The 190,568-nt window shown below is 69.0% G+C and carries 164 protein-coding genes and 1 tRNA gene (1 of these 165 only partly in view); 49 read left to right on the plus strand and 116 right to left on the minus strand.

Annotated features, from left to right (window positions below):
* Nucleotides 1-1,423 carry the 3' portion of a glycosyl hydrolase family 95 catalytic domain-containing protein gene (locus ACIA58_RS40205; protein ID WP_396409130.1) on the plus strand. The gene continues 1,319 nt to the left of window position 1, outside the view, so only the last 1,423 of its 2,742 coding nucleotides appear in the window; the start codon falls outside the window, past its left edge; its stop codon occupies nucleotides 1,421-1,423.
* Nucleotides 1,424-1,425: 2 nt separating this feature from the next.
* Nucleotides 1,426-1,890, plus strand: coding sequence for an HIT family protein (locus ACIA58_RS40210; protein WP_396409131.1), 465 nt, complete (start codon nucleotides 1,426-1,428; stop codon nucleotides 1,888-1,890).
* A 771-nt stretch (nucleotides 1,891-2,661) separates the two neighbouring features.
* On the opposite strand, the gene ACIA58_RS40215 is transcribed toward ACIA58_RS40210, so the two are convergent.
* The 5 genes from ACIA58_RS40215 to ACIA58_RS40235 all read right to left on the minus strand — a co-directional run bounded on the left by ACIA58_RS40215 (nucleotide 2,662) and on the right by ACIA58_RS40235 (nucleotide 12,120).
* Entirely contained in the window at nucleotides 2,662-4,467 is a 1,806-nt protein-coding gene (locus ACIA58_RS40215) for a DUF222 domain-containing protein (RefSeq protein WP_396409132.1), read from the minus strand.
* A gap of 69 nt (nucleotides 4,468-4,536) precedes the next feature.
* A complete protein-coding gene (locus ACIA58_RS40220; RefSeq protein WP_396409133.1) occupies nucleotides 4,537-7,527 on the minus strand; it encodes a glycoside hydrolase family 2 TIM barrel-domain containing protein in 2,991 nt (996 codons plus the stop codon).
* Entirely contained in the window at nucleotides 7,524-9,536 is a 2,013-nt protein-coding gene (locus tag ACIA58_RS40225) for a beta-galactosidase (protein WP_396409134.1), read from the minus strand. Before ACIA58_RS40225 ends, ACIA58_RS40220 begins: the two co-directional genes overlap by 4 nt.
* Before the next feature lie 90 nt (nucleotides 9,537-9,626).
* The gene (locus ACIA58_RS40230; protein WP_396409135.1) at nucleotides 9,627-10,637 is read right to left on the minus strand and encodes a LacI family DNA-binding transcriptional regulator; all 1,011 of its coding nucleotides are present in this window, start codon (nucleotides 10,635-10,637) and stop codon (nucleotides 9,627-9,629) included.
* A gap of 25 nt (nucleotides 10,638-10,662) precedes the next feature.
* On the minus strand, nucleotides 10,663-12,120 hold the full coding sequence (locus ACIA58_RS40235) for a glycoside hydrolase family 28 protein (RefSeq protein ID WP_396409136.1): 1,458 nt from the start codon (nucleotides 12,118-12,120) through the stop codon (nucleotides 10,663-10,665).
* Between the two features lie 157 nt (nucleotides 12,121-12,277).
* On the opposite strand from ACIA58_RS40235, the gene ACIA58_RS40240 reads away from it, so the two are divergent.
* Genes ACIA58_RS40240 through ACIA58_RS40250 form a run of 3 tightly spaced genes read left to right on the plus strand, consistent with a single transcriptional unit; the run spans nucleotide 12,278 to nucleotide 16,407 of the window.
* Nucleotides 12,278-13,690, plus strand: a complete 1,413-nt coding sequence (locus tag ACIA58_RS40240; protein ID WP_396409137.1) for a glycoside hydrolase family 28 protein — start codon at nucleotides 12,278-12,280, stop codon at nucleotides 13,688-13,690.
* A 9-nt stretch (nucleotides 13,691-13,699) separates the two neighbouring features.
* On the plus strand, nucleotides 13,700-15,136 hold the full coding sequence (locus tag ACIA58_RS40245) for a glycoside hydrolase family 28 protein (RefSeq protein ID WP_396409138.1): 1,437 nt from the start codon (nucleotides 13,700-13,702) through the stop codon (nucleotides 15,134-15,136).
* Nucleotides 15,133-16,407 (plus strand): glycoside hydrolase family 28 protein, encoded by a 1,275-nt coding sequence (locus tag ACIA58_RS40250; protein ID WP_396409139.1) that lies wholly within the window; start codon nucleotides 15,133-15,135, stop codon nucleotides 16,405-16,407. The genes ACIA58_RS40245 and ACIA58_RS40250 overlap by 4 nt, the downstream gene beginning before the upstream one ends.
* On the opposite strand, the gene ACIA58_RS40255 is transcribed toward ACIA58_RS40250, so the two are convergent.
* Together ACIA58_RS40255 and ACIA58_RS40260 are read right to left on the minus strand one after the other, a co-directional pair.
* A complete protein-coding gene (locus ACIA58_RS40255; RefSeq protein ID WP_396409140.1) occupies nucleotides 16,408-17,649 on the minus strand; it encodes a hypothetical protein in 1,242 nt (413 codons plus the stop codon).
* A 6-nt stretch (nucleotides 17,650-17,655) separates the two neighbouring features.
* Nucleotides 17,656-20,100, minus strand: coding sequence for a pectinesterase family protein (locus tag ACIA58_RS40260; RefSeq protein ID WP_396409141.1), 2,445 nt, complete (start codon nucleotides 20,098-20,100; stop codon nucleotides 17,656-17,658).
* Between the two features lie 192 nt (nucleotides 20,101-20,292).
* On the opposite strand from ACIA58_RS40260, the gene ACIA58_RS40265 reads away from it, so the two are divergent.
* Nucleotides 20,293-21,303 (plus strand): LacI family DNA-binding transcriptional regulator, encoded by a 1,011-nt coding sequence (locus ACIA58_RS40265; protein ID WP_396409142.1) that lies wholly within the window; start codon nucleotides 20,293-20,295, stop codon nucleotides 21,301-21,303.
* 18 nt (nucleotides 21,304-21,321) lie between these two features.
* Here the strand turns inward: ACIA58_RS40265 and ACIA58_RS40270 are convergent, their stop codons facing one another.
* Genes ACIA58_RS40270 through ACIA58_RS40330 form a run of 13 tightly spaced genes read right to left on the minus strand, consistent with a single transcriptional unit; the run spans nucleotide 21,322 to nucleotide 40,872 of the window.
* Nucleotides 21,322-24,027 (minus strand): family 78 glycoside hydrolase catalytic domain, encoded by a 2,706-nt coding sequence (locus ACIA58_RS40270; protein ID WP_396409143.1) that lies wholly within the window; start codon nucleotides 24,025-24,027, stop codon nucleotides 21,322-21,324.
* A 7-nt stretch (nucleotides 24,028-24,034) separates the two neighbouring features.
* Complete coding sequence (locus ACIA58_RS40275; RefSeq protein ID WP_396409144.1) at nucleotides 24,035-25,153, minus strand: glycoside hydrolase family 28 protein; 1,119 nt, start codon at nucleotides 25,151-25,153, stop codon at nucleotides 24,035-24,037.
* Nucleotides 25,146-27,212: a hypothetical protein gene (locus tag ACIA58_RS40280; RefSeq protein ID WP_396409145.1), complete on the minus strand. Its 2,067-nt coding sequence runs from the start codon at nucleotides 27,210-27,212 to the stop codon at nucleotides 25,146-25,148. The genes ACIA58_RS40275 and ACIA58_RS40280 overlap by 8 nt, the downstream gene beginning before the upstream one ends.
* Entirely contained in the window at nucleotides 27,212-28,387 is a 1,176-nt protein-coding gene (locus tag ACIA58_RS40285; protein ID WP_396409146.1) for a DUF5605 domain-containing protein, read from the minus strand. Before ACIA58_RS40285 ends, ACIA58_RS40280 begins: the two co-directional genes overlap by 1 nt.
* The gene (locus ACIA58_RS40290; protein WP_396409147.1) at nucleotides 28,384-29,781 is read right to left on the minus strand and encodes a DUF5060 domain-containing protein; all 1,398 of its coding nucleotides are present in this window, start codon (nucleotides 29,779-29,781) and stop codon (nucleotides 28,384-28,386) included. The genes ACIA58_RS40285 and ACIA58_RS40290 overlap by 4 nt, the downstream gene beginning before the upstream one ends.
* Entirely contained in the window at nucleotides 29,778-30,842 is a 1,065-nt protein-coding gene (locus tag ACIA58_RS40295; protein WP_396409148.1) for an exo-alpha-sialidase, read from the minus strand. Before ACIA58_RS40295 ends, ACIA58_RS40290 begins: the two co-directional genes overlap by 4 nt.
* A complete protein-coding gene (locus tag ACIA58_RS40300) occupies nucleotides 30,839-32,335 on the minus strand; it encodes an ABC transporter substrate-binding protein (RefSeq protein WP_396409149.1) in 1,497 nt (498 codons plus the stop codon). The genes ACIA58_RS40295 and ACIA58_RS40300 overlap by 4 nt, the downstream gene beginning before the upstream one ends.
* 14 nt (nucleotides 32,336-32,349) lie before the next feature.
* Nucleotides 32,350-33,357 (minus strand): ABC transporter ATP-binding protein, encoded by a 1,008-nt coding sequence (locus ACIA58_RS40305; protein ID WP_396409150.1) that lies wholly within the window; start codon nucleotides 33,355-33,357, stop codon nucleotides 32,350-32,352.
* Entirely contained in the window at nucleotides 33,354-34,349 is a 996-nt protein-coding gene (locus ACIA58_RS40310) for an ABC transporter ATP-binding protein (RefSeq protein WP_396409151.1), read from the minus strand. The genes ACIA58_RS40305 and ACIA58_RS40310 overlap by 4 nt, the downstream gene beginning before the upstream one ends.
* Before the next feature lie 10 nt (nucleotides 34,350-34,359).
* Nucleotides 34,360-35,499, minus strand: coding sequence for an ABC transporter permease (locus tag ACIA58_RS40315; RefSeq protein WP_396409152.1), 1,140 nt, complete (start codon nucleotides 35,497-35,499; stop codon nucleotides 34,360-34,362).
* A 6-nt stretch (nucleotides 35,500-35,505) separates the two neighbouring features.
* Nucleotides 35,506-36,504, minus strand: a complete 999-nt coding sequence (locus tag ACIA58_RS40320; RefSeq protein ID WP_396409153.1) for an ABC transporter permease — start codon at nucleotides 36,502-36,504, stop codon at nucleotides 35,506-35,508.
* Nucleotides 36,504-38,486 carry an ABC transporter substrate-binding protein gene (locus ACIA58_RS40325; protein ID WP_396409154.1) on the minus strand — a complete coding sequence of 661 codons (1,983 nt, stop codon included), beginning with the start codon at nucleotides 38,484-38,486 and terminating at the stop codon, nucleotides 36,504-36,506. Before ACIA58_RS40325 ends, ACIA58_RS40320 begins: the two co-directional genes overlap by 1 nt.
* A 7-nt stretch (nucleotides 38,487-38,493) precedes the next feature.
* Nucleotides 38,494-40,872 carry an Ig-like domain-containing protein gene (locus ACIA58_RS40330; protein WP_396409155.1) on the minus strand — a complete coding sequence of 793 codons (2,379 nt, stop codon included), beginning with the start codon at nucleotides 40,870-40,872 and terminating at the stop codon, nucleotides 38,494-38,496.
* Between the two features lie 206 nt (nucleotides 40,873-41,078).
* Between ACIA58_RS40330 and ACIA58_RS40335 the strand changes: the two genes are divergently transcribed.
* Together ACIA58_RS40335 and ACIA58_RS40340 are read left to right on the plus strand one after the other, a co-directional pair.
* Nucleotides 41,079-42,845 (plus strand): glycoside hydrolase family 127 protein, encoded by a 1,767-nt coding sequence (locus tag ACIA58_RS40335; protein ID WP_396409156.1) that lies wholly within the window; start codon nucleotides 41,079-41,081, stop codon nucleotides 42,843-42,845.
* A complete protein-coding gene (locus ACIA58_RS40340) occupies nucleotides 42,845-45,775 on the plus strand; it encodes a glycoside hydrolase family 2 TIM barrel-domain containing protein (protein WP_396409157.1) in 2,931 nt (976 codons plus the stop codon). Before ACIA58_RS40335 ends, ACIA58_RS40340 begins: the two co-directional genes overlap by 1 nt.
* Here the strand turns inward: ACIA58_RS40340 and ACIA58_RS40345 are convergent.
* The 4 genes from ACIA58_RS40345 to ACIA58_RS40360 form a co-directional block, all read right to left on the minus strand.
* Nucleotides 45,759-47,867, minus strand: a complete 2,109-nt coding sequence (locus ACIA58_RS40345; RefSeq protein ID WP_396409158.1) for a DUF6351 family protein — start codon at nucleotides 47,865-47,867, stop codon at nucleotides 45,759-45,761. The two genes, ACIA58_RS40340 and ACIA58_RS40345, sit on opposite strands and share 17 nt — an antisense overlap.
* 38 nt (nucleotides 47,868-47,905) lie before the next feature.
* Nucleotides 47,906-49,465 carry an FAD-dependent oxidoreductase gene (locus ACIA58_RS40350; RefSeq protein ID WP_396409159.1) on the minus strand — a complete coding sequence of 520 codons (1,560 nt, stop codon included), beginning with the start codon at nucleotides 49,463-49,465 and terminating at the stop codon, nucleotides 47,906-47,908.
* A 4-nt stretch (nucleotides 49,466-49,469) separates the two neighbouring features.
* Nucleotides 49,470-50,492 carry a LacI family DNA-binding transcriptional regulator gene (locus tag ACIA58_RS40355; protein ID WP_396409160.1) on the minus strand — a complete coding sequence of 341 codons (1,023 nt, stop codon included), beginning with the start codon at nucleotides 50,490-50,492 and terminating at the stop codon, nucleotides 49,470-49,472.
* 65 nt (nucleotides 50,493-50,557) lie between these two features.
* Nucleotides 50,558-51,559, minus strand: coding sequence for a methyltransferase domain-containing protein (locus ACIA58_RS40360; RefSeq protein WP_396409161.1), 1,002 nt, complete (start codon nucleotides 51,557-51,559; stop codon nucleotides 50,558-50,560).
* A gap of 229 nt (nucleotides 51,560-51,788) precedes the next feature.
* Here ACIA58_RS40360 and ACIA58_RS40365 point away from each other — a divergent pair, with 229 nt between their 5' ends.
* Nucleotides 51,789-52,799, plus strand: a complete 1,011-nt coding sequence (locus ACIA58_RS40365; RefSeq protein ID WP_396409162.1) for an alpha/beta hydrolase — start codon at nucleotides 51,789-51,791, stop codon at nucleotides 52,797-52,799.
* On the opposite strand, the gene ACIA58_RS40370 is transcribed toward ACIA58_RS40365, so the two are convergent.
* The 13 genes from ACIA58_RS40370 to ACIA58_RS40430 form a co-directional block, all read right to left on the minus strand.
* A complete protein-coding gene (locus ACIA58_RS40370) occupies nucleotides 52,790-53,221 on the minus strand; it encodes a DUF2550 domain-containing protein (protein WP_396409163.1) in 432 nt (143 codons plus the stop codon). The genes ACIA58_RS40365 and ACIA58_RS40370 overlap by 10 nt on opposite strands.
* Nucleotides 53,222-53,312: 91 nt before the next feature.
* Nucleotides 53,313-53,702, minus strand: a complete 390-nt coding sequence (locus ACIA58_RS40375) for a F0F1 ATP synthase subunit epsilon (protein WP_396409164.1) — start codon at nucleotides 53,700-53,702, stop codon at nucleotides 53,313-53,315.
* 1 nt (nucleotide 53,703) lies between these two features.
* Complete coding sequence (gene atpD, locus ACIA58_RS40380) at nucleotides 53,704-55,158, minus strand: F0F1 ATP synthase subunit beta (RefSeq protein ID WP_396409165.1); 1,455 nt, start codon at nucleotides 55,156-55,158, stop codon at nucleotides 53,704-53,706.
* Nucleotides 55,159-55,163: 5 nt separating this feature from the next.
* Complete coding sequence (locus ACIA58_RS40385) at nucleotides 55,164-56,075, minus strand: F0F1 ATP synthase subunit gamma (protein ID WP_396409166.1); 912 nt, start codon at nucleotides 56,073-56,075, stop codon at nucleotides 55,164-55,166.
* Nucleotides 56,076-56,078: 3 nt separating this feature from the next.
* Nucleotides 56,079-57,716: a F0F1 ATP synthase subunit alpha gene (atpA, locus tag ACIA58_RS40390; RefSeq protein WP_396409167.1), complete on the minus strand. Its 1,638-nt coding sequence runs from the start codon at nucleotides 57,714-57,716 to the stop codon at nucleotides 56,079-56,081.
* 48 nt (nucleotides 57,717-57,764) lie between these two features.
* Entirely contained in the window at nucleotides 57,765-58,562 is a 798-nt protein-coding gene (locus ACIA58_RS40395) for a F0F1 ATP synthase subunit delta (RefSeq protein WP_396409168.1), read from the minus strand.
* Nucleotides 58,562-59,134 carry a F0F1 ATP synthase subunit B gene (locus ACIA58_RS40400; RefSeq protein ID WP_396409169.1) on the minus strand — a complete coding sequence of 191 codons (573 nt, stop codon included), beginning with the start codon at nucleotides 59,132-59,134 and terminating at the stop codon, nucleotides 58,562-58,564. Before ACIA58_RS40400 ends, ACIA58_RS40395 begins: the two co-directional genes overlap by 1 nt.
* 32 nt (nucleotides 59,135-59,166) lie before the next feature.
* Nucleotides 59,167-59,391 (minus strand): ATP synthase F0 subunit C, encoded by a 225-nt coding sequence (gene atpE / locus ACIA58_RS40405; RefSeq protein ID WP_130448646.1) that lies wholly within the window; start codon nucleotides 59,389-59,391, stop codon nucleotides 59,167-59,169.
* A gap of 77 nt (nucleotides 59,392-59,468) precedes the next feature.
* A complete protein-coding gene (gene atpB / locus ACIA58_RS40410; RefSeq protein WP_396409170.1) occupies nucleotides 59,469-60,251 on the minus strand; it encodes a F0F1 ATP synthase subunit A in 783 nt (260 codons plus the stop codon).
* 118 nt (nucleotides 60,252-60,369) lie between these two features.
* Complete coding sequence (locus tag ACIA58_RS40415) at nucleotides 60,370-60,582, minus strand: hypothetical protein (RefSeq protein WP_396409171.1); 213 nt, start codon at nucleotides 60,580-60,582, stop codon at nucleotides 60,370-60,372.
* A gap of 123 nt (nucleotides 60,583-60,705) precedes the next feature.
* Complete coding sequence (locus tag ACIA58_RS40420; protein ID WP_396409172.1) at nucleotides 60,706-61,170, minus strand: hypothetical protein; 465 nt, start codon at nucleotides 61,168-61,170, stop codon at nucleotides 60,706-60,708.
* A 206-nt stretch (nucleotides 61,171-61,376) separates the two neighbouring features.
* Nucleotides 61,377-62,495: a glycosyltransferase family 4 protein gene (locus ACIA58_RS40425; RefSeq protein WP_396409173.1), complete on the minus strand. Its 1,119-nt coding sequence runs from the start codon at nucleotides 62,493-62,495 to the stop codon at nucleotides 61,377-61,379.
* Between the two features lie 165 nt (nucleotides 62,496-62,660).
* Complete coding sequence (locus ACIA58_RS40430; RefSeq protein WP_396409174.1) at nucleotides 62,661-63,467, minus strand: L-threonylcarbamoyladenylate synthase; 807 nt, start codon at nucleotides 63,465-63,467, stop codon at nucleotides 62,661-62,663.
* Between the two features lie 230 nt (nucleotides 63,468-63,697).
* Between ACIA58_RS40430 and ACIA58_RS40435 the strand changes: the two genes are divergently transcribed.
* Genes ACIA58_RS40435 through ACIA58_RS40445 form a run of 3 tightly spaced genes read left to right on the plus strand, consistent with a single transcriptional unit; the run spans nucleotide 63,698 to nucleotide 68,496 of the window.
* On the plus strand, nucleotides 63,698-64,723 hold the full coding sequence (locus tag ACIA58_RS40435; RefSeq protein WP_396409175.1) for an adenosine deaminase: 1,026 nt from the start codon (nucleotides 63,698-63,700) through the stop codon (nucleotides 64,721-64,723).
* Between the two features lie 17 nt (nucleotides 64,724-64,740).
* A complete protein-coding gene (locus ACIA58_RS40440; RefSeq protein WP_396409176.1) occupies nucleotides 64,741-67,545 on the plus strand; it encodes a BTAD domain-containing putative transcriptional regulator in 2,805 nt (934 codons plus the stop codon).
* A gap of 18 nt (nucleotides 67,546-67,563) precedes the next feature.
* The gene (locus tag ACIA58_RS40445; protein WP_396409177.1) at nucleotides 67,564-68,496 is read left to right on the plus strand and encodes a hypothetical protein; all 933 of its coding nucleotides are present in this window, start codon (nucleotides 67,564-67,566) and stop codon (nucleotides 68,494-68,496) included.
* Nucleotides 68,497-69,022: 526 nt separating this feature from the next.
* On the opposite strand, the gene prmC is transcribed toward ACIA58_RS40445, so the two are convergent.
* From prmC to ACIA58_RS40500, 11 genes are all read right to left on the minus strand, one after another.
* The gene (prmC, locus tag ACIA58_RS40450; protein ID WP_396409178.1) at nucleotides 69,023-69,844 is read right to left on the minus strand and encodes a peptide chain release factor N(5)-glutamine methyltransferase; all 822 of its coding nucleotides are present in this window, start codon (nucleotides 69,842-69,844) and stop codon (nucleotides 69,023-69,025) included.
* A gap of 104 nt (nucleotides 69,845-69,948) precedes the next feature.
* Nucleotides 69,949-71,025 carry a peptide chain release factor 1 gene (gene prfA / locus ACIA58_RS40455; RefSeq protein ID WP_396409179.1) on the minus strand — a complete coding sequence of 359 codons (1,077 nt, stop codon included), beginning with the start codon at nucleotides 71,023-71,025 and terminating at the stop codon, nucleotides 69,949-69,951.
* Nucleotides 71,026-71,115: 90 nt separating this feature from the next.
* The gene (gene rpmE, locus ACIA58_RS40460; protein WP_396409180.1) at nucleotides 71,116-71,322 is read right to left on the minus strand and encodes a 50S ribosomal protein L31; all 207 of its coding nucleotides are present in this window, start codon (nucleotides 71,320-71,322) and stop codon (nucleotides 71,116-71,118) included.
* A gap of 284 nt (nucleotides 71,323-71,606) precedes the next feature.
* A complete protein-coding gene (rho, locus tag ACIA58_RS40465; RefSeq protein ID WP_396409181.1) occupies nucleotides 71,607-73,826 on the minus strand; it encodes a transcription termination factor Rho in 2,220 nt (739 codons plus the stop codon).
* 327 nt (nucleotides 73,827-74,153) lie between these two features.
* A complete protein-coding gene (gene thrB / locus ACIA58_RS40470) occupies nucleotides 74,154-75,113 on the minus strand; it encodes a homoserine kinase (RefSeq protein ID WP_396409182.1) in 960 nt (319 codons plus the stop codon).
* Between the two features lie 8 nt (nucleotides 75,114-75,121).
* Complete coding sequence (gene thrC, locus ACIA58_RS40475; protein ID WP_396409183.1) at nucleotides 75,122-76,186, minus strand: threonine synthase; 1,065 nt, start codon at nucleotides 76,184-76,186, stop codon at nucleotides 75,122-75,124.
* A gap of 4 nt (nucleotides 76,187-76,190) precedes the next feature.
* Entirely contained in the window at nucleotides 76,191-77,486 is a 1,296-nt protein-coding gene (locus tag ACIA58_RS40480) for a homoserine dehydrogenase (RefSeq protein ID WP_396409184.1), read from the minus strand.
* A complete protein-coding gene (lysA, locus tag ACIA58_RS40485; protein ID WP_396409185.1) occupies nucleotides 77,483-78,889 on the minus strand; it encodes a diaminopimelate decarboxylase in 1,407 nt (468 codons plus the stop codon). The genes ACIA58_RS40480 and lysA overlap by 4 nt, the downstream gene beginning before the upstream one ends.
* The gene (gene argS, locus ACIA58_RS40490; protein WP_396409186.1) at nucleotides 78,886-80,544 is read right to left on the minus strand and encodes an arginine--tRNA ligase; all 1,659 of its coding nucleotides are present in this window, start codon (nucleotides 80,542-80,544) and stop codon (nucleotides 78,886-78,888) included. Before argS ends, lysA begins: the two co-directional genes overlap by 4 nt.
* Before the next feature lie 62 nt (nucleotides 80,545-80,606).
* Entirely contained in the window at nucleotides 80,607-81,134 is a 528-nt protein-coding gene (locus ACIA58_RS40495; protein WP_396409187.1) for a hypothetical protein, read from the minus strand.
* Between the two features lie 43 nt (nucleotides 81,135-81,177).
* Nucleotides 81,178-81,363 (minus strand): PspC domain-containing protein, encoded by a 186-nt coding sequence (locus ACIA58_RS40500; RefSeq protein ID WP_396409188.1) that lies wholly within the window; start codon nucleotides 81,361-81,363, stop codon nucleotides 81,178-81,180.
* Between the two features lie 189 nt (nucleotides 81,364-81,552).
* Here ACIA58_RS40500 and ACIA58_RS40505 point away from each other — a divergent pair.
* A tRNA-Arg gene (locus tag ACIA58_RS40505) sits at nucleotides 81,553-81,624 on the plus strand.
* A gap of 83 nt (nucleotides 81,625-81,707) precedes the next feature.
* Here ACIA58_RS40505 and ACIA58_RS40510 read toward each other — a convergent pair.
* Genes ACIA58_RS40510 through ACIA58_RS40525 form a run of 4 tightly spaced genes read right to left on the minus strand, consistent with a single transcriptional unit; the run spans nucleotide 81,708 to nucleotide 85,421 of the window.
* Nucleotides 81,708-82,643, minus strand: coding sequence for an SDR family NAD(P)-dependent oxidoreductase (locus ACIA58_RS40510; RefSeq protein ID WP_396409189.1), 936 nt, complete (start codon nucleotides 82,641-82,643; stop codon nucleotides 81,708-81,710).
* Nucleotides 82,640-83,077: an SRPBCC family protein gene (locus ACIA58_RS40515; protein ID WP_396409190.1), complete on the minus strand. Its 438-nt coding sequence runs from the start codon at nucleotides 83,075-83,077 to the stop codon at nucleotides 82,640-82,642. Before ACIA58_RS40515 ends, ACIA58_RS40510 begins: the two co-directional genes overlap by 4 nt.
* Nucleotides 83,074-84,546, minus strand: a complete 1,473-nt coding sequence (locus ACIA58_RS40520; RefSeq protein ID WP_396409191.1) for an SDR family oxidoreductase — start codon at nucleotides 84,544-84,546, stop codon at nucleotides 83,074-83,076. Before ACIA58_RS40520 ends, ACIA58_RS40515 begins: the two co-directional genes overlap by 4 nt.
* Nucleotides 84,543-85,421, minus strand: coding sequence for a MerR family transcriptional regulator (locus ACIA58_RS40525; RefSeq protein WP_396409192.1), 879 nt, complete (start codon nucleotides 85,419-85,421; stop codon nucleotides 84,543-84,545). Before ACIA58_RS40525 ends, ACIA58_RS40520 begins: the two co-directional genes overlap by 4 nt.
* Before the next feature lie 95 nt (nucleotides 85,422-85,516).
* Here ACIA58_RS40525 and ACIA58_RS40530 point away from each other — a divergent pair, with 95 nt between their 5' ends.
* Together ACIA58_RS40530 and ACIA58_RS40535 are read left to right on the plus strand one after the other, a co-directional pair.
* The gene (locus ACIA58_RS40530; RefSeq protein WP_396409193.1) at nucleotides 85,517-86,764 is read left to right on the plus strand and encodes an NAD(P)/FAD-dependent oxidoreductase; all 1,248 of its coding nucleotides are present in this window, start codon (nucleotides 85,517-85,519) and stop codon (nucleotides 86,762-86,764) included.
* Complete coding sequence (locus ACIA58_RS40535; RefSeq protein ID WP_396409194.1) at nucleotides 86,761-88,692, plus strand: DUF1365 family protein; 1,932 nt, start codon at nucleotides 86,761-86,763, stop codon at nucleotides 88,690-88,692. Before ACIA58_RS40530 ends, ACIA58_RS40535 begins: the two co-directional genes overlap by 4 nt.
* Here the strand turns inward: ACIA58_RS40535 and ACIA58_RS40540 are convergent.
* Nucleotides 88,634-89,494, minus strand: coding sequence for an AraC family transcriptional regulator N-terminal domain-containing protein (locus tag ACIA58_RS40540; protein ID WP_396409195.1), 861 nt, complete (start codon nucleotides 89,492-89,494; stop codon nucleotides 88,634-88,636). The two genes, ACIA58_RS40535 and ACIA58_RS40540, sit on opposite strands and share 59 nt — an antisense overlap.
* A 114-nt stretch (nucleotides 89,495-89,608) precedes the next feature.
* Between ACIA58_RS40540 and ACIA58_RS40545 the strand changes: the two genes are divergently transcribed.
* A complete protein-coding gene (locus ACIA58_RS40545) occupies nucleotides 89,609-90,622 on the plus strand; it encodes an aldo/keto reductase (RefSeq protein WP_396409196.1) in 1,014 nt (337 codons plus the stop codon).
* A gap of 6 nt (nucleotides 90,623-90,628) precedes the next feature.
* Here ACIA58_RS40545 and ACIA58_RS40550 read toward each other — a convergent pair whose 3' ends face one another.
* Nucleotides 90,629-91,159 carry a helix-turn-helix domain-containing protein gene (locus ACIA58_RS40550; protein ID WP_396409197.1) on the minus strand — a complete coding sequence of 177 codons (531 nt, stop codon included), beginning with the start codon at nucleotides 91,157-91,159 and terminating at the stop codon, nucleotides 90,629-90,631.
* Between the two features lie 101 nt (nucleotides 91,160-91,260).
* On the opposite strand from ACIA58_RS40550, the gene ACIA58_RS40555 reads away from it, so the two are divergent.
* A complete protein-coding gene (locus tag ACIA58_RS40555; protein ID WP_396409198.1) occupies nucleotides 91,261-92,769 on the plus strand; it encodes a serine hydrolase domain-containing protein in 1,509 nt (502 codons plus the stop codon).
* Here ACIA58_RS40555 and ACIA58_RS40560 read toward each other — a convergent pair.
* The 7 genes from ACIA58_RS40560 to ACIA58_RS40590 form a co-directional block, all read right to left on the minus strand.
* Nucleotides 92,750-93,559 (minus strand): alpha/beta fold hydrolase, encoded by an 810-nt coding sequence (locus ACIA58_RS40560; RefSeq protein WP_396409199.1) that lies wholly within the window; start codon nucleotides 93,557-93,559, stop codon nucleotides 92,750-92,752. The genes ACIA58_RS40555 and ACIA58_RS40560 overlap by 20 nt on opposite strands.
* A 2-nt stretch (nucleotides 93,560-93,561) precedes the next feature.
* On the minus strand, nucleotides 93,562-93,813 hold the full coding sequence (locus ACIA58_RS40565) for a DUF4242 domain-containing protein (protein WP_396409200.1): 252 nt from the start codon (nucleotides 93,811-93,813) through the stop codon (nucleotides 93,562-93,564).
* Nucleotides 93,814-93,926: 113 nt separating this feature from the next.
* Complete coding sequence (locus ACIA58_RS40570; RefSeq protein ID WP_396409201.1) at nucleotides 93,927-96,533, minus strand: AAA family ATPase; 2,607 nt, start codon at nucleotides 96,531-96,533, stop codon at nucleotides 93,927-93,929.
* A gap of 344 nt (nucleotides 96,534-96,877) precedes the next feature.
* On the minus strand, nucleotides 96,878-97,261 hold the full coding sequence (locus ACIA58_RS40575; RefSeq protein WP_396409202.1) for a VOC family protein: 384 nt from the start codon (nucleotides 97,259-97,261) through the stop codon (nucleotides 96,878-96,880).
* Nucleotides 97,258-97,887: a maleylpyruvate isomerase family mycothiol-dependent enzyme gene (locus ACIA58_RS40580; protein WP_396409203.1), complete on the minus strand. Its 630-nt coding sequence runs from the start codon at nucleotides 97,885-97,887 to the stop codon at nucleotides 97,258-97,260. Before ACIA58_RS40580 ends, ACIA58_RS40575 begins: the two co-directional genes overlap by 4 nt.
* Before the next feature lie 18 nt (nucleotides 97,888-97,905).
* Nucleotides 97,906-99,093 carry an RNA polymerase sigma factor gene (locus tag ACIA58_RS40585; protein ID WP_396409204.1) on the minus strand — a complete coding sequence of 396 codons (1,188 nt, stop codon included), beginning with the start codon at nucleotides 99,091-99,093 and terminating at the stop codon, nucleotides 97,906-97,908.
* Nucleotides 99,083-99,409: a YciI family protein gene (locus tag ACIA58_RS40590; RefSeq protein WP_396409205.1), complete on the minus strand. Its 327-nt coding sequence runs from the start codon at nucleotides 99,407-99,409 to the stop codon at nucleotides 99,083-99,085. The genes ACIA58_RS40585 and ACIA58_RS40590 overlap by 11 nt, the downstream gene beginning before the upstream one ends.
* Nucleotides 99,410-99,470: 61 nt before the next feature.
* Here ACIA58_RS40590 and ACIA58_RS40595 point away from each other — a divergent pair, with 61 nt between their 5' ends.
* The 5 genes from ACIA58_RS40595 (at nucleotide 99,471) to ACIA58_RS40615 (ending at nucleotide 105,198) form a co-directional block, all read left to right on the plus strand.
* Entirely contained in the window at nucleotides 99,471-99,848 is a 378-nt protein-coding gene (locus tag ACIA58_RS40595; RefSeq protein WP_396409206.1) for a VOC family protein, read from the plus strand.
* Between the two features lie 33 nt (nucleotides 99,849-99,881).
* Complete coding sequence (locus tag ACIA58_RS40600; RefSeq protein ID WP_396409207.1) at nucleotides 99,882-100,892, plus strand: zinc-binding dehydrogenase; 1,011 nt, start codon at nucleotides 99,882-99,884, stop codon at nucleotides 100,890-100,892.
* Between the two features lie 366 nt (nucleotides 100,893-101,258).
* Nucleotides 101,259-102,746, plus strand: coding sequence for a glucose-6-phosphate dehydrogenase (gene zwf / locus ACIA58_RS40605; RefSeq protein WP_396409208.1), 1,488 nt, complete (start codon nucleotides 101,259-101,261; stop codon nucleotides 102,744-102,746).
* A gap of 50 nt (nucleotides 102,747-102,796) precedes the next feature.
* A complete protein-coding gene (gene cobF / locus ACIA58_RS40610; protein ID WP_396409209.1) occupies nucleotides 102,797-103,573 on the plus strand; it encodes a precorrin-6A synthase (deacetylating) in 777 nt (258 codons plus the stop codon).
* 56 nt (nucleotides 103,574-103,629) lie between these two features.
* On the plus strand, nucleotides 103,630-105,198 hold the full coding sequence (locus tag ACIA58_RS40615) for a carboxylesterase/lipase family protein (RefSeq protein ID WP_396409210.1): 1,569 nt from the start codon (nucleotides 103,630-103,632) through the stop codon (nucleotides 105,196-105,198).
* Here ACIA58_RS40615 and ACIA58_RS40620 read toward each other — a convergent pair.
* A complete protein-coding gene (locus ACIA58_RS40620) occupies nucleotides 105,184-105,795 on the minus strand; it encodes a TMEM175 family protein (protein WP_396409211.1) in 612 nt (203 codons plus the stop codon). The genes ACIA58_RS40615 and ACIA58_RS40620 overlap by 15 nt on opposite strands.
* A 17-nt stretch (nucleotides 105,796-105,812) precedes the next feature.
* A complete protein-coding gene (locus ACIA58_RS40625) occupies nucleotides 105,813-107,228 on the minus strand; it encodes a DHA2 family efflux MFS transporter permease subunit (protein WP_396409212.1) in 1,416 nt (471 codons plus the stop codon).
* A 126-nt stretch (nucleotides 107,229-107,354) separates the two neighbouring features.
* On the opposite strand from ACIA58_RS40625, the gene ACIA58_RS40630 reads away from it, so the two are divergent.
* Nucleotides 107,355-108,308: a phosphotransferase enzyme family protein gene (locus ACIA58_RS40630; protein ID WP_396409213.1), complete on the plus strand. Its 954-nt coding sequence runs from the start codon at nucleotides 107,355-107,357 to the stop codon at nucleotides 108,306-108,308.
* A 1-nt stretch (nucleotide 108,309) separates the two neighbouring features.
* Here ACIA58_RS40630 and ACIA58_RS40635 read toward each other — a convergent pair whose 3' ends face one another.
* Nucleotides 108,310-108,792, minus strand: coding sequence for a MarR family winged helix-turn-helix transcriptional regulator (locus tag ACIA58_RS40635; RefSeq protein WP_396409214.1), 483 nt, complete (start codon nucleotides 108,790-108,792; stop codon nucleotides 108,310-108,312).
* 176 nt (nucleotides 108,793-108,968) lie between these two features.
* Between ACIA58_RS40635 and ACIA58_RS40640 the strand changes: the two genes are divergently transcribed.
* The 8 genes from ACIA58_RS40640 (at nucleotide 108,969) to ACIA58_RS40675 (ending at nucleotide 116,131) form a co-directional block, all read left to right on the plus strand.
* On the plus strand, nucleotides 108,969-110,135 hold the full coding sequence (locus tag ACIA58_RS40640) for an MFS transporter (protein WP_396409215.1): 1,167 nt from the start codon (nucleotides 108,969-108,971) through the stop codon (nucleotides 110,133-110,135).
* A gap of 10 nt (nucleotides 110,136-110,145) precedes the next feature.
* Complete coding sequence (locus ACIA58_RS40645) at nucleotides 110,146-111,234, plus strand: precorrin-3B synthase (protein ID WP_396409216.1); 1,089 nt, start codon at nucleotides 110,146-110,148, stop codon at nucleotides 111,232-111,234.
* The gene (locus ACIA58_RS40650) at nucleotides 111,231-111,860 is read left to right on the plus strand and encodes a precorrin-8X methylmutase (RefSeq protein WP_396409217.1); all 630 of its coding nucleotides are present in this window, start codon (nucleotides 111,231-111,233) and stop codon (nucleotides 111,858-111,860) included. Before ACIA58_RS40645 ends, ACIA58_RS40650 begins: the two co-directional genes overlap by 4 nt.
* Nucleotides 111,860-113,386: a precorrin-2 C(20)-methyltransferase gene (locus ACIA58_RS40655; RefSeq protein WP_396409218.1), complete on the plus strand. Its 1,527-nt coding sequence runs from the start codon at nucleotides 111,860-111,862 to the stop codon at nucleotides 113,384-113,386. The genes ACIA58_RS40650 and ACIA58_RS40655 overlap by 1 nt, the downstream gene beginning before the upstream one ends.
* Nucleotides 113,387-113,466: 80 nt before the next feature.
* Complete coding sequence (locus tag ACIA58_RS40660; protein WP_396409219.1) at nucleotides 113,467-114,198, plus strand: hypothetical protein; 732 nt, start codon at nucleotides 113,467-113,469, stop codon at nucleotides 114,196-114,198.
* A gap of 60 nt (nucleotides 114,199-114,258) precedes the next feature.
* On the plus strand, nucleotides 114,259-114,879 hold the full coding sequence (locus ACIA58_RS40665; RefSeq protein ID WP_396409220.1) for a hypothetical protein: 621 nt from the start codon (nucleotides 114,259-114,261) through the stop codon (nucleotides 114,877-114,879).
* An 86-nt stretch (nucleotides 114,880-114,965) separates the two neighbouring features.
* Nucleotides 114,966-115,640 carry an SDR family NAD(P)-dependent oxidoreductase gene (locus ACIA58_RS40670; protein ID WP_396409221.1) on the plus strand — a complete coding sequence of 225 codons (675 nt, stop codon included), beginning with the start codon at nucleotides 114,966-114,968 and terminating at the stop codon, nucleotides 115,638-115,640.
* A gap of 8 nt (nucleotides 115,641-115,648) precedes the next feature.
* Nucleotides 115,649-116,131 carry a 2,4'-dihydroxyacetophenone dioxygenase family protein gene (locus ACIA58_RS40675; RefSeq protein ID WP_396409222.1) on the plus strand — a complete coding sequence of 161 codons (483 nt, stop codon included), beginning with the start codon at nucleotides 115,649-115,651 and terminating at the stop codon, nucleotides 116,129-116,131.
* On the opposite strand, the gene ACIA58_RS40680 is transcribed toward ACIA58_RS40675, so the two are convergent.
* Complete coding sequence (locus ACIA58_RS40680; RefSeq protein WP_396409223.1) at nucleotides 116,121-116,996, minus strand: LysR family transcriptional regulator; 876 nt, start codon at nucleotides 116,994-116,996, stop codon at nucleotides 116,121-116,123. The genes ACIA58_RS40675 and ACIA58_RS40680 overlap by 11 nt on opposite strands.
* Here ACIA58_RS40680 and ACIA58_RS40685 point away from each other — a divergent pair.
* Nucleotides 116,995-118,101, plus strand: a complete 1,107-nt coding sequence (locus ACIA58_RS40685; protein WP_396409224.1) for an FAD-dependent oxidoreductase — start codon at nucleotides 116,995-116,997, stop codon at nucleotides 118,099-118,101. The two genes, ACIA58_RS40680 and ACIA58_RS40685, sit on opposite strands and share 2 nt — an antisense overlap.
* Here the strand turns inward: ACIA58_RS40685 and ACIA58_RS40690 are convergent.
* The 5 genes from ACIA58_RS40690 to ACIA58_RS40710 all read right to left on the minus strand — a co-directional run bounded on the left by ACIA58_RS40690 (nucleotide 118,098) and on the right by ACIA58_RS40710 (nucleotide 123,087).
* Nucleotides 118,098-118,592: a hypothetical protein gene (locus ACIA58_RS40690; protein ID WP_396409225.1), complete on the minus strand. Its 495-nt coding sequence runs from the start codon at nucleotides 118,590-118,592 to the stop codon at nucleotides 118,098-118,100. The two genes, ACIA58_RS40685 and ACIA58_RS40690, sit on opposite strands and share 4 nt — an antisense overlap.
* Before the next feature lie 95 nt (nucleotides 118,593-118,687).
* Nucleotides 118,688-120,091, minus strand: coding sequence for a PLP-dependent aminotransferase family protein (locus tag ACIA58_RS40695; RefSeq protein ID WP_396409226.1), 1,404 nt, complete (start codon nucleotides 120,089-120,091; stop codon nucleotides 118,688-118,690).
* Nucleotides 120,092-120,112: 21 nt separating this feature from the next.
* Complete coding sequence (locus tag ACIA58_RS40700; protein ID WP_396409227.1) at nucleotides 120,113-121,324, minus strand: MFS transporter; 1,212 nt, start codon at nucleotides 121,322-121,324, stop codon at nucleotides 120,113-120,115.
* A 70-nt stretch (nucleotides 121,325-121,394) separates the two neighbouring features.
* Nucleotides 121,395-122,450, minus strand: a complete 1,056-nt coding sequence (locus ACIA58_RS40705) for a DUF5937 family protein (protein ID WP_396409228.1) — start codon at nucleotides 122,448-122,450, stop codon at nucleotides 121,395-121,397.
* A gap of 163 nt (nucleotides 122,451-122,613) precedes the next feature.
* The gene (locus tag ACIA58_RS40710; protein ID WP_396409229.1) at nucleotides 122,614-123,087 is read right to left on the minus strand and encodes a GyrI-like domain-containing protein; all 474 of its coding nucleotides are present in this window, start codon (nucleotides 123,085-123,087) and stop codon (nucleotides 122,614-122,616) included.
* Nucleotides 123,088-123,165: 78 nt separating this feature from the next.
* On the opposite strand from ACIA58_RS40710, the gene ACIA58_RS40715 reads away from it, so the two are divergent.
* Nucleotides 123,166-124,446, plus strand: coding sequence for a glycoside hydrolase domain-containing protein (locus ACIA58_RS40715; protein WP_396409230.1), 1,281 nt, complete (start codon nucleotides 123,166-123,168; stop codon nucleotides 124,444-124,446).
* A gap of 15 nt (nucleotides 124,447-124,461) precedes the next feature.
* Here ACIA58_RS40715 and ACIA58_RS40720 read toward each other — a convergent pair whose 3' ends face one another.
* Nucleotides 124,462-124,833: a cupin domain-containing protein gene (locus tag ACIA58_RS40720; RefSeq protein ID WP_396409231.1), complete on the minus strand. Its 372-nt coding sequence runs from the start codon at nucleotides 124,831-124,833 to the stop codon at nucleotides 124,462-124,464.
* A 62-nt stretch (nucleotides 124,834-124,895) separates the two neighbouring features.
* On the opposite strand from ACIA58_RS40720, the gene ACIA58_RS40725 reads away from it, so the two are divergent.
* The gene (locus ACIA58_RS40725) at nucleotides 124,896-125,360 is read left to right on the plus strand and encodes a MarR family winged helix-turn-helix transcriptional regulator (RefSeq protein WP_396409232.1); all 465 of its coding nucleotides are present in this window, start codon (nucleotides 124,896-124,898) and stop codon (nucleotides 125,358-125,360) included.
* 105 nt (nucleotides 125,361-125,465) lie between these two features.
* Here ACIA58_RS40725 and ACIA58_RS40730 read toward each other — a convergent pair whose 3' ends face one another.
* The 3 genes from ACIA58_RS40730 to ACIA58_RS40740 all read right to left on the minus strand — a co-directional run bounded on the left by ACIA58_RS40730 (nucleotide 125,466) and on the right by ACIA58_RS40740 (nucleotide 130,532).
* Nucleotides 125,466-126,734, minus strand: a complete 1,269-nt coding sequence (locus ACIA58_RS40730) for a serine hydrolase domain-containing protein (RefSeq protein ID WP_396409233.1) — start codon at nucleotides 126,732-126,734, stop codon at nucleotides 125,466-125,468.
* 72 nt (nucleotides 126,735-126,806) lie between these two features.
* A complete protein-coding gene (locus ACIA58_RS40735) occupies nucleotides 126,807-129,623 on the minus strand; it encodes a DEAD/DEAH box helicase (protein WP_396409234.1) in 2,817 nt (938 codons plus the stop codon).
* Between the two features lie 9 nt (nucleotides 129,624-129,632).
* Nucleotides 129,633-130,532, minus strand: coding sequence for an alpha/beta hydrolase (locus ACIA58_RS40740; RefSeq protein ID WP_396409235.1), 900 nt, complete (start codon nucleotides 130,530-130,532; stop codon nucleotides 129,633-129,635).
* A gap of 70 nt (nucleotides 130,533-130,602) precedes the next feature.
* On the opposite strand from ACIA58_RS40740, the gene ACIA58_RS40745 reads away from it, so the two are divergent.
* Nucleotides 130,603-131,088, plus strand: coding sequence for a MarR family winged helix-turn-helix transcriptional regulator (locus tag ACIA58_RS40745; RefSeq protein WP_396409236.1), 486 nt, complete (start codon nucleotides 130,603-130,605; stop codon nucleotides 131,086-131,088).
* Here ACIA58_RS40745 and ACIA58_RS40750 read toward each other — a convergent pair.
* The gene (locus ACIA58_RS40750) at nucleotides 131,009-132,385 is read right to left on the minus strand and encodes a DHA2 family efflux MFS transporter permease subunit (RefSeq protein ID WP_396409237.1); all 1,377 of its coding nucleotides are present in this window, start codon (nucleotides 132,383-132,385) and stop codon (nucleotides 131,009-131,011) included. The genes ACIA58_RS40745 and ACIA58_RS40750 overlap by 80 nt on opposite strands.
* Before the next feature lie 111 nt (nucleotides 132,386-132,496).
* On the opposite strand from ACIA58_RS40750, the gene ACIA58_RS40755 reads away from it, so the two are divergent.
* A complete protein-coding gene (locus ACIA58_RS40755; RefSeq protein ID WP_396409238.1) occupies nucleotides 132,497-133,069 on the plus strand; it encodes a TetR/AcrR family transcriptional regulator in 573 nt (190 codons plus the stop codon).
* A gap of 60 nt (nucleotides 133,070-133,129) precedes the next feature.
* Here the strand turns inward: ACIA58_RS40755 and ACIA58_RS40760 are convergent, their stop codons facing one another.
* From ACIA58_RS40760 to ACIA58_RS40780, 5 genes are all read right to left on the minus strand, one after another.
* Entirely contained in the window at nucleotides 133,130-133,963 is an 834-nt protein-coding gene (locus ACIA58_RS40760; RefSeq protein WP_396409239.1) for a chitosanase, read from the minus strand.
* Nucleotides 133,964-134,069: 106 nt separating this feature from the next.
* Complete coding sequence (locus tag ACIA58_RS40765; protein ID WP_396409240.1) at nucleotides 134,070-134,942, minus strand: diacylglycerol/lipid kinase family protein; 873 nt, start codon at nucleotides 134,940-134,942, stop codon at nucleotides 134,070-134,072.
* Nucleotides 134,942-135,697, minus strand: a complete 756-nt coding sequence (gene tatC, locus ACIA58_RS40770; RefSeq protein WP_396409241.1) for a twin-arginine translocase subunit TatC — start codon at nucleotides 135,695-135,697, stop codon at nucleotides 134,942-134,944. The genes ACIA58_RS40765 and tatC overlap by 1 nt, the downstream gene beginning before the upstream one ends.
* An 85-nt stretch (nucleotides 135,698-135,782) precedes the next feature.
* Complete coding sequence (locus ACIA58_RS40775; protein WP_396409242.1) at nucleotides 135,783-136,079, minus strand: twin-arginine translocase TatA/TatE family subunit; 297 nt, start codon at nucleotides 136,077-136,079, stop codon at nucleotides 135,783-135,785.
* Between the two features lie 57 nt (nucleotides 136,080-136,136).
* Nucleotides 136,137-136,328 (minus strand): hypothetical protein, encoded by a 192-nt coding sequence (locus ACIA58_RS40780; protein ID WP_329002008.1) that lies wholly within the window; start codon nucleotides 136,326-136,328, stop codon nucleotides 136,137-136,139.
* Nucleotides 136,329-136,503: 175 nt separating this feature from the next.
* Between ACIA58_RS40780 and ACIA58_RS40785 the strand changes: the two genes are divergently transcribed.
* Nucleotides 136,504-137,694: a winged helix DNA-binding domain-containing protein gene (locus ACIA58_RS40785; RefSeq protein ID WP_396409243.1), complete on the plus strand. Its 1,191-nt coding sequence runs from the start codon at nucleotides 136,504-136,506 to the stop codon at nucleotides 137,692-137,694.
* On the opposite strand, the gene ACIA58_RS40790 is transcribed toward ACIA58_RS40785, so the two are convergent.
* The 3 genes from ACIA58_RS40790 to ACIA58_RS40800 all read right to left on the minus strand — a co-directional run bounded on the left by ACIA58_RS40790 (nucleotide 137,681) and on the right by ACIA58_RS40800 (nucleotide 141,011).
* Nucleotides 137,681-138,721 carry a cytochrome P450 gene (locus ACIA58_RS40790; protein ID WP_396409244.1) on the minus strand — a complete coding sequence of 347 codons (1,041 nt, stop codon included), beginning with the start codon at nucleotides 138,719-138,721 and terminating at the stop codon, nucleotides 137,681-137,683. The genes ACIA58_RS40785 and ACIA58_RS40790 overlap by 14 nt on opposite strands.
* Nucleotides 138,722-139,086: 365 nt before the next feature.
* Nucleotides 139,087-140,058 carry a helix-turn-helix transcriptional regulator gene (locus tag ACIA58_RS40795; RefSeq protein ID WP_396409245.1) on the minus strand — a complete coding sequence of 324 codons (972 nt, stop codon included), beginning with the start codon at nucleotides 140,056-140,058 and terminating at the stop codon, nucleotides 139,087-139,089.
* Nucleotides 140,055-141,011, minus strand: coding sequence for a helix-turn-helix transcriptional regulator (locus ACIA58_RS40800; protein WP_396409246.1), 957 nt, complete (start codon nucleotides 141,009-141,011; stop codon nucleotides 140,055-140,057). The genes ACIA58_RS40795 and ACIA58_RS40800 overlap by 4 nt, the downstream gene beginning before the upstream one ends.
* 87 nt (nucleotides 141,012-141,098) lie before the next feature.
* On the opposite strand from ACIA58_RS40800, the gene ACIA58_RS40805 reads away from it, so the two are divergent.
* Together ACIA58_RS40805 and ACIA58_RS40810 are read left to right on the plus strand one after the other, a co-directional pair.
* On the plus strand, nucleotides 141,099-142,199 hold the full coding sequence (locus ACIA58_RS40805; protein WP_396409247.1) for a DUF3866 family protein: 1,101 nt from the start codon (nucleotides 141,099-141,101) through the stop codon (nucleotides 142,197-142,199).
* Nucleotides 142,200-142,230: 31 nt separating this feature from the next.
* Nucleotides 142,231-142,725, plus strand: coding sequence for a hypothetical protein (locus ACIA58_RS40810; RefSeq protein WP_396409248.1), 495 nt, complete (start codon nucleotides 142,231-142,233; stop codon nucleotides 142,723-142,725).
* Between the two features lie 57 nt (nucleotides 142,726-142,782).
* On the opposite strand, the gene ACIA58_RS40815 is transcribed toward ACIA58_RS40810, so the two are convergent.
* The 3 genes from ACIA58_RS40815 to pafA all read right to left on the minus strand — a co-directional run bounded on the left by ACIA58_RS40815 (nucleotide 142,783) and on the right by pafA (nucleotide 146,626).
* Nucleotides 142,783-143,754, minus strand: coding sequence for an FKBP-type peptidyl-prolyl cis-trans isomerase (locus ACIA58_RS40815; protein ID WP_396409249.1), 972 nt, complete (start codon nucleotides 143,752-143,754; stop codon nucleotides 142,783-142,785).
* Between the two features lie 172 nt (nucleotides 143,755-143,926).
* Nucleotides 143,927-145,213 (minus strand): GNAT family N-acetyltransferase, encoded by a 1,287-nt coding sequence (locus ACIA58_RS40820; RefSeq protein WP_396409250.1) that lies wholly within the window; start codon nucleotides 145,211-145,213, stop codon nucleotides 143,927-143,929.
* 51 nt (nucleotides 145,214-145,264) lie between these two features.
* Complete coding sequence (pafA, locus tag ACIA58_RS40825; protein ID WP_130439232.1) at nucleotides 145,265-146,626, minus strand: Pup--protein ligase; 1,362 nt, start codon at nucleotides 146,624-146,626, stop codon at nucleotides 145,265-145,267.
* Nucleotides 146,627-146,769: 143 nt separating this feature from the next.
* On the opposite strand from pafA, the gene ACIA58_RS40830 reads away from it, so the two are divergent.
* The 6 genes from ACIA58_RS40830 (at nucleotide 146,770) to ACIA58_RS40855 (ending at nucleotide 152,086) form a co-directional block, all read left to right on the plus strand.
* Complete coding sequence (locus ACIA58_RS40830; RefSeq protein WP_396409251.1) at nucleotides 146,770-147,702, plus strand: hypothetical protein; 933 nt, start codon at nucleotides 146,770-146,772, stop codon at nucleotides 147,700-147,702.
* A gap of 5 nt (nucleotides 147,703-147,707) precedes the next feature.
* Nucleotides 147,708-148,634, plus strand: a complete 927-nt coding sequence (locus tag ACIA58_RS40835) for a hypothetical protein (protein WP_396409252.1) — start codon at nucleotides 147,708-147,710, stop codon at nucleotides 148,632-148,634.
* A 2-nt stretch (nucleotides 148,635-148,636) separates the two neighbouring features.
* Nucleotides 148,637-149,557, plus strand: coding sequence for a hypothetical protein (locus ACIA58_RS40840; protein WP_396409253.1), 921 nt, complete (start codon nucleotides 148,637-148,639; stop codon nucleotides 149,555-149,557).
* A 73-nt stretch (nucleotides 149,558-149,630) separates the two neighbouring features.
* A complete protein-coding gene (locus tag ACIA58_RS40845) occupies nucleotides 149,631-150,299 on the plus strand; it encodes a response regulator (RefSeq protein ID WP_396409254.1) in 669 nt (222 codons plus the stop codon).
* A gap of 7 nt (nucleotides 150,300-150,306) precedes the next feature.
* Nucleotides 150,307-151,683: a CHASE3 domain-containing protein gene (locus tag ACIA58_RS40850; RefSeq protein ID WP_396409255.1), complete on the plus strand. Its 1,377-nt coding sequence runs from the start codon at nucleotides 150,307-150,309 to the stop codon at nucleotides 151,681-151,683.
* A gap of 49 nt (nucleotides 151,684-151,732) precedes the next feature.
* Nucleotides 151,733-152,086, plus strand: a complete 354-nt coding sequence (locus tag ACIA58_RS40855) for a response regulator transcription factor (RefSeq protein ID WP_396409256.1) — start codon at nucleotides 151,733-151,735, stop codon at nucleotides 152,084-152,086.
* Here ACIA58_RS40855 and ACIA58_RS40860 read toward each other — a convergent pair.
* Genes ACIA58_RS40860 through ACIA58_RS40870 form a run of 3 tightly spaced genes read right to left on the minus strand, consistent with a single transcriptional unit; the run spans nucleotide 152,083 to nucleotide 155,230 of the window.
* Entirely contained in the window at nucleotides 152,083-153,360 is a 1,278-nt protein-coding gene (locus tag ACIA58_RS40860) for a sugar ABC transporter permease (protein ID WP_396409257.1), read from the minus strand. The two genes, ACIA58_RS40855 and ACIA58_RS40860, sit on opposite strands and share 4 nt — an antisense overlap.
* Complete coding sequence (locus ACIA58_RS40865) at nucleotides 153,357-154,130, minus strand: ATP-binding cassette domain-containing protein (RefSeq protein ID WP_396409258.1); 774 nt, start codon at nucleotides 154,128-154,130, stop codon at nucleotides 153,357-153,359. Before ACIA58_RS40865 ends, ACIA58_RS40860 begins: the two co-directional genes overlap by 4 nt.
* The gene (locus ACIA58_RS40870; protein WP_396409259.1) at nucleotides 154,127-155,230 is read right to left on the minus strand and encodes a sugar ABC transporter substrate-binding protein; all 1,104 of its coding nucleotides are present in this window, start codon (nucleotides 155,228-155,230) and stop codon (nucleotides 154,127-154,129) included. Before ACIA58_RS40870 ends, ACIA58_RS40865 begins: the two co-directional genes overlap by 4 nt.
* Before the next feature lie 190 nt (nucleotides 155,231-155,420).
* Here ACIA58_RS40870 and ACIA58_RS40875 point away from each other — a divergent pair, with 190 nt between their 5' ends.
* Nucleotides 155,421-157,067: an APC family permease gene (locus ACIA58_RS40875; protein WP_396409260.1), complete on the plus strand. Its 1,647-nt coding sequence runs from the start codon at nucleotides 155,421-155,423 to the stop codon at nucleotides 157,065-157,067.
* A 112-nt stretch (nucleotides 157,068-157,179) separates the two neighbouring features.
* Here the strand turns inward: ACIA58_RS40875 and ACIA58_RS40880 are convergent, their stop codons facing one another.
* The 8 genes from ACIA58_RS40880 to ald form a co-directional block, all read right to left on the minus strand.
* Complete coding sequence (locus ACIA58_RS40880) at nucleotides 157,180-157,911, minus strand: pseudouridine synthase (RefSeq protein WP_396409261.1); 732 nt, start codon at nucleotides 157,909-157,911, stop codon at nucleotides 157,180-157,182.
* Nucleotides 157,904-159,538, minus strand: coding sequence for an SMC-Scp complex subunit ScpB (gene scpB / locus ACIA58_RS40885; RefSeq protein ID WP_396409262.1), 1,635 nt, complete (start codon nucleotides 159,536-159,538; stop codon nucleotides 157,904-157,906). The genes ACIA58_RS40880 and scpB overlap by 8 nt, the downstream gene beginning before the upstream one ends.
* On the minus strand, nucleotides 159,535-160,536 hold the full coding sequence (locus ACIA58_RS40890) for a segregation and condensation protein A (RefSeq protein WP_396409263.1): 1,002 nt from the start codon (nucleotides 160,534-160,536) through the stop codon (nucleotides 159,535-159,537). Before ACIA58_RS40890 ends, scpB begins: the two co-directional genes overlap by 4 nt.
* Nucleotides 160,533-160,925, minus strand: a complete 393-nt coding sequence (locus ACIA58_RS40895) for a hypothetical protein (RefSeq protein WP_396409264.1) — start codon at nucleotides 160,923-160,925, stop codon at nucleotides 160,533-160,535. Before ACIA58_RS40895 ends, ACIA58_RS40890 begins: the two co-directional genes overlap by 4 nt.
* Complete coding sequence (locus tag ACIA58_RS40900; RefSeq protein ID WP_396409265.1) at nucleotides 160,910-161,977, minus strand: ParA family protein; 1,068 nt, start codon at nucleotides 161,975-161,977, stop codon at nucleotides 160,910-160,912. The genes ACIA58_RS40895 and ACIA58_RS40900 overlap by 16 nt, the downstream gene beginning before the upstream one ends.
* A gap of 194 nt (nucleotides 161,978-162,171) precedes the next feature.
* Nucleotides 162,172-163,416 carry a low temperature requirement protein A gene (locus tag ACIA58_RS40905; protein WP_396409266.1) on the minus strand — a complete coding sequence of 415 codons (1,245 nt, stop codon included), beginning with the start codon at nucleotides 163,414-163,416 and terminating at the stop codon, nucleotides 162,172-162,174.
* 10 nt (nucleotides 163,417-163,426) lie between these two features.
* Nucleotides 163,427-164,365 (minus strand): site-specific tyrosine recombinase XerD, encoded by a 939-nt coding sequence (gene xerD / locus ACIA58_RS40910; protein ID WP_396409298.1) that lies wholly within the window; start codon nucleotides 164,363-164,365, stop codon nucleotides 163,427-163,429.
* Nucleotides 164,366-164,367: 2 nt separating this feature from the next.
* Entirely contained in the window at nucleotides 164,368-165,483 is a 1,116-nt protein-coding gene (gene ald / locus ACIA58_RS40915; protein ID WP_396409267.1) for an alanine dehydrogenase, read from the minus strand.
* A 357-nt stretch (nucleotides 165,484-165,840) separates the two neighbouring features.
* On the opposite strand from ald, the gene ACIA58_RS40920 reads away from it, so the two are divergent.
* Nucleotides 165,841-166,671: an LLM class F420-dependent oxidoreductase gene (locus ACIA58_RS40920; RefSeq protein WP_396409268.1), complete on the plus strand. Its 831-nt coding sequence runs from the start codon at nucleotides 165,841-165,843 to the stop codon at nucleotides 166,669-166,671.
* 41 nt (nucleotides 166,672-166,712) lie between these two features.
* Here ACIA58_RS40920 and ACIA58_RS40925 read toward each other — a convergent pair whose 3' ends face one another.
* On the minus strand, nucleotides 166,713-167,117 hold the full coding sequence (locus ACIA58_RS40925) for a cupin domain-containing protein (protein WP_396409269.1): 405 nt from the start codon (nucleotides 167,115-167,117) through the stop codon (nucleotides 166,713-166,715).
* 28 nt (nucleotides 167,118-167,145) lie between these two features.
* Here ACIA58_RS40925 and ACIA58_RS40930 point away from each other — a divergent pair, with 28 nt between their 5' ends.
* Nucleotides 167,146-167,742, plus strand: coding sequence for a hypothetical protein (locus tag ACIA58_RS40930; protein WP_396409270.1), 597 nt, complete (start codon nucleotides 167,146-167,148; stop codon nucleotides 167,740-167,742).
* A 9-nt stretch (nucleotides 167,743-167,751) separates the two neighbouring features.
* Here ACIA58_RS40930 and ACIA58_RS40935 read toward each other — a convergent pair whose 3' ends face one another.
* The 15 genes from ACIA58_RS40935 to ACIA58_RS41005 all read right to left on the minus strand — a co-directional run bounded on the left by ACIA58_RS40935 (nucleotide 167,752) and on the right by ACIA58_RS41005 (nucleotide 185,749).
* Entirely contained in the window at nucleotides 167,752-168,501 is a 750-nt protein-coding gene (locus tag ACIA58_RS40935) for a peptidylprolyl isomerase (protein WP_396409271.1), read from the minus strand.
* Between the two features lie 13 nt (nucleotides 168,502-168,514).
* Nucleotides 168,515-171,886, minus strand: coding sequence for a GH92 family glycosyl hydrolase (locus ACIA58_RS40940; protein ID WP_396409272.1), 3,372 nt, complete (start codon nucleotides 171,884-171,886; stop codon nucleotides 168,515-168,517).
* A gap of 105 nt (nucleotides 171,887-171,991) precedes the next feature.
* The gene (locus ACIA58_RS40945; RefSeq protein WP_396409273.1) at nucleotides 171,992-172,642 is read right to left on the minus strand and encodes an NUDIX domain-containing protein; all 651 of its coding nucleotides are present in this window, start codon (nucleotides 172,640-172,642) and stop codon (nucleotides 171,992-171,994) included.
* Nucleotides 172,639-174,348, minus strand: coding sequence for a CTP synthase (locus tag ACIA58_RS40950; RefSeq protein WP_396409274.1), 1,710 nt, complete (start codon nucleotides 174,346-174,348; stop codon nucleotides 172,639-172,641). The genes ACIA58_RS40945 and ACIA58_RS40950 overlap by 4 nt, the downstream gene beginning before the upstream one ends.
* A 21-nt stretch (nucleotides 174,349-174,369) precedes the next feature.
* Nucleotides 174,370-175,395 (minus strand): glycosyltransferase family 4 protein, encoded by a 1,026-nt coding sequence (locus ACIA58_RS40955; RefSeq protein ID WP_396409275.1) that lies wholly within the window; start codon nucleotides 175,393-175,395, stop codon nucleotides 174,370-174,372.
* The gene (murJ, locus tag ACIA58_RS40960; RefSeq protein ID WP_396409276.1) at nucleotides 175,392-176,978 is read right to left on the minus strand and encodes a murein biosynthesis integral membrane protein MurJ; all 1,587 of its coding nucleotides are present in this window, start codon (nucleotides 176,976-176,978) and stop codon (nucleotides 175,392-175,394) included. Before murJ ends, ACIA58_RS40955 begins: the two co-directional genes overlap by 4 nt.
* Nucleotides 176,957-177,766, minus strand: a complete 810-nt coding sequence (locus tag ACIA58_RS40965; protein WP_396409277.1) for a hypothetical protein — start codon at nucleotides 177,764-177,766, stop codon at nucleotides 176,957-176,959. The genes murJ and ACIA58_RS40965 overlap by 22 nt, the downstream gene beginning before the upstream one ends.
* A 1-nt stretch (nucleotide 177,767) precedes the next feature.
* Nucleotides 177,768-178,715, minus strand: a complete 948-nt coding sequence (locus ACIA58_RS40970; RefSeq protein ID WP_396409278.1) for a copper transporter — start codon at nucleotides 178,713-178,715, stop codon at nucleotides 177,768-177,770.
* Complete coding sequence (steA, locus tag ACIA58_RS40975) at nucleotides 178,712-179,893, minus strand: putative cytokinetic ring protein SteA (RefSeq protein WP_396409279.1); 1,182 nt, start codon at nucleotides 179,891-179,893, stop codon at nucleotides 178,712-178,714. The genes ACIA58_RS40970 and steA overlap by 4 nt, the downstream gene beginning before the upstream one ends.
* 98 nt (nucleotides 179,894-179,991) lie before the next feature.
* Entirely contained in the window at nucleotides 179,992-181,722 is a 1,731-nt protein-coding gene (gene recN / locus ACIA58_RS40980; protein ID WP_396409280.1) for a DNA repair protein RecN, read from the minus strand.
* Nucleotides 181,723-181,894: 172 nt separating this feature from the next.
* On the minus strand, nucleotides 181,895-182,833 hold the full coding sequence (locus ACIA58_RS40985) for an NAD kinase (RefSeq protein WP_396409281.1): 939 nt from the start codon (nucleotides 182,831-182,833) through the stop codon (nucleotides 181,895-181,897).
* 12 nt (nucleotides 182,834-182,845) lie between these two features.
* The gene (locus ACIA58_RS40990; RefSeq protein ID WP_396409282.1) at nucleotides 182,846-183,661 is read right to left on the minus strand and encodes a TlyA family RNA methyltransferase; all 816 of its coding nucleotides are present in this window, start codon (nucleotides 183,659-183,661) and stop codon (nucleotides 182,846-182,848) included.
* Nucleotides 183,662-184,093 carry a hypothetical protein gene (locus ACIA58_RS40995; RefSeq protein WP_396409283.1) on the minus strand — a complete coding sequence of 144 codons (432 nt, stop codon included), beginning with the start codon at nucleotides 184,091-184,093 and terminating at the stop codon, nucleotides 183,662-183,664. It lies immediately after the preceding gene.
* Nucleotide 184,094: 1 nt separating this feature from the next.
* Nucleotides 184,095-184,568, minus strand: a complete 474-nt coding sequence (locus ACIA58_RS41000; protein ID WP_396409284.1) for a phasin family protein — start codon at nucleotides 184,566-184,568, stop codon at nucleotides 184,095-184,097.
* A 74-nt stretch (nucleotides 184,569-184,642) separates the two neighbouring features.
* Nucleotides 184,643-185,749, minus strand: coding sequence for an HAD-IIA family hydrolase (locus tag ACIA58_RS41005; RefSeq protein ID WP_396409285.1), 1,107 nt, complete (start codon nucleotides 185,747-185,749; stop codon nucleotides 184,643-184,645).
* Nucleotides 185,750-185,773: 24 nt separating this feature from the next.
* On the opposite strand from ACIA58_RS41005, the gene ACIA58_RS41010 reads away from it, so the two are divergent.
* Complete coding sequence (locus ACIA58_RS41010) at nucleotides 185,774-186,928, plus strand: DUF1015 family protein (RefSeq protein WP_396409286.1); 1,155 nt, start codon at nucleotides 185,774-185,776, stop codon at nucleotides 186,926-186,928.
* Nucleotide 186,929: 1 nt separating this feature from the next.
* On the opposite strand, the gene ACIA58_RS41015 is transcribed toward ACIA58_RS41010, so the two are convergent.
* The 3 genes from ACIA58_RS41015 to ACIA58_RS41025 are packed head-to-tail and all read right to left on the minus strand — an operon-like array spanning nucleotide 186,930 to nucleotide 189,929.
* Complete coding sequence (locus ACIA58_RS41015) at nucleotides 186,930-187,793, minus strand: CHAD domain-containing protein (protein ID WP_396409287.1); 864 nt, start codon at nucleotides 187,791-187,793, stop codon at nucleotides 186,930-186,932.
* Nucleotides 187,794-187,797: 4 nt separating this feature from the next.
* Nucleotides 187,798-188,763, minus strand: a complete 966-nt coding sequence (locus ACIA58_RS41020; protein WP_396409288.1) for a hypothetical protein — start codon at nucleotides 188,761-188,763, stop codon at nucleotides 187,798-187,800.
* Nucleotides 188,760-189,929, minus strand: a complete 1,170-nt coding sequence (locus ACIA58_RS41025; RefSeq protein WP_396409289.1) for a hypothetical protein — start codon at nucleotides 189,927-189,929, stop codon at nucleotides 188,760-188,762. Before ACIA58_RS41025 ends, ACIA58_RS41020 begins: the two co-directional genes overlap by 4 nt.
* Nucleotides 189,930-190,568: the final 639 nt, after the last annotated feature.

The raw sequence follows: 190,568 nt of genomic DNA on the forward strand, positions 1-190,568 counted from the left end.
GCGGTTCTACCTGTCCGCGCTGACGCCCGGTGCGGATGGTTACCTGCATCTGGAGCACGTGAACGCGCTGGAGGTGCAGTGGGACACCAGCGACCCGGTGCCGGACCTGGCTGCGATGCAGGTGATCTTCCCGATCGTGGCTGACCTGGCTTCGTCGCACGGTGATGCAGCCCTGGCCTCGCAGCTTCGTGCGGCAGTGGGCAAGCTACCGCCGTACCGGACCGTCCAGCGTGGTGGCGAGGAGGTGCTGGCGTGGTCCGGTACCGACGAGGAGGCGCACAACACGCAGAACCCGGAGATGGAGGCCCTCTGGCCGTGGGGCGTGTTCGACAAGTCGTCTGCCTTGATGCAGGCGACGTTCCGCCAGCGCGTGTACCCGCAGGACAAGGACTGGGGTATGGACACCACCTGGGCCGCGCGGCTCGGGCAGTCCGACGAGGTGAAACGCCTGTTGTTGAAGGGGATCGCCGACTTCCAGATCTACCCGAACGGCTTCACCGTCCACCGCACCGGTCAGGAGGCGGTACGCAACCACAGCTTCTACAACGAGTGGGGTGGCGTGGTGACGACCGGCCTGCAGGAGGCGCTGGTGCAGTCGTACGACGGCGTCGTACACGTCGCGCCGGCGTGGCCGCGTGACTGGGACGTGTCCGGGTCGGTCCAGATCGAGGGTGGTCACCGGATCAGCACGGAGGTGCACGACGGCGTACCAAACGTCGTCGGGATCCAGGCGGGCAGCCGCGACACGCTCAAACTGAGCAACCCATGGCCTGGCCAGTCTGTGCGGGTCGTGGACTCCCACGGTCATGTGGTCGTCGCACCGACCACGGCTGATGTCTTGACGCTGACGACCAACTCCGGCGCCTCGTACACCATGGAGCGGGTCGCCGCGCCCCTGTCGTCGTTCGCCTTCGCGCCGCTGCCCGGTCAGCCGGCCGGCGCGGTCAAGACGCTCGGCAACCGCGTGCTGGGTATCCAGCGCAGCGAACCGCCGTTGGAGAGCGACCTCGTCACGGTTGAGGCACCCGAGAAGCTCAACAACCTGGTCAAGGCGCAGACCGGTGCCTCGACGTACGTGGACCGCAGCTACACGATCACGGACCTACCGGCGCAGCTCAACGGTCAGGCCCTCGTCCAAGGCGCCAACGACGACTCCAAGGCAACCACCCCACCCGACTACCTCACCCTGAACCTCACCCGCCCGGCGACCGTCTACGTAGCCTTCGACCCGCGCGGCGAGAACGTTTGGTGGCCGGACTGGCTCTCCACCTTCACCCGCACCACCGAAACCATAGGCACCACCGACCAACGCCTGATCCTCTTCAAACGCGACGTCCCCGCCGGCAAACTCGCCCTCGGACCCAACTCCGGCGTCGAAGACAAGGGCAACTCCACCTACGTCACCTTTGTGGTACCACGCTGAGCATGTACAACCACGAACCCGACGGCTACGACTGCCCGTTCTGCCGGCTGGCCGCCGGGCTCGGCGACGCCCTCACCACGCAGCACGACATCGTGCTGCGTGGTGAGCACGCCTTGGCCTTCGTAGCCTCCCGCTGGTGGCCCAACAACCCCGGCCACGTCCTCGTAGTGCCAACCGCCCACCACGAGAACCTCTACGACCTCCCGCCCACCTCCGGCCACGCCGTACACGACCTGGTCCGCGAAGTAGCCATCGCCATCCGCTCCACCTACAACTGCGCCGGCACCTCCACCCGCCAGCACAACGAACCCGCCGGCCACCAGGACGCGTGGCACTACCACGTCCACGTCTTCCCCCGTTACCCCAACGACAACCTGTACACGACCCGCCACCTCCCCAACCCAGCCACTCCGGCCCAGCGCGAGCCCTACATCAACCGCCTGACCAACTACTTCGACAACACCTGAGTACGTCGATCCCACCCGCCGAACCAGCCCCTCGGCACCCGCAGGCACGTACCCGCCCACCGGGCAACTCGCGCACCGGCACCGGCGGCGGCACCGGCGGCGGCACAGGCGGCGGCATCGGCGTCGGCGTCCGCATCGGCGGCGGCATCGGCGTCGGCGTCCGCATCGGCGGCGGCATCGGCGTCGGCGTCCGCATCGGCGGCGGCATCGGCGTCGGCATCGGCGTCGGCATCGGCGTCGGCGGCACAGGCGTCGGCATCGGCGTCGGCGGCACAGGCGTCGGCATCGGCGTCGGCGTCCGCATCGGCGTCCGCATCGGCGTCGTCGGCATCGGCGGCGGCCGCGGCCGCGGCATCGGCGGCGGCATCGGCGTCGGCATCGGCGTCGGCATCGGCGTCCGCATCGGCGTCGTCGGCGTCGTCGGCATCGGCGTCGTCGGCGGCATCGGCGTCCGCATCGGCGTCGGCGGCATCGGCGTCGGCGGCATCGGCGTCGTCGGCGTCGTCGGCGGCATCGTCGGCGGCATCGTCGGCGGCATCGTCGTCGGCATCGTCGTCGGCATCGGCGTCGGCATCGGCGTCGGCATCGGCGTCCGCATCGGCGTCGTCGGCGTCGTCGGCATCGGCGTCGTCGGCGGCATCGGCAAGCTCATCCGCGGGTCATGGCAGTCCTAGACAGTGATCCGCGACGGCCTTACTGCCAACGCTCATACCTCAGCCCTGGGAGCGCCGCGTCCGGGCTGGTCTCAGCCAGCCCGTGATCGCGGCAGACTCAGATCGTCGCGAAGGAGGGTGGATCGGCGCCGGCGCCACCCGGTGGACAATCGCCCCACAGCGCGAAGCGTGCTGCTTCCTGACGCGTCGCATCGTCGGCCAACCACCATTCTCCGGACTGGACGCTTGCCCCTGCCCCTACCGATACTCCAGCCTCGCCGCCACCGTCGACCGGCGCCGAAGGCCGACCTGCGGGCGGGGCTGTAGAAGGCGCTGCGGGCAGGGCTGTGCCTTCACATGCGGCCGCTCTGGGTGTGGGTGGCTCTGATGCGGTGGTTGGCGGGGTGGTTGGCGGGGTGGTTGGCGGGGTGGTTGGCGGGGTGGTTGGCGGGGTGGTTGGCGGGGTGGTTGGCGGGGTGGTTGGCGGGGTGGTTGGTGGGGTGGGGGCTTGTCGGTTGAGGGGTGGGGGGTCGGCCCACGGTGGGCGGGCTACGTGGACGCGGCCGTTGGCGATGGTGAGGGTCCAGCGGCCGGCGTGCAGGTCTACGTGGTGGCGGCGGCAGAGGAGGGCCAGATTTGAGAGCTTGGTCTCGCCGCCGTCGAGCCAGGACAGCAGGTGGTGGGCGTCGCACATGATCGGAGGGGCGCCGCACACGACGCAGCCTCGGTCGCGAGTGTTGAGGGCGCGACGCATGGCCCGGGTGACGAGGCGTTCGGAGCGGCCGACGTCCAGAGGCTCGGAGTTGGAGCCCAGGACGATTGGGATGACCTTCGCATCGCATGCAAGCCGTCGGATCGCAGCTGCGGACAGCCCGTTGCCGTACACCAGGTCGCCGAGCGCGTCTGACGCAGCCGACTTCAGATCCTGCAGGTCAATGGTCACAGTGATGTTCGCCTTGGCGCCGAAGCCCGGCACCCAACCAGCCGTCCTGTCCCCAGTCTGACCATCGGCCTTCGGCACACCAGAGCCTCCGCCCGGCGCGGCGCCGGTGTCCCAGGCTGTGGCGGCTACGGCCAGGGCAGTCGTGAGGGCGTCTGCTTGGCGCTTTTCGCGGGGGCGGGGGTCCGGCTCGCCGTCGATGGTTTTGTGGGGGCGGGCGCCGGCGCGTACGACAGCGCGGAGGAGCTCGGCGTTCTCGTTTGCGAGATAGCCCTTGAATTTCACGCCGTTCTCCGCGGTGGTCAGCGTCAACGACTCCCGTTCGTAGGCCTTCTGCTCGTCGGGCTCGGGGCCGTCGGAGTCCAGCAGGTCGCAGATCTTCTGGGCTGCCGCACGGAGTTCCTTGGGTGAGAGGTGGCCGGCCAAGGTGACCAACTGTTCCTCTGCCACGTCGAGGTCCTCGACCGGCACCCTCGAGCGAACTCGCTCCAACGCAGCCACGATCACCGCGGCGTGCGCCGGCCGCATCAACCGGACCCCGACTGCACCACCATCCGCTCCACCATCCGCTCCACCTGCTGCGCCGGCCAGGTCAGTCGCATCCGCGAGCTCGCCTACGTCCGCAGGATCGGCCGTGCCGACACCATCCGCGGGATCGGCCGCATCGAGATCGGCGGCAGCGTGTGGGGTCGCGGTGGGGATGCCTTCGTTCAGGGCGGTGGCGATCGCGTTGTACTTCGGTAAGGCGCGGGCGAGGCGGACGTCGCGCCAGGCTTCGGCCCGGTCGAGACGGTAGCGGAGCGCGAGTAGCTCGACTGCGTCGCGGGCGCCGAGCTGTTGCGCGTACCCTGTGTCCTCGATGCCCGCGACAACCTGTAGACGGAAGCTCTGCAGCTGGGTCAGCGCAGCATCCAACGCGTCGAGAGTCGACAGCATTTCGCTGCCGCTCATCGACCACACCGGTCGCGCCTCCAGTAGCTCCATGACCACAACAGTAGCCATGCCCTCCGACAGTTTTCAAAGCCGAATCTCCTTGTTTTCAAGGCGATTCGGTTATCCACAGATGTCAGATACCGCGTCGAAAGTGACCGCGAAACTGTAGGCGCCGACCTCGAGGGTGTGTTGCGACGTGGTTGGTGGACCACAGGACGCGGAGCCGAGGCCGTTCTGTGCGACGTCGAGATTGACGTAGAGCTCGTCGCGGGGCACGAGGTCCGAGCGGTGACGGGCTTGTTCGAGGTCTTCGGTCGTCCAGGGGCGGGCGGTCAGGTGGAAGTGTGGGGCGCCGGTGACGCGTAGGCCGTTGCCCTCGGCATCGGTGAGTTCGGCCCACCGTACGTCGACGCGAGAGCCGTTCTCCTGCGGTACGACGTACGGGGTTTGTAGCTCGTCGACCGTGAAGTTGTAGCGGCCCACGCGGGCGGCTGCCCGGCTGTCGGGGTAGGCCTCGGACGGACCGCCGCCGTACCACTGGACGTGTTGCAGCGTCTTCGGCAAGGTCATTCGAACGCCGACGCGTGGCCAGCTTCCGCAACGCGGAGTGACCGCGGTGCCGGACCACTCGCCCTCCGGCTGCACGTCTACGGTCAACCGCAGACCGGTGTCGTCAGCTGTCCAGTGGTACGCCGCGCGCACGCCGACGCCGAGGCCCTCGGGAGCAACCCGGGTGCGTACCACCAGCCCGTTCTCAAGTAGGTCGACGGCATCGACACGGTGCAGGAGGCGGTCCAGGCCCGCGGCTCGCCATTCCTGGGTGACGCCGTTGCGGCCGCCTTGGCCGTTGTCGTTGTCCGTTGGCGCACGCCAGAGGTCCAACCGCGGGCCGTCCACGGGCTGACCGAACAAGCGAGTCAACCGGCCGGTACGGCGGTCGAACTCACCACCACCGAGCCGCACCACCTCACCGTCATCAACCACCAAAGCCACCGCGGAAGCCCCCGGAGCCACTAAGCCCACCTCAGCCGCCGGAGCCGCCGGACCCACCGGCGCCGCCAAGGCGGTAACCACAGGAGCAGCGGACTCCACCCCAGCCGACTGCCCCAGCACGAACTGTTCCCAGGCAACCTCATGGCCGGCCGTCGCCCACGTCTCGTCCTTCGCCAGCACCGCCCGCACAGTCAGCACCGCTTCGCCACCCGGAGCGCCGAGGGCCCACTCGCCGCTGAACGGTGGCACCGGGACCTCAACCGTCTGACCGGCCGGGACCTCAGGCAACTGCAGCTCGCCGGCCTCGAACTCCACTCCGTCGAGCTCAACGGCCCACTGAAAGCTGAGGTTGTCGAGCGAGGCGAAGGTCCGAAGGTTCTGGATGGTGAGTGGGTCCGGCCCGCCAATACGGACCGGCTCAAGCACCTTCTTGTACTCGAGCAGACCGGGAGACGGCGTACGATCCGGAAACAGCAGCCCGTCGATGCAGAAGTTCGCGCCATGGAGGCGCTCGCCGAAGTCACCGCCGTACACATGATCCGTTGCGCCAGGCAGCAGCAACCCGTGGTCGATCCACTCCCAGAGGAATCCGCCTTGCAGGCGCGGATAGTGCGCGAGGACCCGCTGGTAGTCCGCCAACCCGCCAGGACCGTTGCCCATGGCATGCGCGTACTCCGCGAGGATGAACGGCAACGCCCGCCGCCGCGCCTCCAGTTCGGGATGGTCCGCGGTCTCCTCCGGCACGTCCTCGGTGCGGGTGCCGATCGCCTCCAGGTCCTCCAGCGGCGGGTACATCAGGCTGTAGAAGTCGGAGAACTCGTACGTCCGGTCCCGCTCGTAGAACACGGCCCGCGACGGATCCCGCTCGCGCGTCCATGCCGCCAGCGCGCCGAAGTTCTGCCCGCGGTGGCTCTCGTTCGCGAGGGACCAGATGACGACGCTCGGATGGTTCTTGTCGCGTTCGACCATCCGCCGCATCCGGTCGAGCATCATCGGCGCCCAGTCCGGATCGTCGGCCGGGTTGCCGCGCCAGTCCGTGTAGATGAATCCGTGCGTCTCGATGTCGCACTCGTCGATCACCCACAACCCGAGCTCGTCACACAGGTCGAGGAACGCCGGGTGCGGCGGGTAGTGCGCGGTCCGTACGGCGTTGAGGTTGTGCTGCTTCATCAGTACGAGGTCCTGCCGCATCGCCTCGACCGTCATCGCGCGTCCGCGGCGCTCGTCGTGTTCGTGCCGGTTGACCCCGCGGAAGAACAACGGCCGGCCGTTCGCGGTGAACACCCCGTCCACCATCGCGACCGTCCGGAACCCGATGCGCAAGGCAACCGTCTCCCCCGGTACATCGACGGTCGCGTCGTACAGCCTGGGAACCTCGGCCGACCACGGCTCGACGGCGGGAATCGTGATTGGTATACCAGACTCCGCGACGATCCCCAGCTCCGGAACCCGCACCACCGCGTCCGGCATGCCGTCCGGGACGACGTCCACCTGCAGGGTCCCGGCCCCGGTGAGATGGTCGTACGCCGCCTGCACGAAGACGTCGTCGATCAACGGCCGCGCGAGCAGCGTCACGTCCCGGAAGATGCCCGGCAACCACCACATGTCCTGGTCCTCGAGATACGAGCCCGACGACCACTGATGGACGCGCACCGCCAACGAGTTCCGCCCGGGGCGCAGCAGCTCACCGAGCGAGAACTCACTCGGCAACCGGCTCCCCTTCGCCGTCCCGACCTCGACCCCGTTGACCCACACCTTGAAGCACGAGTCGACGCCCTCGAACCGCAGTACTGCGTGATGGATCGGCCAGTCGGCCGGTACGTCGAACCACAGGTGATGGTCGCCGGTCGGATTCACGTCTGGCGTGCGCGGCGGATCGATCGGGAACGGGAACGCGGTGTTGGTATACCGCGGCCGATCGTGTCCCTGCAGCACCCAGTGCCCCGGGACCTCCAGCTCGCCCCAGTCCGCTGACGGATTTGGCAGACCATCCGGCGGGCTGTCCCAGAGTTTGAACTGCCACCGGCCGTTCAGACTGAGCCGCGCCCCCGACGAACGCAGCCAAGCCCGTGCCTCGCGAGCCCCGCGACTCGGCACCAGATCCTCGAAGTACCTCACCGTGCCTCCTTGAGCACCCGAACATCCCATGGCCCGACCTCAAGCCCCTCCGCACCAACCGGCGGTGCAAGGGCGACCGGCGGCTTTACCGACACCGCCGTTCCCGACCAGTTGTGGACGAACCACAGACGCTCTCCCCCTGGATTCACCGCCGACATCGCGGTCACCGATGGCGCCCACAGGCGTGATTCGCCGTGCAGGGCTGCGGCAAGGGCCGGATCTGGCACGGTTCCGACATACGTCACCCGTCCGGCACCGAAGCCCTTGGTCGTGACGATCGGCCGGCGCTCACCGCCCGGATGGTCGTACCAGGCGAGCACCTCGGCGTCGTCGACGATCAGCGTCTCCGCCCACCGCGTCGCATGCCCGGCGAGCCCACTCACCGGCAGCTCAGAGACCAGGTTCTCGAATTCTTGGTATACCACCCCGGCTGCCTCCCGCAGCCGTGGCGGCGCGAGCTCGGCACGAGGACGAGCCTCCGGGTCCGCGTAGCCGGTCCGTGGACCGACGATCAGATGCCCGCCGGCTCGCGCATACGACACCAGCCGGTCCAGCACCGAGTCGGACGCGACGTACATCCCGGCAACGACGACCGTAGGCGCGTCCAACGCCGCCTCGAGCCGTTCGGCCGGAACCACGCCGGGCCGCAGACCTGCATCCAGGACCCCCGAATAGAACGCCGAGACGATCGTCCGGTACGACGATTTGTCCGGTATACCAAACTGCGTCGCCAACGGCGGCTGGAACTGCATCGCCCAATCGCTCTCGGTCGACCACACCACGGCAACATCGACATCCGGCCGCAGATCGACCACTGACGCGCCGGCCTCCGCCAGCTCCGCGCCGATCGTCGCGACCTCCCGGTACACCCGCCCAGGCTCCAGACCGTGCCCGAGGATCCCACCCCAGAACGTCTCGGCCCCGTGATGGATCGAGTGCCAGTGCCAGTACTCGACCATCCGCGCCCCGCGCGACACCATCGCCCACGCGAGCTGCCGGAGCTGACCGTCGTACGGGGGCCGGTTCTGGTGCGAGCCGCCGATCGACGTCGCGTTCGTCTCGGTCACCAGGAACGGCTCACCCCGCGACCCGTAGATCCGGTCCGCGGCGAGGAACAGTTCAGCGACGCTCCGCTCGATCCACCCCGGCTCGACCGGCGACGGACGAGCCGGTCGCGACAGCCCGTCCTGCACGTCGACATAAACGTTGCCCGCCGCAACATCAAGCCGGCCGGTCAGCGGTACGTCGGCCACCGCCGGCCGATGGTATGCCAAACACGTCGTGACGAACTGCCCCGGCCGCCGCAGCTCCCGCACCAGCTCCGCCTGCCGCCCGACGAACTCGGTCGTCCGCTCCGCCTGGAACCGGCGCCAGGCCAGGTCGTACGACGGCGTGCTGTTCCCGTCCGGCCGCCACAACTCGGACCAGTCGCTCAACCGGTGCGACCAGTACGTCAACCCCCACGCCTCGTTCAGCGCCTCGACATCCCCGTACTCCCGCCGCAACCGCGCAACGAACGCCTCGAAGGCCGACGCGTTGTGCGCAAGCAGCACACCAGGCTCGTTGTCGACCTGATAGCCGATCACCGCCGGATGGTCGCGGTACCGCTCCACGATCCGCCGGACCACCCGCTCCGCGTGGAACAAGAACGCCGGCTGCCCGTAGTCGATCTCCTGCCGGATCCCCCACGGCACGCGTTCGCCGGTACGCCGCTCGGCCGCGATCTCCGGATGCGCCCGTTGCAGCCAAGGCGGTACGGCGTACGTCGGCGTCCCAAGGATGACGCCGATCCCGCGGTCGCCTGCACCGTCGAGCACCGGGCGGATCCATTCGAGATCGAAGACACCGTCGCGCGGCTCCCAGGTCGACCAGACCGACTCGCCGACGCGGATCGCGGTGATCCCGGCGGCGACCATCAGATCCAGGTCGACAGCGGTCCGATCACCGAGCGAGCGCGGCAGGTACTCCGGATAGTAGGCCGTCCCCAGCACGACATGTGGCGGCAGCATGCGCCAACGCTAACCGACGCCGCCACATCCGTGCAATCGTTTGCACACAGGCAAAACGCGACAGCGAGGGATCGGCGGGCGGATCAGGCCTCAGCGCGCCCGGATCAGCGCCCGCCGCCGCGCCGGTCCGGTGCTCGCCCGCACCACCAGCTCCGGCGTCAGCAGATCCGGCGCCGGCCAGTCGGCACCGCCGAGCCGCTTCGTCAGCTGCTCCCAGGCCAGCTCCCCCAGCTTGGCCCGCTCATTGCGCAACGAGGTCAGCGGCGGCCGCGAGTACGCCGCGATCGGGATGTCGTCGTACGACGCGACCGAGAGCTCGGCGGGAACCTCGACGCTGTTGTCGTACATCCAGCTCAGCAGGCCGACCCCGACCAGGTCGTTGAACGTGATGACCGCCGTCGCCCGGCTGTGCAGCACGGTCGGGCCGGCGTCGTACCCGTGGTTGCCGGACCAGCCGCCGTCGATCTCGTCCAGCGTCACGTCGAGGGCGCGCGCCGTACGACGCAGCGTGCGGCGGCGCTCGCCGTCGGACCAGGACGCGGCCGGGCCGCCGACGTACAGGACCCGGCGATGGCCTAGACCGGTGAGGTGCTCCAGCAGCAACCGGCTCGCGGCGCGGTAGTCGATCGCGACGACGCCCGCGTTCTTCACCGTGCGGTTGATGCAAACGACGGGCACGGGCTGGGCGAGCGCCTTCTCGAGGCCGGCGCGGGTGAGCCGCGAACTGCACAGCACCAGCGCGCCGGAGTAGTCGACCAGCTCGTCGACGAGCCGCAGTTCTTCCGCGGGGTCCTCGCTGCTCTCACCGATCAGCAGGCGATACCCGCCCGCTCGCGCAGCGCCGTTCAGCCCCTTCAGCACCTCGGAGAAGAACGGGTTGGTCAGGTCGGGCACGGTCACGCCGACCGTCAGCGGGCGGCCGCGCTTGAACTCCTGCGCCCGCTTGTCGGCCCGGTAGCCCAGTTCGCCGGCCACCGCGCGCACATGGGCGACCACCTCGGGCGAGATCAGGTCGGAGCCGTTCAACGCCCGCGACACCGTCGAGACCGACGTACCGGCCTCGCGCGCCACGTCGATCAAACGAACCCGTTCCGCCACCATGTCCCCTAGTGTCCCCTGATGTTGCTCATGTCCCTTGTGCAACGCCGATCCGTACGTTCCGGATCGTGATGTCGTCGGCGTACTGTACGACAGCTTCCGCCGCGACCTGGTCGAACCGGCTGTTGGTGATCGCCACGGCACGGATGTGCTGCGTCTCCGCACCCACGACCCGGTACGCCCGCTCGGCCCGGGCCACGCGGACCCGGTCGAAACGGATGTCGCGCACGTCGGGGTACAGCGACTGGTCGCCACCGCCCTGGTAACTGAAGGTGATTTCCAGAGGACGATACATCCAGGCGCGCGAATCCACGTCGCGCACAGCGACATTGTGGACATAGCCACCGCGTGTCGAGGTCGACTTCACACACAGCAGCCACTGCAGATACGCCTCCTCGGCCGCCGGATCCGCCGGGGCGTGCAAACGTTGTACGTAGACGTCCTCGACGCCGCCGCTCATCTCGCTGCCGACCGCGACCGCCGCGCCTCCGCTGATGAACGTGCAGTCCTCGATGATGATGCCGCGGGACGGCAGGCCCAGGCGGCGGCCGTCCGCGTCGCGGCCGGACTTGATCGCGATGCAGTCGTCGTGGGTCTCGAAGACGCAGTCGCGGATCAGTACGTCGGTGCACGACTCGGGATCGCAGCCGTCGCCGTTCGGGCCGAGGTTGCGGACGGTGACGCCCTGCACGGTGACGTTGCGGCACTCCAGCGGGTGGATCGTCCACATCGGCGAGTCCTTGACGGTCACGCCCTCGATCAGCACGTTCGTACAGCGGAACGGCTGGATGAAGCTCGGGCGCAGGTAGTGCCCCGCGCCGAACACGCGCTGCCCGACCGGGACCTGCTCGTTGTTCATACGTTCGAGTTCGGCCCAGTCGGCCCGCTGGTCAGGCAGGCCGGTATGCCATCCGTACTGGCCGCTGCCGATCAGGTACCACCAGTGTTCGTTGTCGCCGGCGCCGTCGAGCACGCCCTTCCCGGTGATGCCGATGTCGGTCTGCCCCTCGGCGCGGATCAGCGGGGAGTAGTTGTAGACCTCGACGCTCTGCCAGCGCGTTCGTACGACGGGCAGGTAGGCGGCCGGATCCGTGCTGAACCGGAGGGTCGCGCCCTCCTCGAGATGCAGGTCGACGTGACTCAGCAGGTTGATTGCACCGGTATACCAAACGCCCGGCGGTACGACGACATGCCCGCCGCCGGCGCGATGACAGGCCGCGACAGCCGCCGCGATCCCCGCCGTCGCATCCGCCGGAGTGGCCCCGTACGCCGTGATCGGGAACCACTCGTCCCGGAACCGCGGCGCCCGGATCCGCCCCCGCACCGCACCCACATCCCAGCCCCTCCCGGCGCCGCCCGCTCCGGCCCCTCCTCCACTTCCTGCCGCGCCGCCGGACGCGGCGGCTGTCCCGGCCGGCAGGCCGATGCCTGCAGCAACCAAACTTCCGGCTCCGAGGCGGAGCAGCTGACGACGGGTGGGATGCATGGGCGGCAACCTTCCTGACGGCCGATCGGGTAAAGCTTTGCCCGCAAGTATCCAAGAGATTCCGGGGCGGTCAAGACTTCGCCCACGCCAGCCGTTGACACCGGTCGGCTCTGCAGGCACGATCGGTTGCAATCGTTTGCACGCTAGGAGGCCGCGGATGTCCGCCCCAGTTCGTCGCCGTACAGTCCTGCTCGCCGGCGGAGCTGTCGCCGCCGGTGGAGTCATCCTCGGCGGCGGTACCGCCCCGGCCGCCGCCGAGACCCCTGCCAAGTCAGCTCCCGACCCGCAGGTGGCCGCGATCCTCCGCCGGATCCGCCCACCTCGCTTCCCGAACCGCTGGTACGACGTGACCGACTTCGGCGCGGTCGGTGACGACGCGACGGACTGCACGGCGGCGATCCGCGCCGCGATCGAGACGTGTCACCGGCGCGGCGGCGGGCACGTCGTCGTACCAGCTGGTGATTACCGGACCGGCGCCGTACATCTGCTCAGCCGGGTCGATCTGCACCTGGCGGAGGGCGCGCGGCTCGCGTTCAGTCAGGATCCGGCGGCGTACCTGCCGGTCGTGGCCACGCGTTACGAAGGGACCGAGTGCTACAACTACTCCCCCTTCGTCTACGCGTACGGCCAACGCGACATCGCGGTCACCGGTCGCGGCGTGCTCGACGGCCGTGCGGACGCCACGCATTGGTGGGACTGGACCGGCGGACCGCCACCGAACGAGTCGCCCGACAAGACGCTGCTGATCCAGATGGCGGCGGATGGTCTACCAGTCACGGATCGGGTGTTCGGGGACGGCCACTACCTTCGGCCGAACCTGCTGCAGTTCAATCGCTGCGAGAACGTGCTGCTCGACAGCATCACGGTCAAGGACTCGCCGATGTGGAACATCCACCCGGTGCTGTGCCGCAACGTCACGGTCCGCGGCGTCACCGTCGACAGCCCGGACGGCCCGAACAACGACGGCATCGACCCGGAGTCGTGCACCGACGTACTGATCGAGGACTGCACGATCTCGACCGGTGACGACTGCATCGCGTTCAAGTCCGGGAAGGACGCGGACGGGCGGCGGGTGAATGTGCCCTCCCGGTACGCCGTGGTCCGCAACTGCGAGATGGCCGACGGGAACGGCGGAGTGACCGCCGGCAGCGAGACGTCCGGCGGCGTGATGGACATCTTCGTCCGCGACTGCACGATGAGCAGTCCGCATCTCGAGCGCGCGATCCGGATCAAGAGCAACCCGGACCGCGGCGGCACGATCGCGAACATCGACGTACGCCGGGTTGCGGTCGGGCAGGCCGCCGACTCGGCGATCGAGATCGTGCTGAACTACGCGAACGTCGTCACCGGCGCCTATCCGCCGGACGTGCACGGCATCTCGATCAGCCAGCTCACCGTGGCGTCCGCGCCGCGCGCCCTCAACCTGCTCGGCCTCACCGACGACCCGCTCCGCGACATCCGGCTGGACCAGTGCCGCTTCGACGCGATCACCGAGGACAACGTGATCGAGAACGTCGAGGGTCTGCGCCTGGACCACGTCTGGATCAACGGCACCCGCGTCGACAACTAGGAGCCCCTGATGGACAACCTGAGCCGCAAGAACTTCCTTCGCCTCGGCGCCGCGGCCACCGTCGCCGCCACCGCGGCCCTCGCCACCACCGAGTCCGCCGCCGGCGCCGGGGCAGGTGCCGGGGCAGGTCATGGGGTGCTTCGGGATCCTGGGCCTGGGTGGGGGCATGTCGGGGAGATCCTCCGGAATACCAGGCCGCCGCGGTTCCGGGCGCGCGACTTCCCCATCACCGCCTTCGGTGCGGTTGCGGACGGGACCACCCTGGCGACGGCGGCGATCGCCAAGGCGATCGAAGCGTGTCATCGGGCTGGTGGCGGGCGGGTCGTCGTACCGGCGGGGACGTTCCTCACCGGCGCGATCCACCTGCAGTCGAACGTCGACCTGCATGTCTCCGACGGCGCCACCCTGCTGTTCAGCACCGACCCGGCGCAGTACCTCCCCGTCGTGCTGACCCGCTTCGAGGGTGCCGAGTGTATGAACTACTCGCCCCTCATCTACGCCCGTGACTGCGAGAACATCGCCGTCACCGGCACCGGCACGCTCGACGGCGGTGCGACCTGGGACAACTGGTGGTCATGGGTCACCCCGTCCGGCCCCGACGCGCAGGCGCTGCAGCAGCAAGCCACAGATGGCATACCGGTGAAGGATCGCGTGTACGGCGCCGGCCACTACCTGCGCGCCGCGTTCATCGAGACCCAGTCCTGCCGCAACGTCCTCATCGAAGGCGTCACGATCCTGCGCTCGCCGTTCTGGGAGATCCACCCGGTGCTGTCCCGCAACATCACCGTCCGCGGCATCCACATCGACAGCCGCGGCCCGAACAACGACGGCATCGACCCGGAGAGCTCGCAGTACGTCCACATCCAGGACTGCACGCTCGACTGCGGGGACGACTGCATCGCGATCAAGTCCGGCCGCGGCGCCGACGGCCTGCGGATCAACGTGCCGTCGGAGAACATCCTGATCGAGAACTGCACGCTGAACATCCGGTACGGCGCGATCACGATCGGCAGCGAGATGACCGGCGGCGTCCGGAACGTGTTCGTCCGCAACTGCACGATCGGCAGCCCGAACCTGTACTTCGGCCTCTACATCAAGACGAACTCGGTCCGCGGCGGCTTCGCCGAGAACATCTACCTGCGCGACCTCGACATCTCGAACCTGACCAAGGAAGTTGTCTCGTGCAACTTCTACCGCAGCGAGGGCGACGTCGGCCCGCTGACCCCGCACGTCCGGAACGTCGAGCTGCGCAACGTCAACGTCGGCCACGCCCGGAACGCGTTCTCGATCTTCGGCTACCCGCGCTCACCGATCGAGGACTTCCGGCTGATCGATTGCACCTACACCAGCATCGACGCCGCGAGCTCGATCCAGGACACCGAGCTGACCTTCCAGAACTTCCACGTGAACGGCCAGCTCATCACCGACCCGGCGCAGCTCCTGTGACACCTGGTTGGTCCGAGGCAGACCGCATCCGGGCCGACGTCCGGCCGCCGGAGTTCCCGTCCGTCGACTTCCCGATCACGTCGTACGGCGCCACGCCGGGCAACGCCACCGCCGGAATCGCCGCCGCCATCCAGGCGTGCAGCGAATCCGGCGGCGGCCGCGTCGTCGTACCTCCGGGGATTTGGTATACCAAGGCGATCCACCTGCGCTCGCACGTCGAGCTCCACGTCGGCGAAGGCGCGACACTGCGCTTCAGCACCGATCCAGCCGACTACCTGCCAGCCGTGGAGACGCGGTACGAAGGCCTTGAGGTTCTCAACCACTCGCCGATGATCTACGCGAACGGCTGCACCGATATCGCGGTCACCGGCGCCGGCACGCTCGACGGTCAGGGCTCGTGGGACAGCTGGTGGAGCTGGTTCCACGAGTGCGACGAGGACTTCAAGCGCCTACGCGAGCAGAGCTGGTTTGGTATCCCGCTTCAGGATCGCGACGCGGGACATCGGCTGCGTTCGAGCTTCGTCCAGCCGTTCGACTGCACGAACGTGCTGATCGAGGGCGTGACCGTCGTACGTTCGCCGTTCTGGCAGATCCACCCGGTGCTGTGCCGCAACGTCACGATCCGGGACGTCGTGATCGACTCGCAGGGACCGAACACCGACGGGATCGACCTGGAGTCGTGCCGCTCGGTCGTCGTCAGCGGCTGCACGATCAACGCCGGCGACGACTGCATCGCGCTCAAGTCGGGCCGCGAGGCCGACGGACTCCGCGTGAACGTTCCGACCGAGGACGTCCTGATCGAGGACTGCACGCTGGGCGTCAAGTACGGCGCGATCACGCTCGGCTCGGATCTGACCGGCGGCGTCCGCAACGTGTACGTCCGCAACTGCCGGATCGACGGCCCGTACTTCGCGTTGTACATCAAGACCAATGCGGTCCGCGGTGGTTTCGTCGAGAACGTCTACCTGAGCGACATCACTGTCTCGGGCCTGCGGAAGGAAGTTGTCCAGTGCAACTTCTGTCGCGGTGAGGGAGAGGCCGGCCCGCTCACGCCGTACGTGCGCAACGTCGAACTGCGGGGTGTGAAGGTCGAGCGCGCCCGCAACGCGTTGCTGCTGCGCGGGTACCGGCATTCACCGATCGAGAACTTCCGCCTGGTCGATTGCGACTTCACCGTCGACGAGCCCAGCACCGTGCTGCACACGGCGCTGAGCTTCGACAACGTCACGATCAACGGTCACCCGGTCAAGGACGTCCACCAGATCCGCTAGTTACGGCAGATGCGCGCAGTGCACGTCGAGGTCCCACAGGATCACCGACAGCGCGTACGGGCTGATCGCGTGCAGCTGGTGTGTGGCGTCCTCCAGCAGCTCCCAGTGACCGTTCGACTCGTTGCTCACGGCATCGGTGCCGATGACGGCGATCCGCTGCCGGACGGCGGCCTCGTACGACCGGTGCCCGACGCCGTTGAAGCAGCAGTCGTCGAACCGGTTCAGGATCTGGATCTGCCGCCGGTTGCGACCGACGGACGCGAGCGCGTAGAAGTCCGGGAAGTCCGCCAGCCCGTAGAACCCGGGCTGCATGTCGAGCCGCTGCTCCCAGTCGCCGCGCGTCGGGCTCGGCTTCGGCGAGCCCGGTCGCACGAAGAACGGCAGCGAGCCGGCGGTCGGGTACGAGCGGGTGATGCGCGTGTCCAGCGCCGGGTACACGGTGGTCGCCCAGCCGCCGCCGGACAGTCCGATCATCTGCACCGACGACGGGCGGTATACCGCCTGGACGTAGTTCGTTGCCACCGCCAGCGGCGTGAGGAACAGCGCGAGCGGCGAGTAGTTGTCCGAGGCCCATTGCGGCAGGTCGTTGTGCGACGGCTGCAGCTGCACGGACGGGTCGTTCGGGTCCTGCAGAGTCTTCGGGTTCCAGTGGTAGAACGGCATCGCGAACAGCAGCACGGTGTACCCGTGGTCGAGCAGCGCCTGGGTGACCGGCTGCATCGTTTCCGGGCCCTCACCGTGCCCGTTGTGGTAGTACGCCACCCGCCGGTGCGTGCTCCGCGTCGGCTCGAGCAGGAACACCGTCGAGACGTATCCGAACTCCATCGCCACGTCGAGCTTGTCGCAACGCCGTACGCCGGTGAACGCGGGCAACTCTGGTGGTATGCCAACGTCCCGCTGCACCGTCGGCATCCCGCTCGGCAGTACGCCGGTGTCCTTCCACACCTGTGCGACCAGCTGTGGACGGAGCGCATCCGCGTCGGCCGCGGTGTGGATCTTCATCAGGTCCTCGACGTCCACGCCGACCACGACCTCGGGCAGCGTCTTGTACGTCGCTGCGTGGGCGGCCGCGATCTCCTGGTTCACCGGGGCTACCGGGCGCGGCGCCGGGTGCGGCTGCACTCCCCCGGCCGGTGCTGCGGGTGCGGCGGCCGCGGCCGCCGTCGACGGCCATCCGGTCGCGCTGCCGGCAGTCACGGCGAGGACACCTCCGAGGACGCTACGACGATTGACGTTCTTCATCATGAATCACCTTTCGGGGCGGGGAACGACCGGGTGCCAGCCGCCGAACACGAACGACGGGTCGCGCAACTGCGCGGCCTCCTCGTCGCCGAGCTGCCGGGAGCACGCCAGTCGTCCAGTGGTGTCGAGCGGACGGCCGGCCAGATCGGTGCTGTGGTACTCCCAGAACCGGATCTGGCTCGCGGCCGCGCAGTCGTTGGGGCTGGTGATCTGCCAGCCGGTCTTCGTCACCTGGCTGTCCATCGCGGAGTCGATGAAGACGACCTGGCTGGTCGGGAACCGGCTCAGCTCGGCGCGGGCCAGGTACACGCTGTCGTCGGGCGCATCGGGTCCGCGGGTCAGCCGGACCCGGACGAAGATGTTGCCGGGTCCGTTGTCGATGTTCCGGACCTGGTTGTAGTAGCCCTCGTGCAGGGCCTTCAGCTCGGAGTCCTGGATGAAGACGCCACCGGTGCCCCAGACGAAGTCGACGTCACCCTCGACGTAGCTGTTGGTGACGAAGGCCTGTCCCTGCAGGCGAAGACTGTCCTGGTATCCCAGAATGCGAACCCGGGCGAGCACCATCCGGCTGCCGTTCCCGAAGAACGCCTCGGCCTGCGAACCGCGGTACGGCGTGAGGTTCTGCACCGTCAGGTCGGTCATCGTGAAGTCGTCGGCGAAGACCGCCATCGCGGCGCGCCAGCAGTTGAAGCGATCCGACTGCGGGATGACACGGCGCTGACAGTACGACTGCTCCATCGGCACGTTCGCCATCGCGGAGTCGCCGTTGAGCAGGTTGTTGTTCGGGTACCCGATCACGGTCCGGCCGGCGCCCGCGCCGGTGATCGTGATGCCGGGCTTGGTCGGCGGGACCCAGACCAGCTCGCGGTACAGGCCCGGGGCAACGTCGATTGTCGACTTGTGGCCTTCAGCAACAAAGTCGATGGCGGACTGCACCGTGCAGAAGTCACCGTGGCCGCCCACCGTCAGCTGCGCGTCGGTACCCGGGTCTTTCTGGGTCCTGAATCGCCAGCTGAGGCCCGGGGCACCGACGACGAGGCCTGGATCGACCGTCACCTGGTACAGCTGGCCGCCCGCCAACCGCTTGTGCGGGTAGATCGTCACGGACCGCCCGTCGACCACGACCGCCTGGTACATCCACGTGTGCACCTGGTCGTAATCGGTCCGGGCATCCCCGACGGTCCGCTGGTACGACGCGAGGTCCGCCAGATCGATCGTGTCGAGGACGTCACCGTTCGCCTGCTGGATCCGCACCTTGCCGGCGATACCGAGCCGCACGGGCCCCTGGAACGTCAGGGTGAGCGGCGTGTCCGAGCAGGTCGTGCTGACGGGTGAGACCTTTGGTATACCAATCGGGCCGGTGGACCAGCCGGTGAGGTGCTTCAGTACGGCGGTGAGTCTGGCGGCCGCGATCTGGTGACCTTGCACGTTCGGGTGCGTGCTGCCGTTGAAGTCGTCCGGCCCGAGCCAGCCCGTCGTGTCGACGTACACGATCCGCCGGTCCTTCGCGGCCGCGACGGCGGACCTGATGTCGTCGGCGTGGGTGCCGTTGAACGGGCGCAGGGCAACGATCAGTGCGTGCGGATCGGCGGCCCGGATCTTTCGCAGGTAGACCAGATAGGCCGGGGTGAACTCGGCGCTCGGGTACGCCGCGTCGTTGGTGCCGAAGTTGACCACCACCGCGCCGGGGTCGAAGCTCGCGGCCGGGAAACCGGCCAGGTCCCAGCCGAACGAGTCCGCGGCGGTCCCGACGTTGCCGTGGCCTGGTTGGAGAATCCCCTGCTTGCCGAAGCCGATCTGGTTGGTGTCCGCGCCGAACGCCTCGCCGACGAGATGCGGGTACGCCTTCGTACCGTCCGCGCAGTCGGTCCCGAGCTCCGCGCAGAGTGCCATCACGCCCTGGGTGATCGAATCGCCGTAGAACTCGATGCGGTGCTCGGCGGTCGTCGGAAGCGGGATGAGCTTCGCGTCCGGGGCGAGCTCGATCTTCTTCAGCACGACGCCGGTCTGCAGCGGAACGTTCCAGCGGTTCTCGTACTCGTCGACGTCCTTGACCAGGATCTCCGCGGTGTGCGCGACCGTCGGGTCGAGGTCGTCGGCGAAGCTCAGGTGGTCGGCGTCGACCTTGTGCAGGACGGGCGCTCCGCCGTCGATCGCGACGTACAGCTGGGCCGCGACGGTGATCGAGGCGGTGTCGAACAGCGCGCCGAGGTGCGATCCGGTGAAGCGGAGGCGGACCGACGATCCCGAGTTGACGGTGATCGCCACGTCGTCGTCGCGACCCCAGTGACCGTCGAGCTCGATGCATGGGTCGAACGGCCCGTACGTCGCCGGACTCGGCGCCGGGCTGGCCGGAGCCGTGGTCACGGTGAGCCCGGCGATCCCGAGCAGAACGGCCAGGAACAAGCTGAACAAGCGGCTCGGACGAGCCGGCCGATGGCGATTGCGCACGGTGGTCTCCTCGCGCGGACCGCCGCAGCCGGCAGAAGTGCCGAGGCCCGGGGCGGTGGGCGGGTAATCCTTTTCCTCGCTACCGTCGCAGTACTGCGGGACTGCGTCAAGAGCTGGTCAGCAGAAATCGGGAAAAGGTTTACATCACGCTGTTGGAGGCGTTCTGCAGCATGGTCGTGGTCCAATGATCCGGTGAGGAAGCTACCCCCGGATCGAGCCGCTCGCGCGACCATCCACGATGTCGCGCGGCTGGCGGAGGTGTCGACCGCGACCGTGTCCCGGGTGCTGAGCGGGGGCAAGGCGGTGTCGCCAGAGGTCTCCGAGCGGGTCCGTGCGGCTGCCCGGGACGTCGGCTACCGGCCGAACCCGGCCGCGCAGACCTTGCTGCGCGGGAGCAGTCGCACGGTCGGCGTCGTCGTACCTGATCTCGGCAACCCGTACTTCGCGGAGATGCTCAAGGGTGTCGCGACCGAGGCGGCGGCCGACGACCACCACACGCTGGTGGCCGGGACCGAGGAGGATCCGGAGCAGGAGTACCGGTCCGCGATCGAGCTCGCCCGCTGGGTGGACGGGCTGCTCCTGTGTGCGCCGCGGATGAGCACGCCCCGGTTGCGCGAGGTCGCTGAGGCGGCGCGGCGGTTGGTGCTGATCAATCGGGTACTGCGGCATCCGGCGGTCGGGTCGGTGGTTGTCGACTACCACCTTGGGGTTCGCGTGTTGTGTGAGCATCTTGCGTCGCTCGGGCACAAGCGGATCGTTTACCTGCAAGGTCCGACAGCCGCATGGTCGGACCAGCAACGGCAGCGCGGGTTCCGCTCACCGGAGGCGTCGGGGCTCACGATCATCCGCGTCGACTGCGGTTCGACCCTCGAGGACGGGCGCGAGGCGGTGGACGAAGCGCTCACCTACAAACCCACGGCCGTGATCGCCTTCAACGACCACGTCGCCGTCGGCGTCCTCAGCCGCCTCCGCGAACTCGGCCTCTCGGTCCCCCACGACATCTCCGTCGCCGGCATCGACGACGCCCCCATGAGCGCCCACACCGACCCCGGCCTCACCACATACGCCGTCTCCACCGTCGAACTTGGCCGCCTGGCCTGGGAACGCTTCGCCCCCAACATCCCCACCGCCACCACCCACCTCCAAGGCGAACTCATCACCCGCGCCTCCACATCCCACCCACCCCGCAAACGCCCCCAATGACCCGCCCCGGTTCGGCGCTCAGGGCTGGGTGGTGAAGTGGTAGGTGCCCGAGGGGACTTGGCAGGTGAGGCCGTCGGATGTTGCCTGGAGGACCTCTATTTCCGGGATGTCGGTCAAGGCGCGGCCGGATTCTTGGGTTGTGCTCGGGGCGGGGGTGGGGAGGTGGATCGTGGCGGTGGTGCCTGGGGGGATTGTGGCGGTCAGGGTGAACTTGTCGGGTGAGAGGTGCCAATGGGTGGAGACCTGGCCCGATGGGGTGTCGTAGGTGGCCTTGGCCCAGGTGAGGTGGCCGCCGGGGTGAGGGTGGATGGTCAGGTGGCGGAAGGCGACCGAGTCGGGCGACTGGGTGATGCCGGCTACGTCGGCGTAGAGCCATTCGCCGACTGAGCCCAGTGAGTAGTGGTTGAAGGAGTTCATGGCGACGGGTCCGAAGCCGTTCTGTTCGGTCCAGCCGTCCCAGCGTTCCCAGATGGTCGTCGCGCCGTGCTTGATCGAGTAGCCCCACGACGGGTACCGGTCGTCGTGGAGCAGGTCGTACGCCAACTCGGCGTACCCGTACCTCGTCAAGATCGGGCACAGTAGCGCGACCCCGGCGAACCCCGTCGTCAACGAACGGCCGCGTTGCTCGAGGTCCGCGACCAGGTGCTTCACCGCCGCCTGCTCGGCCTCCTCCGGCAGCAAGCCGAATGCCAACGGCAACAAATAGCCGGTCTGAGTCTCGCCCCGGACTTTGCCCTCAGCATCGACGAATTCGGCAACGAACGCCGACGCGATCCGCTCGCGCAGTTCGCCGTACGCCGCTGCCTCCTCCTCCAACCCGAGCACCCGCGCCGCAGCGGCCGTGAACTCCACACTCCGCGCGAAGTACGCGGTCGCAAGCACGTCCCGATCGGTCCGTACGCCGACCTGCAGCCAGTCGCCGTAATGCCCGCTGGTCCGATTGCGCCAGATCAGATCGGGGTTGGCCCGGTGCACGTAGTCGACCCATCGCCGCATCACCGGCCACGCCGTCCGCAGTACGCGCTCGTCGCCGTAGATCCGGTACAGCGTCCACGGCACGATCGTCGCCGCGTCGGCCCACGCCGGCGTCCCGTGCCGACCGGTGATGACGTGCGGGATCACATCCGGGATCGCGCCCTCGTCCGTCTGCGCGACCGCGAGATCGGCGGACCAATTCTCGAAGAACGTGAGGACGTCGGCCTGGTACGCCGCCGTGGGCAGGAAGATCTGTGCGTCCGCCGTCCAGCCGAGCCGCTCGTCGCGCTGCGGACAGTCGGTCGGGACGCTGACGAAGTTGCCCCGCTGGCCCCAGCGGATATTGCTGAGGAGTTGGTCGACGCCCGGATCCGAGCACTCGAACCGCCCGGCGACCGGGGTGTCGGAGTGCAGCACCCGCCCGGTCACGTCCGACGCCGTCAACTCGTCCGGGTAGCCGTCGACCTCGACGTACCGGAAGCCGTGCACGGTGAAGATCGGTTCGAAGATCTCCTCGGCCGCGCCGGCACTGACGAAGTAGTCGGTGGCGTCGGCCGTTCGCAGATTGGCCGTGTACAGCTCGCCGTCGGACTGCAGCATCTCCCCGTGCCGGAGCCGGATCCGGTCTCCGGCACGAGCGCCACGCACCCGCAACCGCAGCCGGCCTGCGATGTTCTGCCCCAGGTCGACGATGAACCGGCCGGCTGACAGCGGCGTGACCGCCAAAGCCGGTAGGTCCTCGGTTACCCGCACCGGCTCGGTCGTCGAGGCGATCAGGGTCGACACGTCCGTCCCGACCTCGCCCGCCGGCGCCCACCCGGTCGCGTCGTACCCCGGGCTCGACCAGTCGCCGAGCTCGAGCCTAGCGTCGTACGACTCCCCCATCAGCAGATCGGCGAACCGGATCGGCCCGACGTGTTCCACCCATCGCCCGTCCGTCGCGACCACCGTGCGTGAACCGTCCGGATGGTCGACGACGAGCTGCGCGAGCAGCTGCGGCTTCTTGCCGTAGTGGTGGGCGTGACTGCGCGTGTCCCACCCGACGTACCCGGACCACCAGCCCTCCCCCACGACGGCGCCGATCACGTTCTCGCCCTCCTGCAGCAAGTCTGTGACGTCGTACGTTTGGTATATCAAGCGCTCGCGGTAGTCCGTCCAGCCCGGCGTGAGCTCGTCGCTCCCGACCCGTTGGCCGTTGGCGCTCAGCTGATAGAGACCGTGGGCCGTCGCATACACACGCGCCCGGGCCACGGGTCGGGTGAGCTCGAACGAACGCCGGTAGTACCGCGGTGGCGCGATCGTTGCCTGGCGCACCGTTCGTGGTTCGGCCCGGTCGACCGGCGGTTCGAAATACCCGTCGGTCTCGTAGTCGTGCTCGATCCAGTGCGCCTCCCATTCGTCGTCGTGGAAGATGCCGGTGGCAAACGTCGCCTCCGCCGCAGACTCATCGCCGGCCGCGTCGCGCACCTCGAGCCGCCACACGTAGTCGGTCTGCGCCGAGAGCGGAGCACCACCGTGGTCGACATGCGTGTCCTGCTCGCTGCGCCACCCGCTGTCCCACACAGGTATACCGTCGCGCAGCACTCGTACCCGGAACGCGTCCTGCCGGTCGCCGCGGATCGGTGACGCCAGCCGCCAGCTCAACCGCGGCCGCGCCGTACCGATCCCGAGCGGATCGACGCGGTGCTCACAGCGCAGGTCGTACGCCGTCAGCCGCGCGACGTCAGGTGCTTCGGACAGCTGCCACATCAGTAGCTCACCACGTTTCGGTCGTTGTGAAGGAGAGGTTCTGCACGGGCGCCTGCGCGGAGTCGTCGACCTCCAGCGTCTTCGGCCCGGAGCGAACCTGCAGGTTGGTGATGCTGACATCGCGTACGACGGGCGGGTGGCCGCCGGACTGCTCCGGGTCGGCGTGCTTGGTGGTGATGAGCACGGCGGACGTGGTGACGGCGTCGACGACGGTGTCCTCGACGGTGACGTGCTCGATCCGGCCGCCGCGGTACGAGTTGGTCTTGATGCGGATCGCGTGGTCGACCGCCGGGCCGGCGATGTGGAGAGCCCGGGCGTGGACGTTGTGGACGCCACCCGAGGTCTCGCTGCCGATGGTCAGGGCGCCATGCCCGGCGGTGAAGCGGCAGGACTCGATCAGGATGTTCTGCGACGGGCGGGCGACCCGGCGGCCGTCGTCGTCGCGACCGGACTTGATCGCGATGCAGTCGTCGCCGGTGGTGAACGAGCAGCCGGTGATGACGACGTCCTTGCAGGAGTCCGGATTGCAGCCGTCGTTGTTCGGGCCGAGGCTGTCGATGGTGATGCCGCGGACGAGAACATCGCTGCAGAAGACCGGATGCACGACCCACATCGGGGCATTGACGATGCGGACGTCCTCGATCCGGACGCGGTGGCAGGTGTGCGGCTGGATGAAGCTCGGGCGGAAGCCGTGCCCGGGTTCGAAGACACGGTCCTCGACCGGTACGCCGTCCTCCACCAGCTGCAGCAGCCGCTCCCAGTCGCCACGCGGGCGGGTGTTGCTCCACCAGTTGTCGGCACCGGCGCCGCCGTCCAGGGTGCCGGTGCCGGTGATCGCGACGTTGACCTCGTCGTAGGCGTAGATGAGGGGCGAGTGGCTGAAGCACTCGATCCCCTGCCAGCGGGTTCGCACGATCGGGTACGCCGCCGGGTCGGTGAGGAATCGCAGCGTGGCGCCTGCCGACACATGCAGCTCGATGTGGCTGCGGAGCCGGATCGGGCCGGTGAGATAGGTGCCTTCGGGTACGACGACGCGGTCGCCGGGTTCGCACGCGGCGATTGCCTTGGCGATCGCCGCGGTGCAGTCGACGTCGGCGCCGTACTCCGTGATCCGGTGGTCAGTCATGCGCCTGGAGATCCTGGATGCGGAGGGCGTTGGCGAGCGGAACGGCGATGACCCAGGACGGGTTCCAGGTGTTGGCGTGACCGCGGCGCTGCCAGTGGGTTTGGAAGAACGCCTCGCCTTGTTCGCCCCGGATCGGGAAGTTCCAGTCGCCCGGGGTGGCCGCAACACCTTGAGTGAGGGCGTGGAGGGTGGTCCGGGCCGCAGCGACATACTCGGGGCGATGGGTGGCCAGTCCGAAGGCAAGGAGTTCGAAGGTCGGGAAGAACGTGTCCAGATGGTGGTTCTGGACGCTGACGGTCGGCCACCCGATCGCGTTGAAGCCGGCGGCGCGGAGGGGTGCGTCGAGGTCGAGCTCCGGCGACCAGACGTAGACCCAGGTGAGTAGCCAGTCCGCGGCAACCTCGCACCATTGCGCGTAGAGCGGATCGCCGGTGCGGCGGAAGAGTTCGTAGGCGGCCATGAAGTAGTACATGCCGGCTTCTTTGTCCTCGCAGGCCGCGTCCAGGGTGGAGCGGGCGAACGGACGGTCGAAGGTCCGCGCATGCTGATCGTGGTACCGACTCAGCCAAATAGTTGCCTCGGCCAACAGCTCCGGATCGTCGAGCACCCCCGCCGCCTTGATGGCGGCCAGCACACACGGGATACCGGCCGCCGAGACCGTGGTCGCCGCGGCTGTGCCGTCCAGCCGCCAGCCGGCCGGAAAGGTTCCGTCCGGCATCTGAGCAGCGCGAAGGAAGGTGATGGACTCGCGGAGCGCGTGCAGCCAGGCGGGTGGGACGGACTCTCCGTGCGCGTGGAAGAGGGTGATGATGTCGGCGAGATCGGTGAGGGTTTCGCCGTACGCGCGGCTGGAGATCGTGGAGCGGAAGCTGGTCCAGCGACGCGTGCTGATCTGGTAGGCGTTGTGGCGAAGGCCGGGCGTCGGCGTGGGGCTACCGGAGAGGTAGAACTCGACGGCGGCTCGGCAGCGGTCGATCCGGGCCCGCTCGATACGGCCGCGGTCGCCGGCGGTGAAGCCGAGGCGGGCATCGCACCAGGCGAGCTTCAGTGCCTGGCCGGTCCAGCCGTACAGGAAGTGCCGGGCCTTGCGGGGACCGTTGCCGGGGACATCGCTGAACTTGGTGTAGCCGGCAACAGTCCCGGACCGGTACCACCTGTTGTCCAGCGCAACCGCCTTGCGGGCGACGAGTTCGTCAAGTGTGAGACCGCCTGCGCCGCGCTCGGTGAAGAGAGCCCGGGCACTCCGGACGAGGTGGCGGAAGGCGTGACCGCGGAGCTCCTGCCGGCCCCAGTCGAGGACGAGGCGTTGGGTGTGGACCTCACCGGGGCGGAGGGTGAGGTAGCCGTCGTCGGTGGCCTCGGTCTCGGCTTTGCTGACGTACCGGACATCCGGTTTGCCGTCGAACATGAGTACGCCGCTCAGCGCGGCCAGCACCGGGCCGTCCTCGCGGATCGCGCCCAACGACCCGTAGCGGACCTGGCCGTCGCCCGATCGGCGCGGCTCCGGACGGGAGAACAGCGACAGCCACCGGCGTTCGCGACCGGTACGCCATTCGAGGTTCATGCCAGGGATCGGCAGGCGATCCTCCTCCGCCACGAAGCCCCCGCCGGGCGCCGGGCCGACCCGCGGCACCGCTCGCGCCGGGTCGGACGACGGGTTGTCGTTGTAGATCAGACCGGGGATGGTGAGTTGGCTGTCCTTCACCCGGCCGAGGTCGAGCAGGAGCCCGACGGCGAGATCGGCCAAGCGTCGTTGGCTGGTGTTGCGCCAGCGGAGCTCGAGGTTCAGCCGATCGCCGTCGTCGAACGACAGCCGCATCTCGACGGCCACCGGCCCGACCCGGCATCCGGCGCGGTGCTCGCCCGGCCGGCGTGAGATCCACCAACCGTCGGGGTGGATCAGGTTGGGTTGCCAGGGGCGGCCGACCGAGTACGTCAGCAGGTTGGCGACGGGCCGTTCGAGATAGACGGCGCCGTCGGTCAGGCCGAGTTGCAGGATGACGCCGTCCGACGTACGGCGGAGTTCGGCGTGGCGCGAGCCGGCGGTGAGCGCGGGCATCAGGCCGCCCGGCGGATCTGGATGGCCTGGTACTGCGTCCCGGGCAGTCGGACCGTCAGCGTGCCGGTGACGTTCTCGCGGGTACGGCGCACCGAGTGGTTCCACACGTCCAGTACGTCGACGTCGTACACACCGGCCGGGAGGGAGAACGTGCGGTCGGGGAACTGGTGCTCACCGAGGTACTGGAGGTAGTACGACCCGGGGACGGCGAGGGTCGGGGCGTCGCGGTAGTCGTCGATGGGTTCGACGCCGTCGGGGAGTTCGTCGAGCACCTCGCGGAGTAGGCGGAGGCGTTGGGCGACGACGCCGGTCGGACGGTTGCCGCCGGCAGACCATGGCGTCGTGGCTGCTTTCGCATACCACTCGCCATGGGTGACGTAGGCGCCCCGGACGGTTCCCTCCCAGATGCGGGTGAGCAGCTCCTCGGGGCGGAGGCTGGTGTCAGGGGTCGAGCCGTCGCCTTCGTGACCGCAGGCGTCGACGAAGACAGGCTTGGCGTGGTCGCGGCGCAAAGCCGAGACTCCGCGCAGGTTCTCCGACCGCACGCTGAGGTGGGTCAGCCAGGGCGGCCCGGGATCCGTTGCCTCGTGCATCGAGATCAGGTGCCGCCCGCTGTCGAGCTCAGCAATCAACTCAGCCAACCGTCTCAGGTCGCCCGTCAGCGCGGGACTGGTCGGCGACAGGCACCACGAGATGTTGCGGTAGGCCCCTAGACGAACCACGAGATCGTGGACGACGCCTTCGTCCGGCGGCAGCACGATGTCGGCGATGACCTCGACGGACAGCAGATCGCGGACCTGCTCCTCGATCGCCTCGGATGCCTGCAAACGGACGCGATTGAACGGTGACGCCGCGAGCGCGGGGCGAGCAGCGGCCCACTGGTCGGGACGGCCGAACCACGTAGTGGTGAGTGGGTGGTACGGCGTCCCGTCGGCCCACCGCAACGTAGTCCCTGAGCGGCGGACGGGACCGCGGGAGGTCGCGGCGGTGCAGGTCACAGTCCCGCCGTCGTACGACCAGACGCCTTCGACATCCGGGCTGAAGCGGACGAGCCAACCACCGTCCGACTGGAAGGATTCGGCGTAGGCGGTTGCACCGGACGTGTGCCGGAAGACCAGACCGGTCGGCCCGGCCACGGGGAGTTCCAGCACGTCCCAGCGAGGTACTGACGTCATCGGGTGCCTCTCAGGGCGAGGTACGGGGTGGCGGGTAGCGGGATTCGGCTGGGGCCGGAGTAGTCGTCGAGCGGGGTGATGGTCATTGCCCGGGTGTCGATCAGGTCGAAGTGGAATGGCATACCATCCGGCAGATCGAGCTCGACCGCCGACGGTTGACGGTCGCCCAGGTAGTGCAGGACGCATCGGTCGCCGTCGACCTCGCCGTTCGACTGCCGCGGCAGGCCGGCGAAGACGCCCCGCAGGAAGTCGATCCGCTCCGGGCTTTCGCCGTACAGCCGGCCGCCGATCGAGATCCAGGCGCGGGTCGCCCGGTCGACGAAGGACTCGCCGTGGCCGACGTACCCGCCGAGCGACATGCCCTGCCAGAAACGGTGCACCATCTCGTCCGCGGTCAGGTTCCCCCAGCGACGGCCGGCGTTGCCCTCGTAGCCGATCTCGTCGATGACCACCGGCTTCGGGCAGTCACGCCAGGCGGCGACCTCGGCGCCGTCCCAGTGCTGCACGCTCTGGTGCGTGATCCACGGCTTGGAGAAGTCGTACGGCGTGAAGACCTCGTACATCTTGGTCCCGTTGTGGATCGAGCGCAGCCGCTGGTACGGGTCGTACCGCTGCACCAACTGCAGCAGCCGGTCCCAGTCCGCGATCGTCTTCTCGTGGTTGAAGTCGTACTCGTTCGACAGCGACCACCAGACGTTCCGGTACGCCGCCAGCCGCGCGACGACGTACCGCAGGTACGCCGCGTCCTGCTCCGGGGTCATCCGGTCGAAACCCCACACGCCGCGGTCATAAGGATGGAACAGGATCAGGTCCGCCTGGATCCCCAGGGCCAGCAGATCGGCGACGCGGCTCTCGAAGTGCCGGAAGAACTCGGGATCGTACCGCTCGACGTCCACCTCACCGGGCGTGGAGCCCACGAACGGCGTGCGCTCGGGGCGCATGCCGTCCGTGGGCAGCAGACACATCCGCACCTTGTCGAAAGGGGCTGACCGCAATGACTCGAGGGTCAGCTCCTGGAGCTCTTTCGTCTCGTACGTCCAGTGGTAGCAGGTCGTCCCGATGCACTCGTAGCGCATCCCGTCGGCATAGGAGAAGTGGTGTTCCCCGTGGACTCCGACGGGGCCATGGTTGCCAGGGCCTGGCGAGGTGCACGTGAAGGCGCCGCGCCGGCCGTCCAGCTCGGCGGCGGAGCTGGACGTGATGTACGTCCACTCCCCCTCCCGGTCCGGTGAGAACCGCGCCCGGTAGGTGCCGTCGCCGTCGTAGAAGCCGTCGACGGTCACCATCCGGTTCCGGAACTGGTACGTGACCTGGAACTCCACCTCGGCGAACGGGTTGCCGCCAGACGGGCCGGACAGGGTGAGTTCGTGCAGGCCCCACAACTCGGTGCTCATGGCAATCGATCTCCTGCCTGGATCCACTCGGGCGCCAGGGTCACGTGCTTGATGGTCTTGCGCAGGTACGAGTACGCGACGTGCAGCCGCCCGTCACGGGTCTGCAGCAGCGTCGGGTACGAGTAGCCGAACTCGTTCTCCCGGTACTCCTCGTCCTGCACCTGGAGGTTCCGCCAGTACGGCCAGGTGGCGCCGTCGTCCTCGGACAACGCCAGCGTCAGCGGCGTCCGCAGCGTCTTCCGGCGCACCCCGCCCTTGCCGTCGTCGACCCAGCGGAACTGGTCGCGGTCGGTGGAGGAGTCGTTGAACACCATGACCAGACGCCCGTCGGTCAGGCGGAGCACCTGGATCGCGGAGTTGTTGTTGGGCAGGGTGGTCCGCTCGGGGGCGGTCCAGGTGCGGCCGTTGTCCTTGGACACCGATCGGTGGATGCGATCGGCGGCGCGACTGCGGTAGTACCCGGCGAGCTCCCCGGGCGACAGCTCCACGACACTCATCTGCACCTGCCCGACCGCGTCCGGCACCTCCACCGTCGACCACGTCTCGCCTCGGTCGGTACTGAGCTTGATCACGGTGCGCTCGGCGGTCCTGTCGCAGTCGTAGGCCGGCAGCAACCAATCTCCGTTGCTCAACACAACAACCGGGTTGCGGATGAAGCTGCCGAGATGCTCGAACAGCACCTCACTGCGTTCCCATGTCAGACCGCCGTCGTGGGACACGCGGCGGATCACCCGCGAGGTGGACTGATCGTGCGGCTCGTTCGAAGTGTGCAGAAGCCAGACCTCGTTGGCCCCGGCAACGAACAGCAACGGGTTCTGCTCGGAGCGGCGCGGGTCACTCGACAGTTGCTCCGGCGGCAACCACGTGTCGGTGCCGGCCGGGAGGCGGGACAGGACGACGTTCGTGTCCGGCTCGCCTTCGCCGGGGCCGTTGAACCACGCGCACAACAGATCGCCGGCCGCCGTCTCGACGAGGGTGGCGGCGTGGCTGTCGCCGGGGTGGATGGTGGGCAGGAGGGCCGCACCCTCTCGGATGCGGCCGTCGAACCTGGGGTCGTTCACCATGTGAATCCGGCGGCGGCCTGGGCCTTGATGTAGTCCGGGATGTCCTGCTGCTCGGTGACCTGCAGCGACGAGTCGACGTCCATCCCGTCCTTCAGCACGTGCTGCCGGAAGACCTTGTACAGCGGGATGTCCCAGTACTCGGTGTTCTGGTAGTTCTTGATCACCGCGTTGTCGCCCCAGTACACCGCCGACGTGTCGATCGCGGCCAGCTCCGGGATCGCCGTACCGAAGGCGTTCACCACCGCGTCCGTCTTCAGCACGCCCTTCATGCCGTACGACGAGATCCGGGTCTGCATCTCCTCCGACACCATGTACTTGACCACGTCCAGCGCCTGGTCCTGGTGCTTCGACTGCGGCGGGATGAACGCGGCCCGGGTGTCGGGCTGGTAGATCGACTTCGACCCGCGCGACAGCACCGGCATCGAGGTGACGCCGATCTTCACGCTCTTGGCCCACTCCGCGAACTGCGCGGCGTCGTCCTCCTCGACGTAGTACGGGCTGAGGGCGTACGCGTTGAGCTTGGACAGGTTGTTCACCGCCATCGCGAGGTGTCCCGGGAAGCTCATGTCGCCCTTGAAGAAGTCGTCCACCGTGGTGAAGTTGTTCCGCGGGATCATCAGGAACCGGTACATGTTGTTCGCGATGGACTTCCACTCGCCGCTGGTCAGGTTGACCTTGACGTCCTCCGGCGCCGGCTGCTCGCTCGAGCCGGGCACGAACGGGTACAGCCCGAGCTGGTTCATCGCGAGGTAGTTGTCCGGGTGCTGCATGTAGCCCTTGTAGTGGTCGATCCCGTCCTGCCGGGTGAGCTTCTGGGCCAGCTTGTAGATCTCGTCGTACGTCGATCCGGTCGAGGGGTACCGGACCCGGAACTTGTCGAAGACCAGCTTGTTGTAGAACAGCAGGCTCTCGTCGATCCACAGCGGGACGCCGTACAGGCCGCCGTCGGACCGGGACTTGATCTGCTCGACCGAGCCGAGGTTGAGCTTGCTCAGATCGATGCCGGCCTGCTGCACCTGCGACGTGATGTCCTGGACCCAGCCGAGCGGCTCGAGGTCGCGGTCGATCCGCAGCCGCGGGTCCTCCAGGATCAGGTCGGGGACGCGGCCGGCCTTGGCGATGTCCTCGTACCGGATCGGGTAGTCCCAGGTCGCGTACTTGAGCTTGATGTCGGGGAACTTGGCCCGGATCGCGTCGCCGAACACGGCGTCGAAGTACCGGTGCGCCTCCCGGCCGTCGTCGTCGCCGCCGAGCTCGAACGGCTTGAAGTTCGCGGCGAAGACGAACAGCTCGTCGTCGGCGACCGAGAACGGCTTGCCGTACTTGTTCGGGATGTCGACCGTGCCTTCCGCCGACTGCGCGCGGGCGCGCGGGATCGCGCTGGTGGCGGAGGCCGGTGTGGCCTGCAAAGAACCGCCGAGAGCGGCGAGTCCACCGATCAGTGCGCCGTTGCGTAACAGTCCACGGCGGGACAGATTTCCTTCGGACATGGAGATGACCTTTCCTACGGGGCGGTGGTGGCCGTGAGGACACCCTTCAGGTCGAGTTGCTCGGCCAGGTGGCACGCGACTCTGCGGCCACCGATCTCGCGCAACTGCGGGACTTCGGTCGCACACCGGGCTTCGGCGTACCCGCACCGGGGATGGAACGGGCAGCCGGCCGGCACCTTGGACGGATCCGCGATCTCGCCGCTGAGCTTGATCCGCTCGCGCTGCCCGCGGGACGCGGGGTCGGGATCCGGTACGGCGCTGAGCAGCGCCTCGGTGTACGGGTGCAGGGGCTTGGCGTAGAGCTCTTCGGTCGACGCGCTCTCGACGAGCTTGCCGACGTACATCACCGCGACGTCGTCCGCGACATGCTCGACGATGCCGAGGTCGTGCGAGACGAACAGGTAGGTCAGCCCGGACTCCTCCTGCAGGTCCTTCAGCAGGTTGAGGATCTGTGCCCGGACCGAGACATCGAGCGCGCTGACCGCCTCGTCGGCGACCACGAGCCGCGGCTCGGTCGCGAGCGCGCGAGCGATCACGACCCGCTGCCGCTCACCGCCGCTGAACGCGTGCGGGTAGCGATGCGCGTACTCCGCCCGCAGCCCGACGCGCCGCAGCAGTGCGGCCACCTTGTCGTCGATCTCGTCGCGCGATCCGGCGTCCTGGACCCGCAGCGGCTCCGCGATGATGTCGCGCAGGGTCTTGCGCGGATCGAGCGAGGAGTGCGGATCCTGGAAGATCAACCGGACCTGCCCGCGGTACGGCTTCAGCTGCTTCTCGCTCATCGCGGCCAGGTCGACGCCGTCGAACATGATGCTGCCCGCCGTCGGCTCGTACGCACGGACGATGCAGCGGCCGAGCGTCGTCTTCCCGCAGCCCGACTCCCCGACCAGCCCGAGCGTCCGGCCGGCGCGGATCGACAGGTCGACACCGTCGACCGCCTTCACGTAGCCGCGGTTCCGGCCGAGGAATCCGCCGTGCAGCGGGAAATGCATGGTCAGGCCGTTGGTCTCCAGCAGGTTCATCGCTCCCCCTCGCCGTACAGCAGGCAGGCCACATCGATCTCGTCGCTGCGCACCGTCGCCGGCACCGTCACGTCGCACTTCCCCGCCATGAACGCGTCACACCGCGGATGGAACCGGCACCCGGAGGGACGCTCGTACGGCGGCGGCACGGTCCCTCGTACGGCGACCAACCGGTCCCGACCGCGCTGGCCGAGCCGAGGAACCGAACGCACCAGCGCCTGCGTGTACGGATGCTTCGGATTGCTCAGTACGGCGGACGCCGGGCCCTGCTCGACCACCTCGCCGAGGTACATCACCGCGACCTCGTCGGCGACCTGTGCGGCGACCCCGAGGTCGTGGGTGATCAGCATGATCGCCATCCCGAGCTCCTGCTGGAGGTCCTGCAGCAGGTCGAGGATCTGGGCCTGCGTCGTCACGTCCAGCGCGGTCGTCGGCTCGTCCGCGATCAGCAGCCGCGGCCGGCAGGCCAGCGCCATCGCGATCATGGCTCGTTGCCGCATGCCACCACTGAACTGGAACGGGTACGAGTCGACGCGGCGCTTCGGGTCCGGGATGCCGACCCGGCCGAGCATCTCGATCGCCCGGTCGCGCGCGGCCTGCTTCCCGACGTTCTCGTGCAGCCGGACGGCCTCGATGATCTGGTCGCCGATGGTGTGCACCAGGCTCAGCGATGCCATCGGCTCCTGGAACACCATCGCGATGTCGGCCCACCGGACCTGCCGCAGCCGCTTGTCCTTGGCCGCGAGCAGGTCGAGCGGATCCCCGTCGGACTCGGAGTGCAACAGCACCTCGCCGCCGACGATCCGGGCCGGCCGCTCGACCAGGCGCAGGATCGACCGCGCGGTCACACTCTTGCCGCACCCCGACTCGCCGACCACGGCCAGCGTCCGGCCGCGCCGGACCGTCAGGCTGACGCCGTCGACGGCCTTCACGACCCCGTCACCGAGCTCGAAATGCGTCCGCAGCTCGCGGACCTCCAACAACGGTTGCACCAGGGGCCTCCTACTTGTAGGGATCCGCGGCGTCGCGGAGACCGTCGCCGACGAAGTTCATGGCGAGTACGACGACCACGACCGCGAGGCCGGGGGTCAGCAGCCAGGGCGCGGTGGCGACCGCACGGACGTTCTGCGCGCCCTCGAGCAGCACGCCCCAGCTCACCGCGGGCGGCTGCAGGCCGAGACCGAGGAACGACAGGCTGGTCTCGCCGAGGATCATCCGCGGTACGGCCATCGAGACCGACGCGATGATGTGGCTGGCGAACGACGGCACCATGTGGCCGAAGATGATCCCGGTCCGGCTGACCCCGTCGAGCCGGGCCGCCATCACGAAGTCCTCCTCGCGCAGACTGAGGAACCGGCCGCGGACGTCCCGCGCCAGTCCGGTCCAGCCGATCAGCGAGAGGATCACCGTGATCGCGAAGTACCGCGTCAACGGCCCCCAGCCGCCGGGCAGCGCCGCCGACAACGCCATCCACAACGGCAGCGTCGGGATCGACATGATGAACTCGATGATCCGCTGGATCACGTTGTCGACCGTGCCGCCCATGTAGCCGGAGATGCCGCCGATCAGCATGCCGAGCAGGAAGCTGGCGAACACGCCGACGAGCCCGATCGACAACGAGACCCGGGCGCCGTGGATCAACCGCGACAGCAGGTCGCGTCCGGACTGGTCCGCGCCGACCAGGAAGAACGGCTCGCCCGCGGTGGCCGGCCCGATCAGGTGGATGTCGGAGGTGATCGGTCCGAGGACCGAGTACCGGTCGCCGTGCACGAACAGCCCGACCTTGACGATCTTCGACTTGTCGACGGTGAAGGTCTGCTCGAACGTCTCCTGGTTGCGCGTCGACGAGTACCCGTACACGAACATCCCCTGCTCGCCGGAGATGTGCACCCGCTGCGGCGGGGCGTACGGCAGCGCGGTGTGCGCGGTGTCGGCGTTCGCCGGTGCGAAGAAGCCCGCGAAGAGCGCGACGAAGTAGATCGGGATCAGCACGATCAGCCCGATCACCGCGAGCTTGTGCCGGCGGAACTGCCGCCACATCAACCGCCACTGCGGCAGCGCGCCGTGATCGCGGAGGCTCTTGACCACCTCCTCCTGCGGATTCTGCACATCGGGGGGGATCGCCTCGAGCTGTTGAACCATGGTGATCTATCCCTTCTGGAACCGGGTGCGGATCCGCGGATCCCACCAGGCCAGGGCGAGGTCGCTGAGCATCGTGCCGATCACCGTCAGCGTGCTGAGAATGAGCACGAAGCTGCCGACCAGGTACATGTCCTGGCTCTTCACCGCGCCGAGCAGCAGCGGACCGCTGGTCGGCAGGCTCATCACGACCGACACGATCGTCTCGCCGCTGATCAGCCCGGGCAGCAACCAGCCGACCGTGCTGAAGAACGGGCTCAGCGACATCCGGACCGGGTACTTGAGCAGCAGCTTCCACTCCGGCAGACCCTTCGCCCGCGCGGTCGCGACGTACGGCTTGTGCAGCTCGTCGAGCAGGTTGGCGCGGGTGATCCGGATCAGTCCCGCCGTACCGGCGACGCCGACCACGACGATCGGGATCCACAGGTGCGCGAGCAGGTCGAGCAGCTTGCCCAGGTTCCACGCGGCGTCGGCGTACTGCGGTGAGAACAGCCCGCCGACGCTCTGGCCGAAGTACCGGAACCCGACGTACATCATCAGCAGCGCGAGCATGAACTCCGGCACGGCCATCCCGATGAAGCCGAGGAACGACGCCACGTAGTCTCCGGCCGAGTACTGCCGCAGGGCGCTGTAGATGCCTATCGGGAACGCGATCGCCCAGACGAACAGCAGGCTGGCGATCGACAGCACCATCGAGAGCAGCACCCGGCTGCCGATCAGGCTGGAGACCGACTGGTTCCAGGCGAACGACTGGCCGAGGTCGCCGTGCAGCACGACGCCGCCGATCCAGGTCAGGTACTGCGCCATGAACGGCTTGTCGAGCCCGTAGTGCCGCTTCAGCTCGGCGATCTGCGAGTCCGGGATGTCCTGACCGCGTGCCTCGGCGTTCGCGATCACCGTGGTGGTGTAGTCGCCCGGCGGCAGCTTGATCACCACGAACGTGACGAACGAGATCGCCGCCAGCGTGATGAACATCCAGACCAGTCGCCGGCCCACGAACCGCAGCATTACTGGCCGATCGAGAACTGCTCGGGGTGGACGATGCCGGGGGCAACCGACTCGCTCATCTGCGTCGGCACGTTGTGGAAGTCGTTCTTGACAACTCCGTACGTGTTCGGCACCGAGCTGATCCCGATGTAGTAGAACTGGTCGGCCGCGATCTGCAGCACCTGCTTGCCGAGCTCGAGCGTCTTGCCCGCGTCCGGCTCCTGCCTGGCCTGCGTGAACAGGTCGAGCTGCTTCTGTACTTCGGCCGGCGGCTTGATGCCCTTCTCGCCGTGCGACTGGTACCACTGCGCCCAGCCGATGCCGTACCGGGCGCTGCCGTCGTTGGTCGGCACCCAGTAGTGGTCGCCGCCGGTGCCGGTCGGCAGCACGAAGGTGCCGCAGGTCCAGGTCCCGGCGTCGTGGTCGTTGCCCTTGACCCGTTCCTTGTAGAGGTCCTCGCTGACCGCCTGCGTACGCAGCTCGACGCCCACCGCGGCCCACCTCTTCTTGATGAACTCGATCGCCTCGACGTGATCCGGGAACGACTCGCTCACCAGCACCGCGATCGACACCGGCTTGCCGTCGGCACCGAGCCGCTTGCCGTCGGCCGACTTCTTCGTCAGCCCGGCCGCGTCGAGGTGCTGGTTGGCCTTGGCGGCGTCGAACTCGAGGAACTGCGTTGCGAGCTGCTCGTTGTAGTACGGCGAGTCCTTCGGCGGCGCGCCCTGCCAGGGCTCACCCTGACCGGCGTACACCGCGTCGATGACCTCCTTGCGGTTGATCGCGACCGACAGCCCGGCCCGGAACTCCTTGTTCGAGAACAGCGCCCGCTTGGCCGGGTCCTTGTGGGTCAGGTTCAGGCCGAGGACCATCGTGTTCGTCAGCTGGGTCGGCACCTCGAAGATCTTGTAGGCGCCCTTCGCCCGGTTCTGCGCGACGACCGGCTTGTTCTGCGGGGTACCGAAGTTCCGGTACTGCATGCCGAACTCGCCGTTCATCACCTTCAGCAGCTCGACCTGCGCGTCCTGCACGACCTCGACCCGGCAGTTGTCGATGTACGGCAGCTGGCGGCCGGCGTCGTCGACCTTCCAGTAGTACGGGTTCCGGGTCAGGATGACCGCGGAGCCCTTGCCGAGCGCGGTGGTCACCTTCCACGGCGCCAGCGTCGGCTGGTCCGGGTTGGTCCACGGGTTCTGCTTCTGGTTGAACAGGTCGACCCAGCTGCCGACGCCGGCCTTCTTCGCCAGCGCGTTCGCGTTCTTGTTGTACTTCAGGTGGAACTGCTGGAAGTAGTGCTTCGGCAGCAGCATCCCGTAGGCGCCTTCACGCTCGAAGATGGCATCGGCGATCTGCACGAGCAGCGACGGCTGCGGCGACGAGTACGTCATCTTCACCGTGCGCTCGTCGACCTTCTCGACCTTCGCCATCTTGTTGGTGTCCGGCGACAGGAACGCGTCGTACAGCCCGTCCGGGTGCAGACCCTCGTCGCACTGCACCTCGAGGATCGTGAACAGCAGGTCGTCCGCCGTACACGGCTTGCCGTCGGACCACTTCAGGCCCTCGCGCAGCGTGAACGTGTAAACCTTGCTGTCGGCATCGACCGTGAACTCGGCGGTGTTCGCGTCGAGCTCGTCGTACCCGGGCTTGCCGACCTTGTCGGGCTTCCAGCGCAGCAGCGGCTCGTAGTGCATCGCGTACCACAGCCACTGGGTGTCCTCCTGCGTCAGCATCGCCGAGCGCCACGTCCCGCCGTACTGCGCCTTGCCTTCGAGCGGCTTGATCACAGGCGGGTTCTTGGGCAGCCGGTCCGCCAGCGGAGGCAGGGATCCCTTGTCCACCAGGGCCTTCAGCATCGGCGACTCCTTCTCGCCGGCCGCGGCCACCTGCGCGCCGGAGCCCGCCGGCTTGGTGTCGAAGAAGCCGCATCCTGGAATGGTGGCGACCGCGAGGAGTCCGAGACCGCCCTGCAGCAGCCGGCGCCGATTGATCGTGCTATCAGACATCTCTACCTCACTGCTGCTCGAGCGTGATGTTGCTGAACTGAGCGGTCCCGTAGTCGATCAGGCCGTTGTCGACCTGCCCGCCGTCGATCGCGAATCCGATGTAGAAGGTCCGGCTCGGCATCATGATCTTTTCGTAGCCGAAGCGGTCCCACGTGACTTGATCGGTGGAGATGAAGGCCTCGAACTCGACCTCCCGGGCCTGCGGGCGCTCACGCCGGAGCAGCCGTAGCCAATACACCTTGGTCGGGTCCAGGTACGTGTCGTCCCACGGCCAAGGGCCGACGCTCGGCACCGATCCGTCGGTCTGGATCCGGATCGCCTGCGCCTTCATCCCGCCGTCGTCGGTGGCCGTCGGCGCGGCACTCGCGTTGTCATTGACGGTGCCGTACCCGCCCGCGACCCCGTAGCCGACACCGCCGTACATGAACGGAGCGGTGGGGTCGAGCGTGTCGCGGATCATCAGCCCCGCGGTGAGCCCGTTGGCGACCTTGCTGAGCTTGTCCAGCCGGGTGGTGAGTTGCCACACCGAGCCGGCGCCGCCGACCTGGAGCTTGCGGTACACGTAGTGGAAGTTGCTGGTCCGCCCGTAGATCCGGCCGGATCCCTTGATCGTCAGGATCCCGCTGTCCAGGCTGCCCGAGCCGGGCACCGGCGGCTTGCCGACGGACGCCGACGTCCAGCCCGTCGTACCCGTCTGCTTGTTGACGTGCAGCTGGACCGCGGTCGACTGCGTCGCCGTACCGTTCTGATCGGTTGCTCGCGCGGTCAGCCAGTAGGAGCCGTCGGCAACGTTCTTCCACTGGATCTGGTACGGCGCCTTGTTCGCGGTGCCGATGATCTGGTCGCCGACGAAGAAGTCGACCTTGGCGAGCTGACCGCCCTTCGCCGCGGCGGCGTCGGCCTTGATCGTCACGGTCGGCGCGGTGCGGCCCGGGATCGTCTGGTTCTGCGACGGGCTGGTGATCCGGATCGTCGGGTTGCCGACCCGGTCCGGGACGAGGGAGTTGAGGTAGTTCTCCAGGTAGGTGTAGCCGTTCGGGGCGATCTTCTGCGCGTCGGACGGGTCGTTCGGGTCGAGGCCGTTCGCCTTCTCCCACCAGTCCGGGATGCCGTCGTGGTCGGTGTCGGCCGGCACCTCGCCGCCGTCGAGGGTCGGGTAGCCGCCGACCTCCTTCTGCGAGTTGATCAGCCGGCCGGTGCCCTTGCGGACCTCGTCGATAACGCGGGCGTCGGCGGCGTCGCGCCTCGGCAGGATCGCGCCGGCGTCGGCCAGCACCGCGTCGTACGCCTTCGCGGCCGCCTGGATGTCGCCGCGGCCCGGGATCGGCTGCGGCTCGGTCAGCTCGACGATGCCGCCGATCGGGTACCGGATGCCGCGGCGGTTGTGCGCGGTGACATCGGGGTGGCCCTCGACCTGGTTGCCGGCGACGTACCACTGGCCGCCGCGGTTCGCGCTCAGGACGACCGGGGCGACCTCGTCGAGCGTGGTCGGGCCGGGCTTGTAGAAGTTGTTCATGATGTTGATGCCGTTGGCCCACTCACCGCCGTACACCGAGGTGTAGCCGTGGTCGTAGACCACGTTGTTGTAGTGGTCGACCTCGAGGTTGATGCCCTCGGTGTAGCCGAACCGGGGCTGGCGGCCGCCCTGGTGGGCGATCAGGTTGTGGTGGTACGTGTTCCGCTCGCCGCCCCAGATCCCGCCGTACCCGTGCCGGTTCTTCGGGTGCGCGGACAACGCCAGGCCCTCGGAGACGATGCACCACTGGACGGTGACGTCGAAGTTCCCGTACGGCGAGAGGCACTCGTCGACCGCCCAGCTGAACGAGCAGTGGTCGATGATCAGGTTGCGGATCTGCGGGCTGACCGAACCGGGCACGTTGGTGTTGAACGAGTCGTCGGCGATCTCGTTCTCGTCGCCGAGGCGGAACCGGAGGTAGCGGATCACGATGTCGTGGGCGCTGCCCTTGATCCCGGTGCTGTGACCGGCCACGCAGATGCCGCCACCAGGCGCGGTCTGTCCGGCGATGGTCAGGTTGTTGCCGGCGATCTGCAGACCGGTCTCGAGCTGGATCGTGCCGGAGACCCGGAACACGACGGTCCGGTTCGAGCCGGAGACGGCGTCTCGGAGCGAGCCGGGTCCGGAATCGGCCAGCGTCGTCACCTCGTACACGGATCCGCCGCGGCCGCCGGTGGCCCACTTACCGGCGCCCTCGGCACCGGGGAAGGCGGGCAGCCGGTCGTCTGCCGCGGTTGCCCGGGCCGTCGTCTTCGCGCTCGCGGTCGGCGTGATGCCCAGCGATGCGACTCCGATGGCGGCGGCGGTGGTCCCGACGAACCCACGGCGGGACCAGCCCACGGGAGTTTCGGGCGGGGAGGTTTCGGTCATCGTCCAGGCCTCGCTTTCGGCGCGTTATGAATATCTAATCAAGTCCGAATGGAACGACCGGCCCTCATGGTCACGGAGGTTGCGAGACGATGTCAAGGGCATGACGGCACAAATCCGCAATCGTTTGCATGCGGGTGATCGTCTGATCGCAATCGTTTGCACTGAAGTCTTGCCCCGAGCTCCTGGACGGTGGTTACCTAGCCTCCATGCCCTTGCGCCCACTCCCCCTCGGCAGCACGAAGCTCAACGGCGGATTCTGGCCGGCCCGGCAGCGCGTCAACCGGGACGCGACCATCCCCGCCGCTGCCGAGCGGCTCGAGGAGGTGGGCACATTGTCGAACTTTCGCCGCGCGGCCGGCTCGGAGCCTGGCGGGTTCGAAGGAAAGCTCTTCGCCGACACCGACGTCTACAAATGGCTCGAGGCGGTCGCCTGGGAGCAGGCCCGCGAGCCCTCTGCCGAGCTCGCCGCCTGGCAGGCCGGTGCAAGCGAGTTGGTCGCTTCGGCGCAGGAGCCCGACGGGTATCTCAACACCCATACCCGCCTTGCGCTCGACGGTCAGCGGTACGGCGACCTGGAGAAGGGCCACGAGCTGTACTGCGCGGGCCACCTCCTGCAGGCCGCCGTCGCGCAGGTGCGGGCGACCGGGGATCGCACCTTGCTCGACATCGCCTGCCGGTTCGCGGATCACCTGTGCAAGACATTCGGGCCGGGTCGGCTCGAAGGCGTCGACGGTCATCCGTTGATCGAGATGGCGCTCGTCGACCTCTATCGCGAGACCGGCACAGCGGCGTACCTCGAGCTGGCGTCGTACTTCGTGGAGGCCCGCGGGCGCGGGACGCTCACTCCCCCGGGTCACCACGGGCCGGCATACTTCCAGGATCACCTGCCGGTGCGCGAGGTGCGGACGATCGCCGGTCATGCGGTGCGGGCGCTCTACCTCGCGGCCGGCGCGACCGATGTGGCGGTCGAGACCGGCGACGACGAGCTGCTCGAGGCGTTGCGGGCGACGTGGCAGACGATGGTCGATTCGCAGATGTACTTGACTGGTGGTGTCGGCGCGCGGTGGTACGGCGAGGCGTTCGGTGACCCGTTCGAGCTGCCGCCGGACGCGGCGTACTGCGAGACGTGTGCCGCGATCGCGAGCGTGCAGTGGAGCTGGCGGTTGCTGTTGGCAACGGGTGAGAGCAAGTACGCCGACCTGATCGAGCGGACGCTCTACAACGCGGTGATCTCCGGTGTCTCGCTGGCCGGAGATCGGTTCTTCTATGTGAACACGTTGAAGGTACGGGCCGGAGCGTTCGCCGACGATCAGCGGTCGGCGGTGGGTGGACGGCAACCGTGGTTCGGTACTGCGTGTTGTCCGCCGAACGTGATGCGGACGTTGTCGTCGCTGGATCAGTTGGTGGCGACGGCGGACGATGACGGTGTGCAGGTGCAGCTGTATGCGCCGGCGTCGGTTGCCGTCGACCTGCCGGTCGGGCGGGTGGCGTTCGAGGTGGCGACGGAGTACCCGTGGCAGGGGACGGTGCGAGTGCGGATCACCGCAACCCCGAACGAGGCGTGGACGCTAGGACTTCGGATCCCGGCGTGGGCCGACAGTCACCGCCTGACCATCAACGGTGTGGATGGACCGCTTCGGCGGGTCTGGTCGGTGGGTGACGAGGTCGTGCTCGAGTTGCCGGTGGCAGCCCGCCGTACGCGGGCCGACGACCGGATCGACTCGGTGCGCGGGTGCGTCGCGATCGAGCGTGGGCCGCTGGTCTACTGCTTCGAGCAGCAGGACCACGACGTCGTACTCGACGAGACGGCGGTCGTCGCGGGTGAGCTGGTCGAGCGGGAGCGGCCGGACCTGCTGGGCGGGGTCACGACGGTCGAGGCGCCCGGACGCGATGAGCCGCTGACCGCGATCCCGTACTACGCGTGGGCGAATCGGACGGTCGGCCCGATGACCGTGTGGATCCGGGAGGCCTGATGAACTACTGGGAAGATCCAGGTCCCGGGTACGGCGTGCTGCCGGCGCGGGCCGCCGTACGGTCGGATGCTCCCCGGTTGAGCCTGAACGGGCAGTGGCGGTTCCGGTGGTCCCCCACGGTGCCCGCGGCCGGCTTCGAGGCGGTGGACTTCGACGACTCCGACTGGGATTGGTTGCCCGTGCCGTCGTCGTGGCCGATGCACGGTCACGGGAGTCCGGCGTACACGAACCAGAAGTATCCGTTCCCGGTGGATCCGCCGTACGTGCCGGACGAGAACCCGACCGGCGACCATCGCCTCGTGTTCTCGTTGCCGTCGTCGTGGAGCGGGCCGTCGGTGCTGCGGTTCGACGGCGTCGACTCGTGCGCCCGGGTGTGGCTGAACGGGGTCGAGCTCGGGGTGACGCGGGGCTCGCGGCTGCCGGCGGAGTTCGCGGTCGGTGAGGTGCTGCGGCCGGGGCGGAACGTGCTGGCGGTGCGGGTGCATCAGTGGTCGTCGGGGTCGTATCTCGAGGACCAGGACATGTGGTGGTTGCCGGGGATCTTCCGCGACGTCACGCTCATCTCGCGGCCGGTGGACGCTGACGTCTTCGTGCACGCCGACTATGCCGATGGCGCCGGCGTGTTGATGGTCGAGTCTGTGCCGGGCGCGACGGTGCGGATCCCTGCGCTGGACGTTGCGGTGCCGTGCGGGGAGACCGTGACGATTCCGGGCGTCGAGCCTTGGTCGGCCGAAGTGCCGCGGTCGTACGACGCGGTCGTGGAGCTGCCGGGTGAGCGGGTGTCGGTGCGGATCGGCTTCCGGACCGTGGAGATCGTCGACGGGGTACTGCGGGTCAACGGGCGGCGGATCGTGTTCCGTGGGGTGAATCGGCACGAGCACGATCCGGTGTTCGGTCGCGCCGTTCCGTACGAGCGGATGCGCGAGGAGCTGCTCGTGATGAAGCGGCACAACCTCAATGCGATCCGGACGAGTCACTACCCGCCGGACTCCCGGTTGCTGGAACTGTGCGACGAGCTCGGGTTCTGGGTGATGGACGAGTGCGACTATGAGACCCACGGGTTCTTCCTGCTCGACTGGCGCGGAAATCCGGCCGACGATCCGCGCTTCCTGGACGCGTCCCTGGACCGGATGCGGCGAACGGTCGAGCGGGACAAGAACCATCCGTCCGTGGTGATGTGGTCGTTGGGCAACGAGGCCGGCGTCGGGTCGAACCTCACGGCGATGGCCGCCTGGACGCGTGACCGGGATCCGTCCCGGCCGCTGCACTACGAGGGCGATCTGTCGTGTGCGGATGTGGACGTGTACAGCCGGATGTATGCCTCGCATGCCGAGGTGGAGGCGATCGGGAAGCGTGCGGAGAAGCCGCTCGAGGATCCTGTGCTGGACGCGCGGCGGCGGGCGATGCCGTTCGTACTGTGTGAGTACTCGCATGCCGGGGGCAACGGTCCTGGCGGGTTACCGGAGTACGAGGAGCTCTTCGACCGGTACGAACGGTGCCAGGGCGGGTTCCTGTGGGAGTGGATGGAGCACGGCATCCTGCGGGCGGACGGTTCCTACGGGTACGGCGGCGACTTCGGCGAGGAGCTTCACGACGGGACGTACGTCCTCGACGGTCTCGTCTTCCCCGACCTCACGCCGCAGCCGGTGCTCGCCGAGGTCCACAAGGCCTACGAGCCGATCCGACTGACGATCGCCGGCGAGCTGTTGACGATCACCAACAGGTACGACGTGCTCGACACGGCACACCTGTCCCTCCAGTGGACGCTTGCCGACGAAGGCGAACCCGTCGACCACGGCACGCTCGACCTCCCGGTCATCCCGCCCGGCGCCTCGACAACCCTCGAACTCCCACAGCTTCCCGCCTCCCCGAACCGCTGGCTGACAATCCGGGCAGTCCTCGCGACCGACACCACGTGGGCGCCCGCCGGCCACGAGGTCGCCTTCACCCAATCCCACCACCCCGCTCCCCACCCCACGCCCCACCCCACGCCCCCCACGCCCGCCACGCCCGCTCCTCCCGAGTCCCGTCTCAGGGGCCAACCCCGCAGTTTGTGGGTTGTCCCTGCGGGATCCCAGGGGGCAACCCACAAACTCAGGGGTCAACCCCTGAGACGGGATGGCGGCATTCGGATCGGGGCGGCGCGGTTCTGCGGCGGGACCGGGCGGCTGGTCGGGCTGCGGGGGTGGGACGTGGAGCATGTGCCGCTGGAGTTGTGGCGGGCGCCCACTCAGCACGATGCGCGGACGTGGGACGCGACGACGCTGGACCGGAAGTCGCGGTGGGCGAACGCGGGCCTGGACCGGCTGCGGTACCGAACCGTGTCGGTCGACGCCGACGGTGACGAGCTGGTCGTGGTGACGATGGTAGGTGCGGCGGCGACGGATGCCCGGGTGTTGACGACGTACCGGTGGACGTCGGACGGGGACAACCTGACGGCGGACGTGGAGATGGAGCCGCTGGGTGAGTGGACGGTGCCGTGGGCTCGGGTGGGCGTGACGTTCGGGGTACCACCCGGGTTTCACAGCATGACGTGGTTCGGGCTGGGGCCTGGGCAGGCGTATCCGGACTCGCGCGCGGCGGCCCGGGTCGGCAGGTACACGTCCACGATCGACAACCTCCAGATCCCCTACCTCTACCCACAGGAGAACGGCGCCCGCGCCGACGTCCGCTGGGCCGAGCTGTCAGGCACCGCCGGAAGGCTCCGCCTCACAGGCGATCCACACTTCGCGCTGACGGTACGCCGTTGGACGATCGCCGACCTCGCGGCCGCCGAACACCCAGCAGACCTCCACCCGAGCGACAACGTCTGGATCACCCTGGACGCTCTGCAGCACGGGCTGGGCAGTCCGACCAGCGGAGCGCCGATCCTCCCACCGCACGACCTGCAACCGAAGACGCACCGCTTCAGGTTCAGCTTGGGAGGCTGAGCCACGTCCCGGCGAGCGGCTGTTGCCCGACTCCCGGCTTCGACCAGTCGCAGACCCCGCCGCGGAAGATCGTCCGCAGCCGCATCCATTGCGCGTCGGTGAAGCCCGGGTACTCCGACCGGACCGGCGCCCGCAGCTTGCACTTGATCACGTCCGCGGCCACGCCCGCCCCGGCCACCTCCCGCGGGAACGACGCCGACGGGAACAGTTGCTCGCACTGCGACGCCGGATCCCGGTTCAACGGCTGCGCGATGAACTCCGAAGGACCCCGGCACCCTTCGACCAACTCATCCGGCTTCGCCGCGACGATCTTGTCGATCCGCGGTCGCGACGTCCCATCGGCATCCAGCACAGTCAGCCAGCGATCCATCGAGTCGACCGCATGCTGCAGCAGCGGGCTGTCCGTGCTGAACAATCCGTACTTGGCGTCCTCGAGCAGACTCACCTGGTTCGCCGCCGTGCCGTTCGCCTTCTCCAGCCGCGCCCGCATCGAGAACGTGTGGTACCGGACGTGGATGTCGCCGTACGACTGGGTGTCGAAGTACGCCCGGTAGTCGATGATCGGCACCTCCTTCAGTCCTCCCCCGCCGCTGGTCAGCCGCCCGGTCCGGTACGCCGTACGCACCGCCTGCGGATCCGCGACGGTACGCGCCGGCACCAGGTTCGCATCCGCGTCGAACCCGCCGATGTGCTCGTTCAGATCGAGGAACTGCGACGGCGTGATCACCCCGGACTTCAGCACGCCGAGGCCGTACTGCACGCCGACGTTGTCCAGCGGCCGTCGTACGAACCCGGTCACCGGATCGGCGCCGTACACATTGATCGCATGGTCGAACACATCGCACCGCACGCCGCGAGGGTTCGCAGCCGGGTCGTAGCGGTGGGCCGCCGGGACGATGTCGCAGTTGCGCCGCGGGTCGATCCGGTTCGCGCTGACCGCCATGCTCGGCAGCGTCGCGTACGTCGCGAACCCGGCCACCTGCCGCTTCTGCTCCTGCGTCCACACAAGGCTCGACCTGTTGAAATACGAGTCCAGCAGCCACGAGTCGCTGATGAACGAGATCGTGCCGAATCCGACCTCCGGAAACGAGCACCCGACGACGATCCCGTCGAACATGCCCGGGTAGTTGTCGGTGATCTGATGCGCTTGGTACGACCCGCCCGAGCACCCGAAGCCGACCGTGTACTCCGGCCGCCCGTAGTGCTCGACGAACAACTCCTTCGTCATCATCGCCGACTCGGCCGCGGTCAGATCGTTGCAGTTCTGCCCGAAGACGTTCAGCGACGACGACATCAACGCGTACCCACGCCGCAGCAGGAACGGATCCGTCACCCCGCCGGTCGTCGCCCCGGACCGGTACCACCCACCGGCGCACCCGCCGCCGAGTGTGAAGATGGCCCGCCCGTTCCAGCTCGACGAGCGCCGGGCCGGCGTCGGCGCGGCCTCATGCAGCGGATCGTGCAACATCGTCGTCTGTACGACGGCGCGGTTCGCACTCCCCGTCTCCATCCGCACGATGAACGGATCACCCGCGTCCGTCGTCGCGAGATCGGCCGGGTACGACGTCGTACCGGCCGGCCACGGAGCCCACTGCCCCGCGGTCGTCCGGTAGAAGTAGTCGACCCGCGGCGCGACCGTGCAGTCTTTGTCCAACGGCGCGCCGAGCGTCCCGCCGATCACCGGGATCGCGAAAGCCGCCGTCTCGCACACGAACGGCTGCTCGTGCGGCCCCGAGAACACCGGGCCCTGCCGCGGATAGTTGCGCACGTCAAGCGTCGTACGCCGGTTCCCCGTCTCGGCCCGGAGCACGTTCGCTCCAGGTCGCAGGCCCTCGACCAGCCCGGTCAGACCGTCGCCGTCGGCGACGAACACCGACGACACGTCCTTTCCGTTCAACGTCACCCGCGCCCGGTCGTCGTCCCCGGCCGGTACGACGACGTGCACCAACGCATCGCCACCGGTGACCGAGGACGGGCGGCCGGACAGGATCTCGAGCTTCACCTCCCGCGACGCCACGGCCGGAACCGCGGGGAGAACGAGTGCGCTGGCAAGCAGGACGACGGCCAGCCGTACCGGTCGGGAACGGATCACAAGTCCTCCAAGATCAGCTGACATCCAGCATCATCGGTTCAGTCGCGGTGGGTGCGGATCTCTTCGGGCCAGGCCAGCGGGATCTTCAGAGTGTCCGCCAGCAGGCGCTGGTAGTCGGCCAGATGGCCGGGATCGTTGCGGACCCTGTGTGGTGGGAGGCCTTCGGTCAGGCAGAAGCCGACCAGTGCGCCGACCGCCTCGCCGATGCTCCATTCGACCGGGTGCAGGCGGTAGCAACCATTGGTGATGTGCGTCGTGCCGATGTTCTTGTTCGCGGGCAGCAGGTTGCCGACGCGGACCGGGATCAGCGCGCCGAGCGGGATCTGGAACGGGTACGCCTCGATGTCGACGTAGTTGCGACCCGCCGTACTCGGGTGCAGATCGATCCGGTACCGACCGAGCCCGACGGTGTCCGCGAACACCTCGCTGCCCGCGCCGTCCGGCCGCGCCTCCACGCCGACGTGCTGCTCGAGAACGGTGAACTCGGCCTGGATGCGGCGCGATTCCCGGATGTACGGCGCCTTGGCGAGCCCGTCCGCCGTACCGGTGACGTCCGGACGCAGGCGCAGACCGGGGTAGCCGCCCTCGGTCTGCATCCAGTAGAGGAAGGACAACGACAGGTCCCGGCTCGCGGCCAATGCCTCCGCCGCGCCAGGACCGCCGAGCAGGGGCTGCTCCCAGTAGTCGAGCTGCGGCCAGTTCACCACCGTGACGTCCGGGATCGCCTTGTCGACAAAGTTGCTGCTAGCAAGGATCTGCCGGTAGCGCCAGAGCGAGAACGGCGCCCGGCGGTCCGGGTTCGCCTCGAGCAACTTCCACTCCCGCTGCTCGAGCGTCACCGGTACGACGTTCGTCCACGACAGCTGCGGCCCCGGCCAGAACGGCGCGACGTGGTCCCGCCAATGCTCATACCCCGCCGGCCGGTCGATGGTGTGGTCCTCCCCCTCACGGTGCTCCAGCGCGAAGCACCACGAGAACGCCTGCTGATCAAGGGGATCCGCGACCTCCGGCGCATGCAGCTCGCCGGTCTGATCGTGGCCCTCGGCACCGATCACGTGCTCGACGCCGCCCAGCTCCAGCAGGTCGCCCAGCTCGGTCGCGTCGACGACGTACGTCGCGGTCACCGTCAGCTCGTCGCCGCTGCGCAGGCCCCGGAGCGTCACCGCCTCGATCTCGTCACCGTTCGCGTGCACCGCGATCGACTCGTGTTCCAGGTACATCCGGAGCCGACCGGAGGCCCGCCACGGAGCGAGCATCTCCTCCAGTACGGCAGCGGCCACGCGCGGTTCGTGGCAGAACCGGCTGACCACGCCGCGCCCCGGATCGAGCAACGGATCGGCAGCAGCCTCGGGCGTCAACGGATAGTTCCGGCGGTAGTAGTCCCGGATCCGGCGGCGGAGTTCGGCGTACCCGGTCGCGGCGTACTGCTCGATCCACGGGTGCTCGTCCGGCGGGACCAGTTGGCTGGTCAGCTGTCCGCCCAGCCAGTCGGTCGGCTCGGTCAGTACGACATGGTGGCCCAGTCGCACCGCGGTCAGCGCAGCAGCGACCCCACCGAGTCCGCCGCCGACGACCAGCACATCTGTCTCGAGCTCCACCCGTTCACTCCTTTGCTCGAGGCGCGGCGACGGTTTCGCCGGCCACCAGATCACAGGCCACCAGCTGGCTGGCCGGTTCGTCGTCCGGGTTCTCGACCCGCGCCACCAGGGCGTCGATCGCGATCCGGCCGATCTCCTTGCGCGGGACGACCAGGCAGTCCCAGCGGTGCCCGGGCTCGTCGCCGGATCCCTCCAGGAGGGCAACGGACACGTCCGCCGGGATGCTCAGCCCGCGCGCTGCCAGGCCGGTCCGCAGCTGCTCGGCCAGTCCGAGGTGCTCGGCAACTACCGCGGTCCCCGGTCCGGACGCCAGCTCGTCCAGCCACTGCTCGGTCAGCTCCGGCTCGCCGCGGAACCCGGGCGAGCGGTCGTACAGACCGAGCCGCTCGATCGCGTTGCGATAGCCGGCCCGGCGATCGGCGTACGCCTCCTGCTCGATGCCCGAGCGCACGTACGCGAAGTGGCGGTGGCCGCGCTCGGCGAGCGAGGTGACGATCCGGTCGGCGGCCGACACGTAGTCCGGGACGATGCACGGGATGTTCGCGCCGGCGACCTCGCGGCGGCCGATGTGAACGAACAGGTACCCGTCGCGCCACAGCCGGGCCAGCTCCTCGCGGTCGGTCGCGGCACCGAGCAGCACCGTGCCATCGGCGAGGTTGAGCCGGTTGGTGCCGTCGCGATAGATCCGGCGGCGGCCGTCGCTCGTCCCGGTCGAGGTGAACAGGACCAGGTCGTACCCGATCTCCTCGGCGCGCTCCTCGATCCCGAGCAGGAACTCGAAGTAGAAGTCCTCGCGGGCGTGCGGGAACACGGCCTCGAAGGTGTGGACGCCGAGCAGCCGGTTGCGCTTGTTGCGGAGGTTCCGGGCGGCGGCGTTCGGGACGTATCCGAGCTCCTTCACCGCGGCCCGGATCCGCTCCTGGGTCCCCTCCGGGATCCGGTCGAGGTCCCCGCTGACCACGCGGGACACCGCGGACTGCGAGACACCCGCGAGCCGGGCCACGTCGGATTGTCTTGGCGCTTGCATGCTTTCCACCTGCTCGGTCCGGGGGCTGGAGGCTGCGCGCTCATACGTATGCGCAGTCCAGTATGTCAAGACCGGGACGGCTCGGCAACGACAATCCGGGGATGCTGTCCCGCGACGGCGAGCTCGTAGACAGCGTGGACCCGCCAGCCGCGACCGAGCTGCGCGACCTGCTGCGGGCCGAGGATCGCGACCAGCACCCCGTCGAGTGCCTCCCGCCACTGGCGGATGTACGGCGTGAGGTCGCCGATCGGCAGCCGGTGATCCCACGGCGGATTCGTGATGATCCGATCGGCTGTCACGTCCAGCCGACCCGCATCACGCCGGCGCCACAGCACAGCCCCCGCGCCGATGCCCGCCTCCCCCACGTTCGCCTTCGCCGCGTTCGCCTTCGCTGCGTTCGCCTTCGCCGCGGCGATCGCGCCAGGGTCACGGTCGCAGCCGACGTACGTCGCCCGCGGCTCGATCGCCCGTGCTTCGAGCAGCAGCGTCCCGGCGCCGCAGAACGGATCGAGCACGCGGTGACCTGGCGCGATCCCGGCGAGCCGTGCCATCGCGGCAGCCACCGGCGGATGCAGACTCCCCCGCACGGTCCGCTCCCGCCATGCCCGCCGATGCAGCGGTACGGCGTACGGCCGCATCCCGACCCACAACGTCTTCCCGTCCAGCACAACCCGCCACTCGGATCGCTCAGCCGGGGGCACCCCACCATCCCGACGCGAGTAGTACCGCCCACCGAGCCGAGCCCCGACCAGGTCCTCGATATCGAACCGGTTGAAGTTCCGCGCACCCACGAACGACGCAGTGACCGCGAACGCACCCCGCCCCGACGGCAACTCCAGCGACCGGACCGCCGCAGCCAACCCATCCTTGGTCCGCCCAGGATCCGTCACAGCCGCCTGAACGACGAACAGATCGTCCGCCAACCGCGGCGGACCACACAGGACCGAAGCCCCCTCGACAACCAACTGCCGCTTGGACACCTCGACCACTCGATGCCCCGCCGCGACCACTTCCTCGGCCGCCAGTCCTTCCAACCCCGCAACAGTCCGCACCAGCACCCAGTGCATGGAGAATCTCCCGGATAGCACCCGGGAACAACCAACCGGTCACTCCCGCATCGCTGACCGCGGGAAACCTCGAACAGGCCAGCGGAAGCTAGCCCACGCGGAAGAAGTAAGTCTCCATGCCGGCGATCCTGGCACACAGGCGGCGAACTACCCACCGAATTTCCGCTGTGCCCTTGAGTAATGAACTCGCATGGTTTTAATGTCGGGATCCCCGCCCCGGAGGTTGCTCGTGCCCAGACAGCTGTCCTGGATCGCCCGGCGAGCCCTGCTCGTCACCGCTCTGCTTCTCGGACTCTCCCCGATCGCTCCCGCGCAGGCGGCCCCCACGCCGACGGTGGTGGCCCAGGCCCCGTCACGCGGCGCCGAAGTCGTCGCGGTCAAGCAGGTCGCGGACCGGCTGACCGACCTGACCGTGCGCTCCCAGGCGCTCGGCGGCCGCACGGTCAACGTCCGGCTGCTCACACCCGACGGCTGGAATCCCGCTGACCGCAGCCAGCACTGGCCGACGTTCTGGCTGCTGCACGGCTGCTGCGGGGACTACACGTCCTGGTCCGGCACGGACATCGCGACGATCCCGAGCTTGCGCAAGGTCCTCGTCGTCATGCCCGAGGCCGGCTGGAACGGCTGGTACAGCGACTGGTGGAACTACGGCGCCGGCGGCGATCCGGCCTGGGAGACGTTCCACACCGTCGAGCTGGCACACCTGCTAGAACACGGCTGGGGCGCGAGCTCGAACCGCGTCGTGGCCGGCCTGTCGATGGGCGGCCAGGGAGCCCTGCTGTACGCCGCCCGGCATCCCGGCATGTTCCGCGCGGCCGCGGCGTACTCCGGCTCCGCGCATCCGCTGCTGAACGACGAGTCGATCAACCGGATCATGGGATTCTTCGCCGGGCAGGGTAACGACCCGCTCCGCGTCTGGGGCGACCCCGTCGCGCAGCGCTCGATCTGGGCGGCGCACGATCCGTACTATCTGGCCCACCGGCTCAAGTCACTGCCGGTCTACCTGTCCTGTGGCGACGGCACCGCCGGACCGTTCGACCCACCCGGGAAGACCGACGCGCTGGAAGCCGACTTCAACCGCCAGAACCACGCCCTCGCCGCCGAACTCCGGCAACTCGGCGCCAAGCACCTCACCACCAACTTCTACGGCCCCGGCACGCATGCGTGGGCCTACTGGCAACGCGAGCTACACGCCTCGCTGCCGATGCTGCTCCAGGCCCTGCACGTGAATCAGAGGTAGGTCTGGGTGCTGGGAGGTGCCGACTCCATCCAGGCCAGGACGCCGGTGAGGGCTTCTTCGGTCATGGCGAAGTGGACGGTGCGCTCGCGCAGGTCGGCGTCGACGATCACGTGGCCGGCGTACGTCACGAGGGGCTCGTTGCCCATCGGGCGGCGGGTGGAGATGCCGTCGAGCTGGCGGCGGTTCACGACCAGCTTGGGCCACCAGGCGAGGCTGAAGACCCGGAACCACTGCAACTCGTCGCCGACGTAGCGGGCCAGGCCGAGGGCCCAGCCGCGGCCGTGCTCCTTCTCGGCGAGCTGGAGGCTGCAATCAAAAGTTCCGCCGTCCCTGGACAACCAGCGACGGCGGAACGCGACAAGCACGATGAACAGCACGGCGGCAAGCAGACAGACCCCGACGACATCGAGGACTGTCCTCATGCGTTTGCCAACCTCATTTCCGGTGCCCGACCCCGGGCACCCCGGAGAACCGTACTGTCAGTGACGACGATATTTGATTATGGCAGGGAGTTCAGGACGTCTGCTCGGCGGCCCGGACTCTGGCCTCGGCGAGTCGCACCTCGTCGGCGTCGGCGTCGGGCAGACCCGCCGCCAGTGCCTCCTCGAGCTCGCGCCGGGCCTCTTCCAGGTCGATGTCGTGACCCATCTCGGCGTTCTCGGCCAGGATCGAGACCCGGTCGTTCGCGACCGAGATGAACCCGTCCGGCGCGGCCGCGACGAAGAACTCGCCGTCGACGGTCCGCACCTGGACGGTGCCGCCCTGCAGCAGGCCCAGCAGCGGCGCATGGCCGGGCAGGATGCCGACGTCGCCGTCCGTGGTCCGGGCGATGACGATCTTCGCCTCCCCCTGCCAGACCGTCCGCTCGGCGGCGACCAGCGCCACCTCCAAGTGGTCAGCCATCTCAGTTTTCCTTCTGCAGCTCGGCCCACTTGCGGTCGACGTCCTCGAGCGAACCGACGTTGAAGAACGCCTGCTCGGCCACGTGGTCGTACTCGCCCTCGGTGATCTTCTTGAACGACTCGATGGTGTCCTTCAGCGGGACCGTCGAGCCCGGGATGTTGGTGAACTTCTCCGCCATGTAGGTGTTCTGGGAGAGGAACTGCTCGATCCGGCGCGCCCGCGCGACGGTGATCTTGTCCTCCTCGGAGAGCTCGTCGACACCCAGGATGGCGATGATGTCCTGCAGTTCCTTGTTCTTCTGCAGGATCTGCTTCACCCGGACAGCCACGTCGTAGTGCTCCTGGCCGATGTACTGCGGGTCGAGGATCCGCGACGTCGAGGTCAGCGGGTCGACGGCGGGGTACAGACCACGCGACGCGATGTCACGCGACAGCTCGGTGGTCGCGTCCAGGTGCGCGAAGGTGGTCGCCGGCGCCGGGTCGGTGTAGTCGTCGGCCGGCACATAGATCGCCTGCATCGAGGTGATCGAGTGACCGCGGGTCGACGTGATCCGCTCCTGCAGCACACCCATCTCGTCGGCCAGGTTCGGCTGGTAACCGACGGCGCTCGGCATCCGGCCGAGCAGCGTGGAGACCTCGGAACCGGCCTGGGTGAACCGGAAGATGTTGTCGATGAACAGCAGCACGTCCTGCTCGGCGACGTCGCGGAAGTACTCCGCCATCGTCAGCGCCGACAGGGCGACGCGCAGCCGGGTGCCCGGCGGCTCGTCCATCTGACCGAAGACCAGCGCGGTGTCCTTGAAGACGCCGGCCTCTTCCATCTCGTTGATCAGGTCGTTGCCCTCACGGGTGCGCTCACCCACGCCGGCGAACACCGAGGTGCCGCCGAAGTTGTGCGCGATCCGGTAGATCATCTCCTGGATCATGACGGTCTTGCCGACGCCCGCACCGCCGAACAGGCCGATCTTGCCGCCCTGCACGTACGGCGTGAGCAGGTCGAGCACCTTGATGCCGGTCTCGAGCATCTCGGTCTTGGACTCGAGCTGGTCGAAGGCCGGCGCCTTGCGGTGGATCGGCCAGCGCTCGGTGATCTCGAACTCGGACTCGTCCTGGCTCAGGCACTTGCCGGTCACCGACCAGACCCGGCCCTTGGTGACGTTGCCGACCGGCACGGAGATCGCCGCGCCGGTGTCGCGCACCTCGGCGCCGCGGACCAGGCCGTCGGTGGGCTTCATCGAGATCGCCCGGACGATGTTGTCGCCGACGTGCAGCGCGACCTCGAGGGTGATCGTCTGGGTGGTGTCGCCCAGGGTGATGTCCACCTCGAGCGCGTTGTACATGTCGGGCATCGCGTCGGCCGCGAACTCGACGTCGACGACCGGGCCGATCACCCGGGCGACGCGACCGATGCCGGTGGCACCCGCCTCGTTGTTCTTCTCGGTAACCGTGGCAGTCATCTCTCTCACTCGCTCCCGGCGTTCGCGTCGGCCAGCGCGCTGGCGCCACCGACGATCTCGCTGATTTCCTGGGTAATTTGGGCCTGGCGGGCCTGGTTCAGGTCCCGCGTGAGGCTTTCGATCAGGTCCTGCGCGTTGTCCGTCGCCGACTTCATCGCGCGCTGCCGGTTGGCCAGCTCGGACGCGGCCGCCTGCAGCATGCAGTAGTGGATCCGGCTGGCGACGTACTTCGGCAGCAGCCCGTCGAGCACCTCTTCGGCGGACGGCTCGAACTCGTACAGCGGCAGCACGTCGTCCGCCGCCGGCGTCTCCTCGCCCTCGACGACCTCCAGCGGCAGCAACCGGATCACGTCCGGACGCTGGGTCAGCATCGACACGAACCGGGTGAAGACGATGTGGATCTCGTCCACACCGCCCTCCTCGGTCGGGGTCAGGAAGGTCTCGATCAACGCGTCGGCGATCTCCCGGGCCCGGGCGAACGACGGCGAGTCGGAGTCACCGGTCCACGACTGCGCGACCTCGCGCTGCCGGAAGGCGTAGAACGCGACGCCCTTGCGACCGCTGATGTACGGGACGATCTCCTTGTTGTCCTCGCGGAGCAGCTGGTTCAGCCGCTCCCCCTCGCGGATCACGTTGGCCGAGTAGGCCCCGGCCTGACCGCGGTCGGAGGTGATCAGCAGGACCGCGGCCCGCTTCGGGTTCGGCTTCTCGGTGGTCAGCGGGTGGTCGACATTCGAGAACGTCGCCACCGCCGACACGGCACGGGTGAGCTCACGCGCGTACGGACCGGCCGCCTGGGCGCGCTGCTGCGCCTTGACGATCCGGGACGCCGCGATGAGCTCCATCGCGCGGGTGAGCTTCTTGATCGTCGAGACCGAGGCCTTCCGGTCGCGAAGCTCCCGCAGGGTGGCCGGCATCGGTCAGCCCCTCTTCTGCTTGACGATCTGCTCCTGCTCGACGTCGTCCTGCTCCATCGCCTCGGCCTCGGCCTCGGTGCCGAGCAGGGTGCCCTCGGAGGTCTGGAACGTCGGCTTGAACGAGTTCAGCGCCTCGGTCACGGCCTGGGCCGAGTCGTCGTCGAACAGCCCCGACTCCCGGATGCTGTCGAGCACCTTGCTCTCCCGGCGCAGGTAGTCCAGGAAGTCGCGCTCGAAGCGCAGTACGTCGTCGACCGGGACGTCGTCGAACTTGCCCGTCGTACCGGACCAGATGGAGACGATCTGCTCCTCCACCGGGTACGGCGTGTACTGCGGCTGCCGGAGCAGCTGGACCAGCCGCTGGCCCCGGTCGAGCTGCCGGCGGGACGTGGCGTCGAGGTCGGAGGCGAACATCGCGAACGCCTCCATCGCGCGGAACTGGGCCAGGTCGAGCTTCAGCGAGCCGGACACGTTCTTCATGCCCTTGACCTGCGCGGCGCCGCCGACCCGGGAGACCGAGATACCGACGTCGATGGCCGGGCGGATGTTGGCGTTGAACAAGTCCGACTGCAGGAAGATCTGGCCGTCGGTGATCGAGATGACGTTGGTCGGGATGAACGCCGACACGTCGTTGGCCTTGGTCTCGATGATCGGCAGACCGGTCATCGAGCCGCCGCCGAGCTCGTCCGACAGCTTCGCGCAGCGCTCGAGCAGACGGCTGTGCAGGTAGAACACGTCGCCCGGGTACGCCTCACGGCCCGGCGGGCGGCGCAGCAGCAGCGACATCGCGCGGTACGCCTCGGCCTGCTTGGTCAGGTCGTCGAAGATGATCAGGACGTGCTTGCCCTGGTACATCCAGTGCTGGCCGATGGCCGAGCCGGTGTACGGCGCGACGTACTTGAAGCCGGCCGGGTCGGACGCCGGGGAGGCGACGATGGTGGTGTACTCCATCGCGCCGGCCTCTTCGAGGGCGCCGCGGACCGACGCGATCGTCGAGCCCTTCTGGCCGATGGCGACGTAGATGCAGCGGACCTGCTTGTCCGGGTCGCCGGACTCCCAGTTCGCCTTCTGGTTGATGATCGTGTCGACCGCGATCGCGGTCTTGCCGGTCTTGCGGTCGCCGATGATCAGCTGGCGCTGGCCGCGGCCGACCGGGATCATGCCGTCGATCGCCTTGATGCCGGTCTGCAGCGGCTGCCGGACCTCCTGGCGGTCCATCACGCCGGCCGCCTGCAGCTCCAGCGCGCGGCTGCCGTCGAGGTCGGTGATCTCGCCGAGGCCGTCGATCGGCTTGCCCAGCGGGTCGATCACGCGGCCGAGGTAGCCGTCGCCGACCTCGACCGACAGCACCTGCCCGGTCCGGCGGACCTGCTGGCCCTCGTCGATCCCGTCGAACTCACCGAGCACGACGACGCCGATGTCGCGGACGTCGAGGTTCAGCGCGATCCCGCGGGTGCCGTCCTCGAACTCGAGCAGTTCGTTGGTCATCGCCGAGGGCAGGCCCTCGACGTGGGCGATACCGTCACCCGCGTCGACGACGGTGCCGACCTCTTCGGCGGACGTCTCGGCCGGTTGGTACTCGTTGACGAACTGATCCAGGGCGTCCCGGATCTCCTCCGGCCTGATCGTGAGCTCAGCCATCTCTATATCCTGCTTCCTTGACCTTGCTGGCCTGTTGTCTGTGAGCCGTCAGCCCGCGATGCGCCGCTGCGCGTCGTCGAGCCGGGCCGCGATGGTTCCGTCGATCACTTCGTCGCCGATGTCCACCCGGACGCCGCCGACCACACCCGGGTCGACGATCACGTTCAGCTGGATCTGCCGGCCGTACTGCCGGCTGAGCGCGTCGGCCAGCCGGGTGCGCTCCGCCTCCGACAGGTCGGTGGCCACCCGCACCGTCGCGATGCTGGCGTTGCGCCGGGCCGCCGCGGCGACCTGGTAGGTCCGCATCGACGCCGCGAAGCTGCGGCCCCGCCCGTCCACGGCGCGCTCGGCCAGCCGGACCGTGCTGGCGTCGGCCTTGTCCTGCAGCAGTCCGCGGATCAGCTGCTGGCGGTGCTCGACCGGGATCACCCGGTCGCCCAGCTTGTCGGCCAGCGCCCGCTCGACGGCGACCACCCGGTCCAGCCGGAACAGCTCGTCCTCGACCTCGTCCAGCTTCCGCCGGCTGTCGGCGTAGGCCACCTCGGCCTCGACGCTCAACTGGTCCAGGGCGTCACCGAGGTCGCGCCCGCTGACCCAGCGGCCGGACACCGCGGTGGACAGGATCTCCAACGCCTGGGCGGAGATCTTGCCGCCGAACAGCTGCCGCGCCAGAGCGGTCTTGGCGTCGGTCGGACGGGCCGGGTCGGTCAGGGCCCGCCGGAGCGAGCCGTTGCCGTCGACCAACTTGGCGATCGAGAACAGCTCGCCACCCAGCGCCTCGGCCGGGCTCGCACCCGCCAGGGCCTCCTCGGCCCGGGCGAGCGACTCGTGCGACGCGCCGCGCATCAGCTGTCCGTTCCGACGGCCTGACGAGCCGACTCCGACTCCTCCAGCTCGGCCAGGAAGCGCTCGACGGTCCGGCGCTGGCGCGCCTCGTCCTCGAGCGACTCACCGACGATCCGGCCGGCCAGGGTGGTCGCCATCGTGCCGACCTCGCTGCGCAGCGAGGCGACCGCCTGGGCCCGCTCGGCGTCGATCTGGGTGCGCGCGTGCGTGACGATCCGCTCGGCCTCGGCGTTCGCCTGCTCGCGCATCTCCGCGATGATCTGGGCGCCCTGTTCGCGGGCGTCCTCGCGGATCTTCGCAGCCTCCTGGCGGGCCTCCGCCAGCTGCGCGTTGTACTTGTCCAAAGCAGCCTTCGCCTCGGCCTGGGCCCGCTTGGCATCTTCCATGCCGCCTTCGATGGCCGCGGTCCGATCGGCGTACGCCTGCTCGAACTTCGGGACGACGACCTTGGCGAAGAGGATGGCCAGCAGGACCAGGAAGACGAAACCAAAGATGATCTCTGGGGTGTGCGGCAGCAGCGGGTTCACGTCCTCACCGGCTGCCTCGCTGAGCGGTAGCACCAACGTCGTCATGTCTGCGTCCTGTCAGTCAGTCCGGAAGGGGGTCAGCTGGCCTTGAAGACGAAGGCGAGCGCGATACCGATGATCGCCAGAACCTCGGTGACGCCGAAGCCGATCCACGCGATCGACTGCAGCTTGCTCTGGGCCTCCGGCTGACGCGCGGTGCCGTTGATGACGGCAGCGAAGATCAGACCGACGCCGACGCCCGGGCCGATCGCGGCGAGGCCGTAGCCGAGGACTGCGATGTTGCCGGCAATCTCGAGAGCCATTTCAGGTGTTTCCTTTCGGTACGGATAGGGACTATCCGGGTTTCCGTTACTACGGGTCTATGGAGGGGTGCTGCGGATCAGTGCTCGTCGGCGATGGCGCTGCCGATGTACTGCGCGGTCAGGATCACGAAGATGTAGGCGTGGATGCACTGGACGAACAGCTCCAGCCCGGCGATCGCGAACCCCATCAGGAAGGTGATGACGCCGACGCCGGCCAGGGCGATGCTGTCGGACTCGAACACCATGTACTCGCCGCCGAGCACGAACACCAGCAGCAGGATGTGGCCGGCGAACATGTTCGCGAACAGCCGCAGGCTCAGCGAGATCGGCCGGACCAGGATGTTCGAGATGAACTCGATCGGGATCATCAGCCACAGCAACCACCACGGCACGCCGGCCGGCATGGTCTGGAGCTTGAGGTAACCGAGGACGCCGTGCTTCCTGATGCCGGCTCCGTTGTAGATCACCCACGTCATCATCGCGGCCACGTAGGCCCAGCCGGCGTGACTGAAGGTGGGGAACTGGATCAGCGGGATGCTGGCGGCGACGTTGTTCGCCAGGATGAAGAAGAACAGGCCGCACAGGTAGGGCACGTACTTCATGTACTCCGCGCTGCCGATCGCGTCGCGGGCGATCGAGTTGCGGACGAAGTTGTACCCCAGCTCGCCGGCGAACTGCAGCCGGCTCGGGACGATCGCGGCCTTGCGGGACGCACCCCAGAAGAACCAGATGATCACGACGACGGACAGGGATGCCACCAGCACAGGCTTGGTGAACCAGTCCACGCCGTCGATGATCGGCGGAGTGTCGAAGCTCTGTGGACCGGGTGGGATGAACTCGGTCGGAACGCCGGTAATCACCGGGTCTCCTCTCGCGTCGTGCTCAAGTCGGACGCCTTGTAAGTAAGGGCAGGGCGGCTCAGGGCATGGCGGTCAACAACGTCAGACCCGGTGCGGATCAGGCCGTGCCCCGAAGGGTTCAGGACTTTCCGTACCGGAAGTGCAGCATCAAGATGGTGAGCCCGGCACCGAGGACGATGCCCACCGGAAGCAAGAACTGGGTGCCGAAGAGGCGATCCAACCCGAACCCGATGCCCCCGTAGACCAGGACACCGCCGATCAAGTAGGACAGGACCCGCCAGCCGTCGGCCGAATTGTTCGGTGATGGCTTCGGATCCTGATGCTCGCTCATTGGCACCCGAAACGTACCAGTTGGCGACAGATGCGGTCACATCGGGCCCCGTAATCTCCACCACAGCAGGGCGGAGCACGATGAAGAACTCGCTGCGCTCGTTCGAGCCGTTACCTACGGTGCTCATGCGGTCACCTCTTTGTCGAGGTCGTAGATCGGCACGCGGAGCCGGGACCAGGCCCAGATCTCGCCGGCCATCCAGCCCATCACGACGACCAGGGCGACCAGGCCGAGCACGGTCAGATTCACGTGCCTGGCCAGGCTGTCCGAGCTCAGCGCGATCGCGAGCAGACCGCCGAAGAACGCGATCCGGCCGGTGTACGACGCCATCGCGACGGCGAGCTGCATGGTCGGAGAAGTCTTGCGGGACAGGTGCAGCGCGAACAGCCCGGCGCCGGAGAAGACGATCACCATCAGCAGGCCGAGCAGTGCGCCCCAGAGTCCGGCCAGACCGGCCGCCACAGTGGACACCGCGGTCGCGTTGACTCCGACGACGAGTGCGGCGATCAGCGCGCCACGCAGCATTGCCAGCGCCGGGTGCTTTGTCGCTTGTCCGGCGGGTTTCGGGCTGTTGTCCGTGGGAGCCATCTGGTGGTTCCGTCCTGCTGGCGAAAGCTGGTCTCGCGGCCAGTTCGTCGGGTGGGCGGGGTCAGGGGTGTCGCTGTTATTTGCTGGTGCTTGTGAAAACTAGCACAAAGTCTGCGCTGTCAGCAAAACGAGGTCCCCTGCCGCTGTACAGCCACACCTTATCGGTATGCCAGGCAGGCGAGTGGTCTGGTGGCCACACGCGGGGATCAAACCTTGGCGAGCGGTTTCCGGGAACGCCTCGGGAGACCGGTCGTGAGCACCACCGCGGCGACCGCGACGGCCAGCACGACCAGGGCCGTCCACCAGGTCAGCACGAGCCCGAGCACCACGACGCCGTACGCGATCAGGCCGGTCCACAGGTACATCAGCAGGACGGCCCGGCGGTGCGAGTGGCCGCGCTGCATCAGGCGGTGGTGGAGGTGCTGCTTGTCGGCCGCGAACGGCGACCGGCCGGCCTTGGTACGGCGGACGTAGGCCATCGTCAGGTCCAGCGCGGGGATCGCGAGGATGGCTATTGGCAGGACCAACGGAAGCAGCGCGGGCAGCAGGCTCGAGCCGCCGACCTCGTACGGGACCGCGTTCGGGTCCATCTGGCCGGTCAGGCTGATCGTCGACGCGGCCAGCATCAGGCCGATCAGCAGGGCGCCGGAGTCGCCCATGAACACCCGCGCCGGGAAGAAGTTGTGCGGCAGGAAACCGAGGCAGGCGCCGGCCAGCGCGACCGTGATGAGGGTCGAGGTGGTGGCGCGGTCGAGATTCTCGTGCACGTTCAGCAGGTAGGAGTAGATGAAGAACGCGGTCGCCCCGATCGCGGTGACGCCGGCCGCGAGACCGTCCAGGCCGTCGACGAAGTTCACCGCGTTGCACGACACCAGCAGGATGCCGGCGGTGAGCACGGCCAGCTGCGCGGGCGACGGCGAGATCACGCCGCCGGGCAGCGGGAGCCAGTACAACTGGATGCCTTGGACAACGAGTACGCCGACCGCGAGGACCTCGCCGGCCAGCTTGGTGATCGCGTCCAGCTCGTACAGGTCGTCGACCACGCCGACCGCACAGATCACCACGCCGCCGACCAGGATGGCCCGGGCGTCGTGCGCGACCTGCAGGCTGTTGCCGAGGAACGGCAGGCTGGAGGCGACCGCGAACCCGGCGATCAGGCCGCCGAGGATGGACAGGCCGCCGAAGTACGGGATCGGGACCTTGTGCACGTCCCGCGCCCGGACCTTCGCGACCGCGCCGTACCGCAGCGCGATCTGCCGGGCCACGCCGGTCAGCAAGAAGGTCGTGGCCATCGCCACGAACAGGACCAGCAGGTACTCGCGCACTAGACCATGGCTCCTGACTCCACGCCGTAGCGAGCAGGTACTCGGGGTGGTAGCTCGGCGTGCGAGGGCGAAGGGTTAGATGCGGAGCATCTTGCCCTTTGCACTCGTGCGGCGAGATGCCGCGCCGAGTGCCGCGCAGTAGGCGTGGAGTCAGGAGCCATGGTCTTAGTCCGCAGGCCTCACATCAGGATCGGTCGGCTTGTCATTCTCATCCTTTGACGCCTCGACCGGCTCTTCAGTTGGCTCGGGTTCGGCCGGCTCGGGTTCGGCCGGCTCGGGTTCGGCCGGCTCGGGTTCGGCCAGCTCGGGTTCGGCCGGGTTGGCTTCGTCGTCCTGGGCGGATACCTCGGGGACGACGGCGCGCAGTTGCTCCAGCGTGAGCGCACCGAGGCGCACGACCCGCGGGGTGTCGCCGGTGATGTCGACGATGGTGGACGGCTCGCCGCCGCTGACCTGGCCGCCGTCGAGGTACACCGCGACCGACTCCTGCAGCTGCTCCTCGGCGTCGTACACGTCCATGGCGGCCGGCTGCCCGGACTTGTTGGCGGAGCTGACCGCGAGCGGCCCGGTCCGGGACAGCAGTTCGCGGGTGTTCTCGTGGTCGGGCACCCGGAGCGCGACCGTCCCCTGCGTCTCTCCCAGGTCCCACATCAGGGAGGTCTGCGCGTGGCAGATCAGCGTCAGCGGCCCGGGCCAGAACTCCTGCGCCAGCTTGCGGCCGTCGTCCGGCACGTCGGTGGCGAGCGCGTCCAGCGACTCGACCACCGAGATCAGCACCGGCGGCGGCATGTCGCGGCCCCGGCCCTTGGCGTCCAGCAGCCGCTGGACGGCATCGGCCTTGAAGGCATCCGCGGCGATGCCGTACACGGTGTCGGTCGGCAGCACGACGAGGTCGCCGGCCTCGATGGCGTCCACAGCCGCGCGGTACGCCGGTGCCAGTTCGTCCCCGCTGAAGTCGAAGCGCTCACTCACGGGGTGAATCGTGCCACTCCCGCGGCCCCCGACTCCAACCGGGCTGTTCCTTACACCTGATTGTCAGCTTTCCGGCCATCGAAGCGACACATTCCCTAGGATCCCGGACATGACTGAATTGAATTGTCGCGACTCCGTCGCGACGGGTCATGGGGCTGTGACTCCCGGCCTTCCCTCGTCGCTCCGGTCGCTCCGCTCCCTCCACTCCTCAGTCCAGGCCGGGAGGCCCCATGACCGTGTCGCGTGAGTTTCTTGCTGGGTTGCCGAAGGCCGAGTTGCACGTCCACCACGTCGGGTCCGCGTCGCCGCGGATCGTCGCCGAGCTCGCTGCCCGGCACCCGGGGTCGCCGGTGCCGGCCGACCCGGGCGCGTTGACGGAGTACTTCAAGTTCAGCGACTTCGCGCACTTCATCGACATCTACCTGTCGGTCGTCGAGCTGATCAAGACGCCGGAGGACGTGCGGCTGCTGACCTACGAGATCGCCCGCGAGATGGCCGAGCAGCAGAACCTGAGGTACGCCGAGCTGACCGTCACGCCGTACACCTCGGTGGTGCGCGGGATCGCGGCCGAGGCGTTCTGCGAGGCGATCGAGGACGCGCGGGTAGCGGCCGAGAAGGAGTTCGGCCTGGTGCTGCGGTGGATCTTCGACATCTCCGGCGAGGCAGGGATCCCGGCCGCCGACGAGACGTTGCGGATCGCGACCAAGATCCGTCCGGAGGGTCTGGTCGGGTTCGGTCTGGGCGGGCCGGAGATCGGCGTACCGCGGCCGCAGTTCCAGCCGCACTTCGAGGCGGCGATCGCGGCCGGGCTGCGCAGTGTCCCGCACGCGGGCGAGACGACCGGGCCGGAGACGATCTGGGACGCGGTCCGGTTGCTGAAGGCCGAGCGGATCGGCCACGGTACGTCGACGATGCAGGACCCGGCGCTGGTCGAGTACCTGCGCGAGCACCGGATCCCGTTGGAGGTCAGCCCGACGTCGAACATCGCCACCCGCGCGGTCGCGTCGTACGACGTCCATCCGCTGCGCGCGATGGTCGACGCCGGACTCGTGGTCACGATCAACTCCGACGACCCGCCCATGTTCAGCACCGATCTCACCAACGAGTACGTCGTCGCGTCGCGGCTGCTCGACCTGGACGCGGTCGGTGCGGCCGAGCTGGCGAAGACCGCTGTGCGGGTGTCGTTCGCCGAGGACGCGGTGAAAGACTCCCTGCTGACGGAGATCGACGCCTACGTGGAGCAGAACAAGGAGTAGCTGCCAGACTATGCGCCGTGACGGATGACCTGCGGCTGGACCTCTTGGGCCCGCTGCGTGGTTGGTCCGATGCCGGTCGGCTCGACCTCGGGCCGATCCGTCAGCAGAGTCTGCTCGCCGTCCTGGCGATGCGGTCGAACCAGGTGATCTCCGCCGACGAGCTGGTCGAGCTCGTCTGGAGTGACGCGCCGCCGTCGACCGGCGCCAAGATCGTTCCGCCGTACATCTACCGGCTGCGCAAGTTGCTGCCGGAGGGCGTACTGGTGCACACGCGGGACGGGTACAGCCTGCGGCTCGCACGGGACGCGCTGGACCTGGATCGGTTCGAGACCTTCGTCAGTGCGGCGCACCGGTGCCGGGACAAGGACGACGCGGCGGCGAAGCTGTCGGAGGCGCTGGAGCTGTTCACCGGCGAGCCGTTGAGCGGGCTCGCCGGGCATTACCTCAGCGTCCAGCGCCACCGGCTGACCGAGCGCCGACTGAAGGTGCTGGCCGAGCGGATCGAGCTGGACCTGCAGCGGGGCCGGTACGGCGATCTCGTGCCGGAGCTGGTCGCGCTGGTGGAGGAGGACCGGCTGCGGGAACAGTTCGCCGGGCAGCTGATGCTCGCGTACTGGCGCAGCGGCCGGATCTCCGCGGCCCTCGAGACGTACACCCGGACGCGACACGAGCTGATCGAGCAGCTCGGCGTGGAGCCCGGTCCGGAGCTCCGCGCGATCCACGACCGGATCCTGCAGAACGACGAGCCGATGTCCCGGCCGGCGGTGCGTGACGAGCTCCCGTACGACGGTGCGGCGTTCGTCGGACGTGATGACGTACTGAAGCAGGTGGTCGACGCACTGCGTACTGCGGGCCCTGCGGTCGTGGCGATCGACGGTATGGCGGGCGTTGGGAAGACTGCGCTCGCCGTGCGTGCCGCACGACAGTTGGCCGAGGTGTATCCGGACGGTCGGCTGTTCATCGATCTGCACGGGTACACACCGGGACACGAGCCGGTGTCCGCGTTGCAGGCGCTGGATCGCCTGCTGCGCACGCTTTCCGTTCCCGCTGACCACATCCCGGCCGATCTCGAGGAGCGGGCTGCGCTGTGGCGATCTGAGTTGGCAGGGCGGCGCATCCTCGTCGTACTCGACAACGCGCCGGACAGTGCCGCAGTACGGCCCCTGCTGGCCGGTGGTCCGCGGTGTGGCGTGCTGGTGACGAGTCGGCGGCAGTTGACCGGCCTGGACGCCACTGCGCGGCTGGCACTCGACGTACTGCGGCCTGAGGACGCACGCGAGTTGCTGGCCGAGATCGTCGGACCGGACCGTGCTGGTGAGCCAGGCGCTGCCGCGGAGGTGGTGAGCCAGTGCGGCTATCTGCCGTTGGCGATCCGGGTCGCTGGTTCACGGCTGCGGCATCGGCCGAGCTGGACGATCGAGCACCTGTCCAAACGACTCGACGCCGAGGACAGGCGGCTCACCGAGCTCAGCACGGACAGCGGTGGGGTCTCCCCCGCGTTCGCCTTGTCGTACGAGCATCTGCCGACAGACCAGCAACGCCTGTTCCGGCTGCTCGGTGCGATGACTGGTCAGGACGTCGAGATGTACGCCGCTGCGGCACTGGCCGATGTCGATGCGGTGGAGGCCGAGGCCCTGCTGGAGAAGCTCGTCGACGCGAATCTGCTGCTGCAGCTACGCCCTGGGCGCTTCCAGTTCCACGACCTCCTGCGGCAGTACGCACGGACGCTGACGCCGGAGCCCGACGCAGTACGGCGTTTGCTCGACTACTACCTCTACGCGACCGCGGAGGCTAGTGCGGCGATCTTCGGCAGTCGGCTGCACCCGCTGCCGGATCCACCGCCGGTCAGGGTGCCTGCGTTCGACTCTGCCGCCGACGGACTGGAGTGGATCGACGCCGAGGGTGCGAATGTGCTGGCGACGATCCGGTTCGCGGAGTTCTCGCCGGAGCATGCCTGGCGGCTCGGTCTGGCGGTGGCGTCGTGCTTCTTCCAGCGTGGCCGGCTCTACGAGATGGACGAGGCGCTCCAGCACGCGCTAGATGCGGCAGAGGGTGACGCAGAGGCAGAGTCCCGCGTGCTGTTGGCGATCGGCAGCCTCGGGCGCTACCGCTTCGGAGCTGAAGAAAGTCTGCGGATGCTGCAGGAGGCGCGGGACAAGCTTCCGGAGAGCGCTGATCTGACGCTACGCGCACGGTTGCTCGCATCGATCGGCTACAGCTTGGTGAAGCTGCGCCCGGACGACCACGCGCTCGCCGTACTGGACGAGGCCCTGGACGTGTCCCGGCAGGCCGGCGATCCGAGCATCGCGGCGCGGGTGCTGGCCTACCGCGGGGTGATGTACACCGACCGGCTGGAGTTCGCGCAGGCGCTGACGGCGTACCAGGAGTCGCTGGCGCAGGGCGATCCCGGCGTACAGCCCGAGGTGCTGAACGGGATCGGTGAATGCCTGCTGGAGCTGGGCCGCGTCGACGACGCCATCACGGCACTAACGACGGCGCGCGACCGCGGGATCGAGCGAGGGTCCGACTACAGCCTGATTTACACCTACGCCTTCCTCGGTACGGCGTACGCGCGGCGACGGCAATGGACCGACGCGGTCGAGGTCGGGCGTCAGGCACTGGAGCTGGCGCTGGACAGCGACTCGACACACTCGCAGCAGAACGCATACCTGCGGCTTGCGGAAACCCTGCTGGCCAAGGGCGATCTGGCGCAGGCCCGTCCGCATTTCGCACGTGCGTTGGAGCTCGCTCTGGACGACGGACAGGAGTCGGTGGTCGAGCGCGCTGCCGCCGGGCTGGACCGGAGCAGTCCGGCCGCTTGAGTGTGGTTGGCTGGTGCGGTGCGGAAGGTGTGTGGGGTGCTGGCCGTCGTACTGCTGTGTCTGGCCGGCTGCAGCGACATACCCGCACCTGCACCGGCCAGCTCGCCGTCGCCGACACCTGTGCATGCCACACCGACTCCACCTCCCCCGCCGGCGGATGGTGATCTGCCGCGGGGCGGGCGAGTGATCTTCCCGAAGTACCAGCTGGTCGGGTACGTCGGTCTGCCAGGCTCGCCTGCGCTCGGACCATTGGACAAGGACCTCGACGCGAAGGCGGCGAAGCTGGAGACGCTGTCGCGGGCGTACGCGGCCGGGCGAACGCCGCAGCCGGTGCTGGAGCTGATCGCGGTGGTCGCACGCGGGTCGCGCGGCAAGGACGGGCTGTACCGCGGGCGGCTGGATGACTCGGCGATCGAGGAGTATCTGACGGTCGCCCGGAAGCACAAGATGCTGTTGCTGCTCGACATTCAGCCGGGGCGGGCAAAGATCCTGCCGGAGGTGAAGCGGCTGGAGCGGTGGCTGAAGGAGCCCGATGTCGGGCTGGCGTTCGATCCGGAGTGGGCGGTCGGTCCTGGGCAGGTGCCGGGGCGGGTGTTCGGCCATACGACGGGCGCCGAGCTCGACAGTATCGCGGCGTACCTCTCGGGGCTGGTGAAGGCGAACGACCTGCCGGAGAAGGTGTTCGTGTTCCATCAGCTGTCCGCGCGGATCGTCAGCGACGAGAAGGCGCTGAAGCCGCATCCGGGCGTGGTGACGATCAAGTCCGTCGACGGGATCGGTGCTCGCACCGACAAGCTCAAGACATGGACCAAGCTGACGACGAGTCTGCCGCCGGCGGTGCATGCCGGCTTCAAACTCTTCTACACCGAGGACGCACGGCACGGTCCGTTGATGACCCCGCCGCAGGTGCTGGCGTTGAAGCCGCGGGCGGAGTTGGTGATCTACGAATGATGTCGATCGCCTTCGCGAACGTCGCCGGCGGTCGTTTCGTCGACCCGTCCGGCCGGCACATGCACGAGGACCGCACGCGGACTTAGGCCGGGCGCTGGCGAGGACGCGGCCGGATGTGCTGATCGTGACCGAGCTCGACCCTGACGGAGGCGCATTTCGTGCGGCAGGCGTTCTCGGACTCGCACATCCCCGGGGTGCGGCGGCTGGGCGTCGGGATCGCGTCGTCGTACCCGTTGACCGAACTGGAGCGGATCGATCTGCCGGACCCGGCGATCGACTTCCTGCATTGGCGGACGGCCGAGCCTCTCGACCCGCATCCGAAAGGGTTCCTGGTGGCACGCGCCGACCTCGGAGCGCTGGGTGAGCTAAACATCGTCGGCGGCCAGGTGTGCAACCCGAAGCACCCACGCCCGGCCGCTGAAGGTCTGCAGCTCGACAGGACGTATATGTCCACTGAGGCGAGCAGGCGACTCGTTCGAGCGTGCGTGATGCCCTCGATACCCGACACCTCCTGTCGACCTGCCGGTCAGATGCGGCGGCCGGTGGTGAAGCGGTGGCGGCCGGCCAGGTCGAGTTGGTCGCGGACCTCGGCGAAGAGGGCGGTGGCAGCGAAGACGGCGGGGGCCGACTCGCCTTGGACGTCGGCGTGTTCGCAGGCGAACCAGCCGCCCGGCTTGAGCAGGCGGCCGGCGGTGGCGGCGACCACCTTGATCTCGTCGAGGCCGTCGTCACCGGACCAGAGCGCCAGGGCCGGGTCGTGGTCGCGGACCTCGGTTGTCACGGACTCCCAGGCAGTCAGCGGGATGTACGGCGGGTTGGAGATCACTGCGTCCACCTGACCATCGAGCTCCGGCAGGCAGCCGTCGATGTCACCTTCGTGCAGGGTCGCGCCGGTACCGGCCAGGTTGCGCCGGGCCCAGACACACGCCTCGGGCGACAGTTCGACGGCGTGCACGATGCTGTCGGGGCGCTCGGTAGCCACGGCACCGGCGATCGCACCCGAGCCGGAGCAGAGGTCGACCACCAACGGATTCTTCACACTGGCGATCCGCTCGAGGATCCACCCCACCATCACCTCGGTCTCCGGCCGCGGCACGAACACCCCCGGCCCGACCGCCAACTCCCGATACCGGAACGCCGCCGTCCCCGTCAGATGCTGCAACGGCTCCCGAGCGGCCCGCCGCGCAATCAGCTCCTGGTACCGAACCTCTTGTTCTGCCGACGGTTCACCGAGTTGCAGCCGACTCGACCCGGTAACAAAGGCAAGCAACTCAGCAGCATCAAACTCAGCCGAAGCAACCCCCGCCTCCCGCAACCGCACCCCAGCCGCAGCCACCAACACCCGCACTCCCCCACCAGAGGACGGGGCATCTTCCACACCCCCACCAGAGGGCGGGGCTTCTTCCACTTCCCCGCCCCCGAGCGGAGCGAGGGGGCGGGGTTCTTCTGTGCTCACTGGGACTCAACGGCCTCGAGGCGGGCGGTCAGGTCGGCTTCGGTGAGGGCTGTGATGACCGGCTCGAGCTCGCCGCCGAGGACCTGGTCCAGGTTGTGGGCCTTGTAGCCGACGCGGTGGTCGGAGAAGCGGTTCTCCGGGAAGTTGTACGTCCGGACCCGCTCCGACCGGTCGACCGTGCGGATCTGCGACCGCCGGGCGTCGGACGCCTCCTGGTCGGCCGCCTCCTGCGCCGCGGCCAGCAACCGGGCACGCAGTACGCGCATCGCCTGCTCACGGTTCTGCAGCTGGGACTTCTCGTTCTGCATCGACACTACGATGCCGGTCGGCAGGTGAGTGATGCGGACGGCGGAGTCGGTCGTGTTCACGCTCTGCCCGCCCGGACCCGACGACCGGAACACATCGATCCGCAGATCGTTCGGGTCGATCTCGACGTCGACGTCCTCGGCTTCCGGCAGCACGAGCACGCCGGCCGCGGACGTGTGGATCCGCCCCTGCGACTCGGTCACGGGCACCCGCTGCACCCGGTGCACGCCGCCCTCGAACTTCAGCTTCGCGTACGGCGCGTCGCCCGGCTCCGGCGTGCCCTTCGCCTTCACCGCGACCGTGATCGACTTGTACCCGCCCAGGTCGGACTCGGCCGAGTCGAGCACCTCGGTCTTCCAGTTCTGTGACTCGGCGTACTTCAGGTACATCTTCAACAGGTCGCCGGCGAACAGCGCGGACTCGTCACCGCCCTCACCCGCCTTGATCTCGAGGATCGCGTCCTTGTCGTCGTTGGGGTCCCGCGGCACGAGCAGCGTCTGCAACCGCTCCGCCAGCTCCTCCCGCCGGGCCGTCAACCGGGTCGCTTCCTCGGCGAACGCGGCATCCTCCGAGGCCAGCTCGCGCGCGGCCTCGATGTCGTCCCCGGTCTGCCGCCACTCGTCGTACGTACGAACCACCGGCGCCAGCGCGGCGTACCGCTTGCCGACCCTGCGGGCGTTGGCCTGGTCGGAGTGCAGCTCCGGCTCGGCCATCTGCCGCTCCAGCTCGGCGTACTCCGCCTTCAGCGTCTGAACCGCCTCGAACATGCTGCACTCCTCCTCTCGAACCAACCCTGACAACACAAACCGCGCGCCGGTCCCGCCCATGACAGGCGGAACCGGCGCGCGGCTGGAAAGCTACTTCTTGGCGTACCGCTTCTCGAAGCGGGCGACCCGGCCACCGGTGTCGAGAATCTTCTGCTTACCGGTGTAGAAGGGGTGGCACTGCGAGCACACGTCGGCGTGGATCACGCCGTTGTCCGCTGTCGAGCGCGTGGTGAACGTCGAGCCACAGGTGCAGGTCACCGTGGTCTCCACGTACGTCGGGTGGATGTCGCTCTTCAAGACAGTCTCCTAGGTTCAGGTGTCCCGGGTCGTTCGCACGGTACGAACGTGAACCGGAACCAGCCACCTAGTGTGCCACGCCCCGTCGATCCCACGGAAATCCGCTGGGCATCCCGTCGCCCATCGCGCCGCATACCAGCTCAGGGGTCAGCCCCTGAGCTGGTGGGTTTGCCCCTGGTATGCAAGAGCCAAACCCATCAGCTCAGGGGCTGACCCCTGAGATGGACATGCGGAGGCCGGCGGCTGCTGGTGCGCCGGCGCCCGTACGTGTGAGTTGTCGTGCGTCAGTCGCCGTTGGTGGTGCTGTGGCCGCTGCCGGTCGACGGGGTGGTCTTGTTGACCTGGAGCAGGAACTCGATGTTCGACTTGCTCTCCTTGAGCTTGCCGATCAGCAGCTCCAGCGCGGCCTGGCCGTCGAGCGCGGACAGCACCCGGCGCAGCTTCCAGACCACCTGGGTCTCGTCCTTCGACATCAGCAGCTCCTCGCGGCGGGTGCCGGAGGCGACGACGTCGATGGCCGGGAAGATCCGCCGGTCGGCGAACTCGCGGCGCAGCCGCAGCTCCATGTTGCCGGTGCCCTTGAACTCCTCGAAGATCACCTCGTCCATCTTCGAGCCAGTCTCGATCAGCGCGGTCGCGAGGATGGTCAGCGAGCCGCCGTCCTCGATGTTGCGGGCCGCACCGAAGAACCGCTTCGGCGGGTACAGCGCGGACGAGTCCACACCACCGGACAGGATCCGGCCGCTGGCAGGCGCCGCGATGTTGTACGCACGACCGAGCCGGGTGATCGAGTCGAGCAGTACGACGACGTCGTGGCCGAGCTCGACCAGCCGCTTCGCCCGCTCGATCGCCAGCTCCGCGACCGTGGTGTGGTCGTCGGCCGGGCGGTCGAACGTCGAGGCGATGACCTCGCCCTTGACCGTCCGCTGCATGTCCGTGACCTCTTCGGGCCGCTCGTCCACCAGCACGACCATCAGGTGTACTTCGGGGTTGTTCGTGGTGATCGCGTTCGCGAGCGCCTGCAGCACCATCGTCTTACCGGCCTTCGGCGGCGAGACGATCAGGCCGCGCTGGCCCTTGCCGATCGGGCTGACGATGTCGACGATCCGGGTGGTGAGTACGCCGGGCTCGGTCTCCAGGCGGAGCCGCTCGGTCGCGTACAGCGGGGTGAGCTTGTTGAAGTCCTGCCGCTGCTTGGCGATCTCCGGGTCGGCGCCGTTGACGGTGTCGATCCGGACCAGCGGGTTGAACTTCTCCTTGCGCTCGCCCTCCTGCGGCTGCTTCACCGCACCGGTGATCGCGTCGCCCTTGCGCAGGCCGTAGCGCTTCACCATCGAGAGCGCGACGTACACGTCGTTCGGGCCGGGCAGGTAGCCGCTGGTCCGGACGAACGCGTAGTTGTCGAGCACGTCGAGGATGCCGGCAGCCGGGACGAGGACGTCGTCCTCGCTGATCGTCGGCTCGGCGTCGAACCGCTCGCCGCGACCACGGTTGCGGTTGCTCTCACGGCCACCGTCGCGACCGCTGTCACGACCGTCGCGGTTGCTGGGCTGGCCGTCCCGGTTGCGGTCCCGGTCGCGGCCCCGGCGGCGGCGACGGCGGCCGTCGCCTTCCTCGCCGCGGTCGTCCTGGCGGTTCCGCTGGTCGCCCTGCCCATCACGCTGACCGTCACGCTGTCCGTCGCGCTGACCGTCACGGCTGGTGTCGCGCTGACCGTCGCGGCTGGTGTCGCGGTTGCGGTCGCGGCCGGCGTCCCGGCCCTGCTCGCGGTTGCCGTCGCGGCTGCCCTGGCCGTCGCGCTGACCGTCCCGGTTGGCGTCCCGGCTCTGGTTGTCGCGGTTACGGTCGCGGTTGCCGTCCCGGCCCTGCTCGCGGCTCTGGTTGCCGTCGCGGTTGTCGCGGTTGTTGTCGCGGCCGCGCTCCCGGGTCCGGGTCTGGCCCTCGCCGCGGTCGTCGGCGCGGTCCTCGCCACGCGTCTCGACCCGCTCGGCGGCGCCGTTCTGGGCGGCGGTCCCGGCCTGCGCTGCGGCGGGCGCCTCGGCCGGAGCCGAGGAGGCGGCGGTCGCGGCGGCCGGAGCGGTCACCTCGGGAGCGGCGCCGTTCTGCGCCGGCTCGTCCTGCGGAGTCTCTTTCTGGGCCGCGGCGCGGGTCCGGCGACTGCCGCCCTCGCGCTTGGCCGGCGCCTCAGCGGTCTTCGCCGCGGGCGCCGATGACGCCGATGACGCCGATGACTCAGCGGCTTCGTCCAGCGTCGGCTGGGTCGCCTTCGCCCGGGAGCTGCCGGTCTGGCCGCCCTTGGCGGCGGAACCGCCGGCCTGAGCAGCCTTGATCGCCTCGATCAGCTGGCCCTTGCGCAGAGCGCCGGTGCCCTTGATGCCGAGCGTCCCGGCGAGCTGCTTGAGCTCGGGGAGCAGCATGCCCTCGAGGCCGCCGCCAGCTTTCCGGCGACGCGTCGCGGTGGTGGCCGCGGCGTCCCCGCTGGAGGCTTCAACAGTTTCTGTCACGTGAGGTCCTTCCCACACGGATCGTCGATGGCCTGCACGGCTCACCGACCAATTTCATTCCACCCACGACCGCGCAACGGGCACGTGGGGTACAAGAGGCTCTCGCTCGATCTGAGTCCCCCCGGACTTCTCCGACGCAGGCGGCGCAAGGTCATATCCACAGGAGGGTCGCCACACAACACAGGGTGCCGGGAGCACAGCCCGGATCGTGACGAGAGTTCACCGATCACCTGGAGGGGATCGGGTGAGTCGAGACTAGCACCACTACGGGTCGTCCGGTTGACTCCAGGGGTACAACGCGTGTCAGCGCCCCGGCATTCCGCCGGCTCAGCCTGCTTCCATCGACCAGACCTGTACGCCGACTGGATCGATGCCCAGCTCGTACTTCGTCCAGCCGTCCGGAGCATCCGGCGTACCACCGAAAACATCGCCGTGACCTGCGCTTCTACCGTCGTGACCACCGAGTACGGCGACTGTCGGGCCGGCCCCGCTGACGATCGCGGCGAGCCCGCTGCCGCGCAGTTTGCGCACCAGCGCGAGGCTCTCCGGCATGGCCGGCTCGCGGTACTCCTGGTGCAGGCGGTCCTCGGTCGCGGTCAGCAACAACTCAGGCCGTCCGGTCATGGCCGCGACGAGCAAAGCGGCCTTCCCCGCGTTCGCCGCGGCGTCACTGTGGGAAACAACGCCGGGCAGCAGTCCGCGCGCCTCCTTGGTCAGCACGCGGTTGCCAGGTACGTAAGCAACCGCCGCCAACCCGTCCGCCGGATCGAGCTTGACCGCGCGGCCGCGCCCCTCACCTTCGGTCCAGGCGATCGTGAAGCCACCGAGGGCTGCCGCCGCCACGTTGTCGGGATGCCCTTCGATCTCGTTCGCCAGTAGGACGAGGCGCTCGCGGTCGACCGGCTCGCCGGCCAGCGCGTACGCCGCCGCAAGGCCGCCGACGATCGCGGCGGACGACGAACCGAGCCCACGACCGTGCGGGATCCGGTTCTCGCATTTCACGGTGAATCCGGGCACGGACGCACCCAGCGCCTCGAGCCCGGCCCGGATCGAGCGGACCACCAGATGCGTCTCGTCCAGCGGCACCTCGCCCTCGCCGCATCCGCCCACCTGGACGGTGACGCCTGATCCGCCGGGCGTCACGACCAGGTCGTCGTACAACGTCAACGCCAGGCCGAATGCGTCGAAGCCCGGGCCGAGGTTCGCGCTCGTCGCCGGGACCCGGACCCGGACCTGGTCGCACGGCCGGCGCTGTGCGCCGGACTGGTCGGCGGTCGAGGGCGGCACGGCCGCGCTCACGCCAGGCCGGCGACGCGGGCCACCGCGTCGGTGTCGGCCGGGGTCACCGGCGACTCGTCCATGCTGACGTGGTCGAGCGCGGTGTCGATGTCCTTCAGGCCGTGGCCTGTCACGGTGATCACCACGGTCGAGCCGCCGGGCAACCAGCCCTGCGCCTTCGCGTGCAGCAGACCGGCGACACCGGCCGCGGAGGCCGGCTCGACGAAGACGCCCTCGCGGGCGGCGAGCTCGCGCTGCGCGGCCAGGATCTGCTCGTCGGTGACCATCTCGATCCGGCCGCCGGACTCGTCCCGCGCGGCCTCGGCCAGCGTCCAGGACGCCGGGTTCCCGACCCGGATCGCGGTGGCCGCGGTGTCCGGCTTCTCGACGATCGCGCGGCGCACGATCGGCGCGGCGCCTTCGGCCTGGAAACCCCACATCCGCGGGGTCCTGGTCGCGAGCTTGTCCTTCGCGTACTCCTGGTAGCCCTTCCAGTAGGCCGCGATGTTGCCGGCGTTGCCGACCGGGAGCAGGTGCAGATCGGGAGCGTCGCCGAGCGCGTCGCAGACCTCGAAGGCCGCCGTTTTCTGCCCTTCCAGGCGGACCGGGTTGACCGAGTTCACCAGGGCGACCGGGTAGTGCTTGCCGAGCTCGCGGACGATCCGCAGGCAGTCGTCGAACCCGCCGTCGATCTGCACGAGCTTGGCGCCGTGCACGACCGCCTGCGCGAGCTTGCCCTTGGCGATCCGGCCGGCCGGGATGAGCACCAGCGGGACCAGCCCGGCGCGCACGGCGTACGCCGCGGCGGAGGCCGACGTGTTGCCGGTCGAGGCGCAGACGACCGCCTTGTCACCGGCCTGCGCGGCGAGCGAGATCGCCACGGTCATGCCGCGGTCCTTGAACGAGCCGGTCGGGTTGTTGCCCTCGACCTTCAGCCAGACCTCGCAACCGGTCTGCTCGCTCAGCCACTGCGCGGCCACCAGCGGTGTCCCGCCCTCGCCCAGCGTGACCACCGGCGTGTCCGCCGAGACGGGCAGCCGATCTCTGTACTCCTCGATCACGCCTTGCCACTGGTGCGCCATTGAATTACCCGCCTTCTACCCGCATCACACTGCTGACTTCACGAACGGTGTCCATGTCGCGCAACGACTCCACCGTCGCGGACAACGCGGCGTCGGTCGCGGTGTGGGTGACCACCACCAACTGCGCGTCACTGCCCCGGCCCTCCTGGCGGACGGTCTGGATCGACACGTCGTGTTCCGCGAAGGCCTGCGCGACCGCCGCGAGCACACCGGCCTTGTCGGCCACGTCCAGCGACACGTGGTAGCGGGTCATCGCGTCGCCCATCGGCCGCACGGCCCGCTGGGTGTACGACGACTCGCCGACACCCGGCACGCCCTTGAGCCGGTTGCGCGCGGCGGACACCAGATCCCCGAGGACTGCACTGGCCGTCGGGGCGCCGCCGGCACCACGACCATAGAACATCAGCTGCCCGGCTGCCTTGCTTTCCACGAAAACCGCGTTGTACGCGTCCCGAACACTGGCCAACGGATGCGTGACCGGGATCATCGCGGGATAGACCCGTGCGCTCACCGAATCGGTCCGCTCGTCCAGCTCGCAGATCGCCAGCGACTTCACCACACAGCCCATCTCCCGGGCCGACGCGATGTCGGTCGCGCTCACCTCGGTGATGCCTTCACGGTGCACGTCGGCGATCGAGACGCGGGTGTGGAACGCGAGGCTGGCCAGCAGCGCCGCCTTCGCGGCCGCGTCGAATCCCTCGATGTCGGCGGTCGGGTCGGCCTCGGCGTACCCGAGCGCCTGGGCCTCCTCGAGCGCCTCGTCGAAGCCGGCGCCGGTGCTGTCCATCTTGTCGAGGATGTAGTTCGTGGTGCCGTTGACGATGCCCATCACCCGCATCACGTCGTCGCCGGCGAGCGACTCGCGCAGCGGCCGCAGGATCGGGATCGCGCCGGCGACGGCGGCCTCGAAGTACAGGTCGCGCTCGTACTTCTCGGCGGCCGCGAACAGGGTCGGGCCGTCCTCGGCGAGCAGCGCCTTGTTCGCCGTGACGACGGAGGCGCCGTGCTCGAGCGCGGTCAGGATCAGGCCGCGCGCGGGCTCGAGACCGCCGATCACCTCGATCACCAGATCCAGGTCGCCGCGCGAGACTAGGGCGTGCGCGTCGGTCGTGATCAGCTCCGGGTCGACGGCGATGTCACGCGCCCGCCCGGGTCGCCGTACGGCGATGCCCGCGATCTCCAGCCTGGCGCCCACGCGGGCCGCGAGATGGTCCGCCTGCTCGGTCAGGATCCGCACCACTTCGGTGCCGACCACGCCGCAACCGAGCAGGCCCACCTTGAGAGGTTTGTTGTCGTTCATTCGGCGGCCCCCATGTCGAGGAGAAGCAGGTCGTCTTCGGTCTCACGGCGGACGAGGACCCGCGTTCGGCCGTCCTTGACCGCGATCACCGGTGGCCGCGGCACGTGGTTGTAGTTGCTCGCCATCGACCGGCAGTACGCACCCGTGCCCGGCACGGCGATCAGGTCGCCGGGCCGCACGTCGGACGGCAGGAACTCGTGCTTGACCACGATGTCCCCGGCCTCGCAGTGCTTGCCGACCACGCGGGCCAGCGTCGGCTCGGAGTCGGAGTACCGGTTCGCGAGCGTGCAGGAGTAGTCGGCGTCGTACAGCGCGGCGCGGATGTTGTCGCTCATGCCGCCGTCGACCGACACGTACGTCCGGGCGGCGCCGGCGTCGAGCTCGACCTCCTTGACCGTGCCGACCGAGTACACCGTGCACATGGCCGGACCGACGATCGCGCGGCCCGGCTCGATCGAGACCTTGGGCACGTCGACCTCGAACGCGCGGCACTCGTGCTCGACGATCTTGCCCATCTCGGTGGCCAGCTGCGCCGGGTCGGACGGGTCGTCCTGGGTGGTGTAGGCGATCCCGAACCCGCCGCCGAGGTCGAGCTCCGGCATGTCCACGCCGAGCTCCTCGGAAACCCTTGCGTGCAAGGCGATCACGCGCTTGGCGGCGACCTCGAACCCGGACGAGTCGAAGATCTGCGAACCGATGTGCGAGTGCAGGCCGAGCAGCTCCAGCTCCGGCGCTTCGTTGACCCGGGCAACGGCTTCGAAGGCCGCGCCGGAGGTGATCGAGAAGCCGAACTTCTGGTCCTCGTGCGCGGTCGCGATGTACTCGTGGGTGTGCGCCTCGACGCCGGCCGTGACCCGGATCATCAGCGGCGCGACGACGCCGCGCTCCCCCGCCAGCTCGATCAGCCGGGAGATCTCGTACTGCGAGTCGACGACGATCCGCCCGACGCCGGCGTCCAGCGCGCGGGCCAGCTCGGACACGGACTTGTTGTTGCCGTGGAACCCGAGACGCTTGGGATCGGCGCCGGCCCGGAGCGCGACCGCGAGCTCTCCCCCGCTGCAGATGTCGAGGTTCAGGCCCTCTTCCATCACCCAGCGGACGATCGTCGTACTGAGGAAGGCCTTGCCCGCGTAGTAGACGTCGAAGTCCTTGAAGGCGTGCTTGAACGCGCGGGCCCGGGCCCGGAAGTCGTCCTCGTCCAGCACGTACGCCGGGCTGCCGTGCTCGGCGACCAGCTCGCGCAGGTCGACGCCGCCGACCTCGAGGGCGCCTTCACCGTTCTTCTTCGCGTTCATCGACCAGAGCGGGGTGACCAGGTCGTTGGGGTCCCGTGGCGCGCGCAGCCAGGGCGGGGCCCGGTGGCCGATGTCGGCGTGCAGCGCGCCCGCCTCGTGCGCCCTCACATCCGCTCCGGTGCGGAGACGCCGAGCAGGTCGAGCCCGTTGGCGATGACGGTCCGGGTCGCGGAGACCAGGGTCAGGCGAGCCTTGTGCACCGGCTCCACCTCCTCGTCGCCGCGCGGCAGCACGCGGCAGCTGTCGTAGAACTTGTGGAACGCCGACGCCGTGTCCTCGAGGTACCGCGCGACCCGGTGCGGCTCGCGCAGCTCGGCCGAGGTGGCGACGACGCGGGGGAACTCGGCGAGCGCGCGGAGCAGGTCGCCCTCGCGCTCGTGGCTGAGCAGGCCCGGGTCGAACTCGTCGAGCTTGATGCCGAGCTCGTCCGCGTTCCGCAGGATCGACGCCAGCCGGGCGTGCGCGTACTGCACGTAGTACACCGGGTTCTCGCTGGCCTGGCGGGTCATCTCCTCGATGTCCAGCGTCAGCGGCGAGTCCGTCGGGTAACGGCAGAGCGTGTAGCGCAGGGCGTCGACGCCGCCCTCCTCGACCAGCTCGGCGAGCGTGACGATCGTGCCGGCCCGCTTGGACAGCTTCATCTCCTCGCCGCCCTTGAGGATCTTCACCAGCTGGCCGATCAGGATCTCGATGTTGCGCTCGGGGTCGTCGCCGGCGCAGGCCGCGATCGCCTTCAGGCGGTTCACGTACCCGTGGTGGTCGGCGCCGAGCATGTAGATGCACGTCTCGAAACCGCGGTCGCGCTTGTTCACGTAGTAGGCCGCGTCGGAGGCGAAGTACGTCGGCTCGCCGTTCGAGCGGATCAGGACGCGGTCCTTGTCGTCGGTGAAGTCCGTCGTCCGCATCCACAGCGCGTCGTCCGCGTGGTACAGATGGCCCTGCTCGCGGAGCTTCTCGATCGCGTGGCCGACGCCGTCCTGCTCGTGCAGGCTGCGCTCGGAGAACCAGACGTCGAACTTGGTCCGGAAGTGCTCCAGCTGGGCCTGCTGCTCCTTGAGCTGACGCTCGTACCCCGCCTCGCGGAAGGCGACCATCTGCTCGTCGTCCGGCAGCGTCAGCAGGTCCGGGACCTCTTCGGCGATATGCTTGGCCAGGTCGAGGATGTACTCGCCGTGGTAGCCGTCCTCGGGGATCGGCTGCCCGTGCGCGGCGGCCTGCAGGCTGGCGCCGAACTTGTCCATCTGGTTGCCGCGATCGTTGATGTAGAACTCGCGGGTGACACTCGCGCCGGCGGCGGACAGCACCCGGGCGAGCGCGTCGCCGACGGCCGCCCAGCGGGTATGGCCGAGATGCAGCGGGCCGGTCGGGTTCGCCGAGATGAACTCGACGTTGATCGCGCGGCCGTGGAGGCTGTCGCTGGTCCCGTACTTCGGGCCGGCGTCGAGGATCGCCTGCGCGACCTTGCCCTGGGCGTCGGCTGCGACGCGGAGGTTGATGAACCCCGGCCCGGCGATCTCCACCGCGGTGATCGCCTCGTCGTCGCGGAGCCGGACCGCCAGCAGCTCGGCGAACTGCCGCGGATTCATCCCGGCACGCTTGCCGAGCTGCATCGCGACGTTGGTTGCGTAGTCCCCGTGCTCGGGGTTCTTGGGGCGCTCGACCTTCAGCTCGCGCGGCAGCCCGCCCTCGACGGTGATGGCGCCGTCGTCGGCGAGCGCGGCCAGGGCCTGCAGGATCTTCTCAGCGAGCTGTTCCGGAGTCACCGCCTCAGCCTAATGGGCCTGCGCCCAAACCCTTGACTCGCTATCCACAGCCCGGTACGCGGTCAGCTCCGCGCGCTCACCGTGATGTGGCCGTTACGGACCAGCGGGGTGTCCCAGGCGGCGGGTGCGCCGTTCACCGCGACCTTCAGGCCGGCGCAGGCATCCGCCAGGCAGTTGGCGTCGTACCGGACGCCCCAGAGCGTGAAGAACTGGGCGAGGGTGGGGTGGTCGGAGGTGGTTTTGGACTCGACCCAGACGACGCCGTCGGTGGTGTGGGTGTGGACGGCGGCCTGCTCGGCGCGGAGTTTGTCGATACCGATGCCGGCCGGGATCTCGACCGGCTTGCCGTCGACCGCGACCGCGATGTGCACGGTGTACGGCGAGGGGCCGGAGAAGTCGAGCGGGAGCTGTTCGAAGCCGGCCTTGTCGATGTACGAGACCGCGTCCCGCGGGGCGTCCCATGGTGGGGCGCTGGTCCGCAGTACGGCGGCTGCCGGCGGCGCGGGACCGACCTGGCAGCCGCCCACCATGCTGCTCGCGAGCAGCAAGACGGCTGCCGTGACGGCCGTTCGCCAGCTGCCTGCTCTCATGCAGAGCAGGTTGCCATGCGGCGCGGCGTACGGCGCGCGAGGGTCAGCGCTCCGACGGCATCAGCACCCACAGCACGATGTAGATCAGGAACTGCGGGCCGGGCAGGAGGCAGCTGACCACGAAGATCAGGCGCATCGTGTTGGCGGAGATCCCGAACCGGCGAGCCAGTCCGGAGCACACACCGCCGATCCAGCGATCGTTGGCCGGGCGAACCAGAGTGCTTGCCATGAGTACGTTTCCTTTCCACCGTTGGACTTACACCCACTATGACGGCGGCCGGCCCCCATCTGCTCCCTCCCACACCCCCTTCCAGGGTCCGCTCAGGGTCTGCCCGTACCCCTTTGGTAGGACCGCGCCGGGCAAGCCCCCAATTCGGGATTTGAGTCAACTTCCTGCTACTGTTCTGCACGTTCCTGAGCCCCCGTAGCTCAGGGGATAGAGCACCGCCCTCCGGAGGCGGGTGCGCAGGTTCGAATCCTGCCGGGGGCGCGACCAATCCGGCCGATCTGTATGCGCGGAGAACGCGCATTCCGATCGGCCGATATGTTTTGTGGGGCCCTGCCGCGTGCCGGTCAGGTGGCTTGTGGCTGGATGCCGGCCGCTGCCCTGCAGTAGGTCCACATGGCGAGGCGGGCGGGTTCGGATTCCCGGGTTCGGTTGAGGTAGTGGGTGGGGCGGGGCTCGCGGTCGTGCCAGAACTTGCCGGTGTGGGGTGCCGGCTCCGTGGCTGCTAGCCAGACTGTGGTGTCGGCTCCTTCGGCTGGTGTGCGCAGCAGGTGCTTCGTCAGGCGGGTGAAGCCTGGGAGGGAGTCCGTCAGGCCTGGGGTTTCGGACCAGCCGGGGTGCATGGTGGCTACGAAGGTGGGAGCCAGGTCTGCGGCGAGGAGGGGGGTTAGTTCTACCTGGATGCGTTTGGTTCTCGCGTAGGCGGTGGCGGCCTTGTAGGGGGTGTCTCGGTACTCCGGGTCGGTGGGGAGGGGCTGGGTGTACATGCCTCCGGAGGCGACGAAGATGACACGGCCATCCGCGAGCAGGGGTTTCAGGAGCTCTGTCAGTAGCAACGGGCCCAGGACGTGGGTGGCCAGCGTCAGTTCGTGGCCCTGAGGGGACTGAGTGCGTTTGGCGGGCATTACGCCGGCGTTGTGGATCAGGGCGTGGATGGGATCGGTGAGGCGGCCGGCGTAGCGGCGTACGGCGTCAAGGTCGGAGATGTCGCACTCGTCGACCTCGAAGGTGGCGTCGGGGACGTCGCCGCGAAGGTCGGCTACTGCGGAGGCGGCGCGGGAAGCGTCGCGGACCACCAGGCGGACTCTGGCACCCAGACGCGCTAGGTCTGCCGCGGTGGCTTTGCCCAGGCCGGAGCGGGCGCCGGTGACTATGACGGTCTTGCCGGTCAGGGAGTTGGGCGCTGGGTCGTCGTCCGGCCAGGTGCGGCTGCGGAGTCGGTAGCCGAGCTTGCTGTAGCCAGGGATGACCGTCCGGTCCAGGAGCGTGTCCAGCGCGCTCATGCCGCCAGCCTCCCCAGAGCGTTGCGCAGGCCCTCCTCGGCTTCTTCACCGAGGCGGTCGAAGGGCTTGCGGAAGAAGGGTTCGGCCAAGCGCGCCAGCCCTTTGAGCCGGAACTCGGCCCGGTAGACGACCCGGGTGACGTGCCCCTCGCTGAAGAACCTCATGGTGTCGTGGGCAACGACCGTGCGGTTCTCACCACGCAGTACCAGGCGCTCGGGCCGGATGCGCTCCACCACCTCGTAGATCAGCTCAGTCTCCCGGCCGCTGAAGCGAGAGGTGTTGCGGTACGTCGTACCGATGCCACCGTCGCCCTGCAGCAGCACCGTCCGGACCGTACCGGGATCCCATTCCTCAGTGGTGCGGAAGTCGGACAGGTAGTCGAAGACGCGCTCGGGGGTGGCTGCGACGGCCACTTCACGTTCGATGACGATCATCGGGTCTCCTCGGCTCGTTCGGCGGCGTGCGCGATGTTGCGCTGCATGCCGCCGAAGACGACGTCGTGGAACGGCCGGATGGCCGCCCAGTACAGCTCTCCCGGTAGACCCCGTGGATGGAACAGCGCGCGCTGCCGGAACAGCGTGCGCCCGTGCTCGTCGGTCCCCGCCCGCAGCTCGAGCCACGCCTCACCCGGCAACCGCATCTCGGCCCGCAGCCGCAGCAACCGGCCGCGGTCGAGCGTCTCGACCCGCCACCAGTCCAGCGGATCGCCGACCGACAACGTGTCCGGATGCAGCCGGCCACGCCGCAGCCCTGGCCCGCCGACGATCCGGTCGAGCAGCCCGCGGGTCCACCAGCCCAGGCGCCACGAGTACCAGCCGCGGCGACCGCCGATGCCCTCGATGACCTTCCAGAGCCGCTCCGGTGGCGCAGCGACCGCGCAGTCGCGTTCGTCGACGTACAGCGAGCCGCCCGACCAGTCCGGATCGCCCGGCAACGGATCGCTCGGCGCACCCGGTGTCGAGGCCGACGCCCACGACGTACTCACGTCCAGGTCGTGCACCTTCTTCAGCGCAAGCTCCACCGCGCGGTCGAACCCGATCCCGCCGGCCGGACGCGGCTCGACGTACTTGTCGATGTCGTGGTCCTTGCAGACCACCTCGTGCACCAGGCTGTCGACCAATGGCCGTGCGATGCCGCTCGGCACCGGCGTGACCAGACCGACCCAGTGACTGGACAGGGACGGCGTCAGCAACGGCACCGTCCTGATCCTGCGCGGCCGCAGGCCCGCCACAGCGGCGTACCGCTGCATCATCGCGCGGTACGTCAGCACGTCCGGCCCACCGATGTCGAAGCCACGGTTCACCTCGGCGGGCATCTGAGCGGACCCGACGAGGTAGTGCAGTACGTCGCGAACCGCGATCGGCTGGATCCGCGTGTCCAGCCAGCGTGGCGTCACCATCACCGGCAACCGCTCGGTGAGGTAGCGCAGCATCTCGAACGATGCGGAGCCGGAGCCGATGATCACCGCCGCCTGCAGCACTGTCGTCGGGACCCCGCTGGCGAGCAGGATCTCCCCCACCTCACGACGGGAGCCGAGATGCGGCGACAGCTCCTCGCCGTCGGGGTGCAGACCACCCAGGTAGACGATCCGCCCAACACCGGACTCGCGGCAGGCCGCACCGAAGGCCAGCGCGGTACGCCGGTCCCGCTCCTCGAACCGGCGGCCGGTGCCCATCGAGTGGATCAGGTAGTACGCGACGTCGACGCAGTCCAGTGCCCTCGTCAGCACGGCCGGGTCGGAGGCATCACCCTCGACGACGTCGATCCGCGACCGCCACGGCCGGGTGTCGAGCCGCTGCGGATTCCTGGCCAGGACGCGGACGTCGTACCCGGCCGAGAGCAGCTCCGGCACCAGCCGGCCGCCGATGTAGCCAGTGGCTCCGGTCACGAGGACACGAGTCATCGGTCGCTCCATTCCTCGGCGGCGGTCACCGGGTCGGCTTCGACGTACTGCGCGCCGACCGCGGTTGCGAGCTCGGCGGAGGCGCCTGGTCCGGCTAGCGCAAGGGACGTGTTTTGCGCCAGCCGGACGAGTTGGGTGCGGACGGAGTCGAACCGGATGGAGTCGGACGCGGACAGCATCACCAGCTCGGGCCCCAGCACCCCGGCAGCGTGTTCGACATCGGCCATCGGCGAATCCGCACCGAGGTAGATCACCCGCCAGCCGGAGCGCCGCAGGATGAGGCCGAACGACAGCAGAGCGATGTCGTGCAGCTCTCCGGGCGGACAGGCCAGCAGTGCTCGCGGGCCCTGGCCCCCACCCCACCCAGGGGCCAGTCCCGCGAGCCGGGACCGGATCAGGTTGCTGGCGAAGTGCTCCTGCCCGACAGTCACTTCGCCCCGGCCCCACCGGTCACCCAGTTCGTGCAGGTAAGGAATCAGCACGTCCCGGATGACAGCCTCGATGGTCAGCGAACCGAACAGCTCGTCCAGCACGCGGTGCGCGGCCCGCTCGTCCAGTTCGTCCAGGGCTGACCTGAGACTGGCCGCACCGCCCGACTCCGCCTTCCGAACGGCGACCGGGTCGGCGGCCGCGGTCGCGCGCTCGGCCAGCACAGCCCGGGCCGCCTCGGACGCGGACAGTCCCTGGGCGAGGAACGTCCGCATCCGCTGCACCCGGCGTACATCGCTCTCCGAGTACAGCCGGTAGCCGCCGGCCGACCGCGTCGGCGACAACAACCCGTACCTGGTCTCCCAGGCACGCAGGACGTGCTCACTGACACCGGCGCGCTTGCTCAACGCACCGATCCGCAGACCAGCCGGTACCGAAGTCTCCACAAGGACACTATACAAACTTTAGACAGACCTTTGACTAGATCACAACGATCTGTCTAATCTCTAGACAAAGCTTAGACAAGCGTGAGGTGCTGCCAATGCGAGAAACCGTGGCCGTGGTCGGCGCCGGAGTGTCCGGACTGACCGCCGCGTATTTGCTGACCCCCTGGTACGACGTGACGCTCTACGAGGCCGAGCCGAGGCTCGGCGGGCACGCGCACACCCACGACGTCACCGACCCGGCCGGCCGGCCGCTCGCGATCGACACCGGCTTCATCGTGCACAACGCCCGGACCTACCCGCTGCTCCGCCGGTTGTTCGGCGAGCTGGGCGTGCGGACGCAGCCGACCGAGATGAGCATGAGCATCAGCGACCCGGCCAGCGGCCTGGAGTTCGCCGGCGGCCGCGGGTTGACCGGAATCTTCGCCCAGGGCCGCCGGCTGGCGGATCCGCGCTTCCTCCGCCTGCTGACCGAGGTACGTCGCTTCCATCGCCGCGCCGCTGCCTACGTCGAGCGCACCGGTGACGGCGATCTCGCGACCTTCGGTGAGTTCCTCGAGGCCGAGCACTTCAGCCCGGCCTTCGTCCGCCTGTACGCCGTCCCCGTCGTCTCGTGCGTCTGGTCGTGCGGCGGCGGCTCCGCCCTGAGCTACCCGGCGCGGTATCTGTTCCGCTTCCTCGACCACCACGGGATGCTCTCGGTCAACGGCTCGCCGCAATGGCTGACGGTCACCGGCGGCTCCCGGCAGTACGTCGATGCCCTCGCCGACCGGCTGGACGCCGTCCGCACGGCTCGTCCGGTGCAGGCGGTCCACCGTCATCCCGACGGCGTCACGGTGACAGTTGCCGACGGCAACTCGACCGACTTCGACCGGGTCGTGATCGCGACACATGCCGATCAGGCTCTCGACCTGCTCACGGACGCGACGCCGGCGGAGAAGGCGGTCCTCGGCCAGTTCGAGTACAGCCGCAACGAGACCGTCCTGCACACCGACGAATCGTTGCTGCCCACAACAAAAAACGCCCGCGCCTGCTGGAACTACGTCGTCCGCCCGGATGCGCCGCTGACGACGTACTGGATGAATCGGCTGCAGGGCCTGGAGACCGCCGGGACCTACCTGGTCACGCTGAACGGCGCCGGGGCCGTCGATCCGGCGAAGGTGATCGCGCGGATGGACTACGAGCACCCGATCTACACCCCGCAGGCAGTCGCCGCGCAGGGCAGGCTGGCGGCGCTGAACACCGGCCGGATCGCGTTCGCGGGGGCGTATCACGGCTGGGGATTCCATGAGGACGGCTGTCGCGCCGGGGTCGCGGCGGCGGAGTCCTTCGGGGTGCGCTGGTGACGATCGTCGGTGAGTTCCCCACCCTCCCGGCGGTCGTCACCGGCTTCGTCCGGCACGGGCGGTCGATCCCGATCCGGCACGCGTTCCGGCACCGGGTCTACCAATGGCTCGTCGACCTCGACGACCTGCCGCGGCTGCCCTGGTACCTACGGCCGCTGGGCGGCTTCGACGTCCGCGACCACCTCGGCGGCCACGGCCCGACGATCAAAGCAGCCGTACGCCGCTACCTGGCCGACCACGGCATCGAGTACGACGGCCGCATCGTCATGCTCTCCAACGCCCGGGTACTCGGCCACGTCTTCAACCCGATCACCGTGTTCTGGTGCATCGACAGCCCGTACGTCGTCGCGGAGGTGCACAACACCTACGGTGAACGCCACTCCTACCTGCTGAGGCCGGACGCCGACGGCACGGCCGAGACCACGAAGGAGTTCTACGTCTCGCCGTTCAACGACGTGTCCGGCGGCTACCAGCTCCGGTTCGAGCTCGATCGCAGCCGGGTGCGGGTCCAGGTCAGTCTGTCCCACGGCCACCGGACGATGTTCGGGGCCAGCTTCGACGGCGTACCGCGACCGGCGACGCGCCGCGCGGTTCTCGCGGCTGCCGTACGGATGCCGCTGATGCCGCAGCGGGTGTCGGCGCTGATCCGGCTGCATGGTCTGTGGCTGTGGGCGCGGGGTCTTCCGATCGTCAGGCGGTCAACGCGGAAGACCTTGCGTGGCCGAGTCGCCCGGCTGATCGTCGACCGCGTGCTCGACCGAGTGCCGGTACGAGCGGTCTACCCGGACGGCACCGTCCGCGGCGGCGGTGGGCCGGATGCGCCGGCGCTGCGGATCGTCCGGCCGGACTCGATGTTCGAACGGCTCGCGCACAGCCCGAAGGTCGGTCTCGGCGAGGCCTACACAGCAGGCGACTGGACAGCTGCCGACGGCACGGACCTCGGTGAGCTGCTCACCCCGTTCGCGGCCCGGGTCGCTGAGCTCGTGCCGCCCGGGCTGCTGCGCTTCCGTCGACTGGTCGACGAGACCATCCCCCGCCGGCAACGCAACACGGTCGCAGGTGCTCGCGAGAACATCAGCGCACACTACGACCTCAGCAACGCGTTGTTCGCCGCCTTCCTGGACCCCGGGATGTCGTACAGCTCAGCCTTGTTCGAGAGCGCTGAGCAATCGCTGGAGGACGCCCAGACCCGCAAGGTGGAACGCATCCTCGACCTGGCAGGAGTCCGGCCAGGCAGTCGCGTGCTCGAGATCGGTATCGGGTGGGGCACGCTCGCGATCGCCGCCGCACGTCGTGGCGCTCACGTCACCGGCATCACGTTGTCCAGGGAACAGCTGACGCTGGCCCGCGAGCGGGTCGCCGACGCCGGGCTGAGCGATCTGGTCGACCTACGGCTGCAGGACTACCGCGCGTTGACCGGTTCGTACGACGCGATCGTCAGCGTGGAGATGGTCGAGGCCGTCGGGGCGGAGTTCTGGCCGGAGTACTTCGGCACGCTCGACCGGCTGCTGGCACCCGGTGGATCGGTCGCGCTGCAGGCGATCCTGATGGACCACGAGCGGATGCTCGCCACCCGGGACTCGTACAGCTGGATCCAGAAGTACATCTTCCCCGGCGGTCTGATCCCGTCCCGGACCGCGATCGACGAGACGCTGGCACGCCACACCACGCTGGCGGTGCAGGCCGATCACCGCTTCGGTCCGGACTACGCCGAGACCCTGCGACGCTGGCGGCGGCAGTTCGCCGCGAACTGGCCGGCCGTTCGGGCGCAGGGCTTCGACGAGAACTTCCGGCGTACCTGGGAGTACTACCTCGCCTACAGCGAAGCCGGCTTCGAGTCCGGCTACCTCGACGTCGGCCAGCTGCTGCTCAGCCGACCCGATCCTCACCCGGAGTCCGGCCGAACGCCTGATGGTAGGTCCGGGTGAAGTGGGCCGGGCTCGTGTAGCCGACCTGGTACGCGACTTCGGCAGCGGTGAGCGACTGGGTGCGAAGCAGGACTCTGGCCTCCTGCAGGCGGATCTGCTTCTGGAACTGGATCGGTGTCATCGAGGTCGCCGCGCGGAAATGACGGTGGAACGTCGACGGACTCATGCCGGCCAGCTCGGCGAGGTCGGCGACCAGGAGCGGTTCGTTGTGGTGGCGGCGGATCCAGCTGATCGCCCGGGAGACATGAGCGAGCATGCCGTCTGCCAGCCCGATCTGCCGGACCAATCCGCCCTGTTCACCGGTCAGCAGCCGCCACAGGATCTCCCGCCGGATCCCCGGCGCGAGGACGCGTACGTCGTCCGGTAGGTCGGCGATGCGCAGCAGCCGCACGACGGGATCGAGCAAGTCGGCTGTCGCGTCGCTGACCACCAGACCGGCGTACTGCGGGGGCCGCTCCGGGGCGTCGAGCAACAGCGGCGCGATCTCGACCGGATCGAGTCGCAGGCTGACGACGGCGAACGGGTCGTCCGGCGTCGCCTTCAGCGCCTGGCCGACGACGGGAAGATCCAGTGAGGTGACGAGGTACTGCCCGACGCCGTACTCGTAGGCGACGCCGTTGAGCATCGTCAGTTTGACGCCTGAGGCAACGATCGCGACGGACGGCCGGGCGATGCTCGCGGTCAGCTCGGTCGGTTCGTCGCGCCGGCTGACCTGCACCCCGTCGATCAGGTGCACGCTGTGGCCGCGCTGCCCGGCCGCATGCCGAATGATCAGAGCCCTGAGCTCGTCGAGCAGATTCACCTCTCCAGTGGAGCGACTTCGACAGGATCGCGCAAGCCGGCGCCAGGATGACGCTCACGCCCGGACGCCGTGCGGTGCTGTGATGAAAGGACCACAACGAGAAAGGCACCACCCGTGAAACGCAGGATCCTCGGCGCGACCGGCATCTCGGTCAGCGACATCGCCCTCGGCGCGATGATGTTCGGCGCGATGGGCAATCCCGACCACGAGGAGTCGGTCCGGATCATCCACCGCGCCATCGACGCGGGCATCAACCTGATCGACACCGCCGACGTCTACTCGATCGGCGAGTCCGAGGAGATCGTCGGTACGGCGCTCCGCGGCCGGCGCGACGACGTCGTACTGGCGAGCAAATTCGGACTGCCGATGGGTGAGGACCCGAACCGGCGTGGCGCGTCCCGGCGCTGGATCATGCGGGCGGTCGAGGACAGCCTGCGCCGGCTCGGCACCGATCACCTCGACCTCTACCAGCTGCACCGCCCGGATCACGACACCGAGGCCGGTGAGACGTTGTCGGCGCTGTCGGATCTGGTCCAGGCGGGCAAGATCCGCGCTTTCGGCTCGTCGATGTTCCCGGCCGAGACCATCGTCGAGGCGCAGTGGACCGCGGAGCGCCGCGGCACCCACCGGTTCCTGACCGAGCAGACCATGTACTCGATCCTGACCCGCCGGCCGGAGGCATCCGTGTTCCCGGTGGCGCAGCGGCACAACCTCGGCGTGCTCACGTTCAGCCCCCTCAACTCCGGCTGGCTGTCCGGCCGGGCCGACCCGTCCTCGAGCCACCGGGCCAGCCGACGGCCAGAGCACTACGACCCGTCCAGCCCGACGGGCCGGGCCAAGGCTGCAGCGGTCGCGAAGCTCACCACACTGGCCGCCGAGGTCGGAGTGACACTCGCCCAGCTGGCGATCGCGTTCGACCGAGCGCATCCGGCAGTGACGTCGGTGTTGATCGGCCCGCGCACCCAGGAGCAACTCGACAGCCTGCTACCTGCCGCCGACCTCGACCTGACCGCCGACGTCCTCAACCGCATCGACGAGATCGTCGCACCCGGCACCGAGCTGGACCCGGCGGACAACTACGCCGCCACCCCGCCCGCCGTCGAGCACGCCCACCTCCGCCGTCGCTGAGCCGGGCTAGACGTCCGGGACCGCGATCAGCGACAGCACGACGCGGTCCTTGCCGGGGGCCTCGCTCAGGTGCGGCTCGATGACGGCGTTGATGCCCGCGCGGATCGCGTCCAGGTCCTCGGGAGCGACGTACAGGGCGAGTTGGCTGTAGCCGAGTTGGGGCATCCGGGTCTCCAGATCGCCGCGCTCGACCGCGCGGTCGAAGTCCGCGGCCAGACCGGTGAGCATCATCAAGAACGCCTGCCGATGCTGCTCCGGCGTCATCGCCCGCGCCTCGCGTTCGTCGATCCGGCCGACCGTGGTCTGGTCCAGGCTGAGCGTGCGCTCCGTCGTGCCGCGGATCTTCCGCTCGCGGACCACGGTCAGGTAGCCGGCCTCGATCAGCGCGGCGACATGGCGATAGAGCGTCGTCGCCGGGATGTCCGGCAGGTCGCGCTTGAGGTCGGTGGTGGTCACCTCACGCCCGAGCACCCGCTGCACGATTCGCCAGCGGATCGGGTGCAGCAGGACGTCGACGACCGGGGCCGGCTCCTCCATCGGGCTCTCCATCAGGGTTCTTTCAGGGTATCCATTGATACCAATGCTGGTAATAATAGCGGAAACGGAACCATTTCTAGTCGCCCCGAGGAGACGTTGACGTGTCGCTCACCCGTCGTACTGTGCTCAAATCCGCCGCTGCCGCCGTGCCGGTCGCCGCGCTGTCCTCTCTGCCCGCAGCAGCCAGCACCCGTGAACCGGCCGCGATCGGACGGCTGGCCGGCAAGATCGAGGCCGGGATGGCGAAGTACGCGATCCCCGGCGCCGGGCTCGGCCTGTGGTACCGCGGCCGCGAGTACGTCCGCGGCTTCGGGGTCACCAGCGTCGACACCAATGAACCGGTGTCCGGCGACACCGTGTTCCGGATCGGCTCGACCACCAAGACTTTCACCGCGACCGCGATGATGCGGCTGGTCGAGCGCGGCCGGGTCAGCCTCGACCGGCCGGTGCGCGCGTACCTGCCCGACTTCCGGACGGCTGACCCCTCCGTCGCCGCGCGGGTCACCGTGCGTCAGCTGCTGAACCACTCCGCCGGCTGGCAGGGCGACTATCTCCAGGACTACGGCGAGGGCGACGACGCGCTGGCGAAGTACGTCGCCGGCATGACGAAGGTCCCGCAGCTCACCCCGCTCGGGAAGGTGTTCGCCTACAACAACGCCTCGCTCGGGGTGGCCGGCCGGATCATCGAGGTGGTGACCGGCAAGCCGTACGAGATCGCCGCCCGCGAACTCGTGGTGGATCCGCTCGGTCTCGACCACAGCCGGTTCTTCCGGAGCGAGCTGGGCGGCTTCAGCGTCGCCGCCTCGCACAACATCGTCGACGGCAAGGCTGTCGTGGAGCCGTCGTTCGATGCGCTGCCGCGCAGCCTGCAGTCGATCGGCGGGCTCATCTCGAGCGCCCGGGACCAGCTGCGGTACGCGCGGTACCACCTGGGGCATCGCGGTCTCCCCCATCTGCTCAGCGAGCGCGGCCGGTTGGCGATGCAGTCCCACCCTGGTCCGGGCGGCACGCTGTTCGTCGAGCTGAACGGCGTGGGTGTCAGCTGGATGCTGCGTCCGACGGCTCAGGGCCCGACCGTCGTGCAGCACGGAGGCGACTGGTCCGGTCAGCACTCCGGCTTCCTGTTCGTACCGCAGCGGGACTTCGCGATCACCTTGCTCACGAACTCGGAGAGCGGCCCGCTGCTGCTGGCGGAGCTGTTCGCCGACGACTGGGCGCTGCAGGAGTTCGCGGGCCTCAACAACCTTCCAGCCGTACCGCGTCAGCTGCCGCCACGCCGGCTCGCGGAGTACGAAGGCACGTACGTCTCGCAGCAGATCGGTCTCGACGGCAAGCCGGAGAACCTCGGCCTCGACATGACCGCAGACAACGGCGAGTTGGTCGCCGGTGCGGGTGGACAGCCTCTCCTGCGGCTCGCGTTCTACCGCAAGGACTACGTGCTCGCCCAGAACCCGGACGGCACACCCACCCACACCCGCGCCAACTTCGTCCGCGGAGCCAACGGCCAGGTCGAGTGGCTCCGCTACGGCGGACGCCTCTTCCGCCACCAGGCCACGACCGCTGGATCCCGTTCCCTGCGCCCCGCCAACCTCACCACCCGCCTGCTCTGACCGTCCCCCGGTGGGCTGTCGCCGTCATCAGCGCGGCGACGGCCCGCGGGTCGTCCCCCATCGGCACGTGGCCACAGCCGGGCAGCATCTCGAGCCGGGCGCCGGCCGGGAGTTGCTCGACGTGCCGCGATCCTCGCCGCAGCAGGAGATCCCGCGAGCCGAAGGCAACCGTGATCGGCACACGCAACCCGGCCCACCCGGCCAGGTAGTGCCGATCGAGGGTGGCCTCGAGGGTGGCGTCGAAGCCGGGACTCGTTGCCATGTCCCACACCATCGACCGGGCCAGTCCGGGGCTGATCCGGGCCGGCCGGCCAACGATCTGACGCAGCACCAGGGCACGTCCGGCCCGGTGGCTCACCAGCCGCGAGAGCGGCTTGACCCAACGGGTCGCGAGCCATCTCGTGGCCTGCAGGCTGAGCCGGTTGTACAGCGGAGTGCGGCCCGGCCAAAGGCCGGCCGGCGAGATCAGTACGAGCGCGGTGGTCGGTCTGACCTCGGCCAGTTCAAGGGCGACCCATCCGCCGAGCGAGTTCCCGGCGACAGTGGGTGAAACGATGCCGAGACCGTCCAGGAGGGTGGCAACCGCATCCGCCAGCGCGGCGGGATGCGGTTCCACGTCTGCGGGCAGCGGTGGCGACTCCCCGAAACCCGGTAGGTCGACGGCGATGACGTCGAACTGTTCGGCCAGTACGTCGACGACCGGGGACCACACCTGGCGCGACGACCCGATGCCGTGCAACAGCACCAGCGGCGGTCCGTTTCCGGCTCGGTGAAAGGCAAGTCCAGCCATCGTCAGACCCCTTCCTGAACCTGGAAGATCTCGTCGGCCACCAGCCCGTGCGCTTCCCGGTGGACCGTCGACGCCGCTTCTGCCGACGGCGCCTCGACCAGGCAGAACACCTTGCCGTGGCGCTCGTTCACCCAGTACCGCAGGTAACGCACCTCGTGTTTGCCTTCGGTCTGCAGGTCGGCGGCGTGCGCCTTGGCGACGTCGTCCGCCGAGACGCCGTCGGTGATGGTGTGGATGTCCAGATACAGCGGCATGATGCGCTCACTTCCGTTCGTTGGTTGTTTCCGCAACGAACGTAGGTCTGCGGCCCGGGTCGAGAGATCCGTGCCGAGTACCCAGATCCCGCGCGCGCCGACCTAGTTCCTGCCTAGTTGCCGGCAGGGTCCGGCCGGCCGGGAGCGTCGAGCAGGCCGCGACGGCGAGCCTCGGCGGCGACCAGCGTGCGCGATCCGACCCCGAGCTTGGCGAGGACCGCGGCCACATGGTGCTCGACGGTCCGTGGCGAGATCACCAGGTGCGCGGAGATGGCCGCGTTCGACTGCCCGCTCGCGACCAACGTCATCACCTCGCGCTCACGACGCGTCATGCCGGCCGCGTCGGAGCGGGTCGACGGCTGCGCACCGGCAGGGATCGCGCGCAGGCCGAGCCGGCGCATCTGCCGCCGCGTCAACCGTGCGGCCGCGACCGCGCCGATGGCGTCGAAGCGGCGTAGTGCCTCCCGCAGCCCGGGCTCCGAACCGGAGTCGAGCAGCGCGAGGGCGGCGTCGAAAGGACTGCCGAGACCGTCCCAGAGTTGAGCGGCCCGATCGAAGTCCCCGCTCACCAGGCGGGCGTGTGGCTCCGGGAGCCTGGCCGGCGCCGGCGTCACGACGGCGCCGAGTCGGACCTGCCACGTCGCGATCTGACCCTGGATCCAGTCGTGTGTCCGGTCGACCTGGACGCTCCCGACGGCGATGTCCTGCAGCGCAGCGTCGGGATCGCCCGCCAGCCAGTGCGCTTCCGCCCGCGCGGACCGGGTCAGTCCGATCAGGTCGGGGCGCCCGGTCGCGTCGGCGCTGGTCACGGCTTCGTCCAGGTAGGGCCACGGATCGCCATCGCCCCGCCGGGCCAGGACCCGCCCGAGCGCGATCGCGGCCGAGAGCCGGTTCAGCGGCGAGGCGCCACTGGCGAGAACCTGCCGGCACACGTCGGCTGCCTCGTCCCACCGGCCGAGGCCCAGCAGGATCTCGGCCCAGGTAGAGCGCAGGTTGATCCCGAACCGGACCATGCCGGCCTCGTCGCAGAAGGCCGCTCCGAGGACGTAGTACGACTCGGCCTCGGCGTGCCGGCCGAAGTCGCTGAGCGCCGTACACAGGTTCGCGTACGCACGCGCCGTCTGTTCGCGGGCCCCCAGGTCCAGCGCGATGTCGAGCGCGTGCCGCAACAGGGGCATCCACTCGTCGCCGCGCGTCCACGCGACCACGGCCGCGGTGTTCGCGACGTCGCTCCGGACGTCCGGGAGGTCCAGCTCATCGGCCAGGTCTCCCGCCTGGCGCAGCAATGACGAGGCCGCTTCGATCTCGCCGTGGTGACTGCGCAACTGCGCGAGGTGTGCGTAGGCACCGGCGAGCTCGGGGGTCGCGCCGCCATCGCGAAGGACGCCTACGGCCGCGATAGCAAGCTCCATGGATTCGGGACCACGGCACAGGCGCCACATGGTCGCGGACAGCGCACGCATCGCGTCGCCCAGCCGAGGTGGATCGGCGACCTCCGTCCACAGCTCGAGCGCGCGCTGACCGGCGTCCAGAGCCAGCTGCCAGCGCTCGATCACGGATGCCTCGATCGCAAGCCGCGAGTACAGGTCGGCGGCCGTCCGCGGCGCCAGGTCTCCGGCGAAACGCAGCGCGGCCTCGAAGTGCTCGACGGCCTCACGGTGTGCGCCGAGGCCGGCTGCTCGCCGCCCGGCGGCCGGTGCATGAAGCAGTACGGCGTCCCGATCGCCGGCGCCGTCGGCATGGGTGGCCAGCAACGCCTCGTCGGTGCCGCCCGAACGCAGGATCGCCGCGAGGAGCTGGGCGTGCAGGGCAGCTTCGCGGTATTCGGGGACCTCGCTCAGCACAATCCGCCGGTTGATCTCGTGGCGGAACCGCAGCGTTCTCGCTTCGCTGACGAGCGCACCGGCCGCGACCAGCTCGTCCAGATCGGAGGTCGTCGTACCCAGGGACTCCAGCAGCTCGACGTCGATGCGGAGCCCGGCCACGGCGACGAGGTCGAGGACGGCTCGCGCCGAGTCGCTCAGCCGCGCGACCCGGGCGAGCACGGCGGCGCGCGCGGAAGCGGGCAGCTCGCCGGCGGACTGCACGAGCTCCTGCACGAAGAACGCATTCCCACCGCTCAGCCGGTACACCTCCTCGGCCGCGAGCCCACTGTCGGCGGCGAGGATCGCGACCGCGCCCTCCGACAGTGCTGGAACGGTGACGCGGCGCATCGCTCGCTCGCCGGCAAGGCCGCCCAGCGCGATGCGCAGCGCCTCGTCCGACCCCAGCGCGTCGTCGCGGAAGGTGATGAGCAGCAACGACCGCGTCATACGGATCCGGCGGCCGAGGAACCGGACCAGGTCGAGCGTGGATTCGTCGGCCCAGTGCAGATCCTCGATCGCGACGACGACCGGCGTACCGGGAGCTGACAGGCGGCGGAGCAGGAGGGAGAACAGCTCGTCGCGCCCTGAGCCGTTGCCGCATGCCTCGAGTAGGTCACCGCCCAGTTCTTCGGCGATCTCGAACAACGGGCCGAGCGGCCGCGGGGTGATCAGGCCGTCGCACGTACCGCCGGCCCAGCGGACATCGGCGAGGTCTCGTTGCAGCTGTTCCAGCAAGGCGGACTTACCGGCACCGGCCTCGCCCGAGATGAGAACCACTCGCCCCTCGCCGGCACGAGCCTGTTCCGCGTACTGCGTCAACGCCTCGAGAGCGCTGTCGCGCTCGAGCAAGAGCATGGCCCCAGTGTGGGACGGGCTCGAGCGAACCGTAAACACCGGACGCCGGAATGGGTAGCGCGGCCCGGAAGGTGGGTGGATCCGGCACCGAAGTGCGGGCCGGCTGCCGATCCGCACGGGCAGCCGTCGGCAGGACGCTCGGCTGGTGAGCGGTTGTCGCTCGCGCTCGGTTACGGAGGAACTCATGCTGCATCCCTATCTCAGCCAGGCGCTGGCCGAAGCCAAGCACCAGGAGCTGATCCGGCAAGCGGAGCGTTATCACCTTGCCCGCGCGGCGCGGTCCGGACGCCCCTCCCGGCTCACCCGATGGCTACGCACAGCGCGGGCACGACGGTTTCTGTTCGCTACGTGGTTTCGACCATCCACAGGTGGCCGTCCGGGTCGGTGAAGGTGCCGAAGTACGCCCATGGCTTACGCGCCGGCGTGGTCACCTGCACCGCCCCGGCAGCGACCGCTCTGGCGACAGTCGCGTCGACGGCGGCCTCGCTGTCGACGCTCACGGTCAGGATGCATTCGCTCTGGCCGTGCGGTGCAGCGGGCTGGTCGCCGAGCACCCAGCCGAAGCCTTCGGTCGGGATCAGCATCATCCGTACGCCGTCGGACAGCTCGAACTGCAAGGGCTCGGGGATGCCGTCGTCGTCCAGCTCGCCGACCGGCTTCAGGCCGAGGGCCTCCTGGAAGAAGGCGTACGAGCGCGGCCGGTCCTCGATCGGGAGGCTGATGATCATCGGGTCACTCCAGCGGTGAATCGGGCGGCATCGGAGCCGGACAGGTGGTTCGGTGGGAGGGTACGGCCGCACAGGACCAGCAGAAGATCCTGGGCGGCGCCGGACAGCGGTGTGCCGGCGCCGTAGGTCCAGTCGAGGTCGGTGGCCCGCAGCTGGACGCCGGTGAGGTCGACGCCGAAGTACTTGACCTGGCGGGGGTTCAGGTCGTCGAGGATGAAGTGCAACCGCTCGGCGGGCACCTGCCGATCGATGCCCAGTGCAACGGTCACGTCCAGGCCGTGGATCACGTCGTGGGACAGTGCGCCGACATAGCCGCCACCCGGCGGCTTCCACGGGTGGTTGACGTTCTGGCGGAGGCACTCGACCAGGTCCGCCGAAGACAGCGCGCCGGCGTCCGCGCGGGCCTGCCGGTCGGCGTACCGGTCGAACTTGCCGCCGGCCCGGATCAGCCCGGTCAGGAACCGCGGCATCGAGATCCGGTACGGCATGGTGATGTGCGCAACCAACTCCCGCACCCGCCACTCCTCGCACAACGTGGGCTTGTCCCAGTCGTCCTCCGGCAGTCCGGCCAGCACCTCCGCCAGGTCGGTCCGCTCACCCGCCACTGCGCTTCTGATATCCGTCATACTCCACCGACGAACGACTCAGGCCCGCACAGACACCTCATGCAATCTCTTCTCCAAATACCTGCGCTCCGCATCGGTAGTCGCCAGCCTGAGCGCCTCCTGGTACGCCGCCTGCGCGTCGGGCCAGCGTTCGAGGCGACGGAGGAAGTCGGCTCGGGTGGCTGGAAGGAGGTGGTATCCAGCCAGAGGCCCGTCGGCAAGCTCTTGCACAAGACGGAGCCCGACAGCCGGTCCGTCCGCCATACCGATCGCGACGGCGCGGTTCAGTGCGACGACCGCGGTCTGTGGGAGCTGGGAGTACAGAGCGGCGATCTGCGGCCAGTCCGTGTCCGCTGCGGTGCGAGCGGTCGCGTGGCAGGCGGCGATGGCGGCCTGCACTTGGTACGGGCCTGAAATGCCACGGTCGAGCGCCGAGTCCAGCAGGGCGACGCCCTCGGTGATCTGGCTGTGGTCCCAGCGGGTGCGGTCCTGCTGCTCGAGAGTGACGAGGGCACCGTCCTCGGCAAGCCGCGTGTCGCGCCGTGCATCATGCAGCAGCATCAGAGCAAGCAGTCCGGTGGCCTCGGGCTCGGATGGCATGAGCTGGACGAGCAGTCTGGCCAGTCTGATCGCCTCACCACTCAGATTGCTCCGGACAACGTCGGAGTACCCCTCGTTGAAGAGCAGATACAGCACCGCGAGTACGGCGGGCGTGCGCTGCGGCAGCAGATGCGCCGGCGGGACGCGGTACGGGATGCCGGCGTGCTGGATCTTCTGCTTCGCGCGGGTCAGTCGCTTCGACATGGTCGTCTCCGGGACCAGGAACGCCCGCGCGATCTCCGCAGTACTCAGACCGGCCAACGTGCGCAGCGTCAACGCGACGCGCGCCTCCATGGCCAGTGCGGGATGGCAGCAGGTGAACATCAACCGCAGGCGATCGTCGGGTACGTCGTACGGCGGGTCCGCGTCAGAGGTGATCGCCGCGACCTCACGCAGCTTGGCCGCACCGACGGCCTCCCGCCGCAGCCAGTCGATCGCGCGATTGCGGGCGGTCGTGGTCAACCAGGCGCCGGGCCGGTCCGGTACGCCGTCGACCGGCCACCGCTGCAGGGCTGCGGCGAACGCCTCCTGAGCGCACTCCTCGGCCAGCTCCCAGTCACCGGTCACCCGGATCAGAGTGGCGACCACCTGGCCCCACTCCTGCCGGTAGACCTCCTCAAACGTCAACCGGTGGCTCCAGCAGCGGGCGGATCTCGATGGTGCCGTAGCCCGCCGCGGGGTGCTTCGACGCGATCTCGATCGCCTCGTCGAGGTCGGCGCAGTCGATCAGCACGAAACCGCCGATCTGCTCCTTCGTCTCGGCGAACGGCCCGTCGGTGAGCAGCACCTCGTCGTCGCGCACCCGCACCGTGGTCGCCTCGGCCGGCGGCCGCAGCCCCGCACCGCCCGCCACCACGCCCCGGGCCTCCATCTCCTCCGACCAGCCGCCGCAGCCGTCGTTCGCGTGCGACTCGTCACCACAGATCATCAGCAGGTACTTCACCGGTCCATCGTCGCAGGTCTAGCGTCGACAGCAAGGGAACTTCTCTCGGGAGGGGCAGGCGATGACAGGGCGGATCGTGCACTTCGAGGTGCCGTACGACGACGGTGAGCGAGCGCGGACGTTCTACCGCGACGCGTTCGGGTGGAACCTGATGGAGATGCCCGAGATGAACTACACGATGGTGTCGACCGGACCGCTGAACGAGCAGTCGATGCCGGCCGAGCCCGGCTTCATCAACGGCGGGATGTACCAGCGGACCGGCGAGCTGACCCGCCCGATCCTGACCGTCGACGTCCCGGACATCGACGCCGCCTGGAAGACGATCGAGAGCCTCGGCGGCGAGCGGGTCGGCGAGAAGCTGCCGGTCGGCGACATGGGCTTCGCGGCGTACTTCAAGGACCCGGAGGGCAACGTCCTGGGGCTCTGGCAGACCGCCTAGGCCCCCGCTCATGGCCACTTCCTGAAGGAGAACATGAAGGCGATCGTCATCCGGAGCAAGCTCGACCTGATCGAGACCGAGCTGCCGACCCCGGAACCGCAGGCCGGCGAGGTTCGCCTCCGGATGGCGTACGGCGGGATCTGCGGATCCGACCTGCACTACTACCACGAAGGCGCGAACGGCTCGTTCGTCGTGCGCGAGCCGCTGGTGCCCGGTCACGAACTGTCGGGCACCGTCGACCTCGACCCGTCCGGCGACCTTGCGCCCGGCACCGCGGTGACGATTCATCCAGCCACCTTCGGTACGCCGGAGCCGGGTATCGAGGACCGTCCGCACCTGTGGCCGAACGGCGCCTACCTCGGCAGCGCGTCCACCTGGCCGCACACCCAGGGCGGGCTGAGCCAATTCGTTGTCGTAGACAAGCACATGCTCCGGGCCCTGCCCGCCACGCTGCCGCTGCGGCGCGCGGCCCTGGCCGAGCCGCTCGCGGTCGGACTGCATGCGCTGCAGATCGCCGGCGGTGTGCAGGGCCGGCGCGTCCTCGTGTCCGGCTCGGGCGCGATCGGCCTGCTGACGGCGTCGGCGGCGCTCGCTGCCGGCGCGATCGAGGTGGTCACGACCGACGTTCTCCCCGGGCCACTGCAGCGAGCGCGGGACCTCGGAGTGCACAACACTCTCCAGGTCGGCAGGGACGAGATCCCGTCGGGGTACTTCGACGTCGTCCTCGAATGCACCGCCGTACCGGCCGCGATCAGCACCGCGATCGATGCCGCCCGTCGCGGCGGAATCGTCGTACTCGTGGGCATCCCGGCCGACGAGCCGCGCGGCGTCAACCTCGCTCCGGTCGTCTCCCGCGAACTGCAGGTGCGCGGCACGCTGCGCTTCAACAACGAGATCGACCACGCGATCGAGCTCCTGAACGCGAATCCAGGACTCGAACGCGTCATCACCCACGAGTACCCGGCAGACCAGGCCGTCGAAGCCTTCGCCACCGCGACCGACTCCGACAGCTCCGGCAAGGTCCTGCTTTCCCTCTGGCTCTAAACCACACGCCCCGCTCCGCCCCGCAGCCCGTGCGCTGCGGCTGGGTGGCGGGTTGTTTTCTCGCTGGCGTGCAATAACAGGTCAGCGAAGAAACAACCCGCTGGCGGAGCGGGGCGTGCGACGGGGACGCTCGGGCTGCGGGAGGGGACGTGGCTCCGGCTCCGCGGTGAATCGCTCAGGCTGGACGGGCTTCCGGCCGGGGCGCGGCTGTTCCGCCGGGGTGCGGCGGCCGAGGAGATCGCGGTCGGCGGCGACCTGTCCGAGCTGATGACGCTCACGCCTCGGTTCGACGTACACCAGTAGTTCACAGTGGAGTGCCTAGACTGCGAGGTGTGTTGGCTCCGGTGGTGTCCTCGGGAGGACTGAATGCCTGACCGTATCCAGACCATTGCGTATCCGGCGCCGGGGTCGCGGCCGTCGCGGCGGGATCCGGATCCGCTCGCGCCGCATGTGATCGTGCTGTTCGGGGCGACCGGTGACCTCGCCAAGCGCAAGTTGCTGCCTGGGCTGGCCTATCTGCAGCAGTCCCGGTTCACGCCCGACGTACGCATCATCGGTACGGCGACCGAGGAGATGACGTCGGACGAGTTCCGGTCCCGCGCGCGGGAGGCCATCGAGACGTTCGGCATGCACAAGCTGAGTGACGAGCAGTGGTCGCAGTTCTCCGAGACGCTGGACTACGTGCCGGTGACGGCCGGTCCGGAGGCGCTGGCGAGCGCGGTGAAGGCGGCCGAGCAGCACCTCGGCCCCGACGTACGCCGGTTGCACTACCTGTCGGTGCCGCCGAAGGCAGCCCAGTCGGTGATCGCGATGCTGCGCGACGCGGACCTGGTGGACCGGGCCCGGGTGGTGATGGAGAAGCCGTTCGGCGACGACCTGGCCAGTGCGATCAAGCTCAACGACTTCGTCCACGAGACCTTCGACGAGTCGCAGATCTTCCGGATCGACCACTTCCTCGGCAAGGAAGCGGCGCTGAACATCCTCGCCTTCCGGTTCGCCAACGGACTGTTCGAGCCGATCTGGAACCGCAACTTCATCGACCACGTGCAGATCGACATCCCGGAGTCGCTCGGGCTGGACCAGCGCGCCACCTTCTACGAGCCGACCGGCGCGTTCAAGGACATGGTCGTGACGCACCTGATGCAGGTGATGTCGTTCGTCGCGATGGAGCCGCCGACCGCGCTGGAGCCGCGGGCGATCTCGGAGGAGAAGAACAAGGTCTTCCGCTCGATGCTGCCGCTCGACCCTGCCTGTGTGGTGCGCGGTCAGTACGGCGGCTACCGCAGCGAGGAGGGCGTCGCGCCCGACTCCGACACCGAGACGTTCATCGCGCTGAAGGTCGAGATCGACAACTGGCGCTGGGCCGGCGTGCCGTTCTTCCTGCGCACCGGCAAGAAGCTGGCCGAGGGTCAGCGGATCATCTCGATCGCCTTCAAGGAGGCGCCGAAGACGATGTTCCCGGCCGGCTCCGGTGTCGGCTCGGAAGGCCCGGACCACCTGACCTTCGACCTGGCCGACTCCTCCCGGGTGTCGCTGTCGTTCTACGGCAAGCGCCCCGGCCCGGGCATGCGGCTGGAGAAGCTGTCGATGCAGTTCTCCACCCAGGAGACCGAAAGCGCCGGCGACGTACTCGAGGCGTACGAGCGGTTGATCCTGGACGCGATGCGCGGCGACCACACCCTGTTCACCACCGCCGAGGGCATCGAGTCGCTGTGGGACCGCTCCGCTCCTCTGCTCGACGACCCGCCGCCGGTCAAGCCGTACCAGGCGGGCACCTGGGGGCCGAACGCGATCCACCAGCTGATCGCGCCGCGTGCTTGGCGCCTCCCCTTCGAGCGGGAGTGGCGGGAGTAGGTCCTGTCTGGCGATGGATCACCAGACAGGACCTTAGTTAGGCTGCCCGCATGCGGGAGATTCTGGTCATCGGCGTCGGTGCGGGCGATCCGGAGCAGGTGACGATGCAGGGCGTGTCGGCGCTGAACCGGGTCGACGTGTTCTTCGTGCTGGACAAGGGCGAGGTGAAGCAGGAGCTGGTCGACCTGCGGTCCGAGATCCTGCGGCGGTACGCGACGTCGAAGGACTACCGGGTCGTCGTCGGCCGGGACCCGGAGCGGGATCGGTCGGCTTCGGCGTACGTCGAGGCTGTGGACGACTGGCGGCGACGCCGGGCCGACGTGTGCGCGGGGATGATCGCGTCTGAGCTGGGCGAGGACCAGGTGGGTGCGTTCCTGGTCTGGGGCGATCCCTCGCTTTACGACAGCACACTGGCGATCCTGGACGACATCCAGGCGCGGGGCGAGCTTGCGTTCGAGGTCGAAGTGATTCCGGGGATCAGCAGCGTGTCGACGCTGGCGGCGCGGCACCGGGTCGGATTGAACCAGGTCGGTCGGCCGATCCAGATCACGACCGGGCGGCGGCTCGCGGCCGGCTGGCCGGAGGGGGTGGACGACGTCGTCGTGATGCTCGACGCGCAGACGGCGTTCACCGAGCATCTGGATCAGGACGCGGACATCTACTGGGGCGCGTACCTCGGGACGCCGGACGAGATCCTCATCTCCGGCCCGCTGCGCGAGGTCGCGGCCGAGATCGAGAAGGCCCGCGCCGAGGCCCGTGACCGCAAGGGCTGGATCATGGACACCTACTTGGTACGGCGGTCGGTGGGACCTAGACCAAAGGTGTAGGTCGTCTGGACTTCGGACCGACGCGGGGATGCGAGGGGCTGGATGAGGCTCCTGGCATGAAGAAAATCTTGGTGGGTTTGGTGGCCGGCTTGGCGCCGGTGGGGTTGCTGGTGGGCCTCGCCGGGCCCGGTGAAGCGGCCCAGCAGAACGTCGTGCGAACCGACAACGGGCAGGTGGCGAGCAGGACCGTCGGGGACGCGCAGGTCTACGACGGCATCCCGTACGCCGCTCCCCCGGTCGGCGCGCTGCGCTGGAAAGCGCCGCAGCCGGCGAAGCCCTGGTCCGGCGTACGCGGATCGAAGCTCGGCAACGTGTGCCCGCAGCAAGCGAACTCGGAGGCGCCGGACGGGTCGTCGACCGAGGACTGTCTCTACCTCAACGTGACCACCCCGACTAAGCCCTCGACGAAGCCCCGCGCGGTCGTGGTGTGGATCCCCGGTGGCGGGTTCTTCTCCGGCGCCGGCAACAGCTACGAGGCGTCGAAGTTCGCCGCCCGCGGCGATGTGGTCGTCGTGACGGTCAACTACCGGCTCGGCATCTTCGGCTTCTTCGGGTACCCGGGGCTGCCGGGATCCGGCACGTACGGCCTCCAGGACCAGCAGGCCGCGCTGCGCTGGGTGCAGCGCAACGCCCGCGCGTTCGGCGGCGACCCGCACAACGTCACTGTCGCGGGCGAGTCCGCCGGTGGCATGAGCGTCTGCGCCCAGCTGACCTCTCCGACCGCCACCGGCCTGTTCTCGAAGGCGATCATGCAGAGCGGCTCCTGCGCGTTCAACTGGGCCGCCAACAGCCAGTACCCCGGTCAGGCCGCGGACTCCCCGTGGATCCCGGCCAGCACTGTGCAGGCCAACGGCAAGGAGTGGGCCGCCGACAACAAAGCCAAGCTCGGCTGCAAGCCCGGCCAGTCCATGCTCGACTGCCTCCGCGCCGCGAAGTCCGACGTACTGGTCGACGAGACGCTGCAGTTCACCCAGATCGGGTACGGCGGGACTGCCGTCGTACCACTGTCACCCGCTCGCGCACTGAAGGCCGGCCTGTTCCACCGGGTGCCGATCATCTCCGGGAACAATCACGATGAGGCGAACGGCTGGCTGGCCGCGTTCGGCGACATCAAGGACTACCCGCAGCTCGTGAAGAACATGGTCGGTGCTGAGAAGGCCCCGCAGGTGCTGCGGCACTACCCGCAGAGCAAGTACGAATCGCCGGCTGCAGCCTGGGGCGCTGTCACCACGGACCGGATCTGGTCCTGCACGCAGGTCGCGTCGGACCAGCAGGCGGCCGCGAAGGTGCCGGTGTACGCGTACGAGTTCGCGGACAAGCACTCACCGATCGCACCGCCCGGACTGGGAGCCGCACACGCCATGGAGCTGCCGTACCTGTTCCGGCTCGGCGGATACGACTTCCCGATGTCAGAAACCCAGCAGACGTTGTCGAACCAGATGATCGACTACTGGACGGCGTTCGCCCGGACCGGCAATCCGAACGGTCCGGACCGACCGCACTGGTCGCCCAACGGCGTACGCGCGGTCAACGGCCTCTCACTCGCACCGACTGACCAGACCGGCATCAAGCAGGTGAATCTGAGCGCCGAGCACCAGTGCGGATTCTGGTCAGGCCTTGGCTGAGGATCTCCTCCACACCCGCATGGCAATCGGCGACAGGAGTAGCAAGAGGAGCGCGTAGAAGTTCACTCCGGGAACGAAGGCCGCCAGCACGAAGGCGACCACGGTCAACCCGGTCAGCAGCAGGGAACCGACCAGGTCCCCTTTGCTGACCGGGTTGTCCGGCTTCTCGAGCTCCTTGTGCCCGCGGATCATCCACGTGATCGCGGACTGGCAGATGCTCAGCGCCAGGATCGTGCCGGTGTACACGCCGGCCGTGAACCGGTCGCTCGGGAAGGCGCCGATGATCTCGGTCGGGAACGGCAGCACGACGATGGTGAGCAGCCAGAGCAGGTTCAGTCGCATCATCGCCGTGGTGTACGCGCGGACATGTTCGAAGACCCGGTGGTGGCCCAGCCAGAAGTTGGCGATCACCACGAAGCTCAGCAAAAACGTGAACAGCTCCTGCCGGTGGTCACCGATCACGCTGACCGCGTCGCCGCCTTCTGCCTTCACCTCTGGCACCAGGTCGACCAGCGGCAGCACCAGCAGCGTGATGGCGATCGCGACGACCGCATCGGTGAACAGGACCAGACGGTCGGGGTCTCTCGACGTACTCACGGCCGACACAGTAGCGGTCAGGTGTGTCGCTGACGGAGCAGGCTGATCGACATGACGGCCGCGGCGAAGACGAAGCCGGCAGCAGCGAGCCATGCGGCGCCGTACCCGTCCCTCAGCGCTTGGAGTTCGCCGAGGTCGAGTCGGTGCGCGGTGGTCGACGCCGCGAGGGTTGCCAGTACTGCGGTCCCGATCGCTGCGCCGGCTTGCTGGGCGGTGTTGTTCAGTCCGGACGCCAGTCCGGCGTCACTGGCGTCCGCACCGGCCATGGCGAGCATGATCGCCGCCGGGATCGCGACGCCGATACCAGCGCCCATCACTGCGAGCACAGGGCCGACGTTGACGAGGTACGAACCGTCGACCGGCGCCTGGCTGATCCAGAGCAGCGCCAGCAGGAACACGACCAGTCCGGCGATCAGCATCTTGCGTGCACCGAAGCGGACGGTGAGGCGCGGCGCCAGGGACAGCGACATCAGCGCGTTCATGATCGGCGCGGGGAGGAAGGCCAGGCCGGTGGTGAGCGAGTCGTAGCCCAGCACGCGCTGCACGTACAGAGCAGTGGTGAACTGGAAGCCGAATCCGGCTGCGAAGAGCAGGACAACCACCACGTTGGCCACGCTGAGCTGGCGGCGGCGGAAGATGCGCAAGGCAAGCAGTGGGTTCTTGATCCGCGCCTGGCGTACTACGAAGGCAGCCAGCAGGACGATCGACGCGGTCGCCTGCAGGAGCGTGCGGGTGAGCGTCGCATGCGGCTCGGCGGTCTGGACGATCGTGTACACACCCAGCGAGAGACCTGCGGTCACCAGCACGGCGCCCAGGACGTCAGCGCCGTTGGCGAGGCCCAGCCCAGGTTGATGAGTCAGCAGCCGCGCTGCGAACAGCAGCGAGACGAGTCCGATCGGGACGTTGATCAAGAACGCCCAGTGCCAGCCGATGGTCTGGGTGATCACGCCACCCAGGATCAGTCCGATCGACGCGCCACTCGCGGCGGTGAAGCTGTAGACGCCCATCGCCCGCGCCTGCTCGCCGGGAGCCGGGTACAGGTTCACGATCATGCCCAGGATCACCGCCGAGGCCAGCGCTCCGCCGACGCCCTGCAGGAACCGCCCGGCGATCAGCACTTCCGCGTTGCCTGCCACCCCGCACAACAACGACGCAGCGGTGAACAACCCGAGCCCCGCGACGAAGATCCGCTTGCTCCCGATCAGATCCCCGATCCGCCCTGCGAGCAGGAGCAGGCCCGCGAAGGCGATCAGGTACGAGTTCATCACCCATGCCAGTCCCGCCTGCGAGAACCCCAGGTCTCCTTGGATCGTCGGCAACGCCACCGTCACCACGGTCCCGTCGAGGATGATCATCAGCTGCATCACGCACAGCACCACCAGAGCCTTGGCCCGCCCTCGCAGCGCCGGCTCCACCATCGCGTCCACACTCACGGTCTTCTCCTCAGTCGGTCCGATTGAAAAGACCATAGCAGATCGTTCTGTAGTAGACGATCTTTTATCGAACGACTTCCTGAAAATGGGCTGCCGCTTGCCCGGGGGCGCGGTTAGGGTCGCTGGATGAGGGACGAGCCGACGGAGATCTCGGGCGACCTGGTAGCCCGGATCCTCAAGGAACACTGGGGTTTTGTGGCCGAGGAGGTTGTCTACGCAGCCGTCGGGTTCGGCAGTTATCACTGGATCGCCTCCGGGACCGACGGGCCGCGCTGGTTCGTGACCGCCGATCGGGTCGGCTCGGGCGGCGGGCAGGTGATCGAGGCGGCAATGCGGACGAGCAAGGACCTGGCCGACCGCGGCTACGAGTTCGCCGTGGCGCCGTTGCCCGATCGCAGCGGGCAGCTCCTCCGCGAGGTACTGCCAGGTTGGACGCTGGTCGTCCTGCCGTATCTGCAGGGGTGGAGTACTCCGGACGGTGACTGGGAAGACCCGGCGGAGCGGGAGCAGATCGCACGGATCGTCGGCCGGCTACACGCGGCTCCGGCGCCAGAAGCCTTGCAGCGTTGGGATTTCGCCATACCTGACCGTGATGCCCTGCTGGTGGCACTCGCCGATCTCGACCAGCCCTGGTCTGCTGGGCCGTACGCCGAGCGGACCCGACTGCGGCTCGCTGACGCACACGAGTACGTACGCAGCCGACTCGAGTACTACGACGCGCTCGTGCGCGAGGTCGAGGCCTCGGACGAGCCGTGGGTCGTGACGCATGGTGAGCCACACAGTGCCAACGTCCTTCGCACGGTCGATGGCGAGATGCGGCTGGTCGACTGGGTGACGGTGCGGCTCGCGCCGCGCGAACGCGACCTCGTCGCGGTCCTCGGCGGGCCGATCGACGTACTCCCGGCGTACCAGTCGGAGGCCGGTCCGGTCAGTCCGCGCGCCGCGGCTATGGAACTCTTCGACGTGCGGTGGTCGCTGGCCGAGATCGCGTCGTACGTGCAGCTGTTCCGGCAGCCGCATGTCGACTCGGAGGACAGCAAGGAGTCGTGGCGGGAGCTGACCGTGTACGTGCCCGGATAGCTCAGCCGGCGCGCTGGCGGGAGCGGCGGACCGGCTGGGCCGTGACCGGGGTGGAGAGCGGGCCGTCGACGAGCGTGGTCACTGCGTCGATGAAGGATTTGCGTTGCGCGGCGGCCAGGGTGTCGAGGGCGTCGGCGTGGACCCGGTCGACGATCTTCTGGCCCTCGGCGGCGATCTTGGCGCCGGCGTCGGTGACGGCGATGATGCGGGCGCGGCGGTCGGTCGCGGACGGTTTGCGTTCGGCGTACCCGGCCTTCTCGAGCGCGTCGACGGTGACGACCATCGTCGTCTTGTCGAGGTACGCGAGCTCGGCGATCTGGATCTGGGTCCGCTCCGCCTCGAGCGCATGCCGCAGCACGCACTGCATCCGCAGCGTCAGCCCGACCTCCGCCAGCGCCGCGGACAACTGCGTCTCGAGGACATGACCCGCGTGCGTGAGGTAGCCGGTCAGGTCGGGCACGGTACGTTCCGGAAGATGCGCCATACCTTCGAGAGTAGCGCGGAATCATCTGCCCCCAGATAATCCCGCGCTAGATCATTCCTCACGGCCGCCGTCAGCAACGCGCCGGCGATCGCGGGAATGCGACGGCTTGGTCGCCGTCCACCGCGGTGTCGCGAAATCGCGAGCTTGGCGGTTCGGCAACTAGTTCGCTCGTAACTATGACCCTTCTGGAAACCCGTACGCCGACCGTTCGGTGGTTCGGAGTCGTCGCGGTGACGCTCGGGATCTTCGCCATCACCACCACGGAGATCCTGCCCATCGGCCTGCTCACTCCGATCGGTGCGGACTTCGCGCTCACTCCAGGACGCACGGGGTGGTTGATGACCATGCCCGGGCTGGTCGCCGGTGTCGCCGCACCGGTCGTCACCGTCGCCACCGCCCGCCTGGACCGCCGTCTGATGCTCTGCGCGCTGATGGTGCTGCTGGCTGCCGCAGGCTTCCTCGCTGCGACCGCATCGGTCTTCTGGCTCGAGCTGGTCGCCAGATTCCTCGTCGGGCTGACCATCGGCGGCTTCTGGTCGATCGGCGCCGGCCTTGCCGGACGCTTGGTCCCGCAGCGCTGGGCACCACGCGCGACGGCGGTCATCTTCTCGGCGGTGCCGCTCGGCTCAGTACTCGGCGTACCAGCAGGCACCTTTGTCGGCGAGCTCGCCGGCTGGCGTACGTCGTTCGCCGCGCTCGGAGTACTCGCGGTAGTGGCGCTGGTCGCACTGCGGACCACTGTGCCTCCACTACCGCCACTGCAGGTCACGCGAGCCGCCGTACTCCGGCAGGCGCTTCGCGGTAGCCGCAACGCCCTCGTCGTGACCTGCTTGATCGTCACAGCACACTTCGCGGCCTACACGTACGTGACGCCGTTCCTGCGGGACGTCGTACGCCCGGAGCTCATTGGGCTGTTCCTGCTGATCTACGGAGCCGCGGGTCTGGTCGGCAACCTCCTCGCCAGTACTACGGCTGTCCGGAACCTAAGGGCCACCTTTGCCACCTGCGCCGGGTTGATCGCAGCGGCGACCCTGCTGCTGCCGCTCGCGGGTCACACCGCCGCTGGAGCCCTTGTATTGCTCGTGGTCTGGGGACTCGGGTACGGCGGCATCCCGGTCTGCTCGATGAGCATGTTCGCCCAGGCCTCACCGCAGTCGCGTGAGGCGGCGACGGTGTGGTTCACGTCGTCGTACCAGGCGGTGCTGTCGATCGGTGCACTGCTCGGCGGGATGGTGGTCGACGCATGGTCCCTACCGGTGACGATGGTGGCCGGCGGTGCATGTGCGGCGCTGGCAGTCGCGGTGCTGCTGTGGTCCAGAACACACGAGGCCACGGGGACGTAGCATCGCGGGCATGGCCCGGACCGAGACCGATCGATGCCCTGGTGTGCTGGCGGTGCACCAGGCGGCAGACGGCGGTCTGGCTCGGGTCCGCGTGCCGGGTGGACGGCTGACCGCACAGCAGCTCGAGGTACTGCGAGTCGCTGCCGCCGAGGTGGGTGACGGCCGACTAGAACTCACTTCTCGCGGGAACGTGCAGATCCGCGCGCTCAGAGAAGACGGTCCACGAGAGCTGTCGGACCGGTTGTTCGGAGCTGGCCTGCTGCCGTCGATCGCCCACGAGCGCGTCCGCAACATCCTGGCCTCGCCACTGTCCGGTCTGGACGAAGAGTCGCGGTACGACGTACTGCCGGTGGCGATCGCGCTGGACCAAGGGCTGTGTGCCCGGCCGGGGTTGGCGGAGCTGCCGGGACGGTTCTTGTTCGCTCTGGACGATGGGCGCGGCGATCTGGCCGACGTGCAGGCTGACGTTGCTGTGCTGGCGCTGGACGACCGGAGTGCTGTGCTGAGCCTCGGCAGCCGCGGTGTGCGGGTCGGGTGGGCCGAGGTACCGGACTTGATGCTGACTGCCGCGGAGGCCTTCCTGGACGTGCGGGATCAGGAGTGGCGGATCGCTGAGGTCGCAGGCGGCGAGGAGCAGCTCCTCCAGCGTCTCGGCTTGAAGGCATCCGAGGCGCTGGAGATGAAGCCCACGCGCGTGACAGCTGGTCTGCACGGGACGGCGCTGGTGGTCACCGTTCCGCTGGGCAGCCTGACGCAGGACCAGGCCGCTGCGCTGGTTGAGACGGCGGACGAGATCCGGGTCACCCCGTGGCGCTCCGTCGTGGTGCCGGCGACAGCTACCGGCCTGGAAGACGCTGGGCTGGTCACCACCCCGGACTCGGTCTGGGAAGGTGTCACTGCCTGCGCAGGTCGGCCGGGCTGCGCGAAGGCTCTGGCGGACGTCCGCGCAGACGCTTCCCGCCTGATGCCCACGTTCCCACGTGACGGGCGGCGGGTGCATTGGGCCGGGTGTGAGCGGCGATGCGGGAAGCCGGCGGATGGGTTTGTGGATGTGGTTGCGGTGGGCGACGGCTACTGGGTGGATGGGGTACGGGTGTGAGCTACGAGTACGTGCGAGACGGCGCGGAGATCTATCGGCGGTCGTTTGCGACGATCCGGGCCGAGGCGGCGCTCGACGGGTTGCCGGCCGACGTGGCGCAGGTCGCCGTACGGATGATCCATGCCTGCGGGATGACCGACCTGGTCGCCGATCTGGCCTGGTCGCCGAACGTCGTGAAGAGCGCCCGGGCCGCGCTGCAAGGCGGTGCGCCGATCCTGTGTGACGCGCAGATGGTTGCGGCCGGCATCACCCGGCGCCGGCTGCCGGCGGACAACGAAGTGATCTGCACGCTGCCGGACCCGCGGACGGTCGGGCTCGCGCAGGACCTGCGGACGACGAGGAGCGCGGCTGCGGTCGAGCTGTGGGATGAGCACCTGGAAGGCGCAGTTGTTGCTATCGGCAACGCTCCGACGACGTTGTTCCACCTCCTCGACCGGCTCGCCGCCGGTGCGCCGCGGCCCGCCGCGATCCTCGGGATCCCCGTCGGTTTCATCGGTGCCGCCGAGTCGAAGCACGCCCTCGCGGCGAACGAGCTCGACCTGGAGTACCTGATCGTCCGGAGCCGCCGCGGCGGAAGCGCGATCACCGCCGCGGCCGTCAACGCGATCGCCAGCGAGGAGGAATGATGACCGGCAGACTCTGGGGTGTCGGACTGGGCCCGGGTGATCCCGAGCTGGTGACGGTCAAGGCTGCCAGGCTGATCGGCGCCGCTGACGTGATCGCCTTCCACAGCGCACGGCACGGGCGGAGCATTGCCCGCGGGGTGGCCTCGCCGTACCTGACACAGGGCCAGATCGAGGAGCACCTCGTCTACCCGCTCACCACCGAGACGACGGACCACCCCGGCGGGTACCAGGGCGCGATGGACGACTTCTACGCCGACTGCGCCGCCCGGCTCGCCGCGCATCTCGACGCCGGCCGCGACGTCGTCGTGCTCGCGGAAGGCGATCCGCTCTTCTACGGGTCGTACATGCACATGCACAAACGCCTCGCCGACCGCTACCCGTGCGAGGTCGTCCCGGGCGTCACCTCGGTGAGCGCGGCAGCCGCAGTACTCGGACGGCCGCTGTGCGAACGCGACGAGATCCTCACCGTCCTCCCCGGCACCCTCCCACCGGACGTGCTCGCAGAGCGCCTCCGCGAGACCGACGCCGCCGCCGTGATGAAGCTCGGCCGCACCTTCACCGGAGTCCGCGAGGCGTTCGAGCTGGCCGGGCGAGCGGACGAGGCCTGGTACGTCGAGCGCGCGACCACCGACACCCAGCGCACTGCGCCGCTCAACGAAGTCGACCCGGACGACGTCCCGTACTTCTCCCTCGCCCTCCTCCCGAGCCCCATCAACAACACCTTCGCTCCCCCGACGACCAAGACCGCCACCGAAGGCTCGGTGACCGTGGTCGGCCTGGGACCGGCCGGACCGGAGTGGATGACCCCGGAGGTCCGCGCCGCGATCGCCGGCGCCGACGACGTGATCGGCTACACCACGTACGTCGACCGCCTGCCGGACCGCGCCCGTCAACGCAAGCACGGGTCCGACAACCGCGTCGAGTCCGAGCGGGCCGCATTCGCGCTCGACCTCGCCCGGAAGGGCTCCGCAGTGGTTGTCGTCTCGTCCGGTGACCCCGGTGTGTTCGCCATGGCCAGTGCGGTCACCGAGGTCGCGTCGGAGCCGGAGTACGCCGATATCGCCGTACGCGTGCTGCCCGGGATGACCGCCGCCCAGGCCGTCGCCAGCCGCGTCGGTGCGCCGCTCGGGCACGACTACTGCGTCCTGTCGCTGTCGGACCGGCTCAAGCCGTGGGAGGTGATCGCCCAGCGGCTGACCGCGGCGGCCGCGGCCGACCTGGCGATCGCGATCTACAACCCCGCCTCGAAGTCCCGCACGTGGCAGGTCGCGGCGACCCGCGACCTGCTGCTCGAGCATCGCTCCCCCGGTACGCCGGTCGTGATCGGCCGGGATGTCGGCGGCCCCGAGGAGACGATCACCGTGACAACACTGGCCCAACTCGACGCCCAAGCGGTTGACATGCGGTGCCTGCTCCTGGTCGGCTCGTCACAGACCCGCACAGTGTCCCGCCCCGACGGCCCGCTGGTCTTCACTCCGCGCCGCTACCCGGCGACGGAGAGTGAGGCCGCACCAGGAGCCGGTTAAATCCGCGCCCTGGCTGTGTCGGGCGCGATCCGGACGGGTAGGGACCCGCGCGGAAGCCGACCAGTGAGGAGCCAGCGGACATGAGTCAGCAGTACCCGGGTGACGCAGGCAGCACAGGCAGCATGGGCAGCATGGGCAGCGCGGGCAGCACAGCCACGATCGCCACACCCGTCGGCGAGGACACCACCACGCAGCGGTACGAGGAGGCCCGGGCCGCCGCGAGCAGGGCGATGAGCACGATCACGATCCCGGAGCCGCCCGGCGCTGGGCCTGCCGAGCCGGAGGTCGCGACGGAGCTGCTGTCGTACCGCGGGTTCAAGTTCGGCGCGGCGTTCTTCGGCTGGCTGATCGCGATCTCGATGTCGGTCCTGCTGCTGGCAGCCGTGTCCGCGGCCGCGCTCGGGACCGCCGAGATCCTCGACTACACCACCAGCGACGCGAAGGCACAGCCCGGTGCGGCGCTGATCACCGCGGCGGCTGTCTCGACGTTCATGCTGATGATCGCCTTCTACACCGGCGGGTACGTCGCCGGCCGGCTGGCCCGCTTCGACGGCGGACGGCAGGGATTCGGGGTGTGGATGATCGCGCTGGTGGTCGGCGTGATCGCGGGCGGCGCCGGCTGGGTGCTGGACAACCAGTACGACCTGGTCGGCAGGATCAACTGGCCGGACGTGGCGCTGGCCGACAACACGCTCCTGCTCGGTGGCATCGTCGCGGCGGCCGCACTGCTGGTCCTCACGCTGCTGACGGCGATCCTCGGCGGCAAGAACGGCCGGCGGTACCACGACCGGATCGACGAACTGCTGGACTAAGGGGTTTTGCTGCGGGGTACCGGGCTTTTGCACGGGGCTGCCTGGCGAGGAGAGACCGCTATGACCCAGCAGCATGAGGAAGACACGCGGATCGAGCGGATCGATCCGTCCGAGACGTACGACGACGATCGAACCACCACGTCGTCCGGCCGGACCGTCACGCCCACCCGGGACGCGGTCGATCCGGCGTACCGCGGGTTCAAGGGCGGCGCGGCCTTCTTCGGCTGGATCGTCGCGATCGGGCTGATCGCGCTGCTCACCGGGATCGTCGGCGCGGTCGCGGCCGCGGTCGACTACGCGCTGACCATCGACTGGAACAACTCCGCCGGCACCATCGGGATCGCCTCCGGCGCAGTCCTGCTGGTGATCCTGGCGATCGCGTACTACAACGGCGGGTACGTCGCCGGCCGGCTGGCCCGCTTCGACGGCGCCCGGCAGGGCTTCGGCGTCTGGATGATCGGGATCATCGTGACCGCGGTGGTCGCCGGTGTCGCGGCGGTGGCCGGCTCGCAGTACGACGTACTGGACCGGGTCGATCTGCCGTCGGTGCCGATCTCCGACCACACGCTGACGACCGGCGGAGTGGTCGTGGTGATCGCGGCTGTGGTGATCACGCTGCTGGCCGCGCTGATCGGCGCGATGGCCGGCCAGCGGTACCACAAGCGCATCGACGTGAGCTGACCGGAGGCAACCGGACGGCGGATGGCCCTGATCCGTCGTCCGGCTCACGCTTGCCCCGGCCCGCTCGATCCGCGGAGGATGCCGGAATGACACGCACCGCTCTGGTCGTCGGAGGCACTAGCGGGATAGGCGCGGCCACGGTACGGCGTCTCGCGGCCGACGGCCTGCACGTCGTGGCAGCCGGCCTCGGCGCTCAACCGACCGAGGTGGAGCTCGACCTCGGGCACCCGGGTGACCTCGAGGCGCTGATCGGCTCGCTCGGCTCCCTCGACGTACTGGTCAACACGGCCGGCATCATCCGGCGGGGCGACGAGCACCGGTCGGAGGTCTTCCGCGAGGTCGTGGAGATCAACCTGACCGGCGCGATGCGAGCCGCCGAGGCCGCGCACGACCTCCTCGCCGCGAGCAGCGGTTGCATCGTCAACGTCGCCTCGATGCTGAGCTACTTCGGTGGTCCGCTCGTCCCGGCGTACAGCGCGTCCAAGGGCGGGATCGTCCAGCTGACCAAGTCGCTCGCCGTCGCCTGGGCCGCCGACGGCATCCGGGTGAACGCGGTCGCACCGGGCTGGATCGCCACCGACCTGACCACCGCGCTGCAGTCCGATCCGGCCGCCTCCGACCGGATCCTGTCCCGTACGCCGATGGCCCGCTGGGGCACGCCCGACGAGGTCGCCGGCGTGATCGCGTTCCTGTCCGGCCCGGACGCGGGCTTCGTCACCGGCGCCGTCGTACCCGTCGACGGCGGCTACCTGAGCATGTAGGAGACCCGATGATCCCCGTATCCGCAGGTGTGCCGGCCGAGATCGCAGTACAGGCCGTCCCCGACGACGACCGGCTCTGGGTGCAGCAGGCACCGGGCGTGTGGTTCCGGCCGCTGATGCTCAATACGGTCACCGGCCAGTGGTGCAACCTGCTGAAGGTCACCCGCGCCGGCATCGTCTCCCGGCACCGCCACCCCAGCGCCGTGTTCGGCTACGTGATCAAGGGCAAGTGGCAGTACGACGAACACCACTGGGTCGCCGAGGCCGGGTCGTTCGTGTACGAGCCGCCCGGCGAGATCCACACCCTGCGCGTACCGGAGGACTGCACGGAGATGATCACGTTCTTCAACATCTCCGGCGCGATGATCTACGTCGACGAGGCCGGCAACCAGATCGGCTACGAGGACACGTTCACCAAGATCCAGCTCTGCCGCGACCACTACGGCGCCAACGGCCTGGGCGCGGACTACGTGGACCAGTTCATCCGCTGACCTCGCGGACCGCCGCGATCACCCGGTCCAGCGACGGTGAGTGGCCGCGGTCGCCGCGGGTGAACAGACCGACCTGACGGTCCACACCGGCGTCGTGGATCGGCACGAGCTTCACCCCGTCGAGGTTGGCGGTGGTAACGGCCAACTGGTTGGTCACGCCGACCCCGAGGCCGTGCCGGACCAGGGACAGCAGGGTCTGGGGCTGATTGGTCCGGAAGGCCGACGCAGGGCTCAAGCCGGCGGACGCGAACGCCAGGTGCGACTCGAACTGCCGCGGCCCGTCCGATTCGCCGATGGAGACGAGCGGAAGCTCCGCGAGCTGCTCGAGGCTGACGGACTCGCTGCCGGCCAGCGGGTGCTTGGCCGGGAAGACTGCGGTGAGCGGCTCGCGCCAGAGCACCTCGTGGACCAGGGACTCATCCGTCACCAGTGGGTGCACCGGCCGGATCGCGAGGTCGATGTCGCCGCGGAGCAGCGCGCTCTCGAGGTCGATGCTCGGCCCCTCGACGAGCAGCAGCCGGATGGTGTCCGGCAGGCGGCGTACGACGCGCGGGAACAGCCAGGCGGCCGCGCTCGGATAGGCGCCGAAGCGGACCTCTCCCCCGGCGTTCAGGCTCTGGACGTTGCGCAGGATCTCCTCGGCGCGCGGCAGCAGGGCGCGGCCTTCCGGCGTCAGGCTGGTCGGATGAGTGCGGTCGAAGAGCTGTACGCCGAGGGCGCGCTCGAGCTCGGCCACGTGTTCGCTGATCCGCGACTGACCGCGGTACACCGCCTTGCCGGCCGCGGAGAACCCGCCGTACCGCGCGACGGCGACGAAGCTCACGATCCAGTCCATCCGGAAGCCGTACGCCGCGTTGAGGTCCATGCGCGTCACGGTAGCCGGGAAGACGCGGGCCGGGGCCGGCGTTGGTAGTGGTGTGCGCGAAGTAGCGGTGATCGGTGCGGGACAGGCGGGGCTGTCGGCGGCGTACCACCTGGTGCGGCTCGGATTCACGCCGTACGACGAGGTCGTGGTGCTGGACCGGAATCCGGCGCCCGGCGGGGCGTGGCAGCACCGGTGGGACTCACTGACGATGCACGACGTGCACGGGATCGCGAACCTTCCCGGCGTACCGGTGCCGTCGAGCTCTGACTCCGAGCGTGCCAACGCCTTCGTCCCGGCGTACTTCGCCGGCTACGAGAAGCGCTTCGACCTGCCGGTGGTGCGGCCCGTGTCGGTCGAGAGCGTCCGGGAGATCGCCGGCGGGTTCGAGCTGCGGACCTCGGCCGGCTCGTACTCCGCGGCCGCCTTGGTGAACGCGACCGGGACGTGGGACCGGCCGTTCATCCCCTGGTATCCGGGGATCGAGACGTTCAGGGGCCGGCAACTGCACACCGCTGACTACGGCGGCGCTGAGGAGCTCGCCGGTCAGCATGTCCTCGTGGTCGGCGGTGGCGCGTCGGCGGTTCAGTTGCTGGCGGAGATCTCCGCCGTCGCGACCACGACCTGGGTGACGCGGCGTCCGCCGGAGTGGCGCACGGGTGACGACTTCACGCCGGAGTACGGACGACAGGTTGTCGCACGCGTCGAGGAACGAGTCCGGGCCGGCCTGCCACCACGCAGTGTGGTGAGCGTGACCGGTCTGCACCTGCGTCCCCAGGAACAAGCCGCCTGGGAACGCGGCGCCTACACCCGCCACCCGATGTTCTCCCGGATCACGCCAGACGGCGTGGAGTGGGCAGATGGTCGCAGTGAACACGTCGACACCATCCTCTGGGCGACCGGCTTTCGCGCCGACCTTGCCCACCTGGCCCCACTCCACCTCCGCGAACCCTCCGGCGGCATCCGCATGAACGGCACCGCCACCGCCGCCGACCCGCGGATCCACCTGGTCGGCTACGGACCCTCCGCGTCCACCATCGGCGCCAACCGGGCCGGCTTCGCCGCCGCCCGTGCCCTGCGGGACCTCCTCAAAGAGCAGGCCGCCTAGCTTTGTGGGCGGCAGACCTCACCCTGGATCGCGGTGACGAAGTGGTCGGTCTGCCAATGCTGGTTGAGGTAGGTGTAGCCGGTGGCGTTCTCGTAGCGGCCGGTGCCGCCGGTGAACTCCTGGGTGCCGCCGGCGTGGCCGGTTCCGGTGGTCGTGTTCACGTTGCCGATGCTGGTCTCGAGAGCGGTCAAGGTCGAGCCGTCCCCGAACGTGTAGGTGATCGTCCCGCTGACCGGGCGGTAGCCGGGCGCGGTCGGCGGCGCCTCGCCCCGGGAGCCGAGGATGAAGACGCTGGTGCCGTCGAAGCCGTGCCGGCCGCGGAACGTGCCGGCCACGCAGACCTGGGTCGGCGGCGGGCAGCCAACGTCGACGACCTTGTCGTAGATGGTCGCGTCGACCTGCTCGCAGCGCGGGTGCGCGTTGGCTACGGACGAGCCGGCGACGACGCCGGCACTGGCGAGGGCAACGGCTGCGATGCGCAGAGATCTCATCGGTCCTCCTGTGGTGAGTGTCCGCGGCAGCCTAGGAACGGACCCGGCCCGGTGGAGGTGCCGGTTCACGACGTACTGCGCCAGTCCAATCTCGATCAGATAACGCGGCGCAGCGCGGCCAGCCCGGCCTGGATGCGGTCGGCCGCGATCGCGCCGTACCCGAAGACGAACCCGTTCGGACCGGGGCCCTCGATCCCCCAGCGCGAGACGGTCCCGAGGTGCACGCCCTCGGCGAGAGCGCGCGCGGCCAGCGTCGTGTCCGGCGGCTGCCCGCGCGTGAGGAGCGCGGCCATGTGCGTGCCGCCGCTGGACTCGATCGGCTCGAGCTCACCGTCGAACTGCTCACGCAAGGTGCTGATCAGCATGTGATGCCGGCGCTCGTACGCGCCTCTCATCCGCCGGATGTAGCGGGCCAGGTCGCCGTTCTCGATGAAGGCGGCGAGCGCGGCCTGCACATGCCCGCCGGTGCCGTAGTCGGCGACGAACTTCGCCCGCCGCGCGGCCTCGGCCAGCGTCGCCGGGAGGCCGAGGAACCCGACCCGCAGCGCCGGCAGCAGGGTCTTGGAGAACGACCCGACGTACAGCACGCGCCCCTCGGTGTCGATGGCCTGCAGCGGCGTCAGCGGACGCCCGGTGAAGCGGAACTCCGAGTCGTAGTCGTCCTCGACGATCGCCGCATCGTGGCGCGCTGCCCATGCGAGCAACGCCGTACGGCGTGAGTCGGACATCGGCATGCCCAGCGGGAACTGGTGCGACGGCGTCACGTACACCAGTCGCGTCCCGGCCGGGATCTGGTCGACCACCAGACCCTCGCTGTCGACCGGCACCCCGACGACGTGCGCGCCATGGGCAACGAATCCGCGATAGGCGGGCAGGTAACCAGGGTCCTCGACGGCCACTGTGTCGCCCGGCTCGAGCAGCACACGCGCGGCGATGTCGAACGCCTGCTGCGCTCCGGTCGTGATCACGAGCTGCTCCGGCGCGATCCGGACGCCGCGGCTCACGACCAGATGCCGCGCGAGCGCCGTACGCAGCGGGGCCGAGCCTGCCGGATCGGCGTAGCTGACGTCGGTCCGGGTCCGCAGTTGATCGTTGAGCAACGCCCGCCACCGCGCGAACGGGAACTGCGCCCGCGCCGGAACACCCGGCGCGAAGTCGAACTCGGCGTCCGGCCGGGTGAGATCGGGTACGGCGAGCTGCTCGGTGCTCCAGATCGCCCGGGGCTGCAGCAGCGACGCGGGCGGCTCGGTCGACGCGTGGCCGCGCTGCCCGGTGACGACCGTCCCGATCCCCGCGCGGGAACGGATCAACCCGTGCGCGGCAAGCCGTTCGTACGCCGCGACCACCGTCGCCCGCGACACCGACAACCGTTCGGCCAGCTCCCGCGAGGACGGCAGCACTGTCCCCGCCGGCAGCACATTGGCGCCGATCCGCTCGTACAACTGCGCGTAGATCTGCTCGGCGAGGCCGCCCTCCCCCAACTGCAGATGCAGATCCATGCAGGCATTCTCGCCAACGGATCAGCTCACAACGAGGGCATGTTCCTGCGTGTTCGCGCGGTGCCCGGCGACAGTCCTCGGGATCAGCAGGCCCGCGACCAGGAACAGGGCGGCGACCAGGAGCCAGCCGGGCCACCCCCAGGAGATCGCGACCGTGGTCAGGAGCAGGGGCGCGACGAGGTCGCCGAGCTGGCGGCCCATGGCGTAGGCCCCCTGGTACTGCCCCTGCGCACCGGCCGGCGCGAGCTCGAAGCTGATTCCCCAGCCGCCCGCCGACTGGAGCATCTCGCCGAGGACGTGGATCAGCGCGGCGACGATCAGCAGGCCGACCGTCACCACGCCGGACGTCGCATCGGTGAGAGCCAGCACCAGGCAGGCGCCGGCCAGCAGCAGCCCGGCCCGGCGGCCGGCTCGGGCCGCGCCGGAGAGGTGTTCGGTGCCGCGGGCCACCCGGACCTGCAGCAGGATCACCGCGATCGAGTTGATCACCAGCAGGACCGAGATCATCCACCGCGGCGCGTCGGTCGCTGTCGCCACCCAGAGCGGGATCCCGACCTGCGCGAGCGCGGCGTGCATCGTCAGTACGCCGTCCAGCGCGACGAACACCAGGAACCGTCGGTCTGCCAGGGCAGTCAACCCCGACGGCCCACTGGCCCGCGGCACCTTGTCCACCTCGGGCATGCCGAAGCGGACCAGTCCGGCGGTGACCAGGTAGGTCGCCGCGTTCGCGAGCAGGGCGATCACATAGACCTCGCGCCGGTCCACCGCGAGAACGATCCCGGCCGACGCCATGCCGATCCCCATGCCGACGTTCGTCGCGACCCGGAGGATCGCCCGTGTCCGCACCCGCTGGTCGGCCGGCGACAGCCCCGCGATCAGAGCGCCCTTGGCGCCGCGTTGCCCGGAGTCCGCGATCGCGGTCACCGCGGCGACGACGACGTACGGGACGAACGAACGGACCTGGGTGAGTGCGGTCATGGTGAGGGCCTGGAGCAACAGGAATCCGACGTACGCACGGTTCGGGCCGAGGCGATCCGCAATCACACCGAGCGGGGTGCTCGTCACCAGACCGACCAACGCGGCCACGGTCAGCCCGATCCCGACGTGCCCGACGGACAGACCGGCCGCCCTGGTGAGGTACAGCGCGCCGACGGCCGCGTAGACGCCGTTCCCGAGCGTGTTCACCAACGTAGCCAGAACCAACCGACGGACTGCAGGCGGAAGAGAAGTCACGTGTTCACTGAAAGCCCAACAGCCCGGTCCGGATGGTGAATTGACGGATCCCGTCAGTCCAACGGCGGAGTCAGCGCATGATGAGGTTCAGGAGGTCGGCGCCGAGGGTGGTCAGGGCGGACTCGTCGAGGCGGTAGGCGACGAAGCGGCCTTGCCGTTCGGCGGTGACCAGGCCGGCGCGGGTGAGGGCTCTCAGATGGCGGGTGACCTGCGTGGGGTGGAGGCCCCAGAGGGCGGCGATCTCGCCGGCGGTGCGGGGTTCGCTCGCGACGGCGCGGCAGACCTGGAGGCGGTCGGGCGACGCGAGGGCGTCCAGCCGCGCCCGGATCTGCTGAGCAGTGGGTACGGCGGCGCTGCGGCCGCTCACGGGATAGATGATCGTGATCGGCTCGCCGGGGATCTCGCCGACGAACAGATGCGGCGCGATGTAGTTGCTCGGGGCAAGCAACAGGCTCCGGTCGCTGATGTCGACGCGCTTGCTCTGCACCTTCTGCACGACAACGCTGTCGGCGTCGCGGACGGCGACAGCGCTGTCCAGCGAGCACAGCATCGGACCGGCTCCGTCGCGGATGGCCAGATCGCGGTCGTGCCGGCCGCGGGCAGCCAGTTCGTCCCGAGACGACGACCAGACTTCGGCGAACCACTCCTGCCAGCAGGCATCCAGCAGGTCCACGAAGCGCCGTACCGGGTCGGCGGGAGACGTCACGAGCGCCTCGACCAGCGCAGCCACCGAACGGCCGCGGCTGCGCGCCCAGTGCAGTACGGCGTCGGTGTCGACGGACCGGCTGCTCAACGGGCGACCGTGCAACGGCCGGACCAGCTCGGCGGCCACGTCCTCGGGCGGACGGGACCGGAGCGCAGTCAGCTCATCGGACCACGACGGCATGCCAGTAGCAGCGGTCGTCGCGAAGAAGCGGGCGCGGACCGCACGCACAGTCCAGGACCACTGCGCGAGCTCGGAGCGCAGCTCAGCCGGCAGCGGCACGGACGCCGCCCACTCACTCCGGCCGTGGTGAGTGGGCTCGGCCAGCACGTGCAGGGCGCAACCCAACTCGATCAGCGGCGACGCAACATGCCGAATCCGCTCCGGCTCCAGCCTGCTGACGCCGGCGAGGACAGTAGGCATCGGTCGTGTCTCCTTATCCCCTGCCGTAGCGAGCAGGTGCTCGGCGGAGTGCCTCGGTGTGCTGGAGCGGAGGGCTCGATGCGGATCCATCGTGCCCTTCGCTCCCGTGCGGCGAGGCGCCCGCCGAGTGCCGCGCAGTAGGCAGGGGATGAGGAGACACGACCTAGTCCTTCAGTTTGAACTGGAGGTCGGTGTCCCAGTCGTTCATGTCGGGGACCTCGCGGGGGTCGGAGCGGTAGATCTCCAGGCGCGCAGTCCAGTGGTCGCCGTTCGCGTCCCACTCGATGCCCTGCTCCTCGCCCCAGGCCAGCAGGTCGCGGGTGGCCGCCATCAGACCGTCGGGGTGGCCGTGGTGGCTGACAGTCGCATAGCGGCCGGCCGGGAGGACGCCAGTGACGATCTCGCCCTCGCCGGAGCGCAGGTCGTCGACCGGGAACCCGATCTCCATCACCAGACCGGCTTCCATGTCGACCACGTCGTACTTGAAGAACGGCGCGTCGTTCGGCGCGATCTCCTTGGCGGCGAGCCAGTCGATCACCTCCCGCATCCGGTCCGCGAACGCCGCGATCCCGTCCATCGCGACCTTGCCCCGCAACGCGACGTACGGCCGCTCCGCCAACTCGATGATCTGCGGCATCGGTCCTCCAAATCTCGATGTTGGCCTCAACCTACCGCCCGGCGATTCCTGAGGGTCTACTGAGACCAGGGGGTCATCATGTTGAAGCTCAAGGTCCTGCTTGCCGCTGTGGCGCTCTCGATTGCGGGTCTGCCCGCGTACGCCGAGCCGACGACGCCGATCACCTACAACGCCGGCACTACGGCGACGCGGTTCACCGGACTGGCGTTCGACACGTGTTCGGCGCCGACGCTCGCGCAGATGACCGCCTGGAAGGCCTCGCCGTACAAAGCGATCGGCATCTACTTCGGTGGGGTCAACCGGAGCTGCGCGCAGCCGCAGCTGACCCCAGCGTGGGTCACGTCGGTCACCGCGACGGGGTGGCGGCTCGTGCCGATCTATCTGGGTCTTCAAGCACCCTGCGGCACCCGGACCTACAAGATGTCGACGACCGCGTCCAACCGGGAGGCGGTCCGGGACGCGGACGATGCGGTCGCGAAGGCCAAGGCTCTAGGCCTCCTGCCAGGCAGTGCGCTCTACAACGACATGGAGAACTACGACAACACCAACGCCGTGTGCCGCACCGCCGTACTGCATTACCTGTCCGCCTGGACGAAGGAACTGCACCTGCAGCGCTACCTCTCCGGCGTGTACGTCAACCAGGCCTCGGGCGCACCTGACCTCGCAGCGGCCTACAACTCCCCGTCGTACGCCCGACCGGACGCGGCATGGATCGCACGCTGGGACGGCAACAGCTCGCTGACCGGGTGGCCGCCCGTGCCCGACACGTTCTGGGCGGTCGGACAGCGCGGCAAGCAGTACCTGGGCGACCACACCGAGACGTACGGCGGCGTGGCGCTCAACATCGACAACGACCGGTTCGACGCACCGGTGGCGTCCGTCGCCTACAACTACACCGTCCGTACGACGATCCACTCGTACTCCGGCCCGTCCACCGCGTACCCGGTCCGCTCGACGATCGCGGCGAACGCCGGCGTCCGCGTCGTCTGCCAGACGTTCGGACCGAAGATCGGCACCACCACCGTCTGGGACAAGCTCATCGACGGCACCTACGTCACCGACTACTACGTGCGCACGCCCACCAAGCCCGGCTACAGCGCACCGCTGCCCGGCTGCAGCTTCTCCTTCCAGACAACGATCAACGGCCTGAGCCGACGGCACGGCCCGGGTACGGCGTATGCGGCGTACCCGAGCGCGTTGCCGGCCGGATCACTGGCGTGGATCACCTGCCAGCAGGCCGGTTCGAAGGTCGGCACCACGACGGTCTGGGACCGGCTGAGCGACGGCAGCTGGGTGACCGACTACTACGTCGCCACTGCGAGCAAGACGACCTACACCGCACCGATCCGCCGCTGCTGACCACTCACTCGGCCGTCACTGGGCCCAGGGCGGCTGCACCGCGGTGCCGTCGGCCAGGTAGCCCGTGAAGCCGGCGGTGATGGCGACGTACAGCTCTGCCGGCGCCTCGCCGAGGTTGGTCAGCGAGATCGGCTCACCGGCCGGCACGACGAGCCCGTCGCCCGGACCGAGCTTGTCGCCGTCCGGCGTGAGCTGCACGGTGCCGCTGATCACCATGAACACCTCGTCCCGGTCGATGGTGTGCGGCGCGTCGCCGCCGTGCCCCGGCTCGACCGTGAGCCGCCACGTGCACAACCCGGCCGAACCCCGGCTCGGCGCGGCGAGCCCGGCGAACTCGACTCCCGGCAGCTGGAACCGCGGCGCCTCGGCCGCGCGAATGACCTGCATGTCGTCCCCCAACCATTTAGACAAGCTGACTTGACCAAGCCAGCTTGTCTATAATGGCGGCTATGACGCGATCGGGCAAGCCGGATATCGGGATCTTGTTGCTGCTGGCCGACCAGGAGTTCGTCCGCGAGCTGCGCGCGCACCTGACCGCACAGGGGTACGACGACCAGGGCCGGTCGGACGGATTCGTCTTCCGGACGCTCGGCGCCGGACCGACCACGATCAGCGGCCTGGCCGAGCGGCTGGAGATCACCAAGCAGGGCGCCGGCCAGATCGTCGACGACATGGAACGCCGCGGGTACGTCGAACGCCGCCCCGACCCGTCCGACGCCCGCGCCCGGCTGCTCCACCTGACCGAGCGGGGCACGGCCGCGCTGTCGGCGGCGCGGAAGTTCCACCAGTCCTACGAACGCAGAGTCCGCGGACGGTTCGGCGACCAGGCGATCGACACGCTGCGCGAAGTGCTCGCCGAAATGGCCGGGGAAGGCCAGATCGACACCCCGCACTTCCGAGCGCTCATGTTCTAGCAGCATCTCGACAGGATGTGTCGGGTGTCCCCGGCCGCCTTCGCGCTGATCGGCGCGGGCACTCAGGCTCAATCCGCCGGCACATCCTGTCGAGATGCAGATGTTCTAGCTGAAGTACTGCGGGAAGAGGTCGTTGGTGGGCCAGGACTTCACGCCGTTGGCGGCGGTCCAGAGGGCGGCGTCGATGTCGCCGTACGACTTGCCGCTGGGGTCGTCGCGCCGGTTGAACAGGGCGGCCCAGCTCATCCCGTTGTAGGTGCGGACGACGATCGTGAACGTGCCGGGCATGCTGCCGGTGTGCCACGTGTTGCGGCCGGTGCCGCCGGTGACCGGGCGGATCTGCCAGCCGAGACCGTAGTACCAGCCGTCGGAGTTGATCCCGATCGACGGCTTCGCCCAGACGTGGCCGAGCGAGGTGCTGTTCAGCACGCTCGACGACGCGTCGAACATCTTCGCCCAGCGGACCAGGTCCGGCGCGCTCGCGATCCAGCCGCCGTTCGCGTCCTGGATCCGCATGCTGAACGTGCCGTACGGCGCGGGCACCGTCTTGCCGGACATGTCGAGCACGGTCGGGCCGGAGTACTGCGACTCGTACGACGTCTCGCCGCTGTGCTTGGCGATCGAGTAGCCGAGCGACATCCGCTTGATCTTCAGCGGCGCGAGCAGCTTCTGCTTGACGTACTCCTCGTAGCTCAGGCCGCTGACCTTCTCGATCACCCGGCCGGCGAGCGTGTACCCGAAGTTCGAGTAGGCGTACTTCGTGCCCGGGTCGAAGTCGAGCTTCTGGCCGGCCACGTACTTGATCACGTCGGCCTGGTGCAGCTCCATCGGCACGCCGAGCGTCCGGGAGATGGTGGCGTCCTTCCACTCCGGGTCACCGGAGACGTCCCGGTCCCAGCCGCCGAGGTGCTGGAGCACCTTCCACAAGGTGATCTGCGACCAGCGCGGGTCCCGGGTCAGCCCGGTCGCGGGCGTGATGTCGATGATGTTCGCGACCGGCGTGGACAGGCTCAGCTTGCCGTCCTGCACCAGCTTCAGGATCGCTGCGGCGGTGAACGACTTCGTCAGGCTCGCGATCCGGAACAGCGAGGTCGGCTGCACGGTCAGCGCGGTCGACGTGCTGTAGCCGCGGGCAAGCACCAGGCGACCCTTGTAGGTCACCGCGACCTGACCGCCGGTGATGCCGCGGGCCTGCATGAACGCCTTCATCTGGTTGTCGAACCCGGCCAGCGCCGGCACCGCGGTACCGGTCGTCTTCCAGGTCGCGGCAGCATCAGCAGGCCGCCCGATCAAGTATCCGGCCCCGGTGCCGACCGCAGCGGTCGCACCGGTGGCGACCGCGAGCTTCCCGAGATTCCGGCGCGTCAACTCCACGAAACGTGCTCCTTCAAGGCAGGGGTTTACGACTACGTACCGCGTTGAAGGAAGTCTTTCACCCGAAGAGGTCTACTCGACCATCGATGCGTAGGAGATCACGCCACGGCGGATCTGGTCGACGACGGAGCGCGCCGTGCTGCGCAGCGGAGTGGGGCCGGCCGCGTCGGCGATCTGCTCGGTGAGGTCGATGAGCTGCTTGACCCAGCGGACGAAGTCACCGGCCGCGAGGTCCGACTCGTACAGCACTTCGGCCAGCGATGCACCCGACGCCCACCGGAACGCGGGCCAGCAGAAGTTCAGATCCATCGACCGCAGGAAGTCGACCCGCATGTCCCGCTCCAGCGCGGACAGGTCCCGCCAGATCGACCCCATCCGCTCGAGCGCCAGCCGGACGTCGCCACGCGGCAAGCGGGGTGACGTCGGCTCGTCCTTCGACCGCGACTCGTAGACCAATGCGGCCAGGCAGGAAGCCAGCTCGGGCACGGTCAGGTCGTCGAAGACTCCTTGCCGTAGGCACTCGGCCGCGACCAGGTCGAGCTCGGTGTAGATCCGCGCCAGCCGGTCGCCGGCCTCGGTCGTCTTGTCGCCTTCGAGGTAATGCAGCGCATCCAGCACCTGGCAGACCCGGTCGAACTGGCGGGCGATCGTGTTCGTCCGCTGCTCGATCTTGCGCTGGACCTCACGGTTCTCCCGGTCGAGCCGGAAGTACCGCTCCGCCCACCGGGCGTGGTCCTCACGGTCCGAGCAGCCGTGGCACGGGTGCGCGCGCAACTGCGCCCGCATCTCCTGCAGCTCCGGGTCGTCCGCGTGACTGATCGCATCCTTGCCGCGGGTGCGCGACGGCGGTCCGTCCTCACCCAGCAGGTCGGTCCGCGTCCGCAGTACCTGGGCGAGCTCGCGGCGCTGCTGCGGGTTGCGCGGGTTGAACTTGCGCGGGATCCGCAGTACTCCGATCGCCTCGACCGGGGTCGGGAAGTCGACCATCGACAGCTTGCGCACTTGCCGGTCCAGCGTCAGCACGGTCGGCCGCGGGCCTTCGCGCTCGGACCGCATCCCCGGGTCGAGCACCAGCGCCCAACCCGCGCTGCGGCCGGCCGGGATCCGGATGATGTCGCCGGTCCTCAGCTTCTCGATCGACTCCTGCGCCTCGACCCGGCGGTCGAGCTTGCGCCGCTTCGAGCCGGACGCCTCGCGATCACCGATCCGCCGGCGCAGCGCGGCGTACTCGAGGAAGTCGCCGAGGTGGCAGTCGATCGACTCCTTGTACCCCTCCAGGGCCTCGGTGTTGCGCTGCACCTGACGCGCCAGCCCGACCACGGCCTGGTCGGACTGGAACTGCGCGAACGACAGCTCGAGCATGTCCCGCGCCCTGGTCCGCCCGACCTGACGAACCAGATTGACGGCCATGTTGTACGACGGGGAGAACGACGAGCGCAGCGGATACGTACGGGTGCTGGCCAGGCCGGCGACCTCGCGCGGATCGAATCCGGGCTGCCACAGCACGACCGCGTGGCCCTCGACGTCGATCCCGCGACGCCCGGCCCGTCCGGTCAGCTGGGTGTACTCCCCCGGGGTGATGTCGACGTGCGCCTCGCCGTTCCACTTCGACAGCTTCTCCAGCACGACGGTCCGGGCCGGCATGTTGATGCCCAGGGCAAGCGTCTCGGTGGCGAAGACGACCTTGATCAGGCCGCGCGCGAACAGCTCCTCGACGACCTCCTTGAACGCCGCCAGCATGCCCGCGTGGTGCGCCGCGATCCCGCGGCTGAGCGCCTCGGCGAAGTCGTGGTACCCGAGCACGCCGAGGTCCTCGTCCGGCAGGTCCGCGGTCCGCTCGGCCACCACCCGCTTGATCTCGTCGCGCTCCGACGGCTTGGTCAGCCGCAGCCCGGACCGCAGGCACTGCACGACCGCGTCCTCGCAACCCTTGCGGGAGAAGATGAAGTAGATCGCCGGCAGCAAGGCGCCGGCGTCCAGCTCCTCGACCACATCCGAGCGGTACGGCGTGAAATGCGACCTCGCCGGCCTGCCCTTCGGCAGGTCGCGGCGCCGACGGGGTTTGCGCGAGTCGTCGCGGAAGATCCGGTTGTCGTCCCGGGCGATCCGGACCAGCTGCGGGTTGACCAGGTCCTTCACGTCGGCCTTCACCGGCGCGTTGGCCTTGGCCGGGTTGCCCGATCTGGTTGGAGCCCCGACCCGGGCGGTCGGGGCCTCACCGGCGAACAGGTCGTGCAGCCGCTTGCCCACCATCACGTGCTGGAACAGCGGCACCGGCCGCCTCTCCTCCAGCACGACGACGGTGTTGCCGCGGACCGTCTCCAGCCAGTCGCCGAACTCCTCCGCGTTGCTCACCGTCGCCGACAGCGAGACCACCGACACCGAGTCGGCCAGGTGGATCAGCACCTCTTCCCAGACCGCGCCGCGGGACCGGTCGGCCAGGTAGTGCACCTCGTCCATCACGACGTACGACAGACCGAGCAGCGTTTGCGATCCGGCGTACAGCATGTTGCGGAGGACCTCGGTGGTCATCACGACGATCGGAGCCTCGGAGTTGACCGAGTTGTCGCCGGTGAGCAGGCCGACCTTGTCCGCGCCGTACCGGCTCACGAGGTCGCCGTACTTCTGGTTGCTCAGCGCCTTGATCGGAGTCGTGTAGAAGCACTTCTGCCCGCGCTGCAGCGCCAGGTGGACGGCGAACTCGCCGACCAGCGTCTTCCCGGAGCCGGTGGGCGCCGCGACCAGCACCTGATGACCGTCCTCGAGGGCGGCGCACGCCCGCAGCTGGAACTCGTCCAGGTCGAAGTCGTAGAGCCCCCGGAACTCCTTGACGGCCGGATGCTCCTGGTCCGAGCGGAACGAGGCGTACTTCTCGGACGGGGTACTCATGGCCCCAATCTATGCGACGCCGCCTACAGATTTGTCCTGGAGCCGGTTCCTGACGAACGTCGCGGCGCGGTCGAGCGCTTCGTCGGCCTCGGACATGAAGCCGGCGAAGTACTGGAACACGTGCGGCGCGCCGGCGATGACGTCGAGGCTCACGTCCACGTCCTGCTCCGCGGCGCGGGCGACCAGGCGGAGCGAGTCGTCCAGCAGGATCTCCGCCGTACCGACCTGGACCAGCAGCGGCGGCAGCCCCTTCAGGTCGGCGAAGACAGGGCTGGTCAGCTCGTTCTTCGGGTCCGTGCCGTTCAGGTAGAGCTCGGCGGACTCGGCCATGTTGGCGCGGCTGAACAGCGGGTCGTCCTCGTCGCGGTTGTCCATGCTCGGGCTCCTCAGCGAGACGTCGGTCCACGGCGACAGGAGCACCACGCCCGCCGGCTGCGCCAGCCCCTCGGCCCGCGCCGCGATCAACGCGGCCAGCGCCAGACCGCCGCCGGCCGAATCGCCAACGATGACGACGTTCTGACCACCCTCGACCAGCTCCCGGTACGCCGCCAGCGCATCGTGGACGCCGGCCGGGAAGGGATGTTCGGGGGCGAGCCGGTAGTCCAGCGAGATCGCCGGAACACCGCTGCGACGGGACAACGGCGCGGCCAGGTTGGCGCCGGTCCGCGCGGAACCGACGACGTACGAGCCGCCGTGCAGGTAGAGGATGACCCCGTCGGCGTCGGCGCCGTCGACACGCACATCGAGGGCGGGTACTCCGCCGAGCGTCCGCTCCGCCAGCTTGACGTCGTCCCCGAGCGGACGGCCGGCGAACAACTCGTCGAACTCGGCCCGCTGCTGCTCCGGCGTCCGCCCGACCACGGACTTCTGCATCATGCCGCGGGCTGCTTCACGTTCTGCAACGCTCATCGTCTGACTCCTGATGATAGATTCCGAGGAATATAGTTCTCTCCAACTACATTCCGAGGAACCTAATTCCGTGACTGATCTCACAGCATTGTTCACGGACCTGGTCCGGCTGGAAACGAGGCTCTACAACGTGCTCGACGCCCGGCTCAAGGCGGAGCACGAGCTCCCGCTCGGCCAGTTCGAGTTCCTGCGGTTCATCTCCGCCCACGGCACCACCCGGGTCTTCGACCTGGCCCGCGCGATGGCGATCACCGTCGGCGCCACCAGCAAGGCCGTCGACCGGCTCGAGTCCGCCGGCCGCGTCCGCCGTACGGCGAACCCCGACGACCGCCGCTCGTCGCTGGTCGAAATGACCCCGCTGGGCGAACGCGCCCTGGCCGCGGCGTCACCCACGGTCGAGGCCGAGCTCAACACCTGGGTCGGATCGGTCCTGCCCGCCCCCGTCCTCGAACAACTCGCCACCAGCCTGTCGATGCTCAGACAGCGCGCGGAGGCCGACCACCGGACCGATCGCGTCCCGGAAGCAGGGTCGCCGGAAGCAACGTCACCGCGGTAAGTCCGAGGATCCACCAGAAGGTGTCCGCGAACGCCGCCGCCGGATCGCCGACGTGATGTCCGAGGCGTGACTGCAGGATCGACGTCACCGCGGCAGCCCCGGCCGAAGCACCGATGGTGGTCACCGTGGTGACGAGGCTCGTCGCGCCGGGGATGTCTGCTGGATCGAGACCGTGGTACGCCGACACCGACACCGGCACCGTGGCCGCAGCGATTCCGATCCCCCAGACCAGCAAGGCGATCGCCAGGACGACGAAGGAACTCGTGGCCGTCACCTGGGTGAACGCGACCGTAGCGGCGACGGTGATCCCGACTCCGGCCAGGGCCACCGGCCGAGCGCCGATGCGGTCCGTGGACCGGCCGACGAGAGGTAGGGCCAGCACCGTCCCCAGACTCTGCGGGGCGAGCAGCAGCCCCGCCTCCAGCGCACTGTGGCCACGAACCTGCTGCAGATAGAGCGGCATCAGGAGCATCGCTCCGAACACCGAGAACCGGGAGAGGAAGTTCAGCACCGCCGCGACCGTCACCGGAAGGTGGCCGAACAGCCGAAGGTCGAGCAAGGGCGTCGTCGTTCGCAGCGCGCGCACCACGAACGCCGCGAGCAGCGCTACGCCGGTGATCGCCGCGGGCCAGGTCGCCGTACCGCTGAGGGACATGACAAGGAGCGCTATCGCCGGGGAGACGAGCGCCAGCCCGAGCAGGTCCGGTCCACCTGAGCGACGGACCGCGTCGGCCGGGACAACCCTCCAGGCGAGGGCGATCGCGATCAACCCGATCGGCACGTTGACGAGGAAGATCCACTGCCAGCCGAGCGCGTCCACCACCACGCCGCCGAGCAGCGGACCGGCGATCGGCGCCAGCTGCGCGGGAATCGCGACCAGGCTCATCACCCGGCCGCGGCGGTCGGGACCGGCTGCCTTGACCATGATCATCATGGTGAGCGGGACGATCATGCCGCCGCCGAGCCCTTGCAGGACCCGGAACGCGATCAGGCTGCCCACCGACCAGGACGTGGCGCACAGCGCGGAGCCGCCGCAGAAGACAGCCAGTGCCGTCAGCCAGATCGCCCGGGCACCGAACCGCTCGACCAGGCGCCCGGTGGTCGGAATCGTGACCGCGATCGACAGCAGGTACCCGGCGCTGACCCATTGGACGGCGACCACGGGCGCACCGAAGTCGGCGACGATCCTGGCCAGCGCGACCGTCACCATCGTCATGTCGAGCAGCGGAGTGATGGCCCCGACGACCACGACTCCGGCGAGTTTCAGAACGGACCGATCCAGGGCGAGCTCAGTCATTCCCGGCACACTACACCGTGCAGTGTAGTAGCGCTACACTGCACGGTGTAGTCGAGAAGAGGGCAGGTTCGGGTGCTGAGAGAAGGCTCGCCGGCAAAACGGTCGGCCATCGTGCGGGCGGCGTTGAAGGTGTTCCTCGCCGAGGGTTACGCCCGCGCCGGGGTGGATGCCATCGCGGCCGAGGCCGGGGTCTCGAAGCGGACGATCTACGACTACTACGGCGGTAAGGAACGCCTGTTCCTGTCCGCGGTCGCGGAGACCCGGGCCGGGATGGAGCAGACCTTCGACGACTTGCTGCGGCGGACGATCGACGAGATCGACGATGCCGACGACATCGAGGCGGCGCTGGTCGCCTTCGGTCAGGCGTTCGCGACCGAGGTGTCCCGCTCGTCGGAACGAGCCGCGGTACTGCGGCTCATGATCGCGGAGATCCGGCATTTTCCCGCGCTGCTCGACGGGCAACCGACCCGCGACGCGCTGGCCGACCGGCTGCGCGACCTCGACAAGCGCGGCCTGCTCGCGGTGCCGGATCCGGCGGAAGCGGCGGAGTTTCTCGGGATGCTCGTCACCGGTCCGGTGCAGAACAGGTCCTGGTACGGCGCGGTCGCGGTGGAACCGGCCGAGATCGAGCGGCTGGTGCGGAGCGGCGTACGGATCTTCCTGGCTGCTTATCGCGCGACATGACGCAGCCGGGCTCCCTTCCCTGGTGGTCCGACGGGAGCCCGGCTGCGCGCCTGGGGGTGGCTAGCTGATGTGGTACGGGTCGCCGTAGACCTTCCAGTCGAGCGGGGTGTCCAGGTTGAAGTTGCCGTTCTTGAGGAACACCCGCTGGGCCGTGTCGACCCGGCTGGTGTCGCTGTGGGCCTCTTCCTGCTTCATCGCCCACACCCGCGCATCCAGGAAGGCGTTCAGCCAGGTCGTCTCGTTGCCGCCCTGGGACGGCGGCTTGGCCTTGCCGAGCGCGCGCTTGCGGATGCCGCCGAAGCTGGTCGAGTCGTTGCCCGGACCGTGCATGACGATCGCGTCGTAGTAGCAGAACTGACCGAGCGTGCGGACCCCGTCGGACTTGCCCTGCGCCACCGCCGGGTTGAAGTACACCCGGTCGCGCTCGTCGTTCTGGCAGCCCTGGAAGGCGGTGTCCTTGGCGGCGGTCTTCCAGTCCTTGGTGTAGTTCGGGTCGAGGCCCTTGTGCGAGTCGCTGCCGTTCACCTTGCGCAGCGCCGGCAGGTACTTCGCCAGCACGTTGCCCGGCTTGCGGTCGGTGTACAGCTCGACCAGGTCGAGCATGTCGCCGGTGCCCGAGCAGAATCCGATGATGCCCGCGGTGTACCCACGGCCGTCGTCGATGTCCTCGATGTACTTGTACTGCGCCTTCCAGTCCAGCGACGAGTTCTCCGCGCTGCAGACGATCTCCATCGCGATCTCTTTCTTCGCGGGATCGTCGAGCCCGGTCGCTGTGACAGCACCGACCGCGGCGTCCGCGTGCGGCGCGTAGCGGGAGATGGCGAGGCCGGCGGGGACGGCCGCGAGCGACAGCCCGAGCATCAGTGCGGTCCTGCGGGTGGGGCGGTTCTCCATGACTCCTCCGAGGGGCGTCCGAGGGCACTAACTGTTAGGAAGCTTTCCTATCAGACGGAGGACAGAAATGAGAATAGCTCGGACATTAATGTTTTCAGGCGAAGGCTCAGGCGAACACGGTCAGTGCGCCCGGCGCGATGCCGATGTCAACCGGCAGTTGGCCGAGCGGCTCGCCGTCGGCGTACGCCGTGATGCCGGGCGACTCGATCCGGATCGAGCGTCCCTGGAGGGTGCGCACCGCCGGGTGGCCGACGTGGGTGCCCTTCGACAGCTTCGGGAACAGCTGGAGCAGGGTCAGCCGCGACACCGGCTCGATGATCGTGACGTCCAGCAGACCGTCGTCGATGGAGGCGCCGGCGCAGATCTGCAGTCCCCCGCCGTACGTCGGTCCGGTGCCGACCGCGACGAGCATCGCGCTGGTCTCGATCGGGTCGCCGTCGACGGTCACGACGTACTCGAGCGGGGTGAACGTGCGCAGCTCGGCGAGGGTGGCGACCGTGTACCGGGAGCTGCCCTTCGGCCAGGACATCGCGTTGGCGCGCTTGTTCACCAGCGAGTCGAAGCCGCCGGCCACGACCGTGGTGATGAAGATGTCCTTCGCGGTGGCGAGGTCGATCGTCCGGGTCTTGCCCGCCACGACCAGGTCGGCCGCAGCCAGCGGGTCCTTGAGCGGTACGCCGATGCCGCGGGCGAAGTCGTTGCCGGTACCGGCCGGGATGACGCCGAACGGCATCCCGGAGTTCGCCAGCACCTGCGCGCCGAGGTGGACCGTCCCGTCACCGCCGATCAGCGTGACCGCATCCGCACCGGACGCGACCACCTCGCCGGCGATCCGGCCGACGTCCTCGGCGCAGGTCGTGGCATGAACGTCGACCGTCAGCCCCGCCGCGGCCAGCCGATCCCGCACCACCGGCGCAATCCGCGCACCCAAGCCCCGACCGCTGGTGGGGTTGACCACCAGCGCAATCCGTCGACTCATCAGTCAGCCAGCAGCTCTTCGCTGCGGGCCTTACGGCGTTTGTCGTTGATCCGAGCGATCACCTCGGAGGCGAAGAACAGCACGCACATCGGGAACGCCAGCAGACACATCGTGAACGGGTCACCCGACGGCGTCGCCACCGCGGCGAACACGAAGATCACCAAGATGATGTACGGCCGGAACTTGGAGAGCGCGCTGGCCGGCAGCACACCCACCATGTTCAGCAGGACGACCACCAGCGGGATCAGGAACGCGATACCGAACACCAGCAATGTCCGGATCACGAAGTCCAGATACTTGCCGAGCTCGATCAGGTTCTGCACCTGGTCCGGAGTAAAGCCGAGCAGGATCTGGATGCCCTTCGGCAGGGTCCAGTAACCGAGGGCGATACCCGTGGCGAACAGCGGTGCGGCGATCGCGGCGAACAGGTACGCCCACTTCTTCTCGCTCCGGTGCAGACCCGGCGCGATGAACGCCCACAGCTGGAACAGCCAGATCGGCCCGGCGACAACCAGGCCGAGCAGGGCCGACACCTTGATCCGGAACGTCAGCGGATCGCCGACGCCCTGGAAGGTGAGCTGTGGCTTGAGGCCCCGGTTCTCCGCGAACGGCCTGACGGCCTGCTCGAACGGATGCTTCAGGATCTCCAGCGCCTGGTAGTAAATGAACCAAGCCGCGATCGTGCACACCACGATCGCGAGCACACTGATGAGCAGCCGGTTTCGGAGCTCGACGATGTGCTCGCGCAGGGTCATGCGACCCTCAGGGTCTTTCGGGTGGCGGTCCTGCTTCTCCTTCCGCCGCCCGAACTTCACCATCGACACAGGTGCGGCGTTCGGCTCAGTTGGCGGTGTGGGTCGGCGGCAGGCCGTCGCCCGGCGCCTGGCCGTTCACCTGGTTCGGCTGGGCGGCCTGGGCCTGCGGGGCCTGGGCCGGTGCCTGGGCCGGCGGCTGCGAGGCCTCCTGGGTCAGTTCCCCGTCCTTCTTCTTGGGGCCGACCTCCTCCTCCCAGATCTTCTTCGACTTGCCGAGCTGCTTCACCAGCGCCGGCAGCTTCGCCGATCCGAACAGCAGCACGACGATCGCGAGGATGACGAGCCACTCTGCGCCTTGGGGCATACCGAGGAGCGGTGCCATGTCGATCTCCCTTTCCAACATCAATTCGAAGCTCGAGCCTGAGTTCGTGGCCGAATACTACGCCGGAGCGTGCGCTTCCTCGCGGGTCTGTCCAGACCCGGCCGTGGACTGCGCGGCATCCAGCTTGGACTGGGCGGCGACCAACTCACGCGTCAGTGCCTTGGCCTGGCCCCACAGCTTCTTCGCGAGCAGGGCGAGGACGAGCAGCCACACCGCCACCACCGCGAGGAAGAGCAGGAACCAGTACATACCCAGGAGCCTAGCTGGTTCCGGGCCGCCGCCCACGTCCACCGGGGCGTCTCGACGGACAACGGTGTCGGAACGTGATGGTAAAACCGAGTGTCTCCGCGGCGTGACAGCGCGGGACAGCTGGTACTACAACGGCCTGAAGACGGCCTGACGGCGGCTCGGCGAGGGGGCAGGGATGGCGCGGATCGGCGTCGAGGAGCGGCGGGCACGACTCGGGCGCCGGCACCGGCTCGGGGTGGGCTGCCAGGCCGCGGACCCGGTCGAGGCGGCCGCGTCGATGGTCGCGTTGCACGCCACCGATCCGGCCACGGTGCACCTCAGCATCGCCGCCAGGGTGCCGGGGAGTGACGTCGCGAGCACGGAGCGTGCGCTGTACGACGATCGCTCGCTGATCCGGATGCTCGGCATGCGCCGTACGGTGTTCGTCGTGCCGACACCGTTCGCGCCGATCGTGCAGGCGGCGTGCACCGACGACATCGCGATCAAGCAGCGGAAGCTGCTGGTCAAGCACCTGAACGAGGCGGGGATCGCGGAGGGCGCCGAGGCGTGCGGGCGCTGGCTCGCCGCCGTCGAGGAGTCGACCGCGACCGCGCTGGCATTGCGCGGGTCGGCGACGGCGCAGGAGCTGTCGGCCGACGAGCCGCGGCTGCGGACCAGGCTGAACATGGCTGCCGGGAAGACGTACGCCGCCCAGCCGTACGTGACGAGCCGCGTGTTGTTCCAGCTCTCGGCGGAGGGCCGGATCGTGCGTGGCCGGCCGCTGGGCACGTGGCTGAGCGGGCAACACCAGTGGTCACCTTCAGAGGACTGGCTGCCGGGTGGGCTCGGCGACAGGCCGGTGGCGGAGGAGGCGCGGGTGATGCTCGCGCGGGCGTGGCTGTCGTCGTTCGGCCCGGGCACTGCGGCTGACCTGCAGTGGTGGGCCGGGTGGACGGGCGGGCAGACGAAGAAGGCGCTGGCCGCGGTCGAGGCGGTCGCCGTGGACCTGGACGGCCAGGTCGGGTACGTGCTGCCCGGCGACGAAGCTCCCGAAGTACCGGTCGAGCCGTGGGTCGCGTTCCTTCCCGGGCTGGATCCGACTCCGATGGGTTGGAAGGAGCGCGACTGGTTCCTCGGCCCGCACAAGTCCAGGCTGTTCGACAACACCGGCAACATCGGACCGACCATCTGGGCCGACGGCCGCATCATCGGCGGCTGGGGCCAGCCCGAGTCCGGCGAGGTCCGCTACGAGCTCCTCGAGGACGTCGGCAGCGACACCACCACCCTGGTCGCCACCGAAGCAGCCCGCTGGACCACCTGGCTCGCCGGCGTCCGCGTCACTCCCCGCTTCCGCTCCCCCTTGGAGAAGCAGCTCAGCCGAGGCTGACCACGAACCGCGGCGGATCGCACAGCGGTCCCATGACCGGAGCGGTGCCGATCATCCTCAACTCGGCCCCGACGAGTTCCCTGAGCGCCTGGAACCGGGACGAGAGGTCGAGGACGAAGCGTGCGCCGACACACGCGGCAGGACCGACTCCGAACGGCAGGTACGCGTCCCGGTAACGCTCCGGCGGATCGATCCACCGCTCCGGCCGATACGCCTCGGGGTCCTCCCAGACCTGCGGCCGGCGGTGCATGAGGTACGTGCAGATGTACACCTGGTCACCCGGCTCCGCCTTGCGGTCGCCGATCGCGATCGGCTGCCGTACGTCGCGGTGCAACAGCCAGGCCGGCGGCCACAGGCGCAACGCCTCACGCACGGGATCGCCGGAGGGGACGGGTGGTACCTGGAGAACCGCGCCGGCCGGAGTCTGCGGTGTCCAGCCTGCTCGCAGGAGGAGAGCCCAACTGAGTGCGACCGATGTCGCGCGACAGGCAGCTCCGATCATGCCGTCCATCGCCAAGGTGACTTCGTCCTTCGAGTCGAGGACGGTGCGGAGGGCGTCGACGAGTTCGTTGCCCGGATCCGTCCGTTCCAGTTCGCCGTACAAGCCGGAAAGGGTCCTGCTGTGGGCCAGGCGCGACTTCCAGCGCCCGACCCGGCTGCCGTCGTGCGCCAGGCCGACCAGCGCGGCCAGACTCCGGCTGTAGCGGGAGAGCAACCGCTCACGGGTGTTCGGCAGCACGTGTGGCACCACCAGCCGCAGACACAGCTCACCTGCTCCCACCGGCCAGGGCACGGTGAGGTCCTCAGTCAGCAAGTCGGCCATCCGGTCCGGCGACGACTCCCGTAAGGCCGACTCGATTGCTGTCGCCATCGCAATCGTGGCGGGACGACCGGACGCAGAGCCAGGAACCCAGCCAGGAATCTCCCCGAAGGGTGCCGACTCGGCCCGCAGCGGCTCCGTCGTGCTCTTCAGAACCGTCCGGGCCAGCTGCGGATCGGTGACGAGGAAGCTGCCACCTGCCAGCACCCGCAGGCCTACCCGCGGCTCCTTCGACCACTGCTCGAGAACAGCCGCCGGGTCCGCGGTGAGTTGCTCGGTCTCAGCCTCGGACGTCTCTACGGTCTCGATGACTTCGCCCCCTCCTGCCGGTGCGACCGGGACCGGCGGCCCGCCGTCCGTGCGGCAGACCGCCGTCGCCTGTCACGTGTCGTAGATGTAGTAGGTCCAATAACGCCGTGCGCGCAGACCGTCGCCACGGCGGCTCGAACGCATCAAGAAACGCAGAGTCCGCATAGCTGTCCCCTCCTTCACAGTCGTGTGCTGGTGTGAGGCTCTAGCTCACACGGCGGACTGCGAGAGCGGTATCACTTCGAGTAACGTCGAAGCGCGGGTCAGTCGTCGTACGCCGACAGGGCTTCGCGGGCGGTGGCTGCGATCTGGGTGGTGAGGTTGGGGGGATCGAGGACCGTGGCGGCGCCGCCGAGGCGGAGGACGAGGCGTTGGAGCCAGGCGGTGTCGGCGACACGGAGTTTGACGATCAGGGAGTCGTCGGGGCCCTCTTCGACGGACTCGTTCGGGTAGTACTCGGCGACCCAGCGGGCCGGTGGGGCCAGCTTCACAGTGGCCAGGAGGTCCTGCTCGGAGGGCTGGAACATGCCGTTCGACAGGTCGCGCGGCGTGGCCTCGGGCGGTGGTTCGCTGGCCAGGTCGAGGAGTTTGACGGCAGCGATGCGATCCAACCGGAAGAGCCGGACGTCCTCGGCCAGGCGGCACCACGCCTCGAGGTACGTGCGGCCTTCGGACACGACCAGCCGCATCGGGTCCACGTCGCGCTCGGTCGTCTCGTCGCGCGACGGTACGTCGTACGTCAGGTGGAGCCGGCGCTTCCCGGCCAGTCCGCGGTTGACGGTCTCGGCGATCTCCGGCGCGGCGGGCTCGACGTGGACATGCGCCGCGGCACCCTCGCTCGCCGCCGCAGCCTCCCCCGCCGCCCGCTCCAGCTTGGCGATCGCCCGATCGACCGCGTCCCGGTCCGCGCCGGCTGTGACCTCGCGCAGGGTGCGCAGGGCGGTCAACAGCGCCAGGGCCTCGGCTGCGGCCAGCCGCAACGGCCGCGCGAGGTAGTCCGCGTTGTTGATGTGGATGACGCCGTCGCCCTCGGCAGCCTCGATGTCGATCTCGATCAGATCGCCCATCTGTGCACCGGGCAGCCCACAGAACCACAGCACCTTCAGGTCCGCGATGATCTGCTTCGGCCGTACGCCGAACTCCTTGGCCACGTCGTCGACCCGTGCGCCGTCGTTCTCCCGCAGGTACGGCACCAATGCCAACAGGCGCTGCACCTGGTCACGCGCATTGCTCATGCCCCAGCCACCGTCCGCAGCCGCCACAGGACGCCGTCCAGCACGTCCCCAGGGCCTTCGACGACCGCATCGGGGCCGTACGACGCGATCTCCTCGGCCAGCACGGACGAGTCTGCATACGGGACGTGCAGCAGGTCCCAGCCCGGTTCGTACTCCTCGATGGCGTTCGAACGGCGGCGCAGGCTCACACACGAGCCCGTCCGCGCCCGCACCTTCGCCTCGGACGTCGGCCGCGGCGGAGCGAGCTCCGTCACCAGCGAACGCAGATCGGTCCCCTCGGGGACCGTGAACGCGCCCGGCTCCCCCACCGTCTTCACATTGCCGCCGATCCGCGACAGCCGGAACATGCGGGTCGCCTCGCGGTCCCTGTCCCGGCCGACGACATACCAGCGGCCGTGCCACGACACGATGCCCCACGGCTCCAGCGTCCGCGTGGTCGACTCTGACGCCCCACTGCGCACGTGCTGGAACCGGACTGCCTGCCGCGCCACGACAGCGGACCAGAGTGGGTCGAAGGCCGGCTCCGACGCACCGACGTGCGGCTCGATCGCGCTGAGAGCCGACTGGTCGGTCTGGATCCCTGCCGCCTTGAGCTTCAGCACCGCCGAGGTGGTCGCCTCGGACAGGCCAGCGTGCTGCCAGACCCGCGCGGCGACGCCGAGCACGGCGGCCTCGTCCGGCTCCAGGTGCACTTCGGGGAGCTCGAAGACGTCGCGCCGGATCCGGTACCCGACCTCGTCGGAGAAGAACTTGTCGATCGTGCCCATCTCGATCGGGATGCCGAGGTCGCGCAGCTCGTCCTTGTCCCGCTCGAACATCTTCTCGAACGCGTCGTCGGTCTGGCGGGCGTACCCCTCGACGACCTCGCGGATGCGCTCCTTCGTCACGTAAGTGCGCGCGACCAGCAGGCAGATGACCACATTGAGCAGTCGCTCACTCTTCCGCGCCGACACCCGACCACCTTACGGCCTCCGGGCGTCCAAAACCCGCCTTTCCGCACCGAAACTTCGAACACACCTTCGACGCGCTAAGGTCGCTGCGTGATTCGCTGGCGGGACGGTGTGGTGGCGCAGGTCGGCCGGAGCTGGGCCGGTGCGATTGAGCTGACTGTGACGGTCGGTGCGCAGACAGTGCGCGCCCTGGCCTATCCGGACCTGGTCGGCACACCGGTGGCCGGCGACCGCGTGCTGCTCAACGTCAGCGCGCTCGATCGCGGCCTGGGGACAGGTGGGTACGCGCTGGTGGTCGCCGTGCCGGACCGGCTGCCGGAGGACCCGCCGGAGCGCGGGCACCTGGTGAAGGCCCGCTATACGCCGATGCAGGCGATGGTGCTGGGCGCGGACGAGCAGGACTCCCCCGATCACGACGTACTGCGGGACGCGGACGACCTGTTCGGTACGCCGGTTGTGGTCGCGGACCTGCACTCTGCGCTGCCTGCCGTGCTGGCAGGTGTCTACGAGGCTCGGCCGACCACGCGGGTCGTCTACGTGATGACGGACGGCGGTGCCCTGCCCCTGGCGTTCTCGCGGAACGTGGCGACCCTGCGAGACGCCGGCTGGCTCAGCGGGACCGTGACCGTCGGCCAGGCGTACGGCGGGGACCGGGAGGCTGTCACCGTCCACACCGGCCTGTTGACCGCAGTGCAGGTGCTGGCGGCCGAGGTGGTCGTCATCACGCAAGGACCGGGCAATCTGGGCACAGGCACGCGATGGGGCTTCTCCGGCGTGCAGTCAGGTGAGGCGGTCAACGCAGTCGGCACACTGGGCGGCCGAGCCGTCGCATCGCTCCGGATCTCCGAAGCTGACCCCCGACCGCGACACCGCGGCATCTCCCACCACAGCCTCACCGCGTACGGCCGCGTGGCGCTCCAGCCGGCGGATGTCGTCGTACCGGACCTGCCTGGCGACTTCGGGGACGCCGTACGAGACGCAGCCGAGCCGCTGAAGGCACGGCACCGCGTGGTGCGTATCGGCGTGGACGGCTTGTACGACGCGCTCCAGGCGGCGCCGGTCAAGCTGTCCACGATGGGCCGAAGCCTGGACCAGGACCGCGCGTACTTCGAGGCCGCTGCCGCAGCAGGTCGCCACGCGGCCGGACTGGTGGACGTACCTCCACCGGGAGTGGGGACGCAGTACTCCTGATCGCAGCAGGTCGCGCGGCGACAGTTGAGGTATGAAGACCAAGCACCGCGATCTCACGATTCACGATGTCGTCCGGCCGGAGCCTCCGCTCGCGGTCCGGGGAGCGACCACGCTGTGGTTCACGGCCGTCGGCGCCGGCGTCGCCGAGTCGGTTCTCGGTGCGATCGGCGCCGTCGGCGACGGCATCCCGATCATCGGACTGATCTTCCAGATCGCGTTCCGGGCGATCGTGTACGGCGGGCTGTTCGTGGTCATCGACCGCTACTTCCGCCCCGGCGTCGGCTGGGCCCGCTGGCTGCTCGCCGGCCTGCTCGGCACCGTCGGCATCGCGTCCCTGGTGGTCGGTCCGGTCGGCTGGCTGCTACACAACGGCGACTTCGGCACCCTGGACTGGTCCGCCTCGTTCGTCGCGTTCGCGGCGATCCGCTCCGTCCACCTGACCGCGGTCATCACCGCGATCCTGCTCAGCTTCCAGCCGGACTCGAACCGGTGGTTCAGCCGTCGGCCGGTCCGCCGTACCCGCTGAAACACCGAAGGCCGGCTCTCCCGTGAGGAGAGCCGGCCTTCGGATGGTCCGTGAGAACTACTGCCCGGTCTGCTTGGGGGCCGGGAAGGCGTTCAGGATGTCGATGACAGCGAAGGCATTGATGGTCTTGCCCGCCTGGTCCTTGGAGGCCGGGAGCTCGACCAGGACGCGGCTGCCGATCGGAACGCCGGCGAGACCGTCGAGGGCGCCGGTCTGGCCAGTCGGGCTCGGGCCGACCTGGAGCTGGTCGGTCGGGGCGGCGGGCTGCGCCGGGCTCTGCGCGGTCGCGGGCTGGCCGACCCAGGTGCTGGCCTGCTTCTTGCCGGTGTAGTCGTAGATGACGTAGCGGCCGATCAGCTGGCTGCCCTTCTCGATCGGCTTGCCCTTGCCGAGCGCGAACACGACCGGCTTGCCCGGCTTCGCCGGCGGCTTGGTGCCGGCCGCGACCGTGACCTTCGGCTCGGCGTTCAGCGGGCCGCTGACGCTGATCTTGGTCGGCGTCGACGGGCTGACCGGGTTCGCGTCCAGCGGGGTGTCGTTGGCGGCCTCGCCGACCAGATCGACCACGAAGATCAGCGTGTCCGTGCCGGTGATGCCGGCGTCGGTGTTGCCGGCCTCCTTGTAGCCCTTGTCGGCCGGGACCGAGAGCAGCACGCGGCTGCCGATCTTCTTGCCGACCAGACCCTCGTCCCAGCCGCCGATGACGCTGCCCACGCCGATCGGGAACGACGACGGCGCGCCGCGGTCGTAGGAGTTGTCGAAGACCTTGCCGTCGCGCCAGATCTGGCCGAGGTAGTTCGCGGTGAGCAGCTCGCCCTTCTTCACCTCGGGACCGTCGCCCTCCTTGAGGACCTCGGTCACCAGCTGCTTGTCCGGCTCACCGTCGCGATGGGTGACGGTCGGCTTCTGCCCGAAGTCGGCGGTCACCTTGACCCCGGCGGCCCCGAAATCGTCCTTCTTGTCCGATCCGCACGCCACCAGGGACGATCCCAGTGCCGCAACCACGACCAGACTCAACAACCTGCGCACGAAACCAGCACCTCGAACCATCCCGGCGCGGATGCGCGCCGCTAGCTGGGAGGGTGTCGGGCTTCCGGACGCCCTCGCGGGTCAACAACGCCGCCCACCCTAGCCTGCGCGTTCAACCGGGTGGACGGCTGGCCGCGTCACCGTTGAGTCACACCACGCACAGTCACGGCGCTCAGAAACCCACCGCGTTGTGCGGTGCGCGGTCCGGTCGCAGCACCGCGTCCAGGCGGGAGATGGCGCCCGGTGTGTGCTCGTCGATCCGGCCGGCGTAGGCCAACTCACTCGCGCGTACGCCGCCGAGATACAGCGATCCCAGCTCGGCGATGCCGAGGGACAGGTCCGCCGTGTGGTCTACAGCAGCGCAGGTCGCTCCGTCCGGTGCTGCGTCCAGACGCCAGCGCCCGGAGCCGAAGAGGTCGTCCGACACGTCCAGTACGAGCGAGTCGGTCCCGGCGTACGTCCGCGCCTCGAGCGCCGCCCGTACGTCGAGGATGCGCAGCCACAGGTTGTCCCTGGTCCGGGTGAGCTTCAACGCCCGCGGATTGGTCAGCATCCACCGCAGTGGCTCGTCGACCGGCCGGTGTGCCGCAACCACCCGCTTGGTCAGATCGAAGTCGAGCAGTAGCTCCCACAGCGCCCGGTACGCATCCGTCGTCAGCGCCTCGAACGCTTCCACCTGCAGTACGCCGACCTGTGCCGGATCCGGCGACCACGGCAACCGGAAGATCGCAGCACCGTCCACCGCGCCCGCAGCGTCGCGATGCACCAGGTGATGCGCCGGCCCCGACCCGTCGGCCGGCAAAGCACCGGTCGCGAGCCCGTCCCACTTGCCTGGCAGCGGACTGATCTCCCCCACGCGTTGAGCTCGCACCTGCTCGTGCAGCACCGGCCACACCTCTGCCGCGACCCCACCGTCCACCAACTCGAGCGCTCCCGGGTCCGTGAACTCCGACCGGAAGGCGACGTCGGTACGCCGCACCTCCCACCGGTGCTGGAACGTCGCGGGCGAGAATCCGTACCGCCCGTAGATCGTCCCCTCACTCGCGCTGAGCCCGGCCATGAACTCACCGCGCTCCCGGCAGTCCGCCAGCATCGCGGACATGATCTTCCGCAGGAGCCCACGCCGCCGGTACGTCGGCAACACAGCGGTCGACGTCACGCCGCCGAGCGCCAACTGCCGGCCACCCGGAACGGTGACCTGCACCGACACGATCGCGGACCCGCCTGCGATCTTGCCGTCCACGAACGCCGCCTGCGGCCGGAACCAGTCCGCCTGCAACTCCTCGGCGTACCGATCGAGGTCAGCCGGGGTCGCTGGGACCTGTGGTGGCCACGCGGCCGTACCGGCATACCAGGCCGACGGCTCGGGCTCCTCCTGCGGAAAGCCGTTCACATACGGCAGGACACGCAGGTACTCCTTCGTCTCGGCCGGAGCGGGAGGCCGGATCTCGATCGCCATGCGCCCTTTCTAAGCAGCGCACGACGACCAAGCACTCGATTTAGCCAGGAACTACATGCTCGCGATGAGCTTCTCTACGCGCTCGTCGTGGGACTTGAAGGGGTCTTTGCACAGGACCGTGCGCTGGGCCTGGTCGTTCAGCTTCAGGTGGACCCAGTCGACGGTGAAGTCGCGGCGGCGCTCCTGCGCCCGCTTGATGAACTCGCCGCGCAGCCGCGCCCGCGTGGTCTGCGGCGGTACCGACTTGGCCTCGAACACCCGCAGGTCGTCGACGACCCGGGTGACCGCGCCCTTGCGCTCGAGCAGGTAGTACAGCCCGCGCGGCCGGTGGATGTCGTGGTACGCCAGGTCGAGCTGCGCCACCCGCGGGCTGGCCAGGCCGAGGTTGTTCTGCGCGCGGTAGCGCTCGATCAGCCGGTACTTGATCACCCAGTCGATCTCGCGCTCGATCCCGGACATGTCGCCGGACTCGATCGCCTTCAGCGTCCGCTCCCACAGCGACAGCGCCCGCTCGACCGCCGGCGTCCCGAGCTCGCGGCGGTCGACGAAGTCGCGCGCCTTGGTCAGGTACTCCGTCTGGATGTCCAGCGCCGACGCCTCGCGGCCGTTCGCCAGCCGGACCTCGCGGCGGCCGGTCATGTCGTGGCTGATCTCGCGGATCGCCCGGATCGGGTTGTCCAGGGTCAGGTCGCGCATCACGATGCCGGCCTCGATCATCCGCAGCACCAGGTCGGTGCTGGCCACCTTGAGCAGCATGGTGGTCTCGGACATGTTCGAGTCGCCGACGATCACGTGCAGCCGGCGGAACCGCTCGGCGTCCGCGTGCGGCTCGTCGCGGGTGTTGATGATCGGCCGCGACCTGGTCGTCGCGCTGGAGACCCCTTCCCAGATGTGCTCGGCCCGCTGCGACACGGAGTACACCGCGCCGCGGGGGGTCTGCAGCACCTTGCCGGCGCCGCAGATCAGCTGCCGGGTGACCAGGAACGGGATCAGCACGTCGGCGAGCTTGGCGAAGTCGCCGTGCCTGCTGACCAGGTAGTTCTCGTGGCAGCCGTAGCTGTTGCCGGCCGAGTCGGTGTTGTTCTTGAACAGGTAGACGTCGCCGAAGATGCCTTCGTCGTGCAGCCGCTTCTGCGCGTCGACCAGCAGTCCCTCGAGGATCCGCTCACCGGCTTTGTCGTGCGCGATCAGGTCGGTGACCGAGTCGCACTCACCGGTCGCGTACTCCGGGTGGGAGCCCACGTCGAGATAGAGCCGGGCCCCGTTGCGGAGGAAGACGTTGCTGCTCCGCCCCCAGGACACGACCCGCCGAAACAGGTACCTCGCGACCTCGTCCGGGGTCAGTCGCCGCTGCCCGCGGAACGTACAGGTCACGCCGTACTCGTTCTCCAGACCGAAGATTCGCCGGTTCACATCACCCACACTACGGCGCGGTTCCGACAAGCGGGCCAGATCTCAGGCGCGCCGCATCCCGGCGTTATCCCTTTGATGCACCTGCAGGCCGCAACAATCAGCTGTCCGCCCGCATCAAGGTTGTCGCGAGGAAGGACGTCTACATGACCCAGAACAGGCGGGCGCTCGGCGCGATCGCCACCGGAGTGCTCGCCGCGGGCACCCTTGTCAGCGCACCCGCCGGAGCAGCTCCGGCCACCGCGACCAGCCAATCTTCAGCGTGCTCGCTACGACTGGGTTCGATCACGCCCGGTGGCGACCACACCCAGCAAACCATCACCGCTACGCCATCGGCCGGCGCCCGCCAAGTCGGCCCGAAGGACCTCTATGTGGACGGCCAGGCTCACCTGCCGACCGCGGTCCGCACCGAGCTGGTTGTACCGGCCGGTGAGCAACGCACCGGTCTGGCAGTCGTCGGCGTACGGATGTACGGCACCAGCTACATGACCGACGGCACGGGTACGGCGATCGTGCCGGGGACTCTCGAGCAGACCCTGATCGGTGGCGGCTGGGACGACCTGCACAAGTACGTCGAGCTCAGCCGTTCCACCGCCGGGGGTATCGAGCGGTCCAACGTCTACTCGTTGATCAACCAGTTCACCGACGGACTGATCGCTCGCTGGACGGTCACCCCGAGCGGCTGGAAGTACTACACGACGTTCGGTGGCTTCGGTGCGGTCAAGACGATGACGCTGATCGGCCAGGGCAGCACGTACGACACGTTCCTGGCCACTACGAACGGCGGGGCGCTCTACACCGTCCGGATTCCGACTGGCTCCGGGAAGCCGGTGGTGACGAAGGTGCGCACGTCGACCTGGCAGGGCTTCGAGACCCTGATCGCCGAGAAGTGCGGCAACTACGGCACCCTGCTCCTCGGTATCGACAAGGACACCGGCGCCGGCTACCTGTACGCCGTGGGCCACGCCAACGGCGCTGCCACGGTCATCAAGGGCCTGGGCAAGGTCCCGACGACCCTCCCGACCACCGACTCGTACTTCCGCTACTACACCGCCGGCACCAACCTGACCGGAGCCTGACGACGATGACGAGACTTCGGATCGCGGCCGGCCTGCTCGGCGCGGCGATGACGGCGGCCGCACTCGTGCCCGGACCAGCTCGAGCTGAGACCGCCCGGGCAAGCGCGGCCTGCAGCCTCACCCTGGGCACGGTGACCGTCCAGGGCGATCACAAGTTCCAGACCATCACTGCGACATCGCCGATCACACCCGGCCAACCGTCCGTCGGTCCGAAGGGCCTGTTCCCGGTGGACCAGGTGCGGCTGGCGACGTCGGTGGGCTGGGAGCCGGATCCGCCGTCGGCGATGCTCAAGAGCGGGTACGCGACGATCGTCAACGACCTCTACCGGTTCCAGTACGCCATCGACAACACCACCGGTCAGCTGGACCCCACGTCGTTCCAGAAGACCAAGGTGGGCGGGGGCTGGATCCACCAGACGTATCTGGAGCAGTCGACGTACTACGCGTCGAGCGGACCGCGCACCAACACCTACGCCTTGCAGGACGACGTGATCACGCGCTGGACCGTGGAGGGATCGGCCTGGCGCAACAAAGCGACGTACAGCGGGTTCTCGGCGGTGAAGACGATGGCGCTGATCAGCCAGACCGCCGGCTACGACACCTTCCTGGCCAACACCCGGGGCGGCGCGCTCTACACGATCCGGATCCCGGTGAGTGGCGCTCCGCTGGTCAAGAAGGTGCGTGCTTCGACCTGGCAGACCTTCGACACGCTCATCGCCGAGAGGTGCGGCAAGCAGAGCACTCTGTTGCTGGGCATCGACAAGGACACCCGGACTGCCTACCTGTACGCCGTCAGTCACGCGAACGGCGCCGCCACTGTCATCAATGGCCTGGGCAAGGTGGGCACCCAGCTCGTCGCACCTGAGGACAAGACGTACTTCCGTTACTTCGCCGGCAGCTCAGAGGCCGACAACCTTCTCTACGGGGAGTAGACATGAGAAAACTTGCAGCTGGACTGGTGGGGGTAGTTATGGCTGCCGGGGCTCTACCGGCGGGCGTTGCCACTGCTGGGACTGCAGGCACCACGGCACCACCACCGTTCTGCCAGCTGGCGCTGGGCTCGACGACGAGCGGTGGGGACCTCATCCTGCGGGTGCTGTCGGGGACTGTCCCACCCAGTGCCGGCGCGAGCACCTGGGGCGGGAAGGACCTGCTGCCGGACGACCAGCTCACGGTGGCCGGCGGACTCGGTCTGCAGGTCAACGCCGACCAGTCCGGAGTCAGCCGACGGCAGTACGTCGTGCTGGGGTCCACGCTCAACCTGCTCACGTACGACGTGAAGGGGTTCGGCGGTGAAGTCGATCCGGCTTCGGTGAAACGGACTCCGGTCGGCGGCGGCTGGGGCGACGCCCGGTACCTGGAGAACTCCCGGTTCAACGTCGGCACCAAGCTCGTCCGGAACAGCGCGTATGCCGTCATCGGTGACAACATCATGCGCTGGAGCGTCGACGGCACCTCGTTCACCCGCAAGGCGACGTACCCCGGCTTCAGCGCGGTCAAGACGATGACGCTGATCAGCCAGACCTCCACCTACGACACGTTCCTCGCCAACACGCGCGCCGGAGCGCTGTACACCATCCGGATCCCGGTGTCGGGCAAAGCGGTGGTCAAGGTCGTACGGCGGTCCACCTGGCAGGGCTTCGAGGCGCTGGTCGCCTCCAAGTGCGGCACGGGCACGCTTCTACTGGGCGTGGACAAGGAGACCGGAGCGCCGTACCTCTACACGGTCGGGCACGCCAACGGTGAGGCGACCGTGATCAAGGGGCTCGGCAAGGTGCCGCGCACGTTCGGTGAGGTCGCCTACTCGCGGTACTACGACGACACCCAGGACTACGACCAGCTGTCCGGCGAGTGAGGTCGATTGTCTGGTGAATTTCCGGTGACACACTGGAACTCACTGGACTGATCGGCGCGACCGGGAGGCAGACGTGAGCCGGACCCGAGTGGCAATTGCGGACGACGACGTCCTGCTGCGCGAAGGTCTGGCCAGTCTGCTCGAGCGGTCCGGGTTCGACGTGCTCGGTACGGCGGGCAACGGCGCGGATCTCCTGGACCTGGTACGACGCCAGCCGCCGGACCTCGTCATCATCGACATCCGGATGCCGCCCGGACACTCGACGGAGGGGCTCGACGCGGCCGACGTCATCCGCCGGGAACACCCGGAGACCGCCGTGCTTCTGCTGTCGGCGCATGTCGAGGTCGAGCACGCGCTCCAGCTGATGGCTGCCGGGCAGGGTGTCGGCTACCTGCTGAAGAGCCGGGTGACCGACGTCGACGAGTTCCTCGAGAGTCTGCGACGGGTCGCCCGCGGCGGGTCCGTGGTCGACCCGGCCCTGGTCCGGGAGCTGGTCGACGCCCGGCGCCGGCACGACCCGCTGGCCGCCCTCAGCGAGCGCGAGCGGGAGGTGCTGTCGCTGGTCGCGGAGGGCCGCTCGAACGCCGGTGTCGCGCGGCGGCTATGGGTCGCCGAGGGGACGGTCGAGAAGCACGTGCGCAGCATTCTGACCAAGCTCGACCTGACCGAGACCGACGACGACCATCGCCGCGTACTCGCCGTCCTGACCTACCTGGACGGTGTGCGCCGGCCGGTGACATGAGGGCGACGTGATCGGCGGAGTCGCCCGGCGGGTCCTGGTCGCGAGCGGGCTGTTGATGGTGCTGGTCGGCTCCGGGTTCGTGGTGCTGCTCGTGTCTGTGCAGGGGCTGCGCGCGTCGGAACACCAGGCCCGGCACACCGCGGCTGTACTGACCAGCGCGCATCAGGTGGAGCGGCTGGTCAATGATGTGGCAACCGGTCAGCGCGACTTCGTCATCACCGGTCAGGAGAAATTCCTGCAGCCGTGGCAGGCGGCGCAGGCCCAGCTACCCACGCAGACCGCGGCGCTACAGCAGTTGGTTGCCGGCAGCCCCGATGAGGTCAGTCGGGCGCAGGAGCTCAGCCGGAGCGTCACGTCGTACCTGCAGGACTACTCGATGCCGGAGATCGAGGCCGCGCGGCGCGACCCGGACGCCGCTCGCACCGGAGCTGCTACGGCGGAGGGCGCGCAGCGGGTCGCCCAGATCCGCTCGGGGCTCGACCAGCTCATCGGCTCCGAGCAGCAGTTGTCGGTGACCGAGCAGCGGCACTCGGACTCGGTTGCCAACCAGGCGGTCGTTGCCGCGATCATCGGGCTGGCCGGTTCCGTCGTACTCATCCTGGGCTTCACGATCTACCTCACCCGCGCGATCGTCCGGCCGGTGCGGGTCACGGCGGAGATGGCGAACCAGCTGGCCGCGGGCGACCTCGGCGTACGCGTGCCGGAGACGGGAGTCGGCGAGATCCGCACGCTGGAGCGCACGTTCAACACCATGGCCACCTCGCTGGGCGCCGCGAGTGCCGACGTCGCCGCGTCGCGGGCACGCATCGTGCGGTCGGCGGACGAGACGCGGCGGCGGATCGAGCGGGACCTGCACGACGGGATCCAGCAGCGGCTGGTCTCGCTGGCCCTCGACGTACGGGCGATCCAGGCGGATGTTCCGCTCTCCGAGTTGGACAAGGTCGCCGACGGGTTGTCGGCCACGCTGGACGAGCTGCGGGAGATTGCCCGAGGCATCCATCCCGCGATCCTGTCCGAAGGCGGCATCGGACCGGCGCTGCGGATGCTGGCGCGCCGGTCCAAGGTCCCGGCCGAAGTGACGGTCGGCTTCACGACCCGGCTCCCGGCGCCGATCGAGGCTGCCACGTACTACGTCGTGTCCGAAGCACTCACCAACGCCGCGAAGCACGCCGACGCGTCCGTCGTACTGGTCGATGCCGACATCGTCGACGGCCTCTTGCGGCTGTCCGTTCGCGACGACGGCCGGGGCGGCGCCGACCCGGCGAGCGGCTCCGGGCTGATCGGGCTCGACGACCGGGTCCAGGCGCTCGGCGGCACGCTGGTGGTCGACAGCCCAACAGGAGCAGGGACCACGCTGACGGTCGCGCTGCCCGTCACCACGTAGTACAGGCAGCAGGAATGTCACCGGGTCAGGTCCCTGTAATGCTTGAGCTATGCGGTGCCTGATCGTCGACGACAGCCGGCACTTCCTCGAGGCGGCGCGCGGCCTGCTGCGGCGCGAAGGCGTCACCGTCGTCGGTACGGCGACCTCGGCCGCCGGGGTCGCCGACCTGGTCGAGGACCTCCGGCCGGACGTGGTGCTGGTCGACATCGACCTGGGCGACGAGAGCGGCTTCGACCTGATCACCCGGCTGCGGTCCGCCGGTTCACCGGCGCCGATGATCTTGATCTCGACCCACGCCGAGCAGGACTACGCGGACCTGATCGCGGCCAGCCCGGCGATCGGATTCGTGCCGAAGACGAACCTGTCCGCCGCCGCGATCCAGAGGTTGCTCGACAGGGTCTAGGTCGAGCGCCCGTGGCGTACGACGGCGTCGAATCCGGCCGCCAGCAACAGAACAGCTCCCGTCACGACCCACTCGTAGCCGGACGAGTTCGCGCCCTGGATCAGGTCGCTCATCCCGTTGATGATGACGGCCACCACGAGGCCGCCCAGTACGGCGTCGATCATCCGGCCGCGTCCGCCGAACAACGACGTACCGCCGATCACCGCGGCACCGACCGCCAGCAGCAAGGTGTTGCCGGCGCCCGCGTTCGACTGCACAGATTGCAGGAGCGACGCCGCGACCACACCCGAAACGGCCGCCATGCCGGAACAGATGACGAAGACGGAGATGCGGATCCGCGACACCACGACCCCGGCCCGACGCGCGGCCTCCTCGTTGCCGCCGACGGCATACACGTGCCGGCCGTACCGCGTCCGGCTCAGCGTGAAGTGCCAGACCACGAACAGCAGCACCAGCAGTACGACGGCCCACGGCTCGCCCTGCGCCTTGTTGCTGAAGAACGCGTTGGTGATCAGGTTGCGGTTGATCCCCATCTCGTAGGTGAACGCGCTGCCGAGCAACGCGACCACAACCACCTTCGCCACGATCACCACGACCGGAGTCGCGGCCAGTCCACTCCGTCGGCGTCCGCGCGCATCGATCAGCTTGATCGCGGCGTACCCCGCGACGAAGACGCCCAGCAGTGTCCAGCCCAGCCACAGCGGCACGAAGCTGTTCTCCAACGAGATCAGCGGCGAACCGGTCGGCAGGATCACCGACCCCTGCCCGCCGACGAGGATCAGCGTCAGCCCTTGGAAGGCCAGGAACGTCGCCAGCGTGATCACGAACGACGGAATGCCGGCCCGGGCTCGCAGCCACCCCATCACGAAGCCGATCACCAACCCGACGGCCAGACCGGCGAGTACGCCAACCCACCACGACTGCCCGTGGCGCAACAACAGCACTGCCATGATCGCCGAGCACAATCCACCGGTCGTACCGGCCGACAGGTCGATCTCACCGAGCAGCAGAACGAAGACCAGCCCCATCGCCATCACGATGATCGGGGCGGCCTGGATCACCAGCGCCTCCAGGTTGTACGCGCTGAGGAATCCCTGGTGGACGATGGCGAAGAAGGCGGTGATGACGACCAGCCCGACGATCGCGGGAGCCGATCCGAGTTCACCGCCGCGCAGCCGCGCCACGTAGTCGCGGACGTACGCACTGAGCGGTCCCTGCACGGACTTGCGCTGCGGTGTCTCATCGGCGACCACCGGTCCGGCCTGGGCGTTCACTGGATCGCTCCCCTCGACTCGGCCGGCAGTCCGAGTTCTCCGGACCGGCCGCTGGTGATCAGCTCGACGACCTGCGTCTGGCTCACGTCCTTGCGCCGTACCTGCGTGGCCATCCGGCCCAGGAACAGCACGGCGATGGAGTCCGCGACCTGCATGACGTCGTTCATGTTGTGGGAGACCAGTACGACGGCGACACCGCGATCGGCGAGCCGCCGGACCAGGTCCAGGACCTGCTCGGTCTGGGCGACACCGAGGGCCGCGGTCGGCTCGTCGAGGATGACGATCTTCGAACTCCAGAGCACCGACTTCGCGATGGCGACCGTTTGCCGCTGACCACCCGACAGGCTGGCGACGCGTTGCCGGACTGACCTGACCGTCCGGACACCCAACGAGGTCAGGGTCTGTGAGGCCAGTAGCTCCATGGTGTTCTCGTCGAGCGTGTGCAGCCGGTTGACCCGCTCGCGGCCGAGGAACATGTTGCCGACGACATCGAGATTGTCGGCGAGGGCCAGGTCCTGGTGGACGATCTCGATGCCGAGCCGGGCCGCATCCCGCGGTTCGTGCAGCTGCTGCGGTGTGCCGTCCACGAGGATTTCGCCCGCGTCGATGCGGTGGATGCCGCCGATGCACTTGACCAGCGTCGACTTGCCCGCACCGTTGTCGCCCACCAGGGCGGTCACGTCGCCGGCCCCGGCGCTGAAGTCCACTTCCGACAGCGCCACGACCGGACCGAACGACTTGCCGACGCCTCGCAGTTCGAGTGTTTTCACGGGGTGTGGATGCCGTTCTCGCCGCAGAGCTTCACCAGGGCCGGAGTCGGGCACACCGACACGGCGGTCTCGTAGCCATCCGTGACCGGCAGCGCCACGTTCTTCTTGGTGATCACCGTCGGATCGGCCAGGTACGACGGGACCTCGCGACCGTTCGTCGGGTCCTTGATCGTTGCCGGGGCGGTCGGCTTCTGGCCGGACAGGATCTGGCCCGCGAGCTTGATCGCGACATCGGCCTCACCGGCGACCGGCTTGTAGATCGTGAAGCACTGGGTGCCCGCCATCACGTTGTCCAGACCGCCGGCGGTGGCGTCCTGACCGGACACCGCGACCTTGCCGGCCAGCCCCTGCGACTTCAGTACGTTGATGACCGACTGCGCCATGGTGTCGTTGGCAACCATCACCGCGTTCAGGTTCGGGTGGCGGCCGAGCATCGTGGTGAAGACGGTTTGCGCCGTGGCCGGGTCCCAGTTGCCGGTCTGCTCGCCGAGCTTGGTCCAGCCGGTCTGCTTCGACAGCACCGAGTTGTAGCCCTGGGCAAACAACGTCGCGTTGTTGTCGGTCGGCGCGCCGTCGATGTCGACGTACCCGACCGCGGACTTGCCGGCGACCTGCGGACAGGACGCCAGCGCCGTGCCTTGGTCCTGGCCGACCTTCACGTTGTCGTACGAGACGTAGTACTCCGCCGTACCGCCCGTGGTCAGCCGGTCGTAGTCGATCGTCACCACGTTGTGCTGCTTGGCCAGCGACTCGATCGCCTTGCCGGACCCCGAATCGAGGTTCGTCACCAGCAGGACGCCGACGCCCTGGTTGATCAGCGCCTGGGCCTGCGACTCCATCGTGGTCGCGCTGGCGTTCGCGTTGTCGATGTAGCAGGTGAGCTTGTTGGCCGTGCACTGCTTGCGCAGCTCGTTCGGATCGGCCGAGACCCAGCGGGGCGAGGACGCCGTGTCCGGCAGCAGTACGCCGACCTTGGTGTTGGCCGGCGGTGCACTGCTGCCCGACGACGAGTTGTCATTGCTGTTGCCGCAGGCAACGAGACTGGTGAGCAGCGCCAGGGTTGTCCCGGCCAGCGCCACCGCTCTGTGTGTGTTTCGCATCGTGCGTCCTTCATGATTCGCCGCAGGGTTGTCTCCTGCCCAGCATGCGATCGGCGCCGCGTCGCGTCGTCGCAGCAGGCACCCAACCCCGTTGCCCACCAGCGGGTACGCCGGATACCGGCTGGCAGGGGGCCGGGACGGCGGACAGCCTCACTGCCCCGGCGGACCGCGCCGGGCCATGGTTCTTGGTATGGCCACATCTGCAGCAGTACCTTCCGCTCGGCAGAGCCGGCCGGGCCTGAAGCGTGACATCGGCTTCGTCGGCCTGATCTGGGCCTCCGAGGGATCGATCATCGGCTCCGGCTGGTTGTTCGGCGCACAAGGCGCCCTGTCCACCGCCGGTCCCGCGGCGATCATCTCCTGGGTCATCGGCGGTACGGCGATCCTCATCCTGGCGCTCGTGCACGCCGAGCTGGGCGGCATGTACCCGGTCTCCGGTGGTACGGCGCGCTTCCCGCACTACGCGTTCGGCGGTGCGGCCGGTGCGTCGTTCGGCTGGTTCTCCTGGCTGCAGGCGGCCACCGTGGCGCCGATCGAGGTGCTGGCGATGATCACCTACGGCCAGCACTACTCGTTCGCGAGCGGCTGGCTGAAGACGGTCAACGGGCAGCACATCCTGACCGGGTCCGGGATCGTGGTCGCGGTGCTGCTGATGGCCGCGGTCACCGCGATCAACTTCCTCAGCATCCGGCTGCTCGCGCGCACCAACAGCGCGGCGACCTGGTGGAAGGTCGGCATCCCGCTGCTGACGATCTTCGCGCTCGCCGTGGTGCAGTTCCACGGCAGCAACTTCACCGCCGCCGACGGCTTCAACCCCTACGGCGCCAAGGGCATCCTGTCCGCGGTGTCGACCAGCGGCATCATCTTCGCGCTGCTCGGCTTCGAGCAGGCCGACCAGCTGGCGGGCGAGAGCAGCAACCCGCGGCGCGACATTCCGCGCGCGGTGATCGGGTCGATCGTGATCGGCGCGGTCATCTACATCCTGCTGCAGGTCGTGTTCATCGCGGCGCTGCCCAAGGACCAGATCCAGGGCACCTGGGCGCATGCGGCGTACACGACCATGACCGGTCCCTTCGCGCAGGTCGCGACGTTGCTGAGTATGGGGTGGCTGGCAACGATCCTGTATATCGACGCGGTCGTTTCGCCTGGTGGGACAGGGCTGATCTACATCACCGGTAGCTCGCGGGTGTCCTACGGATTGAGCCGGAACGGGTACGTGCCGTCGGTGTTCGAGCGGACCAACCGCCGCGGCGTTCCGTGGGTCGGGTTGATCACCGCCTTCGTGATCGGGTGCATCTGCTTCCTGCCGTTCCCGAGCTGGCGTTCGCTGGTCGGGCTGATCACCAGTGCGAGTGTGCTGATGTACGCCGGTGCGCCGTTGTCGCTCGGGGTGTTCCGGCGACGGCTGCCGACCGCGCATCGCCCGTACCGGCTGCCCGGCGCCTCGTGGCTTTCGCCGCTGGCGTTCGTGGTCGCGAACCTGCTGATCCTGTGGTCGGGGTGGATGACGGACTGGAAGCTCGGCGTGGCGATCCTGCTCGGGTACGTCATCCTGATCGCCAACCGGGTGTTCAAGCTCAACCCGATCATGCCGCAGCTCGACCTGCGAGCAGCGCAGTGGTTGCCGGTGTACCTCGTCGGGATGGGGCTGATCGTCTACCTGAGCGACTTCGGCCCGTTGAAGCACCCGTGGTTCCCGCTGTGGTGGGACATGCTCGTGACGGCGGTCTTCAGCCTGGTCATCTACTTCTGGGCGCTCGCGGTCGCGCTGCCGGCCGAGCAGATCCAGGCGATGGTCGACCAGGTCGTCGTACCGGAAGAAGCCAACCTGGGCTGAGCGCGACGCGGCGTGGCAACTTAAGGGGTTGACCCCTGAGATTGTGGGTTAGCCCCCTGCATGCAAGGTGCTGACCCACAATCTGAAGCGCCAACCCCCAGGATCGGAGAGGCTAGAGGTCGACCAGGTCGAGGAGCTGGCCCAGTTCTTTGGGGTTGAGGTCGCGGAGCTCGCCGGTGTGCAGGTTGCCGCGGCGGACCGGGCCGATGGCGGTGCGGGTGAGGCGCTTGACCGGGTGGCCGACCGCGTCGAACATGCGGCGGACGATGCGGTTGCGGCCCTCGTGCAGGCTCATCTCGATCAAGGTGCGGCCGGGGACCGTGGAGACGATCTTCACCGTATCCGCCCGCGCCGGCCCGTCGTCGAGCTCGACGCCGTCGAGGAGCGTGCGCAGTACCGCGGGTTTGACGTTGCCGTCGACCTCGGCGACGTACGTCTTGGAGACCTCGTACGACGGGTGCGCGAGGCGGTGCGCGAACTCGCCGTGGTTGGTGAGCAGCAACAGCCCCTCGGTGTCGGTGTCGAGCCGGCCGATGTGGAACAGGCGCTCAGGGCGATCCTGCACGTAGTCGGTGATGCACGGCCGCCCTTGTGGGTCGGACATCGTGCTCACGACGCCGCGCGGCTTGTTCAGCACGAGGTACACGTTCGCACTCACCGGCGGGATCCGCTCCCCGTCGACCCGGATGACCGCGGACTCAGGATCAACCCGCACCCCGAACTCCGTCACCACCCGCCCGTCGACCTCCACCCGCCCTTCCTCGATCAGAAGCTCGGCATTCCGCCGGGAAGCAACCCCCGCCCGAGCCAGAACCTTCTGCAACCGAACCCCCGCGTCATCCACGGTGCCGAACTCCCTCAACAACCTCGCCGCCGTCGGCCGCTTCGGCGTCGCCGGCCGCTTCGGCGTCGCCGACCGCTTCGGCGTCATCGATGGCTTCGGCGCGATCGGTGGCATCGGCAGGGTCGGCGGCCTGCGCCTGGTCGGGCTCGGTGTCGGCTGCGGGCTCGGTTTCCTCGTCCCGGCCCGCGGCGTCCACCTCCTCCGACCCGTCGTCGTCCGCTGCGTCGACGGCAGGCTCGGACGAGCCGACGTACTCCACCTCGGACTCGTCGGCCACCTCGGCCACCTCGGACCCGTCGGACCCGGTGTGCTGCGCCGGACCGTCGGACTCGGTGTCTTGTGCCGGAGCGGTGGGCTCCGCGTCGTCTGTGGGGGTCGTGCCGTCGGCTGAAGGTGCGGGTGAGAGGGATTGGGCGGCCAACTCTTCCTCGATGTCGTCCATGTCGGGAAGGTACGGGGCCAGTTCAGGCAGATCGTCCAGGGACTGCATGCCCATGCGTTCCAGGAAGTACGTCGTGGTGCGGTACAGCGTGGCCTGCGACTCCGTATCGGCCCCCGCCTCCTCGACCAGACCGCGCGCGACCAGCGTGCGCATGACGCCGTCGACGTTCACCCCGCGGATGGCAGATACGCGCGCCCGGCTGACCGGCTGCTTGTACGCGACCACCGACAGCGTCTCCAGCGCCGCCTGCGTGAGCCTCGCCTGCTGACCGTCGAGGACGAAGCGCTCGACGTACGGCGCTGCCTCGACGCGCGTGTAGTACCGCCAACCCCCGCCGACCTCACGCAGGTCGAACCCACGCCCCTGCTCGGTGTACTCCGCCGACAACTCCCCCAGCGCGTCCGCCACATCCCCCGTCGGCCGCCCAACAGCCCGCGCCAACGTCAGCACCGGCAACGGCTCATCCGTAACCATCAGGATCGCCTCGATAGCGCGCCGCATGGTGTCGTCATCAACAACAACCTCATCCTCCACCGGCACCTCAGTCTGCCCCGGCGGCAGGTGATCCTCATCCCCGCCAGCCGACGTGACGGAGGCAGCGGCCGCGCCCCCAGCGACTACGTCCTCGGCCGTGCGATCCGCAGCGCCGGTGTCTTCGGCGGCGGCGCCATCCGCAGCGCCGGCGTCTTCGGCGGCTGTGTCCTTTGAGGCGGCGTCCTCAACCGCGGCGTCCTCAGCGCCCGGGTCCTCGACGGCCGAGTCCTCGACGGCTGTGTCCTCACCGGCAGCACCCGCGGACTGCTCCTCATGAGCATCCGCTGTAACGGCGGCCTCGTCGGGGGCCGCAGCCTCACCGTTCTCGGCGGCGACTGTGTCCTCGTCCGCGATGGCCGCGTCCGCGGCAGCCTGCCCCTGCCCTGAGCCGTCCGCAGCGACCTGCTCCTGCCCTGCGCCCTCGGCACCGGCCAACTCGTCCGAAGCGCCCTCGGCACCGGCCAACTCGTCCGAAGCGCCCTCGGCACCGGCCAGCTTGTCCGAGGCTTCGGCGCCCGCCTGGTGGTCCGCGGCGACCTGGTCCTCGGAGGTGCTCTCGGCGGCGTCGTCTACTACGGACGACTGCTCCTGCGCGGTTTCTTCCTGCGCGTCGGGCTCGACGCCGGCGGGGGTGTTGGTGTGGTCGGTCACTGGTTTGCCGTCTCGTCGGGTGCTGGGGCCGGTGGCGGGGGGATGTCGGATTCGTCGGTGGCAGTGGCGCCGGGCTCGAGCCAGTCGTTGTCTTCGGCAACAACTGGCGCCTCGCCGTCTTCGGAGGGCGGTTCGGCTTCCTCGTCGAACTCGTCGCTGACGTCGATCTCGCCCTCGTCAGTGCCCGTCCACCGGATCGTGAGCTCCCCCAGCGGCGTCACCTGATCGAACGTCACCGCGGCCTCACGGAACAACTCCAGCAACGCCAAGAACCGGCACACCGTCGTCACAGTGTCCGGCGAGTCGGAGACCAGGGCCCGGAACGTCGTACTGCGCTGCCGCCGCAACCGATCCACGATGACCAGCGCCTGCTCGCGAACCGTCACCGCAGGCGCATGCAGGTGGGCGAGCGAAACCCCCTCCGGCACATTGTCCTTCGGCGCCATCGCCCGCGCGGCAAGCGCCGCCAGCCCGGCCGGATCGAGCCCCAGCAACACCTCGGGCAGCAGCTCCGCGAACCGCGGCTCCACCCCGACCGCCCGCGGGAACCGCCGCGACTCGACCGCCATCCGCTCCTGCACCAGCGCCGCGATCTGCTTGAACGCCCGGTACTGCAGCAACCGGGCGAACAACAGATCCCTGGCCTCGAGCAGCGCGAGGTCCTCGTCGTCCTCGACCTCGCCCTTCGGCAGCAACCGCGCCGCCTTCAGGTCCAGCAGCGTCGCGGCGATCAGCAGGAACTCCGACGTCTGATCCAGATCCCACTCCGACCCCAGCGCCTTGATGTGCGCGATGAAGTCGTCCGTGATCACCGAGAGCGCGATCTCGGTGATGTCCAGCTTGTGCTTCGAGATCAGCTGCAGCAGCAGGTCGAACGGCCCCTCGAAGTTCACCAGGTGAACGCTGAACCCCTTGCCCTCGGCAACAGCTGGTTCATCGCCCGGGCCGGCCGAGCCGGCCGAGAGGTCCAGCGGTAACGAGTCCGAGGACACGGTCACTCCGCGCCCTTGAGCTCCGCGGCCAGGCCCTCCGCCGCACGGAGCCGCCGGACCAGCACCGAGTCCGGCCCGTGGTCGACGAAGTCGGCCAGCAGTACGTCGATGGCCTCGCGGACGATCCGGCCGCGGTCGGCCGTCAGGCCGTGCTCCGCGCGCAGCGCGAGTCTGGTCTGTTCCAGGCCGAGCAGCTCCTCCTCCGTCACGTACACGGTGATCTTCGTGTCGTGACGGATCCGACCACTCGACTTCCGGTCGTCGACGACCGTCGTACGGGACCGTACAGACGACGACGGTCCGTCAGTGGTGGTGCGCTTCTCGGGTCTGGTCTGCTTCGGTGCCGCACCCCCGAAGAGTTCACTGGCACCTGGCAGGCTCACCCGGCGGGACAACGCGCCAGCACCTCCTTGGCAAGGTCGCGGTACTGCGTAGCCGCTTGGGACGAGGGGGCGTATGTCGTGATGGGCTCGCCGACGACCGTGGTCTCGGGGAACTTGACGGTACGCCGGATGACGGTGTGGAAGACGCGTTCGTCGAAGGCCTGGACCACCCGGTCGAGGACCTCCCGGGCGTGCGTCGTACGCCCGTCGAACATGGTGCCGAGGATCCCGACGATCTCGAGCTTCGGGTTCAGCCGGTCCTGCACCTTGGCGATGGTGTCGGTCAGCATGGCCAGGCCGCGGAGCGCGAAGAACTCGCACTCCAGCGGTACGACGATGCCGTTCGACGCGGTCAGCGCGTTCACGGTGAGCAGACCGAGCGACGGAGCGCAGTCGATCAGGATCACGTCGTAGTTCGGGATGATCGGGTCGAGCACCCGCTGCAGCGTGTACTCGCGGGCGACCTCCTGGACCAGCTGCACCTCGGCCGCGGACAGGTCGATGTTGGCCGGCAGCAGGTCGAGGTTCTCCACCCGGGTCGGCTGGATCACCTCGTCGGGCGTGATGTCGCGCTGCATCAGCAGGTTGTAGACGGACAGCTCCAGGTCGTGCGGCTGTACGCCGAGGCCGATCGAGGCGGACCCCTGCGGGTCGAAGTCGATCAGCAGCACCTTGCGACCGGTCTCGGCGATCGCCGCGCCGAGGTTGATCGTGGTCGTGGTCTTACCGACCCCGCCCTTCTGGTTGCACATCGCGATCACCTGCGCCGGGCCGGTCTTGGCGGGTGGCTGCGGCACCGGCAGGTCCGGCAGCGGCCGGCCGGTCGGCCCGATCTTGTGACGCGGACCGTTCGGGTCGTTCACGGGTGCAAGGTCCTCCGCGGTGAGCTTGGCCGTCGGCTTCGGCATCTCCGCATAGTTGTCGGGCAGCGCCCGGGGCGTGGTCACCGGGCGGGGTGGCGGGCTGAACGGCTGGGCCGGCACCGGGGCCGGAATGTGCCCCGGGATACGGCCCGAAAGGTGGTCGGTCACGTGCTCGGTGCCCGGGAATGTCGACTCGTTCATGACTCGTCAAACCTTTCAACCGATACGGGCGATCCCAGCGACTGTAAGCGTGCATTCAAGCACTCTCAACCAGCCACTCCGCACCGGGGTGGGGCTGTTTGTCGACAAAGCTCCGAACCTGGCCGATCACCCACTCGGAGTCACCGGCCGTGAGCAGATGATCGCACACCGTCCCGGATACCCGAGCACCGGGTCTACCCTTTCACGAGCCGGTTGTAGCTGTAGAACCACGTCGGCACGGCGGCCGCCACGACCGCCAGCGCGTACGCCGGCAGCGAGTGCCCGAGCGCGGCGACGAGGACCGACACGAGCAGGCAGGGGATCTGCCAGCCGAGGAACCAGCGCAGCCGCACCTTCCCGATCACCCCGGCCACACCGCTGATCACGAAGTACAGAGCGAGCCCTCCGAACAGGTACCAGCGCTCCTTGGCCTCCAGGTGCTCCCCGGCGTGCGGGATCAGACCGCCCAGCCCGGCCGCCATGGCGACGATTGCCCCGGTGACGACGAGGTGGGCGAGCAGTGCGGCCCACGGCTCGAGCGGAGTGGTACTGCGGGGCGCCGGAGTGAACCCATACAGCGTCGTGAGCTGCCAGAGCTCGATCATCAACCAGAACGCCGCCAGCGAGGCCAGACCGACCTTCCAGTCCCAGTCCAGCTCGGTGTTGGCGTCGACGACCTGCGCCAGCGCCTCTCCGAGCACGATGATCACGAACAACCCGAGTCGCTCGTCCAGATGCCCCCGCTCGACCTGGGCGGTCGTGATCAGCGGCGGTCTCGCCGGCGCCTCGTCGCGCCGCCCGTGCCACAGGCGGCGCAACAACCGGTCCCGGAGCTGGTCCTGTTCCTGCTGACGGCGGATGCTGGTCGCACGCTGCTCCATCGCCTTCGGGTTGCGAGCACCCATCACGGAGAACATCAGGTCGGCAGCGATCCCGCCGGCCCAGAGCCAGTACGCCGTCTCCTCCGGGACGAACAGTGCGACGACCCAGGGCGCGGCCATGACGCCCTGGGTGGCCGGCCAGAAGCCGATCACCTTCCCGTCCCGGCTGGCCGACCCTGCTGCGATGCCCCGGCAGACCAGGAAGGCGACAGTGAACGCCACAGTCCGGCTGCCGCCGTGCGGTTCACCGGTGTGGTCCGGCAGCAGACCCGGCCAAACGCCCGGTACGGACGCAGCCATCACGCCGATGCCGAGCATGGTCCGCAGTACGGCGCGGCGCCTGGTGTGCTCCCCCGCGACGTTGGCGTAGACGCTGGTCGCGGTCCACACGCTCCAGATCGCGTAGAACATCGCCGCACAGATCGCGACCTGTCCGAGCGTCTCGGCGCCGTGCAGCCGGTGCGAGATCTGCGCGGCCGCGGCCACCACGGTCAGATCGAAGAACAACTCCAGCCAACTCGCGTGCCGCTCCTCAGCGGCCCCCGTCTGTTCACTCACGCGGTGAACCTTAAGAGGAAAGCGCCCGCGGATGTGAAGTCGCGTAGACCTCGCGCAGCTTGTCGACGGTCACCAGTGTGTACACCTGTGTCGTCGTCACGGACGCATGTCCCAGCAGCTCCTGGACCACGCGTACGTCGGCCCCGCCGTCCAGCAGGTGTGTCGCGTACGAGTGACGCAGCGTGTGCGGGGAGATCTCCTTCGAGATACCGGCCCGCTGCGCAGCGCGACGCAGTACCGTCCACGCACTCTGGCGGGACAGGCGGCCACCGCGGGCGTTCAGGAACAGCGCAGGCGTACCGCGGCCACGTGACACCAGATCAGGGCGTCCACGGACCTGGTACGACGACAACGCGTCGCGCGCGTACGACCCGACGGGCACTACTCGCTCCTTGCTGCCTTTGCCGCGCAACAGCACCGCACCGGCGTCCAGGTCGATGTCGTCGACATCCAGGCCGACTGCCTCCGAGATGCGTGCACCAGTGCCGTAGAGGAACTCCAGCAACGCGGCGTCCCGGGTGGCCAGTACGGCGGGCTCCGCCTCAGCTCCAGCGGCCGCTGTGAGGATCCGGGTCACCTCGTCGACAGACAGTGCCTTCGGCAGCCGCTGAGGCGGTACAGGTGGCTTCACGGCCGCGGCAGGGTCCACAGCGGCCAGCCCCTCGCGTACACAGAACCTGTGGAATCCGCGGACCGCCACGACGGTCCGCCCGGCGCTCGACGCGGTCAGCGGCGGATGGTCGGCGTCGCCCTCGCGCAACCGCATGAGGAAGTCGCCGACCACGGCCTCCGTGATCCGGCCGAGGTCGTCGATCCCGGCGGAGGCGAGGAAGTCGCCGTACCGGCGCAGGTCACGCCGGTACGACGCCAGGGTGTTGGGTGCCAGCCCGCGCTCCACCGTGAGGTGGTCCAGGTAGGTGCCGACTGCCCTGGTGATGCCCGAAGAGATGCTCAGACCAGCACCTCGTCCAGCTTCAGCTGCGACAGGTCGTGCGCCTCGGCCACCGGACCGTAGGTGACGTGCCCGTCGAACGTGTTCAGGCCGAGCGCCAGACTGTGGTCCGACTTCAGCGCCTCGCGCCAGCCCAGGTTCGCCAGCTCGATCGCGTACGGCAGCGTCACGTTGGTCAGCGCGTACGTCGAGGTGTTCGGCACCGCGCCGGGCATGTTCGCGACGCAGTAGAACAGCGAGTTGTGGACCCGGTACACCGGGTCGGCGTGCGTGGTCGGACGCGAGTCCTCGAAGCAGCCGCCCTGGTCGATCGCGATGTCGACGAGCACGCTGCCGGGCTTCATCCGGCTGACCATGTCGTTGGTGACGAGCTTCGGCGCCTTCGCACCGACGACCAGCACCGCGCCGATGACGAGGTCGGCCTCGAGTACGGCGTGCTCGATCTCGTACGCGTTCGAGGCGATCGTGAGCAGATGGCCCTGGTAGATCTGGTCGGCCTGCCGCAGCCGGGCGATGTTGCGGTCGAACAGCTGCACCTGCGCCTGCATGCCGAGCGCGATCGCGGCCGCGTTCATCCCGGAGACACCCGCACCGAGGATGACCACGCGGGCCGGGTGGACACCGGACACACCGCCGAGCAGCACGCCACGGCCGCCGCCCTGCGCCATCAGGTGGTACGCGCCGGACTGCGGCGCGAGCCGGCCGGCCACCTCGCTCATCGGGGCCAGCAGCGGCAGCGATCCGTCCGGAAGCTGAACCGTCTCGTAGGCGATCCCGGTGATGCCGGACTTGAGCAACGCCTCGGTCGTGTCCTGGCTGGCGGCCAGGTGCAGGTACGTGAACAGCACCTGGTCCTTGCGCATCCGGTGGTACTCCTCCGCCACCGGCTCCTTGACCTTGAGCACCAGCTCCGCATCGGCCCAGACGTCGTCGGCCTCGGCCACGATCCGGGCCCCGGCCGCGACGAACTCCTCGTCCGGGATCAGCGAACCGTTGCCCGCCCCCTGCTCGATCAGAACCTCGTGCCCGCCACGTACGAACTCGTGCACGCCGGAGGGGGTGATCGCCACCCGGTACTCGTGGTTCTTGACTTCCTTCGGTACTCCGACCTTCACAACTTGCCCTTCTTTCACGTTCCAGGTGTGCGGCTCACGTCGTTGTGTCCGCGGGCCCGGCGGTTGAGGGGTGTGCTGCCAGGTCGTTGCCGAGTGTAAGCCCGTGCGGTTCATACCACCCGACGGGATGGTCTGATCTTGACACGACCTTTCGCAGAAGATGACGCCATGGAGAAGGAAGTGATACCTGGCTACGGTCGGTGAGCTTTCCCACACGCAGCGACCGCCGGCCACGGCTGGGTCCCGGCTGACACGGCAACGATCATTGACGCCCATTCGTTGCCGTCAGGGATGCTTGGAACGGAGCCCGTCCGCCCCGGGTTGCACGCTGAGGTCGATCGACGAGAGGAGTACGGCGTGGCAGTCGAACTGGGACGGTACGGGGTCTGGCACGGACCCCAGCACTTCGGCCCGGAACTGGCGGCGGGACTGGAGCAGGCGGGGTACGGCGCGCTGTGGCTGGGCGCCTCGCCGGACACCGCCCTGCGCGACGCCGAGGTGTTGCTCGCCGCAACCACTTCGGTTGCTGTCGGCACCAGCATTGTGAACATGTGGAAGTCGCCGGCGGACGGCGTCGCGGCGTCGTACCACCGGCTGGAGGACGAGCACCCGGGACGGTTCCTGCTCGGGGTGGGAATCGGCCACCGCGAGCGGAACGACGACTACCGGTCGCCGTACGAGACGATCGTCAGCTACCTGGACGAGCTCGACGACGGGAAGGTCCCGGCCGACCGGCGGGCGCTGGCCGCGCTCGGCCCGAAGGTGCTGCAGCTGTCCGGGGCGCGGACGGCCGGGGCGCTGCCGTACCTGACCACGCCGGAGCACACCCGGGAGGCGCGCCGGATCCTCGGCGGCGGGGTACTGCTCGCGCCGGAGCAGATGATCGTGCTGGAGACCGACCCGGAGGTTGCGCGGGCAACGGCCCGGGACCGGCTGGCGTCGTACCTGCAGCTGACGAACTACACCTCGAGCTTCAAGCGGCTCGGGTTCACCGACGACGATCTCGCCGACGGCGGCAGCGACCGGCTCGTCGACGCGATGGTTCTGCACGGCACCGCGGTCGAGATCGCGGCGGGCCTGAAGGCCCATCTGGACGCGGGCGCGGACCACGTCGCGATCCAGCAACTGGGGCGCGAAGGCATCGACCTGCTCCCCGGATACGAGGCGCTGGCAACGGTTCTCAGCTAGACATAGTTGATGCCCTTGGCAACTATTGGCGAGGGCATCTACTACCGCATGGTGAAGTCGGCGAAGTCGAAGCCGGGTGACACCACGCAGGAGACGAGCACGGCCTTGTCCCCGGCCGGGCGTGCCGCTTGCCAGGCTCCGGCGGGTATTACCACCTGCGGTCGTTGGCCTGCTTGTACGTCGGGTCCGAGTACGACGGACTCCTCGCCGTACTCCAACCTCAACGGCCCGCCGGAGTGCCACAACCAGATCTCCGCCGACCGCACCCGATGCGGCCGCGACTCCTCCCCCGGCGCCAGCAGGAAGTAGATCGCGGTCGCGCTGTGCCGTGCGCCGCCGTACCCCTCCGGCTCGAACTCGACGTCCGACCGCCAGGTCTCGCGGTACCACCCGCCCTCGGGATGCGGCTCCAGCTCCAGCAACGTCGCCAACTCCGGCTTCTCCATGGACCGATTCTCCGGCAGAGTGCGGTGTATGACTGAGCTGCCTTCCGAGTACCACCGCAGGCTTCCGTACGGCGAACGCAGGTCGGCCGAGCCGTTGCTCGGGCATCCGTTCTTCCCGTTCGAGGGAGAGTTGCAGGTGGTGCGGCTGGACGAGCCGGTGTTGCCGGAGCCGCCGCGGAACGGTGAGGCCGGCGGCAAACCGTGCCCTAAATGTGCGGACCCGGACGGGTTCGTGATCTGGCGCGACGAGCAGTGGGCATTGAAGTCGTTCGGGGCGACCGGGCTGCCGTTCGTGGCGCTGCTCGAGCCGCATGAGCACTACCGGCTCGACAACCTGCCGCCGGAGCTGACCGCGACGCTCGGGCCGATGATCCAGCGGGTGGCGAAGGCGGTCCAGGGGATCGACAGCGTCGGCCGCACGCACTTCAACCGGTGGGGCGACGGCAGCGAGCATTTCCACCTGTGGTTCATGGCGCGGCCACTCGGGATGATGCAGCTCCGCGGCGCGATGATCGCGGCCTGGGACGACATGCTGCCGAAGATTCCCGACGACGAACTGGCGGCGAACTGCCGCCAGGTCGCCGCCGCCCTGGCCGAGGACGGCGGCGAAATGGTGGTCAGCTGACCTCCGCAGTTACCAGACGCCCAGCGAGCGGGCGACGATGATGTTGGTCTTCCGGACGGGCGCACCGTCCACGCCGGTCGGGTCGTCGGGCGTCGGCGCGATCCCGCCGGCGGCCACGCGGTCGAGGGTGGCCAGGCCGAGCCGGTCGATCGAGCCGAAGACCGTGTAGTCCGGGCGCAGCCGCGAGTCCGCGAACACCAGGAAGAACTGCGACCCGTTGGTGTTCGGGCCGGCGTTCGCCATCGCGACCGTGCCCCGCGCGTAGACCTTGCTGACCCCTGTCGGGTCGGTCGGCCAGTTCGGCAGGTCGGTCGGCAGTTCGTCCTTGTACGAGTAGCCCGGGCCACCTTCGCCGGTACCGCTCGGGTCACCGCACTGCAGCACCTTCAGCGTCGGGTACAGCGTGAGTCGGTGGCACGTGGTGAAGTCGTAGAACCGGCTCTTCGCCAGGTGCAGGAAGCTCTGCACCGTGCACGGCGCCTTCGCCCGGTCCAGCGACAGCAGCATCGGGCCCTGGTTGGTCGCCACGAGGACCTTGACGATCCCCTTGTCCGGCGTGTGCCGCGGATCCGGCGGCAGCGACACCGGACGGGCCGGCGGATCGTCCGGAGTCGTCGTGTAGCCGCACGGGCCGTTGGTGCTGGTCGGTGTGCCGGCCGGTGTGCTGGCCGGTGTGCCGGCGGCGTCGGCCGGTGCGGTGGCGACCAGCAGACTGGCCACCGCCAGCACCGCGCACGCGATCACACTTGTCTTCCTCATGAACAACCCCTCCCTAGCCTGCTGCCACGGTGAAGAGCCGCAAGTCACGGTTCTCAGGCAGACTGATGCTCACCGGCGTCTGGGTCAAGGTCACAGGCGCCGTGGCGAAGATGTGCGTGGTGACGTTGTCCTTCCCGCCGCCTGACTCGTTGCGGTACGGCGTGGTGGCGACGATGACGTTGCCGTAGTGGAGAGTGTCGCCGCCACCGCCCAGCGTCCAGTCGCTGAAGGACAGGTCGATCGGCGACGTACTGCCGTCGGCGTAGTTCAGCGTCGCCGTCGTCTGCTGGTTGCCGTTCACCGCACTGCCGACGAACGACAGCTTCGTCGTACCGGCGGGCAGGTTCAGCAGTTGACCGTCGGCGGGCACGTTGTCGGGGTCACCCGCAGGTACGTCGGGCCACGTGAACGTGAGGCCCTGCACAGTCCCAGTGCCACCAGCGGTCAGTCCAGCAGCCGCTAGCGCTTGGCGGGAGTAGCTGACGCCACCGCCGTCGTAGTCCGCCTCGGTGTGGTCACCGTTGTCGTCAGAGATGCCCACACCTTCTCGCAGTACGAAGAACGAGTTCGGCTGACCGACAACGACAGTGAACCCGACCTGTGGCAGCGCAGTACCGTCAGCCGCCTTCATCGACACCGTGACCGGGTAGCGGCCGTCCGGTGTACTGGCGGCTGCAGTGATCGTCACAGCCGCACTACCAACCTCGTCCACGTGGAACGTGCCAGTAGGAGGTGTCGCGGTGAGTCCGCTCGGCGCGTTGACCGTGTAGGTGACGTCCTGCGCTGTGCCGCTCAGCCGATGCGCTTGGACAGCGATAGGTGCACTGGTGGTGCCAGGTGCGATGACGACCCGGCTGGTGTCGGTTGACGTCTGGAACGGGATCTCACCGGTCCGCCACGACGGCGGCGCGTCCTTCGGGTCTGATCCCCAGGAGGTGTTGGCCGCCGCGCCGAGCTTGAAATCAAGCGTTCCGCCCTTCTGCACAAAGGACTCCGGCAGCCATGGCTTGCTCGACGACTTCCCGTTGACCTTCAGCGACTGCACGTACTGGGCATCCGCGCCGGGAGCGTTGATCCGGATGGTCCGGCTGCCCCGGTGGATGACTGCCCGCGGGAACAGCGGCGCCGCGACCTGCAACTCCGCCCGGCTCGGCACGTCCGGGTACAGCCCGAGCGCTGTCCATACGTACCAGGACGACATCGCGCCGAGGTCGTCGTTCCCCGGGATTCCGCCGGTGCTGGTGTTCCACAGCCGACTCATTGCCTGCCGCAACGTCTCCTGCGTCTGGTACGGCCGGCCGGTGTAGTTGTAGATCCACGGCGTGTTGATCGACGGCTCGTTGTCCATCTCCGCGTGCAGCTCGCCCGCACCGGTCAGCGCCCACGTGCCGTCCGGGTTCTTGAAGAATGCGTCCAGCCGCTGGTTCGCAGCGTCCACACCGCCCATCGCGTCGACCAGTCCGGCCCGGTTGTGCGGGACCATCCACGTGTACTGCGCGCTGCTGCCCTCGGCGAACCCGTCGTACGTCGACGGCGTGAACGCGGGCCAGGCGCCGTTGTCGTCCCGGTTCTGGACGTAGCCGCCGTTGTCCGGGTTGAACACGTTCTGCCAGTACTGCGACCTGTTCAGGAACTGCTTGTACGTCGACTTGTCGCCGGTGCGCTGCGCAAGCTGGGCCAAGGCGAAGTCGTCCGTCACGTCCTCGAGCGTTTCGACCGCACCGCCCCAGGCGTTGGACTTGGTCGGGACGTAGTGCAGTGCGAGGTACTTGTCGAGCGACGGGCGCTCTCCGATCGTCATGACCGGCTTGCCCGCCGAGCTGAGGTCCTTCGCGGTCGGCACGGTCGCCGCCTTCACCAGCGAACGCAGTGCGCCGCGAGCGTCGAAGTTCGTGCCGCCGAACGCGTAGATGCCGGCTACAGCGGGCGCGGACGGGTCACCGGTCATCACCGATGTACTGCCGGACGCGTGCGTCCACCGGTCCCAGATGCCGTCGTTCTGCGTGGCCTGGTTGAACAACGACTGCGCGATGTCCCCCGCCCGGTCCGGATCGAGCAATGTAACTAGTTGCAGTTGCGACCGGTAGACATCCCACCCGGAGAACGTCGCGTACTGCGCCTGCTGTCCGCGCGACACGGAATGCGGCTTCTGGTCGAATCCCCAGTACTGGCGATTGACGTCGCTGAACACGTTCGGGTGCAGCGACGCGTGGTACAGCGCGGTGTAGAAGGTCGTGCGCTGGTCCGTCGTACCGCCGGCGACTTCGATCCGGTCGAGCTGCTTCCGCCACGCCTGCTTGGCCTTCGCAGCCGTCATCGCCACCGACGTACCGCGAGGGTTCTCGGCACGCAGGTTCGCCAGTGCGTTGGCAGTGCTCACGTAGGAGATGCCGATTCGCATCGTCACCTTGTCCGACGCGTCATGGTCGAAGCCGACGTACCCACCGGAGCCCTTGTTCGGCGGCATCCAGCCATCGGTGCCGTACGTCGTGCCGCCACTCGCCCGAGTGCTGCCCGGAGCGACGGTGGTGTCGGTCCAGGTGCCCTGGTTCGTGAAGGGCTGGTCGAACTCCGCGACGAAGTGCAGCGTGTAGTAGCTGCGCTGCCCGACACTGGCCAGGTAGCCGCAGAAGTTGCCGCTCGTCACCGACCCGCTGACCGTGCGATGCGCCGGGTCGATGCTGAGTTGCGCGTCGCTCGATCCGACCTCGGAGTTCGACGTACGGAACATCACCGTCTTCGCCTTGCCGGCCGGGAACGTGAAGGCCGCCGACCCGGTCCGCGTCGTGGCGGCCAGCTCGGCCGTCACACCGGAGTCGAGGCCGACCTTGTAGTACCCCGGCTTGGCGACCTCGTTCGCGTGGCTGAACGTCGACGCGTAGGTCTCGTCCTTCGCGTCGGACTGCGGCGAGCTCGTGACCTCACCCGCCAGCGGGAAGATCGGGATGTCACCCGAACCACCCGCACATCCGGTCCCGCTCATGTGCGTGAGGCTGAACCCGCGGATCCGGTTCGCGTCGTACAGGTACCCACCGGGCGCGGCCGTCCGGTACGCGTTCCCACGACTCGTCTCCGGGCTGAAGGAGAACATCCCGAACGGCAGCACCGCGCCCGGAAACACGTTCCCCGCGTTCGACGTACCGACCAACGGATCAACCTGCTCGGTCGGATCGAGCGAACTCGAACCGATCCGGCTGCTGCCGACAGCCATCGACGAGCGGGAGCCGGTCGCCAACGGGTCGGGTGGTGTGGCCGTTGTCGGGTGATCACCGGAGCCGCCCGGTGACGGCGTAGGCACAGCCTGAGCCGAAGGCGTGACAGCGGCGATCAGAGCGGCGGCGAGTACGAAACTCGCGCGACGGGGCAGGGCGGAACGACGACGCATGGGCGGACCAACCTTGGGCGGTAGCGAGCTGGCGGAGTGACATCGTTGTCAGCAAGAGATACCCGGCTACCGAGCGCACGTCAAGGACTACGGAAGGTTCCGGAACTAAAGATCCTTGGCCGGCCAAGGGCTGTCGGCCGGGCGGAGGGTGTCGAAGCCGGGCCCGTTGAGGGCGGTCCAGGCAGCCAGGGAGCCCATCACCAGGATCGGGTTCTGCAGTTGGCCGGCCAGGACGGCGCCGACCACGTCGATCAGCGGAGCCCAGACGGTCTCCATGTCGGCCTCCTCGTGGAGGCGTTCGAAGGACTCGTCGGCCGCCGACAGGTCGCGGGCCAGGAAGATCCGGACCGCCTCGTTGGTCAGGCCGGGCGAGGTGAAGGCGTCGACCAGGATCCGCCAGTCGGCGGCCTTGGTCGCCGTCTCCTCCCACAGCTCGCGCTCGGCGCCCAGGCGGTACTGCTCCCCCTGGACATCGAGCAGCCCGGCCGGCGCCTCGAGCAGCTTGTACCCGACCGGATGCCGGTACTGACGCACGAGCAGCATCCGGTTGTTCTCGTCGAGCGCGACAACGCCGACCGCGCCGGGATGTACGACGACATCCCGCACGAAGGGGTCACCGCCGGGCGGCTCGATCGTGTCCCGCCGTACCGAGATCACCCGGCCGGTCTCGTGCACCACCTCGGACGAGGAGACCGGCCAGTGCTCCGGCTGATCGGCGAGCCCGGCGCCGAACCGCAGCTCGGGATGATCCTTCATCGGGCCTTGACCGGGGTCTTCTTGGCAGCAGCCTGCTTCGGCTCCTCGACCGGCAGCCGGGACTCGCGCTGACGGTCCAGCGCGGCCGCGACCAGGCCGGAGAACAGCGGGTGCGGCTTGGTCGGCCGCGACCGCAGCTCCGGGTGCGCCTGGGTGGCCACGAAGAACGGGTGTACGGACCGGTCCAGCTCGATGAACTCGACCAGCTCGTGGTCCGGCGACAGGCCGCTGAACACCAGCCCGGCGGTCTCCAGCTTGTCCCGGTAGGCGTTGTTCACCTCGTAGCGGTGCCGGTGCCGCTCCTGGATCGACGGGGCGCCGTACAGGCCGCGGACGATCGAGCCGTCGGCCAGGTTCGCCGGGTACAGCCCGAGCCGCATCGTGCCGCCCATGTCGCCGGTGCCGGAGACGATGTGCTTCTGCTCCTCCATCGTCGCGATCACCGGCTGCTCGGCGTCCGGGTCGAACTCGCTCGAGTTCGCCTCCACCAGGCCGGCCAGGTCGCGGGCCACCTCGATCACCATGCACTGCAGACCCAGGCACAGCCCGAGGATCGGGATGCCCTGCTCGCGGGCGAACCGGATCGCGCCGATCTTGCCCTCGATCCCGCGCACGCCGAAGCCGCCCGGGATGCAGACCGCGTCGACGTCTCCGAGCAGCCGGGCCGCGACCTCGGGCGTGGCGCACTCGTCGGAGGCGATCCAGCGCAGGTTCACCCGGGCGTCGTTGTCGAACCCGCCCGCGCGCAGCGCCTCGGCCACCGACAGGTACGCGTCCGGCAGGTCGATGTACTTGCCGACCAGCGCGACCGTGACCTCGTCCTTCGGGTGGTGCACGACCTTCAGCAGCTCGTCCCAGCGGGTCCAGTCGACGTCGCGGAACGGCAGGCTCAGGCGGCGGACGACGTACGCGTCGAGCGCCTCGGAGTGCAGCACCTTGGGGATGTCGTAGATCGACGGCGCGTCCGGGGCAGCGACGACCGCCTCCTGGTCGACGTCGCACATCAGCGAGATCTTGCGCTTCACGCTGTCCGGGATCGGCCGGTCCGCCCGGCAGACGATCGCGTCGGGCTGGATACCGATCGAGCGCAGCGCGGCGACCGAGTGCTGGGTCGGCTTGGTCTTCAGCTCGCCGCTCGGCGCCATGTACGGCACCAGCGAGATGTGCAGGAAGAACACGTGGTCCCGGCCGACGTCGTGCCGGACCTGCCGGGCCGCCTCCAGGAACGGCAGCGACTCGATGTCACCGACGGTGCCGCCGATCTCGTGCAGCACGACGTCGACGTCGGGGCCCGCCATCGCGAGCATCCGTTCCTTGATCTCGTTGGTGATGTGCGGGATGACCTGGACGGTGTCGCCGAGGTACTCGCCGCGGCGCTCCTTGGCGATGACGCGGGAGTAGACCTGTCCGGTCGTGACGTTGGCGACCTGGGAGAGGTCGCGGTCGAGGAATCGCTCGTAGTGCCCGATGTCCAGGTCGGTCTCGGCGCCGTCGTTGGTGACGAACACCTCGCCGTGCTGGAACGGGTTCATCGTGCCGGGATCCACGTTGAGGTACGGATCCAGCTTCTGCATGGTGACGCGGATGCCTCGTGCCGTCAGCAGACTGCCGAGGCTGGACGCTGTCAGTCCCTTGCCGAGACTGGATGCCACGCCACCGGTGACGAATACGTGCTTGGTCTGCTGGGAATTCGAAGCCCTGTCCACGGGCCTTCAGCCTACCTCTTGTCAAGCACCGGTCGCGACGAGACCCGCGTAGATGTCGAGCAGATTCTTTGCCACCGCGTCTTCGTCCATCCATCGGGCGGACAACTCCCGGCCGCGTGTCCGCATAGCGTTCGCGGTCTCCGGCTCGGCCAGAACCGCGCGGACACCGTCCGCCAGCCCGTCCGCGTCGCCCGGAAACGCCAGTACTGCGCTGTCCCCGACCAGCTCGGGTACGCCGCCGACCGCGGTGGCCACCACCGGTACGCCGACCTGCATCGCCTCCTGGAGGACCAGGGCACGGGCCTCCCAGTGCGACGTGAGCAAGAACACATCGGCCGCCCCGAGCAGGTCGGCCACGTCGTTGCGATGACCCAGCAACCGGACCGGCAGGTTCTCGGCATCGATCCGCGCCTGCAGGTTGTCCCGCAACGGTCCGTCACCGACCACTACGAACACCGCGTGCGGAGTGGACTCGTGCACTCGCGCGGCGACGGACAGCAGGGTCGGATAGTCCTTCTGCGGCGCCAGACGGCCCACGGTGAGCACCATGGGCCGATTGCCGACGCCGAGCGTGTGCCGGACGTCCTCGCGCGGTGTACGGATCCTGGGCATCGCAGGAGCGGCCACCGGAGCCAGCTGCGCGTTACGAGCGCCGAGGCTCTTCGCCAGCTCCACGAGGTCGCTGGAGGCGCCCAGGGTCAGATCCGCGCCCCTGGCAACCAACCGCTGCCCCATCCGCATCATCAGGCCTCGTGGGCCGGGTGCGATCACCGCGTTGTGCCACGTCACGATCAGTGGACGCAGTCGCGACCGGTCGCGCAGCGCAGTCATGCCGGCGCGGTACCCGTGGGCGTGGATCACGCCGGAACCGCGCAGTCCGGCCGCCTGGGTGATGACCGTCGCCGGACCGAACTCGAAGTGCTCGGCCGTGCCCGGCGGGGCGCACACAACCACCTCGTGCCCGGCACTGACGAACCGCGGCACCAGCGAGGCGACATGCTGCCCGATGCCGCCTCGCGACTCCGCGAGCAGCAGCCCGATCCTCATGACTTCTCCCGTCGTATGAGAGCGCGAGCGTCCGCGCGATCCAATGCAAGCACGACCACGGCGTACACGACGACGGCGGCCAGCCCGGACAGGACGGCGAACACGAGTGCCTTACCCAGTCCGCCGTCGCCGGCCGGCCGGGCGACCACCCAGCCCGTGGCGCCCGCCAGCGCGGCGCCGACCAGCGCAGTGAGGTGCGCCCGCGGTACTCCGACGAGTACACCCGGGCCGGCCTCACGGCGCAGTACGACGATCAGCACGAACGCGCCGACGACCATTCCGACCGACATCGCGGCTGCCAGTGCCGGTACGGCGTCCCAGTGCGCCGTCAGCACCACGCCGGCCACCGCGACCAGTACCCAGGCCGCTGACGTCACCACGGCCACCTCACGACCGGAGTGCCGGGCATAGAGCACGCGGCCCAGATGCATCAGCACTGCAAAGCCGATAGCCGCGGGCGCGAACGCGATCAGGCCGTTGCCCAGCGACGTCGCCTGCACCTCCTGCACCCGGCCGTCGTCGTACGCGAAGATGCGAGCGACCGGAACGGCGGTGCCCACGAGCAGCGCGGCCCCGGCCCCGCCTGCCAGCACCACTGCACGCGTAGACGCCGCGGCGTACAAGTCGAAGCGCTCGCCGGAGTCGAACGCTGCCGCCAACCGCGGGAAGACCGCTGTCGTGATCGGTACGGCCAGTACGGCGTAGGGCAGCAGGTAAACGGCGTTGGCCCACGTGTACACGGCGATGCTGCCCGCAACGCCGCGGTGGTTGGCCAGGTACGTCGTGACCACGAACGTGAGCTGCTGTGCGATCAGTACGGCCAGGCCCGCCAGTGCGAGCCGCCGCAGCACCGGACCGACCCCGGGGTCCAGGCGCAGCGTGAGTTTGATCGGCAAGCGCAGGAAGAGCATCGGCACCAGGACCGTCAGCGCCAGCGCGAGGACGCCGGCAGTTGTCCCCCACGCGAGCAGATCGGTGGCGCTGCGGGACGCCTTGTCGGCATCGGGAGCGGTCCCCGCGAACACGAGGTACGTGGCGACGACGACCAGGCTCGAGATCAGCGGCGCCAAGGCACCGGCCGCGAAACGCTTGTGGGACTGGAGAACCGCGGTCGCGACCACCGCCACGGCGTACCCGAAGACCTGCGGTACGAAGATCGCCAGCATGCGCGTCGCCGTCCCCGTCGTACCGCCGCAGTCAGCACCGGGGTCCAGCATCGCGTCGGTGTACCGGCCCGCCAGAACCCAAGCCATCAAGGCGACTGGAGCCAGTAGCACGAACGACCAGGACAGCAACGCCCCGACGATCCGTCCCTGCGCCGCCCGGTCCCCACGCGCCACCGGCCCGGCAAGCACCGGGATCACGGCACCGGCCAGCGCTCCGCCGGCAACGACCTCGAAGAGGATGTTGGGCAGCTGATTGGCCGTCGTGTAAGCCTCGGCCAAACATCCCGCGCCGACGGTCTTCGAGAACACCAGCCACCGGGCGAACCCGACAACGCGAGCCAGGACAGTGACTGCTGCGACAAGTAGTGCAGCTCGGGCGATCCGTTCGCCCGTACTCACCTGGGTCGTCGGCCCCACTGGTCGATCTTGTCGAGGATCGGGGTGTCGGCGATGACCTTGGTGAAGCTGACCTTCTCGCTCGCCAGGTTCAGCCCGACGACCGCCGCGAGGACGAGGGTCTTCAACGGGCGCGGGAGGGACGCGGCCAGCGCCGTACCGGTGATCGCGCCCAGTCCGTTCGCGCCGCAGTCGCCGAGCATCGAGCGCTCGCCGAGGTCGGCCGGTGCGGAGGCTCCAGCGGCGCCGACGACGGCACCGGCCGGACCGCTCACGACGGCCAGCGGAGCGTTCAGAGCGGCGACGGCCTTGAGGGCGCGGCCTGGGCGGAGGTCGAGGAGATTGGTGAGGTTCGCCGTACCGGCGATCAATGCGCCGTCGGCAACGACTCCGGCGAAGGCCTTCACGCCGCTGGACTTGCGCGGCAGCAGGGCGGCGGCCGCGAGACCGGCGGCGCCGACGCCGAGGATCTTCACCGCACCGCTCGTCACCTCGCCGCGCTTCAACGCGCTGAGGTGGCCGCGGAAACCCTTGGCCTGCGTCGTCCCGCGGAGGTCGTCGTACGCACCGACCGCACCGGACACCGCGCCGGCGACGAGCGCGGCCGCCTTCACCTTGCCGCTGCCCCGCGACGCGGCGACACCTGCCAGCGCGCCGAGCACCGCGACCGGGCCCTCGAGCAGCGTGACCGTCTCACCGCGATGGTTGGTGCGCTCGAACGGCTCCCGGTTGTCCTTCGGCAGCTTCTCGGCTGCACGCTCGAGCCCGGCAGTAGCGGCCGCCGCGACGGCAGCGCTCAGAATTCCCACGTCAGTTGTCCTTCGTCTGTACGGCCGACGGCGCGACGCCGTTCTTCGCGTTGATCGCGCCGTACTGCCCCGCCTTGCCGCCGGCCTGCTCGACCAGTGCGAAGACGACCGTCTGCTGCCCGGCGGGGAGATCGGCCACGTCCACCGAAGAAACGATCTTGGTGGCCTCGGAGTCACTCCGCAAGGCCTTGATCAGTCCGCCGTCGCCCGCGCTGTCCGGCGTACCCGCGACAACGACCCCGCCGCTGCCGAGGTCCAGACCGGTGATGAAGTCGATCGCGTCGTTGTACGTCGAGTTGTCCGGGGCCGGCGTCGGCGGCTTCGCGGCGATCACCACGATCAGGCTGGCCCGGTCCTTGACCTGCGACGGCTTCAGCGACATCAGCTTCGCACCGGTCAGCCCACTGATCACCTTGGTCGAGTCCGCGTCGGCCGTCTTGCCTTCTTCCTTGGCCGCGACCCCGCGGGCCAGCAGCAGGCCGGCCCGCTGGTACGTCGTGCTGTCCTTCGGGAAGTCCATGTCCGCGGTCACCAGCTGGGTGACGAGCGACTCGACCAGCTGGCGCTGACCGGTGTCGAACATCTTCGCGTCCAGCGCCACCTTCGTTGTCACGACCCCGCCGGCCTTCTCCAGCTCGCCCTGGACGCCGTCGCTCAGATCGCTGTCGGCGTTCGGCATGGTGACGATGGTGATCTTCTTGTTCGTCAGCTTGCCGTCGGTCAGCCCGGCGGTCACCTTGGCGACGTAGTCGTCGCGGTACTTGTCCAGGGCCTTCACCTGGACCAGCTCGGCGCGCGCGTCGGCGAGCTGCTGGCGGTCCTTCTCGGCCTGGCTCGCGACGATCTCGCTGCCGGTGCCCTTCAACGGGCCGGCGCCGAGCACCACACCGGCGCCCAGGGCGAAGAAGATCGCCACGATCGAGACGATGTGGTAGCGAAAGTCGATCACGTGAACAGCTCCCGGATCCAGTAGACGAAGTCGCTCCAGCGCGCCCGCAGGATCGACCACAACACGTCGTCGGCGCCGATGGCGACCATCGCCATGCCGAGTGCGAACAGGCCGGCCACCATCAGGGCGACCACCTGGAACGTCGAGACCCGGCTGCGGTACAGCCGGCCGACGCCCTTGGCGTCCACCAGCTTGGCACCGACGCGCAACCGGGTGATGAAGGTGCTCGCCATCCCGGAGCGGCCCTTGTCCAGGAACTCCACCAGCGAGTTGTGGGTGCCGACCGCCACGATCAGCGAGGCGCCCTTGGAATCGGCCAGCAGCATCGCGACGTCCTCGCTGGTGCCGGTGGCCGGGAACTCGATCGACTCGACACCGAGCCGCTCCAGCCGCTCGGACCCGGGCGCGCGGCCGTCGCGGTACGCGTGCACGACCACCTCGGCGCCGCTCTTCAGCGTCTCGTCCTTGACCGAGTCCATGTCGCCGACGATCAGATCCGGGACGTACCCGTTCTCGACCAGGGCGTCCGCGCCGCCGTCGACACCGATCAGGACCGGGCGGTACTCACGGATGTACGGCCTCAGCGCGACCAGGTCGTCGCGGTAGTCGTACCCGCGGACGACGATGAGGACGTGCTTGCCCTCCATCGCGGTGTGGATGTGCGGTACGCCGACGCCGTCCAGCAGCAGGTCCTTCTCGCGCCGCAGGTACTCCAGCGTGTTCGCGGTGAACGCCTCGAGCTGCGTGGACAGCCCGGCGCGGGCGTCGTCCATCAACTCCGCGACCGACTTGCTGTCCTGGGACATCCCCTTCGCGACCGCTTCGGTGCCGCGGTACAGCGTGCCTTCGTCGAGCCGGACCTGCTCGCCCTCGTGCAGGATCGAGAACACCTCGCGGCCGACGCCGTCGACCAGCGGGATCCCGGCCTCGACCAGGATCTCCGGGCCGAGGTTCGGGTACCGGCCGCTGATCGAGTCGGCCACGTTCACCACGGCGGCGACCTTGCAGTCGACCAGCGCCTCGGCGCTCACCCGGTCCAGATCGACATGGTCGATGACCGCGATCTCGCCCGCTTTGAGGCGTTTGGTGAGATTCTTGGTACGGCGATCCAGCCGGACCACTCCGGTGACGCCGGGCAGTTCAGTGGGTCGTGCTCTCCGCAGGCTGGGCAGTCTCATCGCCCTCTCATCCTGCCATGTCAAGAGCCCCCTTCCGGTTCATTTACCCCGGGCAGGCCCTTGTTAACGCACTGAAATAACAGTGACTGTGCGTCAAATCATCCTTTGGAACGACTCTTCTTGCGCGGTTTGTGCCGTTCGGCGGCCAGTGCGAGCAGCTCCTCGGCGTGGGCCTGGGCGGCGTCGGAGTTCTCCAGACCGGCCATCATCCGGGACAGTTCCTTCAACCGGGCGTCGTCGTCGAGCGCCACCAGACCACTGGTGGTGACCGAGCCGTCGTCGCTCTTCAGCACCACCGCGTGACGGTCCGCGAACGCGGCGACCTGCGGAAGGTGCGTGACCACGATCACCTGCGCCTTCTCCGCCAGGCGGGCCAGCCGCTTGCCGACCTCGACCGCGGCGCGACCGCCGATACCGGCGTCGATCTCGTCGAACACCAACGTGGGCACGGGATGCGTGTCGGACAGGATCACCTCGAGGGCGAGCATCACGCGGGACAGCTCACCACCGGACGCGGCCTTCTGCAGCGGGCGGGCCGGGCTGCCCGGGTTCGCCGCGAAGCAGAACTCGACCTCGTCGATGCCGAACGGGCCGGCGGTGGTCTCGTGCACCTCGACCGACAGCTTCGCGTGCGGCATCGCCAGCCCGGTCAGCTCCTCGGACACCGCCACCCCGAGGCGCTGCCCAGCTTCGATCCGGGCTTCCCGCATCTGCCGGCCGAGGTCGGCGAGCTTCGCGTCCAGCTCGGCCAGCTCGGCGGTCAGTTGCTCGACCCGCTCGTCGCTGCCGTCGAGATCGGCGAGTCGGGCCGCGGACCGCTTCGTCCACTCCAGCACCTCGTCGACAGTGCCTTGCTCAGCGCCGTACTTGCGCACCAGACCGTGCAGCAACGAGCGTCGCTCGCTCACCACGGCCAGCCGTGCCGGGTCGGTGTCGACATCGGCGGCGTACGACGAAAGCTCCTGCGCCAGGTCCGCCGCGAGATAGCCGAGCTCGCCCGCGCGGTCGGCCAGCTCGGCCAGCTTCGCATCGTGGTCGCGCTCGCCGTCCAGCACCTGCTTCGCCAATGCCAGCAGGCCGAGTACGTCGTTCGGCCGGGTGGAATCCAGGTCCTCGGACGCCAGTGCATCCCCGGCGGACGTGGCCGCGGTACGCAAACCGTCGGCGTACGCGAGGCGCTCCTCCTCGGCGGCCAGCTCGGTGTCCTCGCCGGACAAGGGCTCGGCCTTCGCGACCTCGTCCAGACCGAACCGCAGCAGGTCCGCCTCGGCCAGGCGATCACGCTCGCGTGTGGTCAGCTCGGTCAGCTCGGCCTCGACCTCGCGGTGCCGCTTGTACGCGCCGGCGTACTCCTGCAGGGGGACGAGAACCGCCTTACCCGCGAAGGTATCCAGCGTTTCGCGCTGCCGTGCGGGCTGCAGCAACCGCCACTGGTCGGCCTGCCCGTGGATCGCCACCAGGTCGCCGGAAACCTCTCCCAGCACGGACACCGGCACCGACGCGCCACCGAGGAACGCCCGCGACCGGCCCTCGGACGAGAGCTCGCGAGCGATCAGCAACTCGTCGTCGTCCAGCTCGCCGCCACGGTCCTCGGCCTGCTGCACGATCGACCGCGGTACGGCGCTCGCGCGGCCCTCGACCCGCGCCCGGCGGGTCCCGTGCCGGACGAGACCGCTGTCCGCACGGCCGCCGAGCAGCATGTTCACGCCGGTCACGACCATCGTCTTTCCCGCGCCGGTCTCACCCGTGACGGCGGTGAATCCCGGGTCGAGGTCCAGCGTCGCGTCCTCGATCACGCCCAGCCCGGTGATGCGGATCTCTGACAGCATGGCTTCAGTGTCCTGTCGACGGTGATGGTTGCGCGATAGCGGTGTCCAGGTGCGTGCATCGCACGGCGGACGAGCGCCGTCGATGCGGTGTTCCATCGTTGGCGCTCGTCCGCCGCCGCGAGGTGCGTGCCTGGGCGCCGATAGCGTGTGACCAGCATCGTTGACAGGACACTTAGTTTCCGTTTCCGTTTCCGTTTCCGTTGCGTTTGCGCTCGGCGGCTCCACGCCAGCCGAGCACCGGGAGGTCGAACTTCGCCACCAGCCGGTCGGTGAACGGCGCCTCGTGGGCCCGGGCCAGCCGGACCGGCGTCGCGCCCCGCCGTACCGTGATCTCGGCACCGGGCGGCACCTCGACCATCCGCCGGCCGTCGCACCACAGCACCCCGCGGCCGTGCCAGGACGAGACCAGCTCGATCGACAGCCTCGATGTCGGCGCCACCACGATCGGCCGCGAGAACAACGCGTGCGCGCTCAGCGGCACCATCAGGATCGCCTCGACCTCCGGCCAGACGATCGGTCCGCCCGCCGAGAACGCGTACGCCGTACTGCCGGTCGGGGTCGCGACGACGACACCGTCGCAGCCCCAGCGGGACAGCGGGCGGTCGTCGACCTCGACCAGGACCTCGAGCATCTTCTCGCGGGCGGCCTTCTCGACGCTCGCCTCGTTCAGCGCCCAGGTCTCGAAGATCAGGTCGTCGTCCAGCCGGACGTCGACGGCCAGCGTCATCCGCTCCTCGACCGCGTAGCTGCGGTTGACCACCACCTGGACGATCCGCTCCAGGTCGTCGACCTCGGCCTCGGCCAGGAAGCCGACGTGGCCCAGATTGACGCCGAGCACCGGCGTCCCGTGCGGGCGGGCCAGCTCGGCGCCGCGCAGGATCGAGCCGTCGCCGCCGAGCACCATGATCAGCTCGACGTCGTTCGCGGCCTTGTCCGGGTCGTCGACGATCTCGACCGGGTCCAGCTTGAGCGCCTCGACCTCACCGCCGAGCAGCCGGACCTGCATCCCGGCGCCGGTCAGCAACCGGTGCGCCTCGCGGGCCACCTCGACCGCCAGGTCCCGGCCGGTGTGCGTCACCAGCAGCACGCGCCGCGGCTCGTGCTCAGCCACGCTGCCCCCTCATCACTGTGGACCGTTCTCGATCGCGCTTTGCAGCATCGTCTCATCGAGAACCGGCGCTTCCCGGCGTATCCACAGGAAGTATTCGACATTTCCTGACGGACCAGGCAGTGGGCTGGCCGCCACCCCTTCGATTCCCCACCCCAGGTCGTGAGCCTTCGCTGCCACCGAGCGTACGGCGTCCGCCCGCAGCTCGGGGTCGCGGACCACGCCGCCCTTGCCGAGCCGGTCCTTGCCGACCTCGAACTGCGGCTTCACCATCAGCACCAGATCACCGTCAGGCTTCACCACGCCGATCAGCGCCGGAAGGACGAGCGTGAGGCTGATGAAGCTGAGATCGCTGACCACGAGCTCAACCGGTTCACCGCCGATGTCGTCAAGCGTGAGCGTCCGGACATTGGTCCGGTCCATCACCGTGACCCGCTCGTCGGTCTGCAGCGCCCACACCAGCTGGCCGTACCCGACGTCGACGGCGATCACGTGTGCGGCCTCGTTGCGCAGCAGTACGTCGGTGAAACCGCCGGTGGACGCGCCGGCGTCGAGAGTGCGGCGGCCTTTGACCCGGACCGCCGGGAACGCCTCCAGCGCGCCGATCAGCTTGTGCGCACCGCGGCTCGCGTAACCGGGGTCCTCGTGTTCGGAGGTGTCGACGACGATCGGGGCGTCCGAGCCGACTCCGGTCGCGGGCTTGCCGGCCACGGTCCCGGAGACCTTCACCTTGCCGGCCGCGATCAGCTCGCTCGCATGCTCACGTGACCGCGCCAGGCCGCGTCGTACCAGCTCGGCGTCGAGCCGCGAACGCTTGGCTGCCTTGGCCACTCAGCTCCGGTCGCCCTGCTCGGCGTCCGCCTCCACCAAGGCACTCTGCAGCCGGTCGTGCAGGTCGGCGTACACCTCGCCGTGCTCACTCACCGGCCGGTCCCGCAGCTCGTCGAGCCGGCCCATGGTCTCCTCGACCAACGGATGCCCGCCCTCATCGGAGCTCTCGCCCGCGTCCTGGCCTGGGTCGTCGGCCGGGTCCTCGGCCGACTCGGCTTCGAAGGAGTGCTCGTACTCCTCGCCCGGCGGCCGGGCGAACTCCGGCCCGAACTCGACCGCTGCCGGATCCACGTGCTCGGCGACGTCCTGGGCACCGGGCTCGGTGTCGTAGTCCGGATGAGCGGTCGGCTGCTCGGACTGGTCCGGGTCGAAGCCGGGCTCCACGTCCGGGTCGACGTCCGGAGGGAACTGCTCGCCTGGATGCTCGGTCATGTCAGGCCTTCTTCGCCGTCTTCTTGCCGGCCTTCTTCGCCGCTGCCTTCTTGGCCAACGGGACAGCCTTCTTGGCCGGCACCTTCTTCGCGGCCTTCTTGGCGGCCGCCTTCTTCGCCAGCACCGGCGCCTCCCCGACCAGCGGGTCGTGAACCGGTCCGGCGGCGTGCGCCTCGGCGAGCTCGGTCTCCAGCGCCTTCACCCGACGGGTCAGCGCCGCGACCTCCTCGGAGCGGACGAACCCGAGCCGCGCGACCGCGCCCTCGACCTCGTTCGACACGATCGCCTGCAGCAGCTGACGGTTGCTCTTGCTCGTGGCAACGATCTCGTCGGCCAGCTCGCTCACCCGACTGGTCAGCGTGTCCGCCCCGGTCTGCTGCAGCAACGCCTTCGCAGCCGCCTGAGCCTTCTGCTTGGTGACCTCGGTCAACCCGCTCGCGAGCTGTACGTAGCCGCGCACTGCGTCCATCACCATGACTGCCTCCTCGCATCGTTCCCAGCAACGGTATCGCCTCCCCCACACAACACCACCGCGCCCACCCCGGTCGGCTAGCTGTCGAGGCCGATGCGGTGGAGGGCGGCGTCGAGGGCGATGGCGTCGGCGGTCGGGGCCGGCTTCGGGCGGGGACGGCGGGTGCGGCCGGCCGCCTTCGCGGGCTTGGCCGGCTCCGCGGGGGCATCGACGGCGGTCCAGACCGCGGACAGGATCGCTCGGAGTCCGTCGTACGGCTTGCCCTCGCCCTTGACGGCGACCGCGTTGTCGACGACCTCGGCCGTCCAGCCTTCACAGGCATGCTTCGCGCCGTCGACGGTCACCCCGGGCTGCTTCTCGGCCAGGGCTCCGAGGCCCGCGGCAACGTACGTCGGGCGCTGGTTCTTCGGCGCCCGCGCCAGGTCGTACGCGTCGTTCACGCCGGTCGCGACCCACAGGCTCGCGATCCCGACCGCGTTCGCGCCCTGGATGTCGGAGTCGAGCCGGTCGCCGATCATCAACGGGCGCTCGGCTTCCAGCCGCTCGATGCTCGTCTCCAGCAGGGGTGGCTCGGGCTTGCCGGCGACGACCGGATCCATGTCGACCGCGGCCCGGACCGCCTGCACGAGCGTCCCGTTGCCGGGTGCCTTGCCGGCCGCGGTCGGGATGGTCAGGTCCAGGTTGGTCGCGAACCACTTCGCGCCCTCGTGGATCGCGTGCGCGCCGTCCGCGAGCATCACCCAGTTCACATCCGGGTGGAACCCTTGGACGACGGCCACCGGGCGCGCGTCGCTGCCGCGGACCGGTGTCAGCCCGTACTCCTCGAGCGCGGCGTACAGCCCCTCGCCGCCGATCACCAGGACCGGCGATCCCTTCGGGTACTCGCTCGCGATCAGCTTCGCCGCCGCCTGCGCGGACGTCACCACGTCCTCGGCGATCACGTCCAGCCCGAACGATGCGAGGTGCTCGGCAACGACCCGCGCCGGCCGGCTCGCGTTGTTGGTGATGTACCCGATGCGCATGCCTTCCTTGGCAGCGTTGCGCAGGTTCTCCGGGGCGTCCGGCACCGGATCCGGACCGACGTACACGACCCCGTCGAGGTCCAGCAGGGCCACGTCGTACCGGCTCGCGAGCGGTTCGTCACACGCCGACAGCGGTTCCGGTGCTTTACGTCCCACACTCATGCTTCACCCCGTACGATTCCGCGCATGCCGGATACGAGCGGGAGGGTCCTGAGGCTCGATCCGCTGCGCGCGTGGCGGTTCGTGGCCGGCAAGGTGAGCGCGCTCGGCGCCGTCACGTCACCGCCGTACGACGTGCTGGAACCCGCCATCGTCCGGCGGCTGACTGACTCTGATCTGCACAACATGGTGAGGCTCATCCTTCCACGCGATCCGGAGCTCGGCCCGGGCCGGTACGACGAACCCGCGCGGCGGCTCGCCCGGTGGCAGCAGGACGGCGTGGTGGTACAGGACGAGCGGCCCGCGCTGTACGTGTACGAGCAGCGCCTGGGGACCGCCGTACTGTGCGGACTGGTCGGCTCGCTGCGGCTGGATCCGGCACGGACCGTAGTACTGCCGCATGAGGAGGTTATGCCGCACTGGGTCGACGATCGGCTCCGGCTGATGGAGGCGACCGACGCCGACCTGGAGCCGATCCTGCTCGCGTACGCCGGCGGCAGCGTGGCAAGCGATGCCGTCGACGCGGCGCGGGCCGGGGAGCCGTGGCTGGAGGCCGAGACGTACAACGGCGCCGAGCACCGCATCTGGCGGATCGACGATCCAGAAGTGCTCGAGGCGATCTCCGCGGAGCTGGCGAAGCACGAGGCCGTCATCGCGGACGGCCACCACCGATATGCGGCGTACCTGGAGCGTCAGCTGCGGGAGCCGTACAGGCAGGGCGCAGAGGCCGGTTTGGCGATGCTGGTGGACTACATCCGTCACCCGCTCACGCTGGACCCGATCCACCGCGTCGTACCGGGTCTGGATCTGGAGATAGTGCAGACACACACGCCGACCGGCTGGCAGATGCAGCCTGGCCGCGTGGAGGGCGATCCGGACCGCATCTCGATCACGGACGGCACCAGCTGGCTGACACTTCACTCCGCTGAGGACACGCCAACGGTGGCGCTGCTGCATGAGGTGCTGCTGCCGGCCTGGGGTGTGGTGGAGGACGACATCAGCTTCCACCACACGCTCGCGGACGCACTGGCGTTGGCTGGCCCTCAGCAGGCAGCTGTGGAGCTCGCAGCGCCCCGGATGGACCAGGTACTGCGGTCAGCCGCGCAGGGCGTCGTACTGCCGCAGAAGGCCACGTCGTTCGGGCCGAAGCCTCGGGTGGGGCTGCTGTTCCGGATGTTGTGACTCAGGGCCGGTGATAGAGGCTGAGGAACTGCTCACGGAGGGGCTTGCGGGCCGCGCGGTGGCGCTCGGTGAGCCGTCCGAGCGTGAAGGAGAGCTCTGGGTCGTCCTGCGCGGCCGCGTCCGCTGCCATACCGGTCAGGGCGTCTGCCGCGGCGCAGTGGTCCTGGTGCTGGCCGAGGAGCTCCTGGTAGGTGGCTGCCTGGGTCGCGGTGGCTTTCGCTTCCTCGCCCAGGACGGAGGCGGTGGTGTCGGCGGCGTACCGGACGCGCTTCGCCAGGAGGCGTACCTCGTGCCAGTCGTCGTCGGGGGTCCAGGGCTTCAGCTTGCCGGCTTCCTGGTCGAACTGCGCGGTGGCCGACTGCAGCAGCTCCGGGAGGACCTCGTCGCACGGCCTGTCGGCCTTGGGCTTCAGGTCAGGGGCCGCGGCGATCGACTCGATCGTCGTGAGCAGGTCCTTGGTGGTCTCGCCCAGCACCACCTCGGCAGAGCGCGCGGCTGCGCGGTCCAGTCCGAGGGTCAGGGTGGTGAGGATCGTGTCGACGTGCTCTTCGTTGTCCTCGCTGGTGGCGTTCTCGCGGACGAGGGCGGCAATCACTTCGAGATCGCGCGCCTCACCACAGGCCTGGGCGAGCGCCGCGAGATCGGCCCGGAGCTCGGGCGCCCAGTCACCGGCCAGAAGTTTGCGGAACAGCTTGAGATCACTCCGCAGCCGTCGGCAGGAGACCCGCACCTGGTGGATGGCGTCGTCCTCGCCGGCCGACACCATCCCCACTGACTTCTCGAGCCGCTGGGCCCCCTTCGCGAGGACCACACCGACAAGCAGACCAACCGGGCTCCCAGCCACCACCAAGTCCCGGTCGCTCACAGCCCTACTCCTCAGATCCCTTGGAAGTCTCGCCCGGCGCCGCCTCGACGTCAGCACCCTCAGACTCGTCGTCGTCCTCGTCGTCCTCGTCGTCCTCGTCGTCCTCGTCGTCCTCGTCGTCCTCGTCGTCCTCGTCGTCCTCGGACTCGTCCTCCGCCTCGAGGTACTCGTCCTCCGCGGCGCCGGCGGCGTCTTCCTCGGCGTCTTCCTCGGCGTCGACGGCCACGTCCTCGTCGTCGGCTTCGTCCGCCAGGTCCTCGGCCTCGTCGGCCTCGTCGTCTTCTTCGGCGGCCTCGTCCTCGACCTCGAAGTACTCATCGTCCAGGACGGTGTCGTCTTCGTCGAGGTCGGTGAACTCGAGGCCTTCGAGCCGGGCCGCACGTTCGGCGGCACCGGTGACGCCGTCTCCGTCCACACCAGCCGCGCGGTGGAACCAGACGAGCGCGTCGTCAGTACGCCCAGCCTCCTCCAGCGCATCGGCGTACGCGTACCGCAGGCGCGGCAGCCATTCGGCCCGCGTCCGCTTGGACAGCTCCGGCACGTCGAGCGTCTGGATCGCCGCCGCCGTCTGCCCCATGTCGCGCCGCGCTCCGGCCGCCACGATCAGCAGCTCGATCTGCGTCGGCTCGGACAGCTCGTTGACGTGCTTGTCCTTGGTCAGCGCCAGCGCCTTGTCCGGCCTGCCGAGCGCCCGCTCGCAGTCGGCCATCATCGCGATGACCTCGTGGTTGCCCGTCATCCGCCGTACGGCACGGAACTCGGTCAGCGCCTCGTCGTAGTGCTCAGCCAGGTACGCCGTGATCGCCACAGCCTCCCGCACGCCACCGAGCCGCGACGCCAGCCGCCGCGCGACCCGGGCATGCTGGTACGCCAGCTCCGGGTCGTCGTCGAGGAACCGCCCCGACGCCACCAGGTGCTGCGCCACCAGATCCGCCAACGTCCGCGGCAACGAACGCAGCTCAGCCTTCACGCCACGGTCGAGCTCGCCCCCGGTGATCCCTTCGGGAATCTTCGGGTCGTCCCGACGGGGCCCAACCTTCTCCTCGCGATCCTCCCGCCGAGGCCCACCCCGCCGCTCATCCCGTCCACCGGAACCGCGCCGGTCATCCCGACCACCACGCCCCCGAGAATCCCCACCACGCTCATCCCGCCGACCCGCACCGCGAGCATCACCGGACCGCCCATCCCGGCTATACCCACCACGCCCACCCCCGGACCGATCGTCGCGGCTATACCCACCACGGTCGCCACCGGAGCGGTCATCGCGGCTGTACCCACCACGGCCGCCACCGGACCGATCGTCACGGCTGTACCCACCACGGCCGCCACCGGAGCGGTCGTCACGGCTGTACCCACCACGGCCGCCACCGGAGCGGTCGTCACGGCTGTACCCACCACGGCCGCCACCGGACCGATCGTCACGGCTGTACCCACCACGGCCGCCACCGGAGCGGTCGTCGCGGCTGTACCCACCACGGCCGCCACCGGAGCGGTCGTCGCGGCTGTATCCGCCGCGGTCGTCCCGGCGAGCGTCGCCACTCCCACTGCCCGCACGATCGTCGCGCCGGAACGCCCCACGCTCACCTCGCGCCGGCCCACCACCGCGAGCTGCTCCAGGTCCACGCCCACGCGAGTCCGCGCCACGCGAGTCACCAGCCCGATCGTCCCGCCGGTATCCACCACGAGCATCGCCCGACCGGTCATCACGGCTGTACCCACCACGCTGATCGCCCGACCGCGCATCGCCGCGATACCCGCCACGCTCGCCGCCAGATCGCTCATCACTCCGGAAGCCGCCCCGCTCGCCGCCCGAACGATCGTCGCGGCGATACCCGCCGCGGTCGTCTCCGGGCCGCTCGTTCCGCTGGTATCCACCACGGTTCGCCCCGCCGCGGTCGTCCCGCGAACCACCGCGGGCGCCCCCGCGGTCATCCCGCGAGTACGAACCCCGGCTGTCCCCACCACGACTGCCACCACCACGTGCATCGCCACCACGGTCGTCCCGCCGGGACCCACCGCCGTCGCGCGAGTATCCACCGCGGCCACCGGACCGGTCATCACGCCGGTCGTCGCCACGGTCATCCCGCCGGAAGCCGCCCGACCGATCGTCACGCCCAGCGCCGCGACCACCGTCACCCGTCATCTGACCACCGAACGGATCCCGCCGTCCCTTGTCGTCACCACGGGATCCGGCGTATCCACGCCTGTTCTCAGCGGAGCTCTCGTCCCGATCCCGGTACGACGAACCGCCCGAACGCGCTCCACCGGATCCGCCCGACCGCCCGCCGGCGAACCCGCCGGGACGACTAGGCGCACCAGAACGGCCGCCGGCACCTCCACGACCGCCACCAGAACTCGGACGACCTGCACCAGAACCCGAACCCGAACGCCCACCGCCGGAACTCGAGCGACCGGCTCCAGCGCCCGATCGACCGCCAGACTCCGGACGTCCACCTCCGCTGCGGCCGGAACGGCCGGCGCCTCCGGAGGAACCGCGGCGGTCCCCTGAGCCGGAGCGAGGATTGCGAGGTGGCGTCGCCACGGTGACTCCTAACGAAGCTGAAGAGCAGTAATCGGACAAACGTTACCGCGTCCGCAGCGGGGGTGAGGCCCTGGCCGCCAGTCAGACACCGGCACCGAGCAGGGCATGACAACAGGCCACGAGAAAACCGGGCCGTACATGTGTTAAGGGCCACCCCGGGTGGGGTGGCCCTTAACAGTGTGAATGTCCGGCGGCGTCCTACTCTCCCACGACCTCCCGGTCGCAGTACCATC

This window comes from Kribbella sp. NPDC051586, from assembly GCF_044453965.1.
Taxonomy (GTDB): domain Bacteria; phylum Actinomycetota; class Actinomycetes; order Propionibacteriales; family Kribbellaceae; genus Kribbella.

What these genes read in the sequence shown, in the direction of transcription:
- ACIA58_RS40995 (WP_396409283.1), bottom strand. Translation starts at nt 184,093, where the DNA reads ATGACCGAGCATCCAGGCGAGCAGTTCCCTCCGGACGTCGACCCGGAC.
- ACIA58_RS40550 (WP_396409197.1), bottom strand. Translation starts at nt 91,159, where the DNA reads ATGGAGGAGCCGGCCCCGGTCGTCGACGTCCTGCTGCACCCGATCCGC.
- ACIA58_RS40645 (WP_396409216.1), top strand. Translation starts at nt 110,146, where the DNA reads ATGGCCCGGACCGAGACCGATCGATGCCCTGGTGTGCTGGCGGTGCAC.
- ACIA58_RS40785 (WP_396409243.1), top strand. Translation starts at nt 136,504, where the DNA reads ATGGCGCGGATCGGCGTCGAGGAGCGGCGGGCACGACTCGGGCGCCGG.
- ACIA58_RS40775 (WP_396409242.1), bottom strand. Translation starts at nt 136,079, where the DNA reads ATGGCACCGCTCCTCGGTATGCCCCAAGGCGCAGAGTGGCTCGTCATC.
- ACIA58_RS40300 (WP_396409149.1), bottom strand. Translation starts at nt 32,335, where the DNA reads ATGTCCGAAGGAAATCTGTCCCGCCGTGGACTGTTACGCAACGGCGCA.
- ACIA58_RS40660 (WP_396409219.1), top strand. Translation starts at nt 113,467, where the DNA reads ATGAGTCAGCAGTACCCGGGTGACGCAGGCAGCACAGGCAGCATGGGC.
- ACIA58_RS40715 (WP_396409230.1), top strand. Translation starts at nt 123,166, where the DNA reads ATGTTGAAGCTCAAGGTCCTGCTTGCCGCTGTGGCGCTCTCGATTGCG.
- ACIA58_RS40285 (WP_396409146.1), bottom strand. Translation starts at nt 28,387, where the DNA reads ATGACGTCAGTACCTCGCTGGGACGTGCTGGAACTCCCCGTGGCCGGG.
- ACIA58_RS40480 (WP_396409184.1), bottom strand. Translation starts at nt 77,486, where the DNA reads ATGAACGACAACAAACCTCTCAAGGTGGGCCTGCTCGGTTGCGGCGTG.
- ACIA58_RS40710 (WP_396409229.1), bottom strand. Translation starts at nt 123,087, where the DNA reads ATGCCGCAGATCATCGAGTTGGCGGAGCGGCCGTACGTCGCGTTGCGG.
- ACIA58_RS40665 (WP_396409220.1), top strand. Translation starts at nt 114,259, where the DNA reads ATGACCCAGCAGCATGAGGAAGACACGCGGATCGAGCGGATCGATCCG.
- ACIA58_RS40575 (WP_396409202.1), bottom strand. Translation starts at nt 97,261, where the DNA reads ATGATCATCAGCCTCCCGATCGAGGACCGGCCGCGCTCGTACGCCTTC.
- ACIA58_RS40830 (WP_396409251.1), top strand. Translation starts at nt 146,770, where the DNA reads ATGACCCAGAACAGGCGGGCGCTCGGCGCGATCGCCACCGGAGTGCTC.
- ACIA58_RS40515 (WP_396409190.1), bottom strand. Translation starts at nt 83,077, where the DNA reads ATGATCGTCATCGAACGTGAAGTGGCCGTCGCAGCCACCCCCGAGCGC.
- ACIA58_RS40320 (WP_396409153.1), bottom strand. Translation starts at nt 36,504, where the DNA reads ATGCTGCGGTTCGTGGGCCGGCGACTGGTCTGGATGTTCATCACGCTG.
- ACIA58_RS40680 (WP_396409223.1), bottom strand. Translation starts at nt 116,996, where the DNA reads ATGGACCTCAACGCGGCGTACGGCTTCCGGATGGACTGGATCGTGAGC.
- recN (WP_396409280.1), bottom strand. Translation starts at nt 181,722, where the DNA reads ATGCTGTCAGAGATCCGCATCACCGGGCTGGGCGTGATCGAGGACGCG.
- ACIA58_RS41000 (WP_396409284.1), bottom strand. Translation starts at nt 184,568, where the DNA reads ATGGTGATGGACGCAGTGCGCGGCTACGTACAGCTCGCGAGCGGGTTG.
- ACIA58_RS40655 (WP_396409218.1), top strand. Translation starts at nt 111,860, where the DNA reads ATGACCGGCAGACTCTGGGGTGTCGGACTGGGCCCGGGTGATCCCGAG.
- atpE (WP_130448646.1), bottom strand. Translation starts at nt 59,391, where the DNA reads ATGGCTCTCGAGATTGCCGGCAACATCGCAGTCCTCGGCTACGGCCTC.
- ACIA58_RS40235 (WP_396409136.1), bottom strand. Translation starts at nt 12,120, where the DNA reads ATGCATCCCACCCGTCGTCAGCTGCTCCGCCTCGGAGCCGGAAGTTTG.
- ACIA58_RS41010 (WP_396409286.1), top strand. Translation starts at nt 185,774, where the DNA reads ATGCCGGATACGAGCGGGAGGGTCCTGAGGCTCGATCCGCTGCGCGCG.
- ACIA58_RS40385 (WP_396409166.1), bottom strand. Translation starts at nt 56,075, where the DNA reads ATGCCGGCCACCCTGCGGGAGCTTCGCGACCGGAAGGCCTCGGTCTCG.
- ACIA58_RS40245 (WP_396409138.1), top strand. Translation starts at nt 13,700, where the DNA reads ATGGACAACCTGAGCCGCAAGAACTTCCTTCGCCTCGGCGCCGCGGCC.
- ACIA58_RS40720 (WP_396409231.1), bottom strand. Translation starts at nt 124,833, where the DNA reads ATGCAGGTCATTCGCGCGGCCGAGGCGCCGCGGTTCCAGCTGCCGGGA.
- ACIA58_RS40740 (WP_396409235.1), bottom strand. Translation starts at nt 130,532, where the DNA reads ATGAGCGTTGCAGAACGTGAAGCAGCCCGCGGCATGATGCAGAAGTCC.
- ACIA58_RS40580 (WP_396409203.1), bottom strand. Translation starts at nt 97,887, where the DNA reads ATGACGGATATCAGAAGCGCAGTGGCGGGTGAGCGGACCGACCTGGCG.
- ACIA58_RS40750 (WP_396409237.1), bottom strand. Translation starts at nt 132,385, where the DNA reads ATGACTGAGCTCGCCCTGGATCGGTCCGTTCTGAAACTCGCCGGAGTC.
- steA (WP_396409279.1), bottom strand. Translation starts at nt 179,893, where the DNA reads ATGAGACTGCCCAGCCTGCGGAGAGCACGACCCACTGAACTGCCCGGC.
- ACIA58_RS40340 (WP_396409157.1), top strand. Translation starts at nt 42,845, where the DNA reads ATGAACTACTGGGAAGATCCAGGTCCCGGGTACGGCGTGCTGCCGGCG.
- ACIA58_RS40695 (WP_396409226.1), bottom strand. Translation starts at nt 120,091, where the DNA reads ATGGATCTGCATCTGCAGTTGGGGGAGGGCGGCCTCGCCGAGCAGATC.
- ACIA58_RS40600 (WP_396409207.1), top strand. Translation starts at nt 99,882, where the DNA reads ATGAAGGCGATCGTCATCCGGAGCAAGCTCGACCTGATCGAGACCGAG.
- ACIA58_RS40820 (WP_396409250.1), bottom strand. Translation starts at nt 145,213, where the DNA reads ATGGCGATCGAGATCCGGCCTCCCGCTCCGGCCGAGACGAAGGAGTAC.
- ACIA58_RS40765 (WP_396409240.1), bottom strand. Translation starts at nt 134,942, where the DNA reads ATGAGTCGACGGATTGCGCTGGTGGTCAACCCCACCAGCGGTCGGGGC.
- ACIA58_RS40210 (WP_396409131.1), top strand. Translation starts at nt 1,426, where the DNA reads ATGTACAACCACGAACCCGACGGCTACGACTGCCCGTTCTGCCGGCTG.
- ACIA58_RS40735 (WP_396409234.1), bottom strand. Translation starts at nt 129,623, where the DNA reads ATGAGTACCCCGTCCGAGAAGTACGCCTCGTTCCGCTCGGACCAGGAG.
- ACIA58_RS40725 (WP_396409232.1), top strand. Translation starts at nt 124,896, where the DNA reads ATGACGCGATCGGGCAAGCCGGATATCGGGATCTTGTTGCTGCTGGCC.
- ACIA58_RS40630 (WP_396409213.1), top strand. Translation starts at nt 107,355, where the DNA reads ATGAGGGACGAGCCGACGGAGATCTCGGGCGACCTGGTAGCCCGGATC.
- tatC (WP_396409241.1), bottom strand. Translation starts at nt 135,697, where the DNA reads ATGACCCTGCGCGAGCACATCGTCGAGCTCCGAAACCGGCTGCTCATC.
- ACIA58_RS40945 (WP_396409273.1), bottom strand. Translation starts at nt 172,642, where the DNA reads ATGAAGGATCATCCCGAGCTGCGGTTCGGCGCCGGGCTCGCCGATCAG.
- ACIA58_RS40330 (WP_396409155.1), bottom strand. Translation starts at nt 40,872, where the DNA reads ATGACCGAAACCTCCCCGCCCGAAACTCCCGTGGGCTGGTCCCGCCGT.
- ACIA58_RS40760 (WP_396409239.1), bottom strand. Translation starts at nt 133,963, where the DNA reads ATGGAGAACCGCCCCACCCGCAGGACCGCACTGATGCTCGGGCTGTCG.
- prfA (WP_396409179.1), bottom strand. Translation starts at nt 71,025, where the DNA reads ATGTTCGAGGCGGTTCAGACGCTGAAGGCGGAGTACGCCGAGCTGGAG.
- ACIA58_RS40335 (WP_396409156.1), top strand. Translation starts at nt 41,079, where the DNA reads ATGCCCTTGCGCCCACTCCCCCTCGGCAGCACGAAGCTCAACGGCGGA.
- ACIA58_RS40270 (WP_396409143.1), bottom strand. Translation starts at nt 24,027, where the DNA reads ATGTGGCAGCTGTCCGAAGCACCTGACGTCGCGCGGCTGACGGCGTAC.
- ACIA58_RS40375 (WP_396409164.1), bottom strand. Translation starts at nt 53,702, where the DNA reads ATGGCTGACCACTTGGAGGTGGCGCTGGTCGCCGCCGAGCGGACGGTC.
- ACIA58_RS40635 (WP_396409214.1), bottom strand. Translation starts at nt 108,792, where the DNA reads ATGGCGCATCTTCCGGAACGTACCGTGCCCGACCTGACCGGCTACCTC.
- ACIA58_RS40305 (WP_396409150.1), bottom strand. Translation starts at nt 33,357, where the DNA reads ATGAACCTGCTGGAGACCAACGGCCTGACCATGCATTTCCCGCTGCAC.
- ACIA58_RS40560 (WP_396409199.1), bottom strand. Translation starts at nt 93,559, where the DNA reads ATGGCTGGACTTGCCTTTCACCGAGCCGGAAACGGACCGCCGCTGGTG.
- ACIA58_RS40570 (WP_396409201.1), bottom strand. Translation starts at nt 96,533, where the DNA reads ATGCTCTTGCTCGAGCGCGACAGCGCTCTCGAGGCGTTGACGCAGTAC.
- ACIA58_RS40500 (WP_396409188.1), bottom strand. Translation starts at nt 81,363, where the DNA reads ATGGCAAGCACTCTGGTTCGCCCGGCCAACGATCGCTGGATCGGCGGT.
- ACIA58_RS40255 (WP_396409140.1), bottom strand. Translation starts at nt 17,649, where the DNA reads ATGAAGAACGTCAATCGTCGTAGCGTCCTCGGAGGTGTCCTCGCCGTG.
- ACIA58_RS40495 (WP_396409187.1), bottom strand. Translation starts at nt 81,134, where the DNA reads ATGAGAGCAGGCAGCTGGCGAACGGCCGTCACGGCAGCCGTCTTGCTG.
- ACIA58_RS40225 (WP_396409134.1), bottom strand. Translation starts at nt 9,536, where the DNA reads ATGCTGCCGCCACATGTCGTGCTGGGGACGGCCTACTATCCGGAGTAC.
- ACIA58_RS40900 (WP_396409265.1), bottom strand. Translation starts at nt 161,977, where the DNA reads ATGAACGAGTCGACATTCCCGGGCACCGAGCACGTGACCGACCACCTT.
- ACIA58_RS40415 (WP_396409171.1), bottom strand. Translation starts at nt 60,582, where the DNA reads ATGAGCGAGCATCAGGATCCGAAGCCATCACCGAACAATTCGGCCGAC.
- ACIA58_RS40420 (WP_396409172.1), bottom strand. Translation starts at nt 61,170, where the DNA reads ATGGCTCCCACGGACAACAGCCCGAAACCCGCCGGACAAGCGACAAAG.
- atpA (WP_396409167.1), bottom strand. Translation starts at nt 57,716, where the DNA reads ATGGCTGAGCTCACGATCAGGCCGGAGGAGATCCGGGACGCCCTGGAT.
- ACIA58_RS40810 (WP_396409248.1), top strand. Translation starts at nt 142,231, where the DNA reads ATGAAGACCAAGCACCGCGATCTCACGATTCACGATGTCGTCCGGCCG.
- ACIA58_RS40565 (WP_396409200.1), bottom strand. Translation starts at nt 93,813, where the DNA reads ATGCCGCTGTATCTGGACATCCACACCATCACCGACGGCGTCTCGGCG.
- ACIA58_RS40925 (WP_396409269.1), bottom strand. Translation starts at nt 167,117, where the DNA reads ATGGAGAAGCCGGAGTTGGCGACGTTGCTGGAGCTGGAGCCGCATCCC.
- ACIA58_RS40530 (WP_396409193.1), top strand. Translation starts at nt 85,517, where the DNA reads ATGCGAGAAACCGTGGCCGTGGTCGGCGCCGGAGTGTCCGGACTGACC.
- ACIA58_RS40870 (WP_396409259.1), bottom strand. Translation starts at nt 155,230, where the DNA reads ATGCGAAACACACACAGAGCGGTGGCGCTGGCCGGGACAACCCTGGCG.
- ACIA58_RS40685 (WP_396409224.1), top strand. Translation starts at nt 116,995, where the DNA reads ATGCGCGTCACGGTAGCCGGGAAGACGCGGGCCGGGGCCGGCGTTGGT.
- ACIA58_RS41005 (WP_396409285.1), bottom strand. Translation starts at nt 185,749, where the DNA reads ATGAGTGTGGGACGTAAAGCACCGGAACCGCTGTCGGCGTGTGACGAA.
- ACIA58_RS40355 (WP_396409160.1), bottom strand. Translation starts at nt 50,492, where the DNA reads ATGCAAGCGCCAAGACAATCCGACGTGGCCCGGCTCGCGGGTGTCTCG.
- ACIA58_RS40395 (WP_396409168.1), bottom strand. Translation starts at nt 58,562, where the DNA reads ATGCGCGGCGCGTCGCACGAGTCGCTCGCCCGGGCCGAGGAGGCCCTG.
- ACIA58_RS40435 (WP_396409175.1), top strand. Translation starts at nt 63,698, where the DNA reads ATGACCGTGTCGCGTGAGTTTCTTGCTGGGTTGCCGAAGGCCGAGTTG.
- ACIA58_RS40400 (WP_396409169.1), bottom strand. Translation starts at nt 59,134, where the DNA reads ATGACGACGTTGGTGCTACCGCTCAGCGAGGCAGCCGGTGAGGACGTG.
- ACIA58_RS40690 (WP_396409225.1), bottom strand. Translation starts at nt 118,592, where the DNA reads ATGAGATCTCTGCGCATCGCAGCCGTTGCCCTCGCCAGTGCCGGCGTC.
- ACIA58_RS40240 (WP_396409137.1), top strand. Translation starts at nt 12,278, where the DNA reads ATGTCCGCCCCAGTTCGTCGCCGTACAGTCCTGCTCGCCGGCGGAGCT.
- ACIA58_RS40615 (WP_396409210.1), top strand. Translation starts at nt 103,630, where the DNA reads ATGAAGAAAATCTTGGTGGGTTTGGTGGCCGGCTTGGCGCCGGTGGGG.
- ACIA58_RS40930 (WP_396409270.1), top strand. Translation starts at nt 167,146, where the DNA reads ATGACTGAGCTGCCTTCCGAGTACCACCGCAGGCTTCCGTACGGCGAA.
- ACIA58_RS40595 (WP_396409206.1), top strand. Translation starts at nt 99,471, where the DNA reads ATGACAGGGCGGATCGTGCACTTCGAGGTGCCGTACGACGACGGTGAG.
- atpD (WP_396409165.1), bottom strand. Translation starts at nt 55,158, where the DNA reads ATGACTGCCACGGTTACCGAGAAGAACAACGAGGCGGGTGCCACCGGC.
- thrC (WP_396409183.1), bottom strand. Translation starts at nt 76,186, where the DNA reads ATGGCGCACCAGTGGCAAGGCGTGATCGAGGAGTACAGAGATCGGCTG.
- ACIA58_RS40520 (WP_396409191.1), bottom strand. Translation starts at nt 84,546, where the DNA reads ATGACTCGTGTCCTCGTGACCGGAGCCACTGGCTACATCGGCGGCCGG.
- ACIA58_RS40675 (WP_396409222.1), top strand. Translation starts at nt 115,649, where the DNA reads ATGATCCCCGTATCCGCAGGTGTGCCGGCCGAGATCGCAGTACAGGCC.
- ACIA58_RS40780 (WP_329002008.1), bottom strand. Translation starts at nt 136,328, where the DNA reads ATGTACTGGTTCCTGCTCTTCCTCGCGGTGGTGGCGGTGTGGCTGCTC.
- ACIA58_RS40875 (WP_396409260.1), top strand. Translation starts at nt 155,421, where the DNA reads ATGGCCACATCTGCAGCAGTACCTTCCGCTCGGCAGAGCCGGCCGGGC.
- ACIA58_RS40940 (WP_396409272.1), bottom strand. Translation starts at nt 171,886, where the DNA reads ATGCGTCGTCGTTCCGCCCTGCCCCGTCGCGCGAGTTTCGTACTCGCC.
- zwf (WP_396409208.1), top strand. Translation starts at nt 101,259, where the DNA reads ATGCCTGACCGTATCCAGACCATTGCGTATCCGGCGCCGGGGTCGCGG.
- ACIA58_RS40370 (WP_396409163.1), bottom strand. Translation starts at nt 53,221, where the DNA reads ATGAGGACAGTCCTCGATGTCGTCGGGGTCTGTCTGCTTGCCGCCGTG.
- ACIA58_RS40955 (WP_396409275.1), bottom strand. Translation starts at nt 175,395, where the DNA reads ATGAGGATCGGGCTGCTGCTCGCGGAGTCGCGAGGCGGCATCGGGCAG.
- ACIA58_RS40290 (WP_396409147.1), bottom strand. Translation starts at nt 29,781, where the DNA reads ATGAGCACCGAGTTGTGGGGCCTGCACGAACTCACCCTGTCCGGCCCG.
- ACIA58_RS40325 (WP_396409154.1), bottom strand. Translation starts at nt 38,486, where the DNA reads ATGTCTGATAGCACGATCAATCGGCGCCGGCTGCTGCAGGGCGGTCTC.
- ACIA58_RS40640 (WP_396409215.1), top strand. Translation starts at nt 108,969, where the DNA reads ATGACCCTTCTGGAAACCCGTACGCCGACCGTTCGGTGGTTCGGAGTC.
- ACIA58_RS40360 (WP_396409161.1), bottom strand. Translation starts at nt 51,559, where the DNA reads ATGCACTGGGTGCTGGTGCGGACTGTTGCGGGGTTGGAAGGACTGGCG.
- ACIA58_RS40510 (WP_396409189.1), bottom strand. Translation starts at nt 82,643, where the DNA reads ATGAGCGCGCTGGACACGCTCCTGGACCGGACGGTCATCCCTGGCTAC.
- ACIA58_RS40230 (WP_396409135.1), bottom strand. Translation starts at nt 10,637, where the DNA reads ATGGTGGCGGAACGGGTTCGTTTGATCGACGTGGCGCGCGAGGCCGGT.
- ACIA58_RS40315 (WP_396409152.1), bottom strand. Translation starts at nt 35,499, where the DNA reads ATGGTTCAACAGCTCGAGGCGATCCCCCCCGATGTGCAGAATCCGCAG.
- ACIA58_RS40280 (WP_396409145.1), bottom strand. Translation starts at nt 27,212, where the DNA reads ATGCCCGCGCTCACCGCCGGCTCGCGCCACGCCGAACTCCGCCGTACG.
- ACIA58_RS40670 (WP_396409221.1), top strand. Translation starts at nt 114,966, where the DNA reads ATGACACGCACCGCTCTGGTCGTCGGAGGCACTAGCGGGATAGGCGCG.
- ACIA58_RS40275 (WP_396409144.1), bottom strand. Translation starts at nt 25,153, where the DNA reads ATGACTGACCACCGGATCACGGAGTACGGCGCCGACGTCGACTGCACC.
- ACIA58_RS40795 (WP_396409245.1), bottom strand. Translation starts at nt 140,058, where the DNA reads ATGAGCAATGCGCGTGACCAGGTGCAGCGCCTGTTGGCATTGGTGCCG.
- ACIA58_RS40705 (WP_396409228.1), bottom strand. Translation starts at nt 122,450, where the DNA reads ATGCCTACTGTCCTCGCCGGCGTCAGCAGGCTGGAGCCGGAGCGGATT.
- cobF (WP_396409209.1), top strand. Translation starts at nt 102,797, where the DNA reads ATGCGGGAGATTCTGGTCATCGGCGTCGGTGCGGGCGATCCGGAGCAG.
- ACIA58_RS40840 (WP_396409253.1), top strand. Translation starts at nt 148,637, where the DNA reads ATGAGAAAACTTGCAGCTGGACTGGTGGGGGTAGTTATGGCTGCCGGG.
- ACIA58_RS40855 (WP_396409256.1), top strand. Translation starts at nt 151,733, where the DNA reads ATGCGGTGCCTGATCGTCGACGACAGCCGGCACTTCCTCGAGGCGGCG.
- ACIA58_RS40835 (WP_396409252.1), top strand. Translation starts at nt 147,708, where the DNA reads ATGACGAGACTTCGGATCGCGGCCGGCCTGCTCGGCGCGGCGATGACG.
- ACIA58_RS40935 (WP_396409271.1), bottom strand. Translation starts at nt 168,501, where the DNA reads ATGAGGAAGACAAGTGTGATCGCGTGCGCGGTGCTGGCGGTGGCCAGT.
- ACIA58_RS40215 (WP_396409132.1), bottom strand. Translation starts at nt 4,467, where the DNA reads ATGGAGCTACTGGAGGCGCGACCGGTGTGGTCGATGAGCGGCAGCGAA.